This window comes from Mucilaginibacter agri (genome assembly GCF_009928685.1).
GTDB lineage: Bacteria > Bacteroidota > Bacteroidia > Sphingobacteriales > Sphingobacteriaceae > Mucilaginibacter > Mucilaginibacter agri.
In genome coordinates, this window is record NZ_WWEO01000042.1 from 346030 (window position 1) to 576715 (window position 230686).

Below are 230686 nucleotides of genomic sequence, written 5' to 3' on the forward strand. Positions count from 1 at the left end.
CATGGTTTTACGGCGTTCGTGAGTGGCTGTAATGTCGAGGAAAATCAGTTCGTCGGCACCTTGGCGCGAGTAGTTCCAGGCCAATTCAACCGGGTCGCCGGCATCGCGCAGGTCTACAAAGTTTACACCTTTAACAGTACGGCCGTCTTTAACGTCGAGGCAGGGGATTATTCGTTTAGCGAGGCCCCCCGGCCCCCTAAAGGGGGAGTTAAGAACTTTATTTATTTGATTCAAAACGATTTCTATATTTTGGAAGATTTGATTGTTGGTGAATCTCAATACCCGTATGCCTTCGCTATTGAGATATAAATCCCGTTCAATATCATTTGCTAAAACATCTGATCGCAAATGAATGCCACCATCAAGTTCAATGACTACCTTATGTTGATGGCAATAAAAGTCCGCTATGTAAAGTCCAAGTGGGTGCTGTCTTCTAAACTTTGTGTTTAATTGGCCACCTCGCAAATAACCCCACAAGGCGACCTCTGCAGCAGTAGGATTATTACGTAGTATTTCAGCATTCTTAAATATCAGATGTCCGGCACCTAATGACATTCTGCTTTTCTTCATTTTACATAGTGTTCCCCCTTCAGGGGGATGGGGGGCTCTTATATCGACACCAAAGCCTGTAAATTCCAGTCTTTGATCTCTTCGATCTTGATACGGTCTTCGTATATGGCTTTACCCACCACTACCGACTCTACCTTGATCTTGCTGAGCTCTTCGATATCTTTCATAGAACTTACACCTCCAGAGGCTATCAGTTTAATGAAAGGGGAGTGATCGAGCAGTTTTTTGTACAGATCAACGCCTGCGCCCGCTAATTTGCCGTCTTTGTTAATGTCGGTACATAAAAAGCGGTAAAAGCCTAGTGCCAGACATTTATCGACATAATCCATCAGTTTAAGCGGTGAGCTTTCCATCCAGCCAGAATATTTGATTACTTCGTCTAATACATCGATGGCGACAACCACTTGGTCCGAGCAACGCTCTTTGCCACAAAGTGATTTGCTCAAATCTTCTAAAAAGCTTGGGTTGGTGATGGCTTGTGTGCCCACAATAACGCGGTGTACACCTGCATCAATCAGTTCTTTAACTTTATCAATGCTGCGCACGCCTCCGCCGTATTGCACCTTCATATCTGTTTTTCTAATCACATTGAACAGATACTCCTGGTTGCTGAAATCGTTTTTAGCGCCGTTCAGGTCTATAACATGAATGAAATTTGTGCCATTGGATTGGTACCTTTCGATCATTTCTTCCAGCGTAACATCGTAGTGTGTTACCTGTTCGTAATTACCTTCGCGAAGGCGAACTACTTTTTTATCGAGAATGTCGATGGCAGGGATTATATACATGCTCTTTAAAGTTTTGAAAAGTTTTTAAGTAAAGTTTCGCCGTACTCCCCTGACTTTTCAGGATGGAATTGTACTCCGAAAAAATTATCATGCCAAATTGATGCCGAAAAATTATTAATATAATTGGTTGACGCTAATGTGTACGATTTATTGTACTCAATATAGTATGAATGTACAAAGTAAAAATGAGCGCCCGTTGGAATATTTTCAAATAGTGGATTACCTTCTTTCGCATACACATTATTCCAGCCGGTGTGCGGCACTTTAAAGCCAGGCTCGTCCTTAAATCTGAGTGTTTTTACCGGGATAATATCTAACAAATCAGAGTCGCCTTCTTCAGAATAGGAGGTAAGCAGCTGCATGCCAACACAAATACCCAGAGTTGGTTTTTGCAAGGCTTTAATACTTGGTACCAGGCCCGTGTTTGTTAATTTGGTCATGGCCGCGCCTGCATGACCTACGCCGGGGATAATATATCGGTCGAATTTCTCGAAATCGGCTTCCTCGTTGATCATACCATAGGCAATGCCCAGCCTGTCTAATGCAGAGGTTAAGGAGAAAATGTTTCCCGCGCCGTAACGTACTATTCCAAGCCCCCCAGCCCCCTGAAGGGGGAGCGGACTGCTTTGATCTGTATTTTGTACCGTTTGATTTTCCATTATGATATTTTGCACCCCCTTTAGGGGGCTGGGGATGTTACAACATCCCTTTAGTGCTTGGTAAAACCATATTATTTGCGTCCCTTTTTACTGCCATTTTAATGGCTTTGGCAAAGGCTTTAAATATTGCTTCTATTTTGTGGTGCTCGTTATCGCCTTCTGCTTTGATGTTAAGGTTCGATTTCGACGCATCTGAAAACGATTTAAAGAAATGCAGAAACATTTCGGTAGGTACATCGCCCACTTTTTCGCGTTTAAATTCTGCATCCCAAACCAGCCAGTTGCGGCCGCCAAAATCAAGGGCAACCTGCGCAAGGCAGTCGTCCATTGGCAGGCAGAAGCCGTAACGCTCAATGCCGCGTTTATCGCCTAATGCTGTTGCAAAAACTTCGCCCAGTGCAATAGCTGTATCTTCGATGGTGTGGTGCTCGTCTATATACAGATCGCCTTTGGCTTCAATTTCCAGGTCGATGCTACCGTGGCGCGCAATCTGATCCAGCATGTGATCAAAGAAGTGCAAACCGGTTTTTACTTTGGCTTCGCCGGTGCCATCTAAGTTAATGCGGATAAAAATATCAGTTTCTTTAGTTGTGCGACGGCGTTCGGCTACGCGTTCGCCCAGTTTTAAAAACTCATATATCTTCTGCCAATCGGTGCTTTCTAAAGCGATTACTTCTTTAATGGCTGCATTTTCTTCGTCAGTAAATTCTTTTGCGCCTAAGCCCGAATTGTTGTTTAACCAAATGGCTTTCGCACCTAAATTCTTCGCCAGTAAAACGTCGTTTTTACGGTCGCCAATCACGAATGAGCCTTGCAGATCGTACTTTTCGGTATCGAAATACTCTGTTAGCATAGCAGTACCCGGTTTGCGCGTAGGCGCATTTTGAGCGGGAAATGTGCGGTCGATATGCACGGCAGAAAATACAACGCCTTCGTTAGCAAAGGTTTTGATCACTAAATCCTGAACTGGAAAAAAGTTTTCTTCGGGGTGACTGATGGTTCCAAGCCCGTCCTGATTGGTTACCATTACCAGCTTAAAATCAAGCTCGGCGGCAATGCGGGGTAAGTATTGCAGGGCTTTGTTGTAAAACTCTAACTTATGGAAAGAGTCTATCTGCTCGTCGGCACACTCTTTAATCAGGGTGCCGTCCCTGTCTATAAACAATATTTTTTGCGGACCGATCATTTGTATTGTTGTAAAGTTTCTAATAATTTTTGGTTTTCGTCTGGCGTGCCGATAGTTATTCTCAACGCACCTTCGCACAATTCGACCTTAGTACGGTTGCGAACAATAATGCCATGCTGTACCAAAAAGTTGTAAATGCCGTTGGCGTCGGTAGTTTTAACCAAAATAAAGTTGGCATCGGAAGGATAGATGTCCAGCACGAAATCAAAATCTTTAAGCTTTAAAACTAATTTATCCCGCTCGGCCAAAAGTTCTTTGATCCAAAGATTTACCAGGTCGGTATTTTGCAGTGCTTTTAAGGCTAATTCCTGCGAAGCCTCATTGATGTTGTAAGGCGGTTTCACCCGATTCATTACCTCAATAATTTCTTCACTGGCAAAGGCCATGCCGATGCGTAAACCAGCCAGTCCCCAGGCTTTAGATAGCGTTTGCATAACCACCAGGTTAGCATATTCAGTTAGTTCCTGAATAAATGTTTTCTGACGACTGAAATTGATATACGCCTCATCAACCACCACAATGCCGTTAAAATTGGCCAGCAGGGTTTCTATATCATCCCTGTCGATAGAGTTACCGGTAGGATTGTTGGGCGAGCAGATAAAGATCAGCTTGGTGTTTTTATCTATGGCTTCAGAAATGCCTTCTAAATTCAACTGGTAATCCTCAGTTAAAGGCACTTTGCGGGTTTCTACATCATTAATATTGGCCGAAACCTCGTACATGCCATAAGTTGGCGGTACTAATATCACGTTATCCACGCCCGGGTTACAGAACGCGCGGAAAAGGATATCGATAGCCTCATCACTACCGTTGCCCAAAAAGATATTGCGGGCAGGCACACCTTTAATTTCGCTCAGGCGCATTTTAACCCGGTACTGCATTGGGTCGGGGTAACGGTTGTATGCCTTGTCAAGCGGCGAACCGAATGCGTTTTCGTTTGCATCTAGGTAAACGCTGGCTTCGCCTTTAAATTCATCGCGTGCGGATGAGTAGGGAACCAGGTTTTTAATGTTATTTCTGAGTATGTTTTGTAAATCGAACATAGCTTAATTGTAAGATTTAAAATCTTTTGAAAATTTCTTTAATTGAGATTTACCATTGTCAAAGTAAATGGTGTCATGTTGAAGGTAGGGTGCTGGAAAATATCCACTGTCATCAGTTTCTACATAATCCTCAAACAAATACACTGCTTGAGTTTTGCCTGATTTATAATCAAATCGCGTAGCCGAAACCTTTATTTTTCCCGTAGTATCTGATTTGTCGAGTTGCCAGTAATACAATGAGTTATCTATTATATTTGGTGACGAGAAATATTTATCAAAGTTCGGCGCAATTTTACTTAACGTTATCTTTTTATTTCCATCGATAATATAATATTCACCAAAATCGAGTCCCAAATCGTGTTTAGATCCCGGAGAATCATCATAGTTCTTCACGCCATATAAGCTCTCATAAAAAAAGGCATCCCCAATACGTCTGATACCATATCCTAAGTCAATGGTGTCGATGTAATTGGAAGGGCTTCTAACGATAGCGTATAAACCTCCCATCGGTCCGTTTGAATATTCGCCGGTATCAATCACAGTATAATCGCCAATTAATTTATAGGGTTTAAATTTATTAACCACCTCAGCTCTTTCGGTTGTGCTTTTAACAGTTTCTACCTTATTCGGCTGTTTATGAGTACTGCAAGCCACAGTGAAAGCGCAAATTAATATCAACGATGTGTTTTTCATTGTCTTTACTTGGCTAATCTCACCGTAACCGCATTCTTATGCGCATGTAAACCTTCCAGCTCTGCCAATATCTCTACTGTTGGGCCAATATTGGTAATGCCCTGCGGACTGATATGCTGAAACGTGATCTTCTTCACAAAAGAATCAACCGATACGCCCGAATATGCCCTTGCGTAAGCACTTGTTGGCAGGGTATGGTTAGTGCCAGATGCATAATCGCCCACGCTTTCGGGAGTAAGATTGCCCAAGAAAACAGAACCCGCGTTGATAATATCTCCGGTAATTTGTTCCCAGTTCTCGCTTGCCAGTATCAGGTGCTCGGGCGCGTATAAGTTGCTGAATTGCATTGCCTGATTAAGGCTGCTTACCACTACTGCATACGAGTTTTTAATGGCCTGTTCGGCAATTTCGGCCCGTGGTAGCACGGGCAGCTGCTTGTTTAGTTCGGCAATTACAGCTTCGGCCATTTGCTCAGATGTGGTCGCTAATACCGCCTGACTATCTATACCATGCTCGGCTTGTGCTAATAAATCAGCAGCCACAAAGATTGGGTTGGCTGTTTCATCGGCAATAACCAAAACCTCCGATGGTCCGGCCGGCATATCAATGGCCGTGGTAGTGGTAGATTGGATAATGGTTTTCGCCTTGGTTACAAACTGGTTGCCAGGGCCAAAGATCTTATCAACCTTACTGATGCTTTCGGTACCATATGCCATAGCTGCAATGGCTTGTGCTCCACCTGCAAAATAAATACGGTCAATGTCTAACAATTCGGCCACATACGCGATAAAGGCATTAACCTTTCCGCTTTTTTGTGGTGGCGAGCAAACCACAATCTCCTTACAACCTGCAATACGTGCCGGGATACCCAACATTAAAAATGTGCTCGGTAAAACGGCAGTACCACCGGGGATGTACAGGCCAACCTTCTCAATCGGTCTTGCTTCGCGCCAGCAGGTAACGCCGGGCATGGTTTCTATTTTGCCCTCGTTACTTAATTGCGATTGGTGGAACTTATAGATATTTTGATACGCAGTTTTAAGCGCTTCTTTTTGCTCGGGCTGTAGGGCTTGCGCCAGTTCGGCCAGTTCGGCTTTATCTAAATAAAGCTTTTCCAGCTGCACCTTATCAAACTTGCGGGCGTAATCTAAGAGGGCATTATCGCCATGCTCGCGTACGTTGCTAATAATATCTTCCACAATAGTGCGGATCTCATTAGCCGGGTCAACATTGCGTTGAACCAGTTGCTGCAGGTCCTCGGTGTTCAGATCCTGATAATTGTATGTTCTTAACATGATAGCCTCACCTCCATAGGAGTCCTTCGGACCCAGCCCTCTCCGGAGGAGAGGGACTTTTAAAAATGTGAAATTCTGTTAATTCATTAATCCTATAAATTCTGGTCCAAAGACCAGGGCTTACAGAATTATTTTCTCTATCGGCATTACCACAATGCCTTCGGCGCCAGCTTGTTTCAGGCTGCTAATGCGGGCCCAAAAATCGCGCTCGGGAATTACCGTATGCACTGCCACCCAATCGGCCTCGGCCAGTGGTACTATAGTAGGGCTTTTAACGCCCGGCAGTAAATCCATTATTTTAGGCAAATTATCGCGGTGGATATTAAGCACCACGTATTTAGTTTCTTTAGCGCGCAATACGGATTGGATACGTTGGATCAGCTCCTGGATCAGGATGTTATCCTCATCACCGTTACGACCGATCAGTACCGCCTCAGACGACATTACATCGGCAAATGGCTTTAAACCGTTGCTTTTCAGCGTACCACCGGTTGATACTAAATCGCAAATAGCATCAGCCAAACCCAAACCCGGAGCAATTTCTACCGAACCAGAAATGTTGCGGATCTCTGATTGGATCTTATTCTCTTTTAAAAACTTACCTAAAATAGCAGGGTAGGTAGTGGCGATAGATTTGCCGTTTAAATGTTGCAGGTCGGTAATGTCGCTGTTATTGCTAATGGCAATTTTTAATGAGCATTTACCAAAGCCTAATCTTTGCAGGTAGTTAACCTTAACTTCGGTTTCCTGGATTACGTTTTCGCCAACAATACCTAAGTCGGCAATGCCATCCTGTACGTATTCGGGAATATCGTCATCGCGAAGAAAAAGGATTTCCAGAGGGAAGTTAGACACCGGCGAGATCAATGAACTTTTGTAGTTCTCGAAATTCAAGCCACAATTTTTAAGCAGTTCAACGGACTTTTCGTTGAGCCGACCCGATTTTTGGATCGCTATTTTTAATGTTTTCAAAGCTGGGAATTAATTATACTATAAGATAAACGGAGGTTCAATATTTCACGTAGAAACATCATTATTTGATCGCCACATGGTGGCGATGGTGCAGGTGCAAATGATGTAATGTGAAAACCTTCATTTCTATAGCTAACTTGTGGTGAGCGATGCAAATATATACAGTTATTTATAAATACCAAATCAAATCCTATCAAAACAGTAGTTTATCAATTTTGGGGATTTTCCGATCCGTTGTATTCATAAATGCCACCATCGGCAAATTGTTGTAGCTTTTTTAATTTTTTTCGCTGCTGAATGTATTGCAGGTTAATCAGCTCGGGATTGTCAAGGTCTTTATACCAAATCAGATAGTAGTGTTTCTGCCCCATGAATTGCTCTACCGTTTTAGGGAAATAACGGTGCGGCAGCAATTTAATACCTGTATGCCCGCTATGGAAGTAGATAGCTTCGGGCGCATCAGAATAAATAGGGGCGTCGGTTTTAAATAGTTCGGGATGCTGACGCATGTATTTCGTAATCTCGGAGTCTTTCCAGGTATCGTCTGTATAACCGGGGTTACCGTAATCGCATTGGTCGTCAAAGCGTTGGTAGTCTATCTTGTATAAACGGTATTCTATTAATAAAGCACTCAAGCCGAAAACGACATATATAGGAATCTTAATTTTAGGCCCCCAGCGTTTAGGCATGTGGATTATCCACCAGGTAAGTGCCCATATCATTGGGATATACATCGGTGCCAAAAGCCTGTCGTTAATGCGCTCGTACCTCGAAAAGGTCGATGACAGCACAATAAACAGCCCGTATATTAAGGAAAACGTGATGGCAATAACCAGGTAGTTGTTCAGGTTTTTGCGGAAGGTATGAAACCATAATGCTATCGTTAAGGCCACAATAGTAATAATACCCACGGCCAATGCCACAGAATCCGCCTCGCTTGGTATGGTAACCCAATCTACAATGGTACCGCCGAAGTAAATCATGTTTTGCCAAAATCCGGTAATTGATGCCTCACGCGGGCCGGTGCCGGTACCCGTCATTAAACGATTACGAATAAGGTTGGCTACCAACAGTGAGCAGGATATGGCACCAAACACAAATATTCGCTTCCATCTTTCTTTATAGGGGAAAGTGCTCTCAATCAATAACAATAAACAGCCGGTACCAATTACGGTTATACCTGCATAACGTGTTATGCAACTAATGCCTGCCACAAGCGCGGCAACCACCAGCGTTATATAAGTATGTGTTTTTAGATACTGAGAGAAAGTGATAAAAAAAGCAAATACCAGAAATATAAACAGCGTTTCGGACCATAAATAGGTATAGATCTGCAACAGGGCAGGGCTCAATATAATGGCGCCTAGTACGAGCCATTTATATAAAATGCTTTTAGCGGCAAAGTGCTGCATCAGCAAGCCGCTTATCAGTATCACGCCGGCAAAGAGTAAACCATCTATAACTGGCCCTGCCACAACGGGGTCTATGCCGCTTATAAAGAAGCTGAGGCCTAAGAAAACCGGGTAAAATATCGGGAAATCGACGATAGCATGGCCGTTAAATGTAGTTAGCGTACCATGCTCGTGCAGGCTGCGTGCCGCGCTGGTATACATAATAGAATCGGGCGATATGCCGATGCCATTATATTTGGTAAAAAGATAAATAGCATAATAACCAATTGCAGCTGCAATAACCGAATCGATATTTCTGAGATAGCTGTTTAGTTTCATGCTATTTATTAAAGCTTAGTCAATCAGGTCTAAAACGTCGCTGATGGGCTGGTCGCTGTTAATTAATATACCTTTAACACCTGCGGCGGTACCTGCTTCTACGTCGCGCTCACGGTCGCCGATAAAGTATGATTTAGATGGATCGATATTGTATTGCTCAATACCTCTTAACAATAAACCGGGTTTAGGTTTGCGGCAATCGCAATCGCCGGTAAAGTTAGGGTGATGCGGGCAATAGTATATATCTGTAAACTCAACACCATGTTCGGCGTAAAGTTTTTTCATATGGGCATGCATCTCAGCCAATTGTTCTTCAGTGTACCAGCCTTTAGCCAGGCCGCCCTGATTGGTAGCAACAATTAAAAGATAGCCCCTGTCTTGCAGTTCTTTAAGCGTAGCAAAGTTGTGCTCCAATACATGGAAATCTTCTATCTTACAAACGTAGTCGCCCATCTCCTGGTTCAACACACCATCGCGGTCTAAGAATACTGCTTTATTTTTTTCTAACATACCCGTTACAATTAAGCTGCAAAAATAGATTAATCATTTAATTAGTACTAAGAAGGTCTGCCTGATTGAGGATTTTTTATTTATACCTGTATATTGTTGTTAAATTAATATTAATTCTACTTACCAACTAGTTTTTGTTGCAACCTTTTTAAAAGTTAGGGCATGTTTTTAATTGTTTTTCGAAAAACGTAATTTCGTTGTTACACCTTTTTCAATTTTGGTTCTTTTGATATGGATTTAACTGATTGCCCCCAGCAGGGTTTGTACCGGCCCGAATTTGAACACGACTCCTGCGGTACAGGTTTTATAACCAATATTAACGGACATAAGTCTAATCAGATTGTCCGTGATGCCCTTACTATTCTCGAAAACATGGAACACCGCGGTGCTTGCGGTTGCGATCCCGATAGTGGTGACGGTGCAGGTATATTGATTCAATTACCGCACGAGTTTTTAATGGAAGAATGCTCGAACCTGGAAATGAGCTTACCCGAACCCGGAGATTACGGCGTAGGGATGATCTTTTTTCCGAAAGATTCGGTACTTAAAAAGGCTTGCCGCAATATTATTAGCAGTGCTGCCGAAAAATTAGGTCTTCACATGTTAGGTTACCGCAAGGTACCGGTTGATAATACCGTTATTGGCGAAACTGCCCGCGAAGCCGAACCTGATGCAGAACAACTGTTTATTTCGAAACCGCACAGTATTACTACAGCCGAAGCTTTTGAGCGTAAGTTGTTTGTATTAAGAAGATATATTAACAAAACAGTTTTAGAAACTGTACCGCAGGCTGGCGAGCACTTTTACTTTACCTCGCTATCCAGCAAAACCATTATTTATAAAGGTCAGTTAACAACATACCAATTACGCCAGTACTTTACAGATCTGGCAGATCCACGTGTGGCATCAGGCTTTGCCATGATCCACTCCCGTTTCTCTACCAATACTTTCCCTTCGTGGAAACTGGCTCAGCCGTTCCGTTTGATTGCCCACAACGGCGAGATCAACACGCTGACCGGTAACCTGAACTGGTTCTACGCAGGTGTTAAATCACTGGCATCATCTTACTTCACCAGCGAAGAAATGGAGATGTTATTGCCTGTGATCGACAATAACCAATCTGACTCTGCTTGCCTTGATAATATCATCGAGGTGCTATTACACTCAGGCCGCTCTTTACCACATGTAATGATGATGCTGGTACCCGAGGCATGGGACGGCAACGAGCAGATGGACCCTATTAAAAAAGCATTTTACGAATACCACGCTACCCTAATGGAGCCTTGGGATGGCCCTGCTGCTATCTCATTTACTGATGGTCGTTTAGTTGGTGCCTTGTTAGATCGCAATGGTCTGCGCCCGCTACGTTATGTAGTTACTAATGATAACCGCGTTATCGCTGCGTCTGAAGCCGGTGTATTAACCATCGACGAAAGCACGGTTATCAGCAAAGGTCGCCTGCAACCGGGTAAAATGTTATTGATCGATACCGTACAAGGTAAGATCATTAAAGACGAAGAAATTAAACAACAGATAGCTTCGCAGCAACCTTATGGCCGTTGGTTAGATAACTACCAGATCCGTTTAGAAGAACTTGCAGAACCGCGTGTTGCGTTTACAAGTCTTTCTGGCGAATCTATTTTCCGTTACCAACAGGTGTTCGGTTATAGCCGTGAGGATATTGAGGTGATCATCAAGCCAATGGCTATTGATGGTAAAGAACCTATTGGCTCTATGGGTACAGACGTGCCTTTGGCTATATTGTCTGATAAACCTCAGCACCTGTCGAGCTATTTCAAACAGTTCTTTGCCCAGGTAACCAACCCGCCGATAGACCCTATCCGCGAGCGTTTGGTAATGAGCCTTGCTACCTTTATCGGTAACAATGGCAACCTGCTCGACGAGGATAAAATGCATTGCCATTGCGTAAAGCTTAAGCATCCGATTTTAAATAATAACGAGCTGGAGAAACTACGCAGTATCGATACCGGTTTATTCCACGCTAAAACCCTGCAAACTTACTTTAAGGCCGATGGCCAGCCGGGCTCTTTAGAAAAAGGTATTGCAAGGCTTTGCCGCTATGCCGAAGATGCAGTGGAAGATGGTTTTGAAGTACTGATCCTTTCGGATCGTGCGGTTGATTCTGAGCATGCGCCTATACCATCATTACTGGCCGTATCTGCCGTACACCACCACCTCATTAAAAAAGGTAGCCGTGGCTCGGTAGGTTTAGTAGTTGAGGTTGGCGATGCCTGGGAAGTACACCATTTTGCAGCTTTATTATCGTTTGGTGCAAGTGCTATTAACCCTTACCTGGCATTATCAACAATTGAAAACTTGAAGGCAACCGGTGATATGGAAACCGATTTGCCTACAGACAAATTATACTACAACTACATCAAATCTATTTGCGATGGATTGTTGAAGATATTCTCTAAAATGGGTATCTCTACGCTGCAATCGTACCATGGGGCGCAGGTATTTGAGATACTGGGCTTAAATAAAGATGTGGTTAGCAAATATTTCTGCGGTGCTGTTACCCGTATAGAAGGTTTAGGGCTTGACGAAATTGCCCGCGAAGCTTTAGGTAAACACCGTATGGGCTTTAACCACTCTAAAGGCGAAACCCGCTTGCTGCAGGAAGGTGGTATTTACCAGTGGAAACGCAGGGGAGAGGCTCACTTGTTTAACCCGCAAACAGTACACTTGCTGCAACATGCAACCCGTACTAACGACTTCGCTGTTTACAAAAACTACGCGAAACTGGTTAACGAGCAAACCGAAAAGCATTTCACCATTCGTGGTTTGTTAGACTTTACACATCACCGCGAGGCTATTTCGATTGAGGAAGTTGAATCGGCAGAAAGCATCATGAAGCGTTTTGCTACAGGTGCTATGTCATTCGGCTCGATCTCGCACGAAGCGCACAGTACGCTGGCCATTGCCATGAACCGCATTGGCGGCAAAAGCAATACAGGCGAAGGCGGCGAGGACGAAATGCGTTACGAGAAAATGCCTAACGGCGACTCGATGCGTTCGGCTATTAAACAAATCGCTTCTGCTCGTTTCGGGGTAACGTCAAACTACTTGACTAACGCCGATGAGTTGCAAATTAAAATGGCGCAAGGTGCAAAACCAGGTGAGGGCGGTCAACTGCCAGGCCACAAGGTTGACGATTGGATTGCCAAAACGCGTCACTCAACACCGGGTGTGGGCTTAATTTCTCCGCCTCCGCACCACGATATTTATTCCATCGAAGATTTAGCCCAGCTTATCTTCGACCTTAAAAATGCCAACCGTGCTGCGCGTATCAACGTTAAGTTGGTATCTAAAGCAGGTGTTGGTACTATTGCTGCCGGTGTTGCCAAAGCACATGCCGACGTGATCCTGATTGCAGGTTACGATGGTGGTACAGGTGCATCGCCTATCAGCTCTATCAAACACGCTGGTTTACCTTGGGAACTTGGTTTGGCAGAGGCGCACCAAACGCTGGTACGCAACAAACTGCGCAGCCGCGTAGTGTTACAAGCGGATGGGCAGATGAAAACCGGTCGCGACCTGGTTATCGCAGCCTTAATGGGTGCCGAAGAATGGGGTGTTGCTACTGCAGCCCTTGTTGCCGGCGGTTGTATCATGATGCGTAAATGCCACTTGAATACATGCCCTGTTGGTGTGGCTACGCAAGATCCTGAGTTACGTAAACTGTTCAGCGGTCAGCCCGATCACATTGTAAACCTGTTCCGTTTCCTTGCCGAAGATATGCGCGAAATTATGGCTGAGCTTGGTTTCCGTACTATACAGGAAATGGTTGGCCGTGTACAATTCTTGCGCGTTAGAGATAACATCCAAAGCTGGAAAGCCAAAAAGGTAGATCTATCTGGTATTTTACACCCGGTAACCAACCAAAAAGGTTTAACACTTTACAACAGCGAAAGCCAGGATCACGGTATGGCCGAGATCATCGACTGGAAACTGTTAGAAGCTGCACAGCATGCTTTAGAGGATAAAACCCCAGTATTCGCTACGTTCGACGTTAAGAACATCGACCGTGCCATTGGTACCATGTTATCAAACGAAATCTCTAAGAAATACGGTTCTGCAGGCTTGCCTGATAATACGATCAATTTTAAATTCAAAGGCTCTGCCGGACAAAGCTTTGGTGCTTTTGCAACAAAAGGTGTTTCTTTCGAACTGGAAGGTGAAGCCAATGACTACGTTGGTAAAGGCTTATCTGGTGCACAGCTGGCTATTTATCCTGCTGCAAACGCAACCTTTACGCCAGAAGATAACATCATTATCGGTAACGTAGCTATGTATGGCGCTACCTCGGGCGAGTTGTTTGCACGCGGTATGGCTGGCGAGCGTTTCGCGGTACGTAACTCGGGCGCTACGGCCGTTGTTGAAGGTACAGGCGACCACGGCTGCGAGTACATGACCGGCGGTCGCGCGTTGATTTTGGGTAAAACAGGCCGCAACTTTGCCGCAGGTATGAGCGGTGGTATTGCCTGGATTTATGATGAGGACAAAACCTTCGCCGAAAACTGCAACGCAGAGATGGTGGATCTGGATCCTTTAGCTAAAGAAGACGAAGATCAGATTCTGACACTACTTAACAAACACGTGCATTTAACCCAAAGTGAGGTAGCCAAAAAGCTGCTGGCAAATTGGGGCGAAGCCAAACTTAAGTTTGTTAAAGTGTTCCCGAAAGAGTACAAGAAAGTTTTACAAAAATCAGAATTACAAGCTATCAGCAAATAATATGGGAAAGCCTACCGGATTTCAGGAGTTTAACAGAGAACTTCCTGGTAAAATAGCGCCCGAAGCAAGGGTTAAAAATTATAACGAGTTTGTTGGTCTGTATACTGCTGATAAGCTTAACGAACAATCGGCACGTTGCATGAACTGCGGTATACCATTTTGCCATTCGGGTTGCCCGCTTGGTAACATTATTCCGGAGTTTAACGATGCTGTTTACCGCAAAAACTGGGTTGAAGCGTACGAGATATTATCTTCAACCAACAACTTCCCCGAGTTTACAGGCCGTATTTGCCCTGCGCCGTGCGAATCTGCATGTGTGTTAGGCATTAACAAGCCGCCTGTTGCTATTGAGGAAATAGAGAAACACATTATCGAAATCGCTTACGAAAAGAACCTGGTTAAGCCAATGGCGCCGATCATCAAAACCGGTAAAACGGTTGCTGTGGTAGGCTCTGGCCCTGCAGGCTTGGCGGCGGCTGCTCAACTGAGCAAAGCTGGCCACGCCGTAACCGTTTACGAACGCGATGATAAACCGGGAGGCTTGCTGCGCTACGGTATCCCCGACTTTAAACTAGAGAAATGGGTTATCGATCGCCGTATACAGGTAATGGAGGCCGACGGTGTTGAATTTATCTGCAATACAGAAGTAGGTAAAGACATTGCCGCCGATGAGTTAACCCGCCGTTACGATGCAGTTGTTTTGGCAGGTGGCTCAACCATTCCACGTAATTTGCCTATCCCTGGCCGCGAGCTTAAGGGTACTTACTTTGCAATGGATTTCCTGAAACAGCAAAACAAACGCGTAAGCAGCACCGAAATTAAGGCCGAAGATATTTTAGCCACAGATAAAGACGTAGTGGTTATAGGCGGTGGCGATACCGGTTCCGACTGTGTAGGCACTTCAAACCGCCAGGGTGCAAGATCAATTCTTCAGTTTGAGTTTATGCCGCAGCCCCCAAAAGAGCGTACTGCCGCTATGCCTTGGCCAAGCTACCCTATGGTCTTAAAAACCACCAGCTCACACGAGGAAGGTGTTCAAAGACATTTCGGTATCAATACCAAACAGTTTTTAGGTGACGATCAGGGCAACTTACGTGCCTTGAAGGTGACCGATGTAACCTGGGAAACCGACTTTTTAGGTCGCCCAACCAAGTTTGCGGAGGTTGAAGGTTCGGAGCGCGAGATACCTTGTCAGCGTGTATTCCTGGCAATGGGTTTCGTAAACCCGCAATATGATGGTATGCTGGAAGCGTTAGGCGTTGAGCTTGACGAACGCAAGAATGTTAAAGCCAAAGAAGGCGTTTACCGAACCAATGTAAGCAAAGTATTTGCCTGTGGCGATATGCGCCGCGGACAATCTCTTGTGGTTTGGGCAATATCAGAAGGCCGTGAGGCCGCACGCAAAGTAGACGAGTTTTTAACCGGCCACACGCTTTTAGAAAGCAAGGAAGCCGTTAACTTTTACGAACAAGCGTTTTAACAACGGATTTAGTCAATCACTCTATAATTTCAGTAGTTTACCTGCGGTAGTCGGTCCCGGCTATCGCAGGTTTATTTTTGTCCAGTCCTGAAGCTTTTGCTTCAATTCCTCATAAGATTCTTTCACGGTTATGTATGATTCCTGGTCGCCGATCAGATAGATGCGTACTTCTTCTTCCGGGTCTTTATAGATCACGATAGAAGTTATATTGTCTACGTTGACTAATGTGTTGCGGTCGTTTTTGTCTAGTAGTTCGATGAAGTTTGCCATGGGAGTATAACAGAGCGAGTATCCAAAGGTTCTGTCAAATGTGAATTGCATCGTCCGGCGAAACAAAATTTTGTCACGCTGATACTAGAAGCCCCGAATTTGCAGGTCACTATTATAATTTGTTTTCCATTAGTAGGGGCAGGGTGATTTATTGTCGTTAGCGGATGTCACTTTTCTTTGACCGCCAAAGAAAAGTAACCAAAAAAAAGCTCGTGGCTGCTTTATTTTCTATGGAAGTCGGTGCTTGGGCAGGGATAGTGCTACCCGAAAATCAAGAGGCCACAAAAAAGAGGTGACATTAGGTCTGTTCTTGCAGTCAGTTTTGGACTTTCCAAGAGCGATGGCCCAGACAGAAAAGCGGGGCCGAGGGTTGGCATGCGTGGTGGAGCTTTTTTCTGTCTTGATCTTTTGGCTACTTTTGGATCAAGCCAAAAGTAGCTAGGCCTCCGCGGCTATGAGCGGAATAACATTCAATATATCACAAGACTGGAATAGTTACTCATTCGTTAATCACGACACCAACTCTGTAAGTAGGGGATTGCATTCCCATAGCTCGGGAATGGCTTTACTTCGGAATGACGCGAATTTAAAATGGAGGAGTTAATCCTTATCCGATTTGCTAGTCAACTTTAGAAAGTTATCGTACAATAAGCCTCCGAACGTTAGCGCTATCCAATTACAAATTGCCCACACGGCACCGAAGATTGGTGGGATCAAAATCGAAATTATCAATGCCTTGACGCCATAGGCTGGCGCACCGTTAAAATAGATAGCTTTAATATTGAAAAATGATAAAATGCCGCATAAAAGGGATAATGGAATGGCACAGAAGTTATAAGACCAAAACAGTCTTTTGAATGAGTATTTATTCATGAATTGATAAGATATTATTTAATATAGGACTACTTCTCACTCGGATTCCGCTTCCCACTTAACAACATCTCTACCATTTTCTCAACCCTTGCAACACGCGTTTTCTCTTGCTTGGCGCTGAGTACCCACACTACATATTCTTTTCGGTGCGAGTAAGCTAACTGGTTAAAAATGGCCAATGCACCGGGCGATTGTTGCAACGCTTCGAGTGCATCGGGTGGTAGGGTAACTTGTTTTTTATCTACATCTATGTAGGCCGAGTAATCGTTGGTTTTAATTTCGGAGTTACGAGAGGCAGATACCTTAACCTGGTCTTGGGGTTTAAAACGGAGGGCCGTCCAGATGTTGTTGATAGCGGCAGAAGCCACCGGACGAAGGTTATATTTAGCTGCTTCATCCCAACTGCCCATCATTTCCAGATCGGTAGGGATGGAGGTGTTCTTTTTAGGGTAGGTGAACCAGATCACAGTATCGTGTTTTAACGAAGACTGAACGGCCTTTAATACCTCGCCCAATTCTGCTTTGTTTTTAACAAACAGTTGCACGCCGTCCACCTTGCCGCTGCTTTCAAAACTAAGTTGCACACCCTCGGGCAGCGGGTCTATATAAGCAATATAATCTTCGGGAGCGTTAACAATAAGCCAGTGCGAGCCTGGCTTCATGAGCAGTTTTTTAACTATTGGGTTCATAATACCTGTACGTTACAGGTTCAATTTCGCAAAAAAATCCCAAAGTACAATGCCTGCAGAAACCACTATGTTAAAGGAATGCTTGGTACCAAACTGGGGGATCTCGATACAGTGATCAATGGTTGCCATTACATCATCGGCCACACCATTTACCTCATTTCCGAAAATAAGGGCATACTTTTTATCCTGCTCGGGTTCAAAGGTGTTGAGCATAATACTGTTCTCGGCCTGCTCTACGGCTATTATTACATAACCTTCCTGTCTCAGTTTTTCAACGGCGGTTAGGGTGTCTGTTTCATAAGTCCAGTCGATAGATTGGGTAGCACCAAGAGCGGTTTTTTCAATTTCCCGATGTGGGGGCTGGGCGGTAATGCCGCATAACACAATCTGCTCTACCGCGAAACCATCGCTGGTGCGAAATATCGAACCCACGTTGTGCATACTGCGCACATTATCCATTACCACTGCAACAGGTAGTTTGTCCTGTGCTTTAAATTCAGAAACAGATGGACGGTTTAGCTCGTCCAGTTTTAGTTTACGCATGCTTAGCCTCATTATACACGCCAACACCCATCCCGATCAACGAACTGTAAACGGAAGGGGCGTAGCCAATTTTTTGCGTGTAAAATTCGGTAATTCCTTTGGAGAATTCGTCAAAAGCATCCTTTTTTACCAAAGCGATAGCGCAACCGCCAAATCCGGCACCGGTCATGCGGGCACCTGCAACAATTTCTGGCTTTGTTTTGGCATAGTCGGCGATAGTGTCTAACTCAATACCGCTTACTTCATAAAGCTTACTCAGCGAGTCGTGCGAGGCATACATCAGCTTGCCAAATTCCAATAGATTATTGGCAGCAAGTTCGCGGGCGGCAAGTTTAACGCGGTCGTTTTCTTCAATAACATGGGTTGCACGTTTTTTAACGATAGGGTCGGTAATTAAATGTTCGTGCTGCTTAAAAGTGGCAGCATCAATATCGCACAGATGTTCTATATCGAGTTCTGTTTTTAAGGCAGCTAATGCCTGCTGACATTCTCGCACACGCTCGTTGTATTTAGATTCGGCCAGTTTACGCGGTTTATTGGTATTGATGATGGCCAGCAGATAATCGCCCAAATGGCAATCTACTGCCTCATATTCTAAAGTATCGCAATTTAGCATCAGGGCTTTTTCAGCTTCGCCGAAGGCAACTGCAAACTGGTCCATAATCCCGCTGTTTAAGCCAATAAAAACATTCTCTACCCACTTGGATAGTTTAACCAGTTCCAATTTGCTATACCCCGCGCTAAATAGCTGGTTGAGGGCAAAAGCAGTAACCACCTCGATAGAAGCAGACGAAGAAAGGCCAGACCCGATTGGAATGTCACCGTAATACAGCATATCCAGTCCTTGTAACTCGTGGCCATCGTTTAAAAAGTGGGTTATTACACCAAGAGGATAGTTAAACCAAAAGCTGTCTTTTTTTTGATAAGAAGATTGCAAAGGGATATCCAGTTGCTCTTCAAAATTTACACTTCTGAGCCTGAATTTACCTTCCGTATTGGGGGCAACCAGCAAGTAAGTACCAAAAGTAATGGCGCAGGGCATTACCAGGCCTCCGTTATAATCAATATGTTCGCCAATAAGGTTTACCCTGCCAGGGGAAAAAAAAGAATGCTGGGCATCGCTATTAAATAACGTTTTAAACTGTTGATGTAACTGGTCGATCATAATTGGTTTATCTCAAAGAAAACAAATATGTAAAAAATACTGTAAAAAATACAGTTATTCCGTTTCGATTTAAATTTTTATTAAACCACAAAGCAAACGAACATTGGTTATACTTGTTTAAACGCAATATAAACATCAATTTAACACTTACAATCATGACTCAATACCTTGTAACCGCATACGATTTTACAGATACAGAGGCGTTTAACCGCCGTACGAATGTACGCCCGCATCACCTGGATGGTGTGCGCGAAATGAAGGAAAAAGGAAACTTTATTATAGGCGGCGCTATGCTTAACGAAGAAGGTAAAATGATTGGCTCAACCATGATCGTTCAGTTTGAAACGGAGGAAGAATTGGAGGCCTGGAAAAAGAGCGATCCTTATGTTACGCAGGGGGTATGGGAAACCGTCGATATTAAACCCTTTAAAGTAGCAGAAGTGTAATATAATGGCCGCAATCTGCCGTTAACATATATATTACAATTGCTTTACTTTTTTGGCTAAACATAAAGCTTACTTCGGGTGTTTTTTAACCTTTAAACATCAAAGCAATGAGTAACGTGAAATTTGAAGAAACCTTTAGTATAGGCGGCGATTTAACCATCAACCGCCTTGGTTATGGCGCTATGCGTATTACCGGCAAAGGTATATGGGGGCCGCCGGCAGATAAAGACGAAGCCATCCGTGTTTTAAAGCGCGCCGTTGAATTGGGCGTTAACTTTATAGATACGGCAGATAGCTATGGTCCTTACGTGTCGGAAGAACTGATTGCCGAGGCCTTATATCCATATCCCGAAGGATTGGTTATTGGTACCAAGGGCGGTTTGCTGCGTACCGGTCCGGATGAGTGGCCGATAGACTCGAGTCCGGAGCATTTAAAAGAAGCCTTGGAAGGTAGTTTAAAACGCCTGAAACTGGATCAGATAGATTTATATCAACTACACCGAATTGATCCTAAAGTGCCTGCCGAAAAAAGCTTCGAGTTTTTACAGCAGGCGCAAAAAGAAGGTAAGATCAAACATATCGGCCTGTCTGAAGTAGGTGTAGATGATATTAAAAAAGCGCAAACCTATTTCGATGTGGTATCAGTACAAAATATGTACAGCGTTGATAACCGCAAATGGGAAGATGTTTTGGATTATTGTAAGGAGCAAAATATTGCCTTTATTCCATGGTTCCCGCTTAGCGGCGGCGGCAGTTTAGATGCCGTACAGAAAGTTGCCGACAGGCATAATGCTACGCTGCACCAGGTTGCTTTAAGCTGGCTGCTGCACCATGCAGATAATATTTTGCTGATACCAGGTACATCGAGCGTAGACCACCTGGAAGAAAATATGAAAACCGCATCTGTTGAATTGACAGAACAAGACATGGCCGAATTGGATAATTTATCGGCTTAAGAAATCTTATTAATATATATAATAGGAAGGGGAGAGGTGCCGGCTTTATGCTTGCACCTCTTTTTTGTTATCGCCAAACGCCTATAATAGCGCCCATAATAGTAAGCGTTACCACACTGTAACCACCGTTAACCAAAATGTAACGCCAGGATTTTAGCTCGAACAGGCTATGGATAGCGATAGCACTAAACGTCCATACACCGGCCAGCAAGCCCGCCGTGGTGCCCCACTGGATGTCTGTTTTGGGATCGTTTAGAAACATGGCCAGGTTAGCAGCCATAATCAACGAAAACAAGCCGGTTAAGCCGAATATCTTAACCTTATCTCCCCGGCGGCGAATGGTTTCTTCGTCGAGGCAACAATCTGCCATCCAAACTTTGCCAAACAAGGCAGTTGAGTACCACAAGCCGCCTACCATAAACGCGCTTAATGCTGCCACCAATACGGCCAGCCAGTTGATTGTGCTAATATCCATGAAGCTTATAATTAGTTATAGTAAATATAAAATAATTTTTATTTGTCGAAATATAATTATACATTCACTTCCACAAACCAAGAACCATCAGTTCCCTTTGAGACGATTTATTGCCATAATGCTTTTAGGAATCCACCTGTTTACAACAGGAGGATACTCTATTGTATTCGAATATTTCATCCATCAGTCTGATGTTCAAATGGTTAGAGAGATATACGATAGCAAAACCCAAAAGAAGCTTATCGAAATAAAAATACCTGTGCACCTGCCCGGTATGCATGCCTGGAACCGATATGAGCACATTGAAGGTCAGGTACAAGTAAAAGGTACTTTTTACAATTACGTACGCTTAAAAATGAGTGCGGATACAATGGCCATGCTATGTATCCCAAATACCGTTAAAACTCATTTGGTTAACGCCAACGTAATCTTAACCAAAGAAATAACCGACACGCCCATGAGTAAGAAAGGGCATGATCTGGTTAAAAAATCCATCGACCTACAGTATGTTTACCAGGCGTTAAACTACCAGTTTAGCGCTACCCCGGTATTCATTAAAAAAGAGTATAATAATACTTACTCATGCCTGCTTAATCCGTTTGTAGAAACGCGTGGACAGCCTCCCGACTTCCGTTGTTAATAAATTTCCGGTTTTGATCATTTAATGCTTTTACATGGCTTAATATGCCTTTGTAAATCATTTTTCCAGATCAACATTACAGATCCTTCATTTTTGCTTTATCGGTTTAATGTATTGCTGTGCTAATCATTTTTAGTGCTGGTTATATATTATTTATCTGCAGATGATATTATTCAATATATCTCTGTGAAGATGCTGTGCTAGTCAGGTTGTCGGTCTCTGTTCCCAATTTTTTATTACGATTTAACAACGGTTCGATTTTTACAATTTGAGATGAAATTTACTTTAAGAGTACTGGCAGTTTCTGCTTTATTTATTTGCGCATTATATTCTAATAACGTTTTAGCCCAAGGCTGTGTAGCTATTCGCAGCACCGGCGGTTTATGCTCTATGGACGAGCACCCCGACAGCATTACTACTTCTGGCGGTACCTGGCTGTTTAACAGCAATAGCCGTTACTACCGTTCTTTCAGGCACTTTATTGGGAAGGACGAACAAAAACAACGTATAGAGCAAGGTACCAACGTGATAAACCACTCTTACACGCAAGACCTTACCCTAACCAGGATCTTCAATCAACGCTGGTCTGTTTCGGTAGATGTGCCGATCCTGGCCAACACCCGTTCGTCATTATATGAGCATGGCGGTACCGAGCGCCACACTACCAGTTCATTTGGTTTGGGCGATATCCGCTTTACAACTTATGCATGGTTATTAAACCCGGAAAAAGCCCACAAGGGTAACATACAGGCAGGTTTAGGTATTAAATTTGCCACCGGAAACTATACTTATCAAGACTACTTTTACAACGTTGGACCTAATGGAACACGTCGTTTAGGCCCGGTTGACCAGTCGATCCAATTAGGTGATGGCGGTACCGGTATATCAACAGAATTAAACGCTTACTACAACTTTACCCACAATTTCGGATTGTACGGTAACTTCTATTACTTAATAAATCCACGCGAGCAGAACGGAACATCGAGCGCTCGTGGCGGCGTACCATCGGCAAGTGCAGTGGCTAATACCAGCGATGTAATGAGTGTACCCGATCAATTTTTGATCAGAGGTGGTGTGAGCTATGGCGTGTCAAAATTTGTATTTACAGCGGGTGTGCGCGACGAGTGTTTGCCATCTCGCGACCTTATTGGCGGAAGCGCAGGTTTCCGTAGACCAGGTTATATCATTTCGGCCGAGCCTGGTGTAACCTACAGGGTTAAAAACCTGTCTATATACTTATATGTGCCGGTTGCTGTTGTGCGCGACCGTACCGTAAGCTTTGCAGATCATATCACAACAGAACTAACCGGCAACCCGGCTCATGGCGATGCAGCCTTTGCCGATTACGTTATCAACGCAGGAATTACTTACAGATTAAAATAAAAGTTGTTTAATTGGTTTTAACAGAATAAGCCGGGGTTGAGCTCCCGGCTTATTAAAAAGTACTACAATAAGCAGGGGATGAGATCCCTGTTTATGAGGTTGGTTAATTTGGTAAACAAGCCGGGGGTGAGAGCCCGGCTTATTTAAAAGAAACTACAATAAACGAGAGTTGAGATACTTGTTTATAAGGTTGATTAATTGAAAAAATAACCCGGAGGTGAGAGGCCGGTTTATTAAAAACACAACTATATAGCGGGGGCGAGCCTCAAAATATTAGGTTGGTTAATTTGGTTAAAAGGCCCCGATATCATCGGGGCCTTTTGTTATTTTCAGCCTGATTGAATTGCTTAGAGGGTAAGTTCTTCGTAGGCCGCGGTAAGGCTGCGTTGTATGCCTTGACCTTGCCAGTCGGTTACGCCGGGTATAGCTGTTGCGGCTAAAATATCTTCGCGGGTTTTGCCTGCATTAATGCCGGCCTGTACAAACGCCGCAAGTTTTTCCATGTAATTTTGCATGGCCTTTAGGTCGTCCAAAGTGCCGGTTACTTTTTCAGGATCAGCCGCGTGGCCAAATACAAATAAAGTGTCTTTATCAAATTGTTTTTGTGCTTTCTCTAAAACCTGTGCCCAGTTTACTACAGATGCACCATACTTACGGTCAACATAAGGGAACATACGGTTAAAAACCAGGTCGCCGGTGTGTACAATATTGGCATTCTCAAAGTGGATCATACTGTCGCCATTGGTATGGCCTGCTCCCCAGTAATAGGTTTTGATCTTCTCGTCGCCAATTTTGGTTTTCCAGCGATCGGTAAAGGTAATATCCGGGTAAAGCTGTTTATCTTCAGTTTTGGCTTCTTGTGCCGTCGCTTTTTGATTTTTAAGCGAATTATCCTGCGCTACTACATGTTTGGCTAAACCTTTAAAAGAAATATTGCCCGAGGTATGGTCGCCGTGATGATGTGTATTAATTAAATATTGAAAAGGCTTATCAGATTGTTTTTTAAGCTCGGCAATCAGGTCATTAGCCGGAGCCGGAAATTCGGCATCAACCACCACAATACCATCTTTGTTAGATAGCCATGCAATAGTGCCGCCCTGCTCGGCAAACATGCCCACGTTTCTACGCAGTGGTTTAAACTGATAGGGAGCTGATTGTGCAAAAGCAGCAAAGCTTTTATTACCTGATAATGCTAAGGCAGCCAGCGAAAGGGCTGTTGATGAAAGAAATTTTCGGCGTTCCATAAGTCAATGCTAATATACGTTTGCAGGTGCAGATATTAAATAAGCATAATATAAATACATTGTAAATGTTTGATTACCATTAGCAAAGTTAAATGGCTTTATTAACTTAGGGAACCTCAATTAACCAATTTATGAAAAGCCTTTTAATTACATTAAGTGTATTGTTATGCAGTAGCGCCTTTGCGCAGCAGTTACCAACCCGTTGGGACGAACTCAGCGCAGTGGATTGGCCGGCAGCCCTCGAAAAATCATCTCAAACCTGTGTATTGCCTATCGGGATCTTAGAAAAGCACGGCCCGCACTCACCCTTGGGTAACGACCTGATCCATGTGCGCGAAATCGCAGCCCGTGTGGTGAAGAACGAATATGCTGTTGTATTCCCTGACTATTTTTACGGGCAGATAAACGAAGCCCGGCAGCAGCCCGGCACCTTTGCATTGCCCGGCGTGTTGATTATGCAATTGCTCGAAGCTACCTGCGATGAGATCGGTCGTAATGGTTTTAAAAAGATCATCATCATTAACGGGCACGGCGGCAACCCGGAGTTCCTGCAATTTTTTATGCAGAACCTGTTGAACAAGCGCCATAACTATGCGGTGTTTTTATACACGCCGGGTAGTGATCCGGAGTTTCAGAAGCAATATGCTAAACTGCGCAAAACCGATCCTTCGACAGATCTGCACGCAGGCGAGCGCGAAACCTCGACTATGTTAGAGCTTCGTCCAGATTTGATCCATGTAGAAAAAGGAACCGAACAGTCTGGTGCAGATCAAAAACGCTTGCCGTTAACAAATCTGTACACTCCGATTTGGTGGTATGCATCATACCCTAACCACTACGCCGGACAAGGCGAAAAAGCTACCCATGAGTTAGGCAAACTAATTGTAGACCATGAAGTAGCCGGCTTTACCGATGCCCTTAAGCAAGTAAAAGCTGACACTAAAACCTTGCAATTGCAGAATGAGTATTACGATAAGGTTGATAATTTAGGAAAGAATTAAGATAAACATCCAAGTTTTTTGTCATCCAGAGCGCTAGCGAAGGATCTTCTTCACCAGCATAAAGCATGCTTCGTCGACGCCAATGTATTTACGCAGAAGATTCTTCGCTAGCGCTCTGAATGACAATCTGATTAAACTCCCCCTCTCTGTCACAACAACATCACAAACTTCTCCGCCGTGCTTTTGTGTATATTAACTGCGTAACAATTGGCATAACGCTGTATCAAACGTAAAAACACAGAATAACGAGTGGAAAACATACTTCATATTGCTGACCTCAGCAAAACATACCAAAGCGCCGGCCGCACATTAACGGTGCTCGATAATATTAATTTTTCGGTAACTACGGGTTCTACCAATGCCATAGTTGGCCCATCGGGCAGCGGTAAAACTACCTTATTAGGGCTATGTGCAGGTTTAGACCGCTCCAGCTCCGGTTTGGTTGAGCTTAACGGCATCAACCTGGGTAACATGAGCGAGGATAAACGTGCGCAGGTACGCAACCAGTACGTAGGTTTTATATTTCAAAACTTTCAACTGTTACCTACGCTTACCGCACTAGAGAATGTGATGGTACCGTTGGAGCTGCGGGGCGAACGCAATATCCGCGCACGTGCGCTCGACTTACTGGATAAAGTAGGCCTGGCCGAACGCGGGCATCATTATCCAACACAGCTTTCGGGCGGCGAGCAGCAGCGGGTATCGCTGGCGAGGGCATTTAGCAATCAGCCTAAAATTTTATTTGCCGATGAACCGACAGGTAACCTCGATGCCGAAACCAGCGAGAAGGTAATTAAACTAATTTTCGACCTCAATAAAGAAGCCGGAACTACTTTGGTAGTAGTAACACACGATCTGGAATTGGCGGCAAAAACCCAGCGAATTATCAGGATTAAAGGCGGCAAACTGGTGTCGGACGAAAAAACGAACATCAATGCCTGAGCCGTATCAATTGGAGAAACCGCCGCTTAAACTGGGCTGGCTCTTTGAAATGGCCTGGCGCGACAGCCGTAAAAACCGGTCGCGGTTATTCCTGTTTATTTCGGCCATTATATTTGGTATCGCGGCTATCGTGGCTATTTATTCGTTTGGATACAACGTTAAAAAGGATGTAGACAACCAGGCTGCTACCTTAATTGGCGCCGACCTGTCTATCACCTCCAACAAACCGGTGGATGCTTCGATGCTGCAGACGCTTAATACCCTTGGCGACCGCAGATCGCAGGAGCGGAGTTTTGCGTCCATGATCTATTTCCCCAAAGGAAATGGAACAAGGCTGGTACAGGTACGCGCTTTGCAAGGCGAATTTCCATATTATGGAAGTTTGGAAACCACGCCAATTACAGCCGGGACTGATTTTAAGAATGGTAAAAAAGCTTTGGTAGACCAAACGCTGATGCTGCAGTTTAATGCGCAGGTGGGTGATTCGATCAAGGTAGGCAGCGTTACTTTTCTAATTGCTGGTACGTTAAACAAAGCGCCGGGTCAAACCGGTATTTCGGCGGGTATAGCGCCGATAGTTTATATCCCTTTACAATATCTTACCGAAACCGGGCTGATGCAAAAAGGTAGCCGCATAAGTTACAATTACTACTACAAATATGACCACGATGTAAATGTAACCAAGCTGATTAAGGGTCTGGAACCTAAACTGGAGAAGGCAAATCTGAACTATGATACCATAGATACCCGTAAAGAAAATACGGGCCGTAGCTTTGCCGATCTGACTAAGTTTTTGTCGTTGGTTGGCTTTATTGCCCTACTGTTGGGTTGCGTTGGCGTGGCCAGTGCTATCCATATTTACATTCGCGAAAAGATAGCTTCTATTGCCATCATGCGTTGTTTGGGTGTGCGGTCAACGCAGGCTTTTTTAATCTACCTGATACAGATCATCAGTATAGGTTTAATAGGGTCTATCATTGGTGCAGCCTTAGGTAGTTTGATCCAATATTTATTGCCGCTGGTTTTTAAAGATTTTCTGCCGATTACGGTTACTACAGATCTATCGTGGATGGCTATCGGGCAGGGCGTATTGTTAGGTGTAATTATCTCGGTGCTTTTTGCATTGCTGCCGCTTATTGCTATCCGTAATATATCGCCTTTAAATACGCTCAGAATGTCGTACGAAAGCGTCAATCTGCTGCGCGATCCTCTACGCTGGTTGGTATATGTATTGATTGTGGGCTTTATTGTAGTGTTCAGCTATTTCCAACTGGATAGTTGGCCGGCGAGCATCGCTTTTACCATAGGTATATTCATCGCCTTTTTGATTTTAACCTTAATAGCCAAACTGCTGATGTGGCTGGCCAAACTGCTGATAAGCAACTCATGGAGCTATTTATGGCGACAGGGTTTTGCTAACCTCTATCGCCCGAATAATCAGACGATTATCTTGATGGTGTCCATCGGTTTAAGTACTGCGTTTATTTGTACCCTGTTTTTTATACAGAGTATGTTGGTAAGGCAGGTGAGCGTTTCGGCTACAACCAATACAGCCAACATGATTTTGTTTGATATTCAGCCCACACAAAAACAGCCCTTGGCAGGTTTAACCACACAATATCATTTACCTGTAATACAGCAGGTGCCGGTGGTTACTACGCGCATTAATACCATCAACGGCAAAAACGCGGCGCAGGTTAAAAAGGATACCACGATACAAGTCTCGCCTCACGTATTTGCCAACGAATACCGGGTAACTTATCGCGATACCTTAACGCCGACCGAAAAGGTTATCGATGGCGAGTGGCAAGGGAAAGCTAAAGACGGAGCTGAAGTGCCGGTTTCGATAGAAGACCGCTTTGCCAAACGCAACCACCTTAAAATTGGCGACCATATTGAGTTTAACGTACAGGGTTCGCCTGTGAAAACGCTGGTAACCAGCATCCGCACGGTAAATTGGAACAAGATGCAGACCAACTTCCTGGTGGTGTTTCCTGCCGGGGTATTGGAAGATGCGCCGCAGTTTTATGCCATGCTTACGCATGTACCGTCCAAAGAGGTGTCGGCCAAATACCAGCAAGCGGTAGTGAAACAGTATCCCAATGTATCTTTGATAGATCTCGGCCAGGTATTAAGCATCCTCGACGAACTGTTGGATAAACTAGGCGACATTATCAAATTTATGAGTGGCTTTAGCATTATCACCGGTATTGTGGTGCTTATTGCTTCGGTACGGATCAGTAAATATCAGCGGATACAAGAGAGCGTTTTATTAAGAACCATGGGTGCAAGCCGCCGTCAGATTTTAGTGATCAGCGCATTGGAATATTTGTTTCTGGGCGCGTTATCGGCCTTAACCGGTACACTCATTGCCTTTGCAGGGAGCTGGCTGCTGGCTAAGTTTAGCTTCGATATTCCGTTCTCGGCAGATGTTTTGCCGGCGGGTGGCATATTTTTAGCTATCACTTTATTAACTATTACCATCGGCTTGCTGAATAGCCGGGGTATTTTAAATAAACCGCCTCTCGAGATACTTAGGGGCGATGTATAACTTGTAACAATGCATCAATTTAAGAAATGTGCTGTAGCCTTATTTGCCTTATTGGCAATGGGGTGCGGCGATAAAAAGACTTCGGATAATACTGCAACAGATACCGCGACTAGCAAACCTGCTACGAAGCAAGCTGCTACAAATACCAAAACAATACTGGTTTTTGGCGACAGCCTGACAGCCGGGTATGGCTTGGACGATGTGTCGGAATCCTTTCCCGGGGTGATTAAGGCACGCATCGACTCACTGAAACTGCCTTATAACGTAATTAATGCAGGTGTAAGCGGCGAAACTTCGGCAGGAGGGTTGAGCCGCATAGATTGGGTACTGAAACAAAAGCCCGATATATTTTTGTTGGAACTAGGCGCTAATGATGGTTTGCGTGGTAATTCCGTTCAGCAAACTATTGATAACCTGCAGGCCATAATCGATAAGGTAAAAGCTAAATATCCGGCAGCGAAAATTATTTTATTAGGAATGCAGGTGCCGCCAAGCATGGGCCAGAAATATGTAAGCGACTTCAAAAAAATGTACCCCGACCTGGCCGAGAAAAACCACATTGGTTTAGTGCCGTTTTTATTAGACGGCGTTGGCGGCAACCCGAAATTAAACCAGGCCGACGGCATACATCCCAACCCAACGGGCGCCAAAATTGTGGCTGAAAACGTTTGGAGGGTGCTGCAACCACAGCTTTAAATTGGAGCAGTGGTGCAATGTTCCACATGCACCACTGTGTTCCTACTTAAAAGTCATTTTAGTTATTATTGTAACATATTTATCTTATTATAAGTTAGTTGAGAAAATAAAGTTTAATGGCGTATTTTGCAGTGCACCACTTTTGCTGACTTTTAAGTTAGTAATTGACGATATGTTGTCAGCGAACCAAACTTAGTCGCCCATAAATTCCCAGGCACTTTTATAACCTTCCAATTGCTCTGCATAGCTAATGAAATCGGCATAGAAAGGCAGCTTAGAAAGGGTAGAACTATCGCCAATTACAACTAGTTTTTTGCGGGCGCGGGTCATGGCTACGTTCATGCGGCGAATGTCGGACAGGAAGCCAATCTCGCCATCGGTATTACTTCGTACCATGCTGTTGTAAACGATATCCCGTTCCTGTCCCTGGAAACTATCAATGGTGTTAACCGTAATTTTATCCTGGTGTAAAAGTAATAGTGGAAAGTCGGGCAATTGCTCTTTCAAGATCCTGATCTGTTCTTTGTAAGGCGATATCACGGCCACCGTCGGGAAATTATCCGCCGTATAATGTGCGTCCAGTTCGCCAAGCAAGTGATCTAGGTGTTTTAGTAAAAAAGCGGCTTCTTCCGGGTTGGTGCTGCTGGTACCTTCCAGTTTCTCGTCGAAACCGGCCCCCGCCGTATCAATAAAATGGAGGGCGGCATCGCCTTTAAATAATAGCTGGTGGGCTACAGAATCATTAGCCTTTAACTCCCCGTTGTAAAATATCTTCGACGAAAAGCCCATGATGCTTTCGTTCATCCGGTACTGCTCGTTTAATAAAACCACCGCTTCGGGGTGCAAGTCCGCGCATTTCTCTAAGAGGGTTGTGCTTAAACCGTTCCGTGCCGCCTCAGCCGATTTTATGGTAGGGGGGAGCTGGCAATGGTCGCCCGCCAGGATAACCTTTTGCGACTTTAAAATCGGGATCCAACAGGCGGGCTCAAGCGCTTGCCCGGCTTCGTCAATCACCACGGTATCAAACTTCAGCCCGCGGATGGTATAGTGGTTGGCACCCACAAGTGTAGCGGTAATTACCTGCGCCTTGGCCACTACATCATCAATAATATATTGCTCGGTTTTATCAACGTCGCGCATTATGCGGTGGGCTTCATCAAACAGGGCCTTGCGTTGGTCGCGCTCCGCCTTGCCGAAACTGCGCTTATACTTATGTGCCATGTTTTTGTATTCGGATGCCTGTTTCTTGAGTTTCTTAATCTCTTTTGTCATGGCATGATCGGCCATTTTGCTATCTAAGGTAAGTGACGTCAACCTATCGGATACCCTGGCCGGGTTACCAATCCGCAATACATTCATGCCCTCACCGGCAAGCTTTTCGCTCAACAGATCTACAGCCGTATTACTTGGTGCAACCACTAAAATCTGCTTACTGTTTTGCCCCCATAAGGCTTTAATAGCCTGCACAAGGGTAGTGGTTTTACCTGTTCCCGGAGGGCCGTGAACCACAGCCAGGTCATTAGCTGCAATAATTTTTTCTATCGCTCTTTGCTGCGATGGATTTAACCCTGTAGGTTTTGTAAATCCCGTTTCTGATCGAAACGAAGGCTGTTTTCCTCCCGTCAAAATTTGGATCAGCTTACCTTCCGCAGGCTTATCGGCAAGTAAACTTCCAAGCTTCAATGCATTCTGCATTTCATCATAGCTGTTATCATCAAACAACAAATCGATGCCTAGTTTGCCGTCGCGTGCCCAGTCGGGGAGTTCTTCGGTAAGTAAAGTTATTTTAAGCCTATTGCCACCCTGAAACGTAACAGTACCCTCAACCCGATCTTTTTTTGGGTCGAAGTTAGAGAACAAGGCTGCCGATGCGCCGAACCGCAACTGATGGCTCACATCCTGATGGGTTGTGCGCTCAACCTCTACGCTGATATAATCCCCGCGGCTAGGTTCTGTACCCCTAATGGCAATCGGATACCAAGTAATACCATTCATGCGGCGGTCGGCCACAGAAGCGGTTTCAGTTAGTTTCTGGTATGCGCGCCGGTCTTCATCACGTTCTGTTTTGAGGAGATTCAGGAGGTTTTTAAAGTAGTCCATTTTCGCAAAGATAGTGCGTACGTGGGTAAAACCAGATAAGGTGGCACATGTGTAAGCAATTTCTCCTTTCCTTTAAACCAACGTTAATAATGTTACAATGCTTTACAATATGTTAACACAGGGTTGATGATGCCATTATACAGCAGTTATTCCTTTGCGGATAAATTATCCCATAGATGAAAAAACTTCTCCCCCTGTTAATTCTTCTGTTTTATTCAACCGTTAACTTTGCCCAAAACATTGCGTTAGTAAGAGGTACTGTAACCGACAAACAGACTGGCGAACCTATGTTGGGCGCCGTTGTTACTTTAAAAAATAAATCGGGTTACTCCAAGTCAACCGGGACTGGTTTGGATGGTAGCTTTATTTTTAAGAACGCCCCTGCCGGCAATCTCGAGATCGAAGTTAAATATGTATCGTACCAAAAATACGAAACCAATATCGAGCTCGCTGCCAACGCCACCCGTTTTGTTAAAGTACAATTAGAAGCTAAAGTTAATAACCTTAACGACGTTGTGGTTACAGGCCATGGCAACCGCGAGAGCGATCAAAGCGCCCGTAAACTGGAGCAACGCTCTGATCAGGTTTTAAACGCGGTATCTGCCAAAACTATTGAAGTATCTCCGGATATTACCGTTGCCAACGTTACGCAACGTGTATCGGGTGTTTCAATAGAGCGTAGCAACAACGGCGAGGGCCAGTATGCTATTATTCGTGGTATGGAAAAACGTTATACCTATACCTTGGTAAATGGCTTTAAAATTCCAAGCCCTGATAACAAAAATCGTTACGTACCCTTAGATATCTTTCCTGCCGACATTATTGAGCGCCTGGAAGTTTATAAATCGCTTACCCCAAATATGGAGGGTGATGCAATTGGTGGCGGTATTAACCTGGTGTTAAAAAACGCACCAGACGATTTTACCATGAAGTTTAACCTGGGTACCGGTTTATCGCAAAGCGTTGCCGACAATGGTTTTACCAACTTTGGTAACAACGATAAAACGTTCCGCTCGCCAAGGATCAACAATGGCAATAACTACAATGCCAGCATTGGCGATTTCTCTAACAATCCGCAACATTTTACCAACTCTAAATTACCATTGGGTACTATCGCGGGCTTGAGTGTAGGAGGCCGTACTGCCGATAAAAAGTTTGGTGCTTTGGTATCGTTGAGCTATCAAAATATCTACAAAAATACTAATGGTGTTTTCTTCCAAACAGATGTTGACCCTGTTAGCAATGCCCCACTAGTTACAGACATTCAGAGCCGTACTTACAGCACACAACAACAACGTACAAGCGCTATCGGCCGTTTCGATTATAAATTTGACCGTAATAACCACGTTGATCTGAATGCTTCGTTTATAGACCTGGCACAGAATCAATATCGCTATGTATCTGATACCAGCTTAAACCTGGCGCGTACAGGTATTGGCCAGGGCCGCGTTACCGAAAACCCTCGTAGCGACCGTATGGTGCAAAAGATCTATAACTTCCAATTGCACGGCGACCACAAATTAGCCGATAACTTCAGCGTAAACTGGACTGGTATCTACTCTAAAGCAACTGCTAATGAAAACCGTTACCAATTGGCGTTAATCACCGGCCGTACTTTACAGGCCGATGGTTCTGTATTGCAGCAGCCGGTTACTATCGATGCTTTAAAAGGTCAGACCCAAACTTTCGCTTACAACTCAGATCAGGATAAAAGCGGTTTCTTAAATTTTGTTTATACGCCAACCATTGCTAATACTAAAGTTGAGTTTAGCGTAGGTGGTATGTACCGTAACAAAACCCGTAACAGTACTTATGATCAGTATACTTTAGGTTTACCGTTAACACAGTCAACCCAGTATTATGACGGTAATATTGATCACAACACCTTTATCGTGTCAACGCTGCAAGGTACTCCTTCAGATCCGCTTAACTATGATTTTACAGAAAACGTAGGCGGTGCGTATGGTCAGTTTAAATTTACTACCGGTAAATTACAGGTATTGGGTGGCGTTCGTTATGAGCACACTGATCAAAACTGGGTAGATGCCTTGCCGGTTACCCAATTAGGTAAAACAGGTTCGATTAAGTACTACGACTTTTTACCAAGTTTAAACTTAAAGTACATGCTTGATGATAAACAAAACATCCGTGCTACTTACTACTCGGCCATTAGCCGCCCTAACTTTTACGAGTTAATTCCGCACACTACCGGCGATCCTGATGCGGATTATCAGGAGGTGGGTAACCCTTACCTGAAACATGCTACTGCGGATAACTACGATTTACGTTACGAGTTTTTCCCTAAAGCATTGGACCAGTTCTTAGCTGGTGTGTTTTACAAACGAATTGAAAACCCTATCGAATATGCTTTGGTTAAACAAAGTTCATCTTTAGACTATGTTTCGCAAGCGGGCAACTTTGGTACTGCACATAACTATGGTTTCGAGGTAGATGTTACCAAATATGTTCGTCACTTCGGTATCCGCGCTAACTATGCCTTTACCCAATCTAAAATCACCACTACTAAACGTGAGGATTATAAAGATGCCAACGGTAACAACACCTTCCGCACGGTTGATCAAAGCCGCCCGCTGCAAGGCCAGTCTAAAAACATCGGTAACATCTCGTTATTATACAAAGACGTTAAGAGTGGTTTCGATGCACAGATCTCAGCAGTTTACACCGGCGAGCGTATCAATAGTGTATCGGCTTACTTAAATAATGATGTATGGCAAAAAGGCTTCACCACGTTGGATTTCTCGGCAGAGAAAAGGGTTTATAAAAACCTTTATATCTATGGTAAAGCTACCAACCTGTTAAACACACCATACAAATTGTTTATCAAATTGCCTTACCCTCCACTGGGTAAACCAGGTGCGAGCGGCCAGGCTATTGAATACCAAACTGCAGGCGAAAACACCTTTGTACGCCGCGATACTTACGGACAATATTACATACTTGGTTTACACTACAAATTATAATTACACGGACAATGAAAAAGATATTAATTCAATTAACCGCAGTATTTAGCCTGGGTGTAATGCTAAGTGCCTGCCACAAAGCCGAAGTGGTTAACATTTCGCAGCCGCTTGTTTCTACCGCAAACGGTATTAAATCAGATACCTTATCCGGAACGGTAAAGGGTACCATGCTTGCCGGCAAAACTTATTACGTTAAAAGCGACGTAACCGTTAACGATGGCGATACGCTGATGATGCAAAGCGGCGTGCACCTGATTATTTTAGGCGACGGCGCAACCCCGGCCAGCAGCCCGGAGATTTTTATGCACGGTACTTTTATTAGCTTGGGTACTAAAGATGCACCTAACTATATCACCGTAAAAAACGCCGCCGACCTGCATACGCAGGCTGCAGCGCAGAACTATACAAACGTGTTTAAAGGCTGGTGGGGCGGTATAACCTGTACCCCGGCTGCACCAACCCCAAGCAAGCCAAACCCTGCCGGTGGTGATGCCATTATTAAATGGACGCATATTGAGTTTGGCGGTGCCCCAGCAGGTACTAATGATGATCAGTCGTTCTATGCTTCTGGCGACCCTCGCTATAACATGTACTTTGCCAACATTACTAAAAACCTCATCATCGAAGATTCGTGGTTCTTTGGTTCTAAAGATGATAACATCCGTGTATCGGGCGGTAAGATCAGCATTATGCGTAACACCTTCGAACTTTGCGGTGGTGTAGGCGGCGAGTTTTTCAATATGAAGAGCGGTACCGTTGGCGATTTAGCTTACAACATGTGCATTGGCGCAGCTACCAACTCGTTAAAAGCATCGGATGCCGGTACTACCGGTACGCAGTGTAATGTAAATATGTACAACAACACTATGGTTAATGGTGGCTATCGCCAAACCAAAACCGGCCGTGGTGGCTCTATAGATTATGAGAAAAGTGCCCGTGGAAGTATGTACAACAACTTGGTTGTTAACTGCCGTTTCGGTCCGCGTATTACCAGCGATGCCGATGTGGTTAATATTAAATACAACAACCAGTACCTGTACGGTTATTCGCCTGCTATTGTAGCCCAGTTTTACTCGGTTGATGGTGTGGGTACTAAACAGTCTGGCGATATCATGTCAACAACCCCACAGCAAAACGATCCGAAGTTTTACGGTTATGATGTAAACCAGTACAACTTTACAGCTAACCCAGGCCCAATTAGTGCCAACCTGCAGCCTTATGCAGTTATTGGCATTGGTACCAGCAACTTTAAGCTGCAAACCTCGTCGCCTGCATTGGGTAAAGGGAAAACCGATTTTTCGCCTATGATGGCTGTGAAGACCACAGGCGATTTTGGTACAACAATTACACTTCCGGGTAAAGATATCGGTGCTTATCAAAACGATGGTACAGGTAACCAACACTAATTATCAGTAAAGTTTCATACTAAAACCCGGGAGTACGTTTAGTGCTCCCGGGTTTTTCATAAACGCTATATTCGTACACCTTTTTTATGACGAAGATATTCAACCTTCTTTTGCTTTGCAGCGCCATTAGCACTGCTGCTCTCGCACAAAACTGCCCCGATAATTTTTTGGGTACCAAAACACTTTATCCTACACCGAATGAGAAATATACCCCAGGACCAAAAGGTTATGAGCCGGTGTTTATAAACTATGTTGGCCGCCATGGGGCAAGGCATTTAACTAAAGAAGTAAAGGTTGCCTATACCTATGGTTTACTGCAAAAGGCAGACAGCGCCGGGGCTTTGACACCACAAGGCCAGCAACTGAAACAGATGATAACCCGACTGGAAAAGGTGGAAGGTGTGGATACTAAATCTATCTCAGATGAAGGCCGTACCGAATTGCAGGACATTGGCCGCCGCATGTACGCGCAGCAAAAAACCATATTTGACAAACAGTTAAATCTGAATGTGGGTATTACCAAGGAAGTACGCACCAAACAAAGTGCCGATGCTTTTTTAAGCGGGCTGAAAGAAGGATTAAAAGCTGAGCCAACTATAGACAGGTATAATGATGATACAAACCTGCGCTTTTACGATGCATCACCAGCTTATTTTGCTTTTGAAGAAGGTGGCCCCTGGTTGCCGCTAATGGTGTCACTTGAAAAAACAGAACGCATTGCCGAAGTAAATAAAGCACTTGCTGGTAGAATGTTTACTGCCGATTTTGCGGGTAAACTATCAGCCAGCCAACTGGACAAATTTGCAGGTGATGTTTTCGGGTTTACAACGATTGTTTATTCGTTGAAAAATGAGATCAGCAAGGCTGGCTTTACGCCGGATGAATTGAACTTCAAGGCGTTCTTCACTTGCGATGAGCTACAACACCTTGGTAAGGTTGACGTTGCCGACGATTTCTTCAAAAAAGGACCTGGCATAAACGCTAACGGCATACAAGTACGCATTGCAGCACCACTGCTGGTAAACTTTATTAAAACGGCTGATGAGTTTATGGCGGGGGGTAAATATAACGCCCAGCTTCGTTTTGCGCATGCTGAAACCATCGCGCCTTTTGCAGCATTGTTAGGTATTAGCACTGCTGATAAGCCAACTACAGATATTAAACGAATTAACATAGATTGGAAGCCGGCGCAAGTTGCACCCTTAAGTTCCAATATCCAGTGGATTTTCTATAAAAAAACAGGCAGCAACAATTACCTGGTTAAAGTACTACTCAACGAAAAAGAAGTACGTATTACGGGTTTAAAAAGCACCACTTATCCATATTATCAGTGGAATGATATGAAAGCCTTTTATACCAAAAAGCTGCACGGGTATGGTGTAAATCTTAACGATGACATGCTGAAATACCTGAAAGATTTAAAGCAATAGATTTTGTTCGATATTAATCACAAGCCGTAACACCAACTGTTACGGCTTTTTTGTTGGCTTTTGGTAATTTTAAGGTAGAGAGCAATTAATTTCGGCTGTAGTAACTAACTTGCGGCGCAGACGATGATCTTTGTTATTACAAAGCGGTATTGCCCAAACAAAACCGGTATCGTAGCATTATATCAGTGAAATCATATTACAATCTGTGTAATCGAATAATAAGATGATCAAAACCGTTTTTATTGCCAGTACAGAACCTCACGCCGGAAAATCAATTGTATCCATTGGTCTTGTAAATACGCTCCTGGGCAAAGCGCAAAAAATTGGATACTTTAAACCCATCATCAGCCAGAGCCAGTTTGAGCAAAAAGAAAATCATATAGATTCTATTGTAAGTTACTTCGATTTGCCTACTACCTACGAAGATACCTACGCCTTTACCTGGCAAGACGCTATGCGCCAGATGGAAACGGAAAGCCAGGGCGAAATGATAGATACCATTATCCGCAAGTTTAAATATCTCGAAAATAAGTATGATTTTACCGTAGTTGAAGGTACCGACTATATGGGCGAAGGTGTTGCGTTTGAGTTTGAGATAAACATTCAAATTGCCAAAAACCTGCGTGCCCCAGCCATATTGGTTGTTTCGGGCGAGGACAAAAGCACGGCCCAGGTGGTGAATGGCGCTTTAACCGCCATCCATAATTTCGAGGCACGCGAGGTGCAGGTTTTAGCACTGATAGCCAATAAGATAAACCCAGACAGTGCGAGGGATGTAGAAGAGTTGCTTCGTCAGCAATTGCCCGCTGAGATATTACTTGCTGTTATCCCCGCCGAGAAGGGTTTGCAAAGCCCTACCATGAAAGAGATCAACCAGAAGTTGAATGGTAAATTGCTTTTTGGCGAAAACTACCTCAGCAACCAGGCCGATAATTTTGTTACCGGCGCTATGCAGGTACCTAACTTTTTGGGCTACCTGAAAGAGAACGTGGTTATCATTACCCCGGGCGACCGCGGCGATATCATCATTAGCGCATTGCAAGCTAATTCATCAACAAGTTACCCTAAAGTATCGGGCATTATCCTTACGGCAGGTATGGAGCCGGAAGAACCGATCATCAGATTGATTAACGGTTTGCAGAATGTGGTGCCAATTATCGCCGTTGAATCTGGTACGTTCCAAACCAGTAACGAGGTTGGTGCTATCCGTTCAAAAATTACACCCGACAATACCAAGAAGATCCAATTGGCTATAGATACCTTTAACCGCTGCGTAAATATTGGCGAACTGGACAAACGACTGGTTACCTTTAAGCCATCTGGAATTACGCCTCGGATGTTCCAGTACCAATTGACCGAATGGGCCAAAAGTTCTAAAAAGCATATTGTACTACCCGAAGGTAACGACGAGCGCATTTTGAAGGCTGCAGCCCGCCTGATGAACCAGGGTATTGTAAACCTCACCATACTGGGCGATATTACCGAAATAACCGGAATTGTTAATCGCTTGAATATTGACCTCGACCTGAGCACTGTGCGTATTATCAACCCGGCTTCAGACGAGTATTACGACGATTATGTGAACACCCTTTACGAGTTGCGGAAAAATAAGAATGTAAACCTCGAAATGGCCCGCGATTTAATGACCGACGTATCTTACTTCGGCACCATGATGGTTTATAAAGGCCATGCCGATGGTATGGTTTCGGGTGCGGTACATACCACCTTGCACACCATCAGGCCGGCATTGCAGTTCATCAAAACCAAACCGGGTATTTCGGTGGTGTCATCGATATTCTTTATGTGTTTGCCAGATCGTGTTTCGGTATTTGGTGACTGTGCGGTTAACCCTAACCCGACAGCCGAGCAACTTGCCGAGATCGCCATTTCGTCTGCAGAAAGCAGTCAGCGTTTTGGTATTGAGCCACGGGTGGCTATGCTTTCTTATTCATCGGGTACCTCGGGCGAGGGTGAGGATGTGGAAAAGGTCCGTCGCGCTACCGAGATCGTTAAGAGCAAACGTCCGGACCTTAAAGTAGAAGGCCCTATACAGTATGACGCTGCGGTAGACCCAGTTGTAGGTAGCAACAAACTACCCGGATCTGAAGTTGCCGGCCAGGCGAGTGTATTGATCTTCCCGGACCTGAATACCGGTAACAACACTTACAAAGCCGTACAACGCGAAACCGGCGCACTGGCCATTGGCCCCATGTTGCAAGGTTTAAATAAACCGGTAAACGACCTGAGTCGTGGTTGCACGGTCGATGATATTTTTAACACGGTAATTATTACCGCCATACAATGCCAGGACAATCAGTAAACCTTTAAAACGCAATTGAAGTGAATATTTTTGTAATTAACTCAGGCAGTAGCTCTATCAAATATCAGTTATTTAAAATGCCGTCAACCAGCCCTATTTGTGTTGGTTTGGTTGAACGTGTAGGTTATGGCGATGCCAGTATTACCCATAAAACCTACATCGACGGCGAGGAAAAATCAATAACTCAAACTATGCCTATCCCAGACTATGAGACAGGGCTGAATGAGGTAAACCACCTGCTTACCGAAACCGGCGTGGTTAAAGATGCTTCGGAAATAACTGCGGTAGGCCACCGCGTGGTACATGGCGGCGAGCGGTTTACAGAACTAACTGAAATTACACCAGATGTAAAAGAAGAGCTTCAGCAAACCTTTCAATTAGCGCCGTTGCACAACCCGTCGGCCTATAAAGGGATTGAGGTGGCCGAAACTATCTTTACCAATGCTAAGCAATTAGCGGTATTTGATACAGCTTTCCACCAAACGCGCCCAGCTAAAGCTTACCGTTTTGCGCTGCCTACTACTTATTACACCGAGCAGCATATTAGGGGATATGGTTTCCATGGCACCAGCCACAAATATGTATCGGAGCAGGCGGTTGCTTATTTAAACAAGCCCGATGCTAAGCTGATCTCTATTCACTTAGGTAACGGTTGTAGCATGGCCGCCATTCAAAATGGTCAGTCTTTGGATACCAGTATGGGCTTCGGTCCGCTGAGTGGTTTGATTATGGGTACCCGTACGGGCGACATCGACCCAACTGTTATATTTTACCTGGTTAACGAATTGGGTTATACCATAGATCAGGTTAGCGATTTGGTGAATAAACAAAGCGGTATGCTTGGTCTTACAGGCTTAAGCGACATGCGCGACATCACCAAAGCGATTGAAAACGGTGATGAGAATGCCAAACTAGCTTATGATATGTACGCCTACCGCATTAAAAAATTTATTGGCTCTTATGCGGCCGTGCTTAACGGTTTAGATGCCATTATTTTTACAGCTGGTGTTGGCGAAAACGACGCCCAGGTACGCCAGCTTACCTGCGACGACATGCAGTATCTAGGCATCTATATCGACCGCGACAAAAACTACACCCGTCAACCAGGCATCCGCGAAATTAATATTCCGAATTCGCCGGTGAAAATATTAGTAGTTCCAACGAATGAGGAACTGGAAATTGCCAACCAATGTTATGAGCGGTTGAAGTAAGGTTGAAAAAACAAGAATATGTCATTGCGAGGAACGAAGCAACCTCGTAGCTATGCAGATCGAATAACTATGTACACTACGAGGTTGCCGCGCTACGCTCGCAATGACATATTTTAGATATTCTCCATGCAACCATAACATCATAAAAGTCGTCTATGATAAAAACATACCTATGACCATGCAACTTAAAACCATCCTTTTCTCCGCACTACTACTTTGCATTTGCAGCTACACCTTTGCACAGAGCGATTTTTCTAACTCACCAGATAGTGCCAAATTTATTGCTACAGACATTGATAATTTCTGGAAAGCCTTTGATCAGTTTAAAAAGGACACTACTCAAAATCCGTTTGGCCCGGGTTACATTGCCATTGGCAGCAAAGGCATAAGCGGCTTTACACCCGATCGGATTCAAAATGCCGACCACCTTTTTAAGATGGTAAAGAAGCGGCAGAACGATTATGCTAAAGTGCGGGAGAGCACGCTGAAAATAAAGTTGAAAGAAAAGCAATGCCGCAGCACGTTTTATGCCTTGAAGTATTTGTATCCCGAAGCTAAGTTTCCCCCTGTTTATTTTGTTATTGGCGCTTACAATTCGGGCGGCACATCTGGTAAAGAGGGGTTGTTTATCGGGGCTGAAATGCAAACCAATGTCGATAATATACCATATATCGTAGCGCATGAGCTTATTCACTTTCAACAGACTTTTCCCGAAAGCGGAAGCCCGGCATTATTGCAGCAAAGTATAATAGAAGGAAGCGCAGACTTTTTGGGCGAAATGATATCTGGTACCCGCGGAGATGACGAAGCCAATAATTACGGCGACGCTCATGCCGATGCACTTTGCCGTGAATTTGTTTCAAAAATGAATGGTACCGATTACCAGGATTGGCTTTACGGAACTTCTAAAAAAGACGATCGCCCGAATGATCTTGGTTACTGGATAGGCTATAAGATAACCGCAGCCTATTACGCCAAAGCGAAAGATAAAAAACAAGCCATACACGATATTCTCAATATTAAAGACTATCCGGAGTTTTTAAAGAAAAGCGGGTATTTGGATAAGTATTTGAAGTAGATATTCTTAGATATCTGCCTTGATTTTTAGTGAACAATTAATTAGCTCCCGTCGTCCCGAACTTGTTTCGAGAACCCACGTGTTAAGTAGAACAACAGTCCGGGTATAGACTTTTCCCGTGGGATCCTGAAACAAGTTCAGGATAACGTATCGCAGATTGATCTTAAATATCAATATTCTCCAGATACTTATACCCACTACCTGTATTGATCATCAAAACCTGTTCGCCATTTTTTATCCATTGCGAAGCTTTTAGTTTCTTGAAGGCCTGCCAAAGGGCTGCACCTTCCGGCGCAATGAGCATGCCTTCGTAGCGGGCAATCTCTTTGAGCGAATGGCTCATTTCAGTGTCGCTGATGGTGAGGGCGGCACCTTTGCTTTCGCGCAGTACGTTTAAGATCTGTTTATCGGCATAAGGTTTTGGAACGCGTAGTCCGTTAGCAATGGTAAAGCCGCCATCCGCAAAATCAGATACTTGCTTACCTGCATTAAACGCCGCTACGATACCATTACAGCTTTCAGATTGTACAGCCACCATGCGGGGGCGTTTACTACCTATCCAACCCATTTGTTCCATTTCGTCAAAAGCTTTCCAGATGCCGATAAGCCCGGTGCCGCCGCCGGTGGGGTAGAGGATGACGTCGGGTAATTGCCAGTTAAACTGTTCCGCAATTTCGTAGCCCATTGTTTTTTTACCTTCCAGGCGATAGGGCTCCTTGAGGGTTGACACCTGAAACCAATTGTTAAGCAACGCATGCTCGTTAATCAGTTTACCGCAATCGCTGATGTTGCCATCTACTTCTAAAAGTTGGGCACCATAAAGGCGACATTCGTCTTTAAAAACCTGCGGCGTTTGTTTTGGCATGTATACTATAGCCTTAATGTCGGCACGTGCGGCATAGGCGGCTAATGCGCCACCTGCATTACCGGCTGTGGGCGTAGCAATAGCTTCTATACCCAGTTCTTTGGCTTTAGAAACCGCGGCGCTAATGCCCCTCGCTTTAAACGAGCCTGTCGGGTTGCCCGCTTCGTCTTTCCATAATACCTCATTATCCCCGGCAAATTTATTGAGGTTTTGTAAGGGAATAATGGGCGTAAAGCCTTCGCCGAGCGTTACAATGTTTTTATCATCCGTAACGGGTAAAAACTCCTTATAACGCCACATAGTAGCTGGGCGGCCTTGTAAAACAGATTTGTTTATGCCAGTAGTTAAATTGTATTGCGCGAACAACGTAGAGCGACAGGCCGGGTTAATACAAACGGTATTGATAACCGCAGCATTATGCAGCGTACCACATTCGGGGCATTTAAGGTTTGTAATCAGCGAATCTGTTTCCAGGGCAATAGGGGTATTCATCGGGTTAAATAGCTGTTGTATTTTATTAACGCTTAAAAAATGCAGGCGGTTGTTTTAATTCAAATTATTTGGTTGCGAATATATCGCCTGTGTTCCAGGTTGGCCTTGCCGGGGCTTGTGCCACCAGGTAGCCGATCAGGAAGTTAAGCTGGGCGTATTTTTTGCCCGCCTCGAAATCAAAAATGCCATTAATATCGTCCTGCGGTTTGTGGTAGTATTTGGCGCGCCATGTTGCTACAAAATCGTTCAGGTTGTTTTTGCCGTCGGCCGTTTTGCTGCCATATTTAATATGCAAGGCCGGGATACCTTGTAACACAAAACTATACTGATCGCTGCGGGTAAAACGGGCCTGCTTGGGCTCCGGGTCGGGTTCAACGCTGAGGCCGAAATAATCTGCAGCTTGCGCCACCTGTTTCTCTAATGAAGAGTGCTCAGCACCCAGAGCGGTAACCGAAAGTAGCGGCGCGATAATAGTAGGCATATCGGTATTAACATCAGCTACTAAACTTTTAACCGGAACGGTAGGGTGTTTGGCAAAATAGTTAGAGCCCAGGTCGCCGAGTTCTTCACCTGTGACTAATACCACCAGTATCGAGCGCTTCGGTTTAATCTGAATGTTCTTATAAATCTTGGCAATGCTTAGCACACTGGCCACACCCGATGCATTATCATGAGCGCCATTGTAAATTGAATCGCCCTCGATAGCAGGGCCGATACCCAAATGATCTAAATGCGCACTATGAATCACGTACTCATTCTTTAATTTAGGGTCAGAGCCTTCTATTTTACCAATAACGTTATAACTCATAATGTCTTCGTAAGTGGAGCTTAACGATGCGCTGGCACTTGCTTTTAATGCGAAGGAGGCCGGCGTTCCGGCTTTTAATTGCGGTAAAATCGTTTTAAGGTCCTTGTCTGCCTGACTTAGCAAAGCATTAAACAACGCATAATTAATAGAAGCGTATAAGCTCAATTGCTTAGAATAATAAGTGCGTGATACCGATACAGCGCCTTTATCGTCCATAATACTGTAAACGCCTCGGCTGATGTTTGCCATGCGCGCAGTAGAATCAGTAGATGCCATAATTACGCCCACCGCACCATGCTCGGCAGCAACCTTCAATATCTGGGAAGCGTTCATCACATGCGCCGATACTGAAGACTGGAATTTCTCCGGCGCGCCACGGGTAATGATCACAATTTTGCCTTTAACATCCATCCCGGCGTAATCATCGTAGCCTAAACCTGGTTCGCTGATGCCGTAGCCAACAAATGCCAGCGGAGCATTTACGCTAACCTTTGGCAAAACTGGGTTAGGGTATATTACATAGTCCTTACCTTTTTTGATGTCAGTTGTGTTTGCAGGGCCATTGCTTAGGCTAAGGGCGGCATCGCCGATAAATGCTTTACGCAAACGTACTTTCTGCAGCCAGCTATTGCTCTCGCCAGCAGGTTTAACGTCGAGGGATTTTAACTGATCAACTACATAATCAACCGCCATTTGATAACCTTCTGTACCCGGGCCACGGCCTTTAAGTTTATCATCGGCCAGGTACGCTATGTGCGCCTTAATTTCGTCCGGGCTAACTGTATTAAGCGCCTGCTGTACGTTGGGGCTCAATTGTACTTGCTGTGCATAACCCGCTGCTGTTGCCAGCAAAAGCGAAATGCTGAATAAAGGTTTGTAAAGTTTGATCATCGTTTACCTCAAAAAATTAAAGAAGGCCAATGTATTAACAATGCTTTTTGCACACAAATATTTATCGATAATGTTACCGGCAGGGTAATAGGCTATAATTTAAAGGCATCGCCTATGAACTTTTACTGGACTACCTTGTTTTTAATTTCTGGCTGACGAACAAAGCCCATCTGTAATTTATTTTTGAATATCGCTTTAAAGATAAATGCTTAACCCAATGGATATCACGTATAAAACCGACGTTAAACCTACAACACAGCAAATTATAGACCTGTACAACAGTGCTGGTTTAAAACGCCCCACAGAGGATGCCGATCGTATTGGTAAGATATACGAAAATTCAAATTTGGTGATTACTGCCTGGGATGGTGATCTGTTGGTAGGTGTGTCGCGCACTATAACAGACTTTTATTACACGGCTTACCTGGCAGATCTGGCTATAAAGTTAGAATATCAAAAGGAAGGAATTGGCAAAAAACTGGTGGCCCTTACTAAAGAGACCTTGGGCGACCAATGTATGATGCTGCTTTTATCAGCACCAACTGCTATGGAATATTATCCGAAAATTGGGATGGATACCGTTAATAACGGCTTTATCATCCAACGTAAAAAGTAAACGTACGTTCTTTATATAGTCAGTTAGGGCAAAGGCCTCCCGCGTTGGGGAGGCCTTTGCTGTTTGTATATTAACACAATTATAATGCACCCTTATTACTGTCTGTTTTTTTGAAGATAGCGAGCAGTATAAATACAGCGAGGGCGTAACCCATCAGGCAAAACAGGGCGGCATGATAACCGGCATCGAAACTGCCTTGTTTGTGTAGCACGTAGAAAAATACCCCGCCAATCATACTTACACCTAAGGCCGACGAAAATTGCTGTACGGTGGAGTAGACACCGCTGGCCACACCAGCTTGTTCGTGCGGAACGTCTTTAAGTGCGATTTTAAGGAATGAGGGTACAAGCAAACCGGCTCCCAAACCATAAAGTAAAAACGCCGCAATAATAGCTGCAAACGGGAACGTATCTCTGAACCAGATGTATTGGATGGCGAAAGATGCAATGAGTAGTAAACATGCTACCTGCAATATCCACGGCCCAAACTTCGACCCGTTTTTGATAGACCAGTGCGATGAGAACATAAAGGCAATGCCCAATATTATAAAATAAGAAGCCGATGTTAACGGAGCTACATGGTGCCCGGTTTGCAGAAACAACGCACACGACAGCAGGAATGCGCTAAACAGTGCAAAGTAAAAGAATACCATCCCCAAGCCTAAATTAAAGCTTCTTATCTTGAATAGGTGTAAAGGCACCAATGCGCTTTTACTCTTTTTAACCCGGATATATTGGTGTCGAATAAACGCGAATAGAATCACAAATGCTATAGCCAATAACTCAAATGTCCAGGTTGGCCAGCCTAATTCACGACCTTGAATGATAGGATAGATGAGCGCTGATAGTCCGGCTGTTAGCAGAAGTACGCCGCCTATGTCAAAGTTAGCTTTCCTGGTAAGTTTAGATTCCGGAATGTAGAATGTTGCCATCGTAACGGCCAATATACCTATGGGCACGTTAATCAGGAAAATCATGCGCCAAGGCTCGCTCATCCAATGAACAGTGACAAAATATCCACCCAAAAACTGACCCATTACCGAAGCAATACCCAATGTAATACCATAATATCCTAGTGCCTTGCTACGGAAACTGCCGTGTTTAAAGTTAAGTTGAATTAGCGTAACCGTTTGCGGCACGGCAAACCCTGCAGCAATACCTTGTAAAAAACGGAAAACGATTAGCTGTTCAATAGTAGCCGCATAACCGCACAGGGCCGAAGCAAGTGTGAAAACCAGCAAGCCCAACATAAATACTTTTTTACGGCCAAAGTGATCACCGGCACGGCTGCCTGTAATTAAGAATACAGAGTAGCCCACCAGATAGGAGGCAATAATACCCTGAACCGCGGCATCTGACGCCTTAAAATATTCCTGAATAGTGGGCAAGCTTACGTTCATGATAAAAACATCTATCACGGTAATAAGCGGAGCCAGTAATATTGTGAAGAGGATAAGCCATGGAAATTTCTCTGTATCCGTAACCGGAGTAGAGACAGACAAGTCTGTTTGCATAAATATTTAAGTTAAAGTGATAGATAATTAATGGTGAATTTTTAAACGGTTTGAAGCAAATGCGCTACTACCTTTTTAGAGTCGTCGAGTGGTTGAGAGGTATTGAACAGCGTTGATTGTAATACAGCACCTTCCGAAAGATTGAATATCATCCCGGTCATTTTGTTGAGTGCATCTTCGGGAAATGGATCTTTAATAACTTCCAACTGTTCGGCAATAAAAGCCTTAATAGTGTTCTTATGTGTCCTAATAATATCGGCCGAACTCTCATCTAGGTTAGGCAGCTCATAAACTACACGCGAAAATGTACAACCTTTATAATGATTTTTCTCCAGGCGTTTTTTTCTAAAGTCGAAAAACGCAAGTAGTTTTTCTTTGCCATCAGGCACGTCTTTGGTAAAATCTGCAATTTCGGTTGCCCACTGGGTTTTATGTGTTTGCAGATATTCGTTCAACAAAAGCTCTTTAGACGCGAAGTGTTGGTACAGGCTCGACTTGGCAATTTGGGCTTCCTCAATAATTTGGTTTATACCTGTTGCCTGGTAGCCCTGTTCATAAAACAAACGGCATGCCGTGTTCATGATCCTTTCTTTAACTCCTACCTGATCTTTCATAATACAAATGTATAAATGGAATTTAATAAAACAGACAAGTCTGTCTTTTTTTAAATCATCTTACGGTCATTTAAAAACAGTTCATATTTTTCATATCATAATTAAGGGTTTTCAGCTCGGTAAACACTCTATGCTAGTGCTGCAGGCACGGTGAAGATGCAAGTGTTATCATATTCTGTATCAGATTTATAATGTACTCTTAAAAAGCTTTTGTAAGTTTAGTTCCCAAACCCAATTATGCAAAAACTATCCAACCGCCTTTTATCAATAGATGTGCTGCGTGCCGTTACCATGTTCCTCATGATATTTGTTAACGACCTATACCTTACAAAAAATATTCCCCTTTGGATAGATCACGCTGATGGCAATGCCGATGCCCTTGGTTTTGCTGACATTATTTTTCCTGCTTTCTTATTTATACTTGGGCTGTCGTTGCCTTTTGCCATCAACAGCAGGATTAAGAAGGGCGAATCGACGATGCAGATTCTTGCCTATATCCTGAGTCGTAGTGCGGCCTTATTGATAATGGGTTTTTATCATGTTAATCTCGAAGAGTATAATTCAAAGTCGGCTTTAATACCGGCGGCAGCATGGGCGCTTATTATAACAACAGCGTTTTTTCTCATCTGGCTGGATTATCCGGAGACAATAAAGAAGTCCACTAAGCATACACTCATCGGCTTCGGTATAGTTTTGCTGATTGCCATGGCTGCCATTTATAAAGGCGGCACACCCGAGCACCCGGTCTGGATGCAAACTTCATGGTGGGGTATACTGGGTATTATCGGATGGTCGTACCTGGTATGTGCGCTTATCTACTTTGCATCTAAGGGTAATATGGCGGTACTTGCCTGCGCTTTAGCTGTATTTGTGGCAATAAATATTGCTAACCATACCGGCATTCTACCCGATCAGTTATGGGTTATAGGCGATGGCTCGGCAATGGCTTTAACCATGGGCGGTGTAATTATTTCGCGTTTGTATACCCGTTGGATGGGAGAGGGTAAAGCTGTTAGGGTAAGCACGGCTTTTCTGATTATAGGTGTGCTGCTCATTGCTGCAGGCTTACTCATTCGTCCTTATGCAGATGGTATCTCCAAAATCCGTTCTACACCGGCCTGGGTGTTTATCTGCTCGGGTATTACTATACTAGTGTTTAACCTGTTTATATATGTGGTAGATATCCAGGGTAAAAAGAATCTGTTTAAAACCATCCGGCCGGCTGGTACCAGTACGCTTACCTGTTACCTGATACCTTACTATTGGGTGTTTCTTTTAAAGCTTTTTCATCTTAAATACGCTTACGTTATTAATAACGGCGCGGTAGGTTTACTGCGTGCAGTTATTGTATCGCTGGTAACCATATTGCTGGTGGGTTTAATGGAGAAAAAGCATTTGCGCCTTAAGATCTGATTATATTACAATACTCTAAACCACGTTAATAATACAATATGCCCTTATTAAAAAAACTTGTTCCGATGAGTTTGCTTGTTGCAACCCTGATCGGTTTGATTTGTCCGGCTAAAGCTCAAAGTAATAAGAAAAGTAAATACGTGGTTATTGGCTACGTTGGTGGTTACAAAGGTTTGTTTGATACCAGCATGGTAAACGCTACCAAGCTAACCCATATTAATTATGCTTTTGTTGATGTGCAGCATAACCGCGCCTGGCTTAGGCACCGTAAAACCGATACCATCAATTTTAAGAATCTCTTGAAGCTTAAGAAGGTAAATCCGAGCCTCAAGGTACTGATCTCTATTGGTGGCTGGACCTGGAGTGGAAATTTCTCCGATGCGGCTCTGAGCGATACATCGCGCAAGGCTTTCGCCGAAAGTGCTGTCGATATCCTGCGGAAGTATAACCTGGACGGAATTGATATTGACTGGGAATATCCTGCCGACAAAGGAAATGGTAACATACACCGTTTGGAAGATAAGCAAAACTATACCCTTATGTTTAAGGCCTTACGCGAAGAACTGGATGGGCTTGAAAAAGAAACAGGCAAGAAATTATTGCTTACTGCCGCAGTGGGTGGCTTTAAACGATTTTTACAGCAAACTGAAATGGATAAAGCTGCTAAATATCTCGACTATGTGAACATGATGACTTACGACTATTTTCAGGATAGCCTTGGCATTGCCGTACATCATACCAATTTGTATGCTTCTAAAAAATATAATACCCGCGATGATGCAGATGAGGCGGTCAAAAACTTTGTTGAAGCCGGCGTGCCGATCTCGAAGTTAGTGATGGGCATTGCTCTTTATGGCCGTTCCTCATCAGTTAGTGATGTTAAACAATATGGTTTAGGGATGAAAACCGTGCAGCACATGCGAGGCGGTGGCTACACCTATTTAAAAGATAGCCTGATAAACAAAAGCGGGTTTAAGTATTATCGCGATCGCGACGCTATGGCCTCGTACTTGTTTAACCCACTTACCAAACAGTTTATTTCTTATGACGACGAGTGGTCGGTCGCTAAAAAGTGCAACTATGTGGTGAAGTATAAAATGGCCGGGATAATGTTTTGGGAATATGCCGATGACAAAAAGGAATACCTCATTAATACGGTAGACCGTAGTTTGAAAGTGCGTTAGTTAACCTAATACTCTACTCGGTAATTAAACTTGCAAAACAAACCTCTGGTACGGTAAAGCTCGCTTTTCCATTTACTATCTTAATATTCGACTTCTTTTTCATAGATAGTTTTTTAGAGGTGATATAAAGCACCAGCTTTTTACCGGTTGCCGGGATACCCGAAACTACTATATCGCGCTTGGGGCCGTTGTTTACCAGATGCACCGCTACATCTGGCGTTTGCTTGTTGGCCAATGCAGCACAGGTAATATTCGGCGCATCAGCTTTGGAACCTATTGCATATACGTTTTTAGGGGTTGATGCCAGTTGTTTTAAGTTCCAAAAACGCTGGCCGGGATGCAAGGGTTCGTTATTGCCAAAAATGCCGCCACCAATTAATGGCGAATAATCGGCGGTAAGTTGCCATTGTAAGATGCTTACAGGTTGGCAAATGGACAAAAGGCGCATATAAAGGTTGATCTCTTCAATAGCATATACCTGCTCCTGAAAAATGTCGGGGTAGTTCCAGGCTGCGGCATCAATACTGCCCTCACCAACTATGAGGGGCATGTCGATCTTTTTGGCAGCATCGGCCCATTTTTGTAAAGTAGGGGTGTCCCAACCGCGCCACGAGTGAAAGGATACTGCGCCGATATATTGCTTTGCATCCGGATCATTTAGTGCGGGATAAATAAATTCGTAGGTGGTGGCATCGGAATTATCGCCTAATAACATTTTGGTTTTTAGTCCCCGGGATACGAAATAAGCGCCTAACCCTTTAATCAGTTCGTTGTGCTCTTTGCCGGTAACACGGATGTTGATGCCCAGGTCCGATTCGTTGAAGGAAAACAGCGTTACATCCACCCCAAAATTGCTTTTTAAGTATACAATGTAGTCGGCTATAGATTTGTAAGTGGTCTGTATGTTTTGGTAATTAAGCGGGTTGCCCCATTGCTCGCCCGGCTTTGGGCGCGATTTAGGCTCGCCAATAATAGCCCACTTGGGTGCATTCCACGACGTAAGGATAATTGGCATGCCGATTTTTTGCAACCGCTGCGCCATCTCCATCGATGCTTTCACATGAGGATTGAGGGTGGTATTAGGATCTTGTTTTAACGGGTCGCTGTTTTCATCAGGCTGCCATTGTGCAAAGGGCATTTCTACCCGTCCCCATGCCACACGCATATTATCTAAACAATAATCAATAACCTGCGGATCTGTTTTAGGGTTCTGCAACCTGAAATTACCGCCAAAGCCCTCAAATATCCGGCCCTGGTTCGCGGCATCCAATTGAATGTTCACCGGGTTGCGGTTTATTTCGCCGTCCACCGTTAATGTAAGTTCATGGCTGGCAGTTTGTCCGGTAGTCATATTGCCTGTTTGAACGGGCACCAATAGCGCAAAGCTGTTATCAGACTTTTCTATGATTATGGAGGTTGGCTCATCTAACGATAATTTTATTTGTTGGTTGCCAGCGCTAAACAATACTTCCTTTGCTGTACTGTTTAGTGCAGAGAGGGGAGAAGGCGATGCACCATTTACAGACATTGTGCTGTATGAAGCGGGTAATTTTAGCTTGAAATATACCCCTTGTATAGCTTCATCTTTTTTGGCTGTAACTGTTAGGTTGATGTTTGCTTTGCCGTTGCCCGCCTCGGTAACGGTTTCTGACAATATTAAGCTATCAATCGCGGTGTTTACGATCTGACTTTTGCCGGCTCGTGTGTATTTAGGTTGTTGCTCTTCTTTACGGGTTTCTGTAGCATTTTTTTCGCTTTTCCAAACAACACTTATGGCCGATTCAAATTCAAATAGCTGTCCGCTCTTACGTATACCGGTTAAATTTCCCCAGGGCTGTAGCTCGGCCTGGGCATTGGCTGTTTGAGCCAGCGCAATTATTGCGGTTGCTAGCAAAGCATGACGCATAAAGCGAAAAGTGTTGAATTTGATGTGGTTGATCATAACTGATAAATGGTAAATAAAGATAAAACAGAGGGGTTTTATTTGAACGAAAATGAAAAATAATGCCATAAAAAGGTTATCAGAGTATCAGTCTGGCGCCCAAAAGAGGACATAATTTAATTTAGAAGCGGTTTTACAAACCAAACAAAGCAAAATACCGTACCGTATTTTTCTTCAGGTAGTTTGGGTTAAATCACCCTGCTGATTATGAAATTTTCAAAACATTAAACTCTTTGACTAGCTTTTTTGCCAAACTGGTAATTTTAGCTAAGCTATTGAGCTTCTGCGGGTTGAAGTGTTGGTGGAAGTCGAGGAAAAGTTTCATTGTAACGCCAATGTTACAATTTGGTACTATTGTCACATTTATAAAATTTACGATTTGTGGCTATATTTGAGCAATTGTATAACTATTTGTTGTACATATCGTTTACAGGATTTAATGAGATTTTTCTATACAACGTTCCATTCATTAAATACTATTGCTACCTGAATTTTATTGCAGTTGTTTCTATGAAAAAACTCTTACTTGCTGTTACTTTTCTTCTTGGATATATCACTTTCGCAACGGCGTCGGCAAAGCGCTATGTACCACCGGCGACAACGCCTGTTGGTACCACAATATCAGGTCCAACAGGCACGGTCAGCAGTTCGCCTATAACCATCACCATAACTACAGCCAGGCCGGTAAGTACAATTTCAAATTCGGCTTTTACGGTAACTAACGCACAGCTAACCAATCTTACACAAAAATTAACCTTAACTTATTCGGCACAATTCGGAACCACGGGTACCAGTGGTAATACAGATGCTTTATTTTCAAACCCTAATGGCATTGCAACAAATGGCAATGGCATTATTTACGTTGTTGATGCAGGCAACAGTCGTATAAAAATACTTAACGAAAGCGGCGCGCAAACCGGAGTTTTCGGCGCTGCTGGCTCAGGCGATGGGCAATTTAACACGCCAACCGGCATTGCAGTAGACGGTAGCGGCAACGTTTACGTTTCGGATAGGGGCAATGGACGCGTTGAAGTATTTGACGCCAATGGCAATTTTCTAACAACAATCGGTTCAGCCGGTTCAGGTAACGGGCAGCTCAACATACCGAGGGGCATCTATATAAGTGCCGATGGTCATATTTATGTAGCCAATGCTGGTAATAACCGTATCGAAGTGTTTAATAGTGACGGTTCTTTTAGCAAAACAATTGGCTCGGCCGGTAACGGTAACGGTGAGTTTTACAGTCCTTCTGGCATTACAGCCGATGGTGCTGGCAATATTTATGTAACGGATTCGGGAAATGGCCGTGTACAAAAGTTTACCTCGGCTGGTGCTTTCACTACTGTAATTGGTGGTGCCGGTAGTGCCGACGGACAGTTTAATACGCCTGTAGGTATCGTAGCAGACGGCACAGGTAAAATTTATGTGGTTGATAACACGTTGCACCGTGTGCAGGCTTTTACTACCGCTGGAGTTTTCTTGGGTAAATTAGGCGGTACTAATCCAGGTACTACCAATAATCAATTTAACTTCCCGACCGATATTGCAGCCGATAAGAACGGCAAATTTTATGTAGTAGACCAGGCAAACCAGCGTGTGGCAGTTTTATTGGGCAAAAGTGTGTATACAGCCACTTTGGAGCCGGATAATAATGGTTTGGTAACGGTAGATCTGGCGGCCGACAAGGCATTTGATAACAATGGCAACGGCAATGCGGCTGCTACTTATTCGGTAACTTACTTTAATGCAACACCAGCCGCACCTATCGGTTTAGTTGGTACCTCGCTTGATGGAAAGGTGCAATTAGATTGGACTGCCAACCCGGTTGCGGATGATATATTGAGCTATAAAATATTCTGGGGCACAAGCCCTAATCCTACAACACTGCTTACCTCGGTATCTGGCGCGGTAACAACTTATACAACTGCCAATACGCCTTTAGTAAATGGCACAACTTATTACTATCGAATTACGGCTGTTAATAGTGTAAGCAACGAAAGCGCTTATTCGGCAGAGGTTTCTGTGATACCTAAAGCTACGCCTTTAGTAACCTTAACTAACCCCGTTAACATAACTTACGGCACCCTGGTAACCGAAGCCATGATCAACGCACAGGCCAGTGTGCCGGGTACGTTTACTTACGACGGCGAAGCGGCGCCACGTTCAACCATTTACAGTGCAACCGGACCGAATACAATAGTGGTTGTGTTTCACCCAACCAACGCCGCCGCTTACAATGATGTAACTACTAATGTAAATATCAATGTAGCCAAGGCAATACCGGTTTTTACGGTTACTACACCTGTTAATATTACATACGGTACTCCGGTTACCGCTGCGATGATAGATGCTCATGCAAATATTCCGGGCGATATTACTTACGACGGACACCCTGCGCCATCGGCAACGCTTTATACTGTAGCAGGCCCTAATAGCATTTTAGTTAAGTTTTTACCTACCGATGCAGATAATTATGCTGAGATAGATAAAACCGTTGACGTAATTGTTGCTAAGGCTACGCCAGTTATAGATTGGACACTACCAGCGAGTGTACCTGCAAAAACCGATGTATCAACCTTACAAACAGCAGTAGAACATAGCGGCATAAGTGGTACTTTTAGTTATGTGCCGGCATCTGGTATATTGCATGCGGGGCTTGCACAACAGATTAAGGCAATATTTACACCAACTGACGCTTCGGATTATAACACGGTTGAAAAAATACTGACTATTGACGTTAGTCAGCTTACGCCAACCTTAACATGGTTGCCAAGCCCGGCCTCAATAAGTTACGGTACTCCATTGGTAAGTACCCAGCTTAATGCAAGTGCCGATGGTGGTTTGCTTGGCCCTATCACTTATAACCATGTAGCAGGCGATGTATTAACAATAGCCAACTCATCTGTAACTGCACATTTTGTGCCGGATGATCACGATTATCAGCCAGTTGATAAGACGATATCGATCACTGTTAACAAAGGTAACCCTGTAGTAACGTTAACCAACCCGCTTACTATTAATTATGGCACACAGGTAACAGAAGCGTTAATCAACGCGCAAGCTAGCGTACCGGGTACATTTACTTACGACGGTTTAACAGTGCCACCTACAACTACTTATCCAGTAGGTACTAGCACAATGGCCGTTGTATTTCACCCTACCGATGCAACCAACTACGAGGTTATTACCAATACGCTAACTATTAATGTAACCAAAGCCAACCCTGTAGTTACGCTTACTAACCCAATTAATATTACCTACGGAACGCACGTAACTATGGCCATGGTTAATGCACAGGCAAACGTAGCGGGTACGTTTACTTATGATGGCTTATCTGCACCGCCTTCAACCAACTATACCGTTGCGGGCCCTAACAGCATGGTTGTGGTATTCCATCCAACGGATGCAACCAATTATGAGGTTGTCACCAATACCGTAACTATTAATGTAACCAAGGCTAATCCAACGGTTACGTTAACTAACCCGGTAACTATCGCTTATGGTACACAAGTAACAGAAGCGATGATTAACGCGCAGGCGAATGTTCCGGGTACATTTACCTATGATGGCGCTTCAACACCACCAAATACCATCTATCCAGTAACGGGGGGCAGCGTTGTAGTGGTATTCCATCCAACTGATGCAGCCAATTATAACTCCGTAACCAACACAGTAGTAATTACCGTAGCCAAAACCATCCCTGTAGTAACGCTAACCAACCCGGTAAACATTACTTATGGAACGTTGGTGACTACAGCTATGATCAATGCGCAGGCAAATGTGCCAGGCACCTTCACTTATGATGGGGCATCTACGCCGCCGAACACAATTTACTCGGTAACAGGTGGCAGCATAGCAGTAGTATTCCACCCAACGGATGTAGCTAATTACAATACGATAAGCAATACTGTAGCTATTAACGTAACTAAAACTATTCCGGTAGTAACGCTAACCAACCCAGTTAACATTGCTTACGGCACGCAGGTAACAACGGCAATGGTTAATGCTCAAGCCAGCGTACCAGGTACATTTACATATGATGGTCAGGCTACTCCGCCTAACACCATTTATCCGGTTACGGGCGGCAGTATGGTAGTAGTATTCCATCCTACGGATGCGACCAACTACGAGGCAGTAACCAATACTGTGGCCATCAATGTAACCAAGGCTACCCCAATAGTAACGTTGGTTAATCCGGTAACTATTACTTACGGTACGCAGGTAACCGAGGCGATGATCAATGCGCAAGCCAACGTACCGGGCACGTTTACTTACGATGGTTTGTCCGCACCACCATCAACTATTTACACAGTAGCAGGGCCAAACAGCATGGTGGTGGTGTTCCACCCAGCAGATATTACCAATTATGAGGATGTAACCAACACGGTAACTATTAATGTAAACAGAATTGATCCGGTAGTTACGCTTACCAACCCCATAACTATTGCTTACGGTACACAGGTAACTGCTGCCATGATCAACGCACATGCCAATATACCAGGTACGTTTACCTACGATGGGCTATCGGTACCGCCTTCAACCATCTATCCGGTAGGGGGGGCTAACAGTATGGTTGTGGTATTCCACCCAACGGATGCGGTTAATTATAGTCCGATAAGTAATACCGTAATCATAAATGTTAACAATACAGCACCTGTAGTTACACTTAACACTCCAATCACTATTAACTACGGCACAACGGTAACCGCAGCTATGATTAATGCGCACGCCAATGTACCGGGTACGTTTACTTACGATGGGTTATCGGCGCCGGCTTCAACCATCTATCCGGTAGGTGGGGCTAATAGTATCGAGGTGGTGTTCCATCCAACGGATGCAACCAGTTACACCACTATTACCAAAACGGTAACCATCAACGTAAACAAAAAATCGCCGATAGTAACGCTTACCAATCCACTCACTATTACCTACGGCACAACGGTTACTGCGGCGATGATTAATGCGCACGCCAGCGTACCGGGCACATTCACTTATGATGGACTGGCAACGCCTCCTGCAACAATTTATACAATAGCCGGGCCGAACCATGTGGTGGTAATTTTCCATCCAACAGACGCGGCTAACTATAATGATGTAACCAATACAGTTGTTATCAACGTAAACCCAATAACACCGATTGTTACGTTAAATAACCCTATAAATATTGCATACGGTACGCAGGTAACCGCTGCGATGATCAATGCGCACGCTGATGTACAGGGAACCTTTACTTACGACGGGCTGGCAACGCCTCCTGCGACAATTTATAGTATAGCAGGACCAAATAATATGGTTGTCGTATTCCATCCAACAGATGCTAATTATGGTACAATAACTAATAATGTTACTATTAATGTAACCAAGGCCAATCCAAGTGTAACGTTAAATAATCCGATTGATATTAGCTACGGAACAACGGTAACCGCAGCAATGATTAACGCACACGCAAACGTGCCGGGAACCTTTACTTACGATGGACAGGCAACACCGCCGTCAACTATTTATACCATTGCCGGGCCTAACAGCATGTTGGTGGTATTCCATCCAACGGATGCGGTTAATTATAATACGGTTAGCAATACCGTAATTATTAATGTCGATAAAACCGATCCGCTAGTAACGCTTAACAATCCGTTAACTATTACTTACGGAACGCAGGTTACTGCTGCGATGATCAATGCGCATGCTAACGTAGCTGGTACGTTTACTTATGATGGCCAGGCCACACCACCTGCAACCATTTATAACGTAACGGGGCCTAACAGCATAGTGGTAGTTTTTCATCCAACAAATTCGGCTAATTACAATACGGTAACCAATACAGTAATTATCAACGTAAATGAGCTTGCGCCTGTGGTTACCTTAAATAACCCTGTAAATATTACTTACGGAACGCAGGTTACCGAAGCCATGATTAATGCGCAAGCGAATGTGGCTGGTACTTTTACCTACGATGGGCAGGCTACGCCGCCGGCAACTATCTATCCGGTGGGTAGTTCGAATACCATCACCGTTGTGTTCCACCCAACCAATACCGCCGATTATAGAAATGTAACTAACACAGTAACGGTTAACGTAAATAAATTACTGCCTGTAGTTACTTTAAACAACCCGATAAATGTTACCTACGGAACCCTGGTAACAGCTGCCGTAATTAATGCACAGGCGGATGTACCGGGTACGTTTACTTATAATGGGCAAGCTACGCCGCCTGCAACCCTGTATGGAGTAGCCGGACCTAACACAATAGAGGTTGTTTTCCACCCAACTGACGCTACTAATTATAGCGAAGTAAGTAATACAGTAAATATTAATGTGTCTAAGGGAAATCCGAGGGTTACGTTAACAAATCCTGTAAATATTACTTATGGTACGGTTGTAACAGCAGCTATGATTAATGCGCATGCTAATGTGCCGGGTACGTTTACCTACGACGGCCAGCCTACGCCACCGTCGACTATTTACCCGGTAGGAGGTGCAAATACCATACAAGTGGTATTCTATCCAACAGATGCTAGCAACTACAATCCAATAACTAACACGGTAACTATTACCATCGGCAACACCGACCCGATAGTTACCATGAATAATACTGTAAACATTAATTACGGGACCCAGGTAACGGCGACCATGATTAACGCACATGCAAGTGTGCCGGGTACGTTTACTTATGACGGTGCTTCGACGCCACCTTCAACCATCTATCCTGTAAATGGTAATAACACCATACAGGTAGTATTCCATCCAACAGATAATGCTACCTACAATACGATATATAACACGGTAACTGTTAATGTAAACAAACGCAGCCCCGTAGTTACGTTAAATAGCCCGGTAACTGTTGCCTATGGTACCCCGGTAACTGCAACTATGATCAACGCGCAGTCAAGTGTACCGGGTACGTTTACTTATGACGGGCAAGCTACGCCGCCTGCAACTGTTTATTCCGTAGCGGGTCCTAACACCATCACTGTGGTATTTCATCCAACAGACGCGGTTAATTATGGTTCTGTAAGCAACACAGTTACCATTAATGTTACTCCATTAACTCCGGTAGTTACTGTAAATAATCCGATTAATATAGCCTACGGTACGCAGGTAACGGCGACCATGATTAATGCGCACGCAAATATTCCGGGTACGTTTACTTATAACGGGTTGGCTGCACCACCGTCAACTATTTATCCTGTAAATAGCACAAATAGTATTTCAGTAATTTTCCATCCTACGGATGTTAATTATGGCACTGTAACTAACACGGTAACGGTTAACGTAAGTAAGGCTAACCCGGTAGTTACTTTAAACAATCCGGTTAGTATAGCTTACGGTACACAGGCAACGGCGGCAATGATCAACGCGCAAGCCGATGTTCCGGGTACATTTACTTATGATGGATCGGCTACACCGCCGTCGACTATATACACCGTTGCCGGACCAAATAGCATGGTGGTTGTATTCCATCCAACTGATGGTGCCAACTACAATGATGTAACTAATACGGTAACCATTAATGTTAACAAGGCCACGCCGGTATTAACATTTAACAATCCTGTCAACATTAATTATGGCACTCAGGTAACCGAAGCTTTAATTAATGCGCAAGCGAGTGTTCCGGGTACATTTACTTACGATGGTTCGGCTACACCTCCGGCAACCATTTACCCTGTTGGCAGCACAAGCAGTATAGTTTTAGTTTTCCAACCAACTGATGCTGTTACTTACAGACCTGTAACCCGTACCATAACCATTAATGTAAGTGCGGTAGCGCCGGTAGTTACAGTAAATAACCCTGTAAATATTACCTACGGAACTTTGGTAACCACGGCTATGATTAATGCTCATGCAAATGTAGCTGGTACGTTTACATATGATGGTCTGGCTGCGCCTGCGGCAACTATCTATCCGGCAAATACACCAGCCAGTGTTGTGGTAACTTTCCATCCAACGGATGCGGTTAACTATAGCCCGATAATTAACAATGTGGCTATTAACATAACAAAGGCAATTCCAACAGTTACACTTAATACTCCGATCAATATCGTTTATGGAACCCAGGTAACCGCCGCTATGATCAATGCTCAGGCGAGTGTGCCGGGTACTTTTACCTACGATGGTCAGTCTGCGCCGCCGTCTACACTTTATTCGGTAAATGGTCCGAACAGCATGGAGGTAGTATTCCACCCAACAGATGCTGCTAACTATCAGGAGGTAACAAACACCGTAATTATAAATGCAACTATAAATACGCCTCTTGTAACGCTGAATAATACCGTTAATATTGCATACGGTACGCAAGTTACCGCTGCCATGATAAATGCTCAGGCCAATATAGCAGGTACATTTACTTACGATGGGTTATCAGTTCCGCCAACAACCATCTATCCTGCAAATAGTTCGAACACCATGCAGGTAGTTTTCCACCCGGCAGATCCAGGCAACTATCAGGAAGTAAGCAACACAGTAACCATCGTTGTAAACAAAGCAACGCCATTGGTTACGATGAACAACCCTGTGGAGATTAATTTCGGCACACCGGTTACCGTTGCGATGATCAACCCGCAGGCGAGTGTACCGGGTACTTTCACCTACGATGGGCAACCTACGCCACCAGCTACTATTTATCCGATAGCTGGACCTAACAGCATGGTTGTGGTATTCCATCCAACAGATGCAGCTAACTATAATAGCGTAAGCACTACTGTGGTGATCAACGTAACCGGTATTATACCTGTAGTTACCCTAATCAACCCGGTTAATATTACTTACGGAACGCAGGTAACAACTACTATGATCAACGCACAAGCCAATGTGCCAGGTACATTTACTTATGATGGACAAGCTACACCGCCGGCTAGTAATTATACAGTGGCTGGTCCTAATAGCATAATGGTAGTATTCCACCCGACAGATGTAACCAATTATAATAGCGTAAGCAAAACGGTTGTTATACAAGTAATTAAAGCTGCGCCTTTGGTTACGCTAAACAACACGGTAAGCATTGCCTACGGCGAGCAGGTAACTACTGCGATGATTAACGCGCAGGGTAGTGTGCCAGGAACTTTTACTTACGATGGGCAAACTACACCACCTGCAACTAATTATACGGTGGCCGGCCCCAACACCATGCAAGTAGTATTTCATCCAACAGATGGAGCAAATTACCAGGATGTAACCAGCACGGTTACCATCAGTGTAAGCAAGGCTAACCCAATAGTTACCTTAAATAGTCCGGTAAGCATTCCATACGGTACGCAGGTAACGGAAGCAATGATCAATGCGCAGGGTAGCGTGCCTGGTACATTTACCTACGATGGACAAACCACGCCGCCTTCAACTACCTATACTGTGGCCGGTCCAAATAGTATGGTGGTAGTTTTCCATCCAACAGATGCAAATAATTATCAAACTGTGTCCAATACGGTTGTAATTACGGTTACCAGGGCAACCCCGGTAGTTACCATGAATAACCCGTTAAATATTGGTTATGGCACGCCGGTAACAGAAACATTGCTTAACCCGCAAGCAAGCGTACCGGGTACATATACTTACGATGGGCAACCCGTTCCTCCTGCGACTATTTATCCGGTAGGTGGGGCAAACAGCATGTTGGTAGTATTTACACCAACCGATAATGCTAATTATACGCCAGTTAGTACCACGGTAACTATTAACGTGGGTAAGATCCTTCCAGTGGTTACTTTGAATACTACTATAAATATTCCTTATGGAACATTGGTGACTAAACCTATGATCAATGCACACGCGTCTGTACCGGGTACATTTACTTACGACGGGCTATCCGCTCCGCCGGTAACTATTTATCCGGTAGCGGGGCCTAACAGCATGGTTGTGGTATTCCACCCGACAGATGCCGTTAATTACGACGACGTTACAAATACGGTAACCATTAACGTAACTCCGCTAAACCCAGTAGTAACCTTAAACAATCCGATTAATATTACTTATGGCACGCTGGTAACCACAGCAATGATCAATCCTCAGGCCGATGTACCGGGTACATTTACTTATGATGGGCAAGCTACACCTCCGGCAACTATTTACACGGTAGCCGGGTCGAACAATATGGTTGTGGTTTTCCATCCGATAGATGAAAATTATAACGAAGTAACCAATAATGTAAGCATCAACGTTACCACAACGATGCCGGTAGTGACCCTAAATACGCCGATAAACATTACTTATGGTACTCTTATCACCGCCGCTATGATCAACGCGCAAGCCAATGTACCGGGTACGTTTACCTACGATGGTCAGGTAGCACCGCCGATAACCTTATATACGGCAGGCAGTTCTAATAATATAACGGTAGTATTCCACCCAACAGATGCAGCGGCTTACAGCAGTGTATCTAAAACGGTTAATATTATTGTAGCAAAAGCCAGCCCGGCAGTTACCTTAAACAACCCGTTGAATATTACATATGGTACACAGGTAACCGCGGCCATGATTAATGCACAGGCTAATATACCAGGTACGTTTACCTATAATGGACAGGCCACGCCACCATCAACCGTTTATCCGGTAACCGGGCCAAACAGCATACTTGTTGTATTCCATCCTGCAGATGGTACCAATTACAACAGCATATCCAATACGGTGACTGTAAATGTTGATAAAGCAAATCCCGTTGTTGCGTTAAATAACCCGGTAGATATTACCTATGGACAGGTTGTAACTACCGCCATGATTGGCGCGCACGCCAATGTACCGGGTACGTTTACCTACAATGGTTCGACTACACCGCCTTCAACCATTTATCCTATAGGGACAAGTATAATAACAGTAGTGTTCCACCCAACTGGTACTGCCAATTATAATACCGTAACTAACACGGTAACCATCAACGTAAATAAAATAATGCCGGTGGTTACTTTAAATCGTACGGTAACTATTAACTACGGCACGCTGGTAACCACCACTATGATAAATGCGCATGCTAACGTAGCCGGTACATTCACTTACGATGGTGCTACAACGCCACCAGCAACTATTTATACCGCAGCAGGACCAAGTACAATAGCAGTATTATTCCATCCAACCGATGGCAATTACAGCGAGGTACCTGCAACGGTAACCGTTAATGTAAACAAAGTTACACCGACAGTAACCTGGACTAATCCGGTAGCCATTAGCTATGGCACAGCCCTGGGCGATGCGCAATTGTATGCAACCGCCAGCGTAGCGGGTACATTTACTTACACGCCGGCAGCGGGCACTGTGCTTAACGCGGGTACTAATCAACCGCTAAAGGTTGTGTTTACACCGACAGACCCTGACTACAACGTAGTATCTAAAGAGGTGGCTATTAATGTAACTAAAGTGCCTTTGATCATATCTGCAGATAACGTATCACGCCCTTACTATCAGCCAAACCCAACGCTTACGGCAAGCTACAATGGGTTTGTTAATAATGATACACCTGCAAGCCTTATCATCCCGGTAGTTGCGGCTACTACCGCTACACAGGTATCGCCTGCTGGTACTTATCCTATTACGCTTAGTGGTGCTTCATCTGGTAATTACAATATCACGTATGTAAGCGGAACGCTAACAGTTACCACCATTGGCCGCGATATTACATTTGATAAGTTGCCTGTTAAAACCTATGGTGATGCAGATTTCGATGGAGGAGCAACGTCTACAACCGGCGAACCGATAATTTATACTACCAGTAACCCTGCAATAGCAACTATTGTCGACGGTAAGATCCATATTGTAGGGGCAGGTTACGTTACCATTACAGCATCACTGGCACCAAATCCTTCTTATAATACCACGCCATCGGTAAGCCAGTTTTTAATTGTGAACAAGGCTACCCAGGTTATCGACTTTGCGAGTATCCCGGCACAAATGCGCGGTACCACTTATGATTTGAGCGGTATTACTTCGAGCTCTGGTTTGCCGGTTAGTTTCACGGTTAATGATGAGACGGTAGCAACAATAAATGGCTTAACACTTAGTTCGTTGCGTATTGGCGTAACCGGTATAGTGGTAAACCAGGCAGGTAATGCAAATTACTATCCTGCTGTGGCCGTTGTTAGGGAACTTAAAGTTATAGATGCTACCCGCGACGTAATTATACACCCGGCCGTATCGCCAAACGCCGACGGCATTAACGATTTCCTTTACATTGAAGGTATTAGCGAACACCCGGAGAACCGCATAACTATTATAAACAGAAACGGTGTAAGAGTTTATGAGATTACCGGCTACAACAATACAACTAAGGTTTTTGACGGCCACTCTAACTTCACAGGTGCCTTGCAACAGGCAGGTACTTATTTCTACCTGGTTGAATACATCGGTTCCGACGGGGTAGGCAGGCACTTAACCGGCTACTTTGTATTGAAGTATTAATAACATCGAATAGTGAAAATGAATAATAAAACGCCCCATATTACTAAACTAATACTTACATGTATCATAAGTTTTGCATGCGGTTTTGCCGCACACGCTCAGCAAGATTTTACGTACAGCCAATACATGAATAACCAAACGCCCTTAAACCCGGCTTATTCATTGCTGGATAAAAACGGTTCATTAAATGCCTTGTTGCGCAAGCAGTGGGTAGGTGTTAGCGGTGCGCCATCCGCATTTATCTTTAACGCAAACTTTCCGTTAGAAGCCATGAATGGAGCAGCAGGGGTTGTTATAAAAAGCGATCAGCTCGCCATTGAACACCTTACCGAGATCAATGCCTTCTTTGCCAAAAGCATCCAGTTGAGTGAGAATGCCTTTTTAGGCGTATCGTTGAATGCCGGTTTCCGTAACTATGTGGCCAATTACTCGTCGCTAGATTCTAACGATCCTGCATTTCGGGATGATGTAAGACAGAACAAACCCAACTTAGGTTTTGGGGTAATGTTTTACACCGACAAATTTTTTGTAGGTGTAGCAGTTCCCGAATTAACGTTTACTTCACTTGGTTCGGCCTCGATACAGGATAATAATTATTTCCGTAACCACTATAATTTTTCGGGGGCGGTTTTGTTAGACGGTGGCAAAGACATTAAAATAAAACCGGCATTTTTAGCTACTTATACTAAAGGGATACCATTTATTGCCAATTTCTCTACAACCCTTTATTTAAAGCAAGTGGTTGGTATAGGTGCCGATTATCGCACCAATAACGAGATGGCCGGTATCCTTAGCTTTATGATGAGTAATTTCCGGTTGGGCTACAGCTATCAGTTTGGTACCGCATCAAACAACATTGGAAGGTTTAATAACTCAACGCACGAGGTAACGCTGACTTACCGTTTTGGCCAGCACCTGGAAGATATCAATCTACTATAGAACTAAAACATCGAGGCAAATAATTATTGCCTCGATGTTTTAATAATATGGCGGTTCACCAAATCAAAAAAAGCTTCGCGGTAAGTATTGCCCAACTGTAATACGCTTTTATCAGTCAATACCACTTGGTTACCATCAATGTAATTGATTTTTGTATGGTTTATCACAAAAGATTTGTGGATGCGGAAAAAAGAGGTGTCGGGCAGCCGCTCCTTTATCTCTTTGAGGGTTAAATAAGTATTGTACTTAGTGTCTTTTGTACTAATAATAACGTAATTGCTATTCGACTCTACGTACATGATATCATCATAGTTTATCTTAACCATTTTGCCCTTATTTTCGCATTTGATATAGAAGAAATCTTCCTTTTCTGCAGATCTGGCGTCGCGATTATCATTGATACTTATAAACTGATTTAATTTGTTTATAGCACGTTGAAAGCGTGAATAAGAGATAGGTTTAAGGAGATAATCAAAAGCTGAAATTTCAAAGGCATCTAAAGCAAAATTAGGCGAGGCTGTAGTGAAAATAACTCTTATATCTGGTTTAATTAGCTTGCTGAACTCGATGCCGTTTAAATTGGGCATATCTATATCCAAAAAAAGTACGTCTGGATGTTTCTCATTAACCTCATGCAGCGCAGTTACCGGGTTCGAATTATAGCCCAGTAAACTTAAATCTTTTATGTTCGCAATGTGGTCAACTAAGACCTCTATTGCATGTGTTTCATCATCAACTATATAACAGCTTAGTTTCATACAGATAGCTTAACCTTCAATAAAATTTCAAAATTATCCTCGTTATTAATAACCTCGAGGCTATAATTATTGGCGTAATAATTATCTAAACGATAAATCATGTTTTTTATACCTGTTTGATCACTGGTTTTTGCCAATTTACCATGTTGTTTTTTGTTGTAAGTGCCAAAAATTAACTGGCCGCCCACCGCCTGAGCTGTAATGCTGGCGCGGTCTTCAGTTTGTTGCAGGTCGCCATATTTAAACATGTTCTCAACCAGGGTGAGCAATACCAGGGGAATAATCTGATACTCGTCCGGGATATCGTCAATGTCCAGATCAATAGCCAGCGTGTTATTAAAACGTATTTGGTTGAGCGCAACCAGATTGGTGATCTGCTCAAGCTCATCATTTACTACAATCAAATCTTCGGCATTGGTGGCCAGGTAGCTATATCGCGTAATGTCAGATAATAACATTACTGCTTCACCACCTTCTTTTGATGACTTGCGTACCGTATTATACACAAAGTTAAGTGTATTAAATAGCAGGTGGGGATTTATCTGAAGTTTTAAATATGCATTCCGAGCTTTAAGTAGATCAGTTTCGAGTATGTTTTGTTTTTGTATGTAAAATAACTCTTGTTGCTGCATGCCAATTATTTTACGGTGCGACCGTATAATGTGCAAACCGAATGCGTAACCACTGCTTATCCCCAGAAAATAAAGTTCGCGCCATAAGGTTGGCAGTAAGAACATAGCAAACGGCGAGGGAGGTTTCGAAACAGGTATTTTAAAATATAGAAGTGTAACGTTGATCTCGTAAGATATAGCCGTAAAAACAATGAGCTCCAGTAAAAAAAAGAGGATAAATCGTATTCTGGTTTTTTTTTCGAATGCGAATTTGAGTACTAGCCAGGTATTAAAATAGAAAAAGAAAATATTAAAAAGATAGTGGACAAAATAATCTACCGCATTATTAATCCTGCCCAGGATAATTACTACAACTGAAACTTCATAAATTATAAAGATTATCCATGCAATTACATGGTACAAATACTTTTTTTTAATTTTCATATCTCTCGCGAAAATAGGGTTTCACCCATATAAAAACCTATTTGATGTAAATAATTTAATGCAATGTTTGTGCTTGGTTAAGTTAGAGGAAAGTTATTGATATGAAAACAACAGCGACCTCCAAATTGAAATTTAAAACCAGGACATTATTCAACTATAATGCTTTTGGAACTCATACAGGGTCAAACTTATCAGACCCTACTAATACTGTGATCAGTGTTTCTACTGTGTTTATTCCCAGGCAGAAATAGCACTCGATTCAGTTCGCTATTTTAGCGTTCTTTATACCTAAACCTTACTTTTCCAAATCAAGGTCAGCGGGATACTGACCTTGATTTGTTAAGCCACGATAATCTGCTGGTTGTTTCGCGCCTGAATAGTTCGATGGTGCTTTAACAGGCAGTGGTAAACTATCATTTCCTGGGTACGCTGCTGCTCTGCAAACAGCCTGTTTAAGTGCATATGTATGAGGTCTGCAGCTAGTTGTACCTTTCTTTCGTGAGAAAATTTATCGCATAGGCGAACTATTTTCCAAACCATATCAAAAAGTTTAATTCTGTGTTGTGTTAATCTGAGGGTCTCATAATACAACGAATCTGGGTGTAGCAATGCAGCAATCTCGTCTTTTAATATCCTGTATTTACGATCGAGGGACAGCTTTAGATTTTTTTGATCATGATGCTCCTGGTAAAACGTATTGGCCATTTGATTTAAAAAATTAATCTGATCTGCTAAAAATGGGAAAAACAGATCAACAATTTCTGCCACAGAAACAAACGCCAGGCTATGGTAGCTATAACAAAATGAAGATGTAGAATTAAGCTTAAGATAATGAATAATTAACTGACTGCTTGCCGCAAAACATTGTTCTACGTCGTCAATTAAATCCGCCCCGTAACGTTCCAGTTCGCGCCGGTAGATATCAGCCTGATATTCGTGTACAAGATTATAGCTAATATCTGCCGAAAGTTTAGCTTTTAGCGCCGGTAATATATAATTTACACCGGTTTCTGTAACCAAAAATCGAAGCCTTATGTGCGGGCCGCTATCCATATATCTCACAAAAAACCACGAGGTGATATCGCACGTGTTAAAGTTTTTCAGCAGTGGAAAAAGCACTCGGATAAGTAGTTCATTGGCTCTTGGTTGGGCACAGTAAATTTTTAGATAAAGCCATTTACTACCCGGTATAAAGTTTCGTGTAGTTTTAATAGCTTTGGTTTCGGGCGAGTGTACCAGGGCACTATAAGTAGGAGCCCCCGATACCATAAGGGCAATAAATTGATTAACCATAGTATAACCGCGGTGATCTTTAACATTTTCATCTACACCGATATATTCGCGAATAACTGCTTTGCTGTTCGATTTTAGGCATTGGGTGAAGAGCAATGCCGAGTCATGATCATCTAAATCAAAAACCAACTGCTGATCCGATTTACTAAGGGTAACAAAGCGTGGCAAATTAAATTCATTACGCCATTGTTCAAGCCTGCTCAAGGCTTCTTCATTATTGCAAGGGCAAAGATATATTATGTCTTTTTCGCATAAATTCCATTTGGCAAGGCATAATATTGTATCCTGGTATGTTACCCTCGGATAAGACGACATCCCTGGAAATAGGTTTTCAATGTCGAAAGTAAAATTGCTCTGGATGTTTTGATGCTGCAAATCGCACAGGAATTGAAAAAGACTAAGCTGATTAATGTTGTGGTTATAGGCAGAGCTAAAGCGGGGAATAACTCTTTTTTGCAGGCTGGCTGATTCAAGCACAAGTTCATTGTTGTCTACAAACAACAAGAGATCGGCAGGGAATAGTTGTTGTTTGCCGAGGTTGGCGCTGGTTTGAGTGAGTGGGATCTCATAATTATAAACAGATCGCCTCCGGTTTATGTTGTCAGTATGATCGTCGGATAAATGGTTAATTTCCGCAAAAATAACACCGGGGTTGTTCTGCTGTTCAATATCGGCAATGGTATTAGCTATTTGCAACACCGACGGACTAAACTGCGTAAATCGGCCAATAATTGATAAGGCCGAAGCTCCGCCCGCTGCCTCAATAATAACCCGGCTTTTATGGGTGCTGAAAAGTATAGGCATGGAAGCCGGCATTGGACGTTGCTGCGGTTTCTCGAGTTTTTCCAGATCGGATTTAAGCAGCCTGATTTCGTTTTTTTCGCCAGTAACGTTTTGCCATTTTTGTAAGATGAGACGATGAATAGTAGACCATTTTATTGCACTAACCTCCGTCTCTTTGGCGCCGTAAAACTGAACATCTTCAAGCAGTGTATTAATTATATAAGGCGCCGGTGGTCCGTAGCTAAGACCACTTTCGGGGTCGAGTGCCTGTAGCAATGGTACTTTCTGCCTGTCGTACCGGGTTTTAAACTTCTCTACAAAATCCGTTAGTTTCGAATCCTGTATCGGTTGATTTAATATGTTAAGGGCATTTAGCGCTTCGGATAATTGTTGCTGATAATTGTTACTTAGCGTGCCCGTTACTTGGCGTTCTACGCTGCTGTAAAACCATTGCTTGGGTAAAGGCTCGTTAAGTACGCTATATAAGGCTGCGAAATCTCTCGCTGCCGATTCAATATGCGCAAGCGCTGGAAAATTGCCAGGCTTCATTGCCCTGTTTATGGCATCAACAGCTATAGCTATTGGCGTGCCCATAAGCGCAGGGCTTGTTGCCAGTTGTTGTAATGCATCTTTGCCTAATATACTGGTAGTTAGCTGTGGAACAATGATTTGAGCGCCAATCAAAAAGTCGGTATATGCTCGCGCTTCGTTGTAACTGCAGCCGGCGCATTGTACAGTGTAATTAACGATGTCGGCATAATTGACAAAAGATTGTTCGGCAAACTTTAATAGGCCTTTAATAAAACGGCTTGTATCGTAAGCTTCGAGCTGGTAGGATACTTTACCGGTCTCTTTGTCGCGCTGGGTTTTAATGTAACGAAACTCCTTACCTGTATTGTAGAGAGTTGGGTTGCCTCTGTAACTTTGTAAACCTGAATCGCCACTAAGTAAAAATGGTGTTAATGTTTGCGTTACTCCTTGATCGGCCAGTAATTTAAAATTCACATCGCCAGGTTGGCTAAGCTGTGCGCAACCCTGCTCTCCCCAGTTTATTAGGCTAAGGGTAGAAAAGCTACCAAATGGAGTAGGCCTGAAGCACATGCGATTGTAGTACTTTAATAACGTAGTGCGTTCTTTGTCTGTTAGATTGTTGATGGAGAATTGTTTGGCTGCCAGGGCTTGGAACAAATGAGGGCTGGCCAAATAAATTGCTTGTTTAAAATATTCATCATGGAGCATGTCCTTAAGCCGTGCTGGATGATAATCCTGCGGGCTAAAAAAAGGGCACCGGAGTACCAGTGTCGGTAAAAAAGAAAGGGGCGTTTTCATATTAATTATTTATGTAGCCTTTTACGACACTAATATTAAAGTGATAGTTATTTTTTTAATAAAGTATCGTTACCCCATTACTGTTACAAGCAATAATAAATTAATCATTAAATCTTCATTTTTATAACCTACTTTTGTGGAATGGTGAGTTTCTGCTCACTATTGTGATAAGGTTTAGGTTTAAAGTCCCCAAGCAGCGAGTGCAAGGGGACTTTATTTTTTTAAAGGATATACTAATTTAAGGAAAATTAGCCCTAAAAGCCCGTAAGTAGCTGTAAATAATATATTAAGCGAAATATAGATATATCACATTACCATATTGAATACTTTAATAGCCGCCTTTGCAATTGGCATAAAGCCGGTTGTTATATATTTTAAATCGGGTAAAGAGTCGTTGAAAGACTCGTCCAAATATTCCATTTCCTTGAGGCTTTTAAGCGCCATTTCCATTAACAACGCGAGCGCGTTGATAAGTTGTGTGTTTTCTGTACGATTGTTTTTTAACGCTTCGCGATTTGGTGAAAGTATAAAAGGAGCATTTACCGCGTAGTTAAGCCTGGTTTCGTGCCTGGTGGGCAAAGAGCACCAGGCATAACGGTAATAGTGGTCGTGCTCTGGCCCAATTGCAATCTGATTGTTGATGCCAAGTACGAAAGCAACGCCGATAGTTAAGAAGTAAGCCTTTGAGGTTTGATCAACAATTTTTACCTTTTGGGTGAATTTGATAAGGGTATCATTGTTTAATTTAACCCGCGCGGTTTTGATATAGGATACGGGCGGGCTGGTAATAATTTCTTCGAGCTCTTTTGTAAATCTATTATAGTCGGTTACCGTGATAACATCGATAGTGCGGAGGCTTTTCAAAAACAACATTGGGTTTTTAAACCTTGTCAGTTGCTCGTCAATCGCTTCGTAGCAATCTTCTGCCGACTTATCATCTCTGTCAAAAGGGAGCCAAAATGCAGTAGTTTCTGCATGGTGAAGAAATTCGGGCTCCGGTTTAACTTCGCGCGGTATAACAAACTGCTCTATTTTAAAGCAGTATGGCGGGTTGTAAATGTGTGGTGTGCGTGTATATTGAAAAACCGACTTAAAGCCAACGCCTGCACGCCCTATGTTATTGGTTATGTCGTCCTTTTTTGGGGAAAGTGCGAATGCTGTAATGGCGTTGATATGACCGGGAGAAACTTCGGGTTCTCTTTCTAAAGCAGGGTCGGTTAGTGAAAAGCTGACACTTCCGTTGTGCGAAAACAAAACTCCGTTTTTTCTAAGTTCAAGTCTCGCCTTGGTGGCTTTTGCATCATCCGCATTTTGGATTAATTCATAAATAAAATGGGCCGGCTCGTGGTAAGTGCTAATAATGTGGTTAGTAAACGTTTTTAGCCCCGTTAGTTTTAATGCTTCTACCGTATTTTGCCTTTTTGCGGTTAAGGCAGCAAACCAGTTTTTTTGTTCCATGATATATTGGGTAACCGTTTACAGCACCCTGCGGCAGATAATCTCTTACTTACTTTAATGAGGTGCAATCCTTTAACCGGGAGGCCGCCGGTGTAGGTAATTATTGCACAAATTCTTTTCCGCAGCAGTTACTACTAAGATGTTGAATCCGGATAAGTAAAGGGTCTAGGTAATACTTTCCGGATCAACATCTGCACTTAAAAATGCTGAACATTAGTTTAGTATCCATATAACTTACACCAAATACACTTTTCCCTACACGAACGATGTTTTTTGGGTAATAAACATGAATAGATAATGATCAAAATGGACTGTATTGCGGCCTTTGGGTTTGTTTAGGCTGATTTTGCGACCTGCTCTGCCACATCTTTAATATTTGCATGTAGTGCTTTGATATCTGCAATTCTGCAGGCGTTAATCGGCCGACCTTTGATTTATCATTTAAAACAAAGGAAATATGAAAACGCTATCAGAAAAAGTAATCTTGGTAACAGGAGCCTCAAGAGGCATAGGCGCGGTAGTTGCCCAAAAACTTGCCGAAGCAGGCGCCAAAGTAATTGTAAACTATGCGGGTGGCCGCGAAGCTGCCGAACAAACCGTTAATAGCATTATAGCTAAAGGCGGAGAAGCCATTGCGTTACAGGCCGATGTGAGCAAGGCCAATGAAGTAGCCGCACTGTTTGATGCCGCCATTACACACTTTGGTAAAATAGACGTGCTGGTAAATAATGCCGGTATCATGATCACCAAATTATTGAAAGATACCACCGACGAAGATTTTACCAGCCAGTTCGACATCAATGTTCGCGGTACATTTAATACGCTTCGCGAAGCAGCCACCAAACTGGCCGACAATGGCAGTATTATCAACTTCTCATCAACCACTACCCGTGTAATGATGCCTACTTACAGTACTTACGTAGCCACCAAAGCCGCTGTAGAACAGTTAACCCGCGTATTTGCCAAAGAAGTAGGGGCCAGAGGAATTAACGTAAACTCCGTATCACCAGGCCCTACAAATACCGAATTATTTACCAAAGGCAAACCGCAGGAATTGATAGATCGCCTTGCATCACAATCAGCTTTTAACCGTATTGGCGAGCCCGAAGATATTGCAAAAACAGTAGTCTTCCTGGCAAGCGACGATGCCAAATGGATCTCTGCCCAAAACATTGGCTTAAATGGGGCAATGGCTTGATTTGGAATCAAGAATCGAGAGTCAGGAATCGCGACAAGAAACACAAGCGCATTAACAAATCAACAAATCATCCAATTAGAATCATGAACTCATTAAAAAATAAGGTAGCCTTAATTACAGGCTCGGCAAGAGGTTTAGGAAAGGCAATTGCAGAACGTTATGCCGCATTGGGCGCGGATATTGTAATCAACTATTCGCGCGATAAAGCATCTGCAGACGAAGTGGTAAGCAGTATTAACGCCATGGGCGTAAAAGTAATTGCCATACAGGCAGACATAAGTAAAGTAGCCGAGATAGAGCGATTGTTTGCAGAAGCAAAAGCCGCATTCGGTAAAATAGATATTGTGGTGGCCAATGCGGGTATTGAGCTGGTAGAGACGCCAGTAGTTGATTTTACCGAAGAGCAGTTCGACCGTGTATTTTCTATTAACACCAAAGGAACGTACTTTACCATGCAGCAGGCGGCCAAAAATGTAGAGGATGGCGGCCGCATCATTTACATCGCATCTAGCACAACTTCGTTCCCGGTACCGGGAATGGCGGTTTATGGGGGGAGTAAGACCACGCCGCGTTACCTGGTTGATATCCTTTCGAAAGAGATTGGCCATAAAGGTATCACCGTAAACTCTATCATTCCATTTGCGGTAGATCACTCCGGCATATTTGCCGAAGCAGGTAGCTACCCGGAGCTTAGAAAACAACTGCTTGACAGTTGCCCGATGGGGCGGCTGGCCGAAGTAGAAGACGTAGCCGATGTGGCAGAGTTTTTCGCCAGTAGCCTGTCGTCATTCGTAAATGGCCAACACTTGTTGGTGAATGGCGGCGCTACTAACTAAAGCTTATGGAAAACAGAAAAGTCCCCTCGCGTTAGCAAGGGGACTTTTCTGTTATAAGGTAGCCATGTCTATAACAAAGCGATACTTAACATCGCCTTTAACCATACGGTCGAATGAGGTGGTGATATCTTTAATGTCGATGAGTTCGATATCAGCTACTATGTTGTGCTCGGCGCAGAAATCGAGCATTTCCTGAGTTTGCGGCAAGCCTCCAGCGCCAGAGCCGGCAACTACTTTATTACCTGCTAGCAAGGCAAATGCGGGTAATTCATAAGGTTCTGCAGGCGCGCCAACGCAAATGTATACACCATTTGTTTTTAGTAAGGAAAGATATAGGTTCAAGTCGTGCTTGGCAGAAACCGTATCTAAAATAAAGTTGAACGAGCTTTTTACCGCCGCGACTTCTTCGGGGTTACTCATTACCACAAAATGGTGTGCTCCTAATTTTTCGGCATCCGCTCTTTTAGATTCTGAGGTACTTAAAATAGTAACTTCTGCACCTAATGCTACACCAAATTTAACGCCCATATGGCCTAAACCGCCGAGGCCTACTACTGCAAGTTTATCGCCTTTGCCAACTTTCCAGTTACGAAGAGGGGAGTAGGTAGTGATACCCGCGCAAAGCAGTGGTGCAACGCCGGCCAACGAAAGTTTTTTTGAGATATGGTGTACGAAATCTTCATGCACCACAATTTTATTGGAGTAACCACCATAAGTTGGGTTACCATCTTTATCTAAGCCGTTGTAGGTTTGTACAGGACTTACCGAGCATAATTGCTCCTGTCCGTTCTGGCAGTTTTCGCAGGTGCGGCAAGAGTCTACCATTACACCAACGCCACCCAAGTCGCCGGTTTTAAACTTTTTAACGTGATCGCCAATCTGGCTAATTTTGCCCACAATCTCGTGCCCTGGCACCATTGGGAACACACCCGGAAACCAGTCGTTTTTAATTTGGTGCAGGTCCGAGTGGCAAACACCGCAATAGGCTATCTCAATCAGCACATCGTGCGGGCCGACTTCTCTGCGTTCAAAATCCCAGGGGGCTAAATCTGTTTCAGCGCTTTGCGCTGCATATCCTTTGGTTTGTATCATTACAGGTAAATTTTATTTACCCAAAGTTATAACAGCACACCGGAGTTTAACTTACAGAATTCAAAGTAATAGTTATACTTTTCAAAGCGATTTGCGCAAGGTCATGGGTGTAAGACCGGTGTGTTTTTTAAAGAAGTTGTTAAAGTAAGATGCGTATTCGAAACCGAGGCTAAACGCAATCTCGGCGGCACTCCAGTCAGTATGCATGAGCAAAGACTTGGCTTCGGCTATAATTTTTTCGTTGATATGTGTAGTGGTAGATTTGCCGGTAGACTCCTGCACGGCGGCATTGAGATGATTTACATGAACGGACAGCCGATCGGCATAATCTCCTGCTTTTTTTAGCTTCAGCGCAAACCTGGGCGAATCTACCGGGAACTGTCTTTCCAATAAATTGATAAATAATTTGGCAATACGCGAGGCCGCGTTTTGTGGACTAAAATAAGCTATAGCGGGTTGCATCTTTATGGCCTCGTGAATAATGAGATTTACCTGGCTGCGCAGCAAATCGTACTTGTATACGTATTCACTATCAATTTCGTGGCGCATGCGGCTAAAAATGCTGGTTAAATAGCTAACCTGCTCATCGTTCAGAAAATAGACCGGGTTACCATCAGGCTTAAACAAGGAGGACTGCTGGAGATTGCCCGGCCTTGCACTATCATTTAAAAATTCCTCGGTAAAAACGCAAAAATATCCCGACATCTCGTCGGTATAAGTTTCGTCAGCATCCCATGAATAGGGTATCATAGGATTAGTGAAAACCAATACCGGCTGGTCTATCTGGATACCCCGATTGGCATAAAGCAGCTGGCTTCTACCATTGGTAACAAATGAGATCTTGTAATAATCGCGTCTGTTATACGAAGACAGCGAACACTTTCCTTCCGATATGGTGGCCACTTTAAACTGTGCAAACTCAGTAGGCGATATTTTAAACTCGAACGGTACTTTCTCCGTAGCTTGCGATTCTTCCATTCGCAAAGTTAAAAAAATCAAAGCGTATTAGTAAAACAGTAAAGCCACCCTAATCGGGTGGCTTTACTGTTTTTACATGGGCGCTACTGGTTTAGCTAATGATATCCATCAAAAATGAAATAGCCTCCGGCGAATGCAATGCTGTTGTGGACTGCATGGTAATAGCTGCTGTTTCTGAAGCCCTCTCACGCATTTGGGTTTCATAGGCCGCTATAGCTTGTTGTGTGTTTTCGAAATCACTATTTAACAGGCAACGGCTTAATTCCAATGCGTCAAGCATTGCCATGTTTACACCCTCGCCGGCAAAAGGTGGCATCAGGTGCGCTGCGTCGCCCAGCATGGTTAGGTTCGATTGAGATTCCCATGTTTGATCCAGAGGCATGCAATACATTACCCGCGGAATAAACGCTGCGCTTGCGTTCTCAAACAATTCGTACCAGATCGTGTCCCAGCCGGCATACTCTGTTTTAAACCATGCTAATACCTGCGCCTTGTCGGTAAAATCTATCCCGCAATCGCGGCTCCAGGATTCGTCTTTTTTAAAACTTGCGTAAAAATTCAAACTGCCGTCGCCTTTGGCGCTCAGGATCAGCGATTGTTCATTGCCCATGGCAAATATTTTTCCGCCTTTGAGCAAATTATGCATGGTTGGGCTTACAGTAGCCGCATTGTAAACCGCACCCTCAATGGCGGTAACGCCCGAATAAAAAGGTTTAATAGGAGTAATATATGGCCTTATTTTAGAATTGGCCCCATCGGCTGCTATTACTATATCGGCCGTAACTGTCTGGCCGTTCTTAAAGTTCAGTTGCCATTGGTCGCCTTCTTTTGAAATATCTACAAAATGGCTATCCCAAACTACGGTATCGGGTTGTAACGAATCCAGTAAGATATTTTGCAGAGGACCACGGTCTATCTCGGGGCGGTCCAAAGGGCGAATATCGCCGGCATGGTCGTCGAAGATAATAATTGCGTTTTTATCCATAATGCGCATCTTATCGGCATCGGGGCGATAGTTTGCTTTAAAGGCATCCATTAAACCAGCTTCGCGTAGTGCGGCCAGGCCCGATTCTTCGTGCAAATCAAGCGTTGCGCCTTGTGCGCGGGCATTTCGATTGGCATCGCGTTCGTAAACTTTCACATTTGCGCCCTGCATTTGCAAAAGGCGGGCAAGCGTTAGCCCACCCGGGCCACCGCCAACAATAGCTATTTTTTTATTTTCTATGTTGTTCATTGTTGTTTTTATTAAAGTGTTACACCTTTGGTTATAGCCTCACAGCATGCTAAAATCACTTCGTCGGTAATAATCTGCTGCGGCCGTTCGGTATAGTCAAAATATTCGTTAATCAGTTCGAGAATAGGGGAAAAGAGCAAAGCGCGGTATACATCGTGTGGGAATTTTTTAATAATGCCCGCCTGCATATTCCGGTCAAGAAAACTAATGATCGGCCCAAAGAAATCGCCTTGTTTAATATCCCTTTTTTGGTAGGCTTTATTAAGCAGGGGTGACGACTTTCCGTATTGAATGAGTGCAAAGTAGGGTTTGTTGTTTTTCAGATATTCAAATCCATTTAACCACAGCTTTTTTATCCCCTCGGCAAAATTCATCTCTGAATTAAAGCCTTTGAGAATGGCCTTTTCGTATTCGCTTAAAACCACATCTACATATAGCTTTACTAGAAGGTCGTCCTTGTCGTTATACTTAATATAGATAGTGCGGGGCGATATCCCGGCCGCTTTCGCAAGCTTTTGCATACTAAGGTTTTCCAAACCTTCCTCGGCAATGATTTGCAAAGCAATAGTGCGAATGGCTTCTTCCTTTCCTAAATTCTTTGGCCTCATTATTAAATTCTCCTATTAATTCTAATGATAATACAAATATAAGTAAACGTTTATTTACTTATGAATATTATTTAATTTTCTGACAATTGGATTAAAGTTGATTATACATGAAATGCCTTAGCCTTCTTGTTTCAATTTTTTTTATGAAACAAGATTTGATGTCGTGCTTAACGCAAAAGCAGGATCTAGCATCTATTTTTAACTATTTCCAAAGTTGGGAGGACATGTTTATCAAATTAAGAAGCTAAACCAGATTACATGTTGCTAAAAGGCAAGTACATCGCATGCATCTTTATTTTAAGCTTTCTGTTTATAGCAGATGGTTTTGCCCAGGCACGGAAAGACACTTTGATTTTCTTGAATAACGAATTATTAATAGGCGAGTTTAAGCAAATGTCTCGTGGCCTGGTAAATTTCGACTCCGATGGCATTGGGCTTATAAGTGTTAAGGCATATAAACTTAAGTCTATTCATACTACTTTGGGTACACTGCGTGTTGAGACTGTAAATCGGCATTGGATGTATGGCACGCTTGTTCCGGCTGCAGAAAAGGATTCCATTTATTTGGTGGATGGTGCTAATCGCACTAAACTCGCCTGGACCGATATTAGTTCGATTCTACCTTTTAGGCGGCATTTTTTCAACCAACTGGATGGTAAGGTGTCGGCAGGGTTGAGTTTCTCCCGTTCATCTGGTATCGGGCAATTTAACGTTAACGGAACGGTTACACATCGTACCCGCTCATTTCAAACCGACTTAACGGTAAGCGAATTGGGAAGTATCGATTCTTCCAGGTTTTCCCGCGATCAGGAAAACGTACAACTCGGCACTAACCACTATATAGGGAACTCGACATGGTTTGAGGCCGGCTTATTAAATTATCAGCGTAATATAGAGCTATCGCTTGCACATCGTTTTCAAATAATGGCAGGTGCGGGCAATAAGCTGATATCTAAACAGCATTTTGAGTTAATGGTTACATCCGGTCTATCGGTTAACCAGGAAAGAAGTATTGAGGGTACAACCTCGGGGCTGTTGGTGGAACTGCCCGTTTTGGTTAAGCTTTATTACTTCAAATTTAAAAAGCCCAATATGCAAATTGCCATGACCAACGCGGGTTATGTAAGCCTTTCCGAATCGGGAAGGTACAGGTACGACGGTAATGTCAGCTTTTCGTGGGAGCTGATGTCTGATTTCTATTTCACAACCAATCTGTACGGGAACTATGATAGTAAACCACCCGATTTTGGCGCTGCAAATACCGACTACGGCCTGGTAATGGGCATAACTTATAAATTTTAAGCAGGTAGGAGATAGTCCATTTGCCACAGACATCTTGTATTCATACTAACCCGTGCATTCAGTTCCATTTTACAATCTGCAACGAGATTGTGCTTGCCATGCAAGGCGGGTTGGGAGGTAGTCTCTAAGTTTAGCGCACGTTTCAATTCAATCTTCCCTATACACATTTTGTGTTTCGTTCTGCCTTAGCGCAGCACAATACTAATTCTTTATTGTTGAAAAATATCAAACATCTTGAAGTACAATCTATGAACACATCCAAATTTAACAGCCAGCAGGGGCACGTAAATCACGAACCGGATTCGAGCACCGAAGTGCAGATGAACAAACCCGGCAAGTCGATGCCGTTTTCGGACCAAATTGGTAATTACCAGCGCAACAAGGGTATTCCCACAAAATCCTACAACAATACCAAGGTTTACATTGTAGGGAGCGGAATAGCCGGTATGGCAGCGGCTTACTATTTTATTCGCGATGGCCATGTACCGGGAGAAAACATCTTATTTCTGGACCAGTTACACGTTGATGGCGGATCTTTAGACGGCGCAGGAAATGCCAAAGACGGGTACATCATCCGCGGTGGCCGGGAAATGGATATGACCTATGAGAACCTTTGGGATATGTTTCAGGATATTCCTGCGTTGGAGCTGCCGGCACCGTACACAGTATTAGACGAATATCGCCTGGTGAACGACAACGACCCCAACTTCTCTAAGGCGCGGCTGATTCACAACAAAGGTGAAATAAAGGACTTCAGCAAGTTTAACCTGGCGAAGAAAGACCAGTTGGCGATTGTTAAATTACTGATGAAGAAAAAGGACGAACTGGATGACCTTACCATTGCCGATTACTTTAGTGAGTCTTTTTTAGATAGCAATTTTTGGTTTTTTTGGCGTACTATGTTTGCCTTCGAAAACTGGCATTCGCTGTTAGAATGCAAGCTATACATGCATCGTTTTTTGCATGCTATTGATGGGATGAAGGATTTCTCCTGCCTGGTATTTCCGAAGTATAACCAGTACGATACCTATGTAACGCCTTTGCAAAAGTTCCTGCAATCGAAAGGGGTAAAAATCAAGCTCAACGTGCTGGTGAAGGATCTGGACATGACGATTAACACCGATGGCAAGGTGGTAAAAGGTATAATTACCGAACAGAACGGTAAAGACGTGATAATCCCGGTTAAAGAAGACGACTGCGTTATTGTGACCACCGGTTCGATGACAGAAGATACCTACTACGGTGACAATAAAACTGCGCCGATAATAGGCATAGACAACAGTACAAGCGGACAAAGCGGTGGCTGGAAATTGTGGAAGAATCTGGCTGCCAAATCGGATGTATTCGGCAAACCGGAAAAGTTTTGCAGCAATATCGAGAAATCAGCCTGGGAGTCGGCAACTTTAACCTGTAAACCATCGGCATTTGTAAATAAACTGAAGGAGCTATCTGTAAACGACCCATATTCTGGTAAAACTGTTACGGGCGGGATCATCACCATTACAGATTCCAACTGGTTGATGAGTTTTACCTGCAACAGGCAACCTCATTTTCCAAAACAGCCAGACGATGTTTTGGTGGTTTGGGTATATGCCTTGTTTATGGATAAACCAGGCGATTACGTTAAAAAAACGATGCCAGCCTGCACAGGCGATGAGATTTTGGCCGAATTGTGCTATCACTTAGGGATTATAGAAGAATTGGATAACGTGGTAAAAAATACCATTGTGCGCAGCTCTTTTATGCCCTACATAACCTCCATGTTTATGCCGCGCGCAAAAGGGGACCGGCCAAGAGTTGTACCCGAGGGCTGCCGTAATTTGGCGTTAGTAGGGCAATTTATCGAAACAAACAATGATATCGTATTCACCATGGAAAGCTCGGTTAGAACCGGCAGGCTTGCCGTATACGAATTGTTAGACCTTAACAAACAGGTGCCCGATATCATCCCGCTTCAGTATGATATCCGCCACTTGTTGAAGGCTGCACAGGCGCTGAATGATTATCAATCTTTCCCCGGACAAGGCTTGTTAAAAAAGCTATTAAAAGGTACTTACTACGAACATATTTTAGTGGAAAACCCGGAAGCGGAGGAGGAACACGAATCGTTTTTTGCCGAGCAATTCGGAAAATTCCAGGATTGGATTAAAGGATTAAAAGGTTAACACTTATTTCATAAATCGGCGCATTGCAGCAATAAAGCCCCTTAGCATAGCTAAGGGACTTTATGTTTTGTGGCCTTACTGTATACTAGTGAATTTTGGTTACGAAATTCTCAGTAGAATCCTTTGTTAGTAAAAAATGCTATAAAATGGCATCTATAAAGAAGCTAAACGAAAAGAATACATAATACTCTTCATCAACAATGGAGACCTATTTTTGTGTATGTATTTTGAGAATGTGAGAAGGAGGATTTATACATCAATAAATGTGCCTTTTTTTACTACTCAGCCTCGAATATATACCAAATTTACGATTAGTAATAAATGTACAAATCACACTATGTAACACATAGGTTCTCATACTTTGTAACCTCAATAAGCACAAATCCGAAAATTTCTCGTTTTCAGACCATTTTCTTATAGGTTAAAACTTTATGTCAATTTGTTAATATTTTTACGAAGTTTTGATAGTTAGCTATCCATCTGCGACAAAATTTGTAAAAAAAGTAACCTTTTCCTGTTTTTTTTTCATCTAAAGGAAAACGTTACTAAAAGTGAACAACTGGTTGATAACCAAGTTTTTCAATATTTAACTTTCCGCTTATTTATTTTATAATAATGGTATTTTATTTCGCATAAATTAATAAATCTGATATGAATTGTAATATATTTGTTACATACCCGTTAAGGAAGTAGTTAAAAACGACTGATACTTAAAATTTAATCTATGGACCCTAAAAAATTTTACCTATTGTTCCTCCTTGCAATTTTTTTAACGTTTTCTTGTAAAAAGGATGATCCTCCGGCATTAGCATCCACTTCGACGCTCCCAACCCCTTCTACTATTGATGTTACCTCAACTACTACATTATCTTCGGCAAGCACTTTAACCAGTGTTAACGCCATTTCCGGTAAATCCTATGTAATAGGTTCTTTAACTAAGGGTTCAACTTATTACATTGATAGGAGTAATCTTCTAACTTCAGTTCCAGATTCGTTATCCGGTTTATCGCTTATTAAATCGGCAAATGACGACAAAGCGAATGCATCCACCTCATTTCTATCATTTACATTAGCCAGTACATCAACTGTATACGTTGGGTATGATAAGAGAGGCACTACGTTGCCTTCATGGCTTTCGGGTTGGAAAAAACTTTCGGCCACTATTGGTACCAATGATGCTAAGCTCGGCTCATTTGTTTTGTATAGTAAAACATATGCTGCGGGCAATGTAACTCTTGGAGGTACTATGGCAAGCCCCGCAAAAGGTGCACTTTGCCAGTACATCGTATTTGCCAAAGCGGGAGGTACAGTTACATCACCAACTACCGGTTCTATGATATTTGGCATTAATGGGCACTCTATTTCTTCGCCACCTTATACAGCGGTTGGTATAGACGGGCAGATTGCGCTACTTAAACAAATGGATATGACTTATTACCGTCAGGATATCAACTTTAATTCCGACGGCTCTATTGAAAGTTTAAATAGTTTTATCCCTATTTACAATGCAACTAAAGCGGCCGGTATTACCATCTTACCCATGGTTTACACCTCTACGCTCGACTTAAATAAATCTGAGAGTGTAAATTATTCTGCCGGTAAGACAAAAGGGACGGCCCTTGCTGCAAAAAATTCAAAGTATTTCAAATATTACGAGCTGGGTAACGAGTTGGATAACAAAGTTATTTTGTCGGGCAATGGTGATAAGAACTCCAATTACGATATCACCAAATTTAATCGCGTAGCAGCCTACTTAAAAGGTTTGAATGATGGTATCAAAGCCTCTCAACCTACAGCCCAAACAATGATAGATGCCAGTTGGTTACACTTTGCTTATATGCAAATGCTAATTGATTATGGTGTGAAGTTTGATATTGTGGCCTGGCACTGGTACTCTGAAATGGAGAGTATAGCTCCAAGTAACCCGTTAAAAGTTACCGATATATCTGTAAAGCTTGCGAGTTTATTCTCTAAGCCAATTTGGTTTACCGAGGTTGGGCAGCGCTATAAAGCAGTTAGCAATATCGAGCAATTACAAAACGATTTCATTATGTCGTTTACTAAAAAGGTTAAGGCAAATCATCGTGTTGGTGCGCTGCTTCTTTACGAGTTGTTTGACGAGCCCTTTAAGGCCCCCAATTTGTTAGAAGCAAATTATGGTTTCATAAAGTGGACCACACAGTATACTAAATGGAAAGCCAAAATGGTTGTAGGTAACCTTAGTGTTGACTAACAACGATATTCATTAAAGTAGGTGCTTTTATATATGGCATTTATAAAAGAGGTTGAGCGAGTTTTCTCGCCAACCTCTTTTTAGTTACGGACTTTTATGAAATTGTGGGATAAAAATCAGGATTTCGATACCAGGCGACACTTATTTGGTGCATGTTGAAATGTGAAACGCTTTAGGTCGATAACTTTTCGGGTTGAAAATCAGTTTTTTATAATTTTAGAAATAGGCCTTTTGGGGACTTTGATGAATGGTTAACATAAGAAGTTCGGGCCCGAATGCTAAAATACCCTGCATGAGAATATCCCTATATATAAAGCAGATTAATGTTGTTCTATTGCTCTCAATGCTTTGCGCGTTTGGATACTGTAATGCACAAACCACTGATCATAAAGAAGAGAAGACTGCGGTTGATAGTTTCGACATCAAACAACACAGTTTTTTATTGCCACAACCTTTGCCCAAAGGCAAATATTTTCAACAGGTTTCTGTACAATATGTAGTTATCCCTAAAGATTGGATCACAGAAACACTAACTGCGCCAATGCTTGGTTATGCGGGTAAATACACGCTTCCTTACGGGTTTAATTTACAATCTAGCCTGTCAACATTATTTATATCCTATCGGCTCAATTTTGGGCCGTTCTGGAATTACTCAGTAAACAATGTGCATTTCGGTGCGGGATACCAGGTTGCTTATAATCTTGGCTTTCTGAAACAGTTTGGCTACAATACCACACTTAATATCTGGGAACAACAGCCATCGCTAACAGTTGGTTATAGCTTTAAAAAAATAGCTGCGGTGTTACGCGGAGATCTGTACTTAACCAGCTCACTTAGTGAAACGCAAGCCGGCCATACCATTTCTTATCCATCCTTTTTAAACGGGTATAGTATAACGGGTTCCGTTGAGCAAAGATTGTGGAAGGATAACCTGCTATCTTTTGGTTTTAAGCTAAACTATCTGAAATACCATATCATCGCCTGGCCTGCGTTCCCGGTTAACCAGTATCGTTATTGGCTTCCGGAGTTTGATTTAGGTCTTAGTTTTTAATGATCATGAATATGAAACATCAACATACCCGCTGGCTCTTGATTTTAATCGTATTCTTTTCCTGCAACAAGAACCAGATCACTTTTCCACCGGTTAATATGGATGAAAACCTGGCTAATACAGCACCGATTGCCACTTCTGTTATGAAAAACATGGAGGGTGTATATTCGCTTAGCGACGGCAGTTCTAGCCTGGGTACCGAGTTTGTATGCAAAGTATCCAAAAGCAAAGTGTCTTTTTTTAGTAACCAAAGCGGTATAGTTTTTATCCTTAGCTACGGGTTAAATACTGCGGATGGCTCAATTCAATTTTCAGGTTTCTGGCGATATACGGAAAACGGCACACAGGGCACCATTAATTTTTCGGTAGCAAAAGCCGATGGCGCGGCCGATTTACTTGCAAATGGTATAGCAACAAATATTCAGTTGAAAGGTATTTTTAAGTCTCCGCAGCAATCTATCAGCTTAAAATATAAAAGGCCGTTTTCGCAATATGTGCTAACGCACGAATTTACAATTTTAGCCCATGGCGCTATTCCGATCAAAACAAATTCGCCATTTGCGGTAAACTCGTTAAACGGCGTTTTACAGTCAGAAGACTACGGAGCAAACGCAATTGAGATAGATATACAGCTATCAAAAGATAACGTGCCGATATGTATGCATGACGACTCGTTCGATAACCGGCTTACACAAAAAGGCCCTCTATATGGTCAGTTTAAAGATTTTACATTCGACTTTTTAGAACAATACGTACGCTTGATAGACGGGCAGAAGATACCATCGTTAGCCCAGGCTCTTCAGGCGTTTATAGATTCTACCAATATGAAATATGTTTGGATGGACGTAAAAGGCGACCCGGATATATTTAAGTATCTAGAACCTGTGGTTAGAAACGCTTATGCCCACGCCAAGGCCGTAAACAGGAACGTGATAATTTTTGCCGGCCTACCATCTAAAGGCGTTATAACTGAATTTCAGAAGCAACCAAGTTATGGCGCTGATCTCCCTTGCCTCTGTGAGTTGAGCTTGCAGGATGCGATTGATAATCATTGTCAGTTTTTTGGGCCTCGGTTTACAATGGGGCTTTTATTGGACGATGTAAACAAGGGACATTCGCTCGGTATAAAATCATTTAGCTGGACGTTAACCGATAAAATTACTATTGCGGATTATTTGCAGAACGGAAAATTTGACGGGTTTATTTCGGATAATACTCCTTACGTGGTATACGATTATTATGCACTTCATTAAGGGTTTGTTTGACCAATGTGGATGAATATGAATTTAAAACGAATAATTGTTATTAAACTGCTGGTTATAGCATGTTCGCTACATGCCATTGCGCAGACATCCGATTATACCAAACCGAAAAGGAAGAAATTTGCTGTTTATGCAGGAGTTGGCCCTAACTATTATTTCAATAACCTCGAGCTGGGAAAGAGTTATGTTAACAACTTTAATTACTCATTTACCGGCAGGGTAATGTGGGAACCCGAACATTTGTTAAGCCTCGGTGTCGAAACCGGTTATTACCGGTTGTATACCTATAATACCCCACAGCCTAACCATGTTCATATTGCAAACACGGCCATCCCGATCCAGATTGTGGTATCTATGAAGTTTCTGCAAAGTTTTTATGCCAATTTCTCGATGGGGCAATCTGTTTTGCTCAATAAAATTGAGACGGAGAATAATGACAATTTTAGTGCGTCCAGCTTTTCGGTGGCAGATTTTGGCGGCACGCTTGGTTACCGCAAAATGCTCGGTAACCGATTTTCTATTAGTACAGAGGCCAAGTTTTACTATTCCAGCGGTTTTGTTGACAGAAATATTGCCCTGTTGTTTGTGGGTGGCTATCGGTTTTAATACTGATTTTCGAATTCCCTAGTTGCCCACATTAAATTTCAATCCATCATCAAAGCCGGAAAAATCTGACTTAAGCCGACGAGATATTACTTGTAGTGAATCCTGGCTCCGCCGCACTTCCAGATAATGAAACATCGGTTTATAATCAGGAGAGAGTTCCTGGGTCGACTCATTTTTAGTCCTCAAAGGCTGATGGGGGCCACCGCCACCGCCAATCACCAGGAAATATTTACCCTGCACTTTGAAACGCTCGAAATTGTGCGAATGCCCGGAGAGAAATAGTACACACTTTTTCGAACTTATAAAAGCAGGTACAAATTTTTGCTGCACCTGCACAGATGGGCTAACCACCGTGCTATTGGTAAACGGCGAATGATGGCAGCCCACTATCGCCAGCTTGATAGCCGGGTTGCTGTCGATCTGTTTTATTGTTTGTTTATACCAATCATCTTGCTGCGCTATTTCCTGAGATTTCATCTTATTAAAGTTCGAGTTCAGTAATATCACTGCTACCGAGTCAACCACTTCCAAATAGCCGGTGGCCTTATGCATCGAAAATCTTGACTGAAATTTTTTCTTCCCTTTATCTGAGCTCCACAGAAATTCATGATTTCCTAGTGTGGCGTAAACTGGTATATGACTATCCTTGCACCATGCAAGGTAGGTATCCATCTTTTTCCATTTAGAATCCTCAGAACTTAATGATACAACATCGCCAAGTATAAACAGGCTGGAAGGGTGCACTGCAATTACATCCTTGAAAATCATTTTAGTGGCTTCCTCATTATGATTTATTTTGCGGATGATCTTCTCGACAAACAGAGGCGCCTGGGTATCACTTGCAAAGGCTATCACGGAATTCTGGCCTTGGGCAAAAACTGATGTAGGGAAACAGAATATGGTTATGCAGCAGATAAAACTGTAAGCCTTAGTTTTTCCTATCATGGTTTATTGTGATTCGGAGTATTCAGTAGCGATAACTGCGTATATTCTAAGTTACAAATCTTTGATCAATCCAAGATAAATGGCGTCACCGCCATTGGTAAAATCTTGTGGGAATAAATCCACTAAAAGCGCAACAAAAGATCAAGAAAAAAGCACCTATGTTTTTATACATAAGTGCTTAGTTATTAAGTGACCGATAAGGTACACATATCGAACTCATTTATAGCCGATTGCAAGAAAATCGTCGCGTTGAAAGAAAAATAATTTATCCGTTTAGAGGGGGCAAAAAGCTGTTTATGCTTTTTGCCCCCTTTTTATTGCGGAGAGTGAGGGGATCGAACCCCCGCGCCTGTTACGGCGACTTCACGCTTTCAGGGTGACGCCTTACCACTCGGCCAACTCCGGCAATCGATTAATTCCCGGAGTTAGTAATACAAAATTACTAATTTTTCTTTCGCCTTTTTATGGTTACGCCTTTAAGTTTTTCATTTGCAAAACGAGAAGCCTTTTCTACGAGTTTTGTATCAATTTGATATCTCTTCTGTAGATTTTGAGCTAGCTTAACAATTTCATCGTCGGTTAGATCTTTGAGTAAGTCATCGTTCTTTAGATTTTTTCTTAAAGACTTTCTTGCTTGCCTCACAACTTTTGCTCGTTCATAATTGTAAAAAGTTTCGGAAAAGTTCTTAGCAGTTTCTGAGATTGACTTTAAGCCAGACGGTAGGTGTTTTATTAATAAATAGAAATAAACTGCCTCTTTAAGTGGTAGCTTACTTAATATGTCCTCAATAATGATTTCAATTGATCCTTGTCTTATTTCATCGGCTTTTAGTTGAACTAATTCAGTCATGGAATAACTTAAAAATCCTTTCTTATACATTCTTCCATAAAAATGGTCTACTGTTAACAAAAAATAGCTTAAGTCTCTAAAAGACAAGTTAGATTGCTCTAATGATATTATTAAGTCTGCTTTATAATCATTATAATCTTCATCGCTAAATAGTGAAGTTGCGATTTTACTTAAATATTGGTTCTTATTTCTTTTAGCAGGCAACATTTACTTCCAATTTGGATAATCTATCAGGCTTACGAGTTCCTGATAAATAATTCTTATTTCTGTTTTCATATTGTCAATGTCGGTTTTCTTTGCAGCAAATCTTTTGCTATGCACACTTGAATCTGCCAATTTTTTAATCTTTGGTAAATCCTCTCTTGTGATTTTTGTTAAATGCCATGTAGTTTCCCCCACAAGTTTGCTAATTAAATCACTTAAAAAGAGATAGCCGCCACCACCATTCTTTATTTTAGAATCAATTCCATGTCGCTCAAATAATTCAATAATTAGTGTCTCCATTAACTTACGTAGCATAAAGAAGCATGAATTATACAAACCATAATCATAAGCACACGATGCTTCGGTTGCAAATGCTGTCAAATATCCACGGGTATTATCAAAAATGCTTAATGGGAAAAGATTATCAGCTGGCTCAAGAACTGGCTCCGAAATAACCAAGGTATCTATTCGCGCTTTGGTAGCATTCTCAAGAAAGAAATAATCCTTTCTTTTAAGGAACTTTTGAGATTTTCCCCTTTTTGAATTACTGTTCAAATAGCCCGATATATTTGAATATGGCGATAAATGAAGTTCATCAAAACATGTCTGCACGTCTTTCGGTTTGACACCATCTTTTTTTAGTTCATTCAATAAATAGTATACGAAAAATTCGATTTTAGCTCCTGAACTCAACTCTTCAAAATCAGGTATTTTTTTAATAAAAATCGACAAAGACATTATTTATCTCTTTTAGCAAAGTTGTCTGCAATATGCATAATACCCAAAGAAGTTAAGGCGTATTTAGCATCTGCACTCTTTTCTACAAAATTCACTTTGGGGCCTTTTAAATTTATTAAAACTTGTGAAAGAGCATTTGGCATTTTGGAAGTAGCGATTTTAAGTATATAACCAATTTCTTCAAGTGTCGCGCCATCATTTGACTTGTTCTCCATAAACCAATTTATCGCTAATAGCACTTCTTCATTTTGGGATTTTGAAGACTTCTCTTTAAAGTAATTTCTTAAGGAAGTCATCTCTTTTACATTATATTTTAAATCAACAAATGTGACTTGCTGTGTCGAAGGAGTTTTGCTTTTTTGCTTTACACTTTCTTGTATTACCTCGGTTTCAACTTCGTCATTTTTACTTTTTGACTTTGGCTTTAAAGACTTTTTACCATTATGTTTTGCAACTGACTTACCATCAAGAATTTCCTGAATTCTTCTTTTTCCAGCCTCTAGTATAATATAGTCTGTATCATTTGTTGACTTAATATACCAACCAGTGACTAAGCTATTTAAATTCTTAGTTAGATTGCCAATGCGGATATCTGTCTTCCTACCACTTTCCTCATACGATTTAGACAACATTGCCCTTGTAAACTCGTTTTTACCAAAGTCCGTCGTGTAAAAGGCGTAAATCAATAGCCATTCTGCCTCAGATTTAGGCAAATCACGAGTTTTAATATCCTTAAGAGTTGGATAATCAGCGTCAATTTTTCTGTCGATAGGTTGCCCTTGTCCTATTTCAAAAGGCTTAGTATCCGTTGAAATGCTTGGTTTCTCTGTATTCGGAAGTTGTGTAATATTTATTTTTGATAAAAGTTGTGTCAAAATGTTCTCATTGAAATTTTTGAATTCCTCTTTTACAGTATCTTGCTGTCCTTCTATTTCAAACTCAAGTTCATGAAGTTTGAAACGCATTTTTAAAGTATCCATAATAAATAGAGCGTTTTAGAGTATATATTTATCTAATTTACAGAATATTACAACCAAAAGTAGTGTGTTGTTAATAACTAACTTATTGTTTATAAGTCCTCGATTTTATTTTATGAATTATTTTAGAAAACCAATGACCCCAGAAAGAGCAATTGAAATATTAGCAAACGATAAAATAAGAGTCACATATGAGCAAGCAGAGCAGATATTGGACTTTATGAGCAAGCTTGCTCATAAAGCTATCGAAGTATATGTTAAAGACGATGTCTAAACTATTGCTGTATGAAAAGTAAATAAAAAAGCACGGTAATATTGAGTACTACTGTGCTTTTATTTTGTGACCCCGCTGAGGCTCGAACTCAGGACCCACAGATTAAGAGTCTGTTGCTCTACCAACTGAGCTACGGAGTCGTGATTGGGTGGGTAGCAAAGGAACAAAAATTTCGCAAGCTTAAAAAGCCTTTTTGTTGTGCCCCTGTAAAATTAACTCAATGCTATTTTACTTCAAAAATAACATAGTTACTACCAGCCGCTCCCGTGGTAGATATGCCTTGTACCACTCCGATATATTTGCCGGGCTGATCGCCGGTGTAAAAGCTTAACTGGTTTTTACCATTTGTATCCGTACCCGCCGTTGGCGACCAATATAATACATTCCGGTAGTCGGGCGTGCGGCTGTTAAGTTTGTCTTCGGTGTCGTAAACAGGCGCGTAAAATTTGCGTTCGAGTTGCAAGCCTTCGTAATCCATTACCACGGATCGCGGGTCTATTTCAAATCCGCCGAAATCGCCTTTGTAAGTTGTAAAGCTCAGCACCCCGAGGTTGTTTGTTGGGCCATAAAAATATTGAAGAGGTATTACTTCCAGCTTCTCTATCTTCAATGGATCAAAAGTCATTACTTTATCCATGTTAAAAATGGGTACCCCATCCAGCATAACTAGTGGCTTGCCGCCTTCTAAGAAGCCTTCGGTGCTTAACACATCCAGGTTAAAGCGTTTTTTTCTTTTGGCTACAAATACTTCTTTCACATATTCCCTCAACACTTCTTCCATGGTACTAAAGCGGGTGTAATCATCCAGCTTATAGGTCTTGCGCGGTTTGTAATAAAATGCAGTACTGTCTACCCCCGGATCGTAATAGCTACGCATTTGGTTGCCCGAGTAAATATTTTGCACCTGCATTTCAATACTGTGTTGTTTTAATAAGTTTTTAACGGCATAGCTCAGTTGAAAATCTGGTAACTGTGTTGCACTATATTGCTCTGAGAAAGGGCTTTGTATTTCGATATGATAGGTGCTGTCAATCTCGAAGTTGGTCTGCGCAACAATTTCAGCCGGGCCAACAAAATCTTTGGTGTTAAAGATGAGATGCCCGGCAGCATCACTTTTTGCAGTGTACATTTGTATCCGTTTACCTGGTATACCCAGGTATGCAGTAATATTTTCAGCTGGCTTTTTCGTTGCACTGTCGGTAATCAAAGCAGTTACAAGATGCCCGGTAAACTCAGGCAAAAATTTAAATGAAGGCGTTTTACCACTTAGTACATTATTCCAGTTAAACCTACGCCATCCTTGCGTCAGCATCAGGTTATCAAGTGCTTCGTCGCTTTCGGCGGTGTGGCTGCCGAAGTAATAGTTTGGTGATTCGATATTTCCCTTTAACTCCGAACTTAGCCAAAGATAGCTTTGAATATCGGCATTAGTTTGTTTCTGCAATGTATCTAATTGATAAACCGACATTGATAGATCGGCCGGCAATGCTTTTGCGTTGTCTTTAGTAGCGATACTTACCTGAACTTTATTACGTAGTCCATATTGCTGTTTATCAGTATTTAAGGCAATGTTCAAGGTTTGTTGTGGGCGTTTAAAATACAAACGCTCGCAAACAGGTTGCTTGCTACCGTTGAAGATAGTTAGGTACGAAACGCCGTCGCCAAGATCGGCCGTGTTAACTGTAAATACTGCTTTGCCATTAACCAACTGATTCGCTTTGGCAACTTTTATCTTAGCGCCTGTGTTGGCAAAAAGGTAAAGCTCGTTGTCGGTGATATTTGCGGCTGCCACTTCAATATTCAATTGCCCGGTTTTATTGTCAGTTAGCTGCATAGTGTAACCATTTTCTTCTGCAATAGGGAAGGGCTTGTTATAAGTAGTTTTGTTAACTACAATAACCGAGTGGTAAGTATTTCCAGCCTGTGGTGTAAATACGAAGCTACCCATGCCAAATTTTAGGGGCTTAAAACGTGCAATAGTATCGTTTTTTTGATTGAGCACAGCGCCATTAAAATTATCGGCACCAGTACCGAGGTTACTGGTTACTTTAAACGCTACTTTGCTGCGTTGGCCTTTTACTAAAGTGCCACCTTCGGGGAAAAACTGAACGTCGTAAGAAAGCGCTTTCTTAGTTGCCTCAATATTATCAGATGGTTTTAGCGGGTTGATGATGGTAAGGGTTTTCTCAAAGAAAAAATCCGGGCCGAAGTTCTTCATCCAGCTGGTATATGCGCGCAATTTATAATTGCCGTCGCTTAAAGTAATCGGGATGCTTAACGAACCGCTGCCGCTGCTCTTGTCTAGCTTAACCTTTGCTTGAGCCACGGCGTTTTGCTGACGGTCTAAAATCTCCACATAGGCTACCTTGCTTACATCAAGTGGTTTATTTTCCATGGCGTCGGTATTATATATCTTAAACCATAGAATTTCGCCCGTTATATAAAACGATTTGTCGGTATGTACAAATAATTTCTCCTGAAATGCAGCCTTGCTATTATAAGCATTTAATGATTGCTGCACCTGCGGCAATACCTGGGCGCCTGCGTATAATGTGCTCATTAAAGCAGGTACTATTACTATTGCGCTATAAAATCTTTTCATCTGCATGTTATTGCCAAAATGTTGGTTTCTTATTTACTCCTCTTAAAGTACAATCTGCGCAATCGGGGGGCGCTCCCATAAAGCCTATCGCTGCGCCGCCGCTATTTACAGGGTATAGCGGTAATTCGATACCAGAAAGTATATATCGTTCTACTTCATTTACCATGCTTCTATTGTATAGGAGCGTATCCGCATGGCAACTATAGAGGTCTTTAACCAAATAGCTTCGGGGTAACTGGGATTTCTTAATAAAAATGCGCTGCTGGGTTACGGTACCCACACTCAGATAACCTACAACTATTTCGGTGGCATCATTAATGTTATGAATATTACCTTGCAATTGAGTGGGTTGCGCATCAAAAATGCTCCCTAGCTGCTCGGTATTCTTTTGCATGTTGGTCCAAAAAGCAAAGGCTTCTTTAGTTAGTGCATATTGTTTAACCAATATACTGTAATCTAAGCTCAGTTTTTCCGAGTCGAACGGAACGGTAATTACGGGTGCCTCATAAATAACGTCCTGTTTTAATTTAGCTGATGAAGCTAATGTGACACGACTTGATACGCTACTTTGCCAGCATGTGAAAACATCATCATTAACTATATCTCGCAGAACGATGGCGCCATTTACTACCTTGTATAATGACTGGTAGGCGGTTTGAAATTGCCAGGTATCTACATAATCATATCTGTAATAAGTAGTGCTGTTTTTTGGATCATGAGTGCTGGCATATACCTGTAGGGCCGCGGGCTGCGCTTTCCAACTCAAGCTATCTATAGCGGGAGATTGTTTTACTTCTACATAATCCGATAGATATGTTTTACTATCGGCGGTTTTTATGCGCAACCTGTATTTGTTAGTAAGCGGTAAAATATGGCCTACCGAGTAGTATCTGCCCTTGGGCAATTCAGTAAGGTTAAAGGTCGACCCGCCGTCGCTCTCAACGCTTAAAATTGCATGAAGTTCGGGCTTAAGTATAGTAGAATCTGTTAGCTTAACAGTTCGGCTTAACGTGATAATGGTGCTGTCAGCGCTGCTATTAATAAGACCTTCTACAACCAGGTTGCTTACATTGCTACTGGTTGAGGGTGGGGTATAGCTTTCACGGCAGGCAACTACGCTGAGCATTGATAACAATAATAAATATTTAAACATGCCTTTCATTGTACAGATTATTGCCAAAATGTGGGTTTTTTGTTGATACCTCTTAAAGTACAGTCTGCACAGATTGGCGAGGTGCTCACATACCCTAATACTACGGCCATACCGAATGGATATAATGGGATCCTAAGTCCGGTATAAATATAGTTTGCCACATCATTTACCTCTCCATGGGTCATTGGATGACTATACCACATAGAATCCGTTTGACAGGCATAAACATCTGGCGAGAAATACGATTTGGGTAGCTGCTCTTTTTTGATAAAAATTCTTTGCGAGGAAAATGTACCAACGCTTATATAGCCTACCACTACCTCTGCAGGTGAATTAACATTGTGGATATTACCCTGCATCTGCGACGGCTGAGCATCAAAAATGCTCCCTAGCTGCTCGGTGTTCTTTTGCATGTTGGTCCAAAAAGCGAAAGCCTCCTTAGTTAATGCATATTGTTTAACCAGTATGCTATAGTCAACGCTCAATTTCTCCGAATTAGGCAGGATAGTAGTAACGGGTGCCTGGTAAATAACATCCTCACTTAATTTGGCCGAAGAGGCAAGGTTAACATGGCTCGAAACACTGCTTTGCCAGCAGGTATGCACATCGTCGGTAATCATGTTACGGGGAACAACAACGTTATTCACCGATTTGTAAAACGACTGGTATGGCGTTTGAAACTCCCATGTATCAACGTAACCGTACTTATAATAGATTGTCTTATTGTTCGGATCGTGAGTATTGGCGTAAATCACTAGCTGATTGTCATCGGCCTTCCATCCGAGGCTGTCAATAGGCGGAGATAGTTTAACTTCCACATAATCTGACAGATAGGTGCTATTTCCTGTTTTTATCCGCAGTCTGTATTTATTGGCTGTCGGTAATACATGGCCTACGGAAAAATATTTACCCTTACCCAGTTCTGTTAAATTATAGGTGCTGCCACCATCGCCTTCGACAGATAAAATAGCACCTAATTCAGGTTTTAATATGGTAGAATCGTTTAACTTAACTGTGCGGCTTAATGTAATAATAGTGCTGTCGGCGCTGCTATTAATCAAACCTTCTACCACCAGATTATTGCCGTTGCTGCTAGTTGTGGGTGGCGTATAAACTTCGCGGCAGGCCACCACAACCAATGCTATTGCAAAGATTAATAAATACCCATTTATCTTCTTAATCACCATCACCTAAAATCTAATATTGTAGTTAATAAAAGGTATCGGGTTAGCAAATATAGATAGCTTGTAACTATTGATAACGCCGTTCTCCTGCACAAAGAAGGTAGAGTAGGCATTTTTGCGCCCTGTTAAATTATATACACCGAATGTCCAAGAGTTGTGTGTACGCTGATGTACTTTATGATTGCCATCCACATTCAAAGAAAAATCCATGCGGAAGTAGTCTGGAATACGGTACTCGTTCCTGTCTGAGTATAATACGCGCTCGGCACCGTCATAATAATAGCGGGATACAGGTAGCGTAATTGGCCTGCCTGTGCTGTAGGTGGTGTTTAATGATACGCTGTAACGGTGGGTAAATTTATAATTGCCGGTAAAATTAACTGCGTGTGGTTTATCAAAATTGGCAGGGTAGTAGGCTCCACCATTAATCAATTCGCCAGCGTTAGGGTCATCCTGTTTTAAGAAGGTGCGCGAATAGGTGTAGCTTAACCATCCATTAAGTTTTCCGGCGTTCTTTTTTACAAAAAACTCTACGCCATAAGCTTTACCCTTGGTTTCTATTACGTCTGTTTCGATATGATGGTTTAACACCAGGGTTGCTCCGCTTTTATAATCGAGGTAGTCGCTGAGGCGTTTGTAGTAAACCTCAACAGATGTTTCGATGGTGTTCGATTTCAGGTTTTTGTAGATACCGAATGATACCTGGTCGCCGTATTGCGGTTTAATGTTAGGATCGCTAAGTTGGTATACATCCGTAGGCGAAATGGCTGTTGTGTTTGATAACAGGTGCAGATATTGCCTTAACGTATTGTACCCTGCCTTTATGGAGAAATCTGGGCTAAGGCTATACCTGGCAGAAAGGCGGATTTCCGGGCCTTTGTAAGTTTTGATCACTTTTCCGCTACTGTAATGTACGCTGTCTACCAGGTTAATACTTTCTTTTGGTAAACCGGGTGCATAGTAGTTAACAGTATGTGGCCCGAGGTAGTTATATAGCGAATATCTTAAACCTGCATTAATAGTTAGGTTGCTGGTAACATCCCATTTATCACCCAGATAAATAGCACTTTCAAGCGCCTGTTGAGCAGGCACAACATCTGGTGTTAATAATGATTCGTTACCCAGTGGTTGGTTTGAGCCGGGGTTAAGCTTATAATAAATGGAGCTCAAACCAAAATCAACCGTGTGGTTAGTGCTTGGGTAATAAGTAAAATCGGCCTTAAAATTAGTCTGGTTAACGTTAAAGTTAAGCTTGTAAGCATCAACAGGGTTAACATCACTGCTTACATTATAATCATATCTGTCGTAACCGCCCGTAATTACGCTGTATAACTTATTGCTAAAGTTGTGTTTCCATTTCAGCGCTATGTTTTTGTTATTATAGCCATAAGCGGTATCGCTGTTCAATTTAAAATTGTCGTGGCTGAGATAGGTAGTTAGATAAATGTTGTTCTTCGCATTTATCTCATGGCTTAGATTAAAGTTAATATCGTAAAAAGACACACTGCTATTACGGTAATCTTTGGGAAGTGTGCTCAGCAACCAATCGGCATAAGTGGTTCGCGCGCCAAAAATAAACGACGTGCGGTTAGAGTCGATAGGCCCTTCTATGCTTACTCTGCTGGTAATTAGGCCAATACCGGCCGAACCGGTGAATTTCTTTTTGTTGCCTTCGCGGTCGGTTACATCGAGTACAGATGATAGCCTGCCTCCAAATTTTTCCGGAATGCTGCTCTTGTATAACTGGATATCTTTAACGATATCCGGATCAAATGCAGAGAAAAACCCGAAAAAGTGCGACGGGTTATAAATGGTCATGTCGTTCAGCAAGATAAGGTTCTGGTCTGCAGCACCACCGCGCACGTTAAATCCGGTTGTTGCTTCACCTACCGATTGAACACCCGGTAAGGTTAGTACAACACGTAAAATGTCGGGTTCGCCAAAAACGGCCGGCACTTGCTTAATGCTGGCAATATCTAGCCGGGTTACACCCAGCTCTGTACGGCGCACATTGGCCACTTTGTCGGCTGATATTTTTACTTCTTTGAGAGTAGTTACCTGTTCCTGCAGTTCGATGTTCAGTTTACCATCGCTGTATAGAGCAATCTGGCGACGGGCATCACGCATACCGAGGCCCTTTATTACCAATGTATGCCTGCCCCGAGGTATGTTAAGGCTATAATAGCCAAATTGATCAGTAGCCACGCCCGACTTAGTTTCGGGTACGTAAATACTTGCACCTACAATCGGCTCACCCGATTTAATATCGCGCAGGTAACCGGCAAGTACGGCGTTGCCGCTTTTAAACGTGTTGGTTTTTATACCAATGTCATATATCTTGTTTTCGGTAGTGGCGTTGGCTACGTTCTTATCTGCAGCTGCACCCAAAGTAAAAGCAGCCAGATTTTGTTCGCTCGATAGGCTGCTCGCATCTCTGTCGGCAAAACTGGTGGCAACCTCGGTAGTAATGGTTCGGCCTTTGGTTAAGAATATCCGCTGACCATCAATAGCAAAATGGAAACTGGTGTTTTTAAATACGGTGGTAAGCACATTTTCAACCCTCTCGTTGTTGACGTTTAGCGTAACCCGCAAACTATCAAACTGTGGCTGCGAGTAGAAGAAATGGAATGTGGTTTGCCGTTCAATTTCTGTAACAAGCTGATGGATGTTTGCCTGCTGAAAATTAGCTGATATCAGGTTGTTTTGGGCAAAAACCTGGCTATAACTTAAAATAAAGCAGAAAACCAGTGGGTAAAGTTTTCTCATTAATTATTGCTTATTTGGTCGTAGTATGATACTGCGCTTACTATTGCCAGTTCTTTATTTTTCTTGAAGTTCGATCGATTGGCTCTCACGTATTTCTGCACCTCTTTTTTATGTGTTTTTAAGAGGCCGTCTATATCGCTGGGAGAGCTTACTTTATAATATTGATTGTTTATACCTACATAATAATATGTATGGTATTCGTATTCCTTTTCTAACTTATCTAACGAGCTGGAATTTTGTACTACCATTTTTCGTTTAACCAGTACCTGAGATTTTCCTTTATAGAGTTCGTCAAAAAAACCATCCATATCGGGTTTGTCGGGCACGGTAATAAAATGATGCCCGTCTATATCAAAAGCAGAGACACGTGGGGTCATTAGGTTGTAAGACGAAAAGTTATTGTACAGCAGGCTGATCAACTGGTCTTTGTACATGTCGTACTTTAAACGGGTGCCAGGGTAAGGAACCCCATCGTAGATAACGGAACCTGTTATCCAATCGGGCGAACTAAAAAGGGCGCTCCCTTTAACGATAATGTTATTTGGCTCATAAACAGGCCCGTTGTACAGGTTAGACTGTTGGCCTATGCCGGCATGGTATTGCTGTATCAGTTTGTCTTTTATGGTGGTATTAGACAAGCTATCCGAAGCAGATTGTGCTTTGACAAAAAGTACCCAGGAAGAAATGAATGCGGTGGTAAAAAATCTTTTTATAATGTGATGCATTAGGTAACTACTTTTCGAAAGTAATATACTTATACTTATCCGGCAAAGACTTATAAGTAATAAAGTATTTACATTTATGACGAAATTTCTTAACAAAACGCTACAATAAGTAAGTGTGGAATTGAAATAATTTTAAAATAGCCTGCAACTGCGTAATAGTGTTGCACATTTAAGATTGAGCCTGCTTTTAATTGCCTTAATCAAGGTTTTTTAAATTTTTCTTGCTATCATTAAGTTTTTCGGGAACAATGCCGCTAATAGCCCCCGTTAGTGCAGAGATGCTTTTCTTTGGCTTCCGATGAATTTGCTTTATATATTTATTTAATGGAAATACAAGAGATCATAACCATCACCATAGTACTTTCGGCTGTATTTGCTTACGTTAATCATCGCTTGCTTAAATGGCCTCCTACGGTGGGCATTATGGCAATTTCGCTTGTTATATGCATTATTTTACTCACGTTCGGATCTAAGTCTTTTATTTCTGTTAAGGCAATTCAGCTGGCAACCTCGGTTGATTTTCAGAATGTACTAATGAATTTCATGCTAAGCTTTCTGTTGTTTGCGGGCGCGATACATATAGATCTTGCAAAGCTTAAAAAAGAGCGATGGCCAGTGCTGTTGCTGGCAACTTTAGGTATACTAATATCCACATTTTTAGTGGGCGGGGCGGTATGCTATCTGTTTAAACTCTTCGGCTCGCCTATTCCATTTATTTACTGCCTGCTTTTTGGTTCGTTGATTTCACCAACGGACCCCATCGCGGTGCTTGCCATATTGAAGGAGGCAAAAATTCCGGAGTCATTAGAGATAAAAATATCGGGCGAGTCGTTATTTAATGACGGCGTGGCAGTGGTTATTTTTATCACCATAGCCGAAATAGCAGGTACGGGTACCGAACATTTTTCGCTATTGGCCACTGGTAAGCTGTTTTTACAGGAGGCGGGTGGCGGACTCGCTTTTGGGGCGTTACTAGGGTATATTGGTTTTTGGGCGCTACGTTCGGTCGACGATTATAAAGTAGAGCTGCTGATTACCCTTGCTGTAGTAATGGGTGGATATTATACAGCGGGCGAATTACATATTTCGGGCCCGTTAGCTATGGTTGTGGCGGGGCTTATAACAGGTAATAAGGTTAAAGCGGAAGCCATGTCGGATATCTCCCGCGATTACGTAGGTAAATTTTGGGAGCTGATAGATGAAGTGCTTAATGCCATATTATTTATGCTGATCGGCTTAGAAATGCTGATCATCAAAATAGATAAGTCGACATTGATTATTGGTTTTATCTGCATAATAATAACGCTGTTTGCGAGGTGGGTATCGGTAATATTTCCAGTGGTTTTATTAAAGTGGAACAAAATAGCCTTTGAGAAAAACGCTGTTGCTATACTCACATGGGGCGGCTTACGAGGCGGCCTATCTGTAGCTATGGCGCTGTCATTGAGTACTGAAATGCACCGAGATGAGTTTGTGCTCATTACCTATATGATTGTTGTGTTCTCGATTATAGTACAGGGCTTAACCATTGGCAAAATTGCCAGGAGATTACAAGGAGCAAATGGGTAAAATATTAGCAAACATAAAGAAGTTTTTGTCCTTCCGGTTCAATTTACAGGAGGGAAGGGCTACTGATGCAGAAATTAAAGACAGTATTGTTAGTAATGTTGTTTTTAAAGGGGTAAACCTTTGGGCGCTTATCTTCGCCATCTTCATTGCGTCAATTGGTCTTAACGTAAATTCAACTGCGGTAATTATTGGCGCCATGCTGATATCCCCCATTATGGGGCCGATAATGGGCGTGGGCCTGGGCATCGGTATCAACGATCTCGATTTGGTTAAACGAGGATTGATGAACCTCCTTGTAGCCACTTTAATCGGTATAATAACATCTACAATTTACTTCTCTGTTACGCCCTTACACGAGGCACAATCAGAATTATTGGCCCGTACTTTACCCTCGGTATGGGATGTTTTTATTGCCTTTTTTGGTGGTGCAGCCGGTATGGTTGCGGCCTCGCGAAAGGAGAAGAGCAATGTAATACCTGGCGTAGCCATTGCCACGGCGTTAATGCCACCATTGTGTACCGCAGGCTTCGGTATAGCGACTGGCAATTGGTATTATGTTTTAGGTGCGCTTTACCTGTATTTTATTAACAGCGTATTTATTGCCATTGCCACCTTTGTAATATCGCGGTACATCAAAATGCGTAAAAAGCATTTGGCCGATGCCGGGCAGGAGAAAAAGGTTAATCGCTACATTATCATTATTGTAGTGATAACTATTCTGCCAAGTATATTGATGGCCTATCGCATAGCCGATCGAAGTATTTTTGAAACTAATGCCCGCAGGTTTGTAGAAGAAGAGTTTAAGTTTAAAAATACGCAGGTAATATCCAAAGCTTTTCACTATAATCTTAAGCGGATAGATCTGTTGTTGATAGGTAAAGATCTTAAGCCAGAAAAGATAGATTCATTATCTAAAGATTTGGCTAACTATAATTTAAAAGGCATAAAGCTAAATATCAGGCAAGGCCTCGATGCAGGCGAGCACATTGATATTTCGCAGATTAAGGCTAGTATTTTGGATGAGGTTTATGCCACGCAATTTAAAGGGGATACGGTTACCGATACAATTGTAAGAACTACTTCGCCCTCGAAACTATCGAAAGACACCGCTGTGTTTAACGAGTTGAAGGTTTTATATCCAACTATACAATCATTTGGCATTAACCAAACGGTTGTTTACCACACCGATAAAACCAAAGCAGACACTGTTAAACTGGTTCTTGCAACTTTTAAAACCCCTATTGCCGATGCCGACCGCAAAAGAATGCAAGCCTGGTTATCAGTAAGATATAAAGCGCCCAAATTGAGATTGCTCATTGACGGAAAATAAATTTAAAACCAATGTTATTAAACGGATATTGAGCATATAGCAAACCAGCAACTAATAAGTTTAAAATGAGCGAGGTAAAAAGCAATATTCATAAACTAAACCAGTTGCAGGCAACGGCTATCTGCGGTAACGATATCAGTTCTTCGTGCCTGTACGTTTCGGCGCTTACTATTATTTACGCAGGGCAATATGCCTGGGTTTCGTTGTTAATAGTGGCTCTCGTACTTTATTTATTCCGCAAAATATATGGCGAAGTGGTGGGGGCGCTGCCCTTAAACGGTGGGGCATATAATGTGCTGCTTAATACAGCTTCAAAGCGGCTGGCCTCGGTTGCGGCTTGTCTTACTATTCTTTCCTATATGGCTACGGCTGTAATTTCGGCACACGAGGCCATGTACTATCTCAGTGATATTCACAGTATTCCCTTAATACCATCAACCATACTTTTGCTGGCTATTTTTATGATGCTGGCTATTATAGGTATCGGCGAATCGGCCATCGTGGCAGTTATTATTTTTATTCTGCATTTGGTTTCACTTTCTTCGCTGGTATTGGCTGGCATTTGGTATTTACTACATAACGGCTGGCATATCTTTACCTATAACTGGCAGCAACCGGTTGCCTCAGGAAGTTTGGTTAAGGCATTATTTTTTGGCTTCTCTGCCGCGATGCTAGGCATTTCAGGCTTCGAAAGTTCGGCTAATTTTGTGGAGGAGCAGCAGATTGGCGTTTTCAGAAAAACCCTTCGCAATATGTGGGCAGTGGTTAGCTTCTTTAATCCGGTAATTGCTTTACTGGCCTTAAGTATTATTCCTTTGGGTGTGATTGGTAGCCATCAGGAATCTTTGTTATCGTTTATGGGGCAATCTACAGGCGGGGCCTGGCTCGGGCATCTGATCTCGATAGATGCGGTATTGGTTTTAAGTGGTGCTGTGCTTACCTCATATGTAGGGGTAACAGGGTTAGCTGAACGCATTACGCTCGACCGGATATTACCCAATTTTCTGCTGGCCAAAAACAAGCGGGGCATTAGCTATCGTATTGTAGTCGGTTTTTTTGTGATGTGTGTTTCTATACTGCTAGTTACCCGTGGCAACCTGGCTGATCTGGCCGGGGTTTACACGTTTTCGTTTTTAACGGTAATGGCTTTATTTGGGATTGGAAACTTGCTGTTAAAAATAAAGCGCAGAAAGCTGCCACGTCCGGAGAAAGCGCCAATATTGTCAGTTATGCTTGCTGTAGCGCTGATTATAGCAGCCTTCTTTGGCAATATGAAACTTAATTTGGTTTCGTTTTACGTGTTTATAAAATATCTGATTCCAGCATTACTGTTTACAACGGTGATGCTTAACCGGGCACGGATTATACGCGCCATTATTTACATGCTTAAATATTTGTACCGCCCCTTCAGAGGGTTTGCGGTGGTAAGCAATAAGTGGCTGGAGCGAACGTTGGTTAAAGTTAATTCGCAGGAATTAGTGTTCTTTACCAAAGGCGACAACGTAGAAACCATTAATAATGTACTGATGTATATTGAGGGTAACGAAACCACGAAGAAACTTAAGATTGTAAATGTAAAAGAACATGGCACCAATAATGCCGCTTTAAAGAAAGATGTGGAGGTATTGGATAGGGCATATCCACACATAACGATTGATTTTATAGAACTCGAAGGTGCTTTCGGCCCCGAGCTTATCCAGCAACTATCTAACGACTGGCATATCCCCAAAAACTTTATGTTCATCGGGTCGCCGGGCAACAGGTTTCCTTACCAGGTATCCGAGCTGGGCGGAGTTCGGTTGATTATGTGATAAAGTATAAAAAAACAAAGCCCTTCCGAATTTTCGAAAGGGCTTTGTTTTAAACTATCTTGTGGCTTATGCCATTGCATACAATTCTTCGCGTTGCTTTTGCACAACGTCGCTGTTAATGTATTCGTCGTAGGTCATCAATTTGTCGATAGTACCGTTAGGAGTAAGCTCCACAACGCGTGTTGCCACGGTTTCGGTAATTTCATGATCTCGCGAGGTAAACAACATGGTGCCTTTAAAATCTTTCATACCGTTGTTCAGCGCGGTGATCGACTCCAAGTCAAGGTGGTTGGTTGGCTCATCGAATAGCAACATGTTACCTTGCTGTAACATCATACGGCTAAACATGCAGCGCATTTTTTCACCACCCGATAATACAGCGGCTTTCTTTAATACCTCTTCGCCGGTAAATAACATACGGCCCAGGAAGCTGCGGATAAACTGATCATCCTTTTCGCCTGGCGAGTACTCACGCAGCCAATCGATCAGGTTTACATCTTTGTTTTTGAAATATTCCGCGTTGTCAATTGGAATCTCAGCGACGTTAATGGTCACACCCCATTTAAAGGTTCCGCGGAAATCGGTGTCTTCGCCAGATAATATTTTATAAAGCGCAGTAGTAGCCAAGCTGTTTTGAGATAGCATAGCAATTTTGTCGCCCTTATTAACGGTTAAGTTAAGGTTGTTGAATAGTACCTCGCCGTTAGCAGTTTTCCCTAAACCTTCAATCTGCAGAATCTGGTCGCCAGCTTCACGGGTCATCTGGTTAAACATAATAGCCGGATATTTACGGTTAGATGGCTGGATCTCATCCAAATTGATCTTATCCAACGCTTTTTTACGGCTGGTTGCTTGTTTCGATTTAGAAGCATTGGCGCTGAAGCGACGGATAAACTCCTGCAACTCTTTAACCTTGTCTTCCATTTTCTTATTCTGGTCAGAGCGTTGTTTTAAAGCCAACTGGCTCGATTGGTACCAGAAGGAGTAGTTACCTGTGTAGGTAGTCATTTTGCTAAAGTCGATGTCCACAACGTGGGTACAAACAGTATCCAAGAAGTGCCTGTCGTGCGATACAACCAGTACAATAGCTTCGTAACCTGCTAAAAAGTCTTCCAACCAACCAATGGTATGGATGTCCAGGTCGTTGGTTGGCTCATCCAGCAATAAAATATCTGGTTTACCGAAAAGGGCCTGTGCCAATAATACACGTACCTTTTGGTTACCGTCTAATTCTTTTAGTAATTTATAGTGAAGATCTTCTGTAATACCCAGGTTGCTCAATAGGGTAGCTGCATTGCTCTCCGCATTCCAGCCATCCATTTCGGCAAAAAGATTTTCGAGTTCGCCCGCGCGTTCGCCATCGGCATCGGTAAAATCTTCTTTAAGATATATAGCATCCTTCTCTTTCATGGTGCTATACAACTCTTTGTGGCCAATAAGTACGGTTTCAATAACCGGGAACTCATCAAACGCATAGTGGTTTTGTGTTAACACAGCCATACGTTCACCGGGTGTGAAACTTACAGACCCCGAAGTGGGGTCAATTTCCCCCGATAATATCTTTAAAAATGTGGATTTTCCTGCCCCATTTGCGCCAATTATTCCATAGCAGTTGCCTTGCGTAAATTTAATATTTACGTCTTCAAATAAAGTTCTCTTACCGTAACGTAAGGATAAATTGGATACCGTGATCATTTTTGCGCCTTATCTTATTTGCTGCAAAGGTACGTTAAATAACAGTATTTTATAAGATTAGCCGTTAAAACGCTGTTTTTATAACACTTTTTTAATAAAGTGTTCATATTAGATTTATTATCGTACACCGCTGGGTTGTAAAGTTTATTAACTAATAAGTAACTTAGAAAACAAAACTCCCGTAATACTGCTTTATAAACTTAACCGACTATAAATACTGGAATAACGTTTGCATAACCTATTCTGAATTTAAACAAATAATAAGATGATGGGATTAATTATTGGCCTTGTTGTAGTAAACATCGTAGTTGCTATTTACAGAGTCGACAAAAGAAAAGTTTACTAAATAGTAAAGCTGTTTAATTGATATGATGGGTTCATAGTCGATTAAACAAATATATATAGCAAGGCCTTCCTAACAATAGTTAGGAAGGCCTTTTTTAATTTTGAAAGTTCAATATTTTATTGTCCCCAGGTAGATGGGCTTTCGCGCCATTTACTTAAAATTTCCAGGTCGGCGGTTTTAATATCGCCATGTTGCTCTGCATATTTTAACAAGGCGCTGTAGTTGGATAAAGTTGAAAAGCGGCACTTTGCATTTTTAAAATTTTCTACTGCAGCATCAAAGCCGTAAGTGAAAATGGCTGCAAGGCCGGCCACATTGTATCCGGCATCGCGTAATGATTCTACAGCTTGTAAGCTGCTCTTGCCGGTAGAAATAAGGTCTTCGATTACCGCAACACGTTGGCCGGGTATAATTTCACCCTCAATCATTTTGCCTGTGCCATGTTCTTTTGCCTTGGCGCGTACGTAAATAAATGGCAGACCCAGTTCTTGCGCAACTAATGCGCCTTGGGGGATACCGGCAGTAGCCACGCCGGCAATGCAATCAACAGACCCAAATTCTTCCTGAACCAAAACGCTCAGTTGCTGGCGGATGTAGGTGCGGATAGAGGGATGAGACAATGTGATGCGGTTATCGCAATAAATAGGAGACTTCCAACCCGAAGCCCATGTAAAAGGATTATTAGGTTGTAGTTTTATTGCTTTAATTTGCAGCAGAAATTCAGCTACCTGCTGTTCAATCTCAGTTTTATTAAACATGGCTCAAAACTACAGAATTTATATTAACGACAAGGTGATTATTATCACAGAATCTGCACCGGAGGTTACACCAGATGCGGATAAGATTGGTACACAGCAGTTTGATTTTGCTAAAACCTATTATGCGATACTTAATTCGGCTAAACATACATTTTTTGTAGTTACTGATGATGCAAAGGCTTTCTTGAAAAAAGTGCTTAAAAGTGTTCCGCTTATTGAGGCTGCCGGTGGCTTGGTTAAGAACAAACAGGGCGAATTTCTATTTATTTATCGTCTCGACAGATGGGATTTGCCTAAAGGTAAACTTGAAAAAGGCGAAACCCCGCGAATTGGTGCTGTGCGCGAAGTGGTAGAGGAATGCGGGATTGAGATCGATAAATCGGGTGCAAAAATCTGCAAAACCTACCACGCTTATGTTACCCGTGGCCAGGTGGTGATCAAAAAATCGCATTGGTACAAAATGAAGTTTAAAGGCAAAGGAAAACTTAAACCTCAAATAGAAGAGGGGATAACCGATGTAAGATGGTTCGACAAAAAAGATATGGATCAGATCTTAGCCAATACTTTCCCGTCTATTGCAGAGGTAATGACTAAGACCAAATTGATTACAAACAGTCAAGCGCCGCTTTTGGGATAAACTTGCTCACATCGCCATTGTACTTTAATATTTCGCGCACAATGGTTGAGCTGATGGAGGAGTAACCCGGTTTGCTTACTATAAAAATACTTTCTATTTCGGGAGCCAGAGCATGGTTCATCTGTGCTATGGCTTTTTCGTACTCAAAATCCGAAACCGTACGTATGCCCCTTATCATGTATTGCGCGTTAATGCTACGGCAAAATTCAATGGTGAGGCCCTCGTATGCTACGATATGAATTTTAGGTTCGTGGCCAAAGACTGCGCGTAATATCTCCTCGCGTTTAGCTATGCTCAAAAAACCTTGCTTACTGCTGTTTGCCCCAACGCCAATATAAACCTTATCAAACAGGGGTAAAGAGCGTTCAACAATATCAACGTGCGCTTTGGTAACAGGATCAAAAGAGCCGGGAAACAGGGCGATTTTCATAGTATCTATATGCTGTTTTGAATAGTTGGCAAATGATGCCCGAAAGTACAGATATTCTTAGAATTTAAATTGCAAGTGCTCTTACTTTAGTTTTTGTATAAAACCGTAATGCTTAACATAGTTTTGTCCATCGGGTATTTGGTCAAAAGCGCGGTATAGGATGTAGGCTTTGTTTTTATCGATGCCCTTAAATATGGTTCCAACTACTTTTTGTATCGCATCATTTTCGGCTTTAAGGGCAACTGTATCAGTAAGCGCAACGCCCGATTTATAACCAACCATGGGGTATACACCTTGTTTTCCAAAATCTGAAACCATTTGCGGCCTTATCGAAAAAATCTCGGGGATAGTTTTTACCTGGCTTAATACCATCGGTAAATGATATTGCTTATTAGCCTCCTTAATAACCTTCTCGTAAAAGTCTTTCATTTCAGCTTCATTGTTATACTTAAAGTATTCACCCCCCGGCGTGGCTATTTCACCGGTTGTAGATATCATGTTCACAGCATCAACCACGTTCCCATCGTCATAAGCTTTAAGAGCTTCAGCATAATAATCTGGTCCGGTTTTGCCTAATATGTTGTACTCGCCAATATGAAGGATGTTAAGCTTCCAGCCATCATTGTATTTACCATATACCGCTGTTATTAGACAGTTAATCGGTAGTTTGGTTGATACCATTAGCGAAACATACATTTCTTTATTGAGTGCCAGATATTTAATTGTATAATCGTTGCCACCATCTTTGCCTGCCGGAATGTCGTTCGAAATATTTTCGCTGGTGTTTTTGGTGTAATATTCGTCGAGCAGTTTGTAATCGGTGGCCTTAAATGCGCCGCCCATAGTATTTACAATAGTGTCAACTTTCTTTCCTGATTTCTCTAATAATGTTGGTGACAATAATTGTTTAACCCCGGCAACGTCTTGGGTCATAATGGCCTTAAACAGTTTCTTGTCTAACACGGCAATCTCCTCCCTAACTTTGGGCTCAATCCGATCGTTTTTCCATGATCCGAATGTACCGAAATGGCATCCCTGCAAAACCGCAGCAAAAAGAATTACCCAAGAGAAGGTTAATAGTGTTTTTTTCATGAATGTGATAGGTTTAGAATTGTGATGTTATTTGTATTATTCGGGTTGCGTTTTTTGAAAGAATGAGAACGACGAATGCCCGTACCGCCTTTGCTCAACAAAAGCAGGGTGGTTGCTTAGGTTTTGCATAGACTGGTGTTCAACAATCAATAGGCCATCAGCCGAAAGCAAATTGCGTTCAAACACAATGGTGGCTATTTCGGGTATTCGGCTAATGTCGTATGGTGGGTCGGCAAATATCAGGTCGTACTGTTCGGTTTCCTGTTCCAGAAACTTAAATACATCTGCCTTTAAAGTTTTAATTTGGGTGAGACCATGTTGCTTGGCTGTATCGGTTACATACTTTATGCAATGGAAACTGTGATCTACACATAAAACAGATTGGGCATAGCGCGATGCAAACTCGAAGCCCATGTTGCCGGTACCGGTAAACAGATCTAGTACTTTGAGATCTTCCATGTCTATCTGATTTTGGAGGATGTTGAACAGTGCCTCTTTAGCCAGGTCGGTAGTTGGCCGTACAGGTAGATTGGTAGGCGGATTAAGCCTTAGGCCTTTTAGTTTACCGCCAATTATGCGCATAATAGTAAAGCGGTAAGCGAAAGCAATTGCTGTGGTTCAACGCCTTCGGGCAGTTGTTCTAATTGCTTCAGTTGGCTAATATCTATTTTAGGGAAAAACTCACTGATATTGGCGAGTTTGCTGTCGCCGGTAGTAATGTCACCACTTACTATTAAGTGGGTAGTAAGCTGATTAAGCTGCAAATCATTGGCAACAAGTGCAGTAAAATAAGCCAGTTCATCGGCGCCGGCGTAGTTAAAGCTGTTATAAAATCTTAGCTTATTATTTTTGTAGCTGGCAAAATGCACCTCGTTGGGTTGTATATCCACATACAGGTTGATGCTATCTAAATTATCTGCAGAAATAGTCTGTAGCCAACACTTATAATTAAATACAATTTGATGATAGGGGTATCTTGTGGTCAGTACCGGCAATAATTGATCATTATCTTTAAACAAAACCAGATTGTCGGAATCCAGGGTTTGGCTATAAGCCTTGTCAGATGGTTGCACATCCAACACGCGCATAAAATCCGTTACGCGCTCTTCATTAAATACTTTCGTAGGTACAATGTTAAACACCGTTGGCGTAACACCAATAACAACCTTGTGGTAATCGGTTGGATTAAGGTAGGGCGCTAGCTCGTTAGGGGAAGCCAGCTCGACCAGCGGATAATTTTTACCCCAAACCAGCAATGTGCTCTGATGCACCACTGCAAAAGAAAAATCAGTATTTCTGATCTGAATTAAAAGGGTATAATATTTAGTCGTTTCTGCGCTAAAATTATCGTCAAAATACAGTTTAGAATTGCCGGTCATGCTATGGGCAAATGTAATATAAATTTATCTTAGTCAATAGTCATTAGTTCATGGCCAATGGTTCATAGTTCATGGCCGAAAGTCATTACCCAACATATTACTTATTTAATAACTTCGCTGTTCAAAGGCGATTATCATTTTCAAATTGACTAATTAACAAATTGCCAAATTAATTACATGCCCGCTGTTGATTATATTATTAAAGCATTTCCACATGAGCCTACTGCGCAACAGGCAGAACTGTTTATAAAGCTCGATGGTTTTTTGAGGAGTAATACGGGGTACGATTGCTTTATTTTGAAGGGTTACGCGGGTACAGGTAAAACAACTATTATCAGTGCGCTGGTTAAGGCTTTAAAATACTATAATTTAAAATCTGTTCTGTTAGCCCCTACGGGGAGGGCGGCTAAAGTTATTACAGGTTACTCAGACCGCAAGGCCTTTACCATTCATAAACGTATTTACCGAAAAAAATCAGCAATGAACGTCGACGAAGGTTTCGCGCCGGCGCAAAACCTGGCCGAGGATACGCTCTTTATCGTGGATGAGGCTTCAATGATTACTGATGAGGCTGGCGGTTTTAGCCGCGAATCGTTGTTGCATGATCTGGTGGAGTATGTTTACAATACCAAGAATTGTAAACTGTTGTTGGTGGGCGACACCGCTCAGTTGCCGCCGGTTGGATCGGATTATAGTCCTGCGTTGGATGCCAAGCTAATGGCCGATAATTTCGGTCTCGAAGTTGCCGGTTATGAACTGACTGACGTACTTAGACAACAAAAGCAATCGGGAATTTTGTACAACGTTACCGGTATTCGTGACATAATTCGCGAAGGAGAAGAGCTATTTCCGCAGATAACTACCAAGGGCTTTAAAGACGTTTACCGCATGACGGGCGAGCGCCTGGAAGAAGGCCTCGAATATGCATACCGCAAATACGGAAAAGAGAATACGCTGATTATTTGCCGCTCTAACAAAAACGCCAACATGTATAATCAGCAGATCCGTAACCGCATTTTATACCGTGAGGAGGAGCTAACTGGTGGCGACCAGATAATGGTGGTGCGCAACAATTATTTCTGGCTGCAGGATAACAAAGAAGACGATAGTACAGGTTTTATTGCCAACGGAGATATGGCCGTAATAAGACGCGTTCGCCGTACTGAAGAAATGTATGGCCTCCGCTTTGCCGATGTACAACTGCAGTTTTTAGATTACGCCGAAGAACGTACGATAGAATGTAAAGTGTTATTGGATACGCTCACAGCCGAATCGCCGGCACTATCACAAACAGATCAGAAGCAGTTTTATACCGAGGTGATGAAAGATTACCAGCACATCCCTAACCGCCGCGCCCAATTAAACGAATTAAAGCTGAATCCTTATTATAACGCCCTTCAAATTAAATTCTCTTATGCCGTTACCTGCCATAAAGCCCAAGGCGGCCAATGGGATGCTGTTTTTGTAGATCAAGGTTACCTTACAGATGATATGGTAAACACCGATTTTCTGCGTTGGCTTTACACTGCTTGCACACGTGCCCGGCAAGAGTTGTTTTTAGTAAATTTCAGTGAAAAGTTTTATCCCGGTGTGGAAGAGTGAGAAGTGGAAAGGGTGAATTGCGGATTGAGTTTTCTCACATTTGTCATTCCGACGTAGGAGTAATCTTCTTCGTCACATCATGTAGACCTTGCAATTGCAGAAGCTCCTTCGCTATCGCTCTGGATGACAAAGCGACAATTTGCATTATGCAGATTGCGGCAACCTAATTCTAAAAGTAGAACCTTTTCGTTCTTCGCTTTGTACTTCAATTTTGCCGTGATGTTTTTCAACTATTTGCTGTACAATGCTCAAACCTAAACCGGTTGATTGCTCCCCGCGTACTCCCCGGCGGCCGGCTTTAGAGAAACGGTCGAAGATGTGGGGTAGCATTTCTTTAGGGATACCCAAACCATAGTCTTTTATTTCTATCTGGATATCGTCTTTATTTTGTTTAAGATTCACTTCTACGTTATCAACTTCGTTAGAGAACTTAATAGCATTGCTAATGAGGTTATCTATCACCCGCTGAAATTTCTCTACGTTAACCGAAGCAAATATCTGTGGTTGACTGCTTATAAGCACGATGTCGTTTTTAACGTTTTCCCGAAACTTCCACATCTCTATAATATTCGTTAGCAGTTCATTTAATTCTAGTCGCTGCGTTGCAAGGTCGTTATCGGCGTCGTTACGGGCTACCTCCAACAAGTCGTTTATGATAGACATTGCCTTAACACAAGAAGCTTTTATCATATACACACTGTCAGCGGTTTCGTCGTCCAATTCATCTAACTCCATAATCATTGCAATGGATTCAATAGCACCAATCGGGTTTCGCAAGTCGTGAGCCACCATGCCAAGTACGTCGTTTTTAAAGGCGCTGGCCTTTTCTATCTCGGTATTTTTTTCTTTTATTTCTACCAATTGTACATAATGCATTGCCCTGAATGAATAAGCGTACCTCGACATAAAAAAGAATCCCGATAGCAGGAAAGCTGATATTACCTGGTTATATAAAATTTCCGTACTATCGATATTGCAATAGAAGAGCGCTGCTGTAAAAATGATCTCCGTTATAATGGTGAGCATCAAGGTATCCTCGTATTCAAACAAAAAGACAATCGCCACACTAAATATGGCCACCAGATACAAGATCATGCTGTTGCGCGGGTCGTGGGTGGCAATAATGCTCGATGCCAGTCCGGCAGTTATAAGGTAAATGCAAAATAGTATAATGGTAGCAGATATACCCAGGCCAAGCTTGTTAGTCTTTTTAAAAGCGGCTATCTGATAATTGCTCACCAAAATAAAAAATGGTGTAATGGCGATAAAAATCCAATTGGTGATATTAAACTCAGGAAAGTTTTGTGCGTGTGTTAAACCTTCGGAAAGGAGATAATAAAAAAGGCGGAGAATAATATTTAGCCCGAAAAAAATAATGGCGGCAATGTATACAGCTTTCAGGTTTTGAAGCATGTAGTGTTTGCGATAGCCCTTTCGATATTTTGCAGGGATACTTCTGAAAAAGTAAGTTTCCAACGTAATTAGGGAATGATTACTCAAATTTATTAAATAAATTCACTAATCATTAAATAAATGTTGTGACGCGTATTATTATTGGTCATTAGTCACTGGTCGTTAGTCATTAGTCATTAGTGTCTAAACCTTAATCAACCACTTCACTCAATCAACGAGTCAACTTCTTATTTTAATCTACCACACCGCCACTTTTTCCGGTATTAAAAAGATATGCAACAAAACACACAACCAATACGAATAACGACAGTACGGCAAAGAATATCTTTTTCATAGCAATAGAGATATATTGTTTAAACGTTTAGCCTGGTTTATTGTTTGTATTAGCGTAGCGGCGATAGACAAAATGTCGCTTAAAATCGCTTTTAGCTGTCATTTTTGCTGATTTTAACTAATGGCAAGTAAATTGAAATAAAGGAGATATGAATTTTAACAACTATACTATAAAAGCACAGGAAGCCGTACAAAAGGCTTCAGAAATTACAACTGCCAATCAGCAGCAGGCGATTGAGAATTCGCATTTGCTTAAGGGTTTGTTACTGGCTGATGAGAATGTTGTATCGTATCTGTTAAAGAAACTTAATGTAAATATTACCCGTCTTAATGAGATACTCGACAAGCAGATCGAGTCGTATCCGAAGGTAAGTGGTAGCAATATATACCTGTCGTCTAATGCCAATTCGGCATTGCAAAAAGCGCAGAGCTATTTAAAAGAATTTAAAGACGAATTTGTATCGGTAGAACATTTATTGCTGGGGATACTTTCTGTAAATGACCCAGCCGGCAATGCATTGAAAGATGCAGGTGTTACTGAAAAAGATCTTAAAAAGGCGATAGTAGGGCTACGCGGAGATAACAAAGTGACCGACCAGAATGCTGAAGCCACTTTCAATGCGCTGAATAAGTATGCACGTAACCTAAACGAGTATGCCGAATCTGGTAAACTCGATCCGGTTATTGGCCGCGATGAGGAAATCCGTCGTGTAATACAGATACTGTCACGTCGTACCAAAAATAACCCCGTACTGGTAGGTGAGCCGGGCGTTGGTAAAACTGCTATTGCCGAAGGTATTGCCTTCAGGATTATTAAAGGCGACGTGCCTGAGAATCTGAAAACGAAAACGGTGTACTCTTTAGATATGGGTGCGCTGGTTGCAGGTGCCAAATACAAAGGCGAGTTTGAAGAACGCCTTAAAGCAGTTATTAAAGAAGTAACCCAAAGCGATAGCGAGATCATCTTGTTTATTGATGAGATCCATACGCTGGTAGGTGCAGGTGGTGGCGAAGGTGCCATGGATGCTGCAAACATCCTTAAACCTGCTCTTGCACGCGGCGAATTAAGGGCCATTGGTGCTACAACACTCAATGAGTATCAAAAGTATATTGAGAAGGATAAAGCCCTTGAACGTCGTTTTCAGCGTGTGCAGGTTGATGAGCCGGATGCGGCAGATGCCATCTCGATTTTACGCGGGTTAAAAGAACGTTATGAAACCCATCATAAAGTGCGTATTCTCGACGAAGCAATTATTGCTTCGGTAGAGATGTCGCAACGTTACATTGCTGATCGGTTTTTACCGGATAAAGCTATTGACTTAATGGACGAGGCTGCTTCTAAACTCCGTTTGGAAATGGACTCAGTGCCGGAAGCCGTAGATGAGCTGGAACGCCGCATTATGCAGCTGGAAATTGAGCGCGAAGCCATTAAACGCGAAAACGATACCCGCAAGGTTAAAGAGCTGAGCGAGGAGATAGCCAACCTTTCTGCCGACCGCGATCAATTGCGCGCCAAATGGCAAAGCGAAAAAGACCTGGTAGATGGGATCAACCTGAAAGTTGAATCTATTGAAAACTATAAGCTGGAAGCCGAACAGGCCGAACGTGCAGGTGATTATGGTAAAGTAGCCGAAATACGCTACGGTCGCATCCGCGAAACACAGGAAGAGATAGATAAACTGAAAGCTGCTTTGCTCGAAAATCAGAGCGACAGCCGGATGCTGAAAGAAGAGGTTACCGCCGAAGATATTGCAGGTGTAGTTGCCCGTTGGACTGGCATCCCGGTTAGTAAAATGGTGCAAAGCGAGCGCGAAAAGTTGCTTAACCTGGAAGATGAGTTACACAAGCGTGTAGCGGGTCAGGAAGAGGCGATTGAGGCAATCAGCGATGCTATACGTCGCAGTCGTGCGGGTTTGCAGGATAAACGCAAGCCAATCGGTTCGTTCATATTTCTGGGTACAACAGGTGTGGGTAAAACGGAGCTGGCTAAAGCCTTAGCTGAGTATCTGTTTAATGACGAGCAATCAATGGTACGTATCGATATGTCGGAGTACCAGGAACGTCACGCGGTATCAAGGCTTATCGGAGCGCCTCCGGGCTACGTTGGTTATGATGAAGGTGGTCAGTTAACCGAAGCTGTTCGCAGGAAACCATATAGTGTGATCTTGCTGGATGAGATCGAGAAAGCCCATCCGGATGTGTTTAACATCTTGTTGCAGGTGTTGGATGATGGCCGTTTAACAGATAATAAAGGTCGTGTTGTGAACTTCAAGAATACCATTGTGATCATGACTTCGAATATTGGTTCGAACGTGATCCAGGAAAATTTCGAGAACCTGGACGACGATAATAGGGAAGATATTATAGCTCAGACTAAAAATCAGTTATTTGATCTGTTGAAGCGCACCATCCGTCCGGAGTTTTTAAACAGGATAGACGAGATCATTATGTTTACCCCACTGGGCCGTAATGAAATTGGCGAAATCGTTAAGCTACAGTTCCATCAATTGCAAGCTACCCTTGCGGAAATGGGTATAAGCATGGACGCCAGCGAAGAGGCTTTAGACTGGCTGGCGCAATTAGGTTATGATCCTCAATTTGGAGCAAGGCCATTAAAACGGGTGATCCAGAAAAAGATCCTCAACGAGTTATCCAAACAAATTCTCGCAGGTAAAATTGATAAAGACAGTAAAATTAAACTGGATATGTTCGATAACCAGTTTGTGTTCCTGAATGAATAATAAATGTTCGTTGATTCACTTGTCCGTTAGCTTATCAGTTAACGAGTGTGTGAAGTTGATACGTGAGTTAGATGATTTGTGAAGAAGAGTGAGTTGGCCGGTGGCTAATGGACTTCAGTGAATTAATGAAATAGAAAGCAGCTGTAATGGCTGCTTTTTTGTTTTATACCGCTTTTCTTTTCAAAGTTTACGCTGTAAGTCTGGAACAATCTCTGATCTGCAATTGAGCCAGGTAAAATTATCAAATCGCACAATCAACAACTTGAATCAAAACTTCCTCAGCCAGGCTACCACATAGCCAACCAGCTCCTTGGTATAATATCCCCAGGTATTAAATATTTCGGTGCTGGGCCAAAATGCAAAGATGCTAAACTTGCCAAAACCTGCAGTGTAATTACAAGGGTAGGGCACAGTCTCTAATCCCGCTTTTTTAAATATGAGTTGTGAGCGTCGCATATGAAATGCCGACGTTACCAGCAAATAGGGAGGCGGCAGGTGTTTTTGAACAAGGAGCCTTTTGGTAAATAGGGCATTCTCTATCGTATTGCGCGATTTGTTCTCTATCAATATCACACTGTCTGGAATGTTAAGCTGTTTTAGTTGCGTATATACCCAATCACCCTCGCTAAAGCCATCAGGGTCTAGGCTACCGTTGCCGCTGGTGATAAGTATATGGGAAGCTTTCCCCATGGCTTTTAATTTTAAGCCTTGTATAAACCGGTCTGAAGCACCGTTAAACATACCTGTGCTATCACGTTTTTCTGATGAGAACCCTCCCAAAACAATTGCGCAGCTATACTTCGGAAGCTTTGCGGCGTCAACAGGAGGGTAATCCCAAAGTCTGGCGTAATTATCCAGAATAACAGGTGCCGAAAAAATATAAAATACAATGAGACTGATAATCAACAGTCGTTGTTTCCGTCGTGGTTTTTTAGTTATAATGGCATATACCATAAATGCTAATACCCAAGTAATGGGGAACAGCAGAAATAAAAGGACCTTAGAAAGTACAAACATGTAATCAAAGATAATTAATTTGTCAATTCGCGAAATCAGTAATTTGCTGATGGTATTACCCTTGCCGGCTTTATGATGAATCATTAACAAATTGGCAAATTAACTAATCAGGAAATTGAAAACATCCTCCCGCTTCGGTGGTTTATACATTAAGGACAGGCAGTAAACAGCGTGTTGCTTAACAAATACATCACCTATGAAAAATTATGAAACCTTAGTGGACGCCACTAACGACCTTTTACAAAGAGGATATACTGCTAACCTGAGTTTTGAGGACGGTTCGGACAGTATTCAGGATAAATCTCAAAACATTGAGCTTAATGCCGACGATTTTGAAGTAAACGAATTTTACCGCTTCGAAGGTGCGAGTAACCCATCAGATATGTCTATCGTGTACGCTATATCATCAACAAAATATAATCTTAAAGGTGTTTTGGTTGATGCTTATGGTACTTATGCAAACAACAGCTCGTCGGCTATTGAGGCTAAGCTGCACCATCACCAGGTAAGCGATAACCTTAAAGGCGAAGATCGCCCTACAGCAAACAGTAATTAATATCATTTACATCCCTTTGCTTAGGCAGAGGGATGTAAATAATTTAGCAGTTTTTTTCCTCTGCTTTGTATTGCCGGGCTGCCATTGCGCATCAGGTATTCGAGCTGTTCCGAAAGCTCGTCCGCTACCCAAGGGTAGCGATGCCTCAGATTAAAGATTGTTTCTGCACCAAATGCTTTTACAGCAATTAAAACTTTCGGATCTATAAGCCACTCAAAACATTGGTTCACTACGATTTCCATATCAATATCCTGCAGCTTTTGCTGTATAGCGGGCAAAGCTTTAGGGGAGGTGAGGTGCATGGCTATTTTGGCATAATGCCTTTGGCAGCTGCCATTTGTCACATTGGCAAAATTACCTATCAAGTACTCTATATCTGTTAAATAAGATTCGGGGCGTTGTAAAAAGACATTCTCAAGCAACCATGCGGCCCTGAATGCTAACTTCTTATTACCATCAAAAGTGAGGTCGATAAGGTCGCGTAGCTTAAAGTTATTTTTTTGAACGATCTTAGTCAACTCCAGCACTTTGGTTTTACCCATGGCGACGCTTATTTGCTGTATCAATTGTTCTTTATCAGTCATTTGCGATGGTGATATTAAGGGGTGGGAAAGATATTAATTGCGCGACATTTTTTTTACAGGTTACGCAAATCGGGCGATTGTGAACACTTGACGGTTGTGGTGTAAACTTGTTTAATCTAAAAATTATACATTTGCCCAATACATAATAGATTAATACATGGTTAAATTTAACCGTTTTACTTTAGATAACGGCCTCCGCGTACTCGTACACGAAGATAATACAACCCCAATGGCGGTAGTTAACATTTTATATGATGTTGGCGCCCGTGATGAAGACGAATCACAAACCGGTTTTGCCCATTTATTTGAGCATCTGATGTTTGGTGGTTCTGTAAATATACCCACTTACGACGAGCCTTTACAGCGCGTGGGTGGAGAAAATAACGCCTTTACCAGTAACGATATCACCAACTATTACATTACGCTGCCTGCTGTGAATCTGGAGACGGCATTCTGGCTCGAAAGTGATCGCATGCTAAGCCTGGCTTTTAGCGAAAAAAGCCTCGAGGTACAACGCAACGTAGTAATGGAGGAGTTTAAGCAGCGCTACCTCAATCAGCCTTATGGCGATGTTTGGCTGCATTTACGCCCAATGGTTTATAAACAGCATCCGTACCGCTGGGCAACTATTGGCAAAGAGCTTTCGCACATCGAAAACGCTAGCATTGAAGATGTAAAGGCTTTCTTTAAAAAGCACTATAATCCTCAAAATGCTATTATGGTAGTTGGGGGCGATGTAAAAACGGAAGATATCAAAGCACTGGCCGAAAAATGGTTTGGACCGATACCTGCGGGCGAAAAATATGTACGCAACCTTCCGCAAGAACCTGAACAGCATCAAGCCCGCCGCGAAACGGTGACAGCCAATGTGCCGTTAAACGACGTGTATATCGCTTTCCAGGCGCCTGGCAGATTGGAGGATGGCTACTACGCAGTAGATCTGATGGGTGATGTATTGTCGCGTGGCAATTCATCGCGCTTATACCGTAGTTTGGTAAAAGACCAGCAACTATTTAGCGATATTCATGCATACATGACTGGAAGCTTCGATACGGGGATGTTTGTGGTAGAAGGTAAGCCGACCGAGGGTGTTAGTATTGATCAAGCTGAAGAAGCGATCTGGCAGCAACTGGAGCTTTTGAAGCAAACAGAAGTGCCCGAAGACGAGCTAACCAAGGTGAAAAATAAAACCGAATCTACATTGATGTTCTCTGAAATGTCTTTGCTGGATAAGGCCATGAACCTTGCATATTACGAGTTGCTTGGTGATGCCGAAGCCCTGAACCACGAAGCTGATAAATATTTGCAAATTACTGCAGAGCAGATTAAAGAGCAGGCAAACCGGATATTCCGCAAAGGAAATTCGTCGACTTTGGTATACCTTGCTGCCCAACCTGCGACTGAAGAAATAGAAGAAACTGAATAACCAGTATGATGTTAGACAGAACTCTGGCACCACATTTTGGTGCAATTGAACATATTAAGTTAGTTGAGCCTAAGCATATCAAATTGCCGAATGGCAGTAACCTGTATTATTTTAATTCGGGCGAGCAGGATCTGGTGCGCATAGAATGGGTGTTTGGCAACGTGCGTTTTAACGCAGATAGACCATTGCTGAATAGTGCGGTTATAACTATGCTAACCGAAGGCACCAGTACCTTAACAGCCTCGCAAATTGCCGATAAGATAGATTATTATGGCGCGTTTTTGCAAGCAGAATATGGTTATGATAATTCTGTTGTAACGCTATATAGCTTAAGCAAGCACCTCGCCAGTACTTTGCCGGTTATTAAAGATATTATTACCGATTCTGTATTTCCGGAAAGTGAACTGCAAACCTATATTCGTAACCAGCAACAAAAGTTGCAGGTTAGCTTGCAGAAAAATGACGTGGTAGCACGTCGCACATTTAATAAAGCGATTTACGGTGAATCGTTGTACGGGTTTGCAGGCGATGGTGCCGATTATCAGCAACTTCAACGAGCTGATATGCTGGCGCATTTTAAGCAAATGTATCAACCATCAAACTGTGATATATTTTTAGCCGGAAAAATCGACGACGAGGTTTTAAACCTGGTTACGGATGCTTTCGGCGCCAGCTGGGCTAATGGTCCCGAATCCGCAGACATAAGCCAACCGGCTGTAAAATCATCCAACGAGCTTTTCTATTTTATCGAAAAGCCCGAAGCCTTACAATCGGCCATCCGCATAGGTACCCGAAGCATTAATCGTTCACACCCGGATTTTCCGGCATTACAAGTGCTTAACACCATTTTGGGAGGTTATTTTGGTTCGAGGTTAATGGCCAATATCCGCGAGGACAAAGGCTATACCTACGGCATCGGATCGGGTATGAGTGCACTTAAGCATGGTGGTGCGCTGTTTATTGCAACAGAAGTAGGTGCCGACGTTTGTCGCGACGCTTTAAGCGAAATTGAGAAAGAGATCAATCGCCTGAAAACCGAATTGGTGCCCCAGGAAGAACTTGACCTGGTGCGTAACTATATGTTGGGTTCGCTTTTGGGTAGCCTGGAAAATGTGTTTTCGCATGCCGATAAATTTAAGAACGTATATTTCTCGGACCTCGATTATGCTTATTACGACCGCTACACCAACGTTGTTAAAGCCATTACGCCGCAGGATGTTTTAGATCTTGCCAATAAATACCTAGACTTTGATAAAATGTATAAAGTGATAGTAGGGAAGTATTAAAAGAATTTCGGAGTTCGGATGTTCGATTTCGGATTGACTCTCCAGCACGTCATTACGGTGCGAAGCAAGCCCCAATAAGCAGAGCGGCTCTAAGTCTGTGATTGCTTCGTACCTCGTAATGACGTTTTGTTCATAACGATCACTTCGACTCCCTCTCCTTTGGAGAGGGCTGGGGTGAGGTCATTAACAAATTGTAATCTTAATGCTATATAATTGCATTAAGCCTCAAATTCGACAAGAGGGTTTCTAAAATCCAAAATAATTGCTACCTTTGCCCGGCAAATAACCCTATTTGCCATGCTCGACTCCTCAAAATTTATCGCCGAAGGTTTAACATACGATGACGTATTGCTTGTACCGGCATACTCTGAAGTTTTACCCCGCGACGTTGACACCAGCTCTTATTTAACCCGCACTATTAAAATTAATGTGCCTATTGTTTCTGCAGCAATGGACACCGTTACCGGTTCGCAACTGGCTATTGCTATTGCACAGGCGGGTGGTATTGGTATACTGCACAAAAACATGAGCATACAGGCACAAGCCGAAGAAGTTCGCCGTGTAAAGCGTTCGGAAAGCGGGATGATCCAGGATCCGATTACCCTTCACGAAGACGCTCTTGTTTCTGACGCTGTTAAAATAATGAGAGAATACCGCGTAGGTGGTATCCCGGTTATAAGTGCCGACAACGTTTTGGTAGGTATCATTACTAACCGCGACCTGCGTTTCCAGAAAGAAATGAATAAGCCTGTTCGTGAAGTAATGACGGTTACTAACCTCATCACTGCTCCCGAAGGTACTACGCTTTTACAGGCAGAGGAAATACTACAGAACTACAAGATAGAAAAACTACCTGTTGTAAATAAAGATAACAAGCTGGTAGGCCTTATAACCTTTAAAGATATCCAGAAGTTTAAAAATTACCCTAAAGCTTGTAAAGACGAGCATGGCCGCCTTCGCGTAGGTGCTGCCGTTGGTGTATCTGGCGATAATCTTGATCGTGTTAAGGCTCTCGTTGCTGCAGGTGTAGATGTTATTACCGTCGATACCGCTCACGGCCACTCTAAAGGTGTGATCGATATGGTTAAGGCTACCAAACAATTGTTTCCTAACCTGCAGGTTATAGCTGGTAACATTGCCACTGCCGACGCAGCTCGTGCTCTTGCCGACGCAGGTGCCGATGCCGTTAAAGTGGGTATTGGCCCAGGTTCTATCTGTACCACCCGTATTGTGGCTGGTGTAGGTGTGCCTCAATTATATGCCGTATATGAATGTGCACAAGCTCTTAAAGGCACAGGCATCCCGGTTATTGCCGATGGTGGTATTAAACAAACCGGCGATATCGTAAAAGCCATTGCAGCCGGTGCAAGCTCTATTATGGCAGGTTCACTGTTTGCAGGTGTAGAAGAATCGCCAGGCGAAACCATTATTTACGAAGGCCGTAAATTTAAATCATACCGCGGTATGGGTTCCGTTGATGCAATGGAGCAAGGTTCTAAAGACCGTTACTTTCAGGATGAAACAGACGTTGTTACTAAATTAGTACCCGAAGGTATTGTAGGTCGAGTGCCGTACAAAGGTACCCTGGCTGAAGTAATTTACCAATATGTTGGTGGTTTACGCGCCGGTATGCACTACTGCGGTTCTACCAATATTGCTGATCTGCAGGATGCCAAATTTGTACGCATCACAGCAGCCGGCATGCGCGAATCACACCCGCACGATATAACTATTACTAAAGAATCTCCAAACTACACACGATAAGTTTATGGTTGATTAGGTTGGATTTGATTAAGTTTTTGAAACGATAATAACTTTGCATCACTCCAACTTAATCAACCTAATCAACCTAATCAACCGATAACATGAAATCCATTTGCGTATTCTGTGGTGCCAACTTTAATGGCGACCCTGTTCTAAGTGCTGCTATTGATCAATTAGCCGAGGTTATGGTGAGCCGTAATATGAACCTGGTATTTGGCGGTGGCAGGGTAGGTGTTATGGGTTTGCTGGCCAACGCAATTCTTGATCGTGGTGGGAAGGCTATTGGTGTGATCCCGGAGTTTTTGATGAATAAAGAGGTTGGCCATACCGGCATAACCGAATTGCATGTAGTGGAAAACATGCATCAGCGCAAGCAGATGATGAATGACCTCTGCGACGGCATAATCATGTTGCCCGGCGGCTTCGGCACCCTCGAAGAATTTTTTGAAGTGTTAACCTGGTTGCAGCTTGGCTTACACAGAAAGCCAATTGGCATTTTAAACGTAAACGGCTTTTACGATTTCCTGCTAAAACAAATGGACGTGATGGTTGAACAGAAATTTCTGAAACCTATAAACCGCGAATTGGTGATCACCTCTACAGACGCGATAGAACTGGTTAACCTAATGGATACCTTCAAAGCCGAACCCGATGAGGTATGGTTTAAAGACAGAAATCTGATTTAGGCTTAGTGTATAGGTTATATACGGCCCGTCATGCTGAACTTGTTTCAGCACCCCACCGGGCAGGTTATTAACCAAACTGTACACTAATCATTTGAGTCGCCGATCCTAATGACTATCGGGATAGCATGACGATTTTGGATTCTACCTTTCCACCTTTACAGCCTCAACAACGTTATTGCTAATGCTGAAAATTGGTTCAATTTCGAAGTTGAAATTCTGAAGTTCGCCCGGTTTAATATCAAATAACTTTTCTAGCAGAACTACCTTTTCGTGAGGGATATCCTGCTTATCATCAAACTTAATTTTCCGATAATTATTAAAGGTTTTCTGGCTGATATTAAGCAGTTGGGGTAAAATAAGTATTGCTTTGCGGTAATCGTTAACGGTTAATTTGTTTAGCAGTTCGTTAATGCAGTACTTAAAAACTGGTTTAGGCATCTTTTTTTTAGTAAAAATTTTCTATGTTTAAGCAAAGTTTTGCTTTTACATACAAAAGTAAAGTTAAGTAATAGACCAATAAACCCTAACTTTTTTATATTAAATTGATGTATAACGCTGACAATCAGGATGATATTTTTTTCGCCAGGATAGAGGTCAATATTCGTCAGCATGCTAAGCATCAAAGAATGACCCTGTGCGACCTTGCTGCGGCCATTGATATGACTGAAGCAGGTTTTTATAAAATGCTCTCTACGGACAGCATGAAGGTGAAAACGCTTAAGAAGATAGCCGAGGTATTGAATTTGCCGGTTAATATTTTTTTCGAAGAGTTTGTCCCTCCGCCAAATTCAAAAGGCTTTGTATGGAGACCCGAGGTGTACACTACCGAAGCCGAGGGCTTGTACATTACCGAGCGGGAAGGCCTTAAACGGCAAATAGAATTGTTGGAAAGTCAGATAGCTGATAAAAATAAGATCATCGAACTACTAAGCAAAAAATAGCTTTTGCGCTGTTCACGCGGCAGCTATGCCCGTTTTCTTGAAAAGGATAATCGCCTTAACTCTCTCCCAAACCTCATATCGTTTGCATAAATAAATAATTGTTAAGATGATCATGCTGGTGATTGTTTGTTACAATGTACAATAATTATTTAACTTTTATTTTAAATGATTGCATTTCGGTGCTTTCCTGATTAATTATAAAACAATCAACAATTCCCTATATTGGAGGCATGAAAAAACTGTTTTTCCTGCTACTCCTCGTTTCTTTTTTTCGTGTAAATGCTCAGGATACGCTGCTATTACATCAGCGCGCCATATTGGTTGATACCCATAACGATGCCCTTACCAACCAGCTGATCACCCATGCCGATTTGGGAAAACTCCAAACTACAGGTAATTTCGATCTGGTACGTGCTAAACGGGGCGGTTTGGATGTACAGGTTTTTTCTATCTGGTGTGGCTCCGATTATGGACCGGGGAAAGCTTATGCTATGGCTAACCGCGAAATAGATTCTCTTTATGCGCTGATTGCCCGCAATCCCGATCGCATGCAATTAGTAAACAACGCGCATGATTTGGCTGCAGCGGTACGAAAACAAAAGCTTGCCGCCCTTATTGGCGTAGAAGGCGGCCACATGATAGAGAACCGGATTGATTATATCGACAGCCTTGCCAAACGCGGTATGCGATATTTAACCCTTACCTGGAACAACAGCACGCCTTGGGCAACATCAGCTTATCAGGAACGCTATAAAGCAGATTCGCTGCCGCACCTCGGCCTTACCGATTATGGTAAGCAAATAATACATCGTTTAAACGATCTTGGTGTAATGGTGGATGTTTCGCATGTGGGCGAACATACCTTTTATGACGCCCTGGCAGTTTCAACCAAACCGGTTATCGCTTCGCATAGCTGCGCGTATGCACTGTGCCCGCATCAACGTAACCTAAAAGATGATCAGTTAAAAGCTATCGCCAAAAATGGGGGAGTGGTATTTGTGAATTTCTATAGCGGTTTCTTAGATAGTACCTATAATAAAAAACAGAATGCGTTTTTGGCTATACATAAGGCCGAGATCGACTCGATGTTTAACATCTATCACGATGGAGATTTGGCTACCATTGCAGTAAGTCAAAAACATAAAGCTGAGTCTGACGCTATGCGTCCACCACTAAGTTTGCTGATCAAGCATATCGACTACATGGTGAAATTAATAGGCGCCGACCATGTGGGCATTGGTTCCGACTTCGACGGTTCCGAATCTTTCCCCTTAGGTTTAGACAGCGTAGCCGATTATCCAAAAGTAACCGCCGAATTGATGAAACTCCACTACAGCACCCGCGATATTCAGAATATTTTGGGAGGAAACTTTATAAGGGTGTTAAGAGCCAATGTGGGAAAGTAAGTTGTCTGTTTTCTGTTAACAGTTGTCGGTTCTTAATTGCTTGTTAACGCATGCCAAGTGCTGGCAACCGACAACTGATAACCCACAACCGATTATAATTACTACAATATACTGACTGGTTTATTTTGGGCGCTTAGCCAATAAATTGTAAATTTGTATACTATTTCAAGAATCAAATGTCTCAAGATACTGAACACGTAAAATGCCTGATCATCGGATCAGGTCCCGCCGGATATACTGCTGCAATTTATGCTGCCCGTGCTGATCTTAAACCCGTTTTATATACCGGTATGATAGCCGGTGGTCAGCTTACCCAAACCACAGATGTAGAGAATTTCCCTGGTTACCCGCAAGGAATTATGGGCCCCGAAATGATGGAAGATTTCCGCAAACAAGCTGAGCGTTTTGGCACTGATATCCGTTTTGGTTATGTGAGTTCTGTTGATTTTACAAGCTTCCCACGTAAGGTAGTAGTTGACGAAACCGTTACGATCCTGGCTGATACGGTAATTATTTCTACCGGTGCATCTGCAAAATGGTTGGGATTAGAGTCTGAGCAAAAATATAATGGCTTTGGCGTTTCTGCCTGTGCTGTATGCGATGGCTTCTTCTTTAAAGGACAAGATGTTGCCCTTGTAGGTGCCGGTGATACCGCTGCCGAAGAAGCAACTTACCTGGCTAAACTTTGCCGTAAAGTATACATGCTGGTTCGCCGCGACGAGTTCCGTGCTTCAAAAGCGATGGTGAACCGTGTGTTGGCTACTCCAAATATCGAGGTTGTTTACAATACTGAAACTAAGGAAATTGTAGGCGATGGTCAGGCAGTTACCGGTGTAAAGGTACTTAACAACAAAACTGGCGAAGAAAAGGTGATCGACGTTACTGGTTTCTTTGTGGCTATCGGTCACCACCCTAACACGGATATTTTTAAAGGTATTATAGATATGGACGAAACAGGCTATATCAAAACTGTACCAGGTACTACCCAAACTAACGTAGAAGGTGTTTTCTGCTGTGGCGATGCGCAAGATAGCGTTTACCGTCAGGCAGTAACAGCAGCAGGTACAGGCTGTATGGCTGCATTAGAAGCAGAAAGATATTTAGCTGCTAAAGAATACGCAGAAGACGCCGAAGTTATTGCAAAAGCTGTTTAAGCATTTAAAATATAATCTTGAAAAGCCATTCGAAAGAATGGCTTTTTTTGTGCCTTATCATTGCCATTTGGGTGAAGAAGGGAGTACAAAAAGAAAACAGGTAACTGATAGCGCAAATCTAACGCCACCTGATAATGTGGCCTTTCGATTTTCTGATATTATACGACCTACACGGGGACAGATTCATGAAAATATGCAGAGCGGTGGCCCAGACGCAAAAGCGTGGCCGTGTATTGGATTTTGTGCGCTGGAGCTTTTTTGCGTCTTGATTTTTTGGATACTTTTGGATCAAGCCAAAAGTATCTAAGCCCCCGCGGCTATGAGCGGACTAACATTAATCATAGCATGAACCTCTGTAAATCGGGGATTGCTCCGTCTCTTGCAATGACGGCGGGAATAAAGCGAAATACTATATCACTTTTTCAATTACCCATCGATGTCCAAACGGATCCGTAAATTCTCCCTGTCGATAACCATATTCATAATCTACTGCCGGGCTAACATTCGATGCTCCAAATTCGATTGCTTTGGCCATCAGGCTATCAACATGATTAACCATTAAATGGACATCAACCGTTGTTACTCCAAAATCTAATGGGCTTTTGAGGTTTATCCCTTCCTCGTGTAAACGGAACATGCTGCCGTTAATGGATAATTCTGAAACATGGATGCTGCCATCATCATTGCTAAATCGCCGCAGCTCAATTGCGCCAAATACGTTTTTATAGAAATCGATATTAAAAGTCCCGCTTTTAATAGATAACATGGGGATGAAGATTGGCTTTTCCATGGCTTCAGTTCTAAATCATATACTAATATACCGCACAATTTTTGTGTTTAAAGCAAACACGTTGTTAAACGTATTCCATTTTTTACACGGCTTATTTAGCGGTAAGTAAAAAAATCTATTAATTTCACGGCTCGACAATTAAAACTCTCACGTAATTCTCTGATGCGAAAAATTAACCGGTTATTATCTATAGTTTCAATATCATTTGCACTATCATCCGCTTTGTATACCAACGCTAATGCACAAACCACCGACCGATACGCCGGGCTAATACCGGCCCCTGTAAGCTTAACCAAAGCTGCAGGTAGTTTTGTGCTAAGTCAGGAAACCCGCATTATTGCCGATTCTGTAAATAACAAGGCTGTTTTATTCTTCAGTAACTATCTTAAAAGTAAATGGGCCTTAAGTAATCAGCTGATCGCTAACACCGGCAATAACACTGCAGCTAATACTATCGTACTAACTTCAATCGGCACAGAAAATTTATCTGCCGAAGGTTACAAGCTAACGATTACCCCACAGCAAATTGTTGTTGCAGGTAAGGGGGCAGGTTTGTTTTATGGAGTTCAATCATTGATTCAGCTTTTGCCTTTAACGCGCTCGGGTAGTGTAGAACTGCCTTGTTTAACGGTAGAAGATTATCCGCGTTTTGGCTACCGTGGTTTACACCTTGATGTTTGCCGTCATTTTTTCTCGGTAGAGATGATCAAACAATACATTGATTTGATGGCGGCTTATAAACTTAATACCTTCCACTGGCATTTAACTGATGATCAGGGCTGGCGCATCGAGATCAAAAAGTATCCTAAGCTAACTTCAATCGGCAGCCAGCGCGCTCAAACGGTAATTGGTAACTATCATGACCGCACACCTCAACAATATGATAATACCCCTTATGGTGGGTTCTACACGCAGGATCAAATTCGCGATGTAGTTAGATATGCTACCGAAAGATACATAAACGTAGTTCCGGAAATTGAAATGCCGGGTCACGCTACAGCTGCTTTGGCCGCGTACCCAGAGTTTAGCTGCGACCCTGATAAACAGTACCAGGTAGCGCAAACCTGGGGCGTTTTCCACGATGTTTTTTGCCCGTCGGATAAAACTTTTGCGTTTTTAGATGATGTTTTAACCGAAGTGATGGACCTGTTCCCCTCGAAATACATCCATATTGGCGGCGACGAAACGCCTAAAGACGCCTGGCAACGTTCCGCTTTTTGCCAAAATCTCATCAAGAAATTAAAACTTAAAAATGAGCACGGTTTACAGAGCTATTTTATAGAGCGTATAGAGAAATTTGTAAACTCCAAAGGTCGCAGTGTTATTGGTTGGGACGAAATTTTAGAGGGCGGTTTAGCACCTAATGCTACCGTAATGAGCTGGCGTGGCGAAGCTGGCGGTATAGAGGCTGCTAAACAACATCACAACGTAATTATGACACCGGGCAGCGGTGGTTTGTATTTCGACCATGCACAAGGTAAATCAGACCTTGAGCCTTTTGGTATTGGAAATTTCGCGCCCTTGTCCAAAACGTATAGCTACAACCCAACTCCGGCCGCGTTAACGCCTGATCAGCAGAAGTATATTATTGGTGTGCAAGGCAATATCTGGACAGAATACATAGCCACAGAAGCCAAGTTAGAATATATGCTGTTACCACGTATGATGGCATTGGCAGAAGTTGCCTGGACACCATTAGCGAATAAGGATTTTAATGATTTTCAGCAAAACCGGTTGCCAAAGCATTTGGCCTGGTTAGATAAAAATAACATCAACTATCGGGTGCCCACTGCTATTGGCGCACCGGATAGCATTATGATGGGTTCGGCATTAAATGTTAACCTGAAAAGTCCGGTAGAAGGGGCAAAAATTTATTATAGTATAGATAATTATACTCCACGCGAAACTGATAAAGTTTACGAACATCCGCTCACTGTTGATGTTCCGCAAGATCAGTATCGCCAGCTGCAAACTATCGTGATTGCACCTTCCGGTCGCCGTAGCGTAGTAACCAAGGGAACCATGTATAATCGAGCCCCGCTGCCGGCTGTGGCTTATCAGCCAACAAAGCCAGGTCTTAAATACCAGGTAATGTCGGGTTCGTTCGCCAATACAGATCAATTGAACACTACAGCCACCATAGACACCGGCGTGGCTAAAGGCTTTTACACCACGGACTTTAAAAAGGCTTACAAAGGTGGCTTCGGAATAATATATGATGGCTATATTCGTATTGATAACGATGGTAAGTACATTTTCTCATTAAAATCGTACGACGGTTCGGTGTTAATGATAGACGACCAATTGGTAGTGAGTAACGATAATAAACACAGCATTTTCGAGCGCGGAGGCGAAGTATTGCTGCAAAAAGGTTATCACCGCATTAAAGTAAAATATTTTGATGTGTGGGCGATGGGTACATTACAGCTTTACTGGACGCAGCCGGGAAAAATAAAAATGGACATCACCTCCGATTATTTGTTTAACTAAGCTAATTGATTTATACAACATACAAACATGAATTTTAAAACTGTACTACTGCTTATTGCGGCCTGTGCGGGTATTGCATCCTGTAGTCAGGATCAGAAAACTGCACAAACCTCTGTGCCTGTTGCGCCGACTAAGCCAAAATTAGAGGAGCCCTTTAAATATCACAAAATGATAGAGGTGGCACCCGGTAAGTATTATGATGTTTTAAGCTGGGGGCGCGGTGCCGCTGGCGGCGGCGCTTACATGATCTTACGGTCCGACTCGTCGGAGCAGCAATATGACACCACAACCGGCGATCTGGAAGGCCCCATCCAGGACGTGCTTAACGCGGATATGGATGTTGACGGCAATCCCGAGATTATTATTCAGGCTAAATCTATTGATACCTCACGTTTTACCAATGTGTTTGTATATGAATACAACGGAAATAAGTCGCAAAAGATTGATTTTCCCCGCATGACGGTTAACCAGCGGAAGGGCTATCGCGGTAACGATAATATCTATATCAAAGACAGCAAGATGATGCGCGAATTTCCAATCTATGAAGGAAGTGGTACATCAGCAAAGCCAACCGGCGAGAAGCGTTTATTAGAATATAGCTTACACAGCAATAATTTCTCGGTGCGCACGGTTAGTACAGATACTACATCGGCCTCAAAAGCTGCAGTGGCAGATAAACCCACGGTTAAAGAAGAGCCTAAAAAGGAAGGCAGCAGCACATCATCTAAAAAGAAGACTACACATAAAACAGAAACCAAGAAAAAGAGAAGACACAGAGGATAATTAGCTAATTTGTCGATTTGCTAATAAGCTAATCGATCACTGCAAATTGAAAAATTAACAAATCAACAAATTATTTTATCAACTCTTGCACCTCCCTGACGTTTTCGATAGCTGCCATATCTATATCGTTATTAAAATACAACCACGCTTCTTTAGTGTGGTTGTTTTGTTTAATACCATCCACTATAGTTTTCAAGAACTTAGTCGAGTAAGACGACTTATATAACTCGGGAACACCATGAAAACGATAGTAAACCATGGGTGTGTTTTGTATCAAATCGTCTGGCAATTTAGGGTGACTTTGGCCGACAAAAGTAATATTGTATTTGGCAAAGGTTTCATATACATCATCACGCCACCAGCTAGGGTTGCGTAATTCTACCACATTTTTAAAAGATGGATTCAGGTTGCTCGTAATTCTTTCCAAGTGTTCCTCGCTGTAAGCAAAACGGGGTGGAAGCTGAAACAACACCGGGCCAAGTTTCTCTTTTAGGCCTTTATCAATTACATCATAAAATTCGGTTATTAATTCGGTAGTGTCCGTAAACAGTTTGTAATGCGTTATCGTTCGCGGTGCTTTTACCGAAAACCTGAAATCAGCGGGGCTGGTGTTATACCAATTCTGCAGTGTTTTTAATTGAGGAAAGCGATAGAAAGTGACGTTGAGCTCGAGCGTGTTGAAATGTTGACAATAAAATTCAAACCACTTGCGCTGAGGTAAATCAGCAGGATAAAATTTGCCTGCCCAGCTTTTATAAGAGAAACCCGAGCAGCCGATATACCATTGTAACATAATGTTATAAATAATATGATGGATAGATTGTTTGAGATTTAGCTTTCGAAACAATTTTTTTGTTAATTCGTAATAAGGCTTATCTAATGGTCACAAATCAATGTGCCTAAATAAATGATTAAGAGAATTTTACTTTATGGGCTGGCTGTTGTGTTGCTTTTAAATTTTAAGGCAGGTGCGCACGCAAGTAAATCTGATGTCATAACCCCGGCCCGCATTGATTCCCTTAACGAAAACGCTTACAAGAAAATACATAGCAACATAGCTACTGCAATGGTAATGCTTACCGATGCGGAGCAAATGTGTATTAAAACAAATTATACAAAAGGGCTTGCAGTAAACTACTTATATCAGGCGGAAGTATTTAATCAAAGAGGGTACTCAAAAAGAGCGCAAGTTTTATATAACCACGCCATTGAGTTGAGTCGCCAAAATAATGACCTTTATAATATCGCCCGCGCTGAGGAACACCTTAGCACCATACAGCGCAAGTTTGGTAATATGGACGAAGCAGAAAATCTCTTGAACAAGAGTTTAGCTATTCTGAAAAGATTAAATAAGCAGATAGAGATCGTAAACCTCAAACTGCGTATGGGTTTACTAAAAGAAGCTCAGAAAAAGTATCCGGAAGCTTTAGCAATATATGATGATGCTTGCGCAGAGGCTAAAAGGATAAAGTTTCAGTACGGCGAAAAAAAATCATACTTCAACCGCGCCGAGCTATATGCCGATATTAATGGTGCAGATTCTGCCATTATTTATTACAACAAAGCTTTGCGCGTTGATACATTAACAAAGGATCAATATGGAAAGGCATTATCGTACATTGGTTTAAGTAACGTAAGTTTAAAGCAGAGACAGTTAAAAAAGACCATTAGCTATGCCAATGCCGCACAGTTAAATGCCGACAGTGTACATGCATATAAATTGATGGTGGAGGCGCTCGAAATACTTGTCAAAGCTGCTAATTTACAGCATGATCTCGCCTCCGTTACCAAATGGCAGCAACGCCTGCTGGAGGTAGAACGCATTAATAGTGAGGCAAACAGAAATGATGCCGTGCTTTTTGTAGAAGTATTAAAGCAACAACAAGAACGGCAGTTGGCCATTCAGCAAGAAATTTCGGGCATACAAAAGGAGTCGCAAACTAAGAGTATCATATTGTTGTGTATTCTTATAGTGATGCTCATTGTGGTGCTGCTGGTATTTTCCGTTAGCTATAACTATAAAAAAGCCAAGCTTTACGCTGCCGAGCTTAACGAGAAGAATGAGCAGATTAAAGAGCACGCCAACTCATTAGACAGGCTTAACAAGCAGATATTGGGGCAAAATACCATATTGGAAGAAGATAATAGCTTGAAAAATAAATTGTTATCTATTATATCTCATGATTTAAGGCACCCTCTTACCAATACTAAAAGTATTATCGATCTGATAAATCTCAATCTGGTATCTAATCAGGAGGCGGGACATCTGTTTCATCACCTCGAAGCACAGTATACCCGTGCTGTTAGTTTGCTCGATAATTTATTGTATTGGATTAAAAGCCAGGTACATGATGGCCGCATAATTAAACAGGAAGTAAATCTGCGGCATATGATAAGCAGCCTGATAGAAGAACAAAAACTATCCTTGCAAAAAAAGGAGATTCAGGCAGTTAACCTGGTTGAACCGGAGTTTGAGTTATATGCCGAACTGGAAGTACTGAAGATTATATTCCGTAACCTGCTCTCAAATGCTGTAAAATTTACCAACCGTTATGGTGCAGTGGTTTTTGAAGCCGAAGCAACGGGCGCGGAGATTAAAATATCTGTTAAGGATAATGGCACAGGCATGAATGCCACTACACTGAGCCGGATACAAGGGTTAAGTAATTACACATCTAAAGGCACTGCCGACGAAGACGGCAGCGGTATGGGCTTAATGCTTATTCGCGACCTGATCAAAAAGATCAATGGTAGCCTTACTATCGAGAGTAGCTACGGCGAGGGTAGTGTGTTTACTGTTGCTTTAGCCATTGTTAGCGAACCCGTACTGCATCAGGAACAATAATTAATCAACCTACCTTATTTAAGCCGCAATTTTGCATATTTGACTTTGAGGCTATCTTTAAAATGCAGTTTGTTTATCCCGCTTTTTTATTTGCGCTTGCTACCCTGATTGTACCCATCGTGATACACCTGTTCAATTTCAGGCGGTATCATAAAGTATATTTCAGTAATGTGCAGTTTTTAAAAGAGGTACAGCAACAGCAAGCTTCTGGTCGTAATTTAAAAGAGCGGCTGATACTTGCCTCACGGCTGCTCGCCCTAACTTTTCTGATTCTCGCATTTGCGAGGCCATATTTTCCAGGCAAAGCATCCGCTACACCCGGTCAACGGCAAATTGTAAGCATATTTGTAGATAATTCCTATTCTATGCAAGCCCTTAGCCGCGAAGGAACTTTGCTGGACGAAGCAAAAACCCGCGCTAAAGAGATTGCCCAGAGCTATGATATAAATACCCGTTTCCAGATATTAACGCAAGATTTTGAGGGCAAACATCAGCTTTTATTAAGTCGCGATGAGTTTAATGATGCGGTTGATGCTATACACATCAGTGCACAAAGTCGCAACCTTCAGGCTATTATCAACAGGCAGCAAAGCCTAACGCATAGTGTGGGGACAAATAGCGCAGTGTTTGTAGTCTCCGATTTTCAGCAGAATATGGGCAACAGCAAGCCGGTTATCGATACAGGCGTTACAATTAACTTTATACAGCTTAAAGCCAATACATTACCTAATATCGCCGTAGATAGCGTGTGGCTGCTCAGTGCCATACATCGCCCTGGCGAAAACGAAAAATTGGTGGTCAAGCTACACAACTACGCAGACGAGAAGGCCGCTAACATCCCTCTTAAGTTATTAATTAATGATTCGCAAAAGGCGTTGGGCAGTTATACACTTGGTGCAGGAGCCAGCTTAACCGACACTTTATCCTTTTCGGGTTTGCAGGCAGGCTGGCAGCGCGCAGAGTTGCAATTACAAGATAATCCGGTAACCTTCGACAATCAGTTTTATTTTAGCTTTTTTGTACAAGCGCAAATGCCCGTGTTGCTGGTAAGCGGAGATAAGCCCGACCCATACCTTAGCGCCGCTTTTGGCAGCGATGCATTTTTTAAAGTAACGCAAACCACCGATGGTCATGTTGATTACAGCGCCTTAACACAATACCCGTTAGTTACTTTGAGTAATAATAAAACTATTTCTGGCGGCCTGGCGCAGCAATTGAAGGCTTATGTAGAAAGGGGTGGGACGCTAACCGTATTCCCGGCTGCTGATGCTGATTTGGCAAGCTATCAATCTTTATTGCAATCATTAAATGCTGCTTTCCCCGAGAAGTTAATTAAAGAAACAACGAAGGTCTCCGGTATCAACCTCAAAGCGCAGGTTTACCGTAATACGTTCGAAAATATGCCGCAGAACCCCGATCTGCCATCGGTAAAGGTCTATTACCAGTTGAACAGCAATTTGGCCTCGGGTGGCGAAAAATTGCTTACCCTAACAAACGGGCAACCTTTTTGGGAACAGTTTAAAGCCGGACAGGGTAAGGTTTATGTAAGCGCTGTTCCGTTGGACGAGACATTCAGCAACCTGCCTCGACACGCGTTATTTGTTACCACCATGCTGAGGATTGCCTTGCTGAGCGGGCACGACCAAGCTTTATATTATACCTTGGGTAACAGTGAATCTATAGAAACAGCTCCCATTCAATTAGGGCCAAATGAAATATTAACACTAACGCAGGGCAATCAAAAGATTATTCCCGACGTGCGCAGGGAGGGGGGAAGTACACTGCTTTACCTATCAGATCAATTGAAAAATCCCGGTCATTACCGATTGATGAAGCAGGATAGCGTAGTGCAATGGCTGGCGTTTAACAACAGCCGGTCGGAGTCTGATCTTCATTATTTAACCAAAAGCCAGCTGCAAAACTTACTCCCTAAAAAGAGCGTTGTATTGACACCCGGAAGTGCGTCGATAAAAACCATGCTCGCCGAAACAAATTTTGGTATACAATTATGGAAACTTTGCATACTTTTGGCATTGATTTTTCTGGCGGCCGAAATACTGTTGGTAAGGTTTTATAAACCGGTCAAAACTGTGGTTTCCTAAAGCAAAGAAAGGTCATATTACACTACTGGTTTACAAATCAACATTCATGAATTTGCTCATCAAATCTGCTACCATTGTTGACCCAAACTCTCCCTTTCATCTGCAGGTTACCGATATTTTAATTGAAAACGGTGTGATAACCGAAATTGGGGCCAATCTTACATCAGATGCCGAAAGTTTTGATGCCACGGGTAAATACTTGTTGCCTGGCTTTTTCGATCTGAATTGCAACATTGGCGAGCTGGGTTACGAAACTAAGGAAGATTTACACAGCGGTACCGCCGCAGCGGCTGCCGGAGGCTTTACAGGTTTGGCGCTAATGCCAAACACGGCAAAACCTGTACACTCTAAAGCCGAGGTAGAATACCTGGTTAATAAATCGAAGGGTAGTTTGGTTGACGTAGTGCCCCTTGGTGCTATTTCATACAAACGCGAAGGTAAAGATATGGCCGAAATGTACGACATGTACCAAAGCGGTGCCCGTGCTTTTACAGACGGTAATCATCCTGTACAAGATGCTGGCCTGATGGAACGTGCCTTACTTTACGCACATGGATTCAATGCACTCATATTCTCGTACCCGGAAGATACAGCTATAGCCGGCAAAGCCAAGGTTAATGAAGGCGAAGTAAGCACATTGTTGGGCATGAAAGGCATCCCTTCGCTGGCCGAGGAATTGATGGTGGCACGTGATCTCTACTTATCAGAATACACCAATTCGCCTATACATTTCTCAACAATATCAACCTGGAGATCGGTAGATCTGATCAGGCAGGCGCGCGCGCGCGGCCTTAAGGTTACGTGCGATGTGGCTGCACACCACTTAGTCTTAACAGACGATGCCCTTATGGGCTTCGACAGCCTTTATAAAGTGAAACCGCCGTTGCGTATCCAGAAGGATGTTGACGCGCTGATAGCCGGCTTAAAAGATGGCACCATTGATGCTATTGTAACCCAGCATACGCCACATGAGGTGGAATACAAAAACGTAGAGTTCGAGATTGCAGAATACGGCATCATCGGTCTACAAACCGCATTCTCGCTGGCTTTAAAGGCAGGATTGTCAATCGAGATGATCGCCGAGAAACTATCTGTTAACCCGCGTAAAATTATCGGAACCCCTTTAATTTGCGTAGCAGAAGATGCTTACGCCAACTTTACAGTAGTTGATTTGCAGCAAGATTGGGAATACACCAAAGACAATAATCTATCTAAATCATATAATTCGCCATTTATTGGTCAAACGTTAAGGGGACAAGTGTTGTTAACCTGTAACAATAACCAACTATTTAAATCATAAAAATGATTAAAGCTTTTGCGGGAGCGTTATTTTTAACTATGGGTTTAATCACCGTTAAATCGAAAGGTCAAATCAAAATAATCACTAATAACACGCAAAAAACTCATTATTTAGAAATAGCTTATGACAAAGCATTTGTTCACAAGCATTCAGATTCTATAAATTATCAAAAACAATTCTTCAAGAATTTTCCATCCACATTTGAGGATTTGTGCACGATATATGGATATGATGATAAAAAAGGTGCCGCTCCCTTGTATAATGTAGCAAAGTTGCACATTGATAAGTTATTTAATTTAGCATGTGTTGATTCGGAAAAAAAAGCAACAAAATTTGTTGGAATTTCTTTGAATGGAAAATGGGACGCAGACGCAGTAGGATATTTTCAAAATAATTTGCAAACCTTTACTATAGATAAGTTTGCAACTATAATTAGACTACTAAATACCTATACAGATAGCGATACAATATCTTTCTGGAAGTTTTATTTAGATATAGAAGATACCGATTACAGGAAAAAAAGCTATGATAGTATAGTTGGTAAATTAAGAGCTAATAATTCTAAAATGACAGCTTTAGTAACTGAGGCTTATCAAATAATAAATAAACAACAGCAAAATCATTAATACTTTATAGTTTTATATAAAACCTATTGAGATGACAGATCCAAAAATACATGCGGCTATTCGCGCTGCTTTGCAGGCGTTTAACAAATACCAACCGGTAGAGGCTACGGCCGAAGCTCGGTTTGACGAAGCTTTTTCTTCGGATAAAGACTTTTTGACCAAGGTGGATGATGTGGATGCCGTATTTGACGATATGCCGCAACTGGAACCTCTTCGTGAGGTGTTCTTCGATATGCTGATGATCAATTTCTTTAGCGAAGACGTGAAGAAACTGGAAGAAGATTATCTGGAAACCGAAGAATGGGAAGACATTGAAGAGCAAACGCTGGAGCGTGGTACCGAAATGCTTAACCTGCTATTGTACCTTAATGAGTGCCAGGACGAAGAAATTGAGCCATCATTAGAAGACTATCTGAAAGAATTTTTGTTGGTTGATGAAGATGAGTTTCAAGACGAATATCGTATTTACGAACCCGTAATAGCCAATCAGATTCTTATAGAAAGCCCGGTAAGCGAGATTAAACGCGTAGCGCTGGAAATTGATATCGAGTCGGAGTTGAAAGAACTGTTTTACCCGATGATGGTATTTTTTCAGGATGTGCAAAATGGCGAAAGCTCACCCGAAGATTTTAAGGCAAATGCAGTTGATATAGCTTTTGATTCAGCTGCTTATGCTATATTAGATACCTTTAAATAAACACTAAACCCTAATAAATTTATGACAATTTCGGATAAGGATATCAGGAAAAAGGCCGCCATGAGCGGATTGCTACTCGGTGTTATCGTAATAGTGATGACTATTTTTTCGTTCTATTATGTTACCACCATGGCGTCATCGCCCTACATGGTGTCGTTCGGTCCGCTTATTTTTTCGGTTACCATTCCTATCGTTGTTGCCGTATTTTTTGCCATCGACCTGCGTAAGAAAATAGGGGGATATTGGAATTTCAAACAAGCGGTAACAGGCTTTTTTGTAATGTTTTTGGTAAGCTATGCTGTTAACTATGTAGGTACAAATCTATTATTTGCCAAAGTAATTGAGCCACAAATGGTTGAGAAGACCCAAGAGGCTGTGAAAAATGCTTCGGCTAAGATTATGGAAGAGAAGAATGTTGATCAGGAGAAGATAGATGAACAGATGGAGAAGATCCAGAAGCAATTTGATGAGCAGAAGGAAGATACTCCAACCAAGGTTATTGCGCACTTCGGTATCTCAATCATTATGATTTTTGTTGTGGCGATGATATTTGCTGCTATCTTTAAAAAGGAGCAACCCCGGTATTTAACCGACGATTATCAGGCACCTGCCGACCCTACGGTTTAAGAGAACCAAATATGATATTTATAAGGACTGGTTATTACAATAACCGGTTCTTTTTAGTTACAGGGAATATCTGTTACACTAAAAAACTTGAATGGTGCCGGTATAGGCTGCGGTTTATCAACAAAACCCTGTAGGGCAAAAATCCCGACATACTTTGGCTCAAAATCAAGATCTTTGCTCAATGCTTCTTTGTAGGCAAAATTATTACGGGCACCTGCCGAGTACAACAACCTAAAGTGATTGCCGTTTTTAATGATCTTCAAGGCCGACTGGAGCATGTTTCTGGCTACCAGTTCTGTTTTACCTTTCTCGAAAGCCAGCACCGGCAAATGCACAATTTCCTCGGGTTTGGTAAGGTCGTCGCTGTTGGAGGTAATAGCTTGAATAATAATTTCGTTCGGCTTATGGTATCCTCCAAAGTAATCGTTATAGGCGATAGACATGCGCATACTTTTACTGTTTAAAGTGCTATCCTCTAGCAACAATATCCCGGCTTGCTGCCAGTTTTGCAATGGAACAAAGTTCTCCAAATGTATTTCGGTAACGAAGCAATCTGAGGTCAGCTTACGGATCAAGAGGTTTTTAATGGCGGGCTTATTGGCCGAGTCGGCCCAGTTGTCTCCACGAAGGGTGTAGAGGGTTAGTTGGCCGATCTTTTTGCTACGTTTGGCCCACCAGGTAGTGTCTTTATCTTTAATTATCCAGCCATCTTTGGTCAACACGCTCTCGTTTACCACATGGAAGTTATCTTTATAAAAAACCGCAGACGCTTTGTGGAATGTATGGATCATCAAAAGCATACCAACGGCAACAAAGATGATAATGCCGCTTATAATAAGCAGGTTTTTTATGGGGAAGGGTCTCTTCTGCCTCACTTTTTCTGACGGTATTGCGAACCCTCCCTTGTATTGAAACCAAAAAGGGAAGTGCCCCTCCTGGTCTTTTCGGCGGATTTCGTTCGTGTAGGGAGCATTCAACACGTACCTCGCCAGCGTATCAAGCGTTGCAACAGAGGGATTCTCCGTTCGTGTCAAACCATCACTCACCACATGTATCGAATAGTTTTTCAAGCTTTTGGCACCAATAACTAAACCTGTGGCTTCTAATATCTGGTTACCTAAATGTTTGCTTTCTGTTTCGGATAGGGGGGCTGTAAGTGGGTAGCCAAAGCATTTTTGGCAAGCCTCTTTAAATAAACGGATAAAAGCAACATCATTAAGGTCTTTCATTATAGGTGTGTTTATTAACAGAAAGCGTATTCCGGCATATTTACGATACAATTCTATAGATTTCCTGTACAATTCCGAAGCACCAGAAATGTACAGGGCACATTTGCAGGGTAAATCAACACCCTAAAATATGAAATTTATAACCTTAATTTTTCTGTCCTTGTTTTGCGTTAATGCCTTTTCTCAAACCTTACAATTACATTATGATTTGAGGCATACAATTGACCCAAAACGGAACCCTAAGAACTTTCCGACTTTGTACTTCGAATATTTTAAAACCCTAGATACTGGTCGCGCATTTATCAAACCCGGCTCATTTCTGCTTAAGACCCAGGCAGATTTTACCGGCGATAAAGACAATATAGGCAAATATTATATGCAGGTGTCGCAGGAGTTCCGTTTTTGGCGACCCAAGGTATTTTTAGATCTGCAGTACAGCGGCGGCTTGGGCATTACTACACCGAAGCAGTATAGCTATTATATCGTCAATACTTATTCGGCGGGGATAAGCTATCCATTTAAAATAGGGCAAAGCTATTTGAGCGCGATCTTGTTCTATAAATATGTGCCTTACCCTAAGCCTAGTAACGACTTCTTATACACCATGTATTTTTACCGTGGGCTGTTTAATTACAAGGCCGAATTTGCAGGAGATTTTTCTATCTGGACAGAAAACCGTAATCACGGCGATGACGCAACGGCGGGGTTGTCGGGCAAGCGTTTCTACTTTTTTGCCGAGCCGCAGGTATGGTATAATTTGAGCAAACGTTGGGCAGTAGGATCGAAGGTGAACATGTTTTATCATGTAAATACCACAGACGATGTGTTTGAGATTTATCCAACAGCTGCCTTAAGATGTAAGCTATGATAGCTTAACAATGAGCATCGCCTTTGTGGGTAAACGAGTCGTGGACCATTTGTTTGAGAACATCTACATTAACGTCAGCCAAGCCTTTAATGTTGATGCACCCTTTGCCAGATTTGTATTTGCCAAATTTAGCCAACAATTGTTCCCTGCTGCTGAAAGAAGAACCCAGATATAACGCAATAGAACTTGCACGGGGCGAAAACGCAATTAACGGGGCATCACCCTCGCGGCCACTTTCGTATTTGTAATGATAGGTGCCGAATCCTATAATAGATGGTCCCCACATTTTAGGTGGCAGGCCGGTTTGTTGTTCCATTAACTCAGCGATGGCAAAGCTATCTGCGCGTTTGGTTTCATCGGCTACGGCATTAATGAAATCGGTAACACTGCTTTCGTTTTCGGTAGTTTTATTTTTTGCCATAGTTAAATTTAACAAAAAAACCTGTCTGAAAATCAAACAGGTTTTTCTTATTAGTAGAGACACAAGATATTGTGTCTCTACTAATAAATTTATTTCTTGCCTACGTGTTTCAGGATGTCGTTACCGAAAACAAATACCATTAAGGTAACGAGTATAACAAATCCGACGATCTGCGCACGCTCCAGGAATTTATCGCTCAGCGGCTTGCCTTTGATCATTTCAATAATCAGGAACAAGGCATGGCCACCGTCAAGGGCCGGGATTGGCAATAAATTCATTAAGGCTAGAGCCATTGAAAGCAGGCCTACCAGGCTCCAGAAACGGGTCCAGTCGATATGGCTGCCAAACATAGTTGCTATGCCCACAGGGCCTGTAAATGCTTTGTTTGCTTTAACCTCGCCTTTAAATACCTTACCTAAACCTTTGGCATTATCAGCAAAGGTACCCCATGCTTTTGATGCTCCCACAGGTAAGGCACCCATAAAGCCAAATTTGATGTTTTTTGTTGTTGGCTCATCCTGTGTCAAACGTACGCCCCAACTGCCATCAGGGAAGCCCAAAGAGCCTTCTTTGTTAACGGAAGAGGTTAGGGTAAGCGTATCGTTATGGCGCTTAACCAATAGCTTAACCTGCTTGTTTTTGTACTCTTTAACTTGCGTGGTCAACTCATCCTGAAAGGTAATTGGCACGCCGTTAACCGCTTTAATACTATCGCCTTTTAATATACCCGCCTTCGCCGCATAGCTGCTGGCAACCACCGAGTCTATAGCAAACTTGGTACGTGGACGAACAAACTCGGCAATGCCATAGTCGGCTACATCATTTAAAATGTTGCCCGGCACGGTAATTTGAAGAATCTGGTCGTTACGGTTTACGGTAAGTTGGGTATTACCCATCAAAACCTTTGAGCTGATCAGCTCGTCGAAACGCACAATGGGCTTACCGTTTACAGCAGTGATCTTGTCGCCTGCTTTCAGGCCAATCTCTTTACCAACAACACCCGGTACAATACCGTATTTCACACTATCATTAGGGATGTAGGTTTCGCCATATTTCAACGTAAGCATCCAGAAAATCAGCACACCTAAAACAATGTTAACGGTTACACCGCCAAGCATTACGATAAGACGCTGCCAAGCCGGTTTCGAGCGGAATTCCCAAGGCTGTGGTGGACCTGCTAACTGATCGGTATCCATAGACTCATCTATCATGCCGGCAATTTTAACGTAACCGCCTAAAGGCAACCAGCCGATGCCATACTCAACGCCTTTATAATTAAATTTGAATAGACTAATATTCCAGGCATCAAAAAACAGGTAGAACTTCTCTACCTTAATGCCAAATGCGCGTGCAGCCACAAAGTGCCCAAGCTCATGTAAAATTACCAAAATTGAAAGGCCCAGTATAAGCTGGCCTACCATAATCACTATACTCATTCGTTATTTTATATCAAGATATGTTAATGCCTTAGGCATTTGATTCACTAATTGTTGCGCTAAGATGCGTGTTTCTTTGTCAGTATTCAAATAATCGTCCAAAACAGGGGTTTCTACGTAAGCGATGCGTTCCATGCAGGTTTCAATCACATCGCTCATGGCTAAAAAGCCCAGTTCATTGTTTAGAAATCCGGCAACGGCTACCTCATTAGCAGCATTGATAATGCAAGGCGCGTTACCACCTTTATCTAACGCATTATAAGCTAACTGTAGATTACGGAATGTTTTGGTATCCGGTTTTTCGAAGGTAAGGTTAGAATATGCTGCAAAGTCGAACCGTTTGAACTGGTTAGCTATGCGGTTAGGGTAGGTAAGTGCGTATTGTATAGGTAGTTTCATATCAGGCAAACCCATTTGTGCCTTGATAGAACCATCCTGAAACTGTACCATAGAATGTATAATAGACTGTGGGTGAATAACCACATCTATCTGATCCAATTGCAGATCGAATAACCATTTTGCCTCTATTACTTCCAAACCTTTGTTCATTAACGAAGCAGAGTCGATAGTTATTTTAGCACCCATCACCCAATTTGGATGTTTTAATGCTTCAGCGCGGGTAACATCGGTCAAAAAATCGGCAGTCTTACCTCTGAAAGGCCCGCCTGAAGCCGTAATGATAATCTTTTCTATCGGGTTTTGCTCCTCGCCAGCCAGGCATTGAAATATGGCTGAGTGCTCGGAATCTACAGGAAGCAATTTAACGTTGTGTTCTTTAGCCAGGGCCGTGATCAATTCACCAGCTACTACCAAAGTTTCTTTGTTAGCCAGGGCAATATCTTTGCCTGCCTTAATGGCGTTAATTGTAGGTTCCAAGCCAGCGAAGCCCACCATGGCGGTCAGCACAATATCTATTTGGCCATCGGTTACAATGCTTTTCACACTGTCGTGCCCGGCAAGCACCTTGGTGTCGGTGTTGGCAAGCGCCTCTTTTACCTGGGGGTATTTATCGGTATTGCAGATAACGGCATAGGCCGGTTTAAATTTGAGGCATTGTGCAATAAGCAGTTCGGCGTTGTTTTGCGCGGTTAAAACATGTGCCTTAAACAACTGCTCATTTCCCTCTATCACTTCCAGCGTCTGCGTACCGATACTGCCGGTAGAGCCTAATATGGCTATGTATTTCAGACGATTATTTATTTCAGACATGTTCTAAAGCCGGAACTCTTGTTAACTAATTCGAAAAAACTAAGGACAGGCCTTAAATGTTAAAGTTATTAATTTAATATAAATTCTGTTAGCTCGTCGGCAATCTTTCTGTCGTTTGCCAGCCTCGGAACTTTGTTTTGCCCACCAAGTTTGCCTTGCGAACGCATATAATCAACAAACGAATTCTTTTTTAACACTTTGACGATTAAAGGCTGCAAAATGTTACCCTCAATAAGGTCGGCGTAATAAATATTTTTTTGTTGAAGAACCTTGTCCACCTTTTGGGCGAAAGCCTGAAGGTCGGCAGGTGCTTTCCCAAATTCTATAAACCACTCATGGTAAGGCAGTTGTCCGGCTGTTGGGTTTACTTGTGGGGCAACTGTAAATTCAGTTACGTCCAGTCCCTCTTCGGTAGCAATTTTCATCAGGGCGTGTTCCACTTCTTCGCCGATAACGTGTTCGCCAAATGCAGAAATGTAATGCTTGATGCGACCGGTTACCAGAATTTTATATGGATTCTTCGATACAAATTTAATGGTATCGCCAAGGCTGTAGCCCCATAAACCTGCACTGGTGTTTAATATCAGCGCATAGTTTTTATCAAGCTCAATATCCTCGAGGCTAAGTCGGGTAGGGTTGTCGTTAAAGAACTCCTCTGCAGGCACAAACTCGTAAAACATACCCGCATCAACCATCAGCAGCAAACTCTTATCCTTCTGTGAATCCTGAAAGGCAATAAAGCCTTCAGATGCAGGGTAGGTTTCGATGGTATCTATCGCGAAGCCAATGCTTTCTTCAATTCGGGCGCGGTAAGGTTCGTAGTTTACACCGCCGTACACAAACAGTTTGAAATTAGGGAAAATGTCTTTGATCTTTTTGCCTCCGGATTTTGCCGAAAGCCTGTCGAAATACATCTGGCACCAAGGCGGTATACCCGAAATAAGGCGCATATCCTGATCGATGGTTTCATCAACAATGGCATCTACCTTTTCTTCCCAGTCTTCAATGCAGTTGGTCTGGTAGCTAGGCATACGATTGCTTTGCAGGTAAGAGGGCACATGGTGCGCCACAATACCCGATAAGCGACCCACCGGTATCCCGGCAATCTCGTGCATTTCGGGGCTGCCTTGCAAAAATATCATTTTACCATCTAGCGCCTTTGTATTGCCTGTTTCGTAAGCGTAATTGAGCAAGGCGTTACGGGCAGCAGTAATATGCTCGGGCATGCTTTGCTTAGAGATTGGGATATATTTTACACCAGATGTAGTACCCGATGTTTTAGCGAGGTATGCCGGTCGTCCGGGCCAAAGCACGTCGTCTTCGCCGCGCATAATGCGGTCTATGTATGGGCGCAGGTCTTCGTAATCGCGTATCGGTACACGTTTTTTAAAATCTTCATAACTATGAATATCGGCAAACCCATGATCGACACCAAAAATAGTAGTGGTCGCTTCGTTAATTAAATATTGAAAGGTCTTATGCTGCAGGCCGACGCCGTTTTTACGCATGTGCTCAATATTCTTCTGCACAATACCTGCATACAGCTTGCCAACAAATGCTTTAAACCCCATAGTTAAATAGTTTCGGTAACATCGTCGTCTACATCGAGGTGGCTGTAGATCAGTTTACGGTATGCTACAATGAGTATGATATTTACAAAAGGATAAGTGATAATAATAGCCAAGGTTGCCGCCGGGAAGAATTGTGCTATTTGTACAGGAATGGCAATAAAGAGCAAGATGATTAGCATTAGGCCTACAATTTTCCAAAGATTATTGTCGCTTAATCTGAAACTGGAGTTTAATGATTCGATCGGCCCGCAATCTTCATCAACAATAAAGCTGATGTAAAACATCCAACGGAAAGCCAGGTATAAACCAACCAGCAAACCAATAGTGCGGCCAACGTAAACCCCGATCGGATAGTCTGCAAAGCAGTAATCCAAGACTTTTAAATAAGTGATAAGTACAACAGCCAGCAAAAATATCACGATGATATAGTTGAAAACCATACGAATGGTAGGGATGATTTGCTTGAACTCAAATTCGTAGAATTCGCTATCAATCAAAGTGAATATCAATTTATATAATCCCAAAGTGGTGTAGCCCTGCACAATAAGAACCACTACAGAGAGTAATGATTGTGCCCAGAAGCTATCAACCGCAGCAATAACAAATTCGCCCAGAAAACCCATTACAGACAATATCAGGAAAATGATAGCCGAATAAACAACGATAGTGACAAAGTTGCTCTTCAGGATACCCCATGACGTTTTTATAGTTTCTGCAATAGAGAAAGGATGATACATATCCGGTTATGACTGTTTAAAAATTACGCGCTTCCAAAAATCCTGTATAAATCCCAGCCCGTAAGCGGTTAATTGTATAAAGGCAGCTATTACGCTCAAAAATGCAACTTTTGCCGATTTGTTTTTAGCCCAGGCATGAAAAAATATTAACAAAGTTAACACAAGCAAAAAAATATTGCATAGTTGTGCAATAGGCCACGCTAAAATGTTAGCAAATAAGCTAAATATCAGGAATATGGTAAATGCTGATGGGAAGAAATGAACCAGCTTTAAACTGCCCGGAAAGAACTTGTAGATATTGATACGCGCCCTCCCGAAAAAGTGTAACTGTTTGTAAAACTGGTAGAAACTGGTGCGGCGCTTATGATAAACCTTAGCATCTGGTATCAGACCTATCTTAAAACCCATTGAATGGATGCGGATGCTGAACTCAATATCTTCGCCTAAACGGGTAATAATAAAGCCGCCTGCTTTTTCCCAAACCTGGCGAGAGATACCCATGTTAAAGCTACGTGGGTGAAACTGACCTCCAATAGCTTGCTTATTGCCTCTGATACCACCGGTAGTGAATGGCGATGTCATAGAATAGCTAATGGCTTTTTGGATAGGAGTGAATGACGGATGTGCATCATCGGGGCCACCGTAAGCATCCAGCCAGTTTGTTTGCAGGCTGTTATTAACAATCTCCAGATAATCGGACGGAATAAGGCAATCCGAATCGAAGATGATAAAATAATCACCTTCGGCGCGCTCAAATGCATAGTTACGGGCAAAGCCCTGGCCTGCATTTGGTTTTACAAAGTACCGTACGTTCAGTTGATTTTTAAAGCTATCAACAATGGAGGCTGCATCTTTAACAGAACCATCCTCAATCACCAGTACTTCAAAGTCTTTATAGGTTTGCAATACAAGCGTTTCCAGCAGTTCTTTAATTTCCTGCGGGCGATTGTAGAGCGGTATGATGATAGAAAACTTCAATGTGTTAATTTGTCGATTTGTTAATTTGTTGATGGAATAATTGACGCATGAAATAATTGACAAATTGCCGAATTATCAAATTGACAAATTAATTAAACTGTTTCTTCGATCTGGTAGTTGTTGCGGTCGTTAGAACTGCGGGCAACCAGTTCTGATACAAAGCCTGTTAAAAACAGTTGCGAACCCAGTATAATGGCTACCAACGCAATGTAGAACAGGGGATTTTCGGTTGCGTCGCGGTACTTTTCATTATGGGCAATATGGTACAACTTTTCGGCAATAATCCAAATGGTGATTATCAAACCGGTAAAGAAACTCAACACGCCCATAGACCCAAAAAAGTGCATTGGTCGTTTGCCAAACTTGCCTACAAAGAAGATAGAAAGCAGATCGAGAAAACCGTTGACAAAGCGGCTCATGCCGAATTTGGTTTTACCGTATTTTCGGGCGCGATGCTCAACTACCTGTTCACCAATTTTGGTAAAGCCTGCCCATTTGGCCAGCACAGGAATATAGCGGTGCATTTCGCCATAAACTTCTATGTTTTTTACCACCGCTTTGCGGTAGGCTTTCAAACCACAATTAAAATCGTGCAGGTTATCAATACCCGACATGCTGCGTGTTGCTGCGTTAAAAAGCTTAGTAGGGATGGTTTTGCTAAGTGGATCATATCTCTTAGCTTTCCATCCCGAAATCAGGTCGAAATTTTCTTCCGTAATACGGCGATATAATTCGGGGATCTCGTCGGGGCTATCCTGTAAATCGGCATCCATGGTAATAATCACATCGCCTTTGGCTGCTTCAAAGCCTGTATTTAACGCTGCCGACTTGCCATAATTTCGCCTGAATTTGATGCCTTTAATGGCAGGATTGGCTTTATTAAGTTCGCAAATGGTTTCCCACGATCCGTCCTTGCTGCCATCATCCACCAATAATACTTCGTAGCTAAAATTGTTTTCGGCCATTACGCGGCTTATCCACGCGGTTAGCTCGGGTAACGATTCAACCTCGTTAAATAAAGGTACTACTACAGATATATCCATTTAATATTGAATGGGCCATAGGTTTATTGAAACCATAACCGCTTGCAAAAATATAAAAAAGGTTGGTTGTTTTTCATTCGGGCATTAGCTGATAGTGCATAGTTGATGGTTCATAGTTCATAGCATGCTAAAGCGAGTTCTAATTGACAAATTACCAAATCGCCAAATTAGAATAATGCTGTCAAAACACCGCCAGCGGAAATCTCAAAATAAGGCCTCAATTTAGCAGTGTTCATTTGGAGGTAATTAAAGTACAGATGGATGTGCCGATAATTCGGTTGGTAATTGCGAAAGGAATTTATGATTTGATAGTCAATAGTCATTAGCCAATAACATGCAGTCTATGCGACTGCCGGTTTTGAACAACGCTGTTTGAGCCTTAAACCAACGGGTGTCCATACCCAATTATTTACTATTAAAAATTTTTAAACGATGCTTAAGTATGGATGCTTAGGCATTAAAAAGCAAGAGCGAAATCTTGATTCCTGATTCTTGTCTCTTGATTCTAAACTTTATAGAACTCCCTAAACCATTTTACAAATTCATTTATCCCAGCCTGAATATCAGTTTTAGGGTGATAATTAAAATGCTGTTCCAGGTCGCTCATGTCGGCATCGGTAGAGAGTACGTCGCCGGGTTGCATCGGGAGCATATTTTTGATGGCCTTTTTACCCACTGCATTTTCAATAGCCTCAATAAAGCTAAGTAACTTAACCGGAGATGAGTTGCCGATATTATAAAGCTGATAGGGTGCACTTGAGGTAGCAGGGTCGGGGTGCTTATTGTCCCATGCAGAATTTGGAGTTGCCGGTTTATTAATTACGCGGATCACGCCTTCAACAATATCGTCTATATAGGTAAAGTCGCGCTGCATTTCGCCGTTGTTGTATACGTTGATTGGTTTGCCTTTTATAATAGCGTCGGCAAAACTAAAGTAGGCCATGTCGGGGCGCCCCCATGGTCCATACACGGTAAAGAAACGCAGACCTGTGGTTGGCAAATTATAGAGATGGCTATAGCTATGCGCCATCATTTCATTACTTTTTTTGCTTGCCGCATATAAACTCACCGGATGATCTGCACCCGAATGTACTGAGAAAGGTGTATTAGCATTTAACCCGTAAACGCTGGAGCTGCTGGCATAAACCAAGTGCTTAACGTCCGATTGGCGGCAGCCTTCCAGAATACTTAAGAAGCCAGAAAGGTTACTCAAAGCATAATCATAAGGATTGGTGATAGAGTATCGCACCCCGGCCTGCGCAGCCAAGTGGCATACTACATCAAACTTATAGATCTCAAACAGCTCGTGAACTTTATGTTTATCGGCAATATCCAGCTTAACAAAACTATAGTTGGGGTATGTAGAACTTTGGATTGGGGCAGTACTGGTAAGCTGTTTAATATCGATGCCCGAGGCAGTTAAACGGCCATATTTTAAGGCGATGTCGTAATAGTCGTTAATGTTATCAACGCCTACAACTTCGTGCCCCTGAGCGGCCAGTTTTTGTGCTACGTAAAAGCCAATAAAGCCCGCAGTACCTGTAACTAATATTTTCATATATGATAGGCAAAGGTAATGTTATTTCGGATTTCGTTTGGCCAGCTGGCGGATTGATTTCTGATTTGCTTTGCTTGATGAAGGTAACGAGAAGGTGGCTTGGTTTATTGTTTTTATTTCACAGTGAAATGGAAACAATAAATCTACAAATGTGTCATTGCGAGGAGGTACGACGAAGCAACCTCGTCGCATACAGATCGTAAGGACATCATGTAACGTTATACCAGATCCAAACTACTGTTTAAACCAGTTTCAAAACCTTACTAGTACGCTCTCTTGTAGCATTTGCCAGTTCAACGTTTTTAGATAACGATTCACCATAAGACGGGATCATTTCTTTGAGCTTGGCTTGCCACTCGGTAGTTTTAACCTGGTTTTTGAAACAACGTTCTATCAGTTGGATCATGATAGGCACTGAGGTTGATGCACCGGGAGAGGCACCTAACAAAGCTGCTATGCTGCCATCGGCTGCGGTCACTACCTCGGTACCAAATTCCAAAACACCCCCACGACGGGGATCTTTTTTAATTACCTGTACACGCTGACCTGCATATTCCAATTTCCAGTCTTCACTTTTTACGTTAGGGTAATAATCTCTAAGGGCAGCAACACGATCGTCCTGCGATTGCATTACCTGGCTAATAAGGTAACGGGTTAGTGGAATATTATCGATACCTGCTGATAACAGCGGGCGGATGTTATTTAATTTGATCGACTTGAAAAGATCAAGCAACGAACCTTTTTTAAGGAAACGGGTTGAGAAACCAGCGTAAGGGCCAAATAAAAGCGCCTTCGTGCCGTTGATCATCCGGGTATCCAAATGCGGTACAGACATTGGCGGCGAACCAACTGATGCCTTGCCATAAACTTTAGCCTGATGGCGTTTGATAATGTTTTGATCAGTACAAACCAGCCATTGCCCGCTTACCGGGAACCCGCCGAAGCCTTTGCTTTCCGGTATGCCCGATTTTTGAAGTAGTGGCAATGCGCCACCACCCGCGCCAACAAATACAAATTTGGTGGTTATTTTACGGCTGCCTCCGTTTTGTAAGTCTTTAACTTTAACAACCCAATTGCTGCCTTTGCGTTTAATATCTGTAACATCGTGGCGCAAGTGCATATTAACACCAGTTTGTTGTTTTAGATAATTGAAAAGGCTGCTGGTTAACGAGCCGAAGTTTACATCGGTACCCAGATCCATTTTAGTGGCCGAAACCTTTTCGTTTGGATCGCGGCCTTCCATAACCAATGGTATCCACTGTTTCAGCAGCTCGGTATCTTCGCTGTATTCCATCCCACCGAAAAGGTGGTTTTTGATCAGCGCTTCGTGTCTTTTTTTTAGGTATTCAACATTTTCTTCTCCCCAAACAAAACTCATGTGCGCTACAGGACTGATAAAGCTTTCGGCAGACTCTATGAGGTTCTTCTCTATCAAATACGACCAAAACTCTTTTGATACCTCGAACTGATCGGCAATTTTTATGGCCTTTGAGATATCAACAGTCCCGTCTTGAAGCTGAGGTGTATAATTTAGTTCGCAAAAAGCAGAGTGTCCCGTGCCCGCATTATTCATCGCATCAGAACTTTCGGCCGCAATAACGTCCAATCGTTCAAAAATCTCGATGGTGAGGTCGGGTTGCAGGGTTTTTAGCATGGCGCCAAGTGTAGCGCTCATAATGCCTGCACCAATTAATACTATATCAGCTTCTTGTTTTATGGATGTTTGGTTACTCATTTTAAATTTGAACGTTGCAAATGTACATTCAATCGGTTTGCATAATTAATAAAATATTTGCAGAGCTGATTACATTGATTGCATTTTTACAATAATGTTGCTTAATTTTTTTTTAAACAGAGGTTTAATACCCAAAACCGTTTTAGTCGGACAATGTTTCATCCAGGCGGCTTAATGAACGTAAATTAGCTGTTAATCTGACGTTTCTGGAAGTAGAAAACTTTATAATATTGTCATTGGGAACCTCTGATACTAACACAATTTGCAGGCCTGTATGTATAATCATAAACCAATAAATGATGAAGAACACACCTTACATATTAACCCTCATGCTGGCTATAATATTTGTTTCGGCCTGTAAAGACAAACCTAAGCCCATCTCCAAAAATATCACCAAAACAACAGTTGTTGTAAATAATAAAAAAGACAGCGTGATCAACAACCCGCAGAAGAACTACGGTAACGCAACCATATCAAATCCATGTACTAAGTTGTTGCTTCAGAATGTACAATCAACCAGCAGCTACAAACAAATAATAGCAGGCAAACCGGCATCGGGTATTTCTTACACCGTAAATTGGGTAGCTGCAACAGAACCTAAAATACGTACCAACGGCGGTAAAATAACCAACGGTATAGAGGTAATCGTAAACGAAACGAAGGATAAAACGAAAAGTAAGATCGGCTCCTACATTTATAACAACGAGGATGCAAAGCTTTACTATATTAATACAGGAAACCAATACGACCTAGTGACCGATGTTGATAGTACGGGATTAAAGCAAATCCGTAACGGCTGTTATTGGGGCGTTGCATCGCATAAATAAATACATATTAGGCGATATGGGCGGTATAGTTTAACTTCATGCCCAATAAAGTATTAGTTTGACGAACCACGATTTTGATGCCGTAGTAGTTGGCTCGGGGCCAAACGGATTGGCGGCTGCAATTACTATGCAGCGAGCTGGTCTGTCTGTATTATTGATAGAAGGTAGAGAAACCATTGGTGGAGGACTTCGCACTGCCGAGCTCACTTTGCCCGGGTTTAAACATGATGTGTGTTCTGCAATTCATCCCCTGGCAGTTAGTTCTGCATTTTTTAGGAGTTTACCGCTAGAAAAGTATGGACTGGAATATATTTATTCGCCTTATGCAGCCGCGCACCCGCTTGATGACGGTACGGCCGGAGTGCTCCATACTTCATTAGCTGAAACTGCTGCCGGTTTTGGCATCGATAAGCAGGCTTATCTGAACTTAATCCAGCCATTATTAAAATCCTGGCCCGATATTTTGCCGGATATTTTAGCGCCGTTACAATTTCCGGAGAACCCCGTTAAACTTGCCGGTTTTGGTTTGAAGGCATTTCAATCTGCGGAGCGCATAGCCAAACGATATTTTAAAACCGAACAGGCCAAAGCGATGTGGGCCGGAATGGCAGCGCATGGTATGATGCCCCTCGATAAACCGGTTACAGCTGCTATAGCATTAGTTTTGTTGTTAGCCGGGCACGATAAAGGTTGGCCCATGCCCAAAGGTGGTTCGCAACAAATTGCCGAATCGCTGGCTGCTCATTTTGTGGCCTTGGGCGGAAGGATTGAAACGGGTATGATGGTTAATTCATTGAAGCAATTGCCGCATACTAAGGCAATTTTGTTTGATGTTGGACCGCGGCAATTATTGCAGATTGCAGGCCATAACCTATCGGCTATTTATAAATGGCAGCTTAAGCGATATAAATATGGCATGGGCGTTTTTAAGGTAGACTGGGCATTGGCTGAACCAATCCCCTTTACAGCCGAAGCCTGCCATAAGGCAGCGACCGTACATATTGGTGGTACATATGCCGAGGTAGCAGCAAGTGAACAATCGGCTGCAGCGGGCAAAGTAACCGATAAACCATTTGTATTATTGGCCCAACATAGTTTGTTTGATAATACCCGCGCCCCACAAGGGAAGTATACAGCCTGGGGTTACTGCCATGTGCCAAATAGCTCGCAGGTTGATATGACGAATGCTATCGAAAAGCAAATTGAAAGATTTGCCCATGGTTTCCGCGAGCGGATACTGGCAAAGCACGTGATGGACTCCAAACAAATGGAAAGCTATAACCCTAACTACATTGGCGGCGATATCAATGGAGGTGTGCAAAACATAGCGCAGCTATTCACCCGGCCTGCGTTAAGATGGTCGCCATATCGCACCTCGGCTAAAGGTCTTTATATCTGCTCGGCGTCAACGCCTCCGGGAGGGGGAGTGCATGGCATGTGCGGTTACCAAGCTGCCCGGCGGGCATTGAAAGATGTATTCAATCACCATATTTAGGGCCTTTTAGTCCCTTTTTGGGCCTGGCGCATTTTCTCTTCTGCCTTTTTTATTTCATCCTTTTCGCTCATCGGCAGGTCGGTTTCAATTTTGGTTTTGCCTTTATCGGCAGTCTTCCCTTTGTTTAACTCGGTTTTCATGGGGGCTATAATTTAGTTACTTATTTAACCATCTGCGCGGTTTATTTGTTTAATAAAAAGCTACCATCTCTCTCTTGATACTATTTGTTTTTATTAAAAATATGTTAGCTTTATCGCTATATCAACCTCCTGTATCAACATGTTAAACCTGGTTTACAAGCCCGTAATGTGGGTGTTTCTGTCTTGCGTAATGCTTTTTTCGGCGTCTGGCACATCGGCTCAAAGTACTAAACCCAAGTTTAAAGTAATTGCTTTTTATACTGCGAAGAGTGATCAGGCGCATATAAGTTTTGTACATGAAGCTAATAAGTGGTTTCCGAAAATGGCCGAAAAATATCATTTTGCTTATGACTCTACCAACAACTGGAACAACCTTAATGCCGAATACCTTTCGCACTACCAGGCCGTTATATTTTTAGATACCCGCCCCGAAGATCCTGCTCAGCGCGAAGCCTTTCAAAAATATATGGACAATGGTGGTGGTTGGATAGGCTTCCATTTTTCCGCCTTTGCCTTAACCCCCTCAGATTATCCTCAAAATTGGGATTGGTATCATAACATATTCTTAGGTTCAGGCCAATATGGTAGTAACACATGGCGTCCCACATCGGCCATTCTTCGTGTAGAAGATCCCACACATCCGGTTACAAAAAATATACAGCATACCTTTAAGACAGCGCCGAATGAATGGTACCGTTGGGAAAAGGATCTGCGTAAAAACCCGGATATCGATATCTTGCTGGCTATTGATTCTGCTAGTTTTCCTTTAGGCACTGGTCCTAAACAGAGCGAGATTTGGCATAGCGGATATTATCCGGTGGTTTGGACCAACAAAAACTATAAAATGGTGTACTTTAATATGGGCCATAACGATATTGATTATGAGCACCATAATAACAACGACCTTTCGCACACCTTTGATAACGCCGAGGAGGGCAAATTAATTTTGGATGCCCTCACGTGGGTGAGCACCGGTAAAAAGGTTAAATAATAAAGTACATTGTTATGCCGACAGATACAGAACAGAAGATCAGAGCTATTATTACCGGTGCCACCGGCATGGTGGGCGAGGGCGTATTGCACGAATGCTTGCAGCATTCGCAGGTAGAAGCTGTGTTGATTATTAATCGCAAGCCTTTGGGTGTAACGCATCCGAAATTAAAAGAGATTATTCATCAAGACTTCTTTGATCTGTCACCTATAAAAGATCAGTTGGTTGGTTACAACGCTTGCTACTTCTGCCTGGGGGTAACTTCTGTGGGTAAAAAAGAACCCGAATATTATAAGCAGACCTACATGTTAACCATGCATGTGGCAGAAGCCTTAATCGAAACCTCACCCGATATGACATTCTGTTACGTATCCGGCGCAGGTACAGATGGCACCGAGAAGGGGAGTTCGATGTGGGCAAGAGTAAAAGGCAAAACAGAAAATGATTTAATGAAATTACCTTTTAAGCAGGTGTTCGCTTTTCGTCCGGGATTTATCAAGCCTACGCCGGGCCTAAAAAATGCGCACGCTTTTTATAAATATATCAACTGGTTATACCCAGTTGGCCGGGCGCTTTTCCCTAACGGTTTTTGCACCTTGAAAGAACTTGGACTAGCCATGATCAATGTTACCAGCAAAGGTTTCGGTAAAACAATTATCGATTCAAAGGACATTCATCAATTGGAAAGGTCTTGACATGCGCGATAATTGTAACATTATTATGCTTGGCATAAAATAATTAGTCCTAAGCCGAGCTTTATACGTATAATATCCCAATGGCAGCAGACCCCTACCGAAAACAGCAAGCTACTCACAGGTTATTAGGCCTGGACATTAACCGAGAAAATGAACTCAGGGAGCTGGCTTGCATGGCGACATCACTCTTTTCGGTAGAATTTGCCTCGATTGTGCTCGAAGACTCTGAGGTGCTTTACGCCAACAAGACTCTTTCAAAAAAAGCAGAGGAGCATATTAAGTCTTCGCGGTTGCTTACCTATCTGGCTCGTAGAAAAAGAATGCTTGTAATTAGTGATATAGCAGAAAATCAGCGCTTTGCTAACGATGCTGTTAAAGTTAATAAGCAAGTGTTTTCTTTTTATTTAACAATTCCGTTTTTTACACACGATGGTTATCATGCTGGTAACCTTATATTAATGGGGCATCAGCCAAAGAAAATTGGAGCGCAGCAGCAACACTTACTGAAAATACTTATCAAACGCATTTTGCAACTTATAGAGTTGGATAATAGTTTGCGTGTTGTTAAAGAGCAGTATACTGCTGCCCGGGAAACAGAGATTAAACTAATGTCGTTTTTCGAAAGTTCGGCTTCGTGTCATTTGCTTATTGGTAAGGAGTTGGAGGTAATCGTATTTAATAAAAATATGGCCGAGCTACTCCAGAGCCATCATAACGTCGTTTTATATCCTGGCATTAATGTAGATAAAATTTTAAAGGGGCCATATCTCGAAGATTTTCTGATAGATTACGAAAAAGCGCTAAGCGGAACGGTGGTAAAATACGAACGTGAGGTAGTTTACAACCAGGATACCATTTGGTGGCAGGTAACCTTTGAACCCTGTTATAGCCGGGAAGGCGAAATTGTAGGTATTTCATATAACGCAACAGACATTACCGAGCGCAAGCATCACGAGCAAAAGATTGTAAACCAGAATCAGCATTTCAGAACGATAGCGCATATCCAATCGCACGAATTACGCAGGCCGGTAGCATCTATTATGGGGCTTATGTACCTCTTTAAAGAGGATGGTTATAAAGCAAACCCCGAAGAGTTAATGCTAATGGAGAGGGCTGTAAATGAGCTTGATTGCAAAATTCGCGAGATCGTAAAAATTTCTACCATAGCCGAATAATAACACAAAACCAAATTACCGGATGATGGTAACCGGGCCAGACAATATCGGCTTATCATTTTTAGGGTCGATGATGTAGTAATAAGTACCTACAGGCAAAGGCGAATTATTAAAGGTACCATCCCATGCCTGGCTGTAATTAACAGAGTGAAAAACTAATGCCCCATATCGGTTATAAACGTTAACCGTACACCCCGGAAAGAATTGTAGCAAAGGGATGTTCCAAAGGTCATTACGGCCATCATTGTTGGGAGTAAAAGCGTTAGGTATAATAATATCATTAATCACAGTTACTGTTATACTAGTTTGAGCAACACATCCTCCATCAGTTGTTGCCAACACTGTATAGGTGGTAGTGACATAAGGCGTTGCAACAGGCGTTGGGCTGCTGATATCGTCAAGACCCGTTGCCGGACTCCATAAGTAACTAACTACGTTGCCCGTTACATTGGGCCTCAACGTTATACTTTTAGTAAGGTTTACAGATACATTGTTATTGCTGAAACTTACTGTTGGCAAAGGATTTACAGTAACTGTTATCAGGTTGCTTTGAATTGGCGTTGTACAAGCAGTGCTGGCTGTAAGCATGCATGTTACGATGTCGCCATTATTAAAAACATCTGTATAGGTAGAACTATTACTTCCTTTACCAATGCTATTAACCAACCACTGATAAGTTGGATTGTCGCCTGTATTATCAGCGGATGCCGTGAAAATAACTGGGTCGCCAGTGCAAACCGGGTTTGGAACGGCTGAAATACTAATTGCTGGTTTGGGAACTAACGTTACTTTTAAAATTTGAGGAATGGCATCAATCCCGTCGTGTGCGTAAATAATTGTTGTGCCTGCGCCTACAATATGAATGTTGCCATCAATAATGGTGGCGACATTGGTTTGGCTGCTTGTATAAATAATGGGGTTTACACTGGTTGCGCCCGGATCGAAATCAGCGTCGCAGGTAGTTTTGGGTGGTAATGGATTAAAAACAAGCGCCGTATTTACGATCACTGTTATTCTGACTATTGCACTGCTGCTGCCAAAAGCATTATAAGCCGTTATGGTATAATTGGTGGAGGCGGATGTCGCCGTTGGCGTCCCGCTAATAATGCCAGTGTTTGTATCGAAAAATAATCCCGGGGCCAGAGGCTTGTCGATTGTGTAACCCGTTGTCGACATTTTGCGGATCGTATGATTACCCGCGTCGGCTATGTAACCATTTCCGTTGGCGTCCATCGCAATGGCAGGAGGGGAATTAAAGCTAGCAGCTGCACCGATTGCATCGGCACTGCCGGGAGTGGTTTGTCCCGCAAAAGTGCTTACTGTACCGTCTGTGGCTATTTTTCTGACAAGGTTATCCTGTGGACTAATAACAAACAGATTGCCTGCGCCATCGGTCGAAATCCCGGTCGGTGAATTGAAGGTAGCGGTTGTTAAGTTACCATCAGCACTTCCTAAGGCACCGTTGCCAGCGTAGGTGCTTATAAGGCCTGCAGAAGTTATTTTTTTAATCGCATTTTCGCTTGGTATAGTTACAAACAGATCGCCGGCTTTATTGATCGTAATCCCTCCAATAGAATTTAATCCTCCCGAAATTCCCACAAAAGTACTTACCTCGCCCGTTGGTGTTATTTTCCTGATAATATTGGTGCCGCCGTTATTATTGTCAGTTACATAAATATTATCATTGGCATCAATAGTCATCTCTGATGGGTGATTAAAGGTTGCTCCTGTGCCGAGTCCATCTGTCGATCCTGCAGTCCGATTACCCGCAAAAATGCTGATTACGCCATTAGGGGCTATTTTTCTGATAACATTATTGTTTTCGTCTGCCACAAAGACATTGCCGGCACCATCTACAGCCATGCCGCGTGGGTTGTCAAAATTATTAGGGTCTTGCATTACTCCGGCAGTTACAGGTACACCCTGCGCAATAGTAGTTACATTTCCCGTGGGGGAGATCTTTCGGATGCTCTTGATAGGAGGATCATTTACGTAAACATTGCCAAGCCGGTCTGTCGTAATTTCGATGGGCTGGGTAAATTCCGACACGCCTAGCGGCCCTCCGCTCGAACCTGCTACGCCCGTTTTGCCGGCAAAGCGCGTAACCAAACCATAAGTATTAGGAGGCACCGCGCCCCCGGTATTTGTTGGCGAAAGTGGAGGTATGCCGGTATTAATTACATAAACTTTTGGGGTTTGATAGGCAATGTTGGGTGCCTGTGCCAGTGAACTACCCGCACAAATCAATAAAAAGCAAAAACAAAATAGCTTAACAAAGATTTTGTTAACCACGTGCTGAATAATTTTAAAGGAAAATTGGTTTATAACAAGTTAGCAAATAATAATTATTACTAAATTTAAAAAACCTATTACTACTTATGAGAAAAAATCTGCTTGTAAAGCCGGGTATCCTGCTGGCTTTATTCTTAATGGCGAAGCCCTGCGCTTCCGTAGCCCAAACAACTAACAACTGGCAAAATTTATTTGACGGAAAAACACTTAAAGGTTGGAAACGCGTAGCCGGAACAGCCACCTACAAAGTACAAAATGGCGAAATTGTAGGTACTAGTGTAGCCAATTCGGGCAATACGTTTTTGGTTACCGAAAAGGAGTACGGAGATTTTATAATGGAACTGGATGCCAAAGTAGAAAGCCCCACCAGTAACTCTGGAATCCAAACCCGAAGCCATTTTAATACGCCTGGACATACCAACCGGGTATACGGCCGCCAGGTGGAAATTGACCCTTCGGAGCGTGCCTGGTCGGGAGGGATTTATGATGAAGGCCGCCGGGAGTGGCTTTACCCACTCGATTTACATCCCGAAGCTAAAACTGCTTTTAAAATTGGCGAATACAATCACATCCGCATCGAATGTATCGGCAACGAGATGAAAACCTGGGTTAACAATATTCCGGTTGCGTATGTGGTTGATACTGTTGATTATAAAGGCTTCATCGGCCTGCAGGTGCACGCTGTTACTAAACCTGAAGAAGCCGGCAAAAATGTATATTTCAAGAACATCAAAATACAAACCACCAACCTTAAGCCATCAGCTTTCCCCGAAGGGATTTACGTGGTTGATTATGTGCCAAATCATTTGAGCAGTTATGAAGAAAAATCGGGCTGGAAGCTCTTGTTCGACGGTAAGACATCTGATGGGTGGGTGAGCGGCAAAGGCACTACGTTTCCCTCAAAAGGCTGGACGCTTACCGATGGCGCAATGACCGTACTCTCATCCGAAGGAAAAGAATCACAGAACGGAGGGGATATTGTAACAACTAAAGAGTATGGTGCATTTGACATTTCTTTCGAATTTAAATTGACACCCGGGGCAAATAGCGGCCTCAAATATTTTGTAACCCTTGCCGAGAAAACCGATGGCTCCAACATCGGTCTCGAATACCAGGTACTGGACGACGAACTACATCCCGATGCTAAACTGGGCCGTAATGGCGACCGCACGCTGGCGTCGTTATATGATCTATTCCCAGCCCAAAAACAAAAACGGTTTATCCGCCCAATAGGTGCATGGAACAATGGACGTATTGTAGTACATCCTGATAACCGCGTAGAGCATTACCTTAATGGCGTTAAAGTATTGGAGTACGTGCGCGGCTCTCAGGAGTTTCTGGATGCGGTTAAGATTAGCAAGTATGTGGTATGGCCAAACTTCGGCATGGCGCCCAAAGGGCATTTGTTGTTGCAAGATCATGGCAACCAGGTGTCCTTCCGCAGCATAAAAATTAAAGAACTGTAATTTATACAGTAAACTTTGTACATTTAAATGCCGCGGCTAACCACCGCGGCTTATAATAAACCAATTATCTACTTTATGGAAAATTCCCGGCGTAAGTTTATTAAACAAACTGCTATGCTTGGCGGTGGCGTTCTGGCTTCAAAAGTGAGCTGGTCGGCGCAGAGCTATAAGCGCATTATTGGAGCGAATGATAGGGTACGAATCGGTGTTGTCGGTTTTTCGGATCGGCACAAAAACTCGCATTTGCCCAGCTTCATGAATCACTATAAGGAGCTAAATTTCGATGTGGTGGCAGTATCCGATATCTGGAACCGCCGTCGCGACGAAGGCGTAGCTACATGGAAAGAGAAAATGGGTCACGATATTGTAGCCTGCCGTAACAACGACGAGCTCTATAATAAGAAACTGGTTGATGCGGTGTTTATCAGCACAGCCGACTTTCAACATGCAACACACACCATTGAGGCCGTTAAAGCTGGTTGCGATGCCTACGTAGAGAAACCCTTTGCAGAAACAATGGAAGACAATCGTGCGGCTCTGAAAGCGGTTAAGGCTACTAACCGAATTGTGCAGATCGGTTCACAGCGCAGGAGCGGGGCTAATTACATGGCGGCCGATGAGTTTATCAAATCGGGCAAATTTGGGCCAATAACTATGGTTGAGCTTACCTGGAACGTAAACCAGCCCGGTCGCTGGCGCAGGCCCGAGCTGGTTGCACTGTTAAAAGAGCAGGATACCGATTGGAAACGCTTTTTGGTTAATCGTCCGTACGAAGCATTTGACCCAAGGAAATATTTAGAATACCGTTTATTCTGGCCGTATTCTTCGGGCTTGCCCGGGCAATGGATGAGCCACCAGATAGATACTGTACACTGGTTTAGCGGTTTAAAACATCCACGAAGTGTAGTAGCCAACGGCGGCATTTACAAGTGGAAAGATGGACGTAAAAACTGGGACACCATAACAGCCGTGTTTGATTACGGTCCGCTGGACGATCTATCGACCGGTTTCCAGGTAACGTTCGCCTCACGTATGCACAATGGCGACGAAAATCCGGCTGAGATCTACTACAGTAACGGTGGTGAACTGAACTTAAACACCAACAAAGTTTCGCCACGAGGTGGGCTTACCGAAAAAATGGCCGCTGACATGAATATGAAACCCAATCTATTACCGGAAATGGATTTGGCTAATACAGGCAAGGTTGCCGTTGCTGCCAATACAGGTGGCGATATATTGACTTCGAATCATGTACGTAACTGGATGGAATGTGTACGCAGCCGGCAGCAACCTCATGCCCCAGTAGATGTAGGTTACGCGCACTCTATAGCCAACATTATGACCACAGCAGCCTCGCATACAGGCGGTAAAGCCACGTTTGATGAGCAAACACAGGAAGTAATGGTGAACGGGAAAGTATTTAAGACGTGAGGTATTGGATTTGAGATGTGAGACAGAATCCGCCTCTTGAGCGTAGTCGCTCCATTAAAAATATTTGAAGCGTGAAATGCCTCAACTGGCGTTGGTATTTAATTTTTAGCCGATGAAGTTTCGATTGTTAATTTGCTTTTTCTCTATGCCTGTTGCCCTGTTTGCCCAGCGAAAGGAGCAGGTGAAAATTGTTATGCAACCCGGTAACAGGGTAGACATTTCTATAGGAAGCAAACCATTTACCAGTTTCCTATACCCGGACACATTGGAGAAACCCGTGCTTTATCCTTTGCGCGCCGCCGATGGAGAGGTAGTTACTCGTGGCTTTCCGCTTGATCCGAAACCGGGCGAGCCTACTGATCACCCACATCACATCGGTACCTGGTTTAATTTTGAGAACCTTAACGGATTGGATTTTTGGAATAACTCGTACGCCATACCTGCTGATAAAAAGCATTTGTATGGGTGGATTAAAACGGATAAGATTTTAGAAACTTCCAGCGGAGGTTTGGGCAAACTGGGCTATCATGCAAACTGGGTAAACCAACAGAATGAAATCCAGTTAGAAGAAACTACTCATTTTGAGTTTAGTGGAACAGCTAACCGCCGAATCATAGACAGGGTGACCACCCTGAAAGCCGCCAAAGAATGTCTGTTTACCGATGCTAAAGACGGTATGCTGGGGCTACGGCTTGCACATGAGCTACAAATTCCGGCCACCGAAGACCAAAAGTTTACTGATAATAAAGGCAACGTAACCGTGGTAAAAGCCGGCGACGACCATATTGCCAACGGCAATTACCTCACCAGCGAAGGCAAACAAGGCAATGATGCCTGGAGTACACGAGGTGTATGGTGCAAAGTTTACGGCAAAATGGGGGCTGATTCGGTGAGTATTGCTATTATAGATCATCCTAAAAATCCGAACTATCCTACCTTCTGGCATGCGAGGGGGTATGGGTTGTTTGCTGCAAATCCACTGGGAGAAAAGGTTTTTACCAATGGTAAATCCGCTAAGAGTCTTCATTTAAACAAGGGAGAGTCGGTAACCTTTAGATATAGGATTGTTATTGAAGATGGGAAAGCAACTACTTCAGTAAAGGAACTGAATGCGCTAGCGACAGAGTTTGCAAAATGATTGTCAGATTAAATAATAATCCTTTTATTTAAAATACCAATTGGTATATTTGTGTTATGGAAAATCAGTTATCAAAGGCAGAACGTACCCGGCAGTTTATTATCGAAACTACATCGGGTATCTTCAATACCAAAGGATATGCTGGTACTTCCATGTCGGATATAACCGAGGCCACGGGCTTAACCAAAGGCAGTATTTACGGCAATTTTGAGAATAAGGAAGAAGTTGCCTTGTGTGTATTTGACTATAACCACGGCAAGGTCTCGGAAGCCATTAAGCAACGTATGGATAAGGTGAAAACCTACCATGATAAATTGATGGTTTATGCCCAGGTGTATGATCAATATATGCGTGGCGTGTTTCCTAAAGGAGGATGCCCCATATTGAATACTGCTATTGAAGCCGATGATACCAACGGCCTGTTAAAAGCGCGTGCTGCCAAAGCAGTACTCGGCTGGAAGAAGAAAATTGAAGACCTGATACAAGCCGGGGTAGAAGCCGGAGAGTTTAAAGCAGGTTTGGATCATAATCAAATAGCCTTATCAATAGTTGCATTGATTGAGGGCGGCATCATGATTGCGAAAACTACCGATAGTCAGGCTAACCTGGATACTGTTCTGAAGACAGTAGAGGTGCTGATAAGCCAGATGAAAGTTTAAAAAATTTGACATAAAATATACCAATTGGTATATTTTATGTATTAATATTGCATCGTCAATCACGAACGAAAAATAGTAAACGCAGAAATTAAAATATACCAATTGGTATAAAATATATGAACCCTCTAAAACGACAACTCCTCATCTTCACCGTTATCCTGGCTGCCATTATGGAGCTGATAGATACGTCTATTGTTAACGTAGCACTTAACTATATGAGCGGTAATCTGGGGTCCACCTTGGAGGATACCTCCTGGGTGATAACTTCCTACGCTATTGCCAATGTTATTATTATTCCGATGACGAGTTTCTTAAGCAACCGCCTGGGCCGCCGGAACTATTATATCGGTTCAATCATACTATTCGTACTCTGTTCGCTGATGTGCGGGCAGGCAACAAGTATTTGGATGCTGGTGTTTTTCAGATTCTTTCAAGGCTTAGGCGGTGGTGCACTGTTGTCGGTTTCCGCAGCTGTGGTGTATGAGCAATTTCCTAAAGAAAAACTGGGCACCGCCAGTGCCTTGTTTGGTATTGGTGTGTTTATTGGCCCAACCATCGGCCCTACATTGGGAGGCTACATTACCGAAAATTATTCGTGGCCATGGATTTTTTACATCAACGTACCTATCGGTATTCTGGTGGCTATTTCATGTTATTTCCTGCTTCCCGAATCGCCAATTAAAGCAAATATAAACAGGATAGACTGGTGGGGTATTGCGTTATTAATAGTCGGTATCGGCTCGTTGCAAACGGTATTAGAACGCGGCCAAACGGATGATTGGTTTGCTGCAACTTATATCCTTGTGTTAACGATAACTGCCGTGGTGACCTTGGTTGGTTTCATCATCCGCGAACTGTCTATCGATTATCCCGTTGTTGACCTTCGGGTTATGAAAAGTAAATCATTAAGCGTGGCCGCCATACTCACCTTTATTACCGGGATAGGGATGTTTACATCCATATTTTTAACCCCGGTAATTGCGCAGCGTTTGTTAGGTTTTACACCTTCAGAAACCGGTGTATTGCTACTGCCGGGAGCTATATTGGCAGTGTTTGCGCTTGTAGTGTCGGGTAAGTTGCTTCAAAGCGGTGTATCGCCGGTGTTGATCATTTTTATCGGGTTTGTGTGTTTCATTTACTTCAATTGGTCTATGTCGCATATCAGCCTGGATACTTCGGCCAGGTACATTACGCTGAAGCTTATTTTCAGAGCGCTGGGCATGGCTTTGTTAACCGTTCCGCTGAGTACGCTAGCTGTGTCATCACTTAAACCTCAGGATATGCCGCAGGGTACAGCACTAAACAATATGATGCGCCAGTTAGGCGGCTCATTTGGAATATCTATCATTAACACCTATTCCGCACGTCGTGTTGCTTCGCACCGAGTAGACCTAATCGGTAATGTTACTACTGATAATCCTACCAATATCGACCGCATTAATTCTTATACACACTACTTCCAACAAAAGGGACTCGGATTGCTTGACGCCAAAATAAGAGCCTTAAAAGTAATCGATCTGTCAATTGTAAAGCAATCAACCTTAATGAGTTATATCGATTCTTATTTTCTGATAGGTTTGCTTTTTGCCCTTGCATTACCGCTCTTATTATTTGTCATGAAGCGTGCTAAAAAGCTGCCTGCAGGCGTGGTAGTGTCCGACCATTAATATCAAAAGTCAATTCATATCTACAAACAATATAAAATCAAATAACAAAATGAACATTAGTAATAAAACAGTCCTGATTATTGGCGGTAGTGCCGGTATCGGACTTGAAACTGCAAAACTATTAACCTCAAAAGGCAATAAAGTAATTATAACCGGTAGGGACGAAGCCCGCCTAAAAGCGGCCGCAGCGCAAATTGAAGGCGTAAGCTATTTTAAAGGCGACGTATCTAACGAAGATGACACCAATAAACTGGTAGACTATATTAATCAAAACTTCCCCAACCTGGATGTTTTGATCAACAACGCAGGCCGCGCTGTGGTGCATCACCTGGCCGACAGCCCTAAGGCATTCGACATAGCCAGTGACGAAATGCTGACCAACTATCTGGCCATTATTCGCCTTACAGAAAAACTATTACCGGTGCTGCGTGCCCAAAAAGAAGCTGCTATTGTTAACGTAACTTCAATAGTGGTATTTGCCCCTGGTGCATCGTTGCCAACCTATGCTGCAAGTAAAGCTGCCCTACACTCTTACACACGGTCGTTGCGTTATGCGTTAAAAGATACTGGTGTTAAGGTTTATGAATTAATGCCTCCGCTGGTGGATACCGAACTGTCTGCCGAAATAGGCGGCCATAATGGTATTCCGCCGAAACAGGTAGCCGACGAGTTGTTGGATGGGCTTACAAATGATACTCCGGAAATCTACGTGGGGCAGACCGCAGATATGTATAAACTATATCTTTCATCGCCAGAACAGGCTTTGTTGGTGTTGAACTCAAGAGGAGAATAATACTTACCATCCAGAGCGCCGGGGGAGAATCTTCTTTATTTAGCATAACAACCTGCATAGCGAAGAAGATTCTTCACCTCGTTCTGAATGGCAAAATTGATAATAAGGGTTTTATCTTTATTTTAGGGGACTAACGAACCCCCATGTCAACCCAAACTTCCCCATCAGCACTAATACCCGAGCCGCCTAAGAAAATTGTCTACATAGACCATCTCAAAGTGGTACTTACTGTATTGGTAGTGTTGCACCACACTTTTATAACCTATGGTGCACCTGGCGGTTGGTATTATAGCCAAAAAACAACTCATGTTGGCGCCATTATCCCCATGACTATGTTCGTGGCTATCAATCAGGCTTTCTTCATGGGTTTCTTTTTCTTCTTGTCGGCTTGCTTTATCCCATCTTCTTATCGAAAAAAAGGTGCAGCCCGCTTTGTTACCGATAGGCTGATCAGGCTGGGGATACCCTTGGTGTTTTATTCATTCGTACTATCGCCTATATTAAGCTATTTGGTTTATTACTTCGCCGAAGGCCACCATATCACATACATGCAATACCTCGGAGGCTTTGATGGATGGATAGATTTTGGCGTTTTATGGTTTGTAGCTGCGCTTTTACTATTTACCTTGATTTATGTTTTGTGGAAATTAATTGCAGGAAACTATAGGCTTAAGCCAACCGCCGTTCCTAAAACCGGAACCATTGTTTTGGCTGCAATTGCCACCGGGGTAGTAAGCTTTTTAGTAAGAACGGTATTTCCTGTGGGATGGGTGTTGAAGCCGCTTGGTTTTCAACTGTCATATTTCACGCAATACATAGTGTTATTTATTGTGGGTTTAATAGCCGCCGACAATAACTGGCTTGCCACATTGGCCGATAAAACAGGCAAACAAATGGCGCGTCTGGTAATTCTGCTCGTTATACTCTTTCCTGTTTTTTATGTAATTAAAGTAGTGATGAACACGCCTTTGGAATGGTATTCCGGAGGAATGCACTGGCAATCTTTACTATATGCTGTTTGGGAACAACTGATTGGTTTTTCTATTATAACAGCTCTGCTATCATACGGCAAAAAGCTGTGGAATAAGCCTTCTGTATTGCTGCAGAACTTGTCGCGCTATACGTTTGGCGTCTATATCTTTCATCCGTTGGTGCTTATTTCTACGGCACTTGCTTTCCGTAACCTGGCTATCGACCCGGCCATTAAATTATTGTTTGTAGCACCATTGGTGGTAGTTTGTAGTTTTTTACTGGCAGCTATAATTGTGAAAATTCCGGGAGTGAAAAAGGTGATTTAACTAATTTGTCATCCAGCGCCAGCGAAGGATCTTCTTTACCTAACATAACGAACCTACACGGCGAATAAGATTCTTCGCTACATTCTGAATGACAATTATATAAACAAAGAAGGCCCCGATATTCGGGGCCTTCTTTGTTTATATCTATTTCCAACCTTACATTTTCTTAAACACGGCAATACCATTATGGCCGCCAAAGCCAAAGGTATTGCTCATGGTTACATCAATTTTGTGGTTGATGGCCTCTTTAAGCACAATATTCAGGCTGTCTGGAATGGCAGGGTCAAGCACTTCGGTATTTATGGTTGGAGGTACTACCTGATCTTTAATAGCCATTAAACAAACAATCGCTTCAATAGCACCTGCCGCACCTAATAGGTGGCCAGTCATTGATTTGGTGGCGCTGATCTGCATGTTATTCTTTTCGCCTTTGGTTAAGTTCAGGATAGCTTTAAGCTCTGATAAGTCGCCAACAGGGGTAGAAGTTGCATGCATGTTCAGGTAATCTACATCGGCAATAGTTAAGCCAGATTCACCTAGCGCCAATTGCATAGCTTTAGCCGCACCTAAACCTTCGGGATGGGTAGCAGTCATGTGGTAAGCATCGGCTGTCATGGCTGCTCCGGTAACCTCGGCGTAGATATGTGCGCCGCGCGCTATGGCGTGTTCGTATTCTTCTAAAACTAAGGCACCTGCACCTTCGCCCATTACAAAGCCGTCGCGATTGATGTCGAACGGACGTGATGCGTGAGTAGGATCATCGTTATTGGTCGACATGGCCTTCATCGAACTAAAACCACCGAAAGATGCCTGGTTAATAGGCGCTTCAGATCCACCGGTAACGATGATCTTAGCTTTACCTAAGCGGATATAGTTAAAGGCATCCATAATGGCGGTGTTAGAGGTAGCACAGGCCGAAACGGTAGTGTAGTTGATACCCATAAAACCATTACGCAAGGAAATCATGCCCGATGCCATGTTGATTAACATTTTAGGAATGAAGAATGGGTTAAAACGAGGATGACCATCGCCCTGAGCAAAGCCTGTAACCTGCTCTTCAAATGTTTCCATCCCGCCCTGGCCCGAACCCCAGATTACACCCACATCAAACGGGTCCATTTTGCTGAAATCGAAGCCCGAATCTTTGATAGCCTCATCTGAAGCTACGTAAGCGTATTGGGTAAATGAATCGGTGCGTTTCAGATCGGCGCGATCGATAAAGTCGGCCGGGTTAAAATCTTTCAATTCACAAGCAACCTGACTGCGGAACAGGGTAGGATCGAACTTTGTGATTCGGCCTGCACCGCTTTTCCCTGACACGATATTCTGCCAGAATGATTTTACATCATTACCGATAGGGGTTAATGCGCCCAGGCCGGTAACTACCACTCTTTTTAACATGTTGTTATTTTAAAAATTTGCGCAAATGTACAAAATAATTAAAATACCAATTGGTATATAAATATAACGCCAATGTAAAGGTATTTAGCAGGTTTGAAACCCTGCTTTAAAACGCTAATTTAGCCATTTCTTAACCGCCATTAATGAAAGAGAAAGAAAAGCTGGACATAAGTTTCTGGACCAAATACAAGCAATTTGCCGGCAACGAGATATTGCTTTACGTAATTATGGTTGTGGGTATCGTGTTGGGTATTTTTATCATCTCTTTCTTTGTAAAATAAATTATCGTGTTTGAAGTTTTCAGAAAATACCTCGACAGCCGTATCAGTTTAACCGACGAGCAATTCGATCGGATCACGTCTGTGGCTACCTTAAAGAAACTTCGCAAAAAGCAATACCTTTTGCAACAAGGCGATGTATGGCGTTTTAACGCATTTATACAAAAGGGATGTGTTAGAGTTTATACGGTTGATGACAAGGGCCTGGAGCACGTGCTTAGTTTTGCCCAAGAAAATTGGTGGACCGGCGATCGTGAAAGTCTGCTAACCGGCAATCCCGCTAAATTTAACGTGGATGCCATAGAGGATTCAGAAATTGTGCTGATCGCCAAACCGGACTTTGATCTCATTTGCAAGGAAATACCGGTATTTAATGACATGGTGCACGACATTATCCAAAGGAGTTTCGTTGCCTCGCAAAACCGGATCCATGCTTCCATCAGTTACACGGCCGAAGAAAAGTACCTCGATTTTGTGAAGAAGTACCCCGATTTTGCAGTTCGTATTCCTCAGCATATGATTGCCTCTTATCTGGGAGTTACCGCCGAAACTTTGAGCAGGGTTAGGAAGGTTAGCGCGAAGAAGTAATCATGGAATCCACGTTAGTTTTACCGCGCGTCATTGCGAGCGATAGCGAAGCAATCTCAGACGATTAGCACTGCCCTAAATAGCGCAGAATCCGTTTTTCATTAGGGAGGGTGGGGTGATTTATGAACCGTCAGTGGATGTCACTTTCTTTTTTGCCGAAAAAAGAAAGTAACCAAAGAAAAACTCGTGGCTGCTTTATTTTCTGTTAAAGGCAGTGCTTAGGCAGGATCGGTACCATCCGAAAATCAAGAGGCCACATGAAGACAGTTATGATAAGATAGTGGTTGGTCGGGTTAACTTTTCAGAGCGGTGGCCTGTCAGAAAAGCGGGCCTTGCGTTGGCCTTGTGTGGGGAAGCTTTTTTTTGACTTGACTTTTGGTTACTTTTTGTCTAAGAAAAAGTGACTAGGCCCCTGCGGCCATGAGCAGACTAACATTCATGCAACCGTAACCCCTTCAAACATTTACTGGCCTTGCATTATAGTCCAGTAAGCCTAAGTATTCTTTCTTGACATTTATCAATTTCTTTCTTACCAAATATCAACGTTCCGGAACCTGTTTGCGTTGCAACTTTGTAATACAAAAACAAATAGAAATCATGTCAAAAGTAGTTTTAATAACCGGAACAAGTACAGGAATGGGTAAGTTAACCGCCATCACTTTAGCTAAAGCAGGCTATAAAGTTATTGCAGGTATGCGTGGTACTACAGGCAAAAACCAACTAGCTGCTGGTGAGCTTAATGCCATCCCTAATATAGAAGTAGCCGAATTAGATGTAACCAATGATGCATCAGTAAATAACGCCGTACACCAAGTTTTGGATAAATATGGCAAAATAGATGTGCTGGTAAACAACGCTGGTTTAAGTGGCTTTGGTGTAATAGAAGGTTACACAATAGACCAGGTGAAAAGCCTTTTCGAGGTTAATTTTTACGGTGTGTTGCGTACTTATCAGGCTGTGCTGCCGGGCATGCGTGCCGCTAAAGATGGGTTGATCATTAATCTCTCTACCGGTGCCAGCGGTTTTACGCTGCCGTTTATGGTGCCCTATATGGCCTCTAAATTTGCAATGGAATCGTTGATAGAAGGTTTTCAGCTAGAGTTGAAGCCCTACGGCATCGAGAATGTGTCGATCCCTTCAGGAGTTTATCCAACCGAAATGACGAATGGTACCAAAACTGGAGTAAACGCTGATAAACCTGAAATACTGGCAGATTATGGCGAAGAAGCAAGCGACCGTTTCGGCGCAATGGGGCAAGCTCTATTTGGTAAAATGGCCGATTTTAACATGAACCCGCAAACCATTGCCGATGGTATTTTGGAACTGATTGAGAAACCAAAAGGTACCCGTCCGCTCCGTTTCCCGCTGGATGCCGTTGCTTTGGGTGCCGACCAGGAGTTTATTGATGCCCGTGCCAACATTAAAGATAAATGGGCTAAAAATTACGGGTTTAATTTATAATTACCAATTAAGCAAAACAACAAAAGCTCCTGCATGTCAGGAGCTTTTGTTGTTTTATAACTCTGCTAAAATGGCATAATATACCAATCGGTACATTTATTGATATATTGCTTACATAATTCAAATCATGGAAAGCAAACTCATGGAAAATCAATATGATGTAGTATATATAGGCTCCGGTCCAGGTGGGTATACCGGTGCCATCAGGGCTTCGCAATTGGGTTACAAAGTGGCCATCGTGGAGAAATATAATACTTTGGGTGGTACCTGTACCAATGTGGGCTGTATCCCCGCAAAGGCTTTATTGGATAGTACCGAACATTTTCACCAGGCTAAAGAGCAGTTTAAAACACATGGTATCAACCTAAACGGCGATATCAGTTTAGATTTCGGCCAGTTTATTAAACGCAAAAGTGAGGTAATTGGCCAAAATACTTCGGGGCTGATCTACCTGATGAAAAAAAACAAGATCGATGTTCACCAAGGGCTGGGTAGCTTTGTAGATAATACCCATTTAAAAGTTACTGCTGATGGTAAGGAGACCGTACTTACCAGCAAATATTTTGTTATTGCAACAGGTTCAAAACCATCGAGCATACCTGGGGTAACTATCGATAAAAAACGCATTATTACTTCAACAGAAAGTCTGTCATTACCCGCCCAGCCAAAATCAATGATCATAATTGGCGGTGGTGTAATCGGAGTGGAACTAGCCTCGGTTTACGCCCGTATCGGCACTGACGTTACTATTATAGAATATACCGATTCACTGATCCCGACTATGGACCGCGAATTAGGCAAGGCTTTATACAAAACCTTGAGCAAACTAAACATCAAAATGTTGCTAAGCAGTAAAGTACAATCCGCTGCTAACTTGGGCGAATCGTCATCCGTTAAATTTTTAGATAAAGACGGTAAAGAACAGGAAATTACCGCCGACTACGTTCTGGTTGCTGTGGGCCGTCGTGCTTATACCGATGGATTGAATTTACAAGCCGCTGGTATAGAGACGGAGAAAAATGGCAAAGTAAAAGTGAACGGTCAGCTGCAAACTAATGTGCCAAATATTTATGCTATAGGTGACGTTATTGATGGCCCAATGCTAGCCCATAAAGCTGAGGACGAAGGAACTTTTGTGGCTGAAGTTATAAACGGGCAAAAACCGCATATCAATTATAATTTAATTCCCGGTGTGGTTTACACATGGCCAGAGGTTGCGTCTGTAGGCCAAACCGAAGAGCAATTAAAGGCTGCAGGTATAGAATATAAATCAGGCAAGTTTCCATATTCGGCCAGTGCGCGTGCAAGGGCTTCGATGGATACTGATGGTTTTGTAAAAGTACTCGTATCGCCTAAATATGGCGAAGTGTTGGGCGTACACATCATAGGCCCTCGTGCTGCCGATGTTATCGCACAATCTGTCGTGGGTATGGAGTACGAAGTTACTGCCGAAGATATGTACCGCATTAGCTACGCTCACCCAACTTATTCGGAAGCACTAAAAGATGCTTACCTGATCGCATCTGGTCAGGGCGCTATTAATATCTGACATATATTATATTCTTAATTTTTCTTTTTGAGCCGGTTTGTCTTTTTAGGCAAGTCGGCTTTTTTGTTGTTTAACCAATAGCGTTGTAATCAATTAAACACCTTTATCCCAATACCTTGTTGTAATGGTATGAAGGTATTACTGGCTGGTGCTAACGGATATATCGGGACACGTTTGATTCCTGTTCTGCTCGAGAAGGGTTGCGATATTGTATGTCTTGTGAGGGATAAACGCCGCTTTAGAGAAAATAGTGATTATGCTAACCGGGTAACTTTAATAACGGGAGATCTGCTGAAGGCTGAAACGATGGAGAACTTTCCAACAGATATTGATGCTGCGTATTATCTTGTGCATTCCATGGCGCAGGCAAATGACTTTTCGGAAATGGAAGCCAGCTCATCGCAGAATTTTTTGAATGCACTTGATAAAACAAACTGCAAGCAGATCATATACCTCAGTGGCATTACCAACGATAATAACTTATCTAATCACTTAAAATCGCGCCGGCATGTGGAGGATGTTTTGTCGGCAGGTAATGCACAATTAACGGTGTTGCGTGCTGCAATAATCATTGGCTCCGGAAGTGCCTCATTCGAGATCATTCGCGACCTGACTGAGAAACTGCCCATTATGACGGTGCCCCGTTGGGTAAATACCAAATGCCAGCCAATAGCAATACGCGACATTTTGTTTTATCTCGAAAATGTATTGCTGAATGATAAGACTCTTGGCAAAACTTTTGATATAGGAGGCCCGGATATCCTGTCTTTTAAACAGATGATGCTAAGGTATGCGAAAGTGCGAAAGCTAAAACGATACATTATCACAATCCCCTTTCTATCGCCTAAAATATCATCCTACTGGTTATATTTCGTGACCTCGACAAGTTATTCGCTGGCGCAGAGCCTGGTGGATAGCATGAAGAACGAAACCGTTGTCAAAGATCACAAGATCAACGAAATTATTCCGCATGAGTGTTTAAGTTATGAAGAAGCGTTGAAGTTGGCCTTTGAGAAGATTGAACAAAACTCTATTGCCTCAAGCTGGAAAGACGCCCTGAACATAGGCTACCTTAACCCGGCATTTATGGATCAGATTAAAGTGCCGCAAAACGGAACCAAAGAATACAAGGTTAAACTTCCGTTTAAGCAGGATACCGACAAGGTGATGAGCAACATATGGGCCATTGGAGGTAACCGGGGTTGGTATTACTGGGACTGGATCTGGGGTATCCGCGGGGTGATGGACAAGATGGTAGGAGGGGTAGGCCTAAGGCGGGGTCGTACCAGCAGCGTAGATGTTTTCGCGGGTAACACGATTGACTTTTGGCGTGTGCTACTTGCCGATAAAGTGAATAAACGTTTGTTGCTTTATGCCGAAATGAAGCTGCCCGGCGAAGCTTGGCTGGAGTTTAAAATTGTAGAACGCCCTGGCAAGAAATTTTTGAGCCAGGTAGCCACATTTCGTCCAAATGGACTTTTAGGCAGGTTATATTGGGCGGCGATGTTTCCCTTCCATGTATTTATTTTTAGGGGGATGGCTAATCGTATTGTGAGTTACGAGCAAATACCGGTGCAAACGAAAAAAGCCTGATACACGAGCATCAGGCTTTTGGGATATATATGGAGTTGATAACATTAATCTAAAACTAATTCTTGAAGTGCTGCAGTTGTAAAGCCTTTCAGCTCGTTGGTGCGGCCTTCGTGGATTTTTTTAACCCATGACGGATCTGCCAATAACGGACGGCCAACACCAACAAGGTCAAAGTCGCCACGTTCCATGCGGCGGGTTAATTCATCTAATGATGTCGCTTCAGATGCTTCACCTTTAAATGCACCAAAAAAATCGCCAGATAAACCAACCGAACCTACTGTAATGGTTGTTTTACCGGTTATTTTCTTAGCCCAGCCTGCAAAGTTAAGATCCGAGCCTTCAAATTCTGGTTCCCAGAAACGGCGTTGCGAGCAGTGCAGAATATCTACTCCGGCATCAACCAACGGGCTTAACCAGGCTTCCATTTCCTCTGGATTTTTAGCCAATTTGGTATCGTATGCAGATGGTTTAAATTGCGACAAACGGATAATCAGTGCAAAATCTTCGCCTACTTGTCTGCGCACTTCTTTAATTACTTCTGCGCCAAAACGGGTGCGTTCTGCTAAGGTTTTACCACCATAACCATCTGTGCGTTGGTTGGTGCCTTCCCAGAAAAACTGGTCTATCAGGTAGCCGTGTGCCCCATGCAGTTCAACGCTGTCAAAGCCTAAGCGTTTAGCGTCGGCAGCTGCTTTACCATAAGCAATAATAGTGTCTTCAATGTCTTTCTCGGTCATGGCAACACCGTTCTTCAATTCAGGGTTGTTTAAACCTGATGGGCCTTCAAATGGTTGTGACGGTACCCAACCAGATTGGTGGTTATACATAACCCCCATGTGCCATATTTGCGGAGCCATGCTGCCACCTGCTGCATGTACATTGTTAATTACCTTTTGCCAGCCGGCTAAAGATTGTTCGCCATAAAAATGCGGAATATTCGGATCGTTTGATGACGATACACGGTCAATAACCGTTCCTTCAGAAAGGATCAAACCAACATCGCCTTCGGCGCGTTTTTGATAATATTCGGCTACGTTATCGCCGGGTACACCGTTTGGCGAAAATGAACGTGTCATGGGCGCCATTACAATGCGGTTTTTTATGTTTAAAGATTTCAGACTAAATGGTCTGAATAAAATATCTGTGCTCATTTGTGTGATGTATTAAATATCTGTCTGAATGATTTTGCTTAAAGCCTCAAATGCTTCTTCGTTACGCTTGTAGTAAGTCCATTGGCCTATGCGGGTTGACTGAACCAAGCCTGCGCGCTGAAGGATAGAAAGGTATTCTGACACCGTCGACTGTGTAAGACCTGCCTTAACTTGTATCTGTCCAACGCAAACACCGTTCTCCAAACCGGCATGTTCTAATTGCCCGGGAAAGTTTAATTCGGGCTCTTTAAGCCAGTTGAGGATCTGTAACCTGGTTTTATTTGAAAGCGCTTTAAAAATTTCTACCTGATCCATAGTACAAAGGTATATCGGAAATTTCCGATATACCAATTAATAATGGAGAGATGACATTGGTTTGATATATATCGGAAATTTCCGATATGCTAATAGGATATTACGGCTACCAACGCGTTTTAAAACTTTTTCGTTTAATTGTGTTTCTATTCTTTAGTATAATTTTTCGTTGATTTGGGAGTTCATTTCAATACCCCACATCATTTTCAGGTCCATTTTGCGTTAGCAACGCAGTGTATATAACAGATTAATGGCAATATTATTAGTAGAAGACGAACCCAATGTAGTATCGGTAATCAAACGCGGACTTGCCGAGCATGGCTTTGAGGTAAGCGTGGCTACCGATGGGTTAACCGGCATGCAAATGGCTATCGACTATCCGTTCGATCTGATCATTCTGGACCTGATGCTGCCTAATATGGACGGTATCCAGATCTGTAAACGCATCCGCGAGCATAATGATCAGGTGCCTATACTGATGCTTACTGCGCTTGATTCGACCCAGAACATTGTAAACGGACTTAATAGTGGCGCCGACGATTACCTGGTAAAACCTTTTCAGATGATTGAGCTGGCGGCACGCTTAAAAACTTTACTGAGAAGGAGGGGAGGCGAACCCAAACCCGCTGCCAATATTTATAAAATTGCCGGACTGGAATTAGATGCAGATGCCAAACTCGTAACACTGGATGGTCAGCCTATCAACTTAACTTCTACCGAATACCGTTTGCTGGAGTACTTTATCAAAAATCAGAAAAAGGTATTATCGCGCATTCAGATATTAGAAAATGTTTGGGATATCGATTTTAACCTCGGCACCAACGTGGTAGACGTGTATATTAATTACCTGCGTAAAAAGTTGGATAAAAATAATACTTCGCGATTTATTCAAACCGTGTTTGGGATGGGCTATATTATGAAAGACAGCGAATAAATGAGGATCCAAACCAAAATAACGCTGCATTACTTAGCCCTCTCTACCGGAATATTGGTGCTGCTTAACGCTTTTATTTTATACTTCGAATCCCGCTTTAATTACAAAGATTTTTTTGCCCGGCTGGAAGCCCGTGTAAACATTACTGCCGATGTTAATCTGTTCCCTAACGAGAAGACGATTGCGTATCAAGAGGCACGTAACCGCTATCTCGAAAAATTAGAAGGTGAAAAGGAACAGGTAATAAAGGCAGATGCATCAGGGCATTTTGTCAATGTTGATTTACCTGCGGAATTTTTCGATGTAATTACAGCCAACGGCAATGCAGAGTATAAAGGCGACAAGAAGTTTTTCGCCGGAAAAATAGTAACCAAAGATGGGAATAAATACATGGTTGTGGTATCGGCCCAAAACCCCTATGGTTTGCAAGAGATTCAGGATCTGCAGGAGATATTACTCTATGGTTTTTTAGGCTCGCTGATTATTATATTTTTTGTGGGTAAGGCATTCTCCTATTACACATTTGCCCCAATCCGTAAACTTACAGACAAGGTTAATACCATAACATCAAGCAACCTGCATATGAGGCTTGACGATGATGGAAAAGATGAGTTAGCCGAATTGTCGCATACCTTCAACAACATGCTTAACCGGTTAGAAACGGCTTTTGAAACACAAAATAACTTTGTAAGCAATGCTTCGCATGAGTTGCGTACGCCGCTTACGATTATTAATAGTGAAGTAGAGCTTGCCTTAAATCAGCAGGGCTTGGATGCTAACCAGCGAGATATATTGGGTACTATACAGTCCGAAACTAATAAGCTCACACAAATCCTAAACGGATTGCTAACCCTTGCGCAATCGGGCTATGATGGTCAGAAGCAAAACTGGCAAAACATCCGTATCGATGAGCTGATTTGGGAAGCTATAGGATCCGTTAAAAAAATCCAGCCACAAAGTAATATCGAGGTTGATTTCGCCGACCTGCCCGGTAACGAGAACCTGCTTAATGTATCGGGTAATAATAACCTGCTTAATTTGGCCATCACCAATATCATCAGTAATGCCTGCAAATATTCCGAGTTTCGGCTGGTTACCGTTAAACTTAGGGTGGATGGCAACCGGGTGATCATCTCCATTTCCGATCAGGGGATAGGTATACCGTCTACTGAATTGCAGCATATATTTGTGCCGTTCTTCCGGGCCTCGAACACGCACGAGTTTAAGGGGCATGGTGTTGGTTTACCTTTAGCCCTAAATATTATCAGGTTGCATAAAGGCACAATTGGTATCCGGTCGGAAGTTAACATTGGTACCGAAATACAGGTTTTTTTACCTTCAGCAGGTATTTAAAACTCTAATCAAATTCTAATAAGTCTCTTAGAGGTTATTAATTATTGTGGACTACAATTGTATTATAACAAATGTAGCACAACACATAATCTAATAGCCTATGAAAACCCTGCTCATTCCAACCGACTTTAAATTACAGTCGCTCAATTGCATCCCGCAATTGGCTAAACAGGTTTATCCGCACAAACTAAATGTGCTGATGGTGCACATGCTTGGCATTACAGATTCTATCAGCGAGCTGCTGATGTTATCGCGCCGCTCGGCAGAGTATCGCCATATTCCAGATGCTTTTTACAGGGCTTGTAACGAGATCAGAAGCAACGAAACTAATAATGTGATCGACATACATATCGAATTTTTTTATGGCAACACAGTAGCAGCCTTTAAAAACTTCCTGGATGCAAATGATGTGCACGCTATCGTAAATCTTCAGAACTACGACTATGAATTATTGACCGAAAAAAGCATTGATCCAGCCGTGCTCATCTATCGCGGTGGCAAACCGATTATTGATGCCGACCCTACATTACCTATCACCACACAGGTGCCCGAACTTAAAGAAGAATTAGAAACACAAAACGTTTAACCTTAATCGACAACCCTATGTTATTAAAGAAAAATGTGCCGATCAGTTACGTTTTCGGTAAAATAAAACTCGAGATGGCCCTGCTGGCCTTGTATTCAACAGCAGTTTATATTGCCCATACCAATTTCAATTTTCCGGGCGTATCTATCCCTATAGCTATACCCAGCATTTTAGGTACAATTATTTCCCTCCTGCTGGCTTTCCGCTCAAATCAGGCATATGATCGTTGGTGGGAGGCGCGTACCTTATGGGGCGGTATTGTAAATGATTCGCGCACGTTTGCTCGTCAGGTGCTCACGTTTATCGATAACTCTTACGGTGATGAAGACAAAAGAGCTATGAAGGAACGCATGATTAAAAGACAGATAGCCTGGTGCTATAGCCTGAGCCAGCATTTGCGTGGCCAGGAAGGATCAAAAGGGCTAAGTAAGCTCATTTCTCCGGAGGAAAAACAATCCGTGTGCGAAGTTAGCCACGTACCGCTAAGCCTGATGGAGTATCATGGTCGCGACCTGCGCCTGTTGCTGCGAATGAACTGGATTAACGAATATCAGCAGGTTGCTATGGACGAAACCCTGACCCGTTTCTCTAACTCGATGGGGGGCTGCGAGCGTATCAAAAATACGGTGTTCCCGGTTACATACAGCTTTTATATCCACATATTGGTATTGCTGTTTGTATTGATATTACCGTTTGGATTGATCGAATTTTTCGGAGTATTCCAGATCCCATTGGTAGTTGCCATTTCATCATCTTTCTTCTTGATCGAAAAAATGGCTATTCACCTGCAAGATCCATTTGAGAATAAACCAACCGATACACCAACAACAACCATCAGCCGCAATATTGAAACCAACTTGCGCCAGATGCTTAAAGACGAATCGCCGGTAGAAGCTGAAAAGCAGGTGATTGTTACTAATAGTACAGCAGTTTATTATGTTTTATAAGAACCTTTAGTGAGGGTTAGTTAATTAACAAAAGTGCTCCCTTGCCAGTCGGCGGGGAGCCACCATTTTATAGCAAATCCAATTTGAAATAGCCTAGGTGGATTTCATCTTCAGGTAAACCTTCCTCGGGCACCAGTTCTATCTCGTAAAGCTCCTTTTGTACAGGTGACAGAATATCTTCAATCTGATAAATATCATCCACGTCAATACCGTATTTGTCGTCAATATGAGTATTGGTACCCGGAAACTTATTGTTTTGAAAGAAAAACGTTGATTTGGCCTCCTTTAATGCCGCAGCATAATTTGGCTTGGCGGTAAGTATTACGTAATGCTGCTCTTCAAATCTATTAGGCAAATAACCGCCCAGATTAATGAAAAATAATTTATCTGTTTGGATTGATGCATTGCCTTTAGCCACAACTGTTACCCTGTAAGCTTCTACAGCATTCACTTCGCGCCAGCCATCTAAATGGATCTTACCGTCAGCCTCGGGCCAGTAGTTTTTAATCTCGTCAACAAGGTCGCTTAGTTTTGGGGCAATACCGAAAAAGAAATCGTGTTGTTCAACATGTCGTCCTGCTGGTTTGCAGCCCAGTAGTATCATAAATAATTTGAGTTCGGCCATGAGCTAAAGATAGTAAGGCTTTTTGTCAACCAACCATCACATTTTACTAAAAGCACTATGTTTGTATTTAGGATGCCAATACGCAGACAACTTTTTTACGTTTATATACGTGAACGCTAATAAAAGCATCCTGAAAAATTAACTATGAAAAAGACCCTTTGTTATTTAATAGTATTACTAACCCTAAGTACCGGCGCTTTTGCGCATGCTGTTAAAAGTTCGTCCACCGTAAAAGCCAAAACTTTAGATACTGCCACCTTTGCTGCCGGGTGTTTCTGGTGTACAGAAGCCAAATTTCAGCAGTTGAAGGGCGTTAAGAAAGTGGTTTCGGGCTTTACGGGCGGCCATGTGGCTAATCCAAGTTATAAACTGGTTTGTACGGGTACAACCGGGCATGCTGAGGCTTGTAACATTATTTACGACCCATCTGTAATTACTTATGATGAATTGCTGGAAGCCTTTTTCGTTGCGCATGATCCAACGCAACTTAATCGCCAGGGTAACGATGAGGGCACCCAATATCGCTCGGCTATATTTTACCACAACGCCTCGCAAAAGCAAAAAGCCGATTATTACATCGGTAAACTAAACGCAGCCAAGGCTTACAAAAGCAAAATTGTTACCGAGGTAACCCCGTACAAAGTGTTTTACAAAGCCGAAGATTACCATCAGAATTTTTATGCCCAAAATCCTAACCAGCAGTATTGTAAATTTGTAATACAGCCCGAGTTAGAGAAGTTTAAGGAAGTATTTAAAAATAAACTAAAAGACTAAGACTGAGTCTATTATTAACCAGTTATAAATCTCTGATAAAATGAAAGTGTTATTTATTGCGGCTGCTTTGCTGCTTTCCGTTTCGGGTACTTTTGCTCAAAATATAAAATCGAGCAAAGGCCACGAGAACAACCCATATTATTCAAACACAGATACTAAACATTTAAAGGTATCTAACGCCGAGTGGAAAAAGATTTTGCCACCTGACCTATATGCCACAGCCCGAGAAGCCGCTACCGAGCGCCCATTTACCGGCCAATATTGGAACAAATATGCCAAGGGAACTTATTTCTGCGCGGTATGTGGTAACGAATTATTTCGCTCGGATGCTAAGTTTGCAAGCGATTGCGGCTGGCCGAGTTTTTTTGAAACAGTGCGTAAAAATAGCGTGATCTACAAAAGCGACAGCTCTTACGGCATGGAGCGTACAGAGGTGCTTTGCGCACGTTGCGACTCGCACCTGGGCCACATTTTTGATGACGGCCCTGCGCCAACACATAAAAGATACTGCATGAATTCAATCTCGCTCGATTTTCAGCCCGACGGTTTAGGCAAATAAAGCTTTACTTCATGAACAAAAATGTGCCTGGTTCTGTTGTTGAGGCATACTATCATGAAAAAACCATACGTAATATGCCACATGATGAGCTCTGTGGACGGAAGGACATTAACCGAACAATGGGGACAAATAAAAGGACGTGACAGCTATGAAAAAACCGGCAGCCAGCACAAAGCTGATGCCTGGATGTGTGGCCGCGTTACCATGGAAAGAGATTTTGCAGGAGACGAAGCGCTGCATTTAAAAGATCCGGAAGCGCCGATAAGTCGTGCTGATTATATTGCTGAATCGAAAGCCGGATCCTTTGCCGTTGCGATAGATAAAGACGGGAAGTTGAACTGGAGACAGTCGGAAATAGATGGAGATCACATTATTTCTGTGTTGACCGAACAGGTAGCTGATAAATACCTTAATCATTTGCAGCAAACAGGTATTTCCTATGTTTTTGCGGGCAAAACAGAAATCGACTTTAAACTTGTGCTACAAAAATTACGCAAGCTTTTTAATATTAAAACTTTACTGCTGGAGGGTGGCGGACATTTGAACGGGTCTATGCTGAATGCAGGGTTGATAGATGAGCTGAGCTTTTTGCATTTGCCTATAGCAGATGGCACACCAGGCACCCCGACATTATTTGAAATAAATAAAGATCTGCCGAAAACGGGGCCTACAAAACTTAAGCTGTTGAGTGTTAAGGAACTGAAAAATGATGTGCTTTGGCTAAGATATAAGGTTAAATAAAGAAGGCTCCCTAAGAATGTAGGGAGCCTCTTTTTATTTATGGATTAGTTGACCACAAACCGGCTTCTTTCACAAATACCCGGCGATTTAATTTTAAGTTGGCTACCACAAACTCTGCAAAATCTTCGGGTTGCATCACCTTGTCGGGATTGCCGTCGGTTAATTTGAGGTCTACGGCTAATTCGGTTGCAATGGTGCTTGGGGTTAGCGATGTTACACGGATGTTGTGTTTGCGCACCTCTTGCATCAGAGATTCTGATAAACCAATCAATCCAAATTTTGAGGCACTGTAGGCACTGGTTACGGGCGCACCTCGTTGGCCTGCTGTTGATGAAATATTGATGATGTCGCCCGACTTTTGTTCTATCATACCCGGTAAAATCGCCCGGGTTACATAATATACCCCTAAAAGATTCACGCGGATTATCTCTTCCCAACGCTCGGGCGCCAGGTCTAAAAAGCCACCAAAACTTGCTATACCGGCATTGTTGATCAGGATGTCAATCCGGTTTAAGGTTGTTTTTATTTTCTCTACAGCAGTGTTTACCTCGTTGATATCACCAACGTTAGCTGTAGCAATGGCAACTTTTACACCATACTGTTTTATCTCAGAGGCTAATTGTTGCAGATCGCTTTCCGTACGGGCAACGAGACCCAAGTTAACGCCCTCTTTAGCTAAGGCGATAGCCAGAGCTTTGCCAATGCCTTTGCCGGCGCCGGTTATTAACGCTGTTTTTCCTGATAGTATTTCCATTGCGCAAAGCTATCAGAAAATCGTAAAAGCGCCTTTTGAATAGTTAAAATCATTTTTTTGATGACAATATGCTATAGTAATTTTATACGCTTAATTTTACGTTTACTGATGGAAAAGTTCGATGCGACAGCATATTTGGAAGATGGTAACAATCGTCAGCAACATGCTTACAAGCTGCTAACCGGGCACGCTGTATTTGAAATATTGCAGCCGTACTCGCCATTACTTACCGGAACTATTCCCATTGAAATTGATGTTGATGGCAGCGATCTCGACATTATTTGTTGCTGGAGTAACGCAGATGAGTTTTATAACTTGCTGGTTAACCATTTCTCATCATATCCTGGTTTTTCTATTAAAAGGGTTATTATTCAGAATAAAGAAACCATTATCGCTAATTTTCACATTGAAGGTGTAGAGATCGAAATTTTCGGCCAAAACATACCTGTTAAACAGCAAGAGGCATATCGGCACATGATTGTAGAGTATTGGCTACTGAACGACAATGGTGAGCTTTTCAGGCAAAAGATCATTAAACTCAAACAACAAGGTATGAAAACGGAACCGGCTTTTGCTAAAATTTTGGGTTTGGAAGGAAATGCCTATGATGCTTTGCTAAGCCAGTATGAGACTTATGAACGGTAGCCGAGAATCAAATTAGATTTGTTTGATTTTTGTATCTTTGAGGATGTCGCGGTTTGTTGAGTTAAAATCATTCTACAAAAATGTCCGGAACCCGGTACAAGAGCCTGCGAATAATGAGATCGGCCATTTTAATATTTTCCGAGTAGAAGACTTGTGGCTATCGAAGCATAGGAGCGTTAACTACAACCGTCGCGATTTCTTTAAAATTAGCCTGGTTACCGGGCAGGGTAAAATTTATTATGCCGATCAATGCATCGAGGCGAACGGGAGCGTGCTGGTATTCACCAATCCTATGATTCCTTACTTCTGGGAAACTATTAGTGAAGAGCAAACGGGATACGTATGTATCTTTACAGAAGCGTTTTTCAACCGCTTTAACAGCATTAGCGAATATCCTGTTTTTCAACATCCTGATATGGCAGTTATTCCGCTAACTACCGAAGAAGCGATAGAATATGATAACCTGTTCGTAAAGATATATGCCGAACTGCAGAGCGAATATGTTTACAAATACGACTTGTTGCGTAACCTCGTAATGGAGATCATCCACGGCGCGCAAAAGATGCAGCCTGCGCACGGTAATAAACATATCGGCTCAAATGCGTCGGAGCGTATTGCGGGTTTGTTTGCCGAGTTGCTGGAGCGACAGTTTCCAGTGGAGTTTAACAATCAAAGGATTAAACTGAACTCGGCCTCGGCATTTGCTACTCAGCTTAATATCCATGTTAACCACCTTAACAAGGCTTTAAAAGAAATAACCGGACAAACCACCACGCAACTAATTAACGATCGAATATTACAAGAAGCAAAGATCCTGCTTCGCAGTACCACCTGGACTATCGCCGAAATTGCATGGTCGCTCGGCTTCGAAGAGCCCAACCATTTTTCGAGTTTCTTTAAAACAAGGATTAATACAACCCCAAAGAATTTCAGATTAAGTGCAAATGATTGATTTTTGTACTTTTTGATTTTATATCCGTATCTGCAAGGCTAATTGTTTAGCAACCTTTGTACCATAATATTTTAACTATGTGGACAAAAGATAATATCACAGATCAAACCGGGAAAACGGTAATAGTAACTGGCGCAAATGCCGGTATTGGCTACGAAACTGCGCTTGCATTGTATAACGCTGGTGCACATGTAATTTTGGCCTGCCGCAGCCTGAGTAAGGCACAGGAGACAATAGCCAAAATTGAAGGCCAAAACGGTTCGGGAACTTTAGAAGCAGCCATCCTCGATTTGGCGAACTTGAAAGCGATAAAGCAATTTGCCGATGACTTCAAGCAAAAACATCAACAGCTACACATTTTAATTAATAACGCCGGGGTAATGATACCGCCTGCAAGCAAAACCGATGATGGTTTCGAACTGCAATTCGGCGTTAATTTTATAGGCCACTATGCCCTTACAGGGGATTTGTATCCTTTGCTTAAAGTTACACCTGGTTCGCGTATTGTTTCGGTAAGCAGTATGGCATATTTACGGGGAGAGATAGATTTTGATAATCTGAAATCAGAAAAATCTTACGATCCGATGCGAGAGTACGCTCAAAGCAAACTGGCGAATTTGCTTTTTTCTAACGAATTGCAACGCCGAATAAATGCGGCAGGCGATCAGATAATGTCGACAGGTGCGCAACCTGGCGCAAACAAAACAGAACTATCGCGTCACATGGATAAAGATGCTTATAACGCAGCGGTTGAACGTGTTGGTGGATTAATGGAACCATGGCAAGGTGCATTGCCTTCTTTGTATGCAGCTGTAAATCCAAACGCAAAAGGCGGCCAACTTTACAGTCCCGATCAGGATGGTGGGTATCGTGGTTATCCCGCATTACTTCCTATGACGGCCAATGCCTTAGATGAGACCGTTGCCAAAAAGTTGTGGAATTATGCAGAGCAAGTTACAGGAGTTGTTTACCCATAACTCAAGTAAAACGATATAAGTGATAATCTAATTTAAAACAATTCCCTCCCTTTGGAAAATAATAGCCTATGATTAGACGGAGTTTGTCACAAAAGCGCATAGGGATGAGCGATCCCTCCCCTGGGAGGGTGTAGGGAGGGGTTTCTGCACTTGAATTACAACGAGATCCCTCCCTGCTGCAACACAAACCGACGCACCCATCCTGAGGGAGGGGATTTAACAGCCTGTCTAATCATGGGACGCCTTTCTCTGGGGAGGGAATCGCACCTGAGAATTGTATTTATTTCAACACCCGCATCACCCGCAGTTTATTGTATTGCTGAAGCAAAATGGGAGCTAGGTTATAAATGATATTCGATATAAAAATAAGCAGGCTGATAACGTATTGACCATTAACGAGTGCATGGATAAAAGTGAGTATAAAAAATACCATGCAAGCCAAATGAAACCGCTCATACAGGTTGATGGCGTTGAGGTATTTTCTTGCGGCAGTTCGGTTAGCAATTACTTTGGGCGCTGTACCTGGTTTACTTGCAATCCGGTTGGCATACGTGCCGTTCTGCACATAGCTGCGGATAAATTTAACTCCAGTAGATTCATAAAATCGCGCTCGCTTACTCAATTGAAAATAACGGAGCAACTTATTGGGCAATAATCCCCAAATTAAGCCGGCAACAATAAAAACAATCAACCAGGTATATCCCTTACCAGGCCAATAAAATAGGATGGGCAAAAAGCAAAGGATGGTCCAGAAAAAGTTGATGAATTGGTTTATCGTTTCGCTTTTCTTCATTTAAATTCAGGTATTGGGCTTGGGTTTGGCCCTAACATGAATCAAATTACCAACAAATTTGCAATTAAACTAAATATTAAACCAATATGGCGGGGTGAAGCTCGCGGCGTTTAAAACGATCAGCCGCGCCTTTACTGTGGAATTGATTGAAACGCTCGAGGGTTTTAATGGCATTGAGCTTTCTGTTTGTGCTTTCGTGAGCGACAAGTTTATTCAATACTTCTAAATCGTTGTTTAGCAGCTCGGTCTTTTGTAGTAAGTTATTGGCTAAGGCTTCGCGTAACAGTTCGGCCATCATTAGGTTGGCATAAACGTGTTCGGGCTTTTTAAAGTACTCGTTGTTAAGTTGGGTAAACTTGTCTTTAATCCATTGCCCGGCAGCTTCGCTGCGTACCACCATTTTGCCGTCCTGCAAGGTAAGTTCGGGTAAAAAACGTTGTATGTCTCTAAGGCTTATTAAGCCTGCATTAAAAAGGTCGCGTAGCGTATAATCAACCCGGTCGGCGCAGAGTTGGGGTAGAGGTTGCTCCAGTATGGCATAATCTTGTTTAAAAAGAAATTCGCTGTTAAGGCCGTATTTACGGAGTATGGCGGGGATTTCAGACTGATTGATCACTTCGTCAAAAATGGTTTCGTGATAATCTTCGTCGTTATGATCAAAAACGTAATCGGCTACATGCGAAAACGCTGTATGCGAAACATCGTGCAATAGAGCAGCAATTTGTTCGCCTAAACCTCCACCCAAAAGTTTAACCAGATAAAGTACGCCGATAGAATGTTCGTAACGCGTGTGGTTGATAGCAGGATTAACCAGAAATATAGCGCCACCCTGATGGATGTTTTTCAACCGTTGAACTGGTGCCGAATTAACCAATTCGGCCAAAACCGGGTCTATCCTGAAACTGCCATATATTTTGTCTGTAACTATCATCTCTGTTATCGGCTAACGATAACAAAGATAAAATTAAACCTCATATTTTGCTAATTTAATTAGCAAAATATGAGGTTTAATAAGGTACTTGGCTGTGAACCTGCAGTATTATTTTGCGGCTTCCAATAAATCGGGTCCTGTTATTAGTTGATGTAATGTCCGGATATCTTCGGCAAAAATGCGGTCTTCATTGATGTAAGGAACTTGTTTGCGTACCAGGGCATGGCATGCTTCCAGTATTGCAGAAGAGCGTAATGGCCTGCGAAAATCCATAGCTTGTACTGCATATAGGAGTTCGATGGCTAAAATATATTCGAGATTATCCAATACCATGTGCAGCTTACGGCCACTGATGCTACCCATCGAAACGTGATCTTCCTGCCCAAGCGAGGTAGGCACGCTGTCGGCGCTTGCAGGGAAGCAAAGCGTTTTATTTTCGGTTACCAGTGCTGCCGTGGTGTACTGTGGTATCATTAGGCCCGAGTTTAAGCCAGCATCATTGATCAGTAATTTAGGAAGGCCATAACGGCCTTCGTTCATCAGGTAACAGCGACGATCAGAGATATTGCCCAATTCGGCAGCAGCTACGGTAGCATAATCCAATACCATAGCCAATGGCTGGCCGTGGAAGTTTCCACCGCTAATAGTGTCCTCGGCATTGAATATAATTGGGTTGTCTGTCACCGAATTGAGCTCCACCTCAACCAATTCTTTTAAATGCAACCAGGCATTTCGCGAAGCGCCATGCACCTGCGGCATACAGCGCAGCGAGTAGGGGTCTTGCACACGGTCGCAATCGGCATGGGCAACTAAAATCTCAGAGCCATTCAATAAACGGCGCAGATTTTCGGCCACCTGAATACAACCTTTATGTGGTCGTAATTCATGCAAGCGTTCATCAAATGGTCGCGCTGATCCCATTAAACCTTCTAACGATAATGCACCGACTATATCTGCAGTGAACAACATCCTATCAAGGCGTTCTACCGCTTTTATGGCAAATGCAAGAATGAACTGCGTGCCATTAATCAACGCCAGGCCTTCTTTGGGGCCAAGCTCCAATGGCGGCAAGCCGAAACTTTCTAAAACCTCCGAGGCAGGTACTCTTCGGCCAGCGAAATAAACCTCGCCCAAACCTATCAATGGCAAAAACAGATGCGATAAAGGAGCCAAATCACCCGAAGCGCCTACGGAACCTTTTTCAGGCACTACAGGGACAATATCATTGTCGATATGCCAGATAATACGCTCGAGTGTGGTTAGTGCAATGCCTGAGTAACCCTGGGCTAATGCATGCATCTTGGTAATCAGCATCAGCTTGGCAATTTCGGCAGGAATGGGGTTGCCAACACCTACGCTGTGGCTTTTCAGTATATTGCTTTGCAGCTTACGGGCGTCGGCCTTAGATATTTTGGTGTTACACAGCGGACCGAAACCTGTATTGATGCCATAAACAGACTCGGTACCTTCGAGTATTTCTTCTACATAAGCGGCAGAACGGTTAATATTATCAACTGCTTCGGTAGTAAGGATCCCTTTTACGCTTCCTGATGCAATGGCCAGGCAAGTGGTTACATCCAAATGGGCAGTTCCGTAAGCAAATGTCTTATTCATGGTTTAATTGCTCTTTAATTTTTTCTGATAGTTCTCTGGGGTTCAATACGCTTTCTAAAACGGGCATCAAATTTAACAGGGCTGTAGCTACAGGGTTAAGCTGTGCATCTACAGCTGTTTGTATGGCCTGCCACACGGGTATTATTTGCTTTAAAAGTTTTTGTCCTTCGGGAGTAAGACTTAGCATTTGCGTGCGTGCATCATTAGGGTGGGGGGCAGCTATTATTAATCCCTGTTTCTTCAAGGTAGTAACCAGTTGGCTTGCCGCAGGATGACTGCAGCCCATAGCCTCACTAAGTTGCTTAATAGAAATCTGTTGTTGGTCTTTCAATAGATAAAAAGCCGGGAACCAACCTGCCTCGAAGTTAATGCCTTGTTGCTGATAAACCGAATTTACGGTTGTAAGGAAGTTTTCGCTTAAACGGCGAAAGCGGCTGCCTAATACCAGCAGGCCCGCAGAGTCATAATAATTCACGTGGCAAATTTATATAAGTACTTATATAAATTCAAATAAATCTTGACTGATAAAGTTATTCTCTAATATTTAGGCGAGTGGTAAATTGAAATAAAATGTGGAACCTTTGTCTTTTTCGCTCTCTACCCAAATGTTGCCATTGTGCCTTTTAATAATTTCGGCACAGAGATAAAGTCCGATTCCGAAGCCGGAAATAGACACCATTTCACTTCCCTCGACCCTATAATAACGATCAAAAAGTTTTTCAATATCACGCGAATTAATGCCCATGCCCGAATCTGTTACGCTAACCTGTACGTAGCCGTCTAAGGTTATGCAAGCTACATGAATAGTTGTATCTGGCGCTGAATATTTTACGGCGTTACTTAAAAAATTGCTAATCACCTGACCAATTTTGTCCCTATCTGCATCTACGTAACTGGTTTCAACAGGTTTAAAAATTACACGATGTGTGGCGATGGTAGATATAGATTCTTCTTCGGCCTCTTTGATAAGGTCTTTAATATCGAAACGTTGCCTGTCGACATGGATTTTGCCCGACTCGAGCCTCGAAACATTGAGGAAACCATTGATCATGGTGGTCATTTTTGATACTTGCTTACTGGCTTTTTCCAATATCGGTATCATTGCGCTATGGCCATCTTTACCGGCAATTCGCAGCAACATTTGGACGTAGCCGCTCATAGAGGTAAGCGGTGTTTTTAATTCGTGGCTAACCATGCCAATAAAATCACTTTTACGCTGGTCGTCTTCTTTTCTTTCGGTAATGTCTGTTATAATTCCTGTGAAAAAAACGTCGGTTCCGTGGCTGTCTGGTTGTACAGTGCCCAATCCCCGTAACCAACGCTCCTCGCCATCGTGATATCCAATTACCGGATATTCCAGCTCAAAACGCTCACCCTGATATAAAGATGCTTCCGTCAAAGTTTGCACCGTAAGTCTGTAGTCTTCCCTAATGCAGGCCATACACGCTTCATACGACATATCTTCGTCCCGATTAAAACCAAATAGTTCTTTCAACCTAGGCGATGCATAAAACTCAAACGTACGTGTATTCATAGAATAGGTGCCGGAGTCGGCCGCATCTACTGCCATGCGAAGCGATTCTTCTGTACGCTCAATCTTTTTTCTAACCCTTACTTGTTCTGTAACATCAACAGCCATATCAATTACGCCAGTAATTTCACCGTCTTCTATTAAGGGGGAGTAGCTAAAATTATAATAGCCGGTTTCTTCTACACCGTTACGCTTAAGCTTAACAGCAGTGTCGTATCCATAAACCGGGTTACCTGTTTTTAATACACTGTATAATAACTTGTAAGGCTCTTGCCCATTTAATTCAGGGATGGCTTCTAATAGTGGTTTATTTAAAATATCGCCTTGTTTACCCAATAAAGTTAGCATTGGTGGGTTAACCGCTTCTATAAACAAGTCCTCACCACGAAAAACTATAATGGCGACCGGAGCTTGTTGTATGAGCGAACGGGTACGTGCATCGTTAAATTTAAGATGGGTATTTAGTTGGGTGATTTGTTGTTGCGATGACTTAAGCGAATGATTTGCACCTTCTAATGTCTGCAATTTTCGCCTCAATTCTAATTTATCCATTACCTGCTTTGCAACAATTCGCAGTGCATTTAATTGCTGAGTGGAAAGTATCTTTGGTTTAGGATCGATAACGCAAAGTGTACCCAATGAATAACCATCTTCATTAACTAAAGGTATGCCGGCATAGAACGTGATATTGGGTTCGCCCGTTACCAGAGGATTATCCTTAAAACGATCGTCTTTGTGGGCATCTTCCACAATCATAATATCATGAGTCGAGGCGATGGCGTGCGCGCAGAAAGACTGTTCTACCGGTGTTTCTGAAGCAGCTAACCCATGGTGCGATTTAAACCATTGCCGTTCATCGTCAACAAAACTGATTAATGCAATGGGAACCTGGCAAATAGCTGACGCCAGCGTAGTGAGGTCGTCGTAGTCTTTTTCTGCTTCTGTATCAAGAATTTGATATGATTGTAAAGCAGCCAAACGTTCTTGCTCGTTTGGGGAAGATGGGGTAATGGCCATTAACGGAAATCAAATAGTGTTTAAATATATCCCCAAATTTCATAGAAAGCAAAAAAATTAATGCGAATGATGCGGTTCGGCTTTTAGTTATCCTAGTTATAGGTTTTGAAAAGACGTTGATTTGTAACCATTTGCATAATATTTTGTTTGTTACAAAACAGTGTATTTAAGCTAAATTAGGGTATGGTTGATCGTGATTTAATAATAGCAATTAGTGCCTTTTCGGGTCTGGCCGGAGCGCTGCTTACCCAATTGATGACTGGTATATTTAGTTATTATGCCGACAAACGTAAAGACAGTATAGCGGTAAGAAGGGCGTTCCGCAATAAGAAGATTGAGGTGGGTGAAAACTTCTATTATTTAAATGGGGAAACCATGGCGCTGCTTAAAAAGTCTATAGATTACTGGATGAAGCGCAGTCAGTTAAATAGTGTAGAGAACATTGAGTTTATTGGCAAGGAGGTTAAGCATACCGAAGAGTTGATTGCTAAAGCCTATGCCGAAAACTGGAAGTATAACCTGGTGACCTTGTATTTTGATGTGAAACTATCCATCAGCGAAATTAACGAAGAGAACATTAAATCGCATTCTTTATTTATCCGGATCAGGGAAATTGCAGAGCTTATTAAACACGCCCCGGAAGAAGAACTTGAATTTTTATATGGCGAGTATAGTTTCAAAACCCTCGATCTGATTAGCCAATATGAGCATGTTTATCAGCTGCTAAAACAGGATATGGAGGTTGTTAAGCGTGAATTATTGAAGGAGTTTAAATAGGAGACAAGGGTAAGTTAGTAGCGTTAAAAAATATTTTATAGTTTTTTAAAATGTTTTCAGCTTTCAATCGTCTACCTATAAAAATACACGCTCAGCGTAATCAATAAATGGCAAAACGACTTCCTCTAATTATACTGCTTTGGCTGGGTGCCGACATATATTTTAACCAGGCCGTGCAAACACTGGTTCATTCATCTTTATTACTATGGTGTTACTGGTTGATAGACCTGTTATTGGTAACTGGCATAGTTACCGTAATTTTTGTGCCCCGTGGTTCGCGGATGCAACAAACGGCAATTACCTGGCTAATGGGATTAATGTTGCTGGCATTTGTGCCCCGATTATTTTCAGTGCCTATATTATTAATTGAAGATATTACCCGCCTGTTTCGTGGATGGCCGCCAAGGGCAGTATGGGTCAGTGAGCTTACTTTAGGTATGGCCGCTGTGCTGTTCCTTATCGTATTATTCGGCATTACGCGCGGCAGGCATTTTTACCGCGTTAGGCGCGAAACCATTTATTTTCCCGATCTGCCCGAAGCGTTTGATGGGTTCACCATAAGCCAGATAACCGATGTACACTCCGGTAGTTTTACCGACGCCGAAGGCGTGCAAAAAGGGTTGGACCTGGTTAATGCACAGCAAAGTGACGTTATACTATTCACCGGCGACCTGGTTAATAACCATGCGTCGGAAATGGATAGATGGATACCTGCTTTTGCCGGGTTGAAAGCACGGATGGGTAAATTTTCGGTGCTTGGAAACCACGACTACGGCGATTATATGCAATGGGAAAGCGCCGAAGCTAAACACGCTAACCTGGCCAGATTAAAAAACGTTCACTCCGAAATTGGCTTTCGCCTGTTGCTGGACGAGGCGGTGACTATTCAGAAAGATAAGGAATCGATTACCTTATTAGGCGTAGAGAATTGGGGCAAAGGCGGCTTTCATAAGTATGGCGATTTAAAAAAAGCGACGGCAGATGTTCCAGATGATGCGTTTAAGGTTTTAATGTCGCACGATCCTTCGCATTGGGAAGGGGTAACCTTGGATCATGATCAACACATTCACCTTACCTTATCGGGGCATACACATGGCATGCAATTCGGCATCGAATTGTTTGGCCTTAAATGGAGTCCAATTAAATACGTATATAAGCAATGGGCGGGACTTTATCGTAATGGAGGACGCTTTTTGTATGTAAACCGTGGTTTCGGATTCCTGGGCCTGAAAGGGCGGATCGGTATGTGGCCCGAAGTAGCGGTGATCACCCTAAAACGAAGCATCGCCTAACAGAATATTCTATAATTTTTTTACAGACAAGCAAATACGCCCTTATGGTATCAAAATACCATAAGGGCGTATTTGCTTGTGCCGGTCTGGTGAAATATTTTCAGCTCAAGTCGCTAAAAGTCGTTTTCAAAATCTTTTGACTTAAATAAATTGTCCAGTGAATAGCGGAAGGGTTTTGTTTTTTTAAATTTAAACATATGATGTTTAAATAATTCATCGTATGTTTGTGTCGTTAAACATACGGTATATGAAATTATCAGACCAGGTTGCCGACAAGATCAAATCGGATATTAAATCGAAAAAATATCAGGCCGGCGAAAAGCTACCAGCCGAGCCGGAGTTAATGAAACTATATGGTGTTGGTCGCTCGTCTATCCGCGAGGCGGTTAAGACACTGGCCATCAGTGGATTTTTAAAAGTACAGCAGGGGGCGGGCACCTTTGTTAACGAAGCCACGCCAGTTGAAAATATGTCGAATCGCCTGCAACGTGCAGATTTTGATGAGATTAATGCGGTGAGAGTATTGTTGGAAGAGGAAATAGTGAGATTGGCCGTGCAACACCGCAACGATGAAGATCTGGGTGAGATGCGGCAGCGGTTGGAAGAGCGTAAAACTGCAATTCTCCAAGAAAACCGGTTGGCCTGTACCAATGCGGATATTGCTTTTCACATGGCAATTGCCCAGGCTTCGCGGAATTCTGTATTGGTAGATCTGTATCAGTATTTCACCGGGAACATCCGTTCCTTTTTTTCGAAACGGGAAACACAGGGGATCACCCAGTTTGCCATGAGCCATCATCTGCACGAAGACCTGTTTAATGCGATAGCGCAACAACAAGAACATGCTGCGCTGCAAACCATCAAAACCATTTTAGCAAACAACTACTAATTTATACCATTCATGACTATTTTAACATTTACCCTAATCTTACTGGCCGGGGCTTATCTGGCCGGCCTGGTAGGTTCGCTCACCGGCTTAGGCGGGGGCGTTGTTGTTATACCTTTATTAACCCTTATTTTTCATGTCGATATCCGGTACGCAATCGGGGCAGCTTTGCTGGCTTCAATTGCTAATTCATCGGGTGCAGCCAGTGCCTATGTTAAGGAAGGGATCACCAATATTCGTTTGGGTATGTTTCTGGAGATAGCAACAACACTGGGTGCTGTAGCTGGTGCCATTATTGCTGTTTACACACCCACTAATACAATTGCCATACTGTTCGGCGCCATTTTGCTGTTCTCTGCCGCAATGACCATTCGGAAAAAGAACCAGGAGGCGCTGCAAAGCGGTAGTGCACTTGCTTTAAAACTCAAACTTAACAGTAGTTATCCCACGCCGCAGGGTGAGGTTAAATATTATCTTAAAAATGTTGGAGCAGGTTTCTCTATCATGACCCTGGCAGGCGTAATGTCGGGTTTGTTGGGTATAGGTTCTGGCGCGTTGAAGGTACTGGCTATGGACTCTACCATGCACATACCTTTTAAAGTAAGCACCACCACCAGTAACTTTATGATTGGCGTAACCGCGGCAGCAAGCGCGGTTGTTTATCTGCAAAGAGGGTATATGGATGCTGGTATTGCCTTTCCTGTGGTGCTGGGTGTGTTAGGAGGAGCGTTTACGGGGTCAAAATTGCTTACCCGCCTTAATCCGCAATTACTTAAGTACATTTTTTGTGTAGCTATTTGTTTTGTTGCTGCCGAAATGATTTATAACGGCCTTAACCACCAATTTTAATCCCTTATCAATAATATTAATATGAAAAACGATAATTCAAGAAAGCTTACAGGCGACCACGATATCGAACAATTTATAGGCATGCAATTACGTGTGGGCGTTATAGGAGCCAGCCTGATTGTGCTTATAGGGGGGATTTTTTATATGCTGCAGTTAGGTGGTTCGCCAGTACCTGCTTACCATCATTTTGTTGGCACAGAAGCTGGATTTACTACGGCGGGCGAAGTTTTATCTGGTTTACGCCACGGTAGCCCCAAAGGAATTATTCAGGCTGGCATTATTGTGCTGATAGCTACACCTATACTACGCATTGCGTTCTCTCTCTTAGGCTTTATTCTGGAAAAAGATCGCATGTACACCGGTATCACTATAATCGTACTGGCTGTTATGCTGTTTAGTATTTTCGGTGGTTTGAAGGTATAACTCTGATGCTTGGTAGGCAGGGTAAGTTTTTTGCCTTTTAAATTATTTCCAAATCCCCTCGAATAAATACAAAAAAGCCCTCAGCATTATGTCTGAGGGCTTTTTGTGGAATGTTTTAATAATTAACACATCCGGTGTTAATGGCAATTAATCTTAGTTAACGGTAAGGTTATTCACAACAGTTTTTACTTGCCATTTGGTATAATTGCTGGTCCATTTTATTAAACCATAGTTTGCTTCCAATGCATTGCTCGATTTCTGTGGCTCATCAAATAATTCATAAAGAAGCACTGCACCAACGTTAGGGTTAGTTTTAACCTTTTTAACAAAAGAGGTAATGAAGTCGCTCTGTAATTGTTCGATGTTAGCAACATTTTTGTAACGCTCGCCCACTTCTGTAAACCAGATTGGTTTTGAGAAAAGGCTGGCAAGTTTGGCAGCGATATCTGTAACCTTCATTGAGTTACCAGGTCCGGCAGCCTCCATATCAGAGTACCAGTGCCAAGCCACAATATCGAAGTTTACGCCGTAATCGATAAGCATTTGCGTGTAAGCAAAGTGTAACCAACTAGCATTAATCATTGTTTTTGCAGTAGGTTGTGCAGATTTGATACCGTCATCCATACCTTTTAAGTACGCTGCTACAAGTTTAAATTTGGTAAGATCGTAATCTGTGCTTTTATCGCCATTGCCAGATAAGATAACTTTGTTGTCAAGCTCGTTACCTAATTCATAATATTTAAAATATTGCGAATTTTGAGAAGCAACTGCACTGCCTTTTAAACGACCTGCGTTGTAATTATCAGTTTCAGATTTGGTTAAATCAAGCGTAGTAGAATAAACCATTGGTAATATGGTAATTCCAGCTGCTTTAGTTACATTAAAAATAGGAATGAATGAACTTAAGCTTGAAATGGTACCGTCAGTTTTGAAGCTGATGTCCTGACGATAGTAGGTCATGCCCATTTGTTTAAGCAGGGCGATCTGTTGGTCTATACCAACTGCCAGGTAAGGATCAGATCCCAGTGAATGGCCGTTAACACCAAATATTTGAGAGCTGGTAGCAATCTGTGCGCTTGGCGAAGCAACTACTGTAGTATTTGCTTTTGCAAACACAACGTATTGGCACTGCGCACCGGCTGCAGGGGGAGCCATAGTACCACCCAATATTACACTACCCGCATTATATGCTTTGCTGTATAATACGAACGAACCCATTTTGGCATCATCTGTACCAAGGGTTGCAGAAAGCTTTGTCCAACCTGACAGCCAGGCTGGCACTGCGGTTGCTCTTGCATCATAACCAACATATACTGTTGCGGGGCTACTCAATGTAAAAGAAAGAAACGATGAAGAAGTATTTGCTTTATCGTCGTTGGCGGTTTTCACCATAGCAGCACCTGATAAAGAGTCGGGCACAGCGGTAAATTTATTTGTGCGGTCGATGTAATAGGTTGAATCTTTTGATAAAGTGCCTGTTGTATAGGCTTTGCCTGAAGTAGCCTTAACGCTGGTAAAAGCATTTACAGAAGATAATGTTGTTGTAGCAACATCTAAGTCAGAGGGGTTTGAAGGGGTTACTAATGACGATTGATCGTCTTTTTTACAAGAAAAAATAAAGGTTAGCGCAAAAAGGAATAGTAGGGGGCTTTTCTTAAAATGCATACAATCTTAAAGTTTAAATAAACAGCTATATTTTTGACAACTTTAACGAATAATGCACCTGATAGGTTACTATAATTGCGAATTTTATTAACTATTGGTAAATAAATTAAAGATTTTATAAAAATATTGTCAATAAACGTAATTATGGAAAAAGTTGATTATCAGCCATTTGCTGAAATCACTAAATGTTTTCCTTTATGTGAAAAAAATTCTCAAATTTTCTCATCATGGATCACAATTTGTCTCAAGAATGCTAAGATTTTGATAAAAAATGCTGATAAAAATGCCTGGATTTTAAAAGGAATTCTGCGTGAAAATCGTCTTTGGAAAAAATTTCTCTTCGAAATTTCGAAGTAAAAGATTTAAATATCAGGCGTCTGCAGTTTGATTGGGAGGTGGCTATTTAAATAAACCCGCCACCTGACACGAGGTCGCGGCCGATGAGTTTTGGGCAAAAAAAACTTGGAATGGAGCCGCAAGACAGAGCATGCTTTAGCATTTCCATGTCGCTGGTTTGGATCTCTCCAAGATGAGCTTTGACATCGATTAGAAAGGCGTTCCGCCTTGTTAATTCATAATAACTATTCTTCTACCCGTGACGACCAGTGGTACTGGTTTGTTGCCTTTCTATCAAAATGAATAGCTTTACTATGATCTGGTTCGGTCGTCTGTATAACAAATATTTCCATAATCTCAACATCCAATATGTTAGCAATTTCAAGTAGCCGGTCAACAGTGAGTTTAGATCTGCCGAGTTCGAGTTTACTATATGCGTTTTGAGAGATGTTTAATTTGTTTGCCAGATAGTCCTGACTATATGCTTTAGAAATTCTTAGACTTTTAATGTTAGAGACAATATGTAAGTCACTAAGCAATTGATTTTTCATTTGATTGATGATTGGAGGTTTAACTAAATAATTGGTTGCGGGCAAATTGATTGGAATAGTTTTTTTTGCCCGGGATAGTAACAAGTTACAGCCGGCAATGTTTGGTGAGCTGCAATTACAGTATTAGCAAATATCTGATAAATAGCATCAATTGACAAGCGGTTTTTTTCGCCATCCATTAGGGTCTTAAACTTTTAATGCTTAAAAAGAACGTCAAGAAGTATGGGAAAGGAGTGCAAAATGATCGTGTATCTCGGTGAATTGTTGGCAATATCAATAAAATAGTGATTATCACATTAATATCATTTAATTGCGTTTTAGTTAAATAAATAATAAATAAAGTAACATTGAGATCGGAGTACCGTTAAAGGAGCTGAAAATACAGTTAGATAATTTATTTTTTAAAAGTCCTTTATGAACCCTAAAAAAATCTATCTATTGTTTCTTTTTGCAGTAACGGCAATAATTTCCTGTAAAAAAGACGATTCATCAACTTTAGTATCACCCATAAAACCCGCGGCGGTAGAGGTTGCAACAACATCTACAACATTGGCTTCGGCTAATACTTTAACCAGTATCAATGTTGTTACAGGTAAAACCTACGCAACGGGTACGTTAACCAATGGATCAACTTATTATATTGATCGTACAAATAAGTTAACTTCGGTTCCGACTTCGTTATCGGGTGCTACACTGATCAAAACCGCTAATGATGACAAGGCGAATACTTCTTCCTCGTTTTTATCCTTTAAGCTAAGCAGTAGCTCGACCGTTTATATTGCTTATGACGGGCGGGCGACCGCAGTTCCGGCTTGGTTATCTGGCTGGAAAAAACTTACAAGCACAATTACCACAGATGATACCAAAATGGGCTCGTTTGTTTTGTATAGCAAAACCTATAATGCCGGCACGGTTATTTTGGGAGGCACAATGGCAACCCCGGCGGTAGGCGCACAATGCCAGTATATTGTGTTTGCGAAAGCCAATACCGTGAGCGCGTCAGCTGTTGCAGAAACCAGTTCGCAGATATTTGGTGTTAATGGTCATTCGCTGGGTTCCGATCCATATTTAGCGGTTAGTATAGACCAGCAGGTTGCGCTGTTAAAACAAATGGGTATGACCTATTATCGCCAAGACGTTAACTTTAAATCCGACGGTACTATATCAAGCTTAAGTTCATTTATCCCACTTTACAACGCCACAAAAGCGGCCGGTATTTCTATCCTCCCCATGATTTATGCAACCACGCTTGATTTAGACAAGTCTGAAAACGACAATTACACAGCAGGCCGTTTAAAAGGCAGCGCAGTCGCTTCCCAAAATTCACAGTATTTCGACTATTACGAATTGGGGAACGAGTTGGATAATGATGTTATCCGTTCCGGCAATGGTGATAAAAGTACCGATTATAATCTGGCGAAATTTAAACTGATAGCAGCCTATTTAAAAGGAATGAGAGATGGCATTAAATCAGTTCAGCCAACAGCTCAAACCATGATCAATGCAAGTTGGTTGCACTTTGCGTATATGCAAATGCTGATTGACTACGGCGTTAAATTTGACATTGTAGCCTGGCATTGGTACTCGGAAATGGAGGCGGCAGCGCCAAGTAACTCCATGAAGATTACCAATATTGCTACTAAACTTGCTTCTCTTTTCGATAAGCCAATTTGGTTTACCGAAGTTGGGCAACGTTATAGTAATGTTTCAAACATTGAAGATTTGCAAAGCGATTTCATTACTTCTTTTATACAAAAGGTTAAAAATAATCCCGATGTAGGAGCAGTACTTCTTTATGAATTGTTTGACGAGCCGCAGAAAACTAATACACTCGAGGCAAATTATGGTCTAATTAAATGGACCAGCAAGTATACCAAATGGAAAGTAAAAGCTGTTGTGAATGATCTAACAAGCAATTAAACAGCAATTAACCAATGGAAGTGATTTATAGAAGTAAGCCATGCCATAAAGCATGATTTATAAATTGAGAATGTTAAATAAAAAAGGGCTGATCGTTAAGATCAACCCTTTTATTTTTAGACCGGGATCTACTCTGTACCCAGCGCCGGAGTCGAACCGGCACGGTTTCCCACAGGTGTTTGAGACCAGCGCGTCTACCAATTCCGCCAGCTGGGCATTCCGATTGTCAGAACCGGGCTGCAAATGTATCTAAAGTCTCCTTAATCCGCAACAAATATTTTTGTCTGTAGTAAATATCTGCGATTCCATTGAGCCGATTCTCTTTCGCCGTATGGTCAAGTTGCTGATAGTCTGATGTTAATTTGTCGAGGTTGTGTTGTAAATTATTTTCAATTTCCAACACTTCGGCTGTAATATTGGCTAATTCTTCGGCTCCGTCCACCTCCATAAGGCGCTCATTGATGTCCATCATCTCCATTAAAAAGTCGCCGGGTAGCTGTGGTTTGGCACCTTCATTCAACAAATTATGCTGCGTTAGTATATAGGCCAGGCGCTTATTAGGGTTAGAGAGCGTTTGGTAAGCCTTATTGTTTATGGTAGATAATTCCAGTATTTCCTGCTGGCGTTCATCACTTTCGTTTGCATAAAAATCGGGATGATATTTCTTGCTCAGGTCGTAAAACTGTTTCTTAAGTTTTGCCTGGTCTAACTCAAAAGCCTCGGGTATATCGTAGAATTCAAAAAAGTTAATCATGTCGGTTATCTGTTATGGGTTGTCTGTTGTCAGATAACCTCGTTGCAAATGTAATGTATGGCTTAAAAGTATACATCATATCCCGGTAACTTGTTTAATTATCAAAGATCAGGCAACTGACAACAAACACATCACAACAAAAAAATCATCATCTTTGTACCTATATAATCTCACTATGCTATTTGAACAAATACAGCAAGGCCCTTTTTTTATACTCGGCCCGTGCGTAATGGAAAATCAGGAATTACTTTACCAGGTGGCCGAAAAAGTTGCCACTATAGGTCAAAAATATAATATCACGGTAGTGTTTAAGTCGTCGTACGATAAAGCTAACCGTACATCTATCCACTCGTACCGTGGTCCGGGCCTTGAAAAAGGGATGGAGATGCTGCAAAAGGTGAAAGAGCAGTTTAACTTACCAGTTACCACAGATATACACGAAAGTTACCAGGCTGCGCGGGTAGCCGAGGTTGCTGACATTTTGCAGATTCCCGCATTTTTATGCCGCCAAACAGACCTATTGGTTGCTGCCGCTAAGACCGGAAAGATTGTAAATGTTAAAAAAGCACAGTTTCTTTCCGGGCAGGATATGGAGTATCCCGCGCAGAAAGTGATTGAAGCTGGTAACAACCAGGTTATTTTAACCGAGCGTGGCAACATGTATGGCTACAATAACCTCGCGGTAGATTTTCGCAATATTTATGATATGAAGAAGTTTGGCTATCCAGTTTGTATGGACTGCACCCACTCGGTACAGCGCCCTGGTGGTGCAGGCGGCAAAACAGGCGGTGACCGTACTTTTGTGCCGATGATGGCCTTAGCGGCTAAAGCTTTTGGTGCAAACGGATACTTTATGGAAACTCATCCCGATCCTGACCATGCCCTGAGCGACGGCCCTAATATGGTTAAGCTGCACGAACTGGAAAGCGTAATTTTACCGCTGTTGGGCTAATACCATGAACGAGATAGCCAAAAGAGTATTTGATATTGAGATAGAATCGCTGCGACATGTGGCCGATTCTATTGATGATAGTTTTACGGAAGTGGTAAACGCGATACTAAATACCGAGGGCAAACTGATTGTTGCCGGCATCGGCAAATCGGGGCTTATCGGTAAAAAAATAGCAGCCACGCTTGCCAGTACCGGTACGCCGAGTTTTTACCTACACCCTGGTGAAGCTTTCCATGGCGATTTAGGCATGGTTGAGTCAAAGGATACAATCATCATTATTTCGTATTCGGGTGAAACTGACGAGCTGTTGAAGATCATTCCGTTTTTAAAATGGAATGGTAATACCATTATCTGCATGTCGGGTAATCGTGAGTCTACATTGGCTAAACATAGTCACTACCATTTGTCAATAACTATCACGCGCGAAGCATGTCCACTGGCTTTGGCTCCCACGTCATCAACTACGGCTGCGTTGGTTATGGGCGATGCACTAGCGGTAGCATTGATGGAGGCGAGAGATTTTAAGTCCGACGATTTTGCCCGTTTTCATCCCGGCGGAAACTTGGGGCGCAAGCTTTTAACCAAGGTTAAGGATGTGATGCAGCGCGAAGGTATTCCATTCATTAATGAGGATGCCGCTTTTACGGATCTGTTGCTTAAAATGTCGGAAGGGCGCTTAGGTATGGTGATAGTAGGGCAAGCGGATGCTGTAAAAGGCGTTATTACCGATGGCGACTTACGCCGCGCCTTGTTGAAGAATACTGATTTGGCAACGGTTAATATCACAGAAATAATGACTACCACCCCAATTATTATTGATGAAGACGTGTTGTTGGATGAGGCTGAAGAAATTATGATGCAAAAGAAGATCACAACGGTGCTGGTTGGTTCGGCAGAAAAGCATACCGTGGGTGGTGTTTACCAGATATACAATAGATAAACAGTTTCTGCACAATATTAAAATATTTCTTCACAGCTAAATTTTAACCCATTGTTAGTTTTTGAAACCTATACTTAATTTTTAATTAAAAATTGAAAATTTGATAAGCATTATGCTATTAAATTTCCAATCTCATTTTCATCTCAAATAATTATATTATTTTAGCGCAGCATTTACCCGCCACCCTCTAATTTTCGTCGGGAGTTTTTATATATGATTCACAGGTACGCTACGTTTATCAAGGCTATTAATTTAACTATAGATTATATTATATTAAATATAAGTATGGTTATAGCCTACCTTATCGTAGACAAATCGTTCATAATGTGGATAAATAATAAAAATTATTTACCTATTGTGTTGGTTTTTAACTTGATATGGCTTTTGTCTGCCAATATATCCGGATTGTATGAGTCGGTATTAAACAAAGATTCTATTAACACTTACCGCAGTGTTTTTAAAACTTATTTAATATTTGTGGGGCTTATTTGTGTTACCATTATCATCATTATTGGTACCAAGGCCTACTTTATCACCCGCGAATACTTGTTTTGTTCCATTGCTTTATTTGGATTTTTACTCGGAATCTGGAAACTGATATTCCTTACCATACGCCGTGGCGACCGCCGTGTGCTGATGGATAAGCGAAACGTGATTATTGTAGGCGGCGGCCGTGTAGGAGAAGATCTGTATAATTATTTTAAGCATAATCCCGATCGCGGTTACAATATGGTGGGTTTTTTTGACGATGACCCTGCCCGCGTTAGTGATGTTGATTTGTTTTTGGGTAAAACCGATGCTTGTGTTGATTATGTGATCTCAAACAAAGTGCACGAGATTTTTTGCGCATTGCCCAGCACCGAGGCTCAATCTATAGAGCGTTTGATGTTGGAGGCCGATAAGAACATGATTCGCTTTAAGCTGGTACCCGAATATTATAGCTATAGTAACAGGCCAACCCTGGTACAAAGCTTCGGTCATATTCCGGTTATATCGCTGCGACCTGAGCCTTTAGAGAGTGTGCTTAACCGCTGTATTAAAAGGGCCTTTGACATTGTTTTTTCGCTATTTATCCTTGTCTTTATATTTAGTTGGTTATTTCCAATATTAGCTATTATTATTAAGCTGCAATCGCGTGGACCGGTGTTTTTTAAACAAGTGCGTTCGGGCCGCGAAAACGAGAACTTTAAATGCTATAAGTTTCGCAGCATGAAGGTTAATCAAGATTCTGATAAGAAACAAGCCACCCGCGGCGATTCGCGCATTACTGCAATAGGTGCCTTTATGCGCCGTACCAATATTGATGAGCTGCCACAGTTTTTTAACGTACTTATCGGTAACATGTCCGTAGTTGGCCCGCGGCCGCACATGGTAAGCCATACTGAGCAATATTCTAAAGAGATTGAGAAATATATGGTGCGCCATTTTCTTAAACCCGGTATTACCGGCTGGGCGCAGGTAAACGGCTTCCGTGGGGAAACTAAAAATACTGAGGCCATGTCTAACAGGGTAGAGGCCGACGTTTGGTACCTCGAAAACTGGTCGTTTCTACTTGATCTGAAGATCATCTTTTTAACCTTTTGGAATACTGCCAAAGGTGATAAGAATGCCTTCTAAAAAGTCCCATACCGATCAACTTGGCCGCGAAGTAACGATACCGGCAAACCCCAAAAGGATAATTTCTGTAGTTCCCTCACAAACCGAATTGCTTTTCTATTTAGGTTTGCAGGAGCAGGTTGTTGGTGTAACCAAGTTTTGCATCCATCCTGCAACAGGCGTTGCCGCTAAAGCCAAAATAGGGGGCACCAAGCAACTCGATATCGAAAAGATCAAAAGCCTGCAGCCAGATCTGATCATCGCTAATAAAGAAGAAAACGAGCGCAGCCAGATAGAGGAGTTGATGAATTACTTCCCGGTTTGGATAAGCGATGTTTATGACCTTCCGGGTGCTTTACAGATGATTGAAAATATTAGCGATATAACAGACAAGCCTACCGAAGCCAGAAAGTTGATTTCAGATATAGAAGAAGGTTTTCAACAACTCGTTCCAATCACAAAACAATTATCTGTAGCTTACCTCATATGGCGTAAACCATATATGACAGCGGGTAATGAAACTTATATAGACGATATGTTATCGAGATGTGGGTTGGTAAACTGTTTAAATGATACCCGTTACCCCGAAGTTGATGCCAGCAAACTCGCCGAATTAAATCCGGACGTTGTTTTGCTCTCATCGGAACCATATCCATTTAAACAACGGCATGTCGACGAATTTAAGTCGATGTTGCCAAATGCACGAGTTCTTTTGGTGGATGGCGAAATGTTTTCTTGGTACGGAAGCAGGCTTCAATTTGCCTCCAAATATTTTGCCGAAATAATTAAAATGCTTGAAAATCAGTCTTAAAGCAATTAATTGTAAAAAAGATTGTGAAAACAAGGTTGAAATCATATCTTTGCAATCTCAAAAATAACCCGCGGAAGTGGCGTAATTGGTAGCCGCACCAGACTTAGGATCTGGCGCTTCACGGCGTGGGGGTTCGAGTCCCTTCTTCCGCACTGAGATTTAAAAGCCTTCAAAGAAATTTGAAGGCTTTTTTGTTTTAAGTGCTTTGAAGCGTATTTTTCACAACTTTTTCTTGTATAAATGATATTTTAAAATAATATTTACATAACCAACTATAAGTCGATATTGAAAAAGCTGATAGCCATAGTGTTATTATCTATCCACCTGTTTAACCTGGGAGGCTATGCTGTGCTTTATCAATATTTTATTTATAAATCGGATAAATTAATGAACGAGCAGATAAGCCGTAACATGTTCAATGTGCATGATCTGGTTGAGGTTAAAGTGCCCGTTAACATGCCACAAATTACCAGTTGGACAAGCTATCAACGCATTAGCGGGCAAATTCAGTTTCGTCAGGGTTGTTATAACTACGTTAAATTGAAGCTCACCCGCGATACTATGTACGTAATGTGCATACCCAATTACGAGAAAACCAGGTTGGTGAGCGCCAACATCATTTATGCCAAAAACATAGAAGACTTGCCCATAAGCAAGAAAGACAACACTTTTGGTAAGAAAATCAATCTATCCGAATATAGCCACTTTGTTATTCTGTTCGATTTTACTAGTCGACCAACTGATATCACCACTACAAAAAGCACAACAGTGCTAAAGCATACCAGTTTATATGCTGGTACCCCATTCCAACCTCCCGAATTGTTGGCATAACTCCTGTTTTAAATTTTCCTTTGTTTAACGCATTAGTGCTGTTAAGTATTTATTGTATATGGTTTTATCAAATCCTGTAAATGGATTTGTACACATACTTATATGGTAATTGGTAAAAATACTTACACGGGCCAATCTCTTAAGCACGGCAATATTTAAAAACCACAGTTCCTCTTTAGCAGCTTGCTGTAATACTATTCCTGTTATGTACGGTCAAACCAAATTCACTCATTGAATTTGCACACCTCTATAATGGTAATTGGGAAAAAATAGCATTACTGCAACTGCTATCAGGGGTTATTATTCTACACCTCAAAATCATAAAGTTATGCCATTTATTAACGTAGAAGCTCATTTACCGGGCATTACCGGTTTATTAGAATATAGAAAAGAATCGGCCCAGCCCATTCGCGATCTTACACAGATATTATTACGCGGGCCGTCGTCGCTAACCGAAGGAGAGCGCGAGCTTATTGCAACCGTAGTGTCTAGCGGCAACCAATGCAAATTTTGTACAACCGCTCATACTGCAGCAGCCGATTTGCTGCTAGGCGAAACGAAAACGGCCCAAAGTGTTAAAGAAGATATAGAAACTGCTCCCGTGAGCGAAAAGATGAAAGCGCTGCTAACCATTGCCAAACTTACAGGCCAAAGCGGCAAACTTGTTAGTGATACAGCCATAGAAAGAGCAAAATCAGCAGGTGCAACAGACATCGAAATACATGATACGGTGCTAATAGCCGGGCTATTCTGTCTTTATAACCGCTATGTAGATGGCTTGTCGACCGCGTTGCCAGATAGCCCTGCATATTATGATGTGCTGGCAGATCGGCTGGTTAACCATGGTTATACTCGCTTGCCGCAAGGTTATGATCATCTTAAGAAATAATTATCCAAAACTATTCCCTAATCGCTCAAAACAATGAAAAGATTTTACCTGATTATATTACTATTAACTTCATTTAAACTCTACGCCCAGGATGTTACCGTTAAAGGGCAAATAACAGATAGCATTACTCATCAGCCTTTAAATGGCGCAAACATTATGGTTAAGGGCAAAATCGCCGGTACAGTAACCAATTCTAAGGGTGGTTTTGAAATTACCTTCCATAAAATACAAATACCGTTTACTGTTAGCATTTCATCAACAGGGTATCAAACAAAGTATGTTGACGTAACTAAAAGCAATCAGGAGATAAACCTGCCCCTTGCACAAACTTCTATTATGTTAAACGAAGTGGTTACCGCTGCATCACGGGTAAGTGAGAACATTATGCGTTCGCCTGTAAGCATTGAAAAGATGACACCGAAGGCGATTATCGAAAATCCATCCTACACTTTTTACGATGGTTTGCAAAGTCTCAAAGGGGTTGAAGCCGTAACAAGCAGTATTACCTACAAGCAAATCAATACCCGTGGTTTTAACAGTACAGGTAACTCGCGCTTTTTACAACTGGTAGACGGTGTAGATAACCAAACCCCCGGACTTAACTTTTCGGTAGGTAACCTTTTCGGTGCATCGGATATTGACATGGAAAGTGTAGAGATTATACCTGGTGCTGCTTCGGCACTATATGGCCCGGTTGCTTTTAACGGTGTATTAATGATGCATACCAAAGACCCATTTCAATATCAGGGCTTAAGTTTACAGGTTAAAACCGGATTGAACCACGTAGGTGAAAGCTTTGCAGATCCCAAAGGCCTTTATGATTTTGCCGCCCGTTATGCCAAGGCATTCAACAATAAATTTGCTATAAAACTCAATGCGTCTTATTTAACCGGTACCGATTGGTATGCCAACAACTACACGGATATTAGTGCTTCTACTTCTCCAGCCTTGCGTGGACCTAATAATCCAGGCCGCGACGCTTTGAATATTTACGGAGATGAAGTGTCTCGTACTTTGCCCGGTATTGGCCTGGTATCCAGAACCGGTTACGAAGAGAAAGACCTGATGAACTATAATGTTTATAGTTTAAAACTAAACGGACAGGTTGCTTACCGAATCTCGAATAATTTACAAGCACTTTATCAATATAATTACGGCCGCGGTACCGCCAGCTATACCGGGAGCAGCAGGTTCGATCTAAATAACTTCGTTTTGCAAACCCACCGTATAGAATTGAAAGGAAGCAATTTCTTTGTAAGAGGATATGAGGTGATCGAAAATTCGCACGACTCTTACAATACCCGCTCCCTTGCTCAATTCATCAATCGTGATTGGGTGCAGGATCTAAGTGGTAATGTGGTAACACCCGATAAAGCAGACGATACCTGGTTCACCCGCTATTCGAGCGCTTTTAACGGAACAATTGCCGGAGTAACCGCGCATGATAATAGTGCAGCCCGGGCTTTTGCAGACAAAGGGAGGTTTTTACCAGGTACGGCAGCTTTCGACCAGGCAAAGGATGCTTCGATACATAATTATGGTTTAAGTGGCGCAGGCGTGTTTAGTAACAGCAAGTTTTATCATGCAGATGGTCAGTATGATTTCAGCAACAGCATTAAGGTGTTTGATTTGCTTGCTGGTGGTAGTTTCCGTTACTACGATATGTTTACCAATGGAAGCTTGTTTGATGATAAAACCAATAAGGTTACCATTAAGGAGTACGGCGCATTTGTACAGGCAGGTAAAAAACTGTTCGACGATAAATTGCGATTGGTAGCTTCTTTACGCTACGATAAAAACGAAAACTTTGATGGCAGCTTTACACCACGCTTTTCGGCCGTGTACACCGTTGCCGAGAACCATAACTTCAGGGCATCATACCAAACCGGTTTCCGTAACCCCACACCAGTTGATCAGTACATCCACTTAAACGTTGGCCCAATTACCATATTGGGTGGCGCGCCTAATAACAGTAAAGGCTTAAATGTTTATGAAAACTCATTTACGGCAAGCTCAGTAAGTGCGTTTGGTTCGGCATTTGGTGCCCAGGTTGCAGCCGGCAAACCATTTCCGCAAGCTGTTGCTGATAACAAAGACCTACTTAAAAAATCTAACGTAGCCTATATCAAACCCGAGCAACAAAAAGCTTTTGAAGTTGGCTACAAAGGTTTGATAGCTGAAAAGTTGGTTGTAGACGTTAACTACTACTACAGCTCTTACACCAATTTTATTTTAAATACAGTAGTAATTCAGCCAACGGATAACGTAATAGGCCCCGACGGGAAAATCAATACAGCAGCAGCAGTTGACATTTTAAATGGCAATGTGCATGCCTATCAACTGTATACTAACGCACCCGATAAAGTGTCGCAACAAGGGGGTGGGGCTAGTCTTACCTACCTGTTGCCAAGACACTACACCCTTGGCGGTAACGTAACCATTGCAACCTTTAACCTCGAGAATGCCAATCCAAATAACATAGCGCCATTTAACACACCGAAATACAGCACCAATGCCACATTTGCCAATTCAAATGTTGTTAATGATTTCGGCTTTAACCTGGCTTGGCACTGGCAAAGCGCATTTGACTGGTACGGTACATTTGCTGGTAATCAACCAGGCCGTATTAATGCCTACTCTATGTTTGATGCCCAGATCAACAAAAAGCTGCCTAAAATGGGCGCTATGATAAAATTGGGAGGTAGCAACATCTTCAATAAGCATATTTCACAAGCCTACGGTTCGCCTGCGGTGGGGGGTATTTACTACGTTTCAATAGTTTTTGATAACCTATTAAAATAACAGCTATGGATACAATGATTCAGGAACCTCAAGTGGTTTATCAGGGTAGCAATACCGCTACCTATCGTACTGTACTATTTGCCTTATGTTTTTTAAGCAGTGCCCTTGGGGGCACTGTATCAACCCTTATGTCGGTTTATTTGCCGGTAGTAGTTAAAGAACTACAGGGAGATCAATCCGCAGAACAAATGAACACTATAAGCGGGTACATTAATGCCCTGTTTATATTTGGCTGGGCACTCGGCGGTTTCTCGTGGGGAATGATCTGCGATAACTTAGGTCGTAAGAAATCATTGCTGCTTTCTATCGGCTGCTATGGTTTGTTCACCATGTTAACCGGCTTTATGCAAAATTGGTATGGTATTGTGCTCTGCCGTTTTATGAGCGGTTTTGGGGTAGGTGGGGTGCTGGTGGTATCGTTCACTCTAATCAGCGAAATATGGCCAACTAAAAGCAAAGCCATTTATACGGGTATATTGTCGATCGCTTTTCCTGTGGGAATTTTCTCTGCCGGTGTAATTAACAATATTGTTAGTTCGTGGCGCGAAGGTTTTTATGTTGGAATAATTCCGGTTTTAATAGCCTTAGTTGGTATTTGGGCGATACAAGAGTCGGATCAATGGGTAAATCATAGAATCAATAAAGCCTTGGCACCCGATAAATCGAAGGCGCTGTTCTCTCCGGTCAACCGCAAACAGTTGTTTATAAGCTCCATAACTTTTGGGACAATGCTTGTCGGCCTATGGGCCATATTCTCGTGGCTGCCTACCTGGGTACAAAGCATCAGCACAGGCGACGCTCAAAAAGAGCGTGGGTTAAGCATGATGTTTTTAGGCATGGGCGGCTTATCAGGTGGCTTTATTTCGGGCTGGTTTGTAAATATGGCCGGCCTGCGCCGGTCTATGATCATTTGCTTTAGCGTATGTTCTGTATTCTCATTTCTGCTGTTTAAAACTAACACAGTATTTACTCCAATGATCTATGCCGAGATTGCCATGCTGGCTTTATTTTTCGGCATCAGTCAGGGAGTATTGTCGGTATACGTACCGCAGCTTTTCCCAACTGCAGTGCGGGCATCGGCAACGGGTTTTAGCTTTAATATCGGCCGCATATTTACGGGGCTAGCTGTTTTATTTGTAGGCGTGTTGGTTAACTATTTGGGTGGCTATAGTAACGCAATCTTTATTTTTTCACTGGTTTTTATCATCGGCCTTATCGTGGTAATCTTTGTTACCGACTATAAAATTACTAATCATAATCAATAATTATTTAACCTCTATAAAATCGAAAATATGGCACACATTAATGTTCCCCCTGGCGTACCTGGTATTCGTTCACTAGTTATGTTCCGTCCCGAAACCGGGCAATATCTTTACCAGTTAGCACAGGTTTTGCTACGCGACGAATCACCGATTTCGCAAGCAGACCGCGAGCTGATCGCTACCTATGTATCATACCGAAACGACTGCATGTTTTGCATGAGCAGCCATGCCGCCGCCGCGCGTTGTTTGTATGGCGAAGACGAAGCTACCGTTGATGAGGTTTTAATAGATATGCAACGTGCACCCGTAAGCGATAAACTGAAATCCTTGCTGCACATTGCAGGTAAGGTGCAAATACTGGGTAAAGAAGTTACCCAGGCCGATGTGGATGCCGCCCGCGCGCAAGGCGTAACCGACCGCGAATTGCACGATACTGTACTTATTGCAGCTGCTTTTTGTATGTATAACCGCTATGTAGATGGCCTCGCTTCGCTTACGCCACCAAACCGCGAAGACTATGTAGAAATGGGCAAACATTTAGCTACCAATGGCTACGTATCACCTAAACCGCAAACCGTTTAATTAATGTCATGGCATATATCGAATTAAATAATGATCTCCCAGGCATTCGAGGCTTGATGGCTTATCGCCCGGATACGGCTTACGCGCTGAATGATATAGCTGAGGTGCTGTTGAGGGATGACAACAACTCGCTTTCGCGCGGCGAGAGGGAGTTGATTGCTACTTACGTATCTTACCTAAACGATTGCTTTTTTTGTCAGAATGTTCACGGAGCTGTTGCCGGGCATTACTTAAACTGTAATATTGCGCAAATTGATGCCGTTAAGCATGATTTTAATCAGACCGATCTTTCTGATAAAATGAAGGCATTACTAACAATTGCAGGCAGTGTGCAAAAGGGAGGGAAGCAGGTTAGTACTGAGCAAATAGAGTTGGCGCGGGAAACAGGTGCAACAGATACCGAGATACATGATACAGTATTGATAGCCGCTGCGTTCTGTATGTTCAACCGTTATGTAGATGGGTTAGGAACCTGGGCTCCTCAAGACCGTCAGTTCTATGTAGACCGCGCTCCGCAGCGCGCGATAGACGGATATCAAACGAGTGTTTATAAATAGAGAGATCGAATCGTTAACTTAAAGAGGCTTGCTCCCAAAAGGACAAGCCTCTTTTATAGATTAAAATTGCGGTAACCAGGTGGCAAGAACTATTTTAACAGATGCTTTTCTAAATCAAATGTTAGCTCATAAATACGTTTGCAGCTTTCGGCGTGCCATATTTTGTGTTTGCCAACAATGTTGCCTGCCAATAGCGGTCCCATAATGTAAAAATTGGTATCGGCTTCAAAGTTGTTATTTACACGGAACCCTTTTTCTGATGGATTGATTTTGCAGATTTTGCGGTTAATTAAATTTTTGATCAAGCCGGATGTCGGGCTATATTTGTTTAGCGTGTTTGATCCCGTGCAGTTTATAATGATATCCAATTTACTATCAATGTACACCTTGCATTCAGTCGCCGGGGTTTTGTATTCAAATCCAAATTCACTTGCCTTTTCAAAGTTCCCTTTAATAAACTCTATCTTTTTATGTTGTTCCAATAATTGTACTTTATCAAAATAGTCGCTTCCTGCCCGTCTATAATACGTTCCGATCTTATCGCCATAGTGCAATACAAAGCGGAGTTGCTCGTCAGGCTTTAATTCATTAACCAATTTTAAGATTGTAGAATTTACGCTTGTGTAAGAATCTTCGCGATCTATAGTCAGGTTATCGGCCAGCTTTAAATCTTTAATAAAACATTGGAAAATTTGATCTGCGGTAAACTCTTCTGATTCTCCCAATGCAACCAAATTTGGTGGGACAAATGGTGATTTGACAGGTTTATTGTTTATACGGCCAGGAAATATTCCGGAGGAAGAAATAACGTAAAGCTTATCGAGTCTATTTAAATTTTTATCATCTAAATGATAGATCAATTCTATAGCACTAGCGTTCGAGCCTATGATAAGAACGTTCTTTAACCTGTCGCAACCATCATTTAGTGTTTTTGTGATGCTACGTAAGGTGTCGGGGAGGCTTTCGCCATAAATATGATTTATAAATAGCTGCCGTGGTTTCACGCTTTTATCAAACGAAGCGATGTTCACAAATTTGGCGGGCGCGCTTCCTATAGATAGGATCACTTTTTTACCATAATAGGTTGATGAACTCTCTAAAACAACTTCGTAAAATGCCTTTTCCTTCCGAACGTCGCTAACTGATGCATTTAACAAACTATAGCTGATATAGCCTTTATTGGCGGCAGAAATTAATAGACAGTTTACACGCTCTTTTATAAAAAGCCCGAACCAATATCTCGGTATGTGTAAATCTTGCCAATTGCCGGCTTTAATTAACGCTGCGTTTTTCTTTAGCCAGGCGGCTAAGAGTTTCCCGCGACGTGTACTTTTACTCTCAAAGCAATTGTCGAAATTTCGTTGCAGCCATGATAAAAATAATGCAGTTTCATCCCTATGAATAAATTCCTTTAATGGCGTAATTATCAAAGCGTCTTTTCCACTTCGGTTGCCATAGGGTAAGCCTGTCCAAAACTCTTTATCTTTTTCAATTACAAGGATGTTAAGCTTGCTATTGACTTTTGCAGGAGAGTTGAGCGAATTTAGCAGGTGTATTAGTGTATATGCAGCCGAAATCCCTGCACCTACAAATATTATATCATACGATTTATCCATACATCATCAGTTCAAAAACCTGTTCACTTATCGTATATTTAAAGTGTTAATACCGGGGCGTTATCCCAATTAGTTAGCTTGTCTGAAGCGTAGATATCAACAAAATCAAACGTTGACAACAGCTTCCTAAACTTGTTACCCGCTGCTGCTGCCCCAACTCTTCGTCGGATGTCAGATAACATAGGGAGATTGGCTGGAGGCTGTGCTCTATCAAAATCATGTGGATGGAAATAGGTCATGTTATAAGGTTGCTGCTTAATTAGCGCTTTGGTTAGCAGGAGTGGGAGCAACCTAAAGTAACCACCTCCTGAGTATATGGTGCGCTTATTGAAAATGTTGACGGTATTTAAAGGAAATTCCTTTATGGCTATGCCGTTGGATTTAATTAAGCAAGGTTCATTAAAAGGGAATTCTTTATAACCGCCATATCTCGTCTCTATCGGACAAATGGAGCTGTCGATTTCAATGCCATTTTCAACAAGTGCTTCGATATAGTGTGCAATAAATTTATTGAGGGAAAAGTACGGTGCCCGAAATGATCTGATTTTTTCGCCCGTCAGCGCTTCCAACGACTCTACCGACCTTTTAACATCGGCTTTAAACCCGCTTTTCGAAAATTTGTAGGCTGCGCGATGTGTGTCTGAGTGGGAGCCAATTTCGAAGCCGGCCTCATGTATTTTTTTTACCAAGTCCGGGTATTGCCTGGCTATCCAGCCGAGGGTAAAAAAAGTGGCTTTTAGGTTATTAGTCGTTAAAGATTCCAAAACAAAGTCGGCATTTCTTAATATCCGGCTCTCTTTGTTCCCCCATTCAGCCTCATCACTGTCATACACAACATGAAACCATTCCTCCAGATCGATAGTTAAGACGTTCATAAGCTCCAGCGGGTTAAGGTTAGGTTGTAGACTTATCTGTTAAATGACTTTATAGTTTTTGGGGGCCTTTTGATTGGCGACAAGGAATGTCCTGTCCGGCGCTTTTCTGAATAAATCGCTGCCTTCTAAACCAATACGGGTAATAACGACGAGCGTAGCCATTGTTCCGGTTAATAAGACGGTATACGGAATATTATAAAAATTGGAATCGCTGCCCTTTAAATCGAAGAGGTATAGTATAAATAAATTTATAGATAACTGAATACCGGCATATAGTACAGCAACTTTAAGGTGCGGCCATTTTAACACATTCACTAAAAATAGATAGAAGTGCTTATTATGAGCCTGTAAAACATTTTGCCCCTGTATCCAACGGAATATAAATGTGGTAATCGCATCGAGGTGGTAAACAAGTAACAGGTTTATGAAGAGAAAATTTTTGCTGACCAGTATGAGTTTGATGATGCAACTACAAATAATAAAGGCAGTAGTTATGCTCCCTACGTCGCCAGCAAAGCAAACAGCCTTAGTACGGAAGTTAAAAAAGGCGAAGACTATTGTAGCCGCAGTGACAATTATCAATAACCTGTCGTCGATAAAATGAATTCTGAAACGATTAATGTAAAGTAAGCAGCCCAATTGCATCATCGTATGCGCCGCCAACATTCCGTTAATTCCGTCGAGAAAATTGTATGCATTAAAAGAAATAATTAAAAAGCCAACAACTGCCACTATCAATGCGATGGGGTAAGAAAAAAGATTGAACTGTAACAGTAGAAGCGCTATTGCTGCAAACTGGGCCAATAGTCTAAACTTTATCGGCACGTCCAGCATGTCATCAATAAAATTTACGAGTGCTAATATTAATAAGCCACTGAGAAAAAAAGGATACTGAAAATGAGAGATGCAGGCGTAAAGCAGGCAAGATATCGGTACAACTATGCCTCCTCCAACTATGGTGCTTTTTAAATGAGCACTTCTATTATTAGGTATTGCTACAATTTTAAAAAATCGAGCAATGCGTAAATACGTCAACTCGATGGCGAATAACAAAAGCAATAAACAAAGGCAGACTAAAACGCTGTTCATACTGAAGCATTTGACTCCAAACTATAGGTTTAGAGTGTCGGGTAAACAAATCTTTAAATTGGTGGAGCGTTGCCGCAATATATCTGCTTTGGTTGTTTGAAAAGTGCGCCCGCTGCACATTGATAAAAAAATGGGAAGTTTTTGGTGGAACTTTCACACTATTTTTGAAAACGAGCACTATTTGTTTTAAAAAATAGGTAGCCAGGTAGTTATGTGTAAAGGCTACTTGTGGGCGATGGAAATGTTTCATTCAAAATGGCATTTTTTTGACATTAAAAAAAATGATTATTTACACATTTGTCTGACGAAGTTGTCAAACAATGTTGTAAAAATGGCTGTAAGAGATACAGGGGCAGAACAATTAATTAAAGATACCGCAAAGCGCATCTTTTTTGCCGAAGGAAAAATGAATGCTACTACGCAGGATATTGCCGACGCAGCGGGGGTAACACGTACATTGGTCAACTACTATTTCCGTTCTAAAGAAGCGCTGTTTAAACAGGTTTTTGATGAATCGATGCACGATATGGCTAGCCGGATGGACGAAGTGCTGATCTCAGATATCGATTTTAAGAAAAAGATAGAAAACTTTATCGAACTGTTTTCTGCTCAATTAACCGCCTATCCTTATCAGGAAGCTTTTATGATCAGCGAAATCAACTCTTTAGGATTTGAGATACCTCATAAACAGCGGTCGCCGGTTTTGGAAAAGTTTTTGAAAGAAATTCAAGTACAAATGGATTTGGGTGTGGTGAAGAAAATGAAGCCCTTTAATTTTCTAATGAACCTGTTCTCGTTAATGGCTTATCCTTTGTTAACCCGTCCCTTATTTAAAATTGTACTCGAAATTAATGATACCCAATACGATAAACTGATGCAAAGCCGCAAAAAAATGATTGTGGACATGCTATTTAGCTAAAAAATTTGCTCAAAAATTGACAAAAGTGTCAAACATAAACTTCAAATATAAAAAGTCAATACACACATAAATCTATATGAACTCCCAATTAACAAAAATGAAAAAAGCTATCTTTCCGGGTACTGTAGCAGCTTTCGCTACGCTTGTGTTAGCGTCATGCGGTGGCAACCAAAAGCAAGGTGCAGGTGCTGCCGCAGGAGGGCCTCAGCCTCCCGCAAGCTACCAGGTGTTTACTATATCTCCGCAGTCGGCTACGCTCAACAGCGATTATCCGGCAACTATACAGGGTGAACAAAACATTGAGATACGCCCCAAAGTAGATGGTTTTGTAGATAAGATTTATGTAGATGAGGGCTCCGTGGTGAAAAAGGGCCAATTGTTGTTCCGCATAAACGCACCGCAATACCAACAAGATGTAAATAACTCTGCCGCGGCCATTAGCAGCGCCGAGGCCGATGTTAGCTCAGCCCAGCTTGCTGTTAACAAGGCTAAACCACTGGTTGCAAAGGATATTATTAGTCACTACGAACTCGAATCTGCTGAGTACACTTTAGCTGCACGCAAAGCTGCGCTTGCACAAGCTAAGGCTACCTATAATACCGCTAAAGTAAATTTGGGTTACACCACCATTACCAGCCCTGTTGATGGGGTAGTGGGTACATTGCCTTATAAAACCGGTAGTTTGGTTAGTAGCACCAGCACCAGTCCTTTAACTACGGTATCAAATATTGGTAAGGTATATGCCTACTTTTCGCTCAATGAAAAGCAATTGCTGGATTTTTCGAGAAATGTAAAAGGTAATACCCTGAATAAAAAATTAGCCAATACACCAGCAGTAACATTGATCCTGTCAGATGGCAGTACTTATCCGGAAAAGGGTCGTGTAGAGACAATAGCCGGTTTAATTAATACCGAAACCGGTTCGGCAAGTTTTAGAGCCGGATTCCCAAATCCGGTGGGTTTACTGCGAAGCGGCGCCAGCGCCGGTGTGCGTATTCCGCAGTTGATTAAAGACGGTATCCTTATTCCACAGCGATCAGCTTATGAGTTACAGGGTAAGCATTTCGTTTACAAAGTTGATGCTAATGGTATGGTGAAAAGCACCGAGGTTGATGTAATGGATCTTACAGCAGGTCAGTTTTACGTGGTAACCAGTGGCTTAAAAGCAGGCGACAAGATTGTTTACGATGGTAACAGCTCGTTAAAAGACTCACTTAAAGTTAAACCCGAAGAAATGGACGCCGGCAAAGTTTATCAGGACCTTAACAAATAACCCGGGCTTTTTATTAATGAACGCCGCAAGGCATTCGTTTCAAAATATTCAACATAAACAACTATTATGTTACGCAAATTTATAGAACGGCCGGTACTGTCTACCGTAATATCGGTCATCATCGTTATATTGGGTATACTGGGGTTAACCTCGTTGCCTATTTCACAATACCCCGAAATAGCGCCCCCAACGGTGCAGGTTTCAACATCTTACCAGGGTGCCAATGCCGACGTGGTAATGAACAGCGTTATTGTGCCTTTAGAAGAGCAAATTAATGGTGTAGAGAACATGACTTACATGACCTCTACCGCCAGTAATGATGGTAGCGCTTCTATCACCGTATATTTTAAATTAGGAACCGACCCCGATCTGGCGGCAGTAAACGTGCAGAACAGGGTTTCTAAAGCAACCAGCTTACTGCCAGCCGAGGTTACCAAGGCGGGTGTTACAACCGCTAAACGTCAAAGTAGTATGGTGATGATCTTCTCGTTATACAGCGAGAATAAATCATTCGATCAGACCTTTTTGCAGAACTACGCCAACATTAACTTATTGCCGCAGATAAAACGTATCAGTGGTGTGGGTGATGCCAGCGTGTTCGGCTCTAAAGATTATTCGATGCGCATTTGGCTAAAGCCAGATGTGATGGCTACCTATGGCTTAATACCGGACGATATTAATACGGCTCTTGCCGAACAAAACGTGGAAGCTGCACCAGGTAAATTTGGTGAAAACAGTAACCAGTCTTTCCAATACACCATCAAATATAAAGGACGCTTAAAGTCTCCTGCTGAATTTGAAAATATCGTAATCAAATCTGCCGGTAATGGTCAGATATTGCGATTAAAGGATGTGGCAAGGGTAGAATTGGGCTCGTTGAGTTATTCTGGCACAACGTTAACTAACGGAGCTGAATCAATTGGTGTGGCTATCAATCAAACTGCGGGATCTAACGCGCATGAACTGATTAAACAGTTAGAGAAAACAATCGAAACTGCATCTAAAAGCTTCCCTCCAGGGGTGCACTATACTTCGATGTTAAATGCAAATGATTTCCTGGATGCGTCGATAGATAAGGTAATCCATACGCTGATCGAGGCCTTTATATTAGTGTTCATCGTGGTGTTTATCTTCCTGCAAGATTTCAGATCCACATTAATCCCAGCCATAGCCGTTCCGGTTGCTATTATCGGTACATTTTTCTTCCTTAACCTGTTTGGGTTCACCATAAACCTGCTTACCTTATTTGCGCTGGTGCTGGCCATCGGTATTGTGGTGGATGATGCTATTGTAGTTGTAGAAGCCGTGCATGCCAAACTCGACCATGGCTACAAATCGGCCCGTAAAGCAACCATAAAGGCCATGGATGATATCAGCGGGGCCATTGTATCTATTACGTTGGTAATGGCTGCGGTGTTCGTGCCGGTATCATTTATTACCGGTTCGGCAGGTGTTTTCTATAAGCAATTTGGTTTAACGCTGGCTATCGCAATCGTAATTTCGGCAGTAAACGCCTTAACACTAAGCCCTGCACTTTGCGCCATGTTGCTAAAACCGCACGAAGAAGATGCGCACCACAAAACCACGTTTTTGCAGCGTTTTTACAATGCCTTTAACACATCGTTCGAGACTGTTACGGGTAAGTATAAACGCTCGGTAAACTTTCTGGTGGGCAGAAAATGGCTGGCCGTGTTAGGCATTGCCATATTTGGTGTTATCTTTTGGTTTTTGTTGAAAACTACACCAACAGGTTTCGTACCTAATGAAGACCAAGGCGTGTTATTTGCCAATATAAGCCTACCGGCGGGTTCATCTTTAGAACGTGGTGCAGTTGTAGCCAAGCAGGTTGATGAAATTGTAAAGAAACTACCAGAAGTAGAGACCACTTTACAAATCACAGGGCAAAACTTTATTGCCGGTGCAGGCGGATCATACGCCATGATCGTTATTAAGCTGAAACCATGGGATCAGCGTAAAGAAAAAGGGCAGGACCTAACCAGTTTAACCGGCAAATTGTTCGGTATGACGGCTGGTATTAAAACCGCACAGATTTTATTCTTTGCCCCACCAACTTTACAGGGTTTTGGTAACAGCAGCGGTTTTGAGTTTCAGTTGCAGGATAAAACAGGTGGCGATATCAGCAAGTTTGCCGATGTAAGTAACAAGTTTATCGGTGCATTGAATCAACGCCCCGAAATACAGTACGCGGCGACGTCCTTCAATATTAATTTCCCGCAATACCAGGTGGATGTTAATGTGGCTAAGTGTAAAGATGCTAACATATCCGTTGGCACGGTGCTTGGCACATTGCAAGGCTATTATGGTGGTTTGTACGCCTCAAACTTTAACGAGTTTGGTAAGCAATACCGCGTAATGATACAAGCCGACGCACAGTATCGCGGAACGCCCGAGTCTTTAAATAAGATCTACGTGCGCAACGCCAGCAATGTAATGTCGCCTATTTCGGAATACGTTACTCTGAAACGTGTGTACGGCCCCGAGGCAATTAATCGCTTTAACTTGTTTACTTCAATTGCTATACAAGGTTCACCAAAACCGGGTTACAGTTCGGGTGATGCCATTAAAGCTATTGAGCAGGTAGCTGCGCAAACCTTGCCTGTCGGTTATAGCTACGAATATTCGGGCCTTACCCGCGAGGAGCTTTCGAGCGGTAGCCAAACGGTATTTATCTTCTTATTGTGTTTGATCTTTGTTTACTTCTTACTAAGTGCGCAGTACGAAAGCTATATTCTGCCTTTTGCAGTATTGTTATCGTTACCAATTGGTTTGGCGGGCGCATTTCTATTCGCTAAAGTTTTCGGTGTAGAAAACAATATCTATCTGCAGATCACATTGATTATGCTTATCGGTTTGTTAGCCAAGAATGCAATTCTGATTGTAGAGTATGCAGTGGCGCGCCGCAGACATGGGCTAAGCATAGCGGAGGCTGCGGTAGAGGGTGCAACAGCACGTTTAAGACCAATTTTAATGACATCCTTCGCCTTCATACTGGGGTTAGTGCCATTGATGATTGCCTCTGGCGCTGGTGCGGTGGGTAACCGTTCTATCGGTACGGGGGCTGTAGGCGGTATGCTTATCGGTACGCTGTTCGGGGTGTTCGTTATTCCGGTACTGTTTATCATTTTCCAAAACCTGCAGGAGCGCATTAGCGGTACACCGAAATTCTTGCCAGTGGTAGAGGATATAGAAGAGGATGACGACGAGGAGTAGGCATTTATTTAAAGCATTTCACTAAAATGAAAACAAGATATTATCAATATATAGTCCTGGCTTTGGCCGGGGGCATGATCGTCGCCTCGTGCAACGTATCAAAGAAATACAAGCGACCGGATGTGCAGGCCGATAATATGTATCGCGACAGCTCGGGTAAGGATACGGCTACTATAGCTAACCTGCCCTGGAAATCGCTGTTTGCCGACACTGTTTTGCAGGGACTGATACAAGAAGGCATCAATAAAAACCTTGATCTGCAAACGGCAGTCCTTAAAATTGCAGAGTCGCAGGCAACATTGCGGTCGGCTAAAATGGCCTATTTCCCAACCTTAGATGCTTCGTTGCAAGCTACCAAAGCTAAGTCGTCACAGGCAGCGCTGAATTTTCCTGCAGGTATCGGCATCAACCTCAATACCACCACTTATCAGGCTGCCCTAAGCGCCAGTTGGGAAGTGAATATCTGGGGGCAGCTGAGCAGTTTAAAACGCCAGGCGGTGGCTAACTTTTTGCAAAGCGAAGCCAATAAGCGTGCCGTACAAACACAGTTGATTGCAGATATTGCTAACTACTATTACACCCTGTTAGCTTATGATCAGCAATTGGCTATTACTGAGCAAACAGTAAAAAACCGGATAGAAGACGTTGAAACCATGAAAGCCCTGAAAGAAGGGGCAGTGGTAAACGGTGCTGCGGTAGTACAAAGTGAGGCAAACCGTTACGCAGCCGAGGTAAGCATCCCAGATATTAAACAAAGTATCCGCGAAACGGAAAATGCGTTGTCTATATTACTGGCACGTACACCAGGGCCTATAAAAAGGGCTGCTCTTGCAGAACAACAAACTATACCAGATTTAAATGTGGGTATATCCAGCCAGTTGTTGCGCAACCGTCCGGATGTACAGGCATCTGAATTTGCTTTCCGCTCGGCGTTTGAGAATACCAATGTGGCGCATTCGTATTTTTATCCGACGTTAACCATCACAGCGCAAGGCGGGCTTTCATCTTTGCAACTTAAAAACCTTTTCGATAACTCAATATTTTATAACCTGGTTGGCGGCTTAACCCAACCTATATTTAACCGGGGGCAAAACAAAGCGCGATACAGAATTGCACAGGCGCAACAGATAGAGGCCTATAACACCTTTCAGCAAACTATCCTTACTGCCGGCTCGGAGGTTTCAAACGCTTTGTTCTCTTATCAGAATGCGGTATCTAAACAACAAACCAGGCAAATGGAACTAAAAGCGCTTGAAAAATCTGTTGAATATACCAAAGAGTTGCTTCGTTATAACTCTTTAACCAACTATACAGATGTATTATTGTCGGAGCAAAGTTTATTAACTGCGCAATTGAACGGTGTTGGTGATAAACTTCAACAACTGCAAGCTACTGTTAACCTTTACCGTGCCTTAGGTGGCGGCTGGAGATAAGCAGAAGACATATTATAATAAAAAGGCCTTCAAGTTTCTTTGAAGGCCTTTTTATTTGAGAAATATTTGATATTAAAACCTGTTTGGTATCAAATAAAATACCAGCGCAACACCCGATAGTAGTATTAACACAGTTACCAAAATAGCTAACAAATAAGACGGTTTAAACGTGTTTGTTACTAATTGATGCTCTGTAATCCGATAACGGATATAAGCATATATAGCCATTATCACGCCTATCGCAACCAAAAAAATGCCAATCTCGGCCGAATAACCCTTAGAAACGGGTACCATACCTGGTTTGCCTACAGCCAAAGAAATCTGTCTGATAAACAAAGCAAATTTAACGACCACGAAACCAAAACCCATCATGGCGATACTCGTCCTTATCCAGGCAAGAAATGTTCGCTCATTTGCCAGATGATCGTTAGGTTTCGCTGCCGACTCATTGTTTTTATTTTCCAGGTCTTCCATGCAAAGATTTATTTCCTGTAAAATAGGTGGCGAGGCTTTATTGTTTGAGGTAAGATGTTAAGTTCTGCAGTTACAGTAAAATGCTGATATATCCTTAATGTGTTTAATTGTTATCGTGGAGGGCTGTGATGCTTCTCGGCTATAATTTTCAATTAAGCCTGCCACTACCCGCGCCTTTTCTAAGTAGAAACGTTAACTTCAGTGTAAGTGTTGCCAGTTCTCTTGCTATCATGAGTTCGCAAAGGGGGCCTTTTTTACAACTCTTAAACTCGTTACTTAGTCTTATTATTTCCCATTGAACCAGCTCTTTCTCCCAGGTTAATTCGTCCATACTCGTCATTTTGTCGTTGCTTGTCATTTGTTTACCTATATTAAATGTTTCGGAGAAAACTCTTAAGAATCATTTTATTCAGTTCTTGGCCTAGGTTTTTTCTTCAAGCTATCCACTTTACTACAATTAATAGGTATAAATTCTTAGATTGTTAATTATTAGTAAATTAGTGTGTATGGATCAGAAAGAAACTGGCGATAAACGAAAGTCTGGCTTTGATATTTCGGCTTGGATACCACATTTAATTACCGCAGTTACCATTATTATCGGCGTATACCAATACAATAAAACCACAGAACGTGAGATTAGAAAGGAGTTTTTCTACAAACAGGTTAAGTGTTACGAGGATATTACCAATCAGGTAAGCCTAATGATGAATAACCAGAGCACATCGATGGACTCGCTAAGAAAGGAACTTAATAAATTTAAAACCCTACGCGATGGGTCGTATCATCTTTACACAACTGATAGCGTGGAGAAGTACGTAGCCACTTTTGAATTTTATTACGAGCGCTATCTGCGAAACGACTCAATAACCAACGACGACCTGCACATAATATCCTATAAATTATTTAACCAATGCAGGTTATCACTAAACCAAACATTGGATGTTAAACTAACGGAAATCAATTTCCGCAAAAAACTGGATTAAGCCATGAAAGCATTAGTTATTATATCATTGATAACTTTGTCTGCACTAATAGGGCGCTCGCAGACGGTTAAGTTTTACTATACCAAAACTGCCGATGTAGAAACCCATACGATGGTAGCACCAAGTAAAGACACGGTGATAACCGCAAAGCTCATTAACCCGGGTAAGTATAAATTCAGAATAGCGAAGGTTTCAGTACAGGTAAATGTACCCTCGGGCCAGCAGGTCTCTATGGTTGCGCAAACAGCCGCAATATCTTATCAAACCAAGATCTACACGATCGATAATGCAGATGCAAAGTTCTCGCTGTCGCCAACATTCAATTTTAAATTGCCCGATGTGGATTATAAAACTTGTACTATACGATCATTTAAAGTTGATGAGATTACGGCCGAGAAAGATGAAGGACAACAGTTGATTGACGGCACGTTTTATGCTAAAGAAGTTATGGTAGCTTATCCGTTGAAAACCAATCCAACCATGAGTGCCAAAGGACAGCGACAGTAGTCATAGCTTACCCCTTAAATAACCGATTATGAGCCATAAAATCAATTTATCGTGTACTATTGCCAACGAGGCGTGTAGTGTCGATGCCATATTCGAGCCTGGTGGCTCTACAGGCGCAAAGTATACACTGTATAGAAACGGGGAAAAAATAGGGGTTATTTGCCGCTATCAAAACGGGGGGTATCATATTTTGGAAGGTGAGAGTTTGAATCAGGATGATGTCGACAATATAGGCCGCCTGTTAGATCAAAGAACAGATTATTAATCCGTCTCTCTTTTTCCCTTGAATGTCTACATCGAGCAATAGCACCAACTGACATACTGTTGTCAATAGTTCGGCTTAACTTGGTGCATTAGCAATGTATATTTATATATGAATAGCCAGGATATTGCCTTTCTCCGACAAGTAAACCAACAACTTATTGATCCGCACTTTACCACTGTTGAAAAATTGGTGAGTTGGATGGGTTGCATTCAATCGCAGGAATTTGCGTCGGCGAAATGGGCTATTGCAAATCGAGTAAAAGGCATTACGGATGATACTATTGAGAAAGCTTTCAACAAAGGGACAATCCTGCGAACCCACGTACTGCGCCCTACCTGGCATTTTGTTGCCCCCGAAGATATTCGCTGGATGCTGAAACTGACTTCGCCAAAAATAAAGGCGATGAGTAAAGGCTTGCACAAAAGACTGAGTATTGACGAAACAATTTTAAAGAAAAGCAAGACCATAATAACCGCAGCATTAAACGGCGGCAAGCATTTAACCCGCGAGCAATTATTACCCTTCCTGAACGAAAAAAAGATTAATACCGACGATATTCGCCTGGGCTTTCTGCTAATGGATGCCGAGCTGGATGGACTGATTTGTAGCGGCCCTAAACATGGCAAACAGTTTACTTACGCCTTAATGGACGAGCGCGTTGTGGCAGTGAACGATATTGATAGGGAAGAGGCTATTGGTAAACTCGCTAAAACCTATTTTAAGAGTCGCGGTCCGGCTACTATTTACGACTTCGCATGGTGGAGTGGTTTAGGCTTGCCTGATTGCAAAATCGGTATCGAGCTGAACAAAGCACATTTGGCAAACGAAGTTGTTAATGGACAAGCTTATTGGTTTTCGCCAATCGCGCCGACGGCTAAGCCGATAAAATCTGTTCAGTTGCTCCCTGCATTTGACGAGTACACCATAGCCTACAAATACCGCAGCGACGTATTGCCGGTTGATTGCGTAAAGCTCACCGGTAATGGGATCTTTAAATCGCTGATAGTTGTCAATGGGCAGGTAGCAGGTACATGGAATCGAACCATCACCAAATCGGAAGTCAATATTCAGCTGATACCTGTCAAACCAATAAGTAAGTGGGCTGCGAAATTAATTTTAAGGGCGGCAAAAGATTATGGTAAATATTTAGGTAAAGACTCTAAAGTGAATGAGACATAGGCATTTCCTTTATTTGAAATCTTTTGTCTTTCCTCCTCCAAACTATCTTATAGTCTGCGCAAACTCGGAAGGCCGCATATTAGCCAATTGATAAAACGTATTGCTGAATGCTGAAATGCTTTGATAGCCGGTTTCGAAGGCGATCTGACTGAGTGTTTGATCTGTTTGTAGCATTAGTTCTACCGCCCGTACCATACGAACTTGTTTTAAATACTGCAGAAAGGAAATACTTAATACAGTCTGAAAAAGTCGGGACAAAGAACGTTCGGCAATATTAAACTTCTGACTTACAGATTTTAGCGTAAGTGGCTGGGCGACATGGTCGTAAAGGTAACGCAGGATGGGCCGTAGCCTTTCGTTGGTAGTTGTAGGTAACACTATAGGCACATTTTGCGGGCTTAAGTTGGGCAGTATACTTTTTATAGCCGTTAAAAACGCGTAGTCGCTGCTATTTGGTTCAACGTTTTCATCATAGTTTTCGGTATAATGTATCATTTCATATAGCAGGTTATTAACCGGGTATATGCCCGTATGCTGATAAAAAATATGCTTATTATCGTCTGGATAATAAATATTGCGGACAACTGCGGTTTCCGACTGTCGTACCTGTAAAAAATGATCCACTCCGGGCGGTATCCATATATAATGCCGTGCTGGGATAACAAAGGTGTTGCCCACAAAGTGTACATAGGCAATACCGCCCTCTACATAGGATAATTGCGCTTTTTTATGCTGATGCACAGGGAAGCGTCGTTCTGCCTTCTGATGCATTACATATACAGACTTGCGGTGCCTGTCTATCTCAACAAACTGTTCTGCGGAGCTTAATGGTTGCATCGTGTTGTGGCTGGAATCATCAAATGTTAGGCAATTTACATCAAATTACGCGAAAATGGTGTAGGTAAATTTGTATTAAAATTTATGATACATATTATCAATAAGCGGTTGTACATTTTACTGGGCCTGGTGCTGGTGGTAAACTGTGCATTTGCACAGCAGCAAAGCGCTGCAAGCGCCGCTGTAAACCTTGCCTTACCGCAGGTTTGGGAAAAAGCTGTACAATATAACAGAAGCATACAAATACAGCAGCTGCGCGTGCAAAGCAGCGACGAAGAAATAAAAGATGCTAAAGCCGAACGTTTGCCAGATATTAAAGCAGAAGGCGAATATGCTTACGTAAGCAATATGCCCATGTTTGAAAACGGGATATTTCATACACCAACACAATACCCGGTATTGCATACCTATTACAAGGTTGGGGCTGATGCCTATTTTAACCTGTATGCCGGCGGTAAAACCGATCTGAAAATAGCAGAGCAAAAAACTATCCGGCAGATTAAAGAGGAGCAGAAGAATTTAACAGTTTCTGAAATTAAACTCCGTGCTTCTGGTTACTTCCTGGATCTGCAACGCAGCATCATTTTTAAACAATTAATGCTAAACAATATTGCCGAACAGGAAAAGCAACTGGAGCGTATTAAGCAATTGCAAAAAAATGGCGTAGTATTAAAAAGCGACGTGCTGCGTGCCGAGTTACAATTATCTAAACAAAAACTTACGCTTACCACCATCGAGAATGATATCGCGATAGCCAATCAAAAGCTCAATATTATGATCGGTCAGCCAGATGAATTGGTGGTTAATCCGATAAATACAACGTCTGCAGATTCGCTGGGCAGTAAGTCTTACGCCGATTACCTGGCCGATGCAAACGGTCATTCCTTCCAGAACAAAATTTCGGAACAGGAAACCAATTTGCGCCGCCTTCAATTAAAAGATGTTAAGGCTAATCTTTCGCCTAAAATCGGTTTGTTTGCCAATTATGCTTATAGCTATCCACAGATCCAGTTTTTCCCTTACGGAGGGTACTTATATGGTTTGGGTATGGCAGGTGTTAGCGCATCGTTCCCGATCTCGGCATTTTACCATAACAAGCACAAAGTAAAAGCTTCAGAAATTGAAGTTAGGGCCCAGGAGGTGGAGCATGAAGACACGCAAGACAATGTAAGGCAACAGGTAAACGAAGCCTACCTGCGTTATAAAGAAGCTTTAAACCGTATAGATGTAGCCCAAACCAATATTAAACAGGCTGCCGAAAATTCAAGGATCATTAACAACACATACTTTAATCAAACTTCGCTGGTAACCGATTTGCTCGAAGCCAACACGCAGCTATTGCAAACCCGTTTCGACCTGGCATCAGCACAAATAACTGCCCAAATGCAGTACTACAAATTACAAGAAGTTATAGGAAATCTTTAAACCATGAGCACCTCTGAACAATATACCCAAACAGATAAACTAATTACCCGCATAACGGCGTGGATAGCAGGTGTAATACTGCTTGGCCTCATCGTATGGGGAGCTATATCTTTATATAACTTATACCTGTACGAAGAAACCGACGACGCGCAGGTGCAAGAATACATTAACCCGGTAACAAGCCGCGTGTCGGGCTACATCCGCGATATTCGTTACGAAGAAAACCAGGAAGTTAAAAAAGGCGATACGCTGATTGTTATCGATAACAGCGAATACACCATACAACAACAAGAAGCCGAAGCGGCGTTGGCAAATGCACGTGCGCAGGTACAGGTTTTAAACAGCAGCATCGAAACTTCTTCTAAAACTTCGCAGGTTAGCCAATCGCAAATTGCAGCCGCCAAAGCGAAGTTGCTAAACAAAGAACAGGATTACGACCGTTACAAAAAACTCTACGAAGTAGAGTCAGCAACTAAACAACAACTGGAGAATGTTCAGGCTGCATTGGATATAGCAAAATCAGACTACCAGTCTGCTATGGAAAACTACCAGGCCTCGTTGTCGAAAGTAAACGATGCCCGTGTACAAAATGCCGTATTACAGGCTGAGATTAAAAGAAGGGAAGCCGTTGTTGGTCGTAATAAACTCAATGTTGATTACACCATTATTACTGCGCCTTACAATGGTAAAATGGGTCGCCGGACTATACAACAAGGCCAAGCCATTACTGCGGGGCAAACTTTAGCCTTCATTGTAGATCAGGATGCGGGGAAATGGGTTATTGCCAATTTTAAAGAAACTCAGGTAAGACACATGGCCGTTGGCGATAATGCCGAGGTGGAAGCCGATGCTTATCCCGGTCAAAAATTTAACGGTCGCATCGTGTCACTTTCTCCGGCTACGGGTTCTAGCTTTTCCTTATTGCCACCAGATAACTCTACCGGTAATTTTGTGAAGATTGTTCAGCGTATCCCGGTGCGGATCAGGTTAACGGATGCAGTAAATACTATCGAGCCGTTACGTGCAGGGATGAACACTAACGTTATCATCCGTAAAAAGTAAAGCCATGAGCACAGGAAAAGCAATGCCGGTATTTAAAGGCTGGGCTTCCGAATGGCTCATTCGCGGGGCCATATTTATGGTCATCGTGCCATCGCTGGGTTTGTTCGGTTTATCAACAGCCAATGGCGGCGCAGCCGCAGGTTACTATGGTATCGAACCAGCCGATGTGCAATATTCTATGGTGATATTTTATGCCGCTGTTGCCAGTTTCTTTGCGTTAGAGAGGCGGTTCTTCAGTTTTATAGCAGTTAAACAATATCTCATTATTTCTACAGCGGTGCAGGTAATCACATCGTATATATGCTATA

192 protein-coding genes, 4 tRNA genes and 1 pseudogene (2 of these 197 running past the window's edge) are annotated in these 230686 nt (G+C 42.5%); 110 read left to right on the forward strand and 87 right to left on the reverse strand.

Features of this window, described 5'->3' with window-relative positions:
- From hisF to GSY63_RS11565, 11 genes and pseudogenes are all read right to left on the reverse strand, one after another.
- Positions 1–225 carry the beginning of an imidazole glycerol phosphate synthase subunit HisF gene (gene hisF, locus GSY63_RS11520; RefSeq protein ID WP_317168566.1) on the reverse strand. The gene continues 567 nt to the left of window position 1, outside the view, so 225 of the gene's 792 nt are visible here — the first part of the coding sequence; it begins with the start codon at positions 223–225; the stop codon falls past the left edge of the window.
- Positions 223–570: pseudogene (locus GSY63_RS24825) on the reverse strand (endonuclease domain-containing protein); the annotation flags it as partial. The pseudogene GSY63_RS24825 and the gene hisF, both read right to left, overlap by 3 nt.
- 38 nt (positions 571–608) lie before the next feature.
- Positions 609–1358 carry a 1-(5-phosphoribosyl)-5-[(5-phosphoribosylamino)methylideneamino]imidazole-4-carboxamide isomerase gene (locus GSY63_RS11525; protein WP_166585952.1) on the reverse strand — a complete coding sequence of 250 codons (750 nt, stop codon included), beginning with the start codon at positions 1356–1358 and terminating at the stop codon, positions 609–611.
- Positions 1359–1363: 5 nt separating this feature from the next.
- Positions 1364–2017 (reverse strand): imidazole glycerol phosphate synthase subunit HisH, encoded by a 654-nt coding sequence (gene hisH / locus GSY63_RS11530; protein ID WP_166585953.1) that lies wholly within the window; start codon positions 2015–2017, stop codon positions 1364–1366.
- Between the two features lie 37 nt (positions 2018–2054).
- A complete protein-coding gene (gene hisB, locus GSY63_RS11535) occupies positions 2055–3203 on the reverse strand; it encodes a bifunctional histidinol-phosphatase/imidazoleglycerol-phosphate dehydratase HisB (protein WP_166585954.1) in 1149 nt (382 codons plus the stop codon).
- A complete protein-coding gene (gene hisC, locus GSY63_RS11540) occupies positions 3200–4246 on the reverse strand; it encodes a histidinol-phosphate transaminase (protein ID WP_166585955.1) in 1047 nt (348 codons plus the stop codon). The genes hisB and hisC overlap by 4 nt, the downstream gene beginning before the upstream one ends.
- 3 nt (positions 4247–4249) lie before the next feature.
- Positions 4250–4939, reverse strand: coding sequence for a hypothetical protein (locus tag GSY63_RS11545; protein WP_166585956.1), 690 nt, complete (start codon positions 4937–4939; stop codon positions 4250–4252).
- 5 nt (positions 4940–4944) lie between these two features.
- Positions 4945–6234 carry a histidinol dehydrogenase gene (gene hisD, locus GSY63_RS11550; RefSeq protein ID WP_166585957.1) on the reverse strand — a complete coding sequence of 430 codons (1290 nt, stop codon included), beginning with the start codon at positions 6232–6234 and terminating at the stop codon, positions 4945–4947.
- Between the two features lie 120 nt (positions 6235–6354).
- Positions 6355–7206 (reverse strand): ATP phosphoribosyltransferase, encoded by an 852-nt coding sequence (gene hisG / locus GSY63_RS11555; RefSeq protein ID WP_166585958.1) that lies wholly within the window; start codon positions 7204–7206, stop codon positions 6355–6357.
- Positions 7207–7415: 209 nt separating this feature from the next.
- Positions 7416–8936 carry a hypothetical protein gene (locus GSY63_RS11560; RefSeq protein WP_166585959.1) on the reverse strand — a complete coding sequence of 507 codons (1521 nt, stop codon included), beginning with the start codon at positions 8934–8936 and terminating at the stop codon, positions 7416–7418.
- A 15-nt stretch (positions 8937–8951) separates the two neighbouring features.
- A complete protein-coding gene (locus tag GSY63_RS11565) occupies positions 8952–9446 on the reverse strand; it encodes a D-glycero-alpha-D-manno-heptose-1,7-bisphosphate 7-phosphatase (protein WP_166585960.1) in 495 nt (164 codons plus the stop codon).
- A gap of 231 nt (positions 9447–9677) precedes the next feature.
- Between GSY63_RS11565 and gltB the strand changes: the two genes are divergently transcribed.
- Positions 9678–14204, forward strand: a complete 4527-nt coding sequence (gene gltB, locus GSY63_RS11570) for a glutamate synthase large subunit (protein ID WP_166585961.1) — start codon at positions 9678–9680, stop codon at positions 14202–14204.
- Position 14205: 1 nt separating this feature from the next.
- Positions 14206–15684: a glutamate synthase subunit beta gene (locus GSY63_RS11575; protein ID WP_166585962.1), complete on the forward strand. Its 1479-nt coding sequence runs from the start codon at positions 14206–14208 to the stop codon at positions 15682–15684.
- Between the two features lie 60 nt (positions 15685–15744).
- On the opposite strand, the gene GSY63_RS11580 is transcribed toward GSY63_RS11575, so the two are convergent.
- The 4 genes from GSY63_RS11580 to GSY63_RS11595 form a co-directional block, all read right to left on the reverse strand.
- Complete coding sequence (locus GSY63_RS11580; protein WP_166585963.1) at positions 15745–15954, reverse strand: hypothetical protein; 210 nt, start codon at positions 15952–15954, stop codon at positions 15745–15747.
- 902 nt (positions 15955–16856) lie between these two features.
- The gene (locus tag GSY63_RS11585; RefSeq protein ID WP_166585964.1) at positions 16857–17516 is read right to left on the reverse strand and encodes a YdeI/OmpD-associated family protein; all 660 of its coding nucleotides are present in this window, start codon (positions 17514–17516) and stop codon (positions 16857–16859) included.
- A 12-nt stretch (positions 17517–17528) separates the two neighbouring features.
- Entirely contained in the window at positions 17529–18059 is a 531-nt protein-coding gene (locus GSY63_RS11590; RefSeq protein WP_166585965.1) for an RNA methyltransferase, read from the reverse strand.
- Positions 18052–19224: a galactokinase gene (locus tag GSY63_RS11595; RefSeq protein WP_166585966.1), complete on the reverse strand. Its 1173-nt coding sequence runs from the start codon at positions 19222–19224 to the stop codon at positions 18052–18054. The genes GSY63_RS11590 and GSY63_RS11595 overlap by 8 nt, the downstream gene beginning before the upstream one ends.
- 155 nt (positions 19225–19379) lie before the next feature.
- On the opposite strand from GSY63_RS11595, the gene GSY63_RS11600 reads away from it, so the two are divergent.
- Together GSY63_RS11600 and GSY63_RS11605 are read left to right on the forward strand one after the other, a co-directional pair.
- Complete coding sequence (locus GSY63_RS11600) at positions 19380–19670, forward strand: YciI family protein (protein ID WP_166585967.1); 291 nt, start codon at positions 19380–19382, stop codon at positions 19668–19670.
- A gap of 107 nt (positions 19671–19777) precedes the next feature.
- Positions 19778–20626 (forward strand): aldo/keto reductase, encoded by an 849-nt coding sequence (locus GSY63_RS11605; RefSeq protein ID WP_166585968.1) that lies wholly within the window; start codon positions 19778–19780, stop codon positions 20624–20626.
- Positions 20627–20693: 67 nt separating this feature from the next.
- Here GSY63_RS11605 and GSY63_RS11610 read toward each other — a convergent pair whose 3' ends face one another.
- A complete protein-coding gene (locus tag GSY63_RS11610) occupies positions 20694–21101 on the reverse strand; it encodes a DUF1761 domain-containing protein (protein WP_166585969.1) in 408 nt (135 codons plus the stop codon).
- A 118-nt stretch (positions 21102–21219) separates the two neighbouring features.
- On the opposite strand from GSY63_RS11610, the gene GSY63_RS11615 reads away from it, so the two are divergent.
- Positions 21220–21741, forward strand: a complete 522-nt coding sequence (locus GSY63_RS11615; RefSeq protein WP_166585970.1) for a hypothetical protein — start codon at positions 21220–21222, stop codon at positions 21739–21741.
- Positions 21742–22014: 273 nt separating this feature from the next.
- Positions 22015–23124 (forward strand): hypothetical protein, encoded by a 1110-nt coding sequence (locus GSY63_RS11620; RefSeq protein ID WP_166585971.1) that lies wholly within the window; start codon positions 22015–22017, stop codon positions 23122–23124.
- A gap of 347 nt (positions 23125–23471) precedes the next feature.
- Here GSY63_RS11620 and GSY63_RS11625 read toward each other — a convergent pair whose 3' ends face one another.
- Positions 23472–24368, reverse strand: a complete 897-nt coding sequence (locus tag GSY63_RS11625) for an MBL fold metallo-hydrolase (RefSeq protein ID WP_166585972.1) — start codon at positions 24366–24368, stop codon at positions 23472–23474.
- 131 nt (positions 24369–24499) lie between these two features.
- On the opposite strand from GSY63_RS11625, the gene GSY63_RS11630 reads away from it, so the two are divergent.
- The 4 genes from GSY63_RS11630 to GSY63_RS11645 all read left to right on the forward strand — a co-directional run bounded on the left by GSY63_RS11630 (position 24500) and on the right by GSY63_RS11645 (position 29558).
- Entirely contained in the window at positions 24500–25369 is an 870-nt protein-coding gene (locus GSY63_RS11630; protein ID WP_166585973.1) for a creatininase family protein, read from the forward strand.
- A 249-nt stretch (positions 25370–25618) separates the two neighbouring features.
- Complete coding sequence (locus tag GSY63_RS11635; RefSeq protein WP_166585974.1) at positions 25619–26311, forward strand: ABC transporter ATP-binding protein; 693 nt, start codon at positions 25619–25621, stop codon at positions 26309–26311.
- Entirely contained in the window at positions 26304–28862 is a 2559-nt protein-coding gene (locus tag GSY63_RS11640) for an ABC transporter permease (RefSeq protein ID WP_208094523.1), read from the forward strand. Before GSY63_RS11635 ends, GSY63_RS11640 begins: the two co-directional genes overlap by 8 nt.
- 9 nt (positions 28863–28871) lie before the next feature.
- Positions 28872–29558 carry an arylesterase gene (locus GSY63_RS11645; RefSeq protein WP_166585975.1) on the forward strand — a complete coding sequence of 229 codons (687 nt, stop codon included), beginning with the start codon at positions 28872–28874 and terminating at the stop codon, positions 29556–29558.
- Between the two features lie 192 nt (positions 29559–29750).
- Here GSY63_RS11645 and GSY63_RS11650 read toward each other — a convergent pair whose 3' ends face one another.
- Entirely contained in the window at positions 29751–31658 is a 1908-nt protein-coding gene (locus tag GSY63_RS11650) for an AAA domain-containing protein (RefSeq protein ID WP_166585976.1), read from the reverse strand.
- A 176-nt stretch (positions 31659–31834) separates the two neighbouring features.
- On the opposite strand from GSY63_RS11650, the gene GSY63_RS11655 reads away from it, so the two are divergent.
- From GSY63_RS11655 to GSY63_RS11680, 6 genes are all read left to right on the forward strand, one after another.
- Positions 31835–34639, forward strand: coding sequence for a TonB-dependent receptor (locus GSY63_RS11655; RefSeq protein ID WP_166585977.1), 2805 nt, complete (start codon positions 31835–31837; stop codon positions 34637–34639).
- A gap of 11 nt (positions 34640–34650) precedes the next feature.
- Positions 34651–36045 (forward strand): hypothetical protein, encoded by a 1395-nt coding sequence (locus GSY63_RS11660; RefSeq protein WP_166585978.1) that lies wholly within the window; start codon positions 34651–34653, stop codon positions 36043–36045.
- Between the two features lie 86 nt (positions 36046–36131).
- Positions 36132–37475 (forward strand): histidine-type phosphatase, encoded by a 1344-nt coding sequence (locus GSY63_RS11665; protein ID WP_166585979.1) that lies wholly within the window; start codon positions 36132–36134, stop codon positions 37473–37475.
- A gap of 223 nt (positions 37476–37698) precedes the next feature.
- Positions 37699–39795 (forward strand): phosphate acetyltransferase, encoded by a 2097-nt coding sequence (pta, locus tag GSY63_RS11670; RefSeq protein ID WP_166585980.1) that lies wholly within the window; start codon positions 37699–37701, stop codon positions 39793–39795.
- 20 nt (positions 39796–39815) lie between these two features.
- Positions 39816–41006 (forward strand): acetate/propionate family kinase, encoded by a 1191-nt coding sequence (locus GSY63_RS11675; protein WP_166585981.1) that lies wholly within the window; start codon positions 39816–39818, stop codon positions 41004–41006.
- 172 nt (positions 41007–41178) lie between these two features.
- Entirely contained in the window at positions 41179–42084 is a 906-nt protein-coding gene (locus GSY63_RS11680; protein WP_208094524.1) for a DUF2268 domain-containing putative Zn-dependent protease, read from the forward strand.
- A gap of 163 nt (positions 42085–42247) precedes the next feature.
- Here GSY63_RS11680 and GSY63_RS11685 read toward each other — a convergent pair whose 3' ends face one another.
- Positions 42248–43441 carry a threonine synthase gene (locus tag GSY63_RS11685; RefSeq protein ID WP_166585982.1) on the reverse strand — a complete coding sequence of 398 codons (1194 nt, stop codon included), beginning with the start codon at positions 43439–43441 and terminating at the stop codon, positions 42248–42250.
- A gap of 64 nt (positions 43442–43505) precedes the next feature.
- Positions 43506–45140 (reverse strand): M28 family peptidase, encoded by a 1635-nt coding sequence (locus tag GSY63_RS11690; protein WP_166585983.1) that lies wholly within the window; start codon positions 45138–45140, stop codon positions 43506–43508.
- Positions 45141–45357: 217 nt separating this feature from the next.
- On the opposite strand from GSY63_RS11690, the gene GSY63_RS11695 reads away from it, so the two are divergent.
- The gene (locus GSY63_RS11695) at positions 45358–45756 is read left to right on the forward strand and encodes a GNAT family N-acetyltransferase (RefSeq protein WP_166585984.1); all 399 of its coding nucleotides are present in this window, start codon (positions 45358–45360) and stop codon (positions 45754–45756) included.
- 79 nt (positions 45757–45835) lie between these two features.
- On the opposite strand, the gene GSY63_RS11700 is transcribed toward GSY63_RS11695, so the two are convergent.
- Both GSY63_RS11700 and GSY63_RS11705 read right to left on the reverse strand, forming a co-directional pair.
- Positions 45836–47269 (reverse strand): MFS transporter, encoded by a 1434-nt coding sequence (locus GSY63_RS11700; protein ID WP_166585985.1) that lies wholly within the window; start codon positions 47267–47269, stop codon positions 45836–45838.
- A 41-nt stretch (positions 47270–47310) separates the two neighbouring features.
- Positions 47311–47883 (reverse strand): TetR/AcrR family transcriptional regulator, encoded by a 573-nt coding sequence (locus GSY63_RS11705; protein ID WP_166585986.1) that lies wholly within the window; start codon positions 47881–47883, stop codon positions 47311–47313.
- Positions 47884–48120: 237 nt separating this feature from the next.
- Here GSY63_RS11705 and GSY63_RS11710 point away from each other — a divergent pair, with 237 nt between their 5' ends.
- Complete coding sequence (locus GSY63_RS11710; protein WP_166585987.1) at positions 48121–49296, forward strand: DUF5009 domain-containing protein; 1176 nt, start codon at positions 48121–48123, stop codon at positions 49294–49296.
- Between the two features lie 38 nt (positions 49297–49334).
- Positions 49335–50480 carry a glycoside hydrolase family 18 protein gene (locus GSY63_RS11715; RefSeq protein WP_166585988.1) on the forward strand — a complete coding sequence of 382 codons (1146 nt, stop codon included), beginning with the start codon at positions 49335–49337 and terminating at the stop codon, positions 50478–50480.
- A 13-nt stretch (positions 50481–50493) separates the two neighbouring features.
- Here GSY63_RS11715 and GSY63_RS11720 read toward each other — a convergent pair whose 3' ends face one another.
- A complete protein-coding gene (locus GSY63_RS11720) occupies positions 50494–52422 on the reverse strand; it encodes a hypothetical protein (protein WP_166585989.1) in 1929 nt (642 codons plus the stop codon).
- A 510-nt stretch (positions 52423–52932) separates the two neighbouring features.
- On the opposite strand from GSY63_RS11720, the gene GSY63_RS11725 reads away from it, so the two are divergent.
- Both GSY63_RS11725 and GSY63_RS11730 read left to right on the forward strand, forming a co-directional pair.
- Complete coding sequence (locus tag GSY63_RS11725; protein WP_166585990.1) at positions 52933–64800, forward strand: MBG domain-containing protein; 11868 nt, start codon at positions 52933–52935, stop codon at positions 64798–64800.
- 18 nt (positions 64801–64818) lie between these two features.
- A complete protein-coding gene (locus tag GSY63_RS11730; RefSeq protein ID WP_166585991.1) occupies positions 64819–65739 on the forward strand; it encodes a PorP/SprF family type IX secretion system membrane protein in 921 nt (306 codons plus the stop codon).
- 23 nt (positions 65740–65762) lie between these two features.
- Here GSY63_RS11730 and GSY63_RS11735 read toward each other — a convergent pair whose 3' ends face one another.
- From GSY63_RS11735 to GSY63_RS11750, 4 genes are all read right to left on the reverse strand, one after another.
- On the reverse strand, positions 65763–66497 hold the full coding sequence (locus GSY63_RS11735; RefSeq protein WP_166585992.1) for a LytR/AlgR family response regulator transcription factor: 735 nt from the start codon (positions 66495–66497) through the stop codon (positions 65763–65765).
- Positions 66494–67552, reverse strand: a complete 1059-nt coding sequence (locus GSY63_RS11740) for a sensor histidine kinase (protein WP_166585993.1) — start codon at positions 67550–67552, stop codon at positions 66494–66496. The genes GSY63_RS11735 and GSY63_RS11740 overlap by 4 nt, the downstream gene beginning before the upstream one ends.
- Before the next feature lie 339 nt (positions 67553–67891).
- Positions 67892–70957: a lantibiotic dehydratase gene (locus tag GSY63_RS11745; protein ID WP_166585994.1), complete on the reverse strand. Its 3066-nt coding sequence runs from the start codon at positions 70955–70957 to the stop codon at positions 67892–67894.
- Positions 70958–71263: 306 nt separating this feature from the next.
- On the reverse strand, positions 71264–72415 hold the full coding sequence (locus GSY63_RS11750; protein WP_166585995.1) for a sacsin N-terminal ATP-binding-like domain-containing protein: 1152 nt from the start codon (positions 72413–72415) through the stop codon (positions 71264–71266).
- Positions 72416–72872: 457 nt separating this feature from the next.
- Here GSY63_RS11750 and GSY63_RS11755 point away from each other — a divergent pair, with 457 nt between their 5' ends.
- Both GSY63_RS11755 and GSY63_RS11760 read left to right on the forward strand, forming a co-directional pair.
- Complete coding sequence (locus GSY63_RS11755) at positions 72873–73613, forward strand: SDR family oxidoreductase (protein ID WP_166585996.1); 741 nt, start codon at positions 72873–72875, stop codon at positions 73611–73613.
- 83 nt (positions 73614–73696) lie between these two features.
- Positions 73697–74449, forward strand: a complete 753-nt coding sequence (locus GSY63_RS11760; protein WP_166585997.1) for an SDR family oxidoreductase — start codon at positions 73697–73699, stop codon at positions 74447–74449.
- Between the two features lie 51 nt (positions 74450–74500).
- Here the strand turns inward: GSY63_RS11760 and GSY63_RS11765 are convergent, their stop codons facing one another.
- From GSY63_RS11765 to GSY63_RS11780, 4 genes are all read right to left on the reverse strand, one after another.
- Positions 74501–75541 (reverse strand): NAD(P)-dependent alcohol dehydrogenase, encoded by a 1041-nt coding sequence (locus GSY63_RS11765; RefSeq protein ID WP_166585998.1) that lies wholly within the window; start codon positions 75539–75541, stop codon positions 74501–74503.
- An 81-nt stretch (positions 75542–75622) separates the two neighbouring features.
- Positions 75623–76519 carry a helix-turn-helix domain-containing protein gene (locus GSY63_RS11770; protein ID WP_166585999.1) on the reverse strand — a complete coding sequence of 299 codons (897 nt, stop codon included), beginning with the start codon at positions 76517–76519 and terminating at the stop codon, positions 75623–75625.
- A gap of 91 nt (positions 76520–76610) precedes the next feature.
- Positions 76611–77753: an FAD-dependent oxidoreductase gene (locus GSY63_RS11775; RefSeq protein ID WP_166586000.1), complete on the reverse strand. Its 1143-nt coding sequence runs from the start codon at positions 77751–77753 to the stop codon at positions 76611–76613.
- An 11-nt stretch (positions 77754–77764) separates the two neighbouring features.
- Positions 77765–78361 carry a TetR/AcrR family transcriptional regulator gene (locus GSY63_RS11780; protein ID WP_166586001.1) on the reverse strand — a complete coding sequence of 199 codons (597 nt, stop codon included), beginning with the start codon at positions 78359–78361 and terminating at the stop codon, positions 77765–77767.
- 258 nt (positions 78362–78619) lie between these two features.
- On the opposite strand from GSY63_RS11780, the gene GSY63_RS11785 reads away from it, so the two are divergent.
- The 6 genes from GSY63_RS11785 to GSY63_RS11810 all read left to right on the forward strand — a co-directional run bounded on the left by GSY63_RS11785 (position 78620) and on the right by GSY63_RS11810 (position 86980).
- Positions 78620–79663: a DUF481 domain-containing protein gene (locus GSY63_RS11785; RefSeq protein ID WP_166586002.1), complete on the forward strand. Its 1044-nt coding sequence runs from the start codon at positions 78620–78622 to the stop codon at positions 79661–79663.
- A gap of 248 nt (positions 79664–79911) precedes the next feature.
- Positions 79912–81828 (forward strand): oleate hydratase, encoded by a 1917-nt coding sequence (locus tag GSY63_RS11790; RefSeq protein ID WP_166586003.1) that lies wholly within the window; start codon positions 79912–79914, stop codon positions 81826–81828.
- Between the two features lie 724 nt (positions 81829–82552).
- Positions 82553–84061: a glycosyl hydrolase gene (locus GSY63_RS11795; RefSeq protein WP_166586004.1), complete on the forward strand. Its 1509-nt coding sequence runs from the start codon at positions 82553–82555 to the stop codon at positions 84059–84061.
- 292 nt (positions 84062–84353) lie between these two features.
- On the forward strand, positions 84354–85112 hold the full coding sequence (locus tag GSY63_RS11800; protein ID WP_166586005.1) for a hypothetical protein: 759 nt from the start codon (positions 84354–84356) through the stop codon (positions 85110–85112).
- A gap of 11 nt (positions 85113–85123) precedes the next feature.
- Positions 85124–86365: a glycerophosphodiester phosphodiesterase gene (locus GSY63_RS11805; protein ID WP_166586006.1), complete on the forward strand. Its 1242-nt coding sequence runs from the start codon at positions 85124–85126 to the stop codon at positions 86363–86365.
- Between the two features lie 27 nt (positions 86366–86392).
- Complete coding sequence (locus GSY63_RS11810) at positions 86393–86980, forward strand: outer membrane beta-barrel protein (RefSeq protein ID WP_166586007.1); 588 nt, start codon at positions 86393–86395, stop codon at positions 86978–86980.
- Positions 86981–86998: 18 nt separating this feature from the next.
- On the opposite strand, the gene GSY63_RS11815 is transcribed toward GSY63_RS11810, so the two are convergent.
- From GSY63_RS11815 to GSY63_RS11835, 5 genes are all read right to left on the reverse strand, one after another.
- Positions 86999–87925 carry a metallophosphoesterase family protein gene (locus GSY63_RS11815; protein ID WP_166586008.1) on the reverse strand — a complete coding sequence of 309 codons (927 nt, stop codon included), beginning with the start codon at positions 87923–87925 and terminating at the stop codon, positions 86999–87001.
- A gap of 320 nt (positions 87926–88245) precedes the next feature.
- Positions 88246–88328 (reverse strand) — tRNA-Phe (locus tag GSY63_RS11820).
- A 39-nt stretch (positions 88329–88367) separates the two neighbouring features.
- A complete protein-coding gene (locus GSY63_RS11825) occupies positions 88368–88982 on the reverse strand; it encodes a hypothetical protein (protein ID WP_166586009.1) in 615 nt (204 codons plus the stop codon).
- On the reverse strand, positions 88983–89717 hold the full coding sequence (locus GSY63_RS11830; protein WP_166586010.1) for a hypothetical protein: 735 nt from the start codon (positions 89715–89717) through the stop codon (positions 88983–88985).
- A complete protein-coding gene (locus tag GSY63_RS11835; RefSeq protein WP_166586011.1) occupies positions 89717–90697 on the reverse strand; it encodes a hypothetical protein in 981 nt (326 codons plus the stop codon). Before GSY63_RS11835 ends, GSY63_RS11830 begins: the two co-directional genes overlap by 1 nt.
- A 133-nt stretch (positions 90698–90830) precedes the next feature.
- Here GSY63_RS11835 and GSY63_RS11840 point away from each other — a divergent pair, with 133 nt between their 5' ends.
- A complete protein-coding gene (locus tag GSY63_RS11840) occupies positions 90831–90968 on the forward strand; it encodes a hypothetical protein (RefSeq protein WP_166586012.1) in 138 nt (45 codons plus the stop codon).
- Positions 90969–91035: 67 nt separating this feature from the next.
- Here the strand turns inward: GSY63_RS11840 and GSY63_RS11845 are convergent.
- The 6 genes from GSY63_RS11845 to GSY63_RS11870 all read right to left on the reverse strand — a co-directional run bounded on the left by GSY63_RS11845 (position 91036) and on the right by GSY63_RS11870 (position 99398).
- Positions 91036–91108 (reverse strand) — tRNA-Lys (locus GSY63_RS11845).
- An 83-nt stretch (positions 91109–91191) separates the two neighbouring features.
- Positions 91192–93570, reverse strand: coding sequence for a hypothetical protein (locus GSY63_RS11850; RefSeq protein WP_166586013.1), 2379 nt, complete (start codon positions 93568–93570; stop codon positions 91192–91194).
- A 7-nt stretch (positions 93571–93577) separates the two neighbouring features.
- Positions 93578–94723, reverse strand: coding sequence for a DUF4249 domain-containing protein (locus GSY63_RS11855; RefSeq protein ID WP_166586014.1), 1146 nt, complete (start codon positions 94721–94723; stop codon positions 93578–93580).
- Between the two features lie 17 nt (positions 94724–94740).
- Positions 94741–95910, reverse strand: a complete 1170-nt coding sequence (locus GSY63_RS11860) for a DUF4249 domain-containing protein (RefSeq protein WP_166586015.1) — start codon at positions 95908–95910, stop codon at positions 94741–94743.
- A 3-nt stretch (positions 95911–95913) separates the two neighbouring features.
- On the reverse strand, positions 95914–98673 hold the full coding sequence (locus GSY63_RS11865; protein ID WP_166586016.1) for a TonB-dependent receptor: 2760 nt from the start codon (positions 98671–98673) through the stop codon (positions 95914–95916).
- Entirely contained in the window at positions 98673–99398 is a 726-nt protein-coding gene (locus GSY63_RS11870; RefSeq protein ID WP_166586017.1) for a hypothetical protein, read from the reverse strand. Before GSY63_RS11870 ends, GSY63_RS11865 begins: the two co-directional genes overlap by 1 nt.
- Before the next feature lie 324 nt (positions 99399–99722).
- Between GSY63_RS11870 and GSY63_RS11875 the strand changes: the two genes are divergently transcribed.
- The 3 genes from GSY63_RS11875 to GSY63_RS11885 all read left to right on the forward strand — a co-directional run bounded on the left by GSY63_RS11875 (position 99723) and on the right by GSY63_RS11885 (position 104108).
- On the forward strand, positions 99723–100967 hold the full coding sequence (locus tag GSY63_RS11875) for a cation:proton antiporter (protein WP_166586018.1): 1245 nt from the start codon (positions 99723–99725) through the stop codon (positions 100965–100967).
- On the forward strand, positions 100927–102297 hold the full coding sequence (locus tag GSY63_RS11880; RefSeq protein ID WP_243749211.1) for a DUF389 domain-containing protein: 1371 nt from the start codon (positions 100927–100929) through the stop codon (positions 102295–102297). Before GSY63_RS11875 ends, GSY63_RS11880 begins: the two co-directional genes overlap by 41 nt.
- A gap of 65 nt (positions 102298–102362) precedes the next feature.
- Complete coding sequence (locus GSY63_RS11885) at positions 102363–104108, forward strand: APC family permease (RefSeq protein ID WP_166586019.1); 1746 nt, start codon at positions 102363–102365, stop codon at positions 104106–104108.
- Positions 104109–104174: 66 nt separating this feature from the next.
- Here GSY63_RS11885 and GSY63_RS11890 read toward each other — a convergent pair whose 3' ends face one another.
- Positions 104175–105803, reverse strand: coding sequence for an ABC-F family ATP-binding cassette domain-containing protein (locus GSY63_RS11890; RefSeq protein ID WP_166586020.1), 1629 nt, complete (start codon positions 105801–105803; stop codon positions 104175–104177).
- Positions 105804–106265: 462 nt separating this feature from the next.
- A complete protein-coding gene (gene pyrE, locus GSY63_RS11895) occupies positions 106266–106907 on the reverse strand; it encodes an orotate phosphoribosyltransferase (RefSeq protein WP_166586021.1) in 642 nt (213 codons plus the stop codon).
- On the opposite strand from pyrE, the gene GSY63_RS11900 reads away from it, so the two are divergent.
- On the forward strand, positions 106906–107544 hold the full coding sequence (locus GSY63_RS11900) for an NUDIX hydrolase (RefSeq protein ID WP_166586022.1): 639 nt from the start codon (positions 106906–106908) through the stop codon (positions 107542–107544). The two genes, pyrE and GSY63_RS11900, sit on opposite strands and share 2 nt — an antisense overlap.
- On the opposite strand, the gene coaD is transcribed toward GSY63_RS11900, so the two are convergent.
- From coaD to GSY63_RS11920, 4 genes are all read right to left on the reverse strand, one after another.
- Complete coding sequence (coaD, locus tag GSY63_RS11905) at positions 107513–107974, reverse strand: pantetheine-phosphate adenylyltransferase (protein WP_166586023.1); 462 nt, start codon at positions 107972–107974, stop codon at positions 107513–107515. The two genes, GSY63_RS11900 and coaD, sit on opposite strands and share 32 nt — an antisense overlap.
- An 81-nt stretch (positions 107975–108055) precedes the next feature.
- The gene (locus GSY63_RS11910; RefSeq protein WP_166586024.1) at positions 108056–109066 is read right to left on the reverse strand and encodes a hypothetical protein; all 1011 of its coding nucleotides are present in this window, start codon (positions 109064–109066) and stop codon (positions 108056–108058) included.
- Positions 109067–109102: 36 nt separating this feature from the next.
- Positions 109103–109648: a 16S rRNA (guanine(966)-N(2))-methyltransferase RsmD gene (gene rsmD, locus GSY63_RS11915; RefSeq protein ID WP_166586025.1), complete on the reverse strand. Its 546-nt coding sequence runs from the start codon at positions 109646–109648 to the stop codon at positions 109103–109105.
- On the reverse strand, positions 109639–110445 hold the full coding sequence (locus tag GSY63_RS11920; RefSeq protein ID WP_166586026.1) for a DUF3822 family protein: 807 nt from the start codon (positions 110443–110445) through the stop codon (positions 109639–109641). Before GSY63_RS11920 ends, rsmD begins: the two co-directional genes overlap by 10 nt.
- Before the next feature lie 177 nt (positions 110446–110622).
- Between GSY63_RS11920 and GSY63_RS11925 the strand changes: the two genes are divergently transcribed.
- The gene (locus GSY63_RS11925) at positions 110623–112047 is read left to right on the forward strand and encodes an ATP-dependent DNA helicase (RefSeq protein ID WP_166586027.1); all 1425 of its coding nucleotides are present in this window, start codon (positions 110623–110625) and stop codon (positions 112045–112047) included.
- A gap of 144 nt (positions 112048–112191) precedes the next feature.
- On the opposite strand, the gene GSY63_RS11930 is transcribed toward GSY63_RS11925, so the two are convergent.
- A complete protein-coding gene (locus tag GSY63_RS11930) occupies positions 112192–113523 on the reverse strand; it encodes a sensor histidine kinase (protein WP_166586028.1) in 1332 nt (443 codons plus the stop codon).
- Positions 113524–113942: 419 nt separating this feature from the next.
- Between GSY63_RS11930 and clpB the strand changes: the two genes are divergently transcribed.
- Entirely contained in the window at positions 113943–116534 is a 2592-nt protein-coding gene (gene clpB, locus GSY63_RS11935) for an ATP-dependent chaperone ClpB (protein ID WP_166586029.1), read from the forward strand.
- A 267-nt stretch (positions 116535–116801) separates the two neighbouring features.
- Here the strand turns inward: clpB and GSY63_RS11940 are convergent, their stop codons facing one another.
- Positions 116802–117635: a YdcF family protein gene (locus tag GSY63_RS11940; RefSeq protein ID WP_166586030.1), complete on the reverse strand. Its 834-nt coding sequence runs from the start codon at positions 117633–117635 to the stop codon at positions 116802–116804.
- Positions 117636–117747: 112 nt separating this feature from the next.
- Between GSY63_RS11940 and GSY63_RS11945 the strand changes: the two genes are divergently transcribed.
- Positions 117748–118107 carry a glycosyltransferase family 1 protein gene (locus GSY63_RS11945; RefSeq protein ID WP_166586031.1) on the forward strand — a complete coding sequence of 120 codons (360 nt, stop codon included), beginning with the start codon at positions 117748–117750 and terminating at the stop codon, positions 118105–118107.
- Between the two features lie 20 nt (positions 118108–118127).
- Here the strand turns inward: GSY63_RS11945 and GSY63_RS11950 are convergent, their stop codons facing one another.
- Positions 118128–118691: a hypothetical protein gene (locus tag GSY63_RS11950; RefSeq protein ID WP_166586032.1), complete on the reverse strand. Its 564-nt coding sequence runs from the start codon at positions 118689–118691 to the stop codon at positions 118128–118130.
- A gap of 157 nt (positions 118692–118848) precedes the next feature.
- Between GSY63_RS11950 and GSY63_RS11955 the strand changes: the two genes are divergently transcribed.
- The 4 genes from GSY63_RS11955 to GSY63_RS11970 all read left to right on the forward strand — a co-directional run bounded on the left by GSY63_RS11955 (position 118849) and on the right by GSY63_RS11970 (position 123853).
- Positions 118849–120117: a M16 family metallopeptidase gene (locus tag GSY63_RS11955; RefSeq protein ID WP_166586033.1), complete on the forward strand. Its 1269-nt coding sequence runs from the start codon at positions 118849–118851 to the stop codon at positions 120115–120117.
- A 5-nt stretch (positions 120118–120122) separates the two neighbouring features.
- Positions 120123–121403 (forward strand): M16 family metallopeptidase, encoded by a 1281-nt coding sequence (locus GSY63_RS11960; protein ID WP_317168563.1) that lies wholly within the window; start codon positions 120123–120125, stop codon positions 121401–121403.
- Between the two features lie 297 nt (positions 121404–121700).
- The gene (guaB, locus tag GSY63_RS11965) at positions 121701–123167 is read left to right on the forward strand and encodes an IMP dehydrogenase (protein WP_166586034.1); all 1467 of its coding nucleotides are present in this window, start codon (positions 121701–121703) and stop codon (positions 123165–123167) included.
- Positions 123168–123268: 101 nt separating this feature from the next.
- Positions 123269–123853: an LOG family protein gene (locus tag GSY63_RS11970; RefSeq protein WP_166586035.1), complete on the forward strand. Its 585-nt coding sequence runs from the start codon at positions 123269–123271 to the stop codon at positions 123851–123853.
- Positions 123854–123994: 141 nt separating this feature from the next.
- Here the strand turns inward: GSY63_RS11970 and GSY63_RS11975 are convergent, their stop codons facing one another.
- Complete coding sequence (locus GSY63_RS11975) at positions 123995–124291, reverse strand: hypothetical protein (protein WP_166586036.1); 297 nt, start codon at positions 124289–124291, stop codon at positions 123995–123997.
- Between the two features lie 107 nt (positions 124292–124398).
- Here GSY63_RS11975 and GSY63_RS11980 point away from each other — a divergent pair, with 107 nt between their 5' ends.
- The 4 genes from GSY63_RS11980 (at position 124399) to GSY63_RS11995 (ending at position 127661) form a co-directional block, all read left to right on the forward strand.
- Complete coding sequence (locus GSY63_RS11980; RefSeq protein WP_166586037.1) at positions 124399–124794, forward strand: helix-turn-helix domain-containing protein; 396 nt, start codon at positions 124399–124401, stop codon at positions 124792–124794.
- A 230-nt stretch (positions 124795–125024) separates the two neighbouring features.
- A complete protein-coding gene (locus GSY63_RS11985; RefSeq protein ID WP_166586038.1) occupies positions 125025–126200 on the forward strand; it encodes a dipeptidase in 1176 nt (391 codons plus the stop codon).
- A 176-nt stretch (positions 126201–126376) separates the two neighbouring features.
- On the forward strand, positions 126377–127354 hold the full coding sequence (gene trxB, locus GSY63_RS11990; RefSeq protein ID WP_166586039.1) for a thioredoxin-disulfide reductase: 978 nt from the start codon (positions 126377–126379) through the stop codon (positions 127352–127354).
- Complete coding sequence (locus tag GSY63_RS11995) at positions 127338–127661, forward strand: hypothetical protein (RefSeq protein ID WP_166586040.1); 324 nt, start codon at positions 127338–127340, stop codon at positions 127659–127661. The genes trxB and GSY63_RS11995 overlap by 17 nt, the downstream gene beginning before the upstream one ends.
- Positions 127662–127763: 102 nt before the next feature.
- On the opposite strand, the gene GSY63_RS12000 is transcribed toward GSY63_RS11995, so the two are convergent.
- Positions 127764–128144, reverse strand: a complete 381-nt coding sequence (locus tag GSY63_RS12000) for a VOC family protein (protein WP_166586041.1) — start codon at positions 128142–128144, stop codon at positions 127764–127766.
- Positions 128145–128306: 162 nt separating this feature from the next.
- Here GSY63_RS12000 and GSY63_RS12005 point away from each other — a divergent pair, with 162 nt between their 5' ends.
- Both GSY63_RS12005 and GSY63_RS12010 read left to right on the forward strand, forming a co-directional pair.
- Positions 128307–130634 (forward strand): family 20 glycosylhydrolase, encoded by a 2328-nt coding sequence (locus tag GSY63_RS12005; protein WP_166586042.1) that lies wholly within the window; start codon positions 128307–128309, stop codon positions 130632–130634.
- Between the two features lie 27 nt (positions 130635–130661).
- A complete protein-coding gene (locus GSY63_RS12010) occupies positions 130662–131417 on the forward strand; it encodes a hypothetical protein (RefSeq protein WP_166586043.1) in 756 nt (251 codons plus the stop codon).
- 70 nt (positions 131418–131487) lie between these two features.
- Here GSY63_RS12010 and GSY63_RS12015 read toward each other — a convergent pair whose 3' ends face one another.
- Complete coding sequence (locus tag GSY63_RS12015) at positions 131488–132210, reverse strand: DUF72 domain-containing protein (protein WP_166586044.1); 723 nt, start codon at positions 132208–132210, stop codon at positions 131488–131490.
- A gap of 114 nt (positions 132211–132324) precedes the next feature.
- On the opposite strand from GSY63_RS12015, the gene GSY63_RS12020 reads away from it, so the two are divergent.
- The 6 genes from GSY63_RS12020 (at position 132325) to GSY63_RS12045 (ending at position 139614) form a co-directional block, all read left to right on the forward strand.
- Positions 132325–134262, forward strand: coding sequence for a tetratricopeptide repeat-containing sensor histidine kinase (locus GSY63_RS12020; RefSeq protein ID WP_166586045.1), 1938 nt, complete (start codon positions 132325–132327; stop codon positions 134260–134262).
- Between the two features lie 62 nt (positions 134263–134324).
- Positions 134325–136364 carry a BatA domain-containing protein gene (locus tag GSY63_RS12025; protein ID WP_166586046.1) on the forward strand — a complete coding sequence of 680 codons (2040 nt, stop codon included), beginning with the start codon at positions 134325–134327 and terminating at the stop codon, positions 136362–136364.
- A gap of 46 nt (positions 136365–136410) precedes the next feature.
- Positions 136411–137664 carry a dihydroorotase gene (locus GSY63_RS12030; RefSeq protein WP_166586047.1) on the forward strand — a complete coding sequence of 418 codons (1254 nt, stop codon included), beginning with the start codon at positions 136411–136413 and terminating at the stop codon, positions 137662–137664.
- A gap of 2 nt (positions 137665–137666) precedes the next feature.
- Positions 137667–138290 carry a hypothetical protein gene (locus GSY63_RS12035; RefSeq protein ID WP_166586048.1) on the forward strand — a complete coding sequence of 208 codons (624 nt, stop codon included), beginning with the start codon at positions 137667–137669 and terminating at the stop codon, positions 138288–138290.
- Between the two features lie 31 nt (positions 138291–138321).
- Positions 138322–138987, forward strand: coding sequence for a hypothetical protein (locus tag GSY63_RS12040; protein WP_166586049.1), 666 nt, complete (start codon positions 138322–138324; stop codon positions 138985–138987).
- Positions 138988–139008: 21 nt separating this feature from the next.
- Entirely contained in the window at positions 139009–139614 is a 606-nt protein-coding gene (locus GSY63_RS12045) for a DUF4199 domain-containing protein (protein WP_166586050.1), read from the forward strand.
- Positions 139615–139667: 53 nt separating this feature from the next.
- On the opposite strand, the gene GSY63_RS12050 is transcribed toward GSY63_RS12045, so the two are convergent.
- Positions 139668–140843 (reverse strand): hypothetical protein, encoded by a 1176-nt coding sequence (locus GSY63_RS12050; protein WP_166586051.1) that lies wholly within the window; start codon positions 140841–140843, stop codon positions 139668–139670.
- 130 nt (positions 140844–140973) lie between these two features.
- On the opposite strand from GSY63_RS12050, the gene GSY63_RS12055 reads away from it, so the two are divergent.
- Positions 140974–141711 (forward strand): DUF5020 family protein, encoded by a 738-nt coding sequence (locus GSY63_RS12055; RefSeq protein ID WP_262887358.1) that lies wholly within the window; start codon positions 140974–140976, stop codon positions 141709–141711.
- A 4-nt stretch (positions 141712–141715) separates the two neighbouring features.
- Here GSY63_RS12055 and GSY63_RS12060 read toward each other — a convergent pair whose 3' ends face one another.
- From GSY63_RS12060 to GSY63_RS12100, 9 genes are all read right to left on the reverse strand, one after another.
- Positions 141716–142132, reverse strand: coding sequence for a DUF1801 domain-containing protein (locus GSY63_RS12060; RefSeq protein ID WP_166586053.1), 417 nt, complete (start codon positions 142130–142132; stop codon positions 141716–141718).
- Positions 142133–142221: 89 nt separating this feature from the next.
- The gene (gene rseP, locus GSY63_RS12065; RefSeq protein WP_166586054.1) at positions 142222–143568 is read right to left on the reverse strand and encodes an RIP metalloprotease RseP; all 1347 of its coding nucleotides are present in this window, start codon (positions 143566–143568) and stop codon (positions 142222–142224) included.
- Positions 143569–143571: 3 nt separating this feature from the next.
- Entirely contained in the window at positions 143572–144777 is a 1206-nt protein-coding gene (locus GSY63_RS12070) for a 1-deoxy-D-xylulose-5-phosphate reductoisomerase (RefSeq protein WP_166586055.1), read from the reverse strand.
- Between the two features lie 68 nt (positions 144778–144845).
- A complete protein-coding gene (locus GSY63_RS12075; protein ID WP_166586056.1) occupies positions 144846–146348 on the reverse strand; it encodes a GH3 auxin-responsive promoter family protein in 1503 nt (500 codons plus the stop codon).
- Positions 146349–146350: 2 nt separating this feature from the next.
- Positions 146351–147085, reverse strand: a complete 735-nt coding sequence (locus tag GSY63_RS12080; protein WP_166586057.1) for a hypothetical protein — start codon at positions 147083–147085, stop codon at positions 146351–146353.
- 6 nt (positions 147086–147091) lie between these two features.
- Positions 147092–148063 carry a glycosyltransferase gene (locus tag GSY63_RS12085; RefSeq protein ID WP_166586058.1) on the reverse strand — a complete coding sequence of 324 codons (972 nt, stop codon included), beginning with the start codon at positions 148061–148063 and terminating at the stop codon, positions 147092–147094.
- Between the two features lie 92 nt (positions 148064–148155).
- Positions 148156–149106, reverse strand: a complete 951-nt coding sequence (locus GSY63_RS12090) for a glycosyltransferase family 2 protein (RefSeq protein ID WP_166586059.1) — start codon at positions 149104–149106, stop codon at positions 148156–148158.
- 505 nt (positions 149107–149611) lie between these two features.
- Positions 149612–150664: an NAD-dependent epimerase gene (locus GSY63_RS12095; RefSeq protein ID WP_166586060.1), complete on the reverse strand. Its 1053-nt coding sequence runs from the start codon at positions 150662–150664 to the stop codon at positions 149612–149614.
- A 241-nt stretch (positions 150665–150905) separates the two neighbouring features.
- Positions 150906–152399: a malate:quinone oxidoreductase gene (locus GSY63_RS12100; protein WP_166586061.1), complete on the reverse strand. Its 1494-nt coding sequence runs from the start codon at positions 152397–152399 to the stop codon at positions 150906–150908.
- A 296-nt stretch (positions 152400–152695) separates the two neighbouring features.
- Here GSY63_RS12100 and GSY63_RS12105 point away from each other — a divergent pair, with 296 nt between their 5' ends.
- A complete protein-coding gene (locus GSY63_RS12105; protein ID WP_166586062.1) occupies positions 152696–153226 on the forward strand; it encodes a hypothetical protein in 531 nt (176 codons plus the stop codon).
- 58 nt (positions 153227–153284) lie between these two features.
- Complete coding sequence (locus GSY63_RS12110; protein ID WP_166586063.1) at positions 153285–154721, forward strand: phytoene desaturase family protein; 1437 nt, start codon at positions 153285–153287, stop codon at positions 154719–154721.
- On the opposite strand, the gene GSY63_RS12115 is transcribed toward GSY63_RS12110, so the two are convergent.
- Positions 154718–154861: a hypothetical protein gene (locus GSY63_RS12115; RefSeq protein WP_166586064.1), complete on the reverse strand. Its 144-nt coding sequence runs from the start codon at positions 154859–154861 to the stop codon at positions 154718–154720. The genes GSY63_RS12110 and GSY63_RS12115 overlap by 4 nt on opposite strands.
- A 139-nt stretch (positions 154862–155000) precedes the next feature.
- On the opposite strand from GSY63_RS12115, the gene GSY63_RS12120 reads away from it, so the two are divergent.
- The 3 genes from GSY63_RS12120 to GSY63_RS12130 all read left to right on the forward strand — a co-directional run bounded on the left by GSY63_RS12120 (position 155001) and on the right by GSY63_RS12130 (position 157722).
- Entirely contained in the window at positions 155001–155852 is an 852-nt protein-coding gene (locus GSY63_RS12120; RefSeq protein WP_166586065.1) for a ThuA domain-containing protein, read from the forward strand.
- A 14-nt stretch (positions 155853–155866) separates the two neighbouring features.
- A complete protein-coding gene (locus GSY63_RS12125; protein WP_166586066.1) occupies positions 155867–156547 on the forward strand; it encodes an NAD-dependent epimerase/dehydratase family protein in 681 nt (226 codons plus the stop codon).
- Positions 156548–156627: 80 nt separating this feature from the next.
- On the forward strand, positions 156628–157722 hold the full coding sequence (locus tag GSY63_RS12130; protein ID WP_166586067.1) for a PAS domain-containing protein: 1095 nt from the start codon (positions 156628–156630) through the stop codon (positions 157720–157722).
- Between the two features lie 15 nt (positions 157723–157737).
- Here GSY63_RS12130 and GSY63_RS25070 read toward each other — a convergent pair whose 3' ends face one another.
- Complete coding sequence (locus GSY63_RS25070; protein WP_166586068.1) at positions 157738–160014, reverse strand: T9SS type B sorting domain-containing protein; 2277 nt, start codon at positions 160012–160014, stop codon at positions 157738–157740.
- Positions 160015–160100: 86 nt separating this feature from the next.
- Between GSY63_RS25070 and GSY63_RS12140 the strand changes: the two genes are divergently transcribed.
- The 7 genes from GSY63_RS12140 (at position 160101) to GSY63_RS12170 (ending at position 168466) form a co-directional block, all read left to right on the forward strand.
- Positions 160101–161480: a 3-keto-disaccharide hydrolase gene (locus GSY63_RS12140; RefSeq protein WP_166586069.1), complete on the forward strand. Its 1380-nt coding sequence runs from the start codon at positions 160101–160103 to the stop codon at positions 161478–161480.
- Between the two features lie 75 nt (positions 161481–161555).
- Positions 161556–162911: a Gfo/Idh/MocA family protein gene (locus GSY63_RS12145; protein WP_166586070.1), complete on the forward strand. Its 1356-nt coding sequence runs from the start codon at positions 161556–161558 to the stop codon at positions 162909–162911.
- Between the two features lie 112 nt (positions 162912–163023).
- Positions 163024–164049, forward strand: a complete 1026-nt coding sequence (locus GSY63_RS12150; RefSeq protein ID WP_166586071.1) for a DUF6807 domain-containing protein — start codon at positions 163024–163026, stop codon at positions 164047–164049.
- A gap of 56 nt (positions 164050–164105) precedes the next feature.
- Positions 164106–164708: a TetR/AcrR family transcriptional regulator gene (locus GSY63_RS12155; RefSeq protein ID WP_166586072.1), complete on the forward strand. Its 603-nt coding sequence runs from the start codon at positions 164106–164108 to the stop codon at positions 164706–164708.
- Positions 164709–164824: 116 nt separating this feature from the next.
- Positions 164825–166375, forward strand: coding sequence for a DHA2 family efflux MFS transporter permease subunit (locus GSY63_RS12160; protein ID WP_166586073.1), 1551 nt, complete (start codon positions 164825–164827; stop codon positions 166373–166375).
- 49 nt (positions 166376–166424) lie between these two features.
- Positions 166425–167168: an SDR family oxidoreductase gene (locus GSY63_RS12165; protein WP_166586074.1), complete on the forward strand. Its 744-nt coding sequence runs from the start codon at positions 166425–166427 to the stop codon at positions 167166–167168.
- 143 nt (positions 167169–167311) lie between these two features.
- A complete protein-coding gene (locus tag GSY63_RS12170; RefSeq protein ID WP_166586075.1) occupies positions 167312–168466 on the forward strand; it encodes an acyltransferase family protein in 1155 nt (384 codons plus the stop codon).
- Positions 168467–168622: 156 nt separating this feature from the next.
- On the opposite strand, the gene fabF is transcribed toward GSY63_RS12170, so the two are convergent.
- Positions 168623–169867 carry a beta-ketoacyl-ACP synthase II gene (gene fabF / locus GSY63_RS12175; protein ID WP_166586076.1) on the reverse strand — a complete coding sequence of 415 codons (1245 nt, stop codon included), beginning with the start codon at positions 169865–169867 and terminating at the stop codon, positions 168623–168625.
- A gap of 143 nt (positions 169868–170010) precedes the next feature.
- Between fabF and GSY63_RS12180 the strand changes: the two genes are divergently transcribed.
- The 5 genes from GSY63_RS12180 (at position 170011) to GSY63_RS12200 (ending at position 175336) form a co-directional block, all read left to right on the forward strand.
- A complete protein-coding gene (locus tag GSY63_RS12180) occupies positions 170011–170148 on the forward strand; it encodes a hypothetical protein (RefSeq protein ID WP_166586077.1) in 138 nt (45 codons plus the stop codon).
- Between the two features lie 6 nt (positions 170149–170154).
- The gene (locus GSY63_RS12185; RefSeq protein WP_166586078.1) at positions 170155–170733 is read left to right on the forward strand and encodes a Crp/Fnr family transcriptional regulator; all 579 of its coding nucleotides are present in this window, start codon (positions 170155–170157) and stop codon (positions 170731–170733) included.
- A gap of 597 nt (positions 170734–171330) precedes the next feature.
- Positions 171331–172194: an SDR family oxidoreductase gene (locus GSY63_RS12190; protein WP_166586079.1), complete on the forward strand. Its 864-nt coding sequence runs from the start codon at positions 171331–171333 to the stop codon at positions 172192–172194.
- A 127-nt stretch (positions 172195–172321) separates the two neighbouring features.
- The gene (gene lpdA, locus GSY63_RS12195; protein ID WP_243749212.1) at positions 172322–173743 is read left to right on the forward strand and encodes a dihydrolipoyl dehydrogenase; all 1422 of its coding nucleotides are present in this window, start codon (positions 172322–172324) and stop codon (positions 173741–173743) included.
- Between the two features lie 129 nt (positions 173744–173872).
- The gene (locus tag GSY63_RS12200) at positions 173873–175336 is read left to right on the forward strand and encodes an SDR family oxidoreductase (RefSeq protein WP_166586080.1); all 1464 of its coding nucleotides are present in this window, start codon (positions 173873–173875) and stop codon (positions 175334–175336) included.
- A 44-nt stretch (positions 175337–175380) separates the two neighbouring features.
- On the opposite strand, the gene GSY63_RS12205 is transcribed toward GSY63_RS12200, so the two are convergent.
- Together GSY63_RS12205 and GSY63_RS12210 are read right to left on the reverse strand one after the other, a co-directional pair.
- Positions 175381–176487, reverse strand: a complete 1107-nt coding sequence (locus GSY63_RS12205; RefSeq protein WP_166586081.1) for an NADH:flavin oxidoreductase — start codon at positions 176485–176487, stop codon at positions 175381–175383.
- Positions 176488–176499: 12 nt separating this feature from the next.
- Positions 176500–176802, reverse strand: a complete 303-nt coding sequence (locus tag GSY63_RS12210; protein ID WP_166586082.1) for an ArsR/SmtB family transcription factor — start codon at positions 176800–176802, stop codon at positions 176500–176502.
- A gap of 250 nt (positions 176803–177052) precedes the next feature.
- On the opposite strand from GSY63_RS12210, the gene GSY63_RS12215 reads away from it, so the two are divergent.
- The 4 genes from GSY63_RS12215 to GSY63_RS12230 all read left to right on the forward strand — a co-directional run bounded on the left by GSY63_RS12215 (position 177053) and on the right by GSY63_RS12230 (position 180622).
- Entirely contained in the window at positions 177053–177736 is a 684-nt protein-coding gene (locus tag GSY63_RS12215) for a response regulator transcription factor (protein ID WP_166586083.1), read from the forward strand.
- Entirely contained in the window at positions 177737–179089 is a 1353-nt protein-coding gene (locus GSY63_RS12220) for a HAMP domain-containing sensor histidine kinase (RefSeq protein WP_166586084.1), read from the forward strand.
- Between the two features lie 100 nt (positions 179090–179189).
- Positions 179190–179675, forward strand: coding sequence for a hypothetical protein (locus tag GSY63_RS12225; protein ID WP_166586085.1), 486 nt, complete (start codon positions 179190–179192; stop codon positions 179673–179675).
- 17 nt (positions 179676–179692) lie between these two features.
- Positions 179693–180622: a bestrophin family protein gene (locus GSY63_RS12230; RefSeq protein WP_166586086.1), complete on the forward strand. Its 930-nt coding sequence runs from the start codon at positions 179693–179695 to the stop codon at positions 180620–180622.
- A gap of 67 nt (positions 180623–180689) precedes the next feature.
- On the opposite strand, the gene GSY63_RS12235 is transcribed toward GSY63_RS12230, so the two are convergent.
- The gene (locus tag GSY63_RS12235) at positions 180690–181247 is read right to left on the reverse strand and encodes a DUF1543 domain-containing protein (protein ID WP_166586087.1); all 558 of its coding nucleotides are present in this window, start codon (positions 181245–181247) and stop codon (positions 180690–180692) included.
- Between the two features lie 144 nt (positions 181248–181391).
- Between GSY63_RS12235 and msrA the strand changes: the two genes are divergently transcribed.
- From msrA to GSY63_RS12250, 3 genes are read left to right on the forward strand one after another with little or no spacing between them, the layout of a single operon-like run.
- Positions 181392–182021 carry a peptide-methionine (S)-S-oxide reductase MsrA gene (gene msrA, locus GSY63_RS12240; RefSeq protein ID WP_166586088.1) on the forward strand — a complete coding sequence of 210 codons (630 nt, stop codon included), beginning with the start codon at positions 181392–181394 and terminating at the stop codon, positions 182019–182021.
- 40 nt (positions 182022–182061) lie between these two features.
- Positions 182062–182580: a peptide-methionine (R)-S-oxide reductase MsrB gene (msrB, locus tag GSY63_RS12245; protein ID WP_166586089.1), complete on the forward strand. Its 519-nt coding sequence runs from the start codon at positions 182062–182064 to the stop codon at positions 182578–182580.
- Between the two features lie 54 nt (positions 182581–182634).
- Positions 182635–183321: a dihydrofolate reductase family protein gene (locus tag GSY63_RS12250; protein WP_166586090.1), complete on the forward strand. Its 687-nt coding sequence runs from the start codon at positions 182635–182637 to the stop codon at positions 183319–183321.
- 37 nt (positions 183322–183358) lie between these two features.
- On the opposite strand, the gene GSY63_RS12255 is transcribed toward GSY63_RS12250, so the two are convergent.
- A complete protein-coding gene (locus GSY63_RS12255) occupies positions 183359–184075 on the reverse strand; it encodes a 3-ketoacyl-ACP reductase (RefSeq protein WP_166586091.1) in 717 nt (238 codons plus the stop codon).
- 108 nt (positions 184076–184183) lie between these two features.
- On the opposite strand from GSY63_RS12255, the gene GSY63_RS12260 reads away from it, so the two are divergent.
- From GSY63_RS12260 to GSY63_RS12270, 3 genes are all read left to right on the forward strand, one after another.
- The gene (locus GSY63_RS12260; protein ID WP_166586092.1) at positions 184184–184720 is read left to right on the forward strand and encodes a DUF4269 domain-containing protein; all 537 of its coding nucleotides are present in this window, start codon (positions 184184–184186) and stop codon (positions 184718–184720) included.
- 43 nt (positions 184721–184763) lie between these two features.
- Complete coding sequence (locus GSY63_RS12265) at positions 184764–185672, forward strand: helix-turn-helix domain-containing protein (RefSeq protein ID WP_166586093.1); 909 nt, start codon at positions 184764–184766, stop codon at positions 185670–185672.
- Positions 185673–185749: 77 nt separating this feature from the next.
- Entirely contained in the window at positions 185750–186649 is a 900-nt protein-coding gene (locus tag GSY63_RS12270) for an oxidoreductase (RefSeq protein WP_166586094.1), read from the forward strand.
- Between the two features lie 280 nt (positions 186650–186929).
- Here the strand turns inward: GSY63_RS12270 and GSY63_RS12275 are convergent, their stop codons facing one another.
- The 5 genes from GSY63_RS12275 to GSY63_RS12295 form a co-directional block, all read right to left on the reverse strand.
- Entirely contained in the window at positions 186930–187442 is a 513-nt protein-coding gene (locus GSY63_RS12275) for a glycosyl-4,4'-diaponeurosporenoate acyltransferase CrtO family protein (RefSeq protein ID WP_166586095.1), read from the reverse strand.
- A gap of 76 nt (positions 187443–187518) precedes the next feature.
- On the reverse strand, positions 187519–188373 hold the full coding sequence (locus GSY63_RS12280; RefSeq protein WP_166586096.1) for an HD domain-containing protein: 855 nt from the start codon (positions 188371–188373) through the stop codon (positions 187519–187521).
- A gap of 108 nt (positions 188374–188481) precedes the next feature.
- A complete protein-coding gene (hutH, locus tag GSY63_RS12285) occupies positions 188482–189987 on the reverse strand; it encodes a histidine ammonia-lyase (RefSeq protein WP_166586097.1) in 1506 nt (501 codons plus the stop codon).
- Positions 189980–190462: a MarR family winged helix-turn-helix transcriptional regulator gene (locus GSY63_RS12290; protein ID WP_166586098.1), complete on the reverse strand. Its 483-nt coding sequence runs from the start codon at positions 190460–190462 to the stop codon at positions 189980–189982. The genes hutH and GSY63_RS12290 overlap by 8 nt, the downstream gene beginning before the upstream one ends.
- 69 nt (positions 190463–190531) lie before the next feature.
- Positions 190532–192535 (reverse strand): ATP-binding protein, encoded by a 2004-nt coding sequence (locus GSY63_RS12295; RefSeq protein WP_166586099.1) that lies wholly within the window; start codon positions 192533–192535, stop codon positions 190532–190534.
- A gap of 183 nt (positions 192536–192718) precedes the next feature.
- Here GSY63_RS12295 and GSY63_RS12300 point away from each other — a divergent pair, with 183 nt between their 5' ends.
- The 5 genes from GSY63_RS12300 (at position 192719) to GSY63_RS12320 (ending at position 196762) form a co-directional block, all read left to right on the forward strand.
- Positions 192719–193312, forward strand: coding sequence for a hypothetical protein (locus GSY63_RS12300; RefSeq protein WP_166586100.1), 594 nt, complete (start codon positions 192719–192721; stop codon positions 193310–193312).
- 107 nt (positions 193313–193419) lie between these two features.
- Positions 193420–194604 (forward strand): metallophosphoesterase, encoded by a 1185-nt coding sequence (locus GSY63_RS12305; RefSeq protein WP_166586101.1) that lies wholly within the window; start codon positions 193420–193422, stop codon positions 194602–194604.
- Positions 194605–194851: 247 nt separating this feature from the next.
- On the forward strand, positions 194852–195493 hold the full coding sequence (locus tag GSY63_RS12310; RefSeq protein WP_243749213.1) for a FadR/GntR family transcriptional regulator: 642 nt from the start codon (positions 194852–194854) through the stop codon (positions 195491–195493).
- Positions 195494–195505: 12 nt separating this feature from the next.
- Positions 195506–196339: a sulfite exporter TauE/SafE family protein gene (locus tag GSY63_RS12315; RefSeq protein ID WP_166586103.1), complete on the forward strand. Its 834-nt coding sequence runs from the start codon at positions 195506–195508 to the stop codon at positions 196337–196339.
- Between the two features lie 21 nt (positions 196340–196360).
- Positions 196361–196762 (forward strand): DUF1634 domain-containing protein, encoded by a 402-nt coding sequence (locus GSY63_RS12320; protein WP_166586104.1) that lies wholly within the window; start codon positions 196361–196363, stop codon positions 196760–196762.
- A gap of 153 nt (positions 196763–196915) precedes the next feature.
- Here the strand turns inward: GSY63_RS12320 and GSY63_RS12325 are convergent, their stop codons facing one another.
- Entirely contained in the window at positions 196916–198427 is a 1512-nt protein-coding gene (locus GSY63_RS12325) for a glycosyl hydrolase (RefSeq protein ID WP_166586105.1), read from the reverse strand.
- A 144-nt stretch (positions 198428–198571) separates the two neighbouring features.
- Between GSY63_RS12325 and GSY63_RS12330 the strand changes: the two genes are divergently transcribed.
- Entirely contained in the window at positions 198572–198784 is a 213-nt protein-coding gene (locus GSY63_RS12330) for a hypothetical protein (protein ID WP_166586106.1), read from the forward strand.
- A 224-nt stretch (positions 198785–199008) separates the two neighbouring features.
- Here GSY63_RS12330 and GSY63_RS25180 read toward each other — a convergent pair whose 3' ends face one another.
- On the reverse strand, positions 199009–199314 hold the full coding sequence (locus GSY63_RS25180) for a helix-turn-helix domain-containing protein (RefSeq protein ID WP_166586107.1): 306 nt from the start codon (positions 199312–199314) through the stop codon (positions 199009–199011).
- Positions 199315–199728: 414 nt separating this feature from the next.
- Between GSY63_RS25180 and GSY63_RS12340 the strand changes: the two genes are divergently transcribed.
- Entirely contained in the window at positions 199729–201234 is a 1506-nt protein-coding gene (locus GSY63_RS12340) for a glycosyl hydrolase (RefSeq protein WP_166586108.1), read from the forward strand.
- A 136-nt stretch (positions 201235–201370) separates the two neighbouring features.
- On the opposite strand, the gene GSY63_RS12345 is transcribed toward GSY63_RS12340, so the two are convergent.
- Positions 201371–201450: transfer RNA gene (locus GSY63_RS12345), tRNA-Leu, on the reverse strand.
- A gap of 10 nt (positions 201451–201460) precedes the next feature.
- Positions 201461–201988, reverse strand: a complete 528-nt coding sequence (gene hscB, locus GSY63_RS12350; RefSeq protein WP_166586109.1) for a Fe-S protein assembly co-chaperone HscB — start codon at positions 201986–201988, stop codon at positions 201461–201463.
- A 175-nt stretch (positions 201989–202163) separates the two neighbouring features.
- Here hscB and kdsA point away from each other — a divergent pair, with 175 nt between their 5' ends.
- From kdsA to GSY63_RS12405, 11 genes are all read left to right on the forward strand, one after another.
- Positions 202164–202940, forward strand: coding sequence for a 3-deoxy-8-phosphooctulonate synthase (gene kdsA / locus GSY63_RS12355; protein WP_166586110.1), 777 nt, complete (start codon positions 202164–202166; stop codon positions 202938–202940).
- A 4-nt stretch (positions 202941–202944) separates the two neighbouring features.
- A complete protein-coding gene (locus GSY63_RS12360; RefSeq protein WP_166586111.1) occupies positions 202945–203880 on the forward strand; it encodes a KpsF/GutQ family sugar-phosphate isomerase in 936 nt (311 codons plus the stop codon).
- Positions 203881–204093: 213 nt separating this feature from the next.
- The gene (locus GSY63_RS12365) at positions 204094–205497 is read left to right on the forward strand and encodes an undecaprenyl-phosphate glucose phosphotransferase (RefSeq protein WP_166586112.1); all 1404 of its coding nucleotides are present in this window, start codon (positions 204094–204096) and stop codon (positions 205495–205497) included.
- The gene (locus tag GSY63_RS12370) at positions 205487–206287 is read left to right on the forward strand and encodes an ABC transporter substrate-binding protein (protein WP_166586113.1); all 801 of its coding nucleotides are present in this window, start codon (positions 205487–205489) and stop codon (positions 206285–206287) included. The genes GSY63_RS12365 and GSY63_RS12370 overlap by 11 nt, the downstream gene beginning before the upstream one ends.
- A gap of 70 nt (positions 206288–206357) precedes the next feature.
- A tRNA-Leu gene (locus GSY63_RS12375) sits at positions 206358–206439 on the forward strand.
- Positions 206440–206572: 133 nt separating this feature from the next.
- Positions 206573–207118 (forward strand): hypothetical protein, encoded by a 546-nt coding sequence (locus GSY63_RS12380; protein WP_166586114.1) that lies wholly within the window; start codon positions 206573–206575, stop codon positions 207116–207118.
- A 328-nt stretch (positions 207119–207446) separates the two neighbouring features.
- Entirely contained in the window at positions 207447–208007 is a 561-nt protein-coding gene (locus tag GSY63_RS12385; RefSeq protein ID WP_166586115.1) for a carboxymuconolactone decarboxylase family protein, read from the forward strand.
- A gap of 33 nt (positions 208008–208040) precedes the next feature.
- Positions 208041–210809, forward strand: coding sequence for a TonB-dependent receptor (locus tag GSY63_RS12390; RefSeq protein WP_166586116.1), 2769 nt, complete (start codon positions 208041–208043; stop codon positions 210807–210809).
- Positions 210810–210814: 5 nt separating this feature from the next.
- Positions 210815–212074 carry an MFS transporter gene (locus tag GSY63_RS12395; RefSeq protein ID WP_208094525.1) on the forward strand — a complete coding sequence of 420 codons (1260 nt, stop codon included), beginning with the start codon at positions 210815–210817 and terminating at the stop codon, positions 212072–212074.
- Between the two features lie 27 nt (positions 212075–212101).
- Positions 212102–212653, forward strand: a complete 552-nt coding sequence (locus tag GSY63_RS12400; RefSeq protein ID WP_166586117.1) for a carboxymuconolactone decarboxylase family protein — start codon at positions 212102–212104, stop codon at positions 212651–212653.
- 8 nt (positions 212654–212661) lie between these two features.
- Entirely contained in the window at positions 212662–213210 is a 549-nt protein-coding gene (locus GSY63_RS12405; RefSeq protein ID WP_166586118.1) for a carboxymuconolactone decarboxylase family protein, read from the forward strand.
- A gap of 89 nt (positions 213211–213299) precedes the next feature.
- On the opposite strand, the gene GSY63_RS12410 is transcribed toward GSY63_RS12405, so the two are convergent.
- The 4 genes from GSY63_RS12410 to GSY63_RS12425 are packed head-to-tail and all read right to left on the reverse strand — an operon-like array spanning position 213300 to position 217040.
- A complete protein-coding gene (locus GSY63_RS12410) occupies positions 213300–214826 on the reverse strand; it encodes an FAD/NAD(P)-binding protein (protein WP_166586119.1) in 1527 nt (508 codons plus the stop codon).
- A gap of 38 nt (positions 214827–214864) precedes the next feature.
- The gene (locus tag GSY63_RS12415) at positions 214865–215701 is read right to left on the reverse strand and encodes a polysaccharide deacetylase family protein (RefSeq protein ID WP_166586120.1); all 837 of its coding nucleotides are present in this window, start codon (positions 215699–215701) and stop codon (positions 214865–214867) included.
- 39 nt (positions 215702–215740) lie between these two features.
- On the reverse strand, positions 215741–216790 hold the full coding sequence (locus GSY63_RS12420) for an MraY family glycosyltransferase (protein WP_166586121.1): 1050 nt from the start codon (positions 216788–216790) through the stop codon (positions 215741–215743).
- Positions 216705–217040, reverse strand: coding sequence for a hypothetical protein (locus GSY63_RS12425; RefSeq protein ID WP_166585662.1), 336 nt, complete (start codon positions 217038–217040; stop codon positions 216705–216707). The genes GSY63_RS12420 and GSY63_RS12425 overlap by 86 nt, the downstream gene beginning before the upstream one ends.
- An 81-nt stretch (positions 217041–217121) precedes the next feature.
- On the opposite strand from GSY63_RS12425, the gene GSY63_RS12430 reads away from it, so the two are divergent.
- The 4 genes from GSY63_RS12430 (at position 217122) to GSY63_RS12445 (ending at position 223646) form a co-directional block, all read left to right on the forward strand.
- A complete protein-coding gene (locus GSY63_RS12430; protein WP_166586122.1) occupies positions 217122–217709 on the forward strand; it encodes a TetR/AcrR family transcriptional regulator in 588 nt (195 codons plus the stop codon).
- 97 nt (positions 217710–217806) lie between these two features.
- Entirely contained in the window at positions 217807–218982 is a 1176-nt protein-coding gene (locus tag GSY63_RS12435; RefSeq protein ID WP_243749215.1) for an efflux RND transporter periplasmic adaptor subunit, read from the forward strand.
- A gap of 66 nt (positions 218983–219048) precedes the next feature.
- Entirely contained in the window at positions 219049–222213 is a 3165-nt protein-coding gene (locus tag GSY63_RS12440; RefSeq protein ID WP_166586124.1) for an efflux RND transporter permease subunit, read from the forward strand.
- Between the two features lie 26 nt (positions 222214–222239).
- Positions 222240–223646 carry an efflux transporter outer membrane subunit gene (locus tag GSY63_RS12445; RefSeq protein ID WP_166586125.1) on the forward strand — a complete coding sequence of 469 codons (1407 nt, stop codon included), beginning with the start codon at positions 222240–222242 and terminating at the stop codon, positions 223644–223646.
- 72 nt (positions 223647–223718) lie between these two features.
- Here the strand turns inward: GSY63_RS12445 and GSY63_RS12450 are convergent, their stop codons facing one another.
- Positions 223719–224120: a YidH family protein gene (locus tag GSY63_RS12450; RefSeq protein WP_166586126.1), complete on the reverse strand. Its 402-nt coding sequence runs from the start codon at positions 224118–224120 to the stop codon at positions 223719–223721.
- Between the two features lie 148 nt (positions 224121–224268).
- Positions 224269–224478 carry a hypothetical protein gene (locus GSY63_RS12455; RefSeq protein ID WP_166586127.1) on the reverse strand — a complete coding sequence of 70 codons (210 nt, stop codon included), beginning with the start codon at positions 224476–224478 and terminating at the stop codon, positions 224269–224271.
- A 148-nt stretch (positions 224479–224626) separates the two neighbouring features.
- Between GSY63_RS12455 and GSY63_RS12460 the strand changes: the two genes are divergently transcribed.
- The 4 genes from GSY63_RS12460 (at position 224627) to GSY63_RS12475 (ending at position 227054) form a co-directional block, all read left to right on the forward strand.
- The gene (locus GSY63_RS12460; protein ID WP_166586128.1) at positions 224627–225103 is read left to right on the forward strand and encodes a hypothetical protein; all 477 of its coding nucleotides are present in this window, start codon (positions 224627–224629) and stop codon (positions 225101–225103) included.
- Between the two features lie 3 nt (positions 225104–225106).
- Entirely contained in the window at positions 225107–225610 is a 504-nt protein-coding gene (locus GSY63_RS12465; protein WP_166586129.1) for a hypothetical protein, read from the forward strand.
- A gap of 28 nt (positions 225611–225638) precedes the next feature.
- Positions 225639–225875, forward strand: coding sequence for a hypothetical protein (locus GSY63_RS12470; protein WP_166586130.1), 237 nt, complete (start codon positions 225639–225641; stop codon positions 225873–225875).
- A 108-nt stretch (positions 225876–225983) separates the two neighbouring features.
- Positions 225984–227054, forward strand: a complete 1071-nt coding sequence (locus tag GSY63_RS12475; RefSeq protein ID WP_166586131.1) for a winged helix DNA-binding domain-containing protein — start codon at positions 225984–225986, stop codon at positions 227052–227054.
- A 42-nt stretch (positions 227055–227096) separates the two neighbouring features.
- On the opposite strand, the gene GSY63_RS12480 is transcribed toward GSY63_RS12475, so the two are convergent.
- Entirely contained in the window at positions 227097–227891 is a 795-nt protein-coding gene (locus GSY63_RS12480; RefSeq protein ID WP_166586132.1) for an AraC family transcriptional regulator, read from the reverse strand.
- Positions 227892–227975: 84 nt separating this feature from the next.
- Here GSY63_RS12480 and GSY63_RS12485 point away from each other — a divergent pair, with 84 nt between their 5' ends.
- The 3 genes in view from GSY63_RS12485 to GSY63_RS12495 are tightly spaced (at most 4 nt apart) and all read left to right on the forward strand, a layout consistent with a single transcriptional unit that may run on beyond the window.
- Positions 227976–229316 carry a TolC family protein gene (locus tag GSY63_RS12485; protein ID WP_166586133.1) on the forward strand — a complete coding sequence of 447 codons (1341 nt, stop codon included), beginning with the start codon at positions 227976–227978 and terminating at the stop codon, positions 229314–229316.
- Positions 229317–229319: 3 nt separating this feature from the next.
- Positions 229320–230378 (forward strand): HlyD family secretion protein, encoded by a 1059-nt coding sequence (locus tag GSY63_RS12490; RefSeq protein WP_166586134.1) that lies wholly within the window; start codon positions 229320–229322, stop codon positions 230376–230378.
- Between the two features lie 4 nt (positions 230379–230382).
- Positions 230383–230686 carry the beginning of an MFS transporter gene (locus tag GSY63_RS12495; RefSeq protein ID WP_166586135.1) on the forward strand. Its footprint extends 1298 nt past the window's final position, so 304 of the gene's 1602 nt are visible here — the first part of the coding sequence; it begins with the start codon at positions 230383–230385; the stop codon falls past the right edge of the window.

Coding starts and splice junctions, on each gene's coding strand:
- GSY63_RS11525 (WP_166585952.1), bottom strand. CDS start 1,358: ATGTATATAATCCCTGCCATCGACATTCTCGATAAAAAAGTAGTTCGC.
- hisH (WP_166585953.1), bottom strand. CDS start 2,017: ATGGAAAATCAAACGGTACAAAATACAGATCAAAGCAGTCCGCTCCCC.
- hisB (WP_166585954.1), bottom strand. CDS start 3,203: ATGATCGGTCCGCAAAAAATATTGTTTATAGACAGGGACGGCACCCTG.
- hisC (WP_166585955.1), bottom strand. CDS start 4,246: ATGTTCGATTTACAAAACATACTCAGAAATAACATTAAAAACCTGGTT.
- GSY63_RS11545 (WP_166585956.1), bottom strand. CDS start 4,939: ATGAAAAACACATCGTTGATATTAATTTGCGCTTTCACTGTGGCTTGC.
- hisD (WP_166585957.1), bottom strand. CDS start 6,234: ATGTTAAGAACATACAATTATCAGGATCTGAACACCGAGGACCTGCAG.
- GSY63_RS11560 (WP_166585959.1), bottom strand. CDS start 8,936: ATGAAACTAAACAGCTATCTCAGAAATATCGATTCGGTTATTGCAGCT.
- GSY63_RS11565 (WP_166585960.1), bottom strand. CDS start 9,446: ATGTTAGAAAAAAATAAAGCAGTATTCTTAGACCGCGATGGTGTGTTG.
- gltB (WP_166585961.1), top strand. CDS start 9,678: ATGGATTTAACTGATTGCCCCCAGCAGGGTTTGTACCGGCCCGAATTT.
- GSY63_RS11575 (WP_166585962.1), top strand. CDS start 14,206: ATGGGAAAGCCTACCGGATTTCAGGAGTTTAACAGAGAACTTCCTGGT.
- GSY63_RS11580 (WP_166585963.1), bottom strand. CDS start 15,954: ATGGCAAACTTCATCGAACTACTAGACAAAAACGACCGCAACACATTA.
- GSY63_RS11585 (WP_166585964.1), bottom strand. CDS start 17,516: ATGAACCCAATAGTTAAAAAACTGCTCATGAAGCCAGGCTCGCACTGG.
- GSY63_RS11590 (WP_166585965.1), bottom strand. CDS start 18,059: ATGCGTAAACTAAAACTGGACGAGCTAAACCGTCCATCTGTTTCTGAA.
- GSY63_RS11595 (WP_166585966.1), bottom strand. CDS start 19,224: ATGATCGACCAGTTACATCAACAGTTTAAAACGTTATTTAATAGCGAT.
- GSY63_RS11600 (WP_166585967.1), top strand. CDS start 19,380: ATGACTCAATACCTTGTAACCGCATACGATTTTACAGATACAGAGGCG.
- GSY63_RS11605 (WP_166585968.1), top strand. CDS start 19,778: ATGAGTAACGTGAAATTTGAAGAAACCTTTAGTATAGGCGGCGATTTA.
- GSY63_RS11610 (WP_166585969.1), bottom strand. CDS start 21,101: ATGGATATTAGCACAATCAACTGGCTGGCCGTATTGGTGGCAGCATTA.
- GSY63_RS11615 (WP_166585970.1), top strand. CDS start 21,220: ATGCTTTTAGGAATCCACCTGTTTACAACAGGAGGATACTCTATTGTA.
- GSY63_RS11620 (WP_166585971.1), top strand. CDS start 22,015: ATGAAATTTACTTTAAGAGTACTGGCAGTTTCTGCTTTATTTATTTGC.
- GSY63_RS11625 (WP_166585972.1), bottom strand. CDS start 24,368: ATGGAACGCCGAAAATTTCTTTCATCAACAGCCCTTTCGCTGGCTGCC.
- GSY63_RS11630 (WP_166585973.1), top strand. CDS start 24,500: ATGAAAAGCCTTTTAATTACATTAAGTGTATTGTTATGCAGTAGCGCC.
- GSY63_RS11640 (WP_208094523.1), top strand. CDS start 26,304: ATGCCTGAGCCGTATCAATTGGAGAAACCGCCGCTTAAACTGGGCTGG.
- GSY63_RS11645 (WP_166585975.1), top strand. CDS start 28,872: ATGCATCAATTTAAGAAATGTGCTGTAGCCTTATTTGCCTTATTGGCA.
- GSY63_RS11650 (WP_166585976.1), bottom strand. CDS start 31,658: ATGGACTACTTTAAAAACCTCCTGAATCTCCTCAAAACAGAACGTGAT.
- GSY63_RS11655 (WP_166585977.1), top strand. CDS start 31,835: ATGAAAAAACTTCTCCCCCTGTTAATTCTTCTGTTTTATTCAACCGTT.
- GSY63_RS11660 (WP_166585978.1), top strand. CDS start 34,651: ATGAAAAAGATATTAATTCAATTAACCGCAGTATTTAGCCTGGGTGTA.
- GSY63_RS11665 (WP_166585979.1), top strand. CDS start 36,132: ATGACGAAGATATTCAACCTTCTTTTGCTTTGCAGCGCCATTAGCACT.
- pta (WP_166585980.1), top strand. CDS start 37,699: ATGATCAAAACCGTTTTTATTGCCAGTACAGAACCTCACGCCGGAAAA.
- GSY63_RS11680 (WP_208094524.1), top strand. CDS start 41,179: ATGACCATGCAACTTAAAACCATCCTTTTCTCCGCACTACTACTTTGC.
- GSY63_RS11685 (WP_166585982.1), bottom strand. CDS start 43,441: ATGAATACCCCTATTGCCCTGGAAACAGATTCGCTGATTACAAACCTT.
- GSY63_RS11690 (WP_166585983.1), bottom strand. CDS start 45,140: ATGATCAAACTTTACAAACCTTTATTCAGCATTTCGCTTTTGCTGGCA.
- GSY63_RS11695 (WP_166585984.1), top strand. CDS start 45,358: ATGGATATCACGTATAAAACCGACGTTAAACCTACAACACAGCAAATT.
- GSY63_RS11700 (WP_166585985.1), bottom strand. CDS start 47,269: ATGCAAACAGACTTGTCTGTCTCTACTCCGGTTACGGATACAGAGAAA.
- GSY63_RS11705 (WP_166585986.1), bottom strand. CDS start 47,883: ATGAAAGATCAGGTAGGAGTTAAAGAAAGGATCATGAACACGGCATGC.
- GSY63_RS11710 (WP_166585987.1), top strand. CDS start 48,121: ATGCAAAAACTATCCAACCGCCTTTTATCAATAGATGTGCTGCGTGCC.
- GSY63_RS11715 (WP_166585988.1), top strand. CDS start 49,335: ATGCCCTTATTAAAAAAACTTGTTCCGATGAGTTTGCTTGTTGCAACC.
- GSY63_RS11720 (WP_166585989.1), bottom strand. CDS start 52,422: ATGATCAACCACATCAAATTCAACACTTTTCGCTTTATGCGTCATGCT.
- GSY63_RS11725 (WP_166585990.1), top strand. CDS start 52,933: ATGAAAAAACTCTTACTTGCTGTTACTTTTCTTCTTGGATATATCACT.
- GSY63_RS11730 (WP_166585991.1), top strand. CDS start 64,819: ATGAATAATAAAACGCCCCATATTACTAAACTAATACTTACATGTATC.
- GSY63_RS11735 (WP_166585992.1), bottom strand. CDS start 66,497: ATGAAACTAAGCTGTTATATAGTTGATGATGAAACACATGCAATAGAG.
- GSY63_RS11740 (WP_166585993.1), bottom strand. CDS start 67,552: ATGAAAATTAAAAAAAAGTATTTGTACCATGTAATTGCATGGATAATC.
- GSY63_RS11745 (WP_166585994.1), bottom strand. CDS start 70,957: ATGAAAACGCCCCTTTCTTTTTTACCGACACTGGTACTCCGGTGCCCT.
- GSY63_RS11750 (WP_166585995.1), bottom strand. CDS start 72,415: ATGGAACAAAAAAACTGGTTTGCTGCCTTAACCGCAAAAAGGCAAAAT.
- GSY63_RS11755 (WP_166585996.1), top strand. CDS start 72,873: ATGAAAACGCTATCAGAAAAAGTAATCTTGGTAACAGGAGCCTCAAGA.
- GSY63_RS11760 (WP_166585997.1), top strand. CDS start 73,697: ATGAACTCATTAAAAAATAAGGTAGCCTTAATTACAGGCTCGGCAAGA.
- GSY63_RS11765 (WP_166585998.1), bottom strand. CDS start 75,541: ATGATACAAACCAAAGGATATGCAGCGCAAAGCGCTGAAACAGATTTA.
- GSY63_RS11770 (WP_166585999.1), bottom strand. CDS start 76,519: ATGGAAGAATCGCAAGCTACGGAGAAAGTACCGTTCGAGTTTAAAATA.
- GSY63_RS11775 (WP_166586000.1), bottom strand. CDS start 77,753: ATGAACAACATAGAAAATAAAAAAATAGCTATTGTTGGCGGTGGCCCG.
- GSY63_RS11780 (WP_166586001.1), bottom strand. CDS start 78,361: ATGAGGCCAAAGAATTTAGGAAAGGAAGAAGCCATTCGCACTATTGCT.
- GSY63_RS11785 (WP_166586002.1), top strand. CDS start 78,620: ATGTTGCTAAAAGGCAAGTACATCGCATGCATCTTTATTTTAAGCTTT.
- GSY63_RS11790 (WP_166586003.1), top strand. CDS start 79,912: ATGAACACATCCAAATTTAACAGCCAGCAGGGGCACGTAAATCACGAA.
- GSY63_RS11795 (WP_166586004.1), top strand. CDS start 82,553: ATGGACCCTAAAAAATTTTACCTATTGTTCCTCCTTGCAATTTTTTTA.
- GSY63_RS11800 (WP_166586005.1), top strand. CDS start 84,354: ATGAGAATATCCCTATATATAAAGCAGATTAATGTTGTTCTATTGCTC.
- GSY63_RS11805 (WP_166586006.1), top strand. CDS start 85,124: ATGAAACATCAACATACCCGCTGGCTCTTGATTTTAATCGTATTCTTT.
- GSY63_RS11810 (WP_166586007.1), top strand. CDS start 86,393: ATGAATTTAAAACGAATAATTGTTATTAAACTGCTGGTTATAGCATGT.
- GSY63_RS11815 (WP_166586008.1), bottom strand. CDS start 87,925: ATGATAGGAAAAACTAAGGCTTACAGTTTTATCTGCTGCATAACCATA.
- GSY63_RS11825 (WP_166586009.1), bottom strand. CDS start 88,982: ATGTTGCCTGCTAAAAGAAATAAGAACCAATATTTAAGTAAAATCGCA.
- GSY63_RS11830 (WP_166586010.1), bottom strand. CDS start 89,717: ATGTCTTTGTCGATTTTTATTAAAAAAATACCTGATTTTGAAGAGTTG.
- GSY63_RS11835 (WP_166586011.1), bottom strand. CDS start 90,697: ATGGATACTTTAAAAATGCGTTTCAAACTTCATGAACTTGAGTTTGAA.
- GSY63_RS11840 (WP_166586012.1), top strand. CDS start 90,831: ATGACCCCAGAAAGAGCAATTGAAATATTAGCAAACGATAAAATAAGA.
- GSY63_RS11850 (WP_166586013.1), bottom strand. CDS start 93,570: ATGAAAAGATTTTATAGCGCAATAGTAATAGTACCTGCTTTAATGAGC.
- GSY63_RS11855 (WP_166586014.1), bottom strand. CDS start 94,723: ATGTTTAAATATTTATTATTGTTATCAATGCTCAGCGTAGTTGCCTGC.
- GSY63_RS11860 (WP_166586015.1), bottom strand. CDS start 95,910: ATGGTGATTAAGAAGATAAATGGGTATTTATTAATCTTTGCAATAGCA.
- GSY63_RS11865 (WP_166586016.1), bottom strand. CDS start 98,673: ATGAGAAAACTTTACCCACTGGTTTTCTGCTTTATTTTAAGTTATAGC.
- GSY63_RS11870 (WP_166586017.1), bottom strand. CDS start 99,398: ATGCATCACATTATAAAAAGATTTTTTACCACCGCATTCATTTCTTCC.
- GSY63_RS11875 (WP_166586018.1), top strand. CDS start 99,723: ATGGAAATACAAGAGATCATAACCATCACCATAGTACTTTCGGCTGTA.
- GSY63_RS11885 (WP_166586019.1), top strand. CDS start 102,363: ATGAGCGAGGTAAAAAGCAATATTCATAAACTAAACCAGTTGCAGGCA.
- GSY63_RS11890 (WP_166586020.1), bottom strand. CDS start 105,803: ATGATCACGGTATCCAATTTATCCTTACGTTACGGTAAGAGAACTTTA.
- GSY63_RS11900 (WP_166586022.1), top strand. CDS start 106,906: ATGGCTCAAAACTACAGAATTTATATTAACGACAAGGTGATTATTATC.
- pyrE (WP_166586021.1), bottom strand. CDS start 106,907: ATGTTTAATAAAACTGAGATTGAACAGCAGGTAGCTGAATTTCTGCTG.
- coaD (WP_166586023.1), bottom strand. CDS start 107,974: ATGAAAATCGCCCTGTTTCCCGGCTCTTTTGATCCTGTTACCAAAGCG.
- GSY63_RS11910 (WP_166586024.1), bottom strand. CDS start 109,066: ATGAAAAAAACACTATTAACCTTCTCTTGGGTAATTCTTTTTGCTGCG.
- rsmD (WP_166586025.1), bottom strand. CDS start 109,648: ATGCGCATAATTGGCGGTAAACTAAAAGGCCTAAGGCTTAATCCGCCT.
- GSY63_RS11920 (WP_166586026.1), bottom strand. CDS start 110,445: ATGACCGGCAATTCTAAACTGTATTTTGACGATAATTTTAGCGCAGAA.
- GSY63_RS11925 (WP_166586027.1), top strand. CDS start 110,623: ATGCCCGCTGTTGATTATATTATTAAAGCATTTCCACATGAGCCTACT.
- clpB (WP_166586029.1), top strand. CDS start 113,943: ATGAATTTTAACAACTATACTATAAAAGCACAGGAAGCCGTACAAAAG.
- GSY63_RS11940 (WP_166586030.1), bottom strand. CDS start 117,635: ATGATTCATCATAAAGCCGGCAAGGGTAATACCATCAGCAAATTACTG.
- GSY63_RS11945 (WP_166586031.1), top strand. CDS start 117,748: ATGAAAAATTATGAAACCTTAGTGGACGCCACTAACGACCTTTTACAA.
- GSY63_RS11950 (WP_166586032.1), bottom strand. CDS start 118,691: ATGACTGATAAAGAACAATTGATACAGCAAATAAGCGTCGCCATGGGT.
- GSY63_RS11955 (WP_166586033.1), top strand. CDS start 118,849: ATGGTTAAATTTAACCGTTTTACTTTAGATAACGGCCTCCGCGTACTC.
- GSY63_RS11960 (WP_317168563.1), top strand. CDS start 120,123: ATGATGTTAGACAGAACTCTGGCACCACATTTTGGTGCAATTGAACAT.
- guaB (WP_166586034.1), top strand. CDS start 121,701: ATGCTCGACTCCTCAAAATTTATCGCCGAAGGTTTAACATACGATGAC.
- GSY63_RS11970 (WP_166586035.1), top strand. CDS start 123,269: ATGAAATCCATTTGCGTATTCTGTGGTGCCAACTTTAATGGCGACCCT.
- GSY63_RS11975 (WP_166586036.1), bottom strand. CDS start 124,291: ATGCCTAAACCAGTTTTTAAGTACTGCATTAACGAACTGCTAAACAAA.
- GSY63_RS11980 (WP_166586037.1), top strand. CDS start 124,399: ATGTATAACGCTGACAATCAGGATGATATTTTTTTCGCCAGGATAGAG.
- GSY63_RS11985 (WP_166586038.1), top strand. CDS start 125,025: ATGAAAAAACTGTTTTTCCTGCTACTCCTCGTTTCTTTTTTTCGTGTA.
- trxB (WP_166586039.1), top strand. CDS start 126,377: ATGTCTCAAGATACTGAACACGTAAAATGCCTGATCATCGGATCAGGT.
- GSY63_RS12000 (WP_166586041.1), bottom strand. CDS start 128,144: ATGGAAAAGCCAATCTTCATCCCCATGTTATCTATTAAAAGCGGGACT.
- GSY63_RS12005 (WP_166586042.1), top strand. CDS start 128,307: ATGCGAAAAATTAACCGGTTATTATCTATAGTTTCAATATCATTTGCA.
- GSY63_RS12010 (WP_166586043.1), top strand. CDS start 130,662: ATGAATTTTAAAACTGTACTACTGCTTATTGCGGCCTGTGCGGGTATT.
- GSY63_RS12015 (WP_166586044.1), bottom strand. CDS start 132,210: ATGTTACAATGGTATATCGGCTGCTCGGGTTTCTCTTATAAAAGCTGG.
- GSY63_RS12020 (WP_166586045.1), top strand. CDS start 132,325: ATGATTAAGAGAATTTTACTTTATGGGCTGGCTGTTGTGTTGCTTTTA.
- GSY63_RS12025 (WP_166586046.1), top strand. CDS start 134,325: ATGCAGTTTGTTTATCCCGCTTTTTTATTTGCGCTTGCTACCCTGATT.
- GSY63_RS12030 (WP_166586047.1), top strand. CDS start 136,411: ATGAATTTGCTCATCAAATCTGCTACCATTGTTGACCCAAACTCTCCC.
- GSY63_RS12035 (WP_166586048.1), top strand. CDS start 137,667: ATGATTAAAGCTTTTGCGGGAGCGTTATTTTTAACTATGGGTTTAATC.
- GSY63_RS12040 (WP_166586049.1), top strand. CDS start 138,322: ATGACAGATCCAAAAATACATGCGGCTATTCGCGCTGCTTTGCAGGCG.
- GSY63_RS12045 (WP_166586050.1), top strand. CDS start 139,009: ATGACAATTTCGGATAAGGATATCAGGAAAAAGGCCGCCATGAGCGGA.
- GSY63_RS12050 (WP_166586051.1), bottom strand. CDS start 140,843: ATGAAAGACCTTAATGATGTTGCTTTTATCCGTTTATTTAAAGAGGCT.
- GSY63_RS12055 (WP_262887358.1), top strand. CDS start 140,974: ATGAAATTTATAACCTTAATTTTTCTGTCCTTGTTTTGCGTTAATGCC.
- GSY63_RS12060 (WP_166586053.1), bottom strand. CDS start 142,132: ATGGCAAAAAATAAAACTACCGAAAACGAAAGCAGTGTTACCGATTTC.
- rseP (WP_166586054.1), bottom strand. CDS start 143,568: ATGAGTATAGTGATTATGGTAGGCCAGCTTATACTGGGCCTTTCAATT.
- GSY63_RS12070 (WP_166586055.1), bottom strand. CDS start 144,777: ATGTCTGAAATAAATAATCGTCTGAAATACATAGCCATATTAGGCTCT.
- GSY63_RS12075 (WP_166586056.1), bottom strand. CDS start 146,348: ATGGGGTTTAAAGCATTTGTTGGCAAGCTGTATGCAGGTATTGTGCAG.
- GSY63_RS12080 (WP_166586057.1), bottom strand. CDS start 147,085: ATGTATCATCCTTTCTCTATTGCAGAAACTATAAAAACGTCATGGGGT.
- GSY63_RS12090 (WP_166586059.1), bottom strand. CDS start 149,106: ATGGATATATCTGTAGTAGTACCTTTATTTAACGAGGTTGAATCGTTA.
- GSY63_RS12095 (WP_166586060.1), bottom strand. CDS start 150,664: ATGAAAATATTAGTTACAGGTACTGCGGGCTTTATTGGCTTTTACGTA.
- GSY63_RS12100 (WP_166586061.1), bottom strand. CDS start 152,399: ATGAGTAACCAAACATCCATAAAACAAGAAGCTGATATAGTATTAATT.
- GSY63_RS12105 (WP_166586062.1), top strand. CDS start 152,696: ATGATGAAGAACACACCTTACATATTAACCCTCATGCTGGCTATAATA.
- GSY63_RS12115 (WP_166586064.1), bottom strand. CDS start 154,861: ATGAAAACCGAGTTAAACAAAGGGAAGACTGCCGATAAAGGCAAAACC.
- GSY63_RS12120 (WP_166586065.1), top strand. CDS start 155,001: ATGTTAAACCTGGTTTACAAGCCCGTAATGTGGGTGTTTCTGTCTTGC.
- GSY63_RS12125 (WP_166586066.1), top strand. CDS start 155,867: ATGCCGACAGATACAGAACAGAAGATCAGAGCTATTATTACCGGTGCC.
- GSY63_RS12130 (WP_166586067.1), top strand. CDS start 156,628: ATGGCAGCAGACCCCTACCGAAAACAGCAAGCTACTCACAGGTTATTA.
- GSY63_RS12140 (WP_166586069.1), top strand. CDS start 160,101: ATGAGAAAAAATCTGCTTGTAAAGCCGGGTATCCTGCTGGCTTTATTC.
- GSY63_RS12145 (WP_166586070.1), top strand. CDS start 161,556: ATGGAAAATTCCCGGCGTAAGTTTATTAAACAAACTGCTATGCTTGGC.
- GSY63_RS12150 (WP_166586071.1), top strand. CDS start 163,024: ATGAAGTTTCGATTGTTAATTTGCTTTTTCTCTATGCCTGTTGCCCTG.
- GSY63_RS12155 (WP_166586072.1), top strand. CDS start 164,106: ATGGAAAATCAGTTATCAAAGGCAGAACGTACCCGGCAGTTTATTATC.
- GSY63_RS12160 (WP_166586073.1), top strand. CDS start 164,825: ATGAACCCTCTAAAACGACAACTCCTCATCTTCACCGTTATCCTGGCT.
- GSY63_RS12165 (WP_166586074.1), top strand. CDS start 166,425: ATGAACATTAGTAATAAAACAGTCCTGATTATTGGCGGTAGTGCCGGT.
- GSY63_RS12170 (WP_166586075.1), top strand. CDS start 167,312: ATGTCAACCCAAACTTCCCCATCAGCACTAATACCCGAGCCGCCTAAG.
- fabF (WP_166586076.1), bottom strand. CDS start 169,867: ATGTTAAAAAGAGTGGTAGTTACCGGCCTGGGCGCATTAACCCCTATC.
- GSY63_RS12180 (WP_166586077.1), top strand. CDS start 170,011: ATGAAAGAGAAAGAAAAGCTGGACATAAGTTTCTGGACCAAATACAAG.
- GSY63_RS12190 (WP_166586079.1), top strand. CDS start 171,331: ATGTCAAAAGTAGTTTTAATAACCGGAACAAGTACAGGAATGGGTAAG.
- lpdA (WP_243749212.1), top strand. CDS start 172,322: ATGGAAAGCAAACTCATGGAAAATCAATATGATGTAGTATATATAGGC.
- GSY63_RS12200 (WP_166586080.1), top strand. CDS start 173,873: ATGAAGGTATTACTGGCTGGTGCTAACGGATATATCGGGACACGTTTG.
- GSY63_RS12205 (WP_166586081.1), bottom strand. CDS start 176,487: ATGAGCACAGATATTTTATTCAGACCATTTAGTCTGAAATCTTTAAAC.
- GSY63_RS12210 (WP_166586082.1), bottom strand. CDS start 176,802: ATGGATCAGGTAGAAATTTTTAAAGCGCTTTCAAATAAAACCAGGTTA.
- GSY63_RS12215 (WP_166586083.1), top strand. CDS start 177,053: ATGGCAATATTATTAGTAGAAGACGAACCCAATGTAGTATCGGTAATC.
- GSY63_RS12220 (WP_166586084.1), top strand. CDS start 177,737: ATGAGGATCCAAACCAAAATAACGCTGCATTACTTAGCCCTCTCTACC.
- GSY63_RS12225 (WP_166586085.1), top strand. CDS start 179,190: ATGAAAACCCTGCTCATTCCAACCGACTTTAAATTACAGTCGCTCAAT.
- GSY63_RS12230 (WP_166586086.1), top strand. CDS start 179,693: ATGTTATTAAAGAAAAATGTGCCGATCAGTTACGTTTTCGGTAAAATA.
- GSY63_RS12235 (WP_166586087.1), bottom strand. CDS start 181,247: ATGGCCGAACTCAAATTATTTATGATACTACTGGGCTGCAAACCAGCA.
- msrA (WP_166586088.1), top strand. CDS start 181,392: ATGAAAAAGACCCTTTGTTATTTAATAGTATTACTAACCCTAAGTACC.
- msrB (WP_166586089.1), top strand. CDS start 182,062: ATGAAAGTGTTATTTATTGCGGCTGCTTTGCTGCTTTCCGTTTCGGGT.
- GSY63_RS12250 (WP_166586090.1), top strand. CDS start 182,635: ATGAAAAAACCATACGTAATATGCCACATGATGAGCTCTGTGGACGGA.
- GSY63_RS12255 (WP_166586091.1), bottom strand. CDS start 184,075: ATGGAAATACTATCAGGAAAAACAGCGTTAATAACCGGCGCCGGCAAA.
- GSY63_RS12260 (WP_166586092.1), top strand. CDS start 184,184: ATGGAAAAGTTCGATGCGACAGCATATTTGGAAGATGGTAACAATCGT.
- GSY63_RS12265 (WP_166586093.1), top strand. CDS start 184,764: ATGTCGCGGTTTGTTGAGTTAAAATCATTCTACAAAAATGTCCGGAAC.
- GSY63_RS12270 (WP_166586094.1), top strand. CDS start 185,750: ATGTGGACAAAAGATAATATCACAGATCAAACCGGGAAAACGGTAATA.
- GSY63_RS12275 (WP_166586095.1), bottom strand. CDS start 187,442: ATGAAGAAAAGCGAAACGATAAACCAATTCATCAACTTTTTCTGGACC.
- GSY63_RS12280 (WP_166586096.1), bottom strand. CDS start 188,373: ATGATAGTTACAGACAAAATATATGGCAGTTTCAGGATAGACCCGGTT.
- hutH (WP_166586097.1), bottom strand. CDS start 189,987: ATGAATAAGACATTTGCTTACGGAACTGCCCATTTGGATGTAACCACT.
- GSY63_RS12295 (WP_166586099.1), bottom strand. CDS start 192,535: ATGGCCATTACCCCATCTTCCCCAAACGAGCAAGAACGTTTGGCTGCT.
- GSY63_RS12300 (WP_166586100.1), top strand. CDS start 192,719: ATGGTTGATCGTGATTTAATAATAGCAATTAGTGCCTTTTCGGGTCTG.
- GSY63_RS12305 (WP_166586101.1), top strand. CDS start 193,420: ATGGCAAAACGACTTCCTCTAATTATACTGCTTTGGCTGGGTGCCGAC.
- GSY63_RS12310 (WP_243749213.1), top strand. CDS start 194,852: ATGAAATTATCAGACCAGGTTGCCGACAAGATCAAATCGGATATTAAA.
- GSY63_RS12315 (WP_166586103.1), top strand. CDS start 195,506: ATGACTATTTTAACATTTACCCTAATCTTACTGGCCGGGGCTTATCTG.
- GSY63_RS12320 (WP_166586104.1), top strand. CDS start 196,361: ATGAAAAACGATAATTCAAGAAAGCTTACAGGCGACCACGATATCGAA.
- GSY63_RS12325 (WP_166586105.1), bottom strand. CDS start 198,427: ATGCATTTTAAGAAAAGCCCCCTACTATTCCTTTTTGCGCTAACCTTT.
- GSY63_RS12330 (WP_166586106.1), top strand. CDS start 198,572: ATGGAAAAAGTTGATTATCAGCCATTTGCTGAAATCACTAAATGTTTT.
- GSY63_RS25180 (WP_166586107.1), bottom strand. CDS start 199,314: ATGAAAAATCAATTGCTTAGTGACTTACATATTGTCTCTAACATTAAA.
- GSY63_RS12340 (WP_166586108.1), top strand. CDS start 199,729: ATGAACCCTAAAAAAATCTATCTATTGTTTCTTTTTGCAGTAACGGCA.
- hscB (WP_166586109.1), bottom strand. CDS start 201,988: ATGATTAACTTTTTTGAATTCTACGATATACCCGAGGCTTTTGAGTTA.
- kdsA (WP_166586110.1), top strand. CDS start 202,164: ATGCTATTTGAACAAATACAGCAAGGCCCTTTTTTTATACTCGGCCCG.
- GSY63_RS12360 (WP_166586111.1), top strand. CDS start 202,945: ATGAACGAGATAGCCAAAAGAGTATTTGATATTGAGATAGAATCGCTG.
- GSY63_RS12365 (WP_166586112.1), top strand. CDS start 204,094: ATGATTCACAGGTACGCTACGTTTATCAAGGCTATTAATTTAACTATA.
- GSY63_RS12370 (WP_166586113.1), top strand. CDS start 205,487: ATGCCTTCTAAAAAGTCCCATACCGATCAACTTGGCCGCGAAGTAACG.
- GSY63_RS12385 (WP_166586115.1), top strand. CDS start 207,447: ATGCCATTTATTAACGTAGAAGCTCATTTACCGGGCATTACCGGTTTA.
- GSY63_RS12390 (WP_166586116.1), top strand. CDS start 208,041: ATGAAAAGATTTTACCTGATTATATTACTATTAACTTCATTTAAACTC.
- GSY63_RS12395 (WP_208094525.1), top strand. CDS start 210,815: ATGGATACAATGATTCAGGAACCTCAAGTGGTTTATCAGGGTAGCAAT.
- GSY63_RS12400 (WP_166586117.1), top strand. CDS start 212,102: ATGGCACACATTAATGTTCCCCCTGGCGTACCTGGTATTCGTTCACTA.
- GSY63_RS12405 (WP_166586118.1), top strand. CDS start 212,662: ATGGCATATATCGAATTAAATAATGATCTCCCAGGCATTCGAGGCTTG.
- GSY63_RS12410 (WP_166586119.1), bottom strand. CDS start 214,826: ATGGATAAATCGTATGATATAATATTTGTAGGTGCAGGGATTTCGGCT.
- GSY63_RS12415 (WP_166586120.1), bottom strand. CDS start 215,701: ATGAACGTCTTAACTATCGATCTGGAGGAATGGTTTCATGTTGTGTAT.
- GSY63_RS12420 (WP_166586121.1), bottom strand. CDS start 216,790: ATGAACAGCGTTTTAGTCTGCCTTTGTTTATTGCTTTTGTTATTCGCC.
- GSY63_RS12425 (WP_166585662.1), bottom strand. CDS start 217,040: ATGAAACATTTCCATCGCCCACAAGTAGCCTTTACACATAACTACCTG.
- GSY63_RS12430 (WP_166586122.1), top strand. CDS start 217,122: ATGGCTGTAAGAGATACAGGGGCAGAACAATTAATTAAAGATACCGCA.
- GSY63_RS12435 (WP_243749215.1), top strand. CDS start 217,807: ATGAAAAAAGCTATCTTTCCGGGTACTGTAGCAGCTTTCGCTACGCTT.
- GSY63_RS12440 (WP_166586124.1), top strand. CDS start 219,049: ATGTTACGCAAATTTATAGAACGGCCGGTACTGTCTACCGTAATATCG.
- GSY63_RS12445 (WP_166586125.1), top strand. CDS start 222,240: ATGAAAACAAGATATTATCAATATATAGTCCTGGCTTTGGCCGGGGGC.
- GSY63_RS12450 (WP_166586126.1), bottom strand. CDS start 224,120: ATGGAAGACCTGGAAAATAAAAACAATGAGTCGGCAGCGAAACCTAAC.
- GSY63_RS12455 (WP_166586127.1), bottom strand. CDS start 224,478: ATGACAAGCAACGACAAAATGACGAGTATGGACGAATTAACCTGGGAG.
- GSY63_RS12460 (WP_166586128.1), top strand. CDS start 224,627: ATGGATCAGAAAGAAACTGGCGATAAACGAAAGTCTGGCTTTGATATT.
- GSY63_RS12465 (WP_166586129.1), top strand. CDS start 225,107: ATGAAAGCATTAGTTATTATATCATTGATAACTTTGTCTGCACTAATA.
- GSY63_RS12470 (WP_166586130.1), top strand. CDS start 225,639: ATGAGCCATAAAATCAATTTATCGTGTACTATTGCCAACGAGGCGTGT.
- GSY63_RS12475 (WP_166586131.1), top strand. CDS start 225,984: ATGAATAGCCAGGATATTGCCTTTCTCCGACAAGTAAACCAACAACTT.
- GSY63_RS12480 (WP_166586132.1), bottom strand. CDS start 227,891: ATGCAACCATTAAGCTCCGCAGAACAGTTTGTTGAGATAGACAGGCAC.
- GSY63_RS12485 (WP_166586133.1), top strand. CDS start 227,976: ATGATACATATTATCAATAAGCGGTTGTACATTTTACTGGGCCTGGTG.
- GSY63_RS12490 (WP_166586134.1), top strand. CDS start 229,320: ATGAGCACCTCTGAACAATATACCCAAACAGATAAACTAATTACCCGC.